General features: G+C 58.1%; 215 protein-coding genes, 3 tRNA genes and 1 other RNA gene (1 of these 219 running past the window's edge). 131 read left to right on the top strand and 88 right to left on the bottom strand.

The annotated features are described in order from the left end of the window. Positions 1 to 48 precede the first annotated feature (48 nt). Positions 49 to 125 (top strand) — tRNA-Met (locus QZ869_RS13565). 941 nt (positions 126 to 1,066) lie between these two features. Further along, positions 1,067 to 2,257 carry a formaldehyde dehydrogenase, glutathione-independent gene (fdhA, locus tag QZ869_RS13570; RefSeq protein WP_296016657.1) on the top strand — a complete coding sequence of 397 codons (1,191 nt, stop codon included), beginning with the start codon at positions 1,067 to 1,069 and terminating at the stop codon, positions 2,255 to 2,257. Positions 2,258 to 2,473: 216 nt separating this feature from the next. Here the strand turns inward: fdhA and QZ869_RS13575 are convergent, their stop codons facing one another. Continuing rightward, entirely contained in the window at positions 2,474 to 3,487 is a 1,014-nt protein-coding gene (locus QZ869_RS13575; protein ID WP_296105721.1) for a Fe(3+) ABC transporter substrate-binding protein, read from the bottom strand. 315 nt (positions 3,488 to 3,802) lie between these two features. Here QZ869_RS13575 and rirA point away from each other — a divergent pair, with 315 nt between their 5' ends. From rirA to QZ869_RS13640, 13 genes are all read left to right on the top strand, one after another. Beyond that, on the top strand, positions 3,803 to 4,279 hold the full coding sequence (rirA, locus tag QZ869_RS13580) for an iron-responsive transcriptional regulator RirA (protein WP_296038528.1): 477 nt from the start codon (positions 3,803 to 3,805) through the stop codon (positions 4,277 to 4,279). 136 nt (positions 4,280 to 4,415) lie between these two features. Beyond that, positions 4,416 to 5,450 carry an AbrB family transcriptional regulator gene (locus tag QZ869_RS13585; RefSeq protein ID WP_296105436.1) on the top strand — a complete coding sequence of 345 codons (1,035 nt, stop codon included), beginning with the start codon at positions 4,416 to 4,418 and terminating at the stop codon, positions 5,448 to 5,450. A gap of 167 nt (positions 5,451 to 5,617) precedes the next feature. Beyond that, positions 5,618 to 6,529 carry an ABC transporter substrate-binding protein gene (locus tag QZ869_RS13590; protein ID WP_296016651.1) on the top strand — a complete coding sequence of 304 codons (912 nt, stop codon included), beginning with the start codon at positions 5,618 to 5,620 and terminating at the stop codon, positions 6,527 to 6,529. Between the two features lie 9 nt (positions 6,530 to 6,538). Beyond that, entirely contained in the window at positions 6,539 to 7,735 is a 1,197-nt protein-coding gene (locus QZ869_RS13595; RefSeq protein ID WP_296105438.1) for an ABC transporter permease, read from the top strand. Further along, the gene (locus QZ869_RS13600; RefSeq protein ID WP_296105440.1) at positions 7,732 to 8,670 is read left to right on the top strand and encodes an ABC transporter ATP-binding protein; all 939 of its coding nucleotides are present in this window, start codon (positions 7,732 to 7,734) and stop codon (positions 8,668 to 8,670) included. The genes QZ869_RS13595 and QZ869_RS13600 overlap by 4 nt, the downstream gene beginning before the upstream one ends. A gap of 20 nt (positions 8,671 to 8,690) precedes the next feature. Further along, entirely contained in the window at positions 8,691 to 9,422 is a 732-nt protein-coding gene (locus tag QZ869_RS13605; protein WP_296016647.1) for an ABC transporter permease, read from the top strand. 98 nt (positions 9,423 to 9,520) lie between these two features. After that, complete coding sequence (locus QZ869_RS13610; protein ID WP_296038521.1) at positions 9,521 to 10,462, top strand: ABC transporter substrate-binding protein; 942 nt, start codon at positions 9,521 to 9,523, stop codon at positions 10,460 to 10,462. 69 nt (positions 10,463 to 10,531) lie between these two features. Continuing rightward, on the top strand, positions 10,532 to 11,305 hold the full coding sequence (locus tag QZ869_RS13615) for an ABC transporter permease (protein ID WP_296105441.1): 774 nt from the start codon (positions 10,532 to 10,534) through the stop codon (positions 11,303 to 11,305). Further along, on the top strand, positions 11,305 to 12,090 hold the full coding sequence (locus QZ869_RS13620) for an ABC transporter ATP-binding protein (protein ID WP_296038518.1): 786 nt from the start codon (positions 11,305 to 11,307) through the stop codon (positions 12,088 to 12,090). The genes QZ869_RS13615 and QZ869_RS13620 overlap by 1 nt, the downstream gene beginning before the upstream one ends. A gap of 150 nt (positions 12,091 to 12,240) precedes the next feature. After that, the gene (gene hutC, locus QZ869_RS13625; RefSeq protein WP_296105443.1) at positions 12,241 to 12,975 is read left to right on the top strand and encodes a histidine utilization repressor; all 735 of its coding nucleotides are present in this window, start codon (positions 12,241 to 12,243) and stop codon (positions 12,973 to 12,975) included. A gap of 210 nt (positions 12,976 to 13,185) precedes the next feature. Further along, entirely contained in the window at positions 13,186 to 14,310 is a 1,125-nt protein-coding gene (exbB, locus tag QZ869_RS13630) for a tonB-system energizer ExbB (protein ID WP_296105444.1), read from the top strand. Between the two features lie 4 nt (positions 14,311 to 14,314). Then, complete coding sequence (gene exbD / locus QZ869_RS13635; RefSeq protein ID WP_296105446.1) at positions 14,315 to 14,824, top strand: TonB system transport protein ExbD; 510 nt, start codon at positions 14,315 to 14,317, stop codon at positions 14,822 to 14,824. Further along, on the top strand, positions 14,821 to 15,753 hold the full coding sequence (locus tag QZ869_RS13640) for a TonB family protein (protein WP_296105448.1): 933 nt from the start codon (positions 14,821 to 14,823) through the stop codon (positions 15,751 to 15,753). Before exbD ends, QZ869_RS13640 begins: the two co-directional genes overlap by 4 nt. 35 nt (positions 15,754 to 15,788) lie before the next feature. Here QZ869_RS13640 and phnF read toward each other — a convergent pair whose 3' ends face one another. Then, positions 15,789 to 16,526 carry a phosphonate metabolism transcriptional regulator PhnF gene (phnF, locus tag QZ869_RS13645; RefSeq protein ID WP_296105449.1) on the bottom strand — a complete coding sequence of 246 codons (738 nt, stop codon included), beginning with the start codon at positions 16,524 to 16,526 and terminating at the stop codon, positions 15,789 to 15,791. Between the two features lie 80 nt (positions 16,527 to 16,606). Between phnF and phnG the strand changes: the two genes are divergently transcribed. The 14 genes from phnG (at position 16,607) to phnN (ending at position 29,004) form a co-directional block, all read left to right on the top strand. After that, a complete protein-coding gene (gene phnG, locus QZ869_RS13650; protein WP_296038509.1) occupies positions 16,607 to 17,065 on the top strand; it encodes a phosphonate C-P lyase system protein PhnG in 459 nt (152 codons plus the stop codon). Continuing rightward, positions 17,065 to 17,670, top strand: coding sequence for a phosphonate C-P lyase system protein PhnH (phnH, locus tag QZ869_RS13655; RefSeq protein ID WP_296105451.1), 606 nt, complete (start codon positions 17,065 to 17,067; stop codon positions 17,668 to 17,670). Before phnG ends, phnH begins: the two co-directional genes overlap by 1 nt. 3 nt (positions 17,671 to 17,673) lie before the next feature. Beyond that, entirely contained in the window at positions 17,674 to 18,783 is a 1,110-nt protein-coding gene (locus QZ869_RS13660) for a carbon-phosphorus lyase complex subunit PhnI (protein ID WP_296038506.1), read from the top strand. A 149-nt stretch (positions 18,784 to 18,932) separates the two neighbouring features. Beyond that, positions 18,933 to 19,850: an alpha-D-ribose 1-methylphosphonate 5-phosphate C-P-lyase PhnJ gene (locus QZ869_RS13665; RefSeq protein ID WP_296105453.1), complete on the top strand. Its 918-nt coding sequence runs from the start codon at positions 18,933 to 18,935 to the stop codon at positions 19,848 to 19,850. Further along, entirely contained in the window at positions 19,847 to 20,623 is a 777-nt protein-coding gene (gene phnK, locus QZ869_RS13670; protein WP_296105455.1) for a phosphonate C-P lyase system protein PhnK, read from the top strand. Before QZ869_RS13665 ends, phnK begins: the two co-directional genes overlap by 4 nt. A gap of 1 nt (position 20,624) precedes the next feature. Next, the gene (phnL, locus tag QZ869_RS13675) at positions 20,625 to 21,332 is read left to right on the top strand and encodes a phosphonate C-P lyase system protein PhnL (RefSeq protein WP_296105458.1); all 708 of its coding nucleotides are present in this window, start codon (positions 20,625 to 20,627) and stop codon (positions 21,330 to 21,332) included. Continuing rightward, positions 21,329 to 21,946 (top strand): DapH/DapD/GlmU-related protein, encoded by a 618-nt coding sequence (locus tag QZ869_RS13680; RefSeq protein WP_296105460.1) that lies wholly within the window; start codon positions 21,329 to 21,331, stop codon positions 21,944 to 21,946. Before phnL ends, QZ869_RS13680 begins: the two co-directional genes overlap by 4 nt. A gap of 115 nt (positions 21,947 to 22,061) precedes the next feature. Continuing rightward, the gene (gene phnC / locus QZ869_RS13685) at positions 22,062 to 22,937 is read left to right on the top strand and encodes a phosphonate ABC transporter ATP-binding protein (RefSeq protein ID WP_296015713.1); all 876 of its coding nucleotides are present in this window, start codon (positions 22,062 to 22,064) and stop codon (positions 22,935 to 22,937) included. A gap of 97 nt (positions 22,938 to 23,034) precedes the next feature. Further along, on the top strand, positions 23,035 to 23,940 hold the full coding sequence (gene phnD, locus QZ869_RS13690) for a phosphonate ABC transporter substrate-binding protein (protein WP_062599088.1): 906 nt from the start codon (positions 23,035 to 23,037) through the stop codon (positions 23,938 to 23,940). A 172-nt stretch (positions 23,941 to 24,112) separates the two neighbouring features. Beyond that, a complete protein-coding gene (gene phnE / locus QZ869_RS13695; protein WP_062599089.1) occupies positions 24,113 to 25,087 on the top strand; it encodes a phosphonate ABC transporter, permease protein PhnE in 975 nt (324 codons plus the stop codon). After that, entirely contained in the window at positions 25,087 to 26,436 is a 1,350-nt protein-coding gene (phnE, locus tag QZ869_RS13700; protein ID WP_296084631.1) for a phosphonate ABC transporter, permease protein PhnE, read from the top strand. Before phnE (QZ869_RS13695) ends, phnE (QZ869_RS13700) begins: the two co-directional genes overlap by 1 nt. A 150-nt stretch (positions 26,437 to 26,586) precedes the next feature. Beyond that, on the top strand, positions 26,587 to 27,279 hold the full coding sequence (locus QZ869_RS13705) for a DUF1045 domain-containing protein (RefSeq protein ID WP_296105462.1): 693 nt from the start codon (positions 26,587 to 26,589) through the stop codon (positions 27,277 to 27,279). Then, positions 27,272 to 28,408, top strand: coding sequence for an alpha-D-ribose 1-methylphosphonate 5-triphosphate diphosphatase (locus tag QZ869_RS13710; protein ID WP_296105464.1), 1,137 nt, complete (start codon positions 27,272 to 27,274; stop codon positions 28,406 to 28,408). The genes QZ869_RS13705 and QZ869_RS13710 overlap by 8 nt, the downstream gene beginning before the upstream one ends. Then, complete coding sequence (gene phnN, locus QZ869_RS13715; RefSeq protein ID WP_296105467.1) at positions 28,405 to 29,004, top strand: phosphonate metabolism protein/1,5-bisphosphokinase (PRPP-forming) PhnN; 600 nt, start codon at positions 28,405 to 28,407, stop codon at positions 29,002 to 29,004. The genes QZ869_RS13710 and phnN overlap by 4 nt, the downstream gene beginning before the upstream one ends. Before the next feature lie 8 nt (positions 29,005 to 29,012). Here the strand turns inward: phnN and QZ869_RS13720 are convergent, their stop codons facing one another. Then, on the bottom strand, positions 29,013 to 29,894 hold the full coding sequence (locus QZ869_RS13720; protein ID WP_113175708.1) for a LysR family transcriptional regulator: 882 nt from the start codon (positions 29,892 to 29,894) through the stop codon (positions 29,013 to 29,015). 107 nt (positions 29,895 to 30,001) lie between these two features. Between QZ869_RS13720 and QZ869_RS13725 the strand changes: the two genes are divergently transcribed. Beyond that, positions 30,002 to 31,498 (top strand): CoA-acylating methylmalonate-semialdehyde dehydrogenase, encoded by a 1,497-nt coding sequence (locus QZ869_RS13725; protein WP_113175728.1) that lies wholly within the window; start codon positions 30,002 to 30,004, stop codon positions 31,496 to 31,498. 225 nt (positions 31,499 to 31,723) lie between these two features. Here QZ869_RS13725 and QZ869_RS13730 read toward each other — a convergent pair whose 3' ends face one another. From QZ869_RS13730 to hutI, 5 genes are read right to left on the bottom strand one after another with little or no spacing between them, the layout of a single operon-like run. Next, on the bottom strand, positions 31,724 to 32,290 hold the full coding sequence (locus tag QZ869_RS13730) for a HutD family protein (protein WP_113175707.1): 567 nt from the start codon (positions 32,288 to 32,290) through the stop codon (positions 31,724 to 31,726). Between the two features lie 3 nt (positions 32,291 to 32,293). Then, positions 32,294 to 33,979: a urocanate hydratase gene (gene hutU, locus QZ869_RS13735; protein ID WP_062427258.1), complete on the bottom strand. Its 1,686-nt coding sequence runs from the start codon at positions 33,977 to 33,979 to the stop codon at positions 32,294 to 32,296. Between the two features lie 12 nt (positions 33,980 to 33,991). After that, on the bottom strand, positions 33,992 to 34,792 hold the full coding sequence (gene hutG / locus QZ869_RS13740) for an N-formylglutamate deformylase (protein ID WP_296105470.1): 801 nt from the start codon (positions 34,790 to 34,792) through the stop codon (positions 33,992 to 33,994). Between the two features lies 1 nt (position 34,793). Continuing rightward, a complete protein-coding gene (gene hutH, locus QZ869_RS13745; RefSeq protein WP_296105723.1) occupies positions 34,794 to 36,335 on the bottom strand; it encodes a histidine ammonia-lyase in 1,542 nt (513 codons plus the stop codon). Next, positions 36,332 to 37,576, bottom strand: coding sequence for an imidazolonepropionase (gene hutI, locus QZ869_RS13750; RefSeq protein ID WP_296105471.1), 1,245 nt, complete (start codon positions 37,574 to 37,576; stop codon positions 36,332 to 36,334). The genes hutH and hutI overlap by 4 nt, the downstream gene beginning before the upstream one ends. 85 nt (positions 37,577 to 37,661) lie before the next feature. Between hutI and QZ869_RS13755 the strand changes: the two genes are divergently transcribed. The 7 genes from QZ869_RS13755 (at position 37,662) to pncB (ending at position 44,992) form a co-directional block, all read left to right on the top strand. Further along, positions 37,662 to 39,005, top strand: a complete 1,344-nt coding sequence (locus QZ869_RS13755; protein WP_296105473.1) for a formimidoylglutamate deiminase — start codon at positions 37,662 to 37,664, stop codon at positions 39,003 to 39,005. 90 nt (positions 39,006 to 39,095) lie between these two features. Next, entirely contained in the window at positions 39,096 to 40,025 is a 930-nt protein-coding gene (locus tag QZ869_RS13760) for a DMT family transporter (protein WP_296105475.1), read from the top strand. 348 nt (positions 40,026 to 40,373) lie between these two features. Then, positions 40,374 to 41,480, top strand: a complete 1,107-nt coding sequence (locus QZ869_RS13765; RefSeq protein ID WP_296105478.1) for a DUF475 domain-containing protein — start codon at positions 40,374 to 40,376, stop codon at positions 41,478 to 41,480. Positions 41,481 to 41,792: 312 nt separating this feature from the next. Next, positions 41,793 to 42,137 (top strand): MarR family winged helix-turn-helix transcriptional regulator, encoded by a 345-nt coding sequence (locus tag QZ869_RS13770; RefSeq protein ID WP_296041136.1) that lies wholly within the window; start codon positions 41,793 to 41,795, stop codon positions 42,135 to 42,137. Between the two features lie 70 nt (positions 42,138 to 42,207). Next, complete coding sequence (locus QZ869_RS13775; protein WP_296105480.1) at positions 42,208 to 43,065, top strand: NlpC/P60 family protein; 858 nt, start codon at positions 42,208 to 42,210, stop codon at positions 43,063 to 43,065. Between the two features lie 89 nt (positions 43,066 to 43,154). After that, positions 43,155 to 43,520 (top strand): hypothetical protein, encoded by a 366-nt coding sequence (locus tag QZ869_RS13780; protein ID WP_296105482.1) that lies wholly within the window; start codon positions 43,155 to 43,157, stop codon positions 43,518 to 43,520. A gap of 167 nt (positions 43,521 to 43,687) precedes the next feature. Beyond that, positions 43,688 to 44,992 (top strand): nicotinate phosphoribosyltransferase, encoded by a 1,305-nt coding sequence (gene pncB, locus QZ869_RS13785; protein WP_296101626.1) that lies wholly within the window; start codon positions 43,688 to 43,690, stop codon positions 44,990 to 44,992. Between the two features lie 78 nt (positions 44,993 to 45,070). Here the strand turns inward: pncB and QZ869_RS13790 are convergent, their stop codons facing one another. Next, a complete protein-coding gene (locus QZ869_RS13790) occupies positions 45,071 to 46,468 on the bottom strand; it encodes a M17 family metallopeptidase (RefSeq protein WP_296105484.1) in 1,398 nt (465 codons plus the stop codon). A gap of 252 nt (positions 46,469 to 46,720) precedes the next feature. Between QZ869_RS13790 and QZ869_RS13795 the strand changes: the two genes are divergently transcribed. Then, positions 46,721 to 47,437, top strand: coding sequence for a tetratricopeptide repeat protein (locus QZ869_RS13795; RefSeq protein ID WP_296077073.1), 717 nt, complete (start codon positions 46,721 to 46,723; stop codon positions 47,435 to 47,437). Positions 47,438 to 47,608: 171 nt separating this feature from the next. On the opposite strand, the gene QZ869_RS13800 is transcribed toward QZ869_RS13795, so the two are convergent. The 9 genes from QZ869_RS13800 to QZ869_RS13840 form a co-directional block, all read right to left on the bottom strand. Continuing rightward, a complete protein-coding gene (locus QZ869_RS13800; RefSeq protein ID WP_296041121.1) occupies positions 47,609 to 48,595 on the bottom strand; it encodes a type II secretion system F family protein in 987 nt (328 codons plus the stop codon). A 9-nt stretch (positions 48,596 to 48,604) separates the two neighbouring features. After that, positions 48,605 to 49,609 (bottom strand): type II secretion system F family protein, encoded by a 1,005-nt coding sequence (locus tag QZ869_RS13805; RefSeq protein ID WP_296105488.1) that lies wholly within the window; start codon positions 49,607 to 49,609, stop codon positions 48,605 to 48,607. Beyond that, positions 49,606 to 51,096, bottom strand: a complete 1,491-nt coding sequence (locus QZ869_RS13810) for a CpaF family protein (protein WP_296077081.1) — start codon at positions 51,094 to 51,096, stop codon at positions 49,606 to 49,608. Before QZ869_RS13810 ends, QZ869_RS13805 begins: the two co-directional genes overlap by 4 nt. Before the next feature lie 40 nt (positions 51,097 to 51,136). Beyond that, the gene (locus tag QZ869_RS13815; protein WP_296105490.1) at positions 51,137 to 52,426 is read right to left on the bottom strand and encodes a CpaE family protein; all 1,290 of its coding nucleotides are present in this window, start codon (positions 52,424 to 52,426) and stop codon (positions 51,137 to 51,139) included. A 34-nt stretch (positions 52,427 to 52,460) separates the two neighbouring features. After that, the gene (locus QZ869_RS13820) at positions 52,461 to 53,153 is read right to left on the bottom strand and encodes a CpaD family pilus assembly protein (RefSeq protein WP_296105492.1); all 693 of its coding nucleotides are present in this window, start codon (positions 53,151 to 53,153) and stop codon (positions 52,461 to 52,463) included. Continuing rightward, positions 53,150 to 54,721 (bottom strand): type II and III secretion system protein family protein, encoded by a 1,572-nt coding sequence (locus QZ869_RS13825; protein WP_296105725.1) that lies wholly within the window; start codon positions 54,719 to 54,721, stop codon positions 53,150 to 53,152. Before QZ869_RS13825 ends, QZ869_RS13820 begins: the two co-directional genes overlap by 4 nt. 5 nt (positions 54,722 to 54,726) lie before the next feature. Continuing rightward, a complete protein-coding gene (cpaB, locus tag QZ869_RS13830; RefSeq protein WP_296105494.1) occupies positions 54,727 to 55,533 on the bottom strand; it encodes a Flp pilus assembly protein CpaB in 807 nt (268 codons plus the stop codon). Between the two features lie 146 nt (positions 55,534 to 55,679). Continuing rightward, the gene (locus QZ869_RS13835; RefSeq protein ID WP_296084671.1) at positions 55,680 to 56,192 is read right to left on the bottom strand and encodes a prepilin peptidase; all 513 of its coding nucleotides are present in this window, start codon (positions 56,190 to 56,192) and stop codon (positions 55,680 to 55,682) included. Between the two features lie 82 nt (positions 56,193 to 56,274). Then, positions 56,275 to 56,460: a Flp family type IVb pilin gene (locus tag QZ869_RS13840; RefSeq protein WP_296084673.1), complete on the bottom strand. Its 186-nt coding sequence runs from the start codon at positions 56,458 to 56,460 to the stop codon at positions 56,275 to 56,277. A 411-nt stretch (positions 56,461 to 56,871) separates the two neighbouring features. Here QZ869_RS13840 and QZ869_RS13845 point away from each other — a divergent pair, with 411 nt between their 5' ends. Beyond that, positions 56,872 to 57,258, top strand: a complete 387-nt coding sequence (locus QZ869_RS13845; protein ID WP_296041105.1) for a pilus assembly protein N-terminal domain-containing protein — start codon at positions 56,872 to 56,874, stop codon at positions 57,256 to 57,258. Between the two features lie 306 nt (positions 57,259 to 57,564). On the opposite strand, the gene QZ869_RS13850 is transcribed toward QZ869_RS13845, so the two are convergent. Together QZ869_RS13850 and QZ869_RS13855 are read right to left on the bottom strand one after the other, a co-directional pair. Next, positions 57,565 to 57,651: transfer RNA gene (locus tag QZ869_RS13850), tRNA-Leu, on the bottom strand. 210 nt (positions 57,652 to 57,861) lie between these two features. Continuing rightward, positions 57,862 to 58,170 carry a SelT/SelW/SelH family protein gene (locus tag QZ869_RS13855; protein WP_296105496.1) on the bottom strand — a complete coding sequence of 103 codons (309 nt, stop codon included), beginning with the start codon at positions 58,168 to 58,170 and terminating at the stop codon, positions 57,862 to 57,864. A 227-nt stretch (positions 58,171 to 58,397) separates the two neighbouring features. On the opposite strand from QZ869_RS13855, the gene QZ869_RS13860 reads away from it, so the two are divergent. The 5 genes from QZ869_RS13860 to dnaJ all read left to right on the top strand — a co-directional run bounded on the left by QZ869_RS13860 (position 58,398) and on the right by dnaJ (position 65,350). Next, complete coding sequence (locus QZ869_RS13860) at positions 58,398 to 59,516, top strand: PAS domain-containing protein (protein WP_296105498.1); 1,119 nt, start codon at positions 58,398 to 58,400, stop codon at positions 59,514 to 59,516. Position 59,517: 1 nt separating this feature from the next. Then, positions 59,518 to 59,928, top strand: a complete 411-nt coding sequence (locus QZ869_RS13865) for a response regulator (protein WP_296077100.1) — start codon at positions 59,518 to 59,520, stop codon at positions 59,926 to 59,928. A 5-nt stretch (positions 59,929 to 59,933) separates the two neighbouring features. Further along, a complete protein-coding gene (locus QZ869_RS13870; RefSeq protein ID WP_296105500.1) occupies positions 59,934 to 61,955 on the top strand; it encodes a PAS domain-containing protein in 2,022 nt (673 codons plus the stop codon). 264 nt (positions 61,956 to 62,219) lie between these two features. Further along, positions 62,220 to 64,124 carry a molecular chaperone DnaK gene (dnaK, locus tag QZ869_RS13875; RefSeq protein WP_296015774.1) on the top strand — a complete coding sequence of 635 codons (1,905 nt, stop codon included), beginning with the start codon at positions 62,220 to 62,222 and terminating at the stop codon, positions 64,122 to 64,124. 89 nt (positions 64,125 to 64,213) lie between these two features. After that, positions 64,214 to 65,350: a molecular chaperone DnaJ gene (gene dnaJ / locus QZ869_RS13880; protein WP_296015776.1), complete on the top strand. Its 1,137-nt coding sequence runs from the start codon at positions 64,214 to 64,216 to the stop codon at positions 65,348 to 65,350. A 66-nt stretch (positions 65,351 to 65,416) separates the two neighbouring features. Here the strand turns inward: dnaJ and QZ869_RS13885 are convergent, their stop codons facing one another. From QZ869_RS13885 to polA, 10 genes are all read right to left on the bottom strand, one after another. Further along, on the bottom strand, positions 65,417 to 65,971 hold the full coding sequence (locus QZ869_RS13885; protein WP_296105502.1) for a DUF924 family protein: 555 nt from the start codon (positions 65,969 to 65,971) through the stop codon (positions 65,417 to 65,419). Between the two features lie 46 nt (positions 65,972 to 66,017). Further along, positions 66,018 to 66,230, bottom strand: coding sequence for a SlyX family protein (locus tag QZ869_RS13890; RefSeq protein ID WP_062599116.1), 213 nt, complete (start codon positions 66,228 to 66,230; stop codon positions 66,018 to 66,020). A gap of 115 nt (positions 66,231 to 66,345) precedes the next feature. Further along, on the bottom strand, positions 66,346 to 67,851 hold the full coding sequence (locus tag QZ869_RS13895) for a tripartite tricarboxylate transporter permease (protein ID WP_296015781.1): 1,506 nt from the start codon (positions 67,849 to 67,851) through the stop codon (positions 66,346 to 66,348). 9 nt (positions 67,852 to 67,860) lie between these two features. Beyond that, complete coding sequence (locus QZ869_RS13900) at positions 67,861 to 68,322, bottom strand: tripartite tricarboxylate transporter TctB family protein (protein WP_296015783.1); 462 nt, start codon at positions 68,320 to 68,322, stop codon at positions 67,861 to 67,863. Between the two features lie 133 nt (positions 68,323 to 68,455). After that, positions 68,456 to 69,439 carry a tripartite tricarboxylate transporter substrate-binding protein gene (locus QZ869_RS13905; RefSeq protein ID WP_296105504.1) on the bottom strand — a complete coding sequence of 328 codons (984 nt, stop codon included), beginning with the start codon at positions 69,437 to 69,439 and terminating at the stop codon, positions 68,456 to 68,458. Between the two features lie 217 nt (positions 69,440 to 69,656). Then, positions 69,657 to 71,018, bottom strand: a complete 1,362-nt coding sequence (locus QZ869_RS13910) for a sigma-54 dependent transcriptional regulator (RefSeq protein ID WP_296105506.1) — start codon at positions 71,016 to 71,018, stop codon at positions 69,657 to 69,659. Further along, the gene (locus QZ869_RS13915) at positions 71,015 to 72,838 is read right to left on the bottom strand and encodes a sensor histidine kinase (protein ID WP_296105508.1); all 1,824 of its coding nucleotides are present in this window, start codon (positions 72,836 to 72,838) and stop codon (positions 71,015 to 71,017) included. The genes QZ869_RS13910 and QZ869_RS13915 overlap by 4 nt, the downstream gene beginning before the upstream one ends. A 166-nt stretch (positions 72,839 to 73,004) precedes the next feature. Next, complete coding sequence (rpmF, locus tag QZ869_RS13920) at positions 73,005 to 73,190, bottom strand: 50S ribosomal protein L32 (RefSeq protein WP_016556742.1); 186 nt, start codon at positions 73,188 to 73,190, stop codon at positions 73,005 to 73,007. A 189-nt stretch (positions 73,191 to 73,379) separates the two neighbouring features. Beyond that, positions 73,380 to 74,102 (bottom strand): DUF1868 domain-containing protein, encoded by a 723-nt coding sequence (locus tag QZ869_RS13925; RefSeq protein ID WP_296105510.1) that lies wholly within the window; start codon positions 74,100 to 74,102, stop codon positions 73,380 to 73,382. A 93-nt stretch (positions 74,103 to 74,195) separates the two neighbouring features. Beyond that, a complete protein-coding gene (gene polA / locus QZ869_RS13930; RefSeq protein WP_296077993.1) occupies positions 74,196 to 77,186 on the bottom strand; it encodes a DNA polymerase I in 2,991 nt (996 codons plus the stop codon). A gap of 90 nt (positions 77,187 to 77,276) precedes the next feature. Between polA and QZ869_RS13935 the strand changes: the two genes are divergently transcribed. The 3 genes from QZ869_RS13935 to QZ869_RS13945 all read left to right on the top strand — a co-directional run bounded on the left by QZ869_RS13935 (position 77,277) and on the right by QZ869_RS13945 (position 79,956). Next, positions 77,277 to 77,660 carry a hypothetical protein gene (locus QZ869_RS13935; protein WP_296105512.1) on the top strand — a complete coding sequence of 128 codons (384 nt, stop codon included), beginning with the start codon at positions 77,277 to 77,279 and terminating at the stop codon, positions 77,658 to 77,660. Between the two features lie 304 nt (positions 77,661 to 77,964). Further along, positions 77,965 to 78,399 (top strand): MarR family winged helix-turn-helix transcriptional regulator, encoded by a 435-nt coding sequence (locus tag QZ869_RS13940; RefSeq protein WP_296105727.1) that lies wholly within the window; start codon positions 77,965 to 77,967, stop codon positions 78,397 to 78,399. 165 nt (positions 78,400 to 78,564) lie between these two features. Next, the gene (locus tag QZ869_RS13945) at positions 78,565 to 79,956 is read left to right on the top strand and encodes a M20/M25/M40 family metallo-hydrolase (RefSeq protein WP_296041064.1); all 1,392 of its coding nucleotides are present in this window, start codon (positions 78,565 to 78,567) and stop codon (positions 79,954 to 79,956) included. A 430-nt stretch (positions 79,957 to 80,386) separates the two neighbouring features. On the opposite strand, the gene QZ869_RS13950 is transcribed toward QZ869_RS13945, so the two are convergent. Then, positions 80,387 to 80,596 carry a cold-shock protein gene (locus QZ869_RS13950; RefSeq protein WP_296015816.1) on the bottom strand — a complete coding sequence of 70 codons (210 nt, stop codon included), beginning with the start codon at positions 80,594 to 80,596 and terminating at the stop codon, positions 80,387 to 80,389. 581 nt (positions 80,597 to 81,177) lie between these two features. On the opposite strand from QZ869_RS13950, the gene QZ869_RS13955 reads away from it, so the two are divergent. Next, complete coding sequence (locus tag QZ869_RS13955) at positions 81,178 to 81,663, top strand: YbaK/EbsC family protein (protein WP_296105514.1); 486 nt, start codon at positions 81,178 to 81,180, stop codon at positions 81,661 to 81,663. A 117-nt stretch (positions 81,664 to 81,780) separates the two neighbouring features. Beyond that, on the top strand, positions 81,781 to 84,102 hold the full coding sequence (locus QZ869_RS13960; protein WP_296105516.1) for a transglycosylase domain-containing protein: 2,322 nt from the start codon (positions 81,781 to 81,783) through the stop codon (positions 84,100 to 84,102). Between the two features lie 61 nt (positions 84,103 to 84,163). On the opposite strand, the gene QZ869_RS13965 is transcribed toward QZ869_RS13960, so the two are convergent. Beyond that, complete coding sequence (locus QZ869_RS13965) at positions 84,164 to 86,014, bottom strand: DUF262 domain-containing protein (RefSeq protein ID WP_296105518.1); 1,851 nt, start codon at positions 86,012 to 86,014, stop codon at positions 84,164 to 84,166. A 363-nt stretch (positions 86,015 to 86,377) separates the two neighbouring features. Between QZ869_RS13965 and QZ869_RS13970 the strand changes: the two genes are divergently transcribed. Next, positions 86,378 to 87,481, top strand: a complete 1,104-nt coding sequence (locus QZ869_RS13970) for a GH25 family lysozyme (protein WP_296105520.1) — start codon at positions 86,378 to 86,380, stop codon at positions 87,479 to 87,481. A 3-nt stretch (positions 87,482 to 87,484) separates the two neighbouring features. Here the strand turns inward: QZ869_RS13970 and QZ869_RS13975 are convergent, their stop codons facing one another. Beyond that, positions 87,485 to 88,348, bottom strand: a complete 864-nt coding sequence (locus tag QZ869_RS13975) for a DMT family transporter (RefSeq protein ID WP_296105522.1) — start codon at positions 88,346 to 88,348, stop codon at positions 87,485 to 87,487. Positions 88,349 to 88,451: 103 nt separating this feature from the next. On the opposite strand from QZ869_RS13975, the gene QZ869_RS13980 reads away from it, so the two are divergent. Further along, the gene (locus QZ869_RS13980; protein WP_296105523.1) at positions 88,452 to 89,864 is read left to right on the top strand and encodes a PLP-dependent aminotransferase family protein; all 1,413 of its coding nucleotides are present in this window, start codon (positions 88,452 to 88,454) and stop codon (positions 89,862 to 89,864) included. 77 nt (positions 89,865 to 89,941) lie between these two features. Next, the gene (locus QZ869_RS13985) at positions 89,942 to 90,271 is read left to right on the top strand and encodes a hypothetical protein (RefSeq protein ID WP_296077976.1); all 330 of its coding nucleotides are present in this window, start codon (positions 89,942 to 89,944) and stop codon (positions 90,269 to 90,271) included. A gap of 58 nt (positions 90,272 to 90,329) precedes the next feature. Here QZ869_RS13985 and QZ869_RS13990 read toward each other — a convergent pair whose 3' ends face one another. Beyond that, positions 90,330 to 90,788 (bottom strand): Rrf2 family transcriptional regulator, encoded by a 459-nt coding sequence (locus tag QZ869_RS13990; RefSeq protein ID WP_296105525.1) that lies wholly within the window; start codon positions 90,786 to 90,788, stop codon positions 90,330 to 90,332. Positions 90,789 to 90,919: 131 nt separating this feature from the next. Between QZ869_RS13990 and QZ869_RS13995 the strand changes: the two genes are divergently transcribed. Next, positions 90,920 to 91,810 carry an NAD(P)/FAD-dependent oxidoreductase gene (locus tag QZ869_RS13995; protein ID WP_296105528.1) on the top strand — a complete coding sequence of 297 codons (891 nt, stop codon included), beginning with the start codon at positions 90,920 to 90,922 and terminating at the stop codon, positions 91,808 to 91,810. A 65-nt stretch (positions 91,811 to 91,875) separates the two neighbouring features. On the opposite strand, the gene lepA is transcribed toward QZ869_RS13995, so the two are convergent. The 3 genes from lepA to QZ869_RS14010 all read right to left on the bottom strand — a co-directional run bounded on the left by lepA (position 91,876) and on the right by QZ869_RS14010 (position 95,239). Next, complete coding sequence (gene lepA, locus QZ869_RS14000) at positions 91,876 to 93,714, bottom strand: translation elongation factor 4 (RefSeq protein ID WP_296041180.1); 1,839 nt, start codon at positions 93,712 to 93,714, stop codon at positions 91,876 to 91,878. A gap of 62 nt (positions 93,715 to 93,776) precedes the next feature. After that, positions 93,777 to 94,646: a carbon-nitrogen hydrolase family protein gene (locus QZ869_RS14005; RefSeq protein ID WP_296105529.1), complete on the bottom strand. Its 870-nt coding sequence runs from the start codon at positions 94,644 to 94,646 to the stop codon at positions 93,777 to 93,779. After that, entirely contained in the window at positions 94,643 to 95,239 is a 597-nt protein-coding gene (locus QZ869_RS14010) for a GNAT family N-acetyltransferase (RefSeq protein WP_296105729.1), read from the bottom strand. Before QZ869_RS14010 ends, QZ869_RS14005 begins: the two co-directional genes overlap by 4 nt. 77 nt (positions 95,240 to 95,316) lie before the next feature. Here QZ869_RS14010 and QZ869_RS14015 point away from each other — a divergent pair, with 77 nt between their 5' ends. Continuing rightward, a complete protein-coding gene (locus tag QZ869_RS14015; RefSeq protein WP_296105530.1) occupies positions 95,317 to 95,718 on the top strand; it encodes a nuclear transport factor 2 family protein in 402 nt (133 codons plus the stop codon). A gap of 91 nt (positions 95,719 to 95,809) precedes the next feature. Here the strand turns inward: QZ869_RS14015 and QZ869_RS14020 are convergent, their stop codons facing one another. The 3 genes from QZ869_RS14020 to QZ869_RS14030 are packed head-to-tail and all read right to left on the bottom strand — an operon-like array spanning position 95,810 to position 99,017. Continuing rightward, positions 95,810 to 96,172: an MmcQ/YjbR family DNA-binding protein gene (locus QZ869_RS14020; RefSeq protein ID WP_296101599.1), complete on the bottom strand. Its 363-nt coding sequence runs from the start codon at positions 96,170 to 96,172 to the stop codon at positions 95,810 to 95,812. Then, a complete protein-coding gene (coaBC, locus tag QZ869_RS14025; protein WP_296105531.1) occupies positions 96,169 to 97,374 on the bottom strand; it encodes a bifunctional phosphopantothenoylcysteine decarboxylase/phosphopantothenate--cysteine ligase CoaBC in 1,206 nt (401 codons plus the stop codon). Before coaBC ends, QZ869_RS14020 begins: the two co-directional genes overlap by 4 nt. 59 nt (positions 97,375 to 97,433) lie before the next feature. Continuing rightward, complete coding sequence (locus QZ869_RS14030) at positions 97,434 to 99,017, bottom strand: peptide chain release factor 3 (RefSeq protein WP_296015841.1); 1,584 nt, start codon at positions 99,015 to 99,017, stop codon at positions 97,434 to 97,436. Positions 99,018 to 99,107: 90 nt separating this feature from the next. Between QZ869_RS14030 and dut the strand changes: the two genes are divergently transcribed. The 3 genes from dut (at position 99,108) to cysK (ending at position 101,373) form a co-directional block, all read left to right on the top strand. Further along, on the top strand, positions 99,108 to 99,578 hold the full coding sequence (gene dut, locus QZ869_RS14035) for a dUTP diphosphatase (protein WP_296105533.1): 471 nt from the start codon (positions 99,108 to 99,110) through the stop codon (positions 99,576 to 99,578). 65 nt (positions 99,579 to 99,643) lie between these two features. Next, positions 99,644 to 100,261: a LysE family translocator gene (locus QZ869_RS14040; RefSeq protein WP_296015845.1), complete on the top strand. Its 618-nt coding sequence runs from the start codon at positions 99,644 to 99,646 to the stop codon at positions 100,259 to 100,261. 143 nt (positions 100,262 to 100,404) lie between these two features. After that, positions 100,405 to 101,373 (top strand): cysteine synthase A, encoded by a 969-nt coding sequence (gene cysK / locus QZ869_RS14045; protein WP_296041012.1) that lies wholly within the window; start codon positions 100,405 to 100,407, stop codon positions 101,371 to 101,373. A 131-nt stretch (positions 101,374 to 101,504) separates the two neighbouring features. Here the strand turns inward: cysK and deoA are convergent, their stop codons facing one another. The 10 genes from deoA to QZ869_RS14095 form a co-directional block, all read right to left on the bottom strand. Then, positions 101,505 to 102,815 (bottom strand): thymidine phosphorylase, encoded by a 1,311-nt coding sequence (gene deoA / locus QZ869_RS14050; RefSeq protein ID WP_296105535.1) that lies wholly within the window; start codon positions 102,813 to 102,815, stop codon positions 101,505 to 101,507. Between the two features lie 6 nt (positions 102,816 to 102,821). Beyond that, a complete protein-coding gene (deoC, locus tag QZ869_RS14055; protein WP_296105536.1) occupies positions 102,822 to 103,595 on the bottom strand; it encodes a deoxyribose-phosphate aldolase in 774 nt (257 codons plus the stop codon). Positions 103,596 to 103,597: 2 nt separating this feature from the next. Beyond that, on the bottom strand, positions 103,598 to 104,398 hold the full coding sequence (locus tag QZ869_RS14060) for a purine-nucleoside phosphorylase (protein WP_296105539.1): 801 nt from the start codon (positions 104,396 to 104,398) through the stop codon (positions 103,598 to 103,600). Between the two features lies 1 nt (position 104,399). Next, positions 104,400 to 104,801, bottom strand: coding sequence for a cytidine deaminase (locus QZ869_RS14065; protein ID WP_296015856.1), 402 nt, complete (start codon positions 104,799 to 104,801; stop codon positions 104,400 to 104,402). Positions 104,802 to 104,804: 3 nt separating this feature from the next. Then, positions 104,805 to 105,776, bottom strand: a complete 972-nt coding sequence (locus tag QZ869_RS14070) for an ABC transporter permease (RefSeq protein WP_296015858.1) — start codon at positions 105,774 to 105,776, stop codon at positions 104,805 to 104,807. 4 nt (positions 105,777 to 105,780) lie between these two features. Next, positions 105,781 to 106,884, bottom strand: a complete 1,104-nt coding sequence (locus QZ869_RS14075) for an ABC transporter permease (protein ID WP_296015860.1) — start codon at positions 106,882 to 106,884, stop codon at positions 105,781 to 105,783. Between the two features lie 12 nt (positions 106,885 to 106,896). Then, on the bottom strand, positions 106,897 to 108,408 hold the full coding sequence (locus tag QZ869_RS14080) for an ABC transporter ATP-binding protein (protein ID WP_367115333.1): 1,512 nt from the start codon (positions 108,406 to 108,408) through the stop codon (positions 106,897 to 106,899). Between the two features lie 76 nt (positions 108,409 to 108,484). Then, positions 108,485 to 109,477 (bottom strand): BMP family ABC transporter substrate-binding protein, encoded by a 993-nt coding sequence (locus QZ869_RS14085; protein ID WP_296015861.1) that lies wholly within the window; start codon positions 109,475 to 109,477, stop codon positions 108,485 to 108,487. Positions 109,478 to 109,691: 214 nt separating this feature from the next. Next, a complete protein-coding gene (gene msrA / locus QZ869_RS14090) occupies positions 109,692 to 110,342 on the bottom strand; it encodes a peptide-methionine (S)-S-oxide reductase MsrA (protein ID WP_296105541.1) in 651 nt (216 codons plus the stop codon). Positions 110,343 to 110,406: 64 nt separating this feature from the next. Further along, positions 110,407 to 110,724: a hypothetical protein gene (locus tag QZ869_RS14095; protein WP_296105543.1), complete on the bottom strand. Its 318-nt coding sequence runs from the start codon at positions 110,722 to 110,724 to the stop codon at positions 110,407 to 110,409. Positions 110,725 to 110,949: 225 nt separating this feature from the next. On the opposite strand from QZ869_RS14095, the gene QZ869_RS14100 reads away from it, so the two are divergent. From QZ869_RS14100 to QZ869_RS14110, 3 genes are all read left to right on the top strand, one after another. Continuing rightward, positions 110,950 to 111,039 (top strand) — tRNA-Ser (locus QZ869_RS14100). A 249-nt stretch (positions 111,040 to 111,288) separates the two neighbouring features. After that, entirely contained in the window at positions 111,289 to 112,578 is a 1,290-nt protein-coding gene (locus QZ869_RS14105; RefSeq protein ID WP_296105545.1) for an efflux RND transporter periplasmic adaptor subunit, read from the top strand. Continuing rightward, the gene (locus QZ869_RS14110; protein ID WP_296105549.1) at positions 112,575 to 115,706 is read left to right on the top strand and encodes an efflux RND transporter permease subunit; all 3,132 of its coding nucleotides are present in this window, start codon (positions 112,575 to 112,577) and stop codon (positions 115,704 to 115,706) included. Before QZ869_RS14105 ends, QZ869_RS14110 begins: the two co-directional genes overlap by 4 nt. A 63-nt stretch (positions 115,707 to 115,769) precedes the next feature. Here QZ869_RS14110 and QZ869_RS14115 read toward each other — a convergent pair whose 3' ends face one another. Beyond that, positions 115,770 to 116,351, bottom strand: a complete 582-nt coding sequence (locus tag QZ869_RS14115; protein ID WP_296015874.1) for a cytochrome c family protein — start codon at positions 116,349 to 116,351, stop codon at positions 115,770 to 115,772. Positions 116,352 to 116,500: 149 nt separating this feature from the next. Here QZ869_RS14115 and QZ869_RS14120 point away from each other — a divergent pair, with 149 nt between their 5' ends. Then, positions 116,501 to 117,250, top strand: coding sequence for a 3-deoxy-manno-octulosonate cytidylyltransferase (locus QZ869_RS14120; RefSeq protein ID WP_296105550.1), 750 nt, complete (start codon positions 116,501 to 116,503; stop codon positions 117,248 to 117,250). A 16-nt stretch (positions 117,251 to 117,266) separates the two neighbouring features. Continuing rightward, positions 117,267 to 118,127, top strand: a complete 861-nt coding sequence (locus QZ869_RS14125) for a prephenate dehydratase (RefSeq protein ID WP_296015878.1) — start codon at positions 117,267 to 117,269, stop codon at positions 118,125 to 118,127. Between the two features lie 25 nt (positions 118,128 to 118,152). Here QZ869_RS14125 and nudC read toward each other — a convergent pair whose 3' ends face one another. Together nudC and QZ869_RS14135 are read right to left on the bottom strand one after the other, a co-directional pair. Next, positions 118,153 to 119,121, bottom strand: coding sequence for an NAD(+) diphosphatase (gene nudC / locus QZ869_RS14130; RefSeq protein ID WP_296015879.1), 969 nt, complete (start codon positions 119,119 to 119,121; stop codon positions 118,153 to 118,155). Beyond that, positions 119,121 to 119,525, bottom strand: coding sequence for an HIT domain-containing protein (locus QZ869_RS14135; RefSeq protein ID WP_296015881.1), 405 nt, complete (start codon positions 119,523 to 119,525; stop codon positions 119,121 to 119,123). Before QZ869_RS14135 ends, nudC begins: the two co-directional genes overlap by 1 nt. Before the next feature lie 132 nt (positions 119,526 to 119,657). On the opposite strand from QZ869_RS14135, the gene ffs reads away from it, so the two are divergent. The 3 genes from ffs to QZ869_RS14150 all read left to right on the top strand — a co-directional run bounded on the left by ffs (position 119,658) and on the right by QZ869_RS14150 (position 122,105). Continuing rightward, positions 119,658 to 119,754: signal recognition particle sRNA small type (gene ffs / locus QZ869_RS14140), an RNA gene on the top strand. A gap of 79 nt (positions 119,755 to 119,833) precedes the next feature. Beyond that, entirely contained in the window at positions 119,834 to 121,708 is a 1,875-nt protein-coding gene (locus tag QZ869_RS14145) for a DNA polymerase III subunit gamma/tau (protein WP_296105552.1), read from the top strand. Between the two features lie 73 nt (positions 121,709 to 121,781). After that, on the top strand, positions 121,782 to 122,105 hold the full coding sequence (locus QZ869_RS14150) for a YbaB/EbfC family nucleoid-associated protein (protein ID WP_296015885.1): 324 nt from the start codon (positions 121,782 to 121,784) through the stop codon (positions 122,103 to 122,105). A 36-nt stretch (positions 122,106 to 122,141) separates the two neighbouring features. Here the strand turns inward: QZ869_RS14150 and QZ869_RS14155 are convergent, their stop codons facing one another. Then, positions 122,142 to 122,753, bottom strand: coding sequence for an MOSC domain-containing protein (locus QZ869_RS14155; RefSeq protein WP_296105554.1), 612 nt, complete (start codon positions 122,751 to 122,753; stop codon positions 122,142 to 122,144). A gap of 58 nt (positions 122,754 to 122,811) precedes the next feature. Here QZ869_RS14155 and recR point away from each other — a divergent pair, with 58 nt between their 5' ends. Together recR and QZ869_RS14165 are read left to right on the top strand one after the other, a co-directional pair. After that, positions 122,812 to 123,417: a recombination mediator RecR gene (gene recR, locus QZ869_RS14160; protein WP_296083728.1), complete on the top strand. Its 606-nt coding sequence runs from the start codon at positions 122,812 to 122,814 to the stop codon at positions 123,415 to 123,417. A gap of 23 nt (positions 123,418 to 123,440) precedes the next feature. Further along, a complete protein-coding gene (locus tag QZ869_RS14165; protein ID WP_296105556.1) occupies positions 123,441 to 124,706 on the top strand; it encodes a lytic murein transglycosylase in 1,266 nt (421 codons plus the stop codon). Here the strand turns inward: QZ869_RS14165 and QZ869_RS14170 are convergent. Both QZ869_RS14170 and QZ869_RS14175 read right to left on the bottom strand, forming a co-directional pair. Continuing rightward, entirely contained in the window at positions 124,703 to 125,182 is a 480-nt protein-coding gene (locus QZ869_RS14170) for a GNAT family N-acetyltransferase (protein ID WP_296105558.1), read from the bottom strand. The two genes, QZ869_RS14165 and QZ869_RS14170, sit on opposite strands and share 4 nt — an antisense overlap. Positions 125,183 to 125,212: 30 nt before the next feature. Next, positions 125,213 to 126,841 carry an MFS transporter gene (locus tag QZ869_RS14175; protein WP_296105559.1) on the bottom strand — a complete coding sequence of 543 codons (1,629 nt, stop codon included), beginning with the start codon at positions 126,839 to 126,841 and terminating at the stop codon, positions 125,213 to 125,215. On the opposite strand from QZ869_RS14175, the gene QZ869_RS14180 reads away from it, so the two are divergent. The 10 genes from QZ869_RS14180 (at position 126,820) to QZ869_RS14225 (ending at position 138,574) form a co-directional block, all read left to right on the top strand. Beyond that, positions 126,820 to 127,128: a hypothetical protein gene (locus QZ869_RS14180; protein WP_296015892.1), complete on the top strand. Its 309-nt coding sequence runs from the start codon at positions 126,820 to 126,822 to the stop codon at positions 127,126 to 127,128. The two genes, QZ869_RS14175 and QZ869_RS14180, sit on opposite strands and share 22 nt — an antisense overlap. Continuing rightward, on the top strand, positions 127,128 to 127,712 hold the full coding sequence (gene rimP / locus QZ869_RS14185; protein WP_062443144.1) for a ribosome maturation factor RimP: 585 nt from the start codon (positions 127,128 to 127,130) through the stop codon (positions 127,710 to 127,712). Before QZ869_RS14180 ends, rimP begins: the two co-directional genes overlap by 1 nt. A 61-nt stretch (positions 127,713 to 127,773) precedes the next feature. Then, the gene (gene nusA / locus QZ869_RS14190; RefSeq protein ID WP_296015896.1) at positions 127,774 to 129,378 is read left to right on the top strand and encodes a transcription termination factor NusA; all 1,605 of its coding nucleotides are present in this window, start codon (positions 127,774 to 127,776) and stop codon (positions 129,376 to 129,378) included. After that, positions 129,375 to 130,067: an RNA-binding protein gene (locus tag QZ869_RS14195; RefSeq protein ID WP_296015899.1), complete on the top strand. Its 693-nt coding sequence runs from the start codon at positions 129,375 to 129,377 to the stop codon at positions 130,065 to 130,067. Before nusA ends, QZ869_RS14195 begins: the two co-directional genes overlap by 4 nt. A gap of 101 nt (positions 130,068 to 130,168) precedes the next feature. Then, positions 130,169 to 132,901, top strand: coding sequence for a translation initiation factor IF-2 (gene infB, locus QZ869_RS14200; protein WP_296105561.1), 2,733 nt, complete (start codon positions 130,169 to 130,171; stop codon positions 132,899 to 132,901). Positions 132,902 to 133,083: 182 nt separating this feature from the next. Further along, positions 133,084 to 133,500 carry a 30S ribosome-binding factor RbfA gene (gene rbfA, locus QZ869_RS14205; RefSeq protein WP_296015904.1) on the top strand — a complete coding sequence of 139 codons (417 nt, stop codon included), beginning with the start codon at positions 133,084 to 133,086 and terminating at the stop codon, positions 133,498 to 133,500. 3 nt (positions 133,501 to 133,503) lie between these two features. Then, positions 133,504 to 134,436: a tRNA pseudouridine(55) synthase TruB gene (gene truB / locus QZ869_RS14210; protein ID WP_296105563.1), complete on the top strand. Its 933-nt coding sequence runs from the start codon at positions 133,504 to 133,506 to the stop codon at positions 134,434 to 134,436. Positions 134,437 to 134,717: 281 nt separating this feature from the next. Next, positions 134,718 to 134,987: a 30S ribosomal protein S15 gene (gene rpsO / locus QZ869_RS14215; protein ID WP_296015909.1), complete on the top strand. Its 270-nt coding sequence runs from the start codon at positions 134,718 to 134,720 to the stop codon at positions 134,985 to 134,987. Positions 134,988 to 135,236: 249 nt separating this feature from the next. Then, positions 135,237 to 137,381 (top strand): polyribonucleotide nucleotidyltransferase, encoded by a 2,145-nt coding sequence (gene pnp / locus QZ869_RS14220; RefSeq protein WP_296105565.1) that lies wholly within the window; start codon positions 135,237 to 135,239, stop codon positions 137,379 to 137,381. Between the two features lie 173 nt (positions 137,382 to 137,554). After that, complete coding sequence (locus QZ869_RS14225) at positions 137,555 to 138,574, top strand: class I SAM-dependent methyltransferase (protein ID WP_296105567.1); 1,020 nt, start codon at positions 137,555 to 137,557, stop codon at positions 138,572 to 138,574. Between the two features lie 37 nt (positions 138,575 to 138,611). Here the strand turns inward: QZ869_RS14225 and QZ869_RS14230 are convergent, their stop codons facing one another. Next, a complete protein-coding gene (locus QZ869_RS14230) occupies positions 138,612 to 139,556 on the bottom strand; it encodes an AEC family transporter (RefSeq protein ID WP_296105569.1) in 945 nt (314 codons plus the stop codon). A 343-nt stretch (positions 139,557 to 139,899) separates the two neighbouring features. Between QZ869_RS14230 and QZ869_RS14235 the strand changes: the two genes are divergently transcribed. Beyond that, the gene (locus QZ869_RS14235) at positions 139,900 to 140,892 is read left to right on the top strand and encodes an adenosine kinase (protein WP_296105571.1); all 993 of its coding nucleotides are present in this window, start codon (positions 139,900 to 139,902) and stop codon (positions 140,890 to 140,892) included. Positions 140,893 to 140,948: 56 nt separating this feature from the next. Here the strand turns inward: QZ869_RS14235 and QZ869_RS14240 are convergent, their stop codons facing one another. Next, the gene (locus QZ869_RS14240) at positions 140,949 to 141,485 is read right to left on the bottom strand and encodes an SH3 domain-containing protein (RefSeq protein ID WP_296040930.1); all 537 of its coding nucleotides are present in this window, start codon (positions 141,483 to 141,485) and stop codon (positions 140,949 to 140,951) included. Positions 141,486 to 141,665: 180 nt separating this feature from the next. Between QZ869_RS14240 and QZ869_RS14245 the strand changes: the two genes are divergently transcribed. Next, positions 141,666 to 142,670 carry a D-glycerate dehydrogenase gene (locus QZ869_RS14245; protein ID WP_296101579.1) on the top strand — a complete coding sequence of 335 codons (1,005 nt, stop codon included), beginning with the start codon at positions 141,666 to 141,668 and terminating at the stop codon, positions 142,668 to 142,670. A gap of 104 nt (positions 142,671 to 142,774) precedes the next feature. Here QZ869_RS14245 and QZ869_RS14250 read toward each other — a convergent pair whose 3' ends face one another. From QZ869_RS14250 to recF, 3 genes are read right to left on the bottom strand one after another with little or no spacing between them, the layout of a single operon-like run. After that, the gene (locus QZ869_RS14250) at positions 142,775 to 143,248 is read right to left on the bottom strand and encodes a GNAT family N-acetyltransferase (RefSeq protein ID WP_296105573.1); all 474 of its coding nucleotides are present in this window, start codon (positions 143,246 to 143,248) and stop codon (positions 142,775 to 142,777) included. Further along, on the bottom strand, positions 143,245 to 144,003 hold the full coding sequence (locus QZ869_RS14255; protein WP_296105575.1) for a molybdopterin-synthase adenylyltransferase MoeB: 759 nt from the start codon (positions 144,001 to 144,003) through the stop codon (positions 143,245 to 143,247). Before QZ869_RS14255 ends, QZ869_RS14250 begins: the two co-directional genes overlap by 4 nt. A gap of 36 nt (positions 144,004 to 144,039) precedes the next feature. After that, positions 144,040 to 145,164: a DNA replication/repair protein RecF gene (gene recF / locus QZ869_RS14260; RefSeq protein ID WP_296040920.1), complete on the bottom strand. Its 1,125-nt coding sequence runs from the start codon at positions 145,162 to 145,164 to the stop codon at positions 144,040 to 144,042. Between the two features lie 193 nt (positions 145,165 to 145,357). Between recF and QZ869_RS14265 the strand changes: the two genes are divergently transcribed. Next, complete coding sequence (locus QZ869_RS14265; RefSeq protein WP_296015928.1) at positions 145,358 to 146,467, top strand: alpha/beta hydrolase; 1,110 nt, start codon at positions 145,358 to 145,360, stop codon at positions 146,465 to 146,467. Between the two features lie 250 nt (positions 146,468 to 146,717). Here the strand turns inward: QZ869_RS14265 and QZ869_RS14270 are convergent, their stop codons facing one another. The 3 genes from QZ869_RS14270 to QZ869_RS14280 form a co-directional block, all read right to left on the bottom strand. Further along, the gene (locus tag QZ869_RS14270) at positions 146,718 to 147,512 is read right to left on the bottom strand and encodes an ATP-binding cassette domain-containing protein (RefSeq protein ID WP_296015930.1); all 795 of its coding nucleotides are present in this window, start codon (positions 147,510 to 147,512) and stop codon (positions 146,718 to 146,720) included. Further along, positions 147,512 to 148,576: an ABC transporter permease gene (locus QZ869_RS14275; RefSeq protein WP_296015932.1), complete on the bottom strand. Its 1,065-nt coding sequence runs from the start codon at positions 148,574 to 148,576 to the stop codon at positions 147,512 to 147,514. Before QZ869_RS14275 ends, QZ869_RS14270 begins: the two co-directional genes overlap by 1 nt. Positions 148,577 to 148,710: 134 nt before the next feature. Further along, positions 148,711 to 149,733, bottom strand: coding sequence for a sugar ABC transporter substrate-binding protein (locus tag QZ869_RS14280; RefSeq protein WP_296015934.1), 1,023 nt, complete (start codon positions 149,731 to 149,733; stop codon positions 148,711 to 148,713). Positions 149,734 to 149,996: 263 nt separating this feature from the next. On the opposite strand from QZ869_RS14280, the gene QZ869_RS14285 reads away from it, so the two are divergent. Next, entirely contained in the window at positions 149,997 to 151,229 is a 1,233-nt protein-coding gene (locus tag QZ869_RS14285; protein ID WP_296105577.1) for an ROK family transcriptional regulator, read from the top strand. Between the two features lie 24 nt (positions 151,230 to 151,253). On the opposite strand, the gene QZ869_RS14290 is transcribed toward QZ869_RS14285, so the two are convergent. The 7 genes from QZ869_RS14290 to mepA all read right to left on the bottom strand — a co-directional run bounded on the left by QZ869_RS14290 (position 151,254) and on the right by mepA (position 158,288). Then, complete coding sequence (locus QZ869_RS14290; RefSeq protein ID WP_296040910.1) at positions 151,254 to 152,243, bottom strand: Ldh family oxidoreductase; 990 nt, start codon at positions 152,241 to 152,243, stop codon at positions 151,254 to 151,256. A 79-nt stretch (positions 152,244 to 152,322) separates the two neighbouring features. Further along, a complete protein-coding gene (locus QZ869_RS14295) occupies positions 152,323 to 152,958 on the bottom strand; it encodes a 2,3-bisphosphoglycerate-dependent phosphoglycerate mutase (RefSeq protein WP_113178774.1) in 636 nt (211 codons plus the stop codon). 17 nt (positions 152,959 to 152,975) lie between these two features. Next, entirely contained in the window at positions 152,976 to 153,803 is an 828-nt protein-coding gene (gene dapB / locus QZ869_RS14300; protein ID WP_296105580.1) for a 4-hydroxy-tetrahydrodipicolinate reductase, read from the bottom strand. Positions 153,804 to 153,820: 17 nt separating this feature from the next. Continuing rightward, positions 153,821 to 155,605: an ABC transporter ATP-binding protein gene (locus QZ869_RS14305; RefSeq protein WP_296015946.1), complete on the bottom strand. Its 1,785-nt coding sequence runs from the start codon at positions 155,603 to 155,605 to the stop codon at positions 153,821 to 153,823. 98 nt (positions 155,606 to 155,703) lie between these two features. Further along, positions 155,704 to 156,720, bottom strand: a complete 1,017-nt coding sequence (locus QZ869_RS14310) for a glucokinase (RefSeq protein ID WP_296105582.1) — start codon at positions 156,718 to 156,720, stop codon at positions 155,704 to 155,706. Between the two features lie 57 nt (positions 156,721 to 156,777). After that, positions 156,778 to 157,161 (bottom strand): methylglyoxal synthase, encoded by a 384-nt coding sequence (locus tag QZ869_RS14315; protein ID WP_296015949.1) that lies wholly within the window; start codon positions 157,159 to 157,161, stop codon positions 156,778 to 156,780. An 83-nt stretch (positions 157,162 to 157,244) separates the two neighbouring features. Next, positions 157,245 to 158,288 (bottom strand): penicillin-insensitive murein endopeptidase, encoded by a 1,044-nt coding sequence (gene mepA, locus QZ869_RS14320; RefSeq protein WP_296105584.1) that lies wholly within the window; start codon positions 158,286 to 158,288, stop codon positions 157,245 to 157,247. A 169-nt stretch (positions 158,289 to 158,457) separates the two neighbouring features. On the opposite strand from mepA, the gene QZ869_RS14325 reads away from it, so the two are divergent. From QZ869_RS14325 to QZ869_RS14355, 7 genes are all read left to right on the top strand, one after another. After that, on the top strand, positions 158,458 to 160,302 hold the full coding sequence (locus QZ869_RS14325) for an extracellular solute-binding protein (RefSeq protein WP_296105586.1): 1,845 nt from the start codon (positions 158,458 to 158,460) through the stop codon (positions 160,300 to 160,302). Positions 160,303 to 160,448: 146 nt separating this feature from the next. Further along, positions 160,449 to 161,540 (top strand): microcin C ABC transporter permease YejB, encoded by a 1,092-nt coding sequence (locus tag QZ869_RS14330; RefSeq protein WP_296078689.1) that lies wholly within the window; start codon positions 160,449 to 160,451, stop codon positions 161,538 to 161,540. 41 nt (positions 161,541 to 161,581) lie between these two features. Then, positions 161,582 to 162,694, top strand: a complete 1,113-nt coding sequence (locus QZ869_RS14335) for an ABC transporter permease (protein WP_296016024.1) — start codon at positions 161,582 to 161,584, stop codon at positions 162,692 to 162,694. 29 nt (positions 162,695 to 162,723) lie between these two features. Continuing rightward, the gene (locus tag QZ869_RS14340) at positions 162,724 to 164,352 is read left to right on the top strand and encodes an ABC transporter ATP-binding protein (protein ID WP_296105588.1); all 1,629 of its coding nucleotides are present in this window, start codon (positions 162,724 to 162,726) and stop codon (positions 164,350 to 164,352) included. Between the two features lie 102 nt (positions 164,353 to 164,454). After that, positions 164,455 to 165,702: an FAD-binding oxidoreductase gene (locus QZ869_RS14345; RefSeq protein WP_296105590.1), complete on the top strand. Its 1,248-nt coding sequence runs from the start codon at positions 164,455 to 164,457 to the stop codon at positions 165,700 to 165,702. 181 nt (positions 165,703 to 165,883) lie between these two features. Continuing rightward, positions 165,884 to 167,245, top strand: a complete 1,362-nt coding sequence (locus QZ869_RS14350) for a glutamine synthetase family protein (protein WP_296015957.1) — start codon at positions 165,884 to 165,886, stop codon at positions 167,243 to 167,245. 3 nt (positions 167,246 to 167,248) lie between these two features. Further along, on the top strand, positions 167,249 to 168,550 hold the full coding sequence (locus QZ869_RS14355) for an FAD-binding oxidoreductase (RefSeq protein ID WP_296105593.1): 1,302 nt from the start codon (positions 167,249 to 167,251) through the stop codon (positions 168,548 to 168,550). Here QZ869_RS14355 and QZ869_RS14360 read toward each other — a convergent pair. Next, complete coding sequence (locus QZ869_RS14360; protein ID WP_296105732.1) at positions 168,545 to 169,027, bottom strand: gluconokinase; 483 nt, start codon at positions 169,025 to 169,027, stop codon at positions 168,545 to 168,547. The genes QZ869_RS14355 and QZ869_RS14360 overlap by 6 nt on opposite strands. A 249-nt stretch (positions 169,028 to 169,276) precedes the next feature. On the opposite strand from QZ869_RS14360, the gene QZ869_RS14365 reads away from it, so the two are divergent. Then, positions 169,277 to 169,993, top strand: coding sequence for a YoaK family protein (locus tag QZ869_RS14365; protein WP_296105594.1), 717 nt, complete (start codon positions 169,277 to 169,279; stop codon positions 169,991 to 169,993). Positions 169,994 to 169,997: 4 nt separating this feature from the next. Here QZ869_RS14365 and QZ869_RS14370 read toward each other — a convergent pair whose 3' ends face one another. Then, positions 169,998 to 170,450: a hypothetical protein gene (locus QZ869_RS14370; RefSeq protein ID WP_296016028.1), complete on the bottom strand. Its 453-nt coding sequence runs from the start codon at positions 170,448 to 170,450 to the stop codon at positions 169,998 to 170,000. A 329-nt stretch (positions 170,451 to 170,779) separates the two neighbouring features. On the opposite strand from QZ869_RS14370, the gene QZ869_RS14375 reads away from it, so the two are divergent. Next, positions 170,780 to 171,415 (top strand): trimeric intracellular cation channel family protein, encoded by a 636-nt coding sequence (locus tag QZ869_RS14375; RefSeq protein WP_296015961.1) that lies wholly within the window; start codon positions 170,780 to 170,782, stop codon positions 171,413 to 171,415. 161 nt (positions 171,416 to 171,576) lie between these two features. Here QZ869_RS14375 and irrA read toward each other — a convergent pair whose 3' ends face one another. Beyond that, on the bottom strand, positions 171,577 to 171,996 hold the full coding sequence (irrA, locus tag QZ869_RS14380) for an iron response transcriptional regulator IrrA (RefSeq protein ID WP_296015963.1): 420 nt from the start codon (positions 171,994 to 171,996) through the stop codon (positions 171,577 to 171,579). A gap of 297 nt (positions 171,997 to 172,293) precedes the next feature. On the opposite strand from irrA, the gene fabA reads away from it, so the two are divergent. The 5 genes from fabA to QZ869_RS14405 all read left to right on the top strand — a co-directional run bounded on the left by fabA (position 172,294) and on the right by QZ869_RS14405 (position 176,329). Next, positions 172,294 to 172,809: a 3-hydroxyacyl-[acyl-carrier-protein] dehydratase FabA gene (fabA, locus tag QZ869_RS14385; protein WP_296015964.1), complete on the top strand. Its 516-nt coding sequence runs from the start codon at positions 172,294 to 172,296 to the stop codon at positions 172,807 to 172,809. Between the two features lie 64 nt (positions 172,810 to 172,873). Beyond that, the gene (gene fabB / locus QZ869_RS14390; RefSeq protein WP_296040883.1) at positions 172,874 to 174,097 is read left to right on the top strand and encodes a beta-ketoacyl-ACP synthase I; all 1,224 of its coding nucleotides are present in this window, start codon (positions 172,874 to 172,876) and stop codon (positions 174,095 to 174,097) included. A gap of 6 nt (positions 174,098 to 174,103) precedes the next feature. Next, positions 174,104 to 174,910 carry an enoyl-ACP reductase FabI gene (fabI, locus tag QZ869_RS14395; RefSeq protein WP_296040882.1) on the top strand — a complete coding sequence of 269 codons (807 nt, stop codon included), beginning with the start codon at positions 174,104 to 174,106 and terminating at the stop codon, positions 174,908 to 174,910. Positions 174,911 to 175,156: 246 nt separating this feature from the next. Next, positions 175,157 to 175,738 (top strand): TadE/TadG family type IV pilus assembly protein, encoded by a 582-nt coding sequence (locus QZ869_RS14400; protein ID WP_296105597.1) that lies wholly within the window; start codon positions 175,157 to 175,159, stop codon positions 175,736 to 175,738. Positions 175,739 to 175,747: 9 nt separating this feature from the next. Beyond that, entirely contained in the window at positions 175,748 to 176,329 is a 582-nt protein-coding gene (locus QZ869_RS14405; RefSeq protein WP_296040879.1) for a TadE/TadG family type IV pilus assembly protein, read from the top strand. 268 nt (positions 176,330 to 176,597) lie between these two features. On the opposite strand, the gene QZ869_RS14410 is transcribed toward QZ869_RS14405, so the two are convergent. Further along, positions 176,598 to 177,917: an MFS transporter gene (locus tag QZ869_RS14410; protein ID WP_296015975.1), complete on the bottom strand. Its 1,320-nt coding sequence runs from the start codon at positions 177,915 to 177,917 to the stop codon at positions 176,598 to 176,600. Positions 177,918 to 178,208: 291 nt separating this feature from the next. Between QZ869_RS14410 and cyoA the strand changes: the two genes are divergently transcribed. The 8 genes from cyoA (at position 178,209) to upp (ending at position 186,368) form a co-directional block, all read left to right on the top strand. Then, the gene (gene cyoA, locus QZ869_RS14415) at positions 178,209 to 179,309 is read left to right on the top strand and encodes a ubiquinol oxidase subunit II (protein ID WP_296016029.1); all 1,101 of its coding nucleotides are present in this window, start codon (positions 178,209 to 178,211) and stop codon (positions 179,307 to 179,309) included. A 63-nt stretch (positions 179,310 to 179,372) separates the two neighbouring features. Beyond that, entirely contained in the window at positions 179,373 to 181,376 is a 2,004-nt protein-coding gene (cyoB, locus tag QZ869_RS14420; protein WP_296040876.1) for a cytochrome o ubiquinol oxidase subunit I, read from the top strand. Between the two features lie 3 nt (positions 181,377 to 181,379). Further along, a complete protein-coding gene (cyoC, locus tag QZ869_RS14425) occupies positions 181,380 to 182,006 on the top strand; it encodes a cytochrome o ubiquinol oxidase subunit III (protein WP_296077748.1) in 627 nt (208 codons plus the stop codon). Continuing rightward, positions 182,006 to 182,419, top strand: a complete 414-nt coding sequence (gene cyoD / locus QZ869_RS14430) for a cytochrome o ubiquinol oxidase subunit IV (protein WP_296105598.1) — start codon at positions 182,006 to 182,008, stop codon at positions 182,417 to 182,419. Before cyoC ends, cyoD begins: the two co-directional genes overlap by 1 nt. Before the next feature lie 137 nt (positions 182,420 to 182,556). Continuing rightward, positions 182,557 to 183,342 (top strand): SURF1 family protein, encoded by a 786-nt coding sequence (locus QZ869_RS14435; RefSeq protein WP_296105599.1) that lies wholly within the window; start codon positions 182,557 to 182,559, stop codon positions 183,340 to 183,342. 81 nt (positions 183,343 to 183,423) lie between these two features. Then, the gene (locus QZ869_RS14440) at positions 183,424 to 184,644 is read left to right on the top strand and encodes a phosphopentomutase (protein ID WP_296105602.1); all 1,221 of its coding nucleotides are present in this window, start codon (positions 183,424 to 183,426) and stop codon (positions 184,642 to 184,644) included. Continuing rightward, positions 184,641 to 185,639 carry an adenosine deaminase gene (locus QZ869_RS14445; protein WP_296105604.1) on the top strand — a complete coding sequence of 333 codons (999 nt, stop codon included), beginning with the start codon at positions 184,641 to 184,643 and terminating at the stop codon, positions 185,637 to 185,639. Before QZ869_RS14440 ends, QZ869_RS14445 begins: the two co-directional genes overlap by 4 nt. Before the next feature lie 99 nt (positions 185,640 to 185,738). Beyond that, positions 185,739 to 186,368: a uracil phosphoribosyltransferase gene (upp, locus tag QZ869_RS14450; protein WP_062427135.1), complete on the top strand. Its 630-nt coding sequence runs from the start codon at positions 185,739 to 185,741 to the stop codon at positions 186,366 to 186,368. A gap of 177 nt (positions 186,369 to 186,545) precedes the next feature. Here upp and dnaA read toward each other — a convergent pair whose 3' ends face one another. The 4 genes from dnaA to mutM all read right to left on the bottom strand — a co-directional run bounded on the left by dnaA (position 186,546) and on the right by mutM (position 191,120). Continuing rightward, positions 186,546 to 188,111 carry a chromosomal replication initiator protein DnaA gene (gene dnaA / locus QZ869_RS14455; protein ID WP_296040849.1) on the bottom strand — a complete coding sequence of 522 codons (1,566 nt, stop codon included), beginning with the start codon at positions 188,109 to 188,111 and terminating at the stop codon, positions 186,546 to 186,548. Between the two features lie 774 nt (positions 188,112 to 188,885). Beyond that, complete coding sequence (gene rpsT / locus QZ869_RS14460) at positions 188,886 to 189,152, bottom strand: 30S ribosomal protein S20 (protein ID WP_062427133.1); 267 nt, start codon at positions 189,150 to 189,152, stop codon at positions 188,886 to 188,888. 258 nt (positions 189,153 to 189,410) lie between these two features. Further along, on the bottom strand, positions 189,411 to 190,184 hold the full coding sequence (locus QZ869_RS14465; protein WP_296040844.1) for an enoyl-CoA hydratase: 774 nt from the start codon (positions 190,182 to 190,184) through the stop codon (positions 189,411 to 189,413). A gap of 30 nt (positions 190,185 to 190,214) precedes the next feature. Further along, positions 190,215 to 191,120, bottom strand: coding sequence for a bifunctional DNA-formamidopyrimidine glycosylase/DNA-(apurinic or apyrimidinic site) lyase (mutM, locus tag QZ869_RS14470; protein ID WP_296077739.1), 906 nt, complete (start codon positions 191,118 to 191,120; stop codon positions 190,215 to 190,217). A gap of 203 nt (positions 191,121 to 191,323) precedes the next feature. Here mutM and ubiE point away from each other — a divergent pair, with 203 nt between their 5' ends. Continuing rightward, a complete protein-coding gene (ubiE, locus tag QZ869_RS14475) occupies positions 191,324 to 192,100 on the top strand; it encodes a bifunctional demethylmenaquinone methyltransferase/2-methoxy-6-polyprenyl-1,4-benzoquinol methylase UbiE (RefSeq protein ID WP_296105606.1) in 777 nt (258 codons plus the stop codon). 35 nt (positions 192,101 to 192,135) lie between these two features. After that, positions 192,136 to 193,710 carry a 2-polyprenylphenol 6-hydroxylase gene (gene ubiB / locus QZ869_RS14480; RefSeq protein WP_296015995.1) on the top strand — a complete coding sequence of 525 codons (1,575 nt, stop codon included), beginning with the start codon at positions 192,136 to 192,138 and terminating at the stop codon, positions 193,708 to 193,710. Between the two features lie 47 nt (positions 193,711 to 193,757). On the opposite strand, the gene hemW is transcribed toward ubiB, so the two are convergent. From hemW to rph, 3 genes are read right to left on the bottom strand one after another with little or no spacing between them, the layout of a single operon-like run. Then, positions 193,758 to 194,972, bottom strand: a complete 1,215-nt coding sequence (hemW, locus tag QZ869_RS14485; RefSeq protein WP_296105734.1) for a radical SAM family heme chaperone HemW — start codon at positions 194,970 to 194,972, stop codon at positions 193,758 to 193,760. A gap of 8 nt (positions 194,973 to 194,980) precedes the next feature. After that, complete coding sequence (rdgB, locus tag QZ869_RS14490) at positions 194,981 to 195,625, bottom strand: RdgB/HAM1 family non-canonical purine NTP pyrophosphatase (protein ID WP_296105608.1); 645 nt, start codon at positions 195,623 to 195,625, stop codon at positions 194,981 to 194,983. A 14-nt stretch (positions 195,626 to 195,639) separates the two neighbouring features. After that, complete coding sequence (gene rph / locus QZ869_RS14495) at positions 195,640 to 196,356, bottom strand: ribonuclease PH (protein WP_296105610.1); 717 nt, start codon at positions 196,354 to 196,356, stop codon at positions 195,640 to 195,642. A 164-nt stretch (positions 196,357 to 196,520) separates the two neighbouring features. Here rph and hrcA point away from each other — a divergent pair, with 164 nt between their 5' ends. Together hrcA and grpE are read left to right on the top strand one after the other, a co-directional pair. Then, positions 196,521 to 197,612, top strand: coding sequence for a heat-inducible transcriptional repressor HrcA (gene hrcA / locus QZ869_RS14500; protein WP_296015999.1), 1,092 nt, complete (start codon positions 196,521 to 196,523; stop codon positions 197,610 to 197,612). Positions 197,613 to 197,734: 122 nt separating this feature from the next. Continuing rightward, positions 197,735 to 198,370: a nucleotide exchange factor GrpE gene (gene grpE / locus QZ869_RS14505; protein WP_296016000.1), complete on the top strand. Its 636-nt coding sequence runs from the start codon at positions 197,735 to 197,737 to the stop codon at positions 198,368 to 198,370. Positions 198,371 to 198,491: 121 nt separating this feature from the next. Here grpE and ptsN read toward each other — a convergent pair whose 3' ends face one another. The 6 genes from ptsN to lptC all read right to left on the bottom strand — a co-directional run bounded on the left by ptsN (position 198,492) and on the right by lptC (position 203,647). Further along, the gene (gene ptsN / locus QZ869_RS14510) at positions 198,492 to 198,953 is read right to left on the bottom strand and encodes a PTS IIA-like nitrogen regulatory protein PtsN (protein WP_296016002.1); all 462 of its coding nucleotides are present in this window, start codon (positions 198,951 to 198,953) and stop codon (positions 198,492 to 198,494) included. Positions 198,954 to 199,021: 68 nt separating this feature from the next. Next, positions 199,022 to 199,597, bottom strand: coding sequence for a ribosome-associated translation inhibitor RaiA (gene raiA / locus QZ869_RS14515; RefSeq protein WP_296016004.1), 576 nt, complete (start codon positions 199,595 to 199,597; stop codon positions 199,022 to 199,024). Positions 199,598 to 199,822: 225 nt separating this feature from the next. Then, a complete protein-coding gene (rpoN, locus tag QZ869_RS14520; protein WP_296083918.1) occupies positions 199,823 to 201,364 on the bottom strand; it encodes an RNA polymerase factor sigma-54 in 1,542 nt (513 codons plus the stop codon). Positions 201,365 to 201,572: 208 nt separating this feature from the next. Continuing rightward, positions 201,573 to 202,379, bottom strand: a complete 807-nt coding sequence (lptB, locus tag QZ869_RS14525) for an LPS export ABC transporter ATP-binding protein (protein WP_296016007.1) — start codon at positions 202,377 to 202,379, stop codon at positions 201,573 to 201,575. 17 nt (positions 202,380 to 202,396) lie between these two features. Further along, the gene (locus tag QZ869_RS14530; protein ID WP_296016008.1) at positions 202,397 to 202,969 is read right to left on the bottom strand and encodes an LptA/OstA family protein; all 573 of its coding nucleotides are present in this window, start codon (positions 202,967 to 202,969) and stop codon (positions 202,397 to 202,399) included. Positions 202,970 to 202,981: 12 nt separating this feature from the next. After that, a complete protein-coding gene (gene lptC / locus QZ869_RS14535; protein WP_296016010.1) occupies positions 202,982 to 203,647 on the bottom strand; it encodes an LPS export ABC transporter periplasmic protein LptC in 666 nt (221 codons plus the stop codon). Between the two features lie 347 nt (positions 203,648 to 203,994). Between lptC and sppA the strand changes: the two genes are divergently transcribed. From sppA to QZ869_RS14655, 24 genes are all read left to right on the top strand, one after another. Beyond that, positions 203,995 to 204,948, top strand: coding sequence for a signal peptide peptidase SppA (gene sppA / locus QZ869_RS14540; protein ID WP_296040804.1), 954 nt, complete (start codon positions 203,995 to 203,997; stop codon positions 204,946 to 204,948). 26 nt (positions 204,949 to 204,974) lie between these two features. Further along, positions 204,975 to 205,280: an integration host factor subunit beta gene (locus QZ869_RS14545; protein WP_062427118.1), complete on the top strand. Its 306-nt coding sequence runs from the start codon at positions 204,975 to 204,977 to the stop codon at positions 205,278 to 205,280. A gap of 84 nt (positions 205,281 to 205,364) precedes the next feature. Beyond that, complete coding sequence (locus QZ869_RS14550; protein WP_062443025.1) at positions 205,365 to 205,706, top strand: LapA family protein; 342 nt, start codon at positions 205,365 to 205,367, stop codon at positions 205,704 to 205,706. A 192-nt stretch (positions 205,707 to 205,898) separates the two neighbouring features. After that, a complete protein-coding gene (locus QZ869_RS14555; protein WP_296083914.1) occupies positions 205,899 to 207,032 on the top strand; it encodes a class I SAM-dependent rRNA methyltransferase in 1,134 nt (377 codons plus the stop codon). After that, complete coding sequence (locus QZ869_RS14560) at positions 207,029 to 207,886, top strand: RNA methyltransferase (RefSeq protein ID WP_296040794.1); 858 nt, start codon at positions 207,029 to 207,031, stop codon at positions 207,884 to 207,886. Before QZ869_RS14555 ends, QZ869_RS14560 begins: the two co-directional genes overlap by 4 nt. Beyond that, a complete protein-coding gene (gene lspA / locus QZ869_RS14565) occupies positions 207,886 to 208,380 on the top strand; it encodes a signal peptidase II (RefSeq protein WP_296083910.1) in 495 nt (164 codons plus the stop codon). Before QZ869_RS14560 ends, lspA begins: the two co-directional genes overlap by 1 nt. A 129-nt stretch (positions 208,381 to 208,509) precedes the next feature. Further along, a complete protein-coding gene (locus tag QZ869_RS14570; protein WP_296105613.1) occupies positions 208,510 to 209,391 on the top strand; it encodes a GNAT family N-acetyltransferase in 882 nt (293 codons plus the stop codon). Between the two features lie 152 nt (positions 209,392 to 209,543). After that, positions 209,544 to 212,258: a DNA mismatch repair protein MutS gene (gene mutS, locus QZ869_RS14575; RefSeq protein ID WP_367115334.1), complete on the top strand. Its 2,715-nt coding sequence runs from the start codon at positions 209,544 to 209,546 to the stop codon at positions 212,256 to 212,258. Positions 212,259 to 212,343: 85 nt separating this feature from the next. Beyond that, positions 212,344 to 215,172: a [protein-PII] uridylyltransferase gene (locus tag QZ869_RS14580; RefSeq protein WP_296105615.1), complete on the top strand. Its 2,829-nt coding sequence runs from the start codon at positions 212,344 to 212,346 to the stop codon at positions 215,170 to 215,172. Between the two features lie 7 nt (positions 215,173 to 215,179). After that, positions 215,180 to 216,778: a murein biosynthesis integral membrane protein MurJ gene (murJ, locus tag QZ869_RS14585; RefSeq protein ID WP_296105617.1), complete on the top strand. Its 1,599-nt coding sequence runs from the start codon at positions 215,180 to 215,182 to the stop codon at positions 216,776 to 216,778. Further along, a complete protein-coding gene (locus QZ869_RS14590) occupies positions 216,775 to 217,194 on the top strand; it encodes a VOC family protein (protein ID WP_296105619.1) in 420 nt (139 codons plus the stop codon). The genes murJ and QZ869_RS14590 overlap by 4 nt, the downstream gene beginning before the upstream one ends. Before the next feature lie 82 nt (positions 217,195 to 217,276). Then, positions 217,277 to 218,341, top strand: coding sequence for a tryptophan--tRNA ligase (gene trpS, locus QZ869_RS14595; protein WP_296105622.1), 1,065 nt, complete (start codon positions 217,277 to 217,279; stop codon positions 218,339 to 218,341). Between the two features lie 170 nt (positions 218,342 to 218,511). Then, the gene (locus QZ869_RS14600) at positions 218,512 to 219,003 is read left to right on the top strand and encodes a universal stress protein (protein WP_062427110.1); all 492 of its coding nucleotides are present in this window, start codon (positions 218,512 to 218,514) and stop codon (positions 219,001 to 219,003) included. A gap of 200 nt (positions 219,004 to 219,203) precedes the next feature. Next, positions 219,204 to 219,767 carry a NifU family protein gene (locus QZ869_RS14605; RefSeq protein WP_296017654.1) on the top strand — a complete coding sequence of 188 codons (564 nt, stop codon included), beginning with the start codon at positions 219,204 to 219,206 and terminating at the stop codon, positions 219,765 to 219,767. Positions 219,768 to 219,903: 136 nt separating this feature from the next. Then, positions 219,904 to 220,572 carry a tRNA (adenosine(37)-N6)-threonylcarbamoyltransferase complex dimerization subunit type 1 TsaB gene (tsaB, locus tag QZ869_RS14610; RefSeq protein ID WP_296105624.1) on the top strand — a complete coding sequence of 223 codons (669 nt, stop codon included), beginning with the start codon at positions 219,904 to 219,906 and terminating at the stop codon, positions 220,570 to 220,572. Between the two features lie 90 nt (positions 220,573 to 220,662). Continuing rightward, positions 220,663 to 221,157, top strand: coding sequence for an N-acetyltransferase (locus QZ869_RS14615; RefSeq protein ID WP_296105626.1), 495 nt, complete (start codon positions 220,663 to 220,665; stop codon positions 221,155 to 221,157). 69 nt (positions 221,158 to 221,226) lie between these two features. Further along, positions 221,227 to 221,655, top strand: a complete 429-nt coding sequence (locus tag QZ869_RS14620) for a Fur family transcriptional regulator (protein WP_296017649.1) — start codon at positions 221,227 to 221,229, stop codon at positions 221,653 to 221,655. A 34-nt stretch (positions 221,656 to 221,689) separates the two neighbouring features. Continuing rightward, positions 221,690 to 222,490, top strand: coding sequence for a 1-acyl-sn-glycerol-3-phosphate acyltransferase (locus tag QZ869_RS14625; protein WP_296040768.1), 801 nt, complete (start codon positions 221,690 to 221,692; stop codon positions 222,488 to 222,490). 89 nt (positions 222,491 to 222,579) lie between these two features. Then, positions 222,580 to 223,977 (top strand): tRNA (N6-isopentenyl adenosine(37)-C2)-methylthiotransferase MiaB, encoded by a 1,398-nt coding sequence (miaB, locus tag QZ869_RS14630; protein WP_296105628.1) that lies wholly within the window; start codon positions 222,580 to 222,582, stop codon positions 223,975 to 223,977. 47 nt (positions 223,978 to 224,024) lie between these two features. Next, positions 224,025 to 225,083, top strand: a complete 1,059-nt coding sequence (locus tag QZ869_RS14635; protein ID WP_296021378.1) for a PhoH family protein — start codon at positions 224,025 to 224,027, stop codon at positions 225,081 to 225,083. 10 nt (positions 225,084 to 225,093) lie between these two features. Further along, positions 225,094 to 225,600, top strand: coding sequence for an rRNA maturation RNase YbeY (gene ybeY, locus QZ869_RS14640; protein WP_296021478.1), 507 nt, complete (start codon positions 225,094 to 225,096; stop codon positions 225,598 to 225,600). Positions 225,601 to 225,617: 17 nt separating this feature from the next. Then, positions 225,618 to 226,754: a hemolysin family protein gene (locus QZ869_RS14645; protein ID WP_296105738.1), complete on the top strand. Its 1,137-nt coding sequence runs from the start codon at positions 225,618 to 225,620 to the stop codon at positions 226,752 to 226,754. Between the two features lie 421 nt (positions 226,755 to 227,175). Beyond that, complete coding sequence (gene lnt, locus QZ869_RS14650; protein WP_296105630.1) at positions 227,176 to 228,765, top strand: apolipoprotein N-acyltransferase; 1,590 nt, start codon at positions 227,176 to 227,178, stop codon at positions 228,763 to 228,765. A 141-nt stretch (positions 228,766 to 228,906) separates the two neighbouring features. Further along, positions 228,907 to 229,241, top strand: the 5' portion of a protein-coding gene (locus QZ869_RS14655) for a helix-turn-helix domain-containing protein (RefSeq protein WP_296040758.1). It continues 85 nt past the right edge of the window; 335 of the gene's 420 nt are visible here — the first part of the coding sequence; the start codon lies at positions 228,907 to 228,909; its stop codon lies beyond the right edge, outside the window.

Here is a 229,241-nt window from a genome sequence, read left to right on the forward strand (position 1 = left end):
CAAAACCAACCGGAAGAACGTCTTCCAGCCCACCACATTACCAGTTAACGCGGGGTGGAGCAGCCCGGTAGCTCGTCAGGCTCATAACCTGAAGGCCGCAGGTTCAAATCCTGCCCCCGCAACCAAATAATGCAATATACGAAACACAAAAGCCCCGCGGTCTCCGTGGGGCTTTTTGCGTTTACAGGGCAGGGCATTTCTTCACGCATAACCTCCGCGGTGCTCGAGACGGAAGGGCTATCGAGCGGCATCTTTGACAGGACATGCAGGCATAGGTCGTTCGATCACGCCCTCCGACTAAGCACCAGAGTTGGTGCCGGAGAGGTTGAAGCCAAATTATATCGTGGATCTCGTACAACCCCCGGAGCCTTGAAACATCGCCTCACCGGTTAACAGCCTCCAGTGTCCGGCCGATCCGCGACGCGGGAAGAAAGAGTGAAGCGCTCTGTTTCCTTCGATCGATCATCCATGTCCGGCTGATACTCTGCATCTCGTTGGTCGCGTTGAAATGCCAGCTTGGGCGATTCCTCCGACCACTCATGGCGAAAGACATAGAGGGCAGCGTTAAGCGCCGGCGACTCTGTTCTCACGGGAACCCCCTCAGGCGCATCGAGAAATTGTATTAAGTGTGCTTGATATTCAGGAGCGTAAACCAAAAGCTGCCCACGCAGCTCCGATAACGCCGGAGAACGCTCGCCAATTATTATCTGCGCTCCAAATACTGATCCAAAGGACAGGCCGGAAAGCTGACGTCGGCAAGTATGCGAAAGATTTACCTCCGAGGTGAATGTCGTGTCGTTGAGCATACAAGGCGTGTCGAATTCTAAACCGTTCGCATCCGTCTCACGTGGTCTCCTGTTCGTATCGCAACGCCGCTTGAGGAGGTGGCGTCACTTGCGTCTATGACCGGGCTAACCCGGTTAGGTGGATGATCACTCGGGAGGATTATCGGAGGGTACTGGAAGCGGCCAGTCTTGGTCGAACCTCCCATTGATCGTTTGACAGTCGAGAATGTCTCAGCCCTGACGGCTGAGACATTGATGTTCAAGCCATGGAGGAGATGGATATGAGCAAGAACCGAGGCGTTGTTTATTTGCGGCCAGGTCAGGTGGAGGTTCGTGATATTGACGATCCGAAGCTGGAAGCGCCGGATGGACGCAGGATCGAGCATGGCGTGATCCTGAAGGTGATCTCAACCAATATATGCGGATCTGACCAGCACATGGTGCGCGGTCGCACAACCGCCATGCCGGGCCTCGTGCTGGGCCACGAGATTACCGGCGAAGTTATTGAAAAGGGCATCGATGTCGAGATGCTGCAAGTCGGGGATATTGTCTCCGTTCCATTCAACGTGGCATGCGGTCGTTGCCGTTGCTGTAAGTCGCAAGATACCGGCGTATGCTTGACGGTCAATCCAGCCCGCGCGGGCGGTGCCTACGGCTATGTTGATATGGGCGGCTGGATTGGTGGACAAGCGAAGTACGTCACCATCCCCTATGCCGACTTTAATCTTTTGAAATTCCCCGATCGCGATAAGGCTATGTCGAAGATCCGCGACCTCACCATGCTGTCTGACATTCTTCCGACCGGCTTCCATGGCGCGGTCAAGGCCGGCGTGGGCGTCGGCTCTACGGTTTACGTCGCTGGCGCCGGTCCGGTCGGTCTCGCCGCTGCAGCATCGGCTCGCATTCTTGGTGCGGCCGTGGTGATGATCGGCGACTTCAACAAGGATCGTCTAGCCCATGCGGCAAAAGTCGGTTTTGAGCCTGTCGATCTGTCGAAGGGCGATCGGCTGGGTGACATGATTGCGCAGATCGTCGGCACCAATGAAGTCGATAGCGCGATCGATGCGGTTGGTTTTGAGGCACGCGGTCACGCCGGGGGCGAACAGCCTGCTATTGTTCTCAACCAGATGATGGAAATCACCCGACCTGCCGGTTCGATCGGCATACCCGGTCTTTATGTCACGGAAGATCCCGGTGCGGTGGATGATGCAGCCAAGCAAGGCAGCCTGTCTCTGCGCTTTGGTCTCGGTTGGGCAAAGGCGCAGTCTTTCCACACCGGACAGACGCCGGTGCTAAAATATAACCGGCAGCTGATGCAGGCCATTCTGCATGATCGCCTGCCGATCGCCGATATCGTCAATGCCAAGATCATCGCACTCGATGATGCGGTCCAAGGATACGAAAGTTTCGACCAGGGTGCTGCGACCAAGTTCGTTCTCGATCCGCATGGAGATCTGATCAAGGCCGCTTGACCGTCCAAGTTTCTTTTTGCGCTATTTAAACAAAAACGCCCGCGATCAAGTTGTCGCGGGCGTTTTTGTGTTTGTCGAAGATTGGCTAAGGTAGGATGTCGATAGAGCAGCTCTGGTGAACACGGGCTCACTTACACTCCTCAAACTCTTTGTTTTTTCGAATTTCCGGACGGAGAACCGATCACACTTTTGCTGGAAATGCTCTAGACGCCAGCCTTACTGCGATGGGCCGTCGTTGAAGCCGACTTCATCGACCAATTCGGATGCTTCCTTTCGGTGCGCGGCAATCTCCGTCAGCGATAAGGTGTCGGGCTTGATCGGACCAAAACCCTTGACGACATCGGAAGGCTGCGCGCCGGGCAGGACGGGGTATTCGAACACCTGCTTGGCGTAGATTTCCTGCGCCTCTCCAGATGCGAGGAATTCCATCAGCTTCAGAGCGTTTTCCTTGTTCGGTGCGTATTTGGTCATGGCGACACCGGAGATGTTGACGTGCGTGCCGCGGTCGTCAGCATTGGGGAAGATGACCTTGACGGCGTTTGCCCAGACTTTCTCTTCCGGTTCCTGCTCATTGGTCAGCATCAGGCCGACGTAATAGGTGTTGCCGAGCGCAATATCGCATTCGCCGGAATAGATGGACTTCGCCTGGCTGCGATCCGTGCCATCCGGCTTGCGTGCCAGATTGTTCTTCAAGCCGGTTAGCCACGTGCGGGTATAATCCAGTCCATGATGGGCAATCATCGAGGCGAAGAGGGCGATATTGTAGGAGTGCTGGCCGTCCCGAATGCAGATCTTGCCCTTCCATTTCGGATCGGCCAGTTCTTCATAGGTGATGCTTTGCTGCGGCACACGCTCCTTGGAGGCGTAGACAACGCGCCCTCTGGTCGTCAGTCCGAACCATTCGCCTTCCGGGTCGCGAAGATTGGCCGGAATATCCTTCTCGATGATCGGATCGTTGAGGACCGGCTGCGTCACGCCGCCTTCCTTGGCTTCCACCAGGCGCGCGATATCGACTGTCAGCAGAATGTCGGCGGGAGAGTTGACGCCTTCTGCCTGGATGCGTTCGACCAGACCCCTGTCGAGAAACAGGACATTGGTCTCAATTCCCGTCTCCTTGGCAAAGGCGTCAAGCAGGGGCTGGATCAATTCCGGCTGGCGGTAGGAGTAGACATTGACCTCACCACCGGCAAGGGACGGGGTGGCTGCGCCACAAGCGACAGATAACACCATACCGAGCGTTAGAAAGCTGGTTTTCAAGCTTGCCATACCACAGGTCTCCCTCAGCGCGCCGGGCGTCCATTTAGTGGATGCAAAAGAACGCGCGATTCCCGTTGAATCTACGCATCGTGTTTTCCGAAAACCGTTTCCGATTTTCGGGCCGATGCAGTAGGGTTGAATAGTGGAGTTGTTTGTTCATGAATCGGCATAAGCGTCAACGGCGAACCGCCGGAGTTTGCGCCGCGGAGGAAGATTTTTTCATTTCTGGAATTGTTCTAAAGTGAAAAACAAACTATATAACTCCACATTACCGACTAGGAGATCAGCATGCGTTTGACCAAACAGACCAACTATGCAGTCCGCATGTTGATGTATTGCGCCGCCAATGACGGCAATCTCAGCCGCATTCCCGAGATCGCAAAGGCTTACGGCGTATCGGAGCTGTTTCTCTTCAAAATTCTTCAGCCGCTGACCAAGGCTGGCCTCGTCGAAACCGTTCGTGGTCGCAACGGCGGTGTGAAGCTTGGCAAGCCGGCCGACAAGATAAGCCTTTTCGACGTGGTCAAAGTCACGGAAGACAGCTTTGCGATGGCGGAATGCTTCGAGGATGGCGCGGTGGAGTGTCCGCTCGTCGATAGCTGCGGCCTCAACTCTGCGCTTCGCAAGGCCTTGAATGCGTTCTTCGACGTCCTCACCGAGTACTCCATCGACGATCTCGTCAAGGCCCGCCCGCAAATCAACTTCCTGCTCGGCCTCGATCAGCTGGCGCCGCGCGTTCATACGCCGCCGGTTGCGGCCGCCTGATCAGAGCTTCAAGCAAGTGCCCGCAAGCCTGCCTGCAAGATTGCCGGCAGGCTTTTGTGTTTCAAGAGCTTGATTTCGCCAGCGATGAAGGGACAAGTGGAAACCTTATGCCTGCGTCCTGATTCCCACTGGTGCCATGATTTCCACATCCGAACTTTATCGATTTGCCCTGACTGTCTCCATCGGCAGTCTCGGTGCGCTGTTCGGAGCGCTGGTAGGCTTGCCAGCGCCGTTTCTCTGCGGACCTGCCCTTTCCGTCACGGCTGCAAGCCTCCTGGGCCTGACACTTTCGGTTCCTAAGAACCTGCGCAATGCGACCTTCGTGATTGTTGGCGTGTCGATGGGAGCGAACATCACGCCGGATGTTTTTCGAGCGGCCAGAACATGGCCCCTCAGCTTCGTTGCGGTGCTGATAACGGTCGTGGTTCTTCTTTACACGGCCTACTGGATCCTGCGTTTTGTCTTTCGCTATGACCATACGACGGCAATGCTTGGAGCGTCGCCCGGCCACTTGAGCTACATTATTAGTCTTACGGCAGAAACGAAAAGCGATCTGGCAACCGTCAGCGTAATCCAGAGTGTCCGTGTTCTGGCGCTGACGCTGTCCGTGCCGCTCATTGTCAAGTATCTCGATCTTGTCAGCATCGCGCCCTCCATTCTGCCGCCGCCCATGCCAGCGCTGGAACTTGGATTGACGCTGCTGGCGTCCCTGATCGTCGGTCTTCTTTTCATGCGCTGGCGCTTTCCTGCCGCACTGCTTCTGGGTGGTGTCGCTGTTTCCATCGGTTCGCACGTCACAGGCTTCTCCAGCGGCGGCGTACCGGATTGGCTTGCCATCCCCACCTACATCGTTCTTGGAAGCCTGATTGGCACCCGCTTCTCGCGCTCTTCGCTGAAGGATATGAGGAAGGCGTTTTTGGCTGGTGCCGTCGTGACTGTTGCCGTTGTCGTCCTTGCTTGCTCGATTGCCGTACTGATCTCAGACGTGACAGGTGTTCCGCTGAACGCGGTCATGATTGCTTTCGCGCCTGGTGGCCTTGAGACCATGGCCGCCATGGCGGTGATGATGCACGCGGACACTGCCTATGTCGGCTCGCACCATGTGCTGCGCCTGCTGTTCTTGTCGGTGCTCATGCCTTTCGTCATTGGCAAGCAAGCGCGCGGGCGTTGAAAGGCAACGGCTGTCGCCCTTTTTTTCTCAGCCACGATATTTCCTTGCAACCTTTTTGCAGTCCGCTTCGTTACGTCCTGCTGAACCGGGGACAGTCACTCATCAGAGTTGGTCAGAAAGACGAGGCATTGTCCTGCCCGAATAATCATTCCGAGTGGAGATTGCCCATGAACCGTCTGATGAAGCTGGCTGGCGCCGGATTCGCACTTGCTCTCTATGCATCGATTGCCCAGGCGCAAGTCGTCGTTTCGTCCAAGATCGACACCGAAGGAAGCGTTCTTGGCAACATCATCCAGTCGGTTCTGAACGTCAACAATATCGCCACCACCGATCGTATCCAGCTGGGTGCAACGCCTGTCGTGCGCAAGGCGATCATCGCAGGCGAAATCGATATCTACCCGGAATATACGGGTAACGCGGCCTTCTTCTTCGAAAAGGCAGACGATCCCATCTGGAAGGACGCAGCCAAAGCCTATGAAGAGGCCAAGACGCTGGACTACGATGCCAACAAGATCGTCTGGTTGTCTCCATCGCCCGCCAACAACACATGGGGCATCGCGGTTCGCAAGGACGTAGCTGACAAGAACAACCTCAAGACATTGAGCGACCTGGGCAAATTTGTTGCAGGTGGCGGCCAGATCGTCCTTGCCGCATCGTCCGAGTTCGTCAACTCTGCAGCAGCTCTTCCGGCCTTCCAGAAAACCTACGGGTTCACGCTGAAGCCGGAGCAACTGATCACCTTGTCCGGAGGAGATACGGCGGCTACCATTGCTGCAGCAGCCAACCAGACCAACAATGCCAATGCCGCCATGGTCTATGGCACGGACGGCGGCATCGCGCCTTCCGGTCTCGTTGTCCTGATGGATGACAAGAACGTGCAGCCGGTCTACCAGCCCGCGCCGATCATTCGCGAAGAGGTGCTGAAAAAGCATCCCGACATCGAGAAGGTGTTGAAACCCGTTTTTGAAAAGCTCGATCTCACCACCCTTCAGGAACTCAATGGCCGCGTTCAGGTGGGCGGAGAGCAGGCGAAGGCCGTTGCGCTCGATTTTCTCACCAAAAACGGCTTCGTGAAGTAAGAGGTGGCGTTGCAGCAAGAGACCGCCTTGCAGAAGCCGCAGAGCGTCACGCGACATATCGATAAGGTCGGCGTGCTGATATGCGGCCTGCTTCTCTATGCTGCATTCGTTCCGCCCTTTGTCAGTTTCCGTGCCAACCGGATCGTCCAGGGAGAAGGGCGCTTCCTCCTGGACAGCATGCCGACCTCTCTTGGCTATGGCCTGATTGGAATCATCTTTTTGGCCGCAGCAGTGGCGCTGTTTGTGGCAAACAAGAAAATCCGTCTGGCAACCGCTTTTGCTGCCCTGGTCGCGCTGGCGCTTGCCGTCGGTCTTTCTGCCTCCTCTCTCATTCCGCCTGAAAACACCTACGCCCGCGTCTCGATAGCCAGTGGTTTCTGGTTGGTGCTTGCTGGGCTGGTGGTTCTGGCAACGGATGCAATCGCGAGACTTGACCCCAAGCCGCTGACGCGTCTCATCCTGCTCGGGCTGGCTCTCTTGCTTCTTAGTGCCTTCCTGCTCTCCGGCCTGTGGGACGATCTTTCCATCATGAAAGAGTACCAAAGCCGCGCCGATATCTTCTGGACGGAAGCGCAGCGCCACCTTCAACTGGCTTTGGGCTCCGTCTTCGCCGCCATGCTGGCCGGCATACCTCTGGGAGTGCTCTGTTTCAAGGTGGAGCGCATCCACGCCGTCATGCTGAACAGTCTCAACATCGTCCAGACGATCCCATCCATCGCACTCTTCGGCCTCCTGATTGCGCCGCTCGGCTGGATCGGCACGCATGTTCCTGGCGCGTCGGACATCGGCATCAGGGGCATTGGCGCAGCCCCTGCTTTCGTCGCTCTGTTTCTCTATTCGTTGCTCCCGATCGTCTCAAACACCGTCGTCGGTCTTGCGGGCGTTTCGCCTGCTGTGCGCGATGCCGCGCGGGGCATTGGCATGACGGGCTGGCAAAGTCTGGTCAAGGTCGAGTTTCCTCTGGCGCTTCCCATCATATTGACCGGCATCCGCATCGTGCTGGTGCAGAATATCGGGCTTGCGACGATTGCAGCTCTCATCGGCGGCGGTGGCTTCGGCGTCTTCGTATTTCAGGGCATCGGCCAAACGGCCATGGACCTCGTTCTTCTGGGAACCATCCCAACCGTCATCTTAGGGTTTGCTGCAGCGATTCTGCTCGATGCCCTGATCGACAGCAATCTCCTGTCTGGAGGAAAAGCCGCATGATCGAGATCGAAAACCTCACCAAGCGTTATGGTGAAGCCACTGTGGTCGACAATGTGAGCCTTTCCATGCGCCCGAGAAGCGTCACGGTCATTGTCGGCACGTCGGGCTCGGGAAAGACGACGCTTCTGCGGATGGTCAACCGCCTCGTTGAGCCGACCGCCGGGGTCATCCGTATCGATGGGCGCAACGTTCTCGATCTACCGGGTTTCGAGCTTCGACGCAGCATCGGTTACGCCATCCAGGGACACGGACTTTTCCCACACAGGACGGTTGCGCAAAACATTGCAACCGTGCCGGAACTCCTTGGCTGGGACCGCCAGCGGATTTCTGCCAAAGTCGAAGAACTCCTCACGCTTTTCCAACTCGATTCGAATCTGTACGCCGATCGCTTCCCGAACGAATTGTCCGGCGGGCAACAACAGCGCGTCGGCGTGGCACGCGCGTTGGCAGCAGAGCCGAATATTCTCTTGATGGATGAGCCCTTTGGCGCACTCGACCCGATCATCCGCGCCAAGGCACAGGAAGATCTCCTGGCGATACAAAAGAAACTCGGCGTCACCATTATCCTCGTCACCCACGACATGGACGAAGCGTTCTTCCTGGCAGATCGGATCGCCGTCATGGATCGAGGGAAGATCGTGCAATATGGGCCGCCGGCAGAGCTTGTTCTGAACCCGGCTACGCCTTTCGTCAGGACGCTGATCGGTGAGCGGGAAAGGCCTCTGAGGCTGCTCTCCGTGGTAACGGTGTCGGAGATCGTCGAGGCCGGAGATGCGGAAGGCGAACCGCTGCCCGATGCGTTAAGCCAGCGCGATGCGCTTTCCGCCATGCTCTGGGCAGGACGTGACAGCCTACCGGTTATCGGTAGCGATGGACAGAAGATCGGACGCATTCGGCGCGATACGCTGCTGCAGCAAGCCGCGGGCCGCTCGTGAGAGGCGCGGACAAGAGAGCGTTGCTTGGACCGGTCCTTCTGCTGGGCCTCGCGCTTCTGCTTGCCGTCTTCCTGGTCAGCCCAAACACGTTTGCGCCGATCTTCGCGCCGCTCGTCCAGACCAACGCACCGGCCATTTACCAGCAAGCCGATCTTCTGTCGCTTACGCTGTCCCATCTCGCGATCGTGGGTGTGGCGACGCTGGCTGCAACACTCGTTGCCGCCACGCTTGCCGTCCTCGTCAGTCGTCCATTCGGTCGGGAATTTCTGCCGCTGTCGCGCAGCATCGTCAACATTGGGCAGACCTTTCCGCCGGTCGCCGTTCTGGCGCTGGCGGTGCCGATCATGGGCTTTGGCCAGAAGCCCACACTGGTTGCACTGTTTCTCTATGCGCTTCTTCCCGTCTTCGAAAATACCCTCACGGGGCTGACGACGGTTCCGGCATCAATCATCGAAGCCGCACGCGGCGCGGGCATGACCGGCTGGCAAAGGCTTTGGAGAATTGACGTGCCGCTTGCCATGCCGGCAATTCTTGCCGGTATTCGCCTCTCCGCAGTGATCAGCCTTTCGACTGCCACGATCGGTTCAACGGTTGCGGCGCGCACGTTGGGCGAGGTCATTATCGCCGGTCTGCAATCCAACAATCTTGCCTTCATTCTGCAGGGTGGCTTGATTGTGGCTGCACTCGCCATTTTGATCCATAGCACGCTTTCGATGCTGGAAACCAAAGTAGCGCGGCGTACAGGTCGCTGAAGCATTTTGTCTAGACAAGTCATTTTCCCTGTGAATTAATGCCCTCTAAAGAAGCGTCGAAAATCGTCGCTCAAAAATAAAGCAACAGGGGATCTATCATGAGAAAGACGCTGGGTTTTACCCTTCTTGCAGCCGCACTGTTTTCCACCACAGCCCATGCCGAAACATCCGTGACCATCGGCATGTCTGGCTGGACGGGCTTTGCGCCGCTGACGCTCGCCAAAGAAGCGGGTATTTTCGAAAAGAACGGTCTCAAGGTCGAGATCAAGAAGATCCCGCAGGCAAGCCGTCATCTGGCGCTCGCCTCGGGTGACGTTCAGTGCGCCGCGACCACTGTGGAAACCTGGATTGCATGGAACGCCAATGGCGTGAAATCCACGCAGATCTTCCAGATGGACAAGTCCCACGGTGCCGATGGCATGGCGGTTCGCAGCGATATCGCCAAGATTGCCGATCTCAAAGGTAAAACCATTGCCGCATCGGCACCCGGCACCTCGCCGTACTTCTTCCTCGCGTGGATCCTTAAGGAAAATGGTCTGACGCTTAAGGATGTGAAGGTGGTGAACCTGGAGCCCGGCCCGGCAGCACAGGCTTTTGTCGCCGGCCAGAACGATGCCGCGATGACCTATGAGCCCTATCTCTCCACGGTTCGTGCCGCACCCGACAAGGGCAAGATTATTGCTACCACGCTGGATTATCCGGCGGTTATGGACACATTCGGCTGCACGCCGGAATTCCTGAAAACCAACCCGGAAGCGGCGAAGGCGCTGGCGACGAGCTACTTCGAGGCGCTTGAAGCCATCAAGGCCGACCCCGAGAAAGCCTACGCGACAATGGGCGCGGATGTGAAGCAGTCTGGCGAAGCCTTCGGCAACTCCGCAAAGTTCCTCGAATGGCAGGACAAGGCAGCCAACCAGAAGTTCTTCGAAGGCGAGTTCAAGACGTTTTCGGAGAAGGCCGCCGATCTGCTTCTGGAAATCGGCGTCATCAAGTCGAAGCCCGATCTTTCTACGCTCGCCGATACCTCCTTCATCAAGTAATCGGCCATCACGCAATGACCTCGGGCGCGGCCTGCCGCCGCGCCCCGCCTCATGACTGCCGGGATACACATGCAGCCACTACAGCCTATCAGACACAGCACGCGGATTGCGCTCGGCATCCTGTTTTTCGTGCTGTTCTTCCTCGCCTGGGGTATCGCAACGCTGGGTGGGTTCGTTTCGCCCACCTTTCTCGCGGACCCTGTCACCATGCTGAAGGATGGGATCTACCTCCTGACCGAGCAAGGTTTCGCCTACGATATCGGCATGACCATCTGGCGCGTGGTCGGCGGCTTCGTTCTGGCAGCGATCGTGGCCGTTCCTCTCGGTATTGCCATGGGTGCCTATAAGCCGGTCGAAGCTTTGCTTGAGCCTTTCGTTTCCTTCGCACGCTATCTACCGGCGTCCGCTTTCGTCCCGCTTCTGATCCTTTGGGCTGGCATTGGCGAAATGCAGAAGCTGCTGGTGATCTTCATCGGTGCGGTGTTTCAGATCATCCTTATGATCGCCGTTGCCGTTGCCGGCACAAGACGTGATCTGGTCGAGGCTGCCTATACGCTCGGCGCCAAGGATCGCGGCGTTGTGCGCCGGGTCCTCATCCCCGCCAATGCACCGGATATTGCCGAGATTCTGCGGCTCGTTCTCGGCTGGGCGTGGACCTATGTCATCGTCGCCGAATTGATCGGCGCGTCGTCCGGCATCGGCTATATGATCATCAACAGCCAGGCGCTGATGGCGACGGGCCAGATCATTTTCGGCATCATCGTCATCGGTGTCATCGGCCTCATCTCGGACTTTGCCTTCAAGTCTCTCAATCGCAAACTGTTCGCCTGGAGGCTTGCCTGATGAATGAACTCGTCATCCAGGGCGTGAGCCGCACCTTTCCGGGCGTGCGCGGCGGCACGCCGACACTTGCCCTGCAGCCGACGGATCTCGAAATTCCCAGGAACGACTTCGTCACCATTCTCGGGCCATCCGGCTGCGGAAAATCGACGCTGCTTCGTATCATCGCTGGCCTCGATCGCCCGACCACCGGCAAGGTCCTGCTGGCTGGCCAGGAAGTGAAGGGACCAGGTGCCGATCGCGGCATGGTCTTCCAGTCCTACACGCTGTTTCCCTGGCTCACCGTGCGCGAAAACGTGGCCTTTGGCCTGCGTGAACGCGGCGTGGCGGAGAAAGAGAAATGGGACATTGTCGATAGCTACATCGATAAGGTGGGTTTGAGAGGCTTCGAGAACCACTGGCCGAAACAACTGTCTGGCGGCATGCAGCAGAGAACGGCGATTGCCAGAGCGCTGGCCAACGGTCCGCGCATTCTGCTGCTCGATGAACCCTTCGGCGCGCTGGACAACCAGACGCGCGGCCTCATGCAGGAACTGCTGCTGGGCATATGGGAGCGGGAGCAGAAGACGGTGATCTTCGTCACCCATGATATCGAGGAAGCGGTGTTCATGGCAAACCGAGTGGTGACGATGTCGGCGCGTCCGGGCCGCATTAAGTCCATCACCCCGGTCGATCTGCCGCATCCGCGTCATTACACGGTCAAGGCTAGCCCGGAATTTTCCGAGTTGCGTGCAAGGCTCACCGATGAAATCCGTGAAGAAGCCATTGCGGCGGCAGCCCATGGCTAAGCACGGGAGACGGTGATATCAGGCGGGCCATGGAAGCGCCGTGCGTCCGACAGGACGCACAAAGCACGCTTCACCTTTTGATTAGACGCATCGTGCATTTCAGAAAATCGATTTCGATTTTTTAGCCGGCGCTGTAACGGAACGAAGACCATGGCTGAAACGGCCGCACCGCAGGAAAAGTCTTTGCACGAGCGCATCATGAGCGACGTGGAGGGGCGGATTCTGTCTGGCGAATGGCCGCCCGGTTATCGTATTCCCTTCGAGCACGAGTTGACGAAGGAGTATGATTGCTCCCGCATGACGGTGAACAAGGCGCTGACCGAACTGGTCAAGAAAGGCCTGATCGAGCGCCGTCGCCGTTCCGGCAGTTTCGTGACCCGTCCGCATGTCCAATCCGCCGTTCTGGCAATTCACGATATCCAGCGTGAAGTCCAGCAGATGGGACTTGTCTATGGCTATCGGCTGGACGATCGCGAACTGCGCAAGGCAACGTCTCAAGATCGCGCTGCGCTGGAGGTGAAGGCGGGCGCCAGTATTCTCTCGCTGACCTGCCGGCATTTCACCGGCGACACACCCTTTTGCCTCGAGGACCGCATCATCAACGTCTCAGCTGTGCCAGAGGCCAAAGATGCGGATTTCTCCTCCGTCGGTCCGGGTTCATGGCTTTTGCAGATGGTACCCTGGAGCGCTGCCGAGCATCGCATCCGCGCCATATCGGCGGATCGCCGGATTGCCGATGCGCTTGCCATTCCCGTCGGTACCGCCTGCCTCGTCGTTGAGCGGCGAACCTGGCACGGGCAGACCTACGTGACCCATGTCACGGTAACCTATCCGGGCGAGCGCCATGAACTCGTGGCGCAATTCCTGCCCATGCAGCAGCAGTGATCCTTCGCGATCGCGAATGGAAAAAACATCGCTTCGTCACGCATGTTTTTCCAAAAGATGAGTTTACAGCTCCGGTTTATGCAATGTATTAGTTGCTAATCTTACTCCACTTATAGCGGATCGGGCTTGCATGTCTGCTATTCGGGTGCGGGTGAGGGCAATGCCGATGCGTCTGGTCGTCGTGCAGTACAGAAAACCCGGGACCATCTGATGACCTCCATACTCTCGATTTCTTCGTCCAAAGCTGCAATAGCGCCATGGATGCGTTGCCGACACGCGGCGCTGGCAATGACCGTGATGATCTGCGCCTCTTCTGTCCAGGCTGTCGCTCAGACGGCTGCGCCATCCCAAGGCGTGCTAGCCGCACCGCAGACCCAGGCTCCTTCGCCGGCTACGAATTCTGCTCCGCCCGTTTCCGTTCAGCCATCGCCAGCGACGCAGGTGCCGCAAGCCGCCCCACAGGATCAGCAGGCGCCTGCTGCGACCGCTCCCTCTCCGGCGACCGAGGCTCCAGCTCAACCGTCTGGCGCGCAGACACCGCCAGCAGCACAGCCAGGCCCATCCAGTGAGGCGCTTTCTCCGGTAGAGGTGAGCACGGATGAACGGTCCGATATTCCTCACAACCTGTCCCCTTGGGGCATGTTCATGGCCGCAGACTGGGTCGTCAAAAGCGTCATGATCGGCCTTGCTCTCGCCTCGCTCGCAACCTGGACGGTCTGGCTGGCGAAGTCGATCGAGCTTGCCGCCGCGCGCGTGCGTGCAGGATCAACACTGAAGATCGTTCACAAGGCAAAGACGCTGGCTGAAGCCACTGAAGCCGTCGAAAACAAGGGCGGTCCTGCCGCCTTGATGCTGCGCATGGCAACCCACGAAATGACCCTGTCGGATGCAGTCGTTGCTCACACGGATGGCGGTGGCATCAAGGAGCGGGTTTCCTCAATCCTCTCGCGCATCGAAACCCATGCGGGTCGCCGCATGTCGCGCGGCACGGGCGTTCTGGCCTCCATCGGTTCGATATCACCCTTCGTTGGCCTCTTCGGCACGGTCTGGGGCATCATGAACGCCTTTATCGGTATCTCGGAATCGCAGACAACCAACCTTGCCGTCGTTGCGCCCGGTATCGCCGAGGCCTTGCTGGCGACGGCGATCGGTCTGGTTGCTGCTATTCCGGCAGTGGTGATCTACAACGTCTTTGCCCGATCCATTACCGGCTATCGTCATCTGCTGGCCGATGTTGCCGCAGGCGTGGAGCGTCTCGTCAGCCGCGACCTCGATTTCCGCCGCATCCCGCCGGGTAGTGCCAGCAAGCCCCAGGTCTCACTGGTGGGACGATAAGATCATGGCAGGCGGTATCCGAGAGAGCCACGGGGAAGAGCTTCCCGAAAACCACGAAATCAACGTCACGCCGTTCATCGACGTAATGCTGGTGCTGCTTATCATCTTCATGGTGGCTGCACCGCTTGCGACCGTGGATGTGAATGTCGACCTTCCGGCCTCGACGGCAAAACCCGCCGAGCGTCCGGACGAGCCGCTCTATCTGACGGTGAAGGACGACCTGTCGCTCAATCTCGGCAATGATGCGGTGGGGCGCGAAGCATTGGCCTCCAGCCTCGACGCCAAAACGGGCGGCAAGAAGGACACGCGTATCTTTCTGCGCGCTGACAAGGCTGTGGATTACGGCCACTTCATGGAGATCATGAACCTGCTGCGTGACAGCGGCTATCTGAAGATCGCGCTTGTCGGGCTGGAAGGCGTTGCGGGCGAAGCTCCAGCAGGTGCGCCGGCCTCTGGTTACAGTCAGCCGCAGGTCAGCCAGCCTGCATCTGGCCCGAATGGAGGGTCGCAGTGACGGAAACCGTCTACCCTCGTTCCAGACAATCCCGCTTCGGAGAGGTCGCACTCTGGTCCGCGGCGGCACTGGTGATGGTCTCGGTGCACGCCGCAGGCGCCTACTATCTCATGCGGGAAAATCCTGAGCAACCGGGCGATAACGCCCCTCAGGCGGCGATCATGATCGAGCTTGCGGCCTTGCCGGAGGCTGTCAACACCGACCAGACGGTCGAGGCCAATGACGAAGTCGAGACGGAAGAAGTCAAAAGCAACGTCACCCAGCCTGTGGAAGAGCCTCGGCCCGAAGAACCACCCCCGGAGCCCGTTCCAGAGCCCGTCGCCGAAGAACCACCGCCAGAGCCTGAGCCCGCACCGGAGGTGCCGCCTGAGGTCGTCCAGCCTGTAGAGCCACCGCCGCCGGAGCCGGTTCAGGAGGTCGATCCCATCGAGCAGCAGCAGGTAGCGGAACTCGAAAATGTCGAGGTTCCTCTTCCCATGCTTCGTCCGCCACCGCATCCGCCGGTACAAAAGAAGGTGGAGAAGGACAAGGAGCCCGAAAAGAAGCGGGTGCAAAAGCCGACGCAGGCGCCACAGCAATCCCAGCGCCGTGATGTGGCCAAGGCAGAAGCAACCCAGTCCGATAGAACAGCTGCTTCACGCAATAGCGCAGGCTCTGCCTCACCTTCCGTCTCTCCCGCAGACTGGGCATCGAAGGTTCAAAGCGCTGTCGCTCGCCGCATCGTTCGCGGTGCGGGCCGCTCCGGCATGACGGTGACGGTATCCTTCGTGGTGCAGAATGACGGTTCTATCGGCCGGCTGAGCGTGGTCAAATCCACAGGCGATGAGGCAGTCGACGCCAAGATCAAATCGTCGATCGGCAAGGCATCGGTTTCGACGCCACCTCCCGGTGCGCAGACGTCCTTCGTCCTTCCTGTGCAGGTCAGGTAGCGGACGCTCGCAGGACGATCGTGTTCCTCCTGCTGTCAACTCTCCACGGTGAATTGCACGACATCAGCCGGAAAGCGGCTGGTGCCGAACTGTATCGGATGTCCGTCCATGTCGACATTCAGGGAATCGGAGACGAGGAGAATGGCACCCGGCGACAGCTCGAGATCGGCCAGATCGTCGGCTTCCGCATGGCGGGCAGAGACTGTGGTCGAAGCCCGGACATAGTCGGCCACGCCGGATCGCTTCAGCGCCTCTGTAATTGAGCCCGTGTCGTCATAGTCAGTGGCGATGCCGGCGAAGCGCTCAGCCGGAAACCAGGATGTCGAACGCGACACCGGCTTTTGATCGACCTTGCGCAGCAACTCCAGTCGAATGAGCGGCGTGCCCGGCGCCACATTCAGCTTCTCGGCAAGAGTTGTCGTCGCTCCCTCGAGGGAATGCGCCAAGAGCAGCCCTTCCATCTCCCGTGCCTGATCGCCAAGACCAGCGGTAAAGCGTGTTCGCTTCGAGATTGGGAAACTCAGGCGATCCTTGCGGGTAATCAGTGTTCCCCGGCCTTGCAGCGCCTGAACGATACCTTCATCCGCAAGTGCTGCGATGGCACCCCGGACCGTATGGCGGTTAACGCCAAAACGTTCTGCCAGCACCATCTCTGATGGCAACATGCCGGTGCCGTCATATTCGCCCGCAGCAATCGCCGTTCTGATCCGGTCGGCGATCTGGCGCCAAAGCGCCACGCCATTCTTCTTTCGCATATTGTTCGTCAGGGTCATGTCACACGCTTGTCATGCTGGAGGCTTACATCTAAGCTATCTTGTATGGTTGTCTATATCAATAGACGTTTGAGGATAAAATGAACGAACCGACCGAAATTCAAGAGGCGAGAAAGCGGGCCGCAGGGCTGCTGGCCCGTGCGACGGTTGAAGAGCTTCTCAATTGCTGGAGCGCTCTGGATGCCAAGCCGCGAGTCGAAAAGGTACGTGGACCGGAAACCGGGCTCGTCATGGTGCGCGGAAAGATCGGCGGCGGCGGTTCGCCCTTCAATCTCGGAGAGGCAACCGTGACGCGCGCCACCGTCAAGCTTGCCTCCGGCACGATCGGCCATGCCCATGCGCTTGGCACCAGCCGCAAGCAGGCGTGGTACGCGGCAATCGCCGATGCGCTTTGGCAGGAAGAGACGACCCGTCCTCTCGTTGAGCGCGAGGTCCTCTCTGTGGTCGCATCTCGTCTTGAAAAACGCAAGACCAATGCCATTCAGCAAACCGCCGCAACCCGCGTCGATTTCTTCACCATGGTACGGGGAGACGACTAATGTCCGCCAACGCCAATATCGTAACCGGCGGCTTCTCCGATCCGGTCTTCGATTCCCAGCACATTTTCAAAGCCGTCATGGATGGCATGGCACGCCCAGGTAAGGTGCAATCCTTCGATCTGCCGATCCAGCCGCCAAGCCCGCTCGGCAAGGCTGCCGGCGGCATTCTCCTGACACTTTCAGATTACGAAATCCCCGTCTGGATGAATGGTGCCTTTTCGAAGTCGGTCGTGCCGAGCTGGCTCTCCTTCCACACGGGAGCGCAGACTGCGGCAACCAAAGCCGAAGCCCGTTTTGCGGTGCTCGATGCCGCAAGCCAGCTCTCCTCTTTCGATCTTTTCGCCCAGGGCACGCAGGAATATCCCGACCGATCCGCAACGATCATCATCGAAGTGCCGGATTTGACCGGCGGTCCAAAGCTCCGGCTTACCGGCCCCGGCATTCGGGACCGCGAGATCATAGAGCCTACAGGCCTTCCTGACATCTTCCTTCGTCTGTGGAGCGAGAACCGCGCCGTCTTCCCGCGTGGCGTCGATGTGATCCTCACCTGCGGCAGCCACTTCATCTGCCTGCCGCGTTCCACCCGTATCGAGCTGGAGGCCTGAGCCATGTATGTCGCCGTTAAGGGCGGGGAAACCGCCATTGCCAATGCGCATCGCCTGCTTGCCGACCGGCGCCGTGGAGATCGCAACCTGCCCGCCATGACGATCGGCCAGATCGTCGAGCAACTCGGCCTTGCCATCGACAGGGTGATGGCGGAAGCCTCGCTCTACGATCGGGCGCTTGCCGCGCTCGCGGTCAAACAATCGCGCGGCGATATGATCGAGGCGATTTTCCTGCTGCGCGCCTATCGCACCACCTTGCCGCGCTTCGGCTATTCCAGGCCGGTCGAAACCGGCGAGATGCTGGTTGAACGCCGCGTGTCCGCAACCTACAAGGATCTGCCCGGCGGACAGTTGCTCGGCCCCACCTTCGATTACACCCACCGCCTGCTCGATCCATCCCTTCTTGAGGATGGCGAGGTCGATGAGCCTGTACTGCGCGATTCAGAGCCGGAACATATCATGCGGGTGTCGGAAATTCTGGCGGAAGAAGGCCTGATCGAAAGCGACGGCGAAATGCCGGAGGAGCATGTTCCCGGCGACCTGACCCGCGAGCCCATGGAGTTCCCCATGGCACGAGACCTGCGCCTGCAATCGCTTGCCCGCGGTGATGAAGGCTTTCTTCTGGCTCTGGCCTACTCAACGCAGCGCGGCTACGGTCGCACCCACCCTTTTGTCGGTGAGGTGAGAATCGGTGAGGTCGAGGTGGAGCTGGATATTCCCGAACTCGGCTTTGCCGTTTCCATCGGCGATGTTCAGGTCACCGAATGCCAGATGGTCAACCAGTTCAAGGGTTCGGCCAAGGCACCGCCGCAATTCACCCGCGGCTACGGGCTGGTGTTCGGCCAGAGCGAACGCAAGGCCATGGCTATGTCGCTCGTGGACCGTGCTCTTCGTGCTGACGAGTTCGGTGAAGATAGAACCGCACCGGCCCAAGACGAAGAGTTTGTGATTTCACATGCTGACAATGTTCAGGCGACGGGCTTCGTCGAGCATTTAAAGCTGCCGCATTACGTCGATTTCCAGGCTGAACTTGGTCTTGTCAGAAAGATGCGCGCCGATTTCGAGGCTGCGCAAAGAACACAAGAGGGTTGGTTGAACGATGCTGCCGAATAAAGACTTGGTCTTATCGCTGCTCGTTGAACCAGTAAGCGCAAAATACGCTCGATGCCGCAAATACAGTGAAGAACAGCGCAATGAGAATTCCGATCTCCATGATCATTTACTCCTGACATCCGTTGTGACTTACGGAAGGACAACGCACGATGCTTGAAGAAGTTTCATTTGAAGAGACCTTCGCAGATGAAGGTCTCGCTACGTACAATTTTGCCTATCTGGACGAACAGACCAAGCGGATGATCCGCCGCGCTATTCTTAAAGCTATTGCCATACCGGGTTACCAGGTGCCCTTCGCCTCACGCGAAATGCCCATGCCCTATGGCTGGGGAACGGGCGGCGTGCAGGTCACAGCCGCGATCCTCGGGCCAAAGGACGTACTGAAGGTGATCGACCAGGGGGCGGACGACACCACCAATGCCGTCTCGATCCGCGCTTTCTTCCAGAAGGTCGCTAATGTCGCCGTCACCACCCGTACCAAGGAGGCCACCGTCATCCAGACGCGTCACCGCGTTCCGGAAGAAACGCTAACGGAAGGTCAGGTGCTGGTCTATCAGGTACCGATCCCCGAACCCTTGCGCTTCCTCGAGCCACGTGAGACCGAAACCCGCGTCATGCATGCGCTGGAAGAATACGGCCTCATGCATGTGCGCCTCTATGAAGACATTGCCCATAATGGCCGGATTTCCCGCACCTACGCCTATCCGGTGAAGGTTGGGGGCCGTTACGTCATGGACCCGTCGCCGACGCCGAAATTCGACAATCCGAAAATGCATATGTCGGAGGCCTTGCAACTGTTTGGGGCTGGTCGTGAAAAGCGCATCTATGCGGTGCCGCCCTTTACCGAAGTCGTCAGCCTCGATTTTGACGACCATCCCTTCGAGATCCAGACCTTCGACAAGCCCTGTGCGCTCTGTGGTGCGGACAATGTCTATCTCGATGAAGTCATCCTGGATGATCGGGGCGGACGCATGTTCGTTTGTTCCGATACCGATCATTGCGAAGACCGGCGCGACCATGGCCATCGCGGCCATCTGCTGGCCGATGTGAAGGAGGCCGCAGAATGAGCGACCAACCGCTGTTGAAAGTCCGCGACGTCTCGAAATATTACGGCGACCGCGCAGGTTGCCGCAACGTTTCCTTCGATCTCTGGCCGGGAGAGGTTCTGGCGATCGTCGGTGAATCCGGCTCAGGCAAGACGACGCTGCTGAACTGCATTTCCACCCGGCTGATGCCGACGACGGGAAGCGTCGAATATCGCATGCGGGATGGCTCGGTCCGTGACCTCTATCACATGGGAGAGGCGGAGCGCCGTTTTCTCATGCGCACGGACTGGGGCTTCGTGCACCAGAATCCGGCTGACGGTCTGCGCATGACGGTCTCGGCGGGCGCCAATGTCGGAGAGCGGCTGATGGCGGTCGGCAACCGCCATTATGGCAATATCCGCAACACCGCCAGCGAATGGCTGGAGCGGGTGGAGATCAGCACCGATCGCATCGATGATCAGCCGCGTGCCTTTTCCGGTGGCATGCGCCAGCGCCTGCAGATCGCCCGCAACCTCGTCACCTCGCCGCGCCTCGTCTTCATGGACGAGCCGACCGGCGGTCTGGATGTCTCGGTCCAGGCGAGGCTTCTCGATCTCGTTCGCGGCCTCGTCAACGATCTCGGTCTGTCCGTCATCGTCGTCACCCATGACCTTGCGGTTGCACGTCTCTTGTCGCACCGCATGATGGTGATGAAGGGTGGCAACGTCATCGAGCAGGGCCTGACCGACCGCGTGCTGGACGACCCGCGTGAGCCCTATACTCAGCTCCTCGTTTCCTCCATCCTGCAGGTGTGACATGCCGACCCCCCTCATCGTTTCGGAAGTCTTCAAAAGCTTCACCATGCATCTGCGTGACGGGATTGAACTGCCCGTCGTGCGCAATGTGAACTTCTCCGTCCAGGCCGGCGAATGCGTCGTGCTTGGCGGGCCTTCGGGGATCGGCAAAAGCTCCATCCTCAAGATGCTCTATGGCAATTACGCCATCGATAGCGGCCAGATACTCATCAAGCATGAGGGACAGATGGTCGATATCGGCAGTGCCGCGCCCCGCACCGTGCTCGAAGTCCGCCACCGCAGCCTTGGCTATGTCAGCCAGTTCCTGCGCACCGTTCCCCGCGTAGCCGCCGTCGATGTGGTGGCGGAGCCGCTGCTCGCTCGAAAAGTTCCGGTCGAAGAGGCACGCGAACGGGCAGGGGAGTTGCTGTCCAAACTCAATCTGCCACGGGAATTGTGGTCTCTGCCACCCGCGACCTTTTCCGGCGGCGAACAGCAGCGTGTCAACATTGCCCGCGGCTTCATTACCGACCATGCCATCCTGCTGCTGGACGAACCGACGGCCTCGCTCGATGCCGCCAACCGCAAGGTGGTGGTGGAGATGATCCAGCAAAAGAAGGCCGAAGGAACGGCCCTTCTCGGCATTTTTCACGATGAGGAAGTGCGTGAGGCCGTCGCCGATCGTATTCTCGATGTCGCGCAGTTCTCCCCCAGAAAGATCGCAGCATGAGTGTCAAAGTTGGACTTGAACCCGTGATCCACGAGACTGCCCGTGTCACGAATTCGAAGATCGGCCGCTACACCGAAGTATCGGAGCGCTGCCGCATAGAAGAGGTGGAGATGGATGACTATTCCTATATCATGCAGGACGGTGCCGTCTGGTGCGCCACCATCGGCAAATTCGTCAATATCGCCGCTTCGGTGCGCATCAACGCTACAAATCACCCCATGTCGCGCGCGACGCTCCACCACTTCACCTACCGCGCCCATAACTATTGGGACGATGCTGAAGACGAGACTGATTTCTTCGCCGCAAGGCGGGCAAAGCGCGTCGTCATCGGCCACGACGTCTGGATCGGCCACGGTGCGACCATTCTGCCCGGCGTCACCATCGGCAATGGCGCGGTGGTGGGGGCCGGTGCGGTCGTCTCGAAGGATGTCGCGCCTTACACCATTTTCGGCGGTGTTCCCGCCAAACTCATCCGGCGTCGTTTTCCAGAAGAGATCGGCGAGCGGATGGACAGGCTGGCCTGGTGGGATTGGGATCATGCAAGGCTTCGCGCCGCTCTGGATGATTTCCGCTCGCTCGAAGCGGGCGCATTTCTGGCGAAGTATGACGGGTGAGCGAAGCGCATCTCCCGTAACGTCAGCCTTGTAATAATTTCTTCATCAAACTGACATTCACGCTTCACGCACCCCTGATAGGCCGAATCCGAAATAACGAGACTGGATTTGGCCTATGACTTTTCACCTCAAGCAGGTTACGCGCCGCTTCGGCAAATCGACCGCCGTCGACAGCGTGACGCTCGATATCCCCCAGGGTCAGATGGTCGGCGTCATCGGACGTTCGGGTGCGGGCAAATCCACCCTGCTGCGTATGATCAACCGTCTGGTCGATCCGACATCCGGCTCCATCCATTTTGGTGATCTTGAGGTTTCGTCGCTGCGAGGGGCTGCCCTGCGCCACTGGCAACGCGATTGCGCCATGATCTTTCAGCAGTTCAATCTCGTACCGCGTCTGGACGTTCTGACCAATGTCATGCTTGGTCGCCTCAATCACCGCTCCACGGTCTTGAGCCTGCTCAGCATCTTCACTACCGAAGAGCGTCTGATGGCGATCGCCGCATTGGAGCGCCTCGGCATCGAGCATGTGGCAATGCAGCCTGCGGGAACGCTCTCTGGTGGCCAGCAGCAGCGTGTTGCCATTGCGCGCGCGCTGATGCAGTCGCCGCGCATGCTGCTTGCCGACGAGCCGATTGCTTCTCTTGATCCGCTGAACGCCAAGATCGTCATGGATGCGTTGCGCGATATCAATGAGCGCGAAGGCATCACCGTCATCACCAACCTGCACACGCTCGATACGGCGCGCAATTATTGTGAGCGCATCATCGGCATGGCAGGTGGTCGTGTGGTCTTCGACGGCACGCCGGCCGAGCTTGATGCGCGCGCGGTCAAGGATATCTACGGCACGGATTCGCACGGTGCCGGTATCGACGAAACCATGACATCGACCAGCATCACCATTGAAGGCGCAGAGCTCAGCGCCCGCGCCCAAAACCCATCTGCCGGTCCTGAAGCTACTGCTCTGAAGCCCCTTTCCATGGCTGGACTGTAAGGACTGCACAGCATCGATCCGCCCGCGTCAGGGGCGCCCATATCAAAGCCCACATCATGCAAAACTCCGGCTTGCCGGAAAAACAGGAGATACATCCATGTTGAAGAAAGCTCTTCTTTCTGCGGTCGCGCTTGGCCTTCTGGCCGGTTCGGCTCTTGCTCAGGACGTCAAAGTTCTGCGTATCGGCCTCGATGGCGGCGAAAACTCCAACGACCAGCTGCGCAACGCCCAGTGCATCGCAGACGGCCTGAAGGCTGCGACCGGTGTTGAGCAGGTTCAGCTCTTCCCATCGCCTGACTATAACGGCGTTATCCAGGGTCTGCTCGGCGGCACCATCGATATCGCCTCCATGGGCGCATCCTCCTACGCCAAGATCGCCATTCAGGACCCGAAGGCTGTCGATCCGATCCTGACTTACACTGGCGCTGACGGCTCCAGCGGTTATTACACCATCATGGTTGCCCGCAAGGATTCCGGCATCAAGTCGCTGGCAGACGCGAAGGGCAAGAAGCTCGGTTTTGCCGATCCTGACTCCACCTCCGGCTACCTGATCCCGAACGTCGCGCTGCCGAAGGAAACCGGCAAGCCGGTCAAGGAATACTTCTCCGAAACGGGTTTTGGCGGCGGCCATGAGAACCTCGTTCTCGCCGTTCTCGACAAGAAGTTCGATGTCGGCACCACCTTCGGCTCCGGCGTTGGCAAGTGGGAAGAAGGCTATACCTCCGGCAACCTTCACCAGATGGTCGCCAAGGGTAACCTCGACATGGACGATCTGGTCGAAGTCTGGAAGTCGCCACTGATCCCGAACGGCCCGCTGATGGTTGCCAACAAGGTTGGTGAGCCGATGAAGCAGAAGATCGAGAACTTCTTCCTTGAATTGCCGAAGAAGGATCTGGCCTGCTTCCAGGGCTTCACCCAGGGCAAGAACAAGGAATACATCAAGGTCGACTCGTCCTTCTATCAGACGATCGTCGACGCCCGTAAGGCCGTCATCGGCGGCTGATTGCCGACAATTGCATGAGACGGCGGCGTCGAAAATGACGCCGCCGTTTTTTTAAAGCGCATCTCCGGCGAGCTTGGCTTTGGCCTGCACCCGGACATGTAGGAAAACCGTAAGTCGGGGCAGTGGCGATAAGATCTCGTCACCGAGATGCTCGCGCAAGGGACGCCAGGATATGGCCAGCACGCCAATCACGCACGACAGCCTGAACGAGACCTCGAAAAAGGTCATGCGTCACTACCAGCAACAGCTGCTGACGCGGCGTATCTATACTGGCATCGCCATTGTCGTCTTTCTGGCACTTCTCTTCGCATCGCTGGATTTCGCCAACAGCGCCAATTCCGGCAAGTTCTTCGAGCGGCTGCCCTATTTCTTCGACTTCATGAAGACCTTCCTGCCGAACAGTCCGATGGAAGTCGTTCGTGCCATGTTCGACATGCCATCGCCCTATGCCGATGGATCGCTGAAATACGACTATGTCTCTGAGCGGGTCTATATTGGTGGCGGTTTTTACATTCCGCATTTCTTCTACCAACTCGTTATCACGCTGAACATCGCGGTGGTCTCGACGCTGATCGGCACGGCCTTAGCCTTCGCGTTGTGTTTCTTCGCCTCCACCAATCTCGTCGGTGCCGGTGCCGTGCGTTTTGCCGTCAGACGCATGCTGGAAGTGATGCGCGCCTTTCCGGAAATCGTTATTGCCGGATTGCTCACCGCCATTCTCTCGCTCGGTCCCATTGCCGCAATCGTCGCCATCACCATTCACACCGTCGGCGCACTCGGAAAGCTGTTCTTCGAAGTGGTCGAAAATGCCGATATGAAGCCGGATGAAGGCTTGCGGGCATCGGGTGCCAATTGGCTGGAGCGTGTGCGCTTTGCCATCGTACCGCAGGTTTTGCCGAATTTCGTTTCCTATGCGCTGCTGCGCGCCGAAATCAATGTGCGCGCCTCCACCATCATAGGTGCTGTTGGCGGCGGTGGTATCGGCGAGGTCTTCCGCCTGGCGATCGGTAACGATCATGCCGCGAAGACCTATGCCATCATCATCATGCTGCTGATCACCATCATTGCTGTTGACCAGTTCTCCGGCTGGCTGCGCCGTCGGCTAATCGGCCAGCAATCCTTTGAATTCGGACGGGGAGCGGCCTGATGTCCACAAGCTTTGTCATCAATGGTGCGGACCGCGAACGTCTTCTGTCCCAATATCCGCAGGTCTTTCAGCAGGGCTTCATGCGCCGATACGGACTGTTCGTCGGTCTGGTTGCAGCCATCGCCTATCTCGTCATCTGCTTCTTCGCCTTCAATGTCGGCCCGGCCTTGACCAACGGTCGCTGGGACCGCGCGTCCAGCTATATTCAGGACTGGTATTCCTGGCGCGCCCAGCCACGGCTTCGCTTCGATGATGGCAAGGTCGTGCCGCAATGGACGAGCCGCGGGCAGTATCCAGCCAACGCCAATATTAGCTGGCTCCAGCCGCTGCCGGATGGCGGCTATAGCGTGACCTATGGCGATCAGCAGAACCGCATCGACATCACCCCGACGCAGGCCAATGTCTACGTCGACGGCACGCTCTATCCCGTGACCATCGGCGCTGACCGCGTCACGGCCCCGGCCGGCGCGCCTGTTCAAATCCGCCAGGACGAGAACAAGGTCGTCGTCGAGTACGGCTTTGCCGGTCAGGCGGAAATTCGGACCTCGCAGCTCTATGTCCAGCGCCGCTTCCTTGGTTGGGCCAATTTCTTCTTCGACACCCGCTCGCAGTTCTGGGGCAAGAGCTGGGGCGACTTGGCAGCGCTGGCGCTGTGGCAGAATCGCGTCGATCCGGCTCAGTCCAATATTTCAAAGATGGCCGATGATTTCCTCGGCAACGATGCCTGGCAGCATGAGGACATCCTGTCCAAGCTGTTGCAGACGCTGGTCATGGCCTTCCTCGGTACGCTTCTCGGTACGCTCTTTGCCTTCCCTCTGGCTTTCATTGCCGCCCGTAACATCACTGCCAGCAGGGCGGCAAACTGGGGCATGAAGCGGCTCTTCGACTTCCTCCGCTCGATCGACATGCTGATTTGGGCGCTGTTCTTCACCCGCAGCTTCGGCCCCGGACCGATCCCCGGGATTGCCGCGATCTTCTTCACCGACACGGGCGCGCTCGGAAAGGTCTATGCCGAGGCTCTGGAAAATGTCGATGACAAGCAGCGTGAGGGCGTGAAATCCGTCGGTGCGTCGCCCATGATCGTCAACCGCTTTGGCGTCATTCCCCAGGTGCTGCCTGTGTTCATTTCCCAATCGCTTTATTTCTGGGAAAGCAACACACGCTCGGCCACGGTGATCGGCGCCGTCGGTGCCGGTGGTATCGGCCTGAAACTTTTGGAGGCCATGCGCACCAATCAGGATTGGGACAAGGTCGCCTATATGGTGCTGTTGATCCTTATCGTCGTCTTCCTGTTCGACAATATGTCCAACGCGATCCGCTCGCGCCTCATCGGCAAAACGCATCACTAAACATGCCACTGATATCCGGCAAATTTCTTGCCCGGTATCATCATTCTGTCATGGAAAAGGTCTACCCCGCACTTCTGACCTTGCGGGGCCGAGACAAGTCGTCTCAAATGACGCTTCCGCTGTTTTCATGACGTTTGAAAGTGCGACCCCGTGCGCTACGCAATCTATTTTTCGCCCCCCGGCAGCGATCCGCTGACTGAGACAGCGTCACGGTGGCTGGGACGCAACGCCTTTTCCGGTGAGGGCTTTGACGACTATGCCAGCTTTGCGGACGTTACCGAAGAGCCAAGGCGCTACGGTTTCCACGCCACGCTGAAAGCGCCCTTCGAGCTTGCCGAAGGCAGACATGAGAGCGAGTTGGTGGAGGCATTCTCCGCCTTTGCAGCCTCACACGCCGCCTTCGATATTCCCGAAATCGTCATCGGCTCACTCGGGCCTTTCTTCGCACTGGTTCCGGCCACGCTCCATCAGCCGCTCCAGGATTTCACCGCCGATGTGGTGAGACATTTCGAGCCCTTCCGCGCGCCCTTGTCGGAGCGCGATATTGCTCGCCGTAAGCCGGAAGCGCTGAGCGAAAGCCAGCGCGCCAATCTCCATCGCTGGGGTTATCCTTATGTGATGGATGATTTCCGCTTTCACATGACCCTGACAGGGCCGGTGAGTGAGGGGCGCAGGCAAGAGATGGCCGACATCCTGGCCGAGACATTTTCCGGCTTCATCCATCGCCCTCTGACAATCTCCGGCCTCGGCCTTTTTGTCGAGAAAGAGCGAGGCGAAGCCTTTACCGTTCATAGCTGGCAGCCACTGGCTGCTTCCAATACGAAAGACGTCCGAAATGGCTGAACATGTCCTATCCAATGCGCGCATCGTCCTCTCCGACGATGTTATCCAAGGTTCCGTCCTGATCCGCGATGGCGTGATTGCCGATATCAGCGAAGGCGCATCGCAAACCGGCGAAGACTTCGAAGGGGACTATCTGATCCCCGGCCTCGTCGAGCTTCACACCGACCATCTCGAACAGCATTATTCCCCGCGCCCGGGCGTCACCTGGGACAAGATTGCCGCTATTCAGGCCCATGATGCGCAGGTCGCGTCCTCCGGCATCACGACCGTCTTCGATTGTCTGCGCCTCGGCTCGGATGAGGATGGCGGCTTCGAGCGCGGCGAGATGCGCGACATGGCCGATGCCATCGAGAAGGCCAAGGGTGAAGATCGCCTTCGCTCCGATCACCTGCTGCATCTGCGCTGCGAGGTTGCTTCCGCCGACGTGCTGGAGCATTTCGAGGATTTCGAAAACGATCCGCATGTGCGGCTGATTTCGCTGATGGATCACTCCCCGGGCCAGCGTCAGTTTCAGACGATGGACCAGTACATCATGTTCTACCAGAAAAAGCGCGGTCTGAGCGATGAGGCCTTCAAGGCCTTTGTCGACCGGCGCGTCTCGGCCTCCGGGAAATATTCCGGCAAGCACCGCGATTACCTTTCCGCCCGCTGCGCCGAACGCGGCATCACCGTTGCCAGCCATGACGACGCCACTGAAGCCCATGTCGAGGAGGCGATCGGCCATGGTGTGCGGCTTGCTGAATTTCCCACCAGCGTCGAAGCCGCAAAAGCATCGCACACGGCGGGCATGAGTGTTCTGATGGGCGCGCCGAACATCGTTCGCGGCAAATCCCATTCGGGCAATATTGCTGCGCGCGATCTCGCCGAACTCGGCGTTCTCGATGTGCTGTCCTCTGATTACGTGCCTTTCAGCCTGCTCTACGCGCCCTTCCTGCTCGCCGATCAGGTGGACGGGGTTACCCTTCCCAAGGCACTTGCGATGGTCACGGCAACACCGGCAAAGACGGTTGGTCTGACAGATCGCGGTTCTATTGCCGAAGGACTGCGCGCCGACCTCGTACGGGTGCGTCGCGAAAGCGGTGTGCCCGTGGTGCGCAGCGTCTGGCGGCAGGGAAAACGTGTCGCATGAGCGTTGTATCGTCAGACGCATTTCCGCCGAATTTGGACACCCTCGGAACGATGATCGTCGTTGTCGGTCCGAGCGGTGCCGGCAAGGACACGCTGATCGACTACGCGGCCGAGCGGCTGCGTGATCAGGCAGATGTGCATTTCGTCCGGCGTATCATTACCCGAGACAGTGACGCGGGTGGCGAGAACCATGAGGGTTGCAGCGAAGAGACCTTCCAACGAAAAAAGGTAGCCGGCGAATTTTGTGTGTCCTGGAGTGCCCACGGTCTGCATTATGGAATACCCGCTTCGGTCAAGCAGCATCTGAAGAAGGGCGGCGTGGCGGTGGCGAATGGCTCACGCTCCGCACTTCCCCACTTCAGAGCAGCCTTCCCCAACTTGAAAGTGGTGGTGGTCACAGCACGGCCGGAAATCCTCTCCGCCAGGCTGGCGAACCGGGGCCGCGAGAGCATGTCGGAAATCATGGGCCGGCTCGACCGCAAGGTGGAGGCAATCTGCGATAGTTTCGACGTGACGACCATCGACAATAGCGGCGAGATCGAGGAGGCGGGATCGGTCCTGCTCGCTCTCCTGCAGAGCAGCATATCGACCCGATAGGCTATCGTTCACGAGAAGCTGCGACGCTCCTTCGCGACGATATCCTGCAGGAACTGCACCACCGTTCTTACCCGCGCAAGCTGACGGGCATTTTCGTGATAGGCGGTCCAGTAGGATCGGCGAATCGATATCTCGGGAAGTAGACGTACAAGGCTTGGATCGTTGCGGGCAATGTAATCATGCAGGATGCAGATCCCGGCACCGGAGCGTACTGCTTCGGTCTGGCCTATGGCGCTGGAAATCGCGAAGGTCGCATCCCAGTCGCGGAGAACCTCCGAGGTAAAATTGAGTGACGGCGAAAAGATGAGATCCTCGACATAACCGATCCGCCGATGCTGCCGTAAATCTTCGACCTTTTCAGGCGCCGGGTTCCCCTCTAGGTAGCTCTTCGAAGCGTAGAGACCGAGCGAGTAATCCGTCAGCTTCGAGTAGATCAGCCGACCCTGCTCGGGCCGCTCGATGGTGATCGCAATATCCGCCTCGCGTTGCGAAAGCGAAAAGGATCGCGGCACCGGCACGAGCTCGATTCTCAGTTCCGGGTGAGCCGCCGTCAACTCTCCCAGGCGTGGCGCAAGAAATGAAACACCGAAACCGTCCGGCGCGCCGATGCGCACGGTGCCGCTGATGCCCGCCACACCTTGGCCAAGCATTGCCTGCACCGAGAGCATTTCGGTTTCCATCCGCTCCGCCGCCACCAGAAACTGATTCCCGTCCTCTGTCAAAATGCAGCCGGTCGTTGTTCGGATGAATAGCTGGGCACTGAGCGCCTTTTCCAGTGCTGTCATGCGACGGCTGAGCGTCGCATGATTGACGCCCAGTATCTTGGCGGCTGCAAGAAACTGACCACTGCGCGCTACGCTGAGAAAAATTCGCACATCGTCCCAGTCCATTGCTGCATCCTTATTTCGTTTTATGCACAACGGATGCGTATTCCTGGCCATTGCTTTGTGCAACTGAAAACAGGATGGTGGGTCATCAAGAATCCCTGGAGGACACCATGAACGAGATCGGCCATTTCATCGACGGCAAGCGCGTAGCAGGTACAAGCGGCCGCACGTCGAATGTCTTCAATCCGGCAACCGGCGAAGTGCAGGCGACCGTGGCGCTGGCAAGCGACGCGGAAATCCTTGCAGCCGTTCAGAGCGCCAAGGCCGCGCAGCCCAAATGGGCGGCGACCAACCCCCAGCGCCGCGCTCGCGTCTTCTTCAAGTTCGTCGAACTTCTCAACAAGAACATGGATGAGCTGGCGGTTCTTCTCTCAAGCGAACACGGCAAGACGGTGGAAGATTCCAAGGGCGATATCATTCGCGGCCTGGAAGTCTGCGAATTCGTCTGCGGCATTCCCCATCTCGCCAAGGGTGAGTTCACCGAGGGTGCGGGTCCGGCCATCGACATGTACTCCATCCGCCAGCCCGTCGGCATTGGTGCTGGCATCACGCCGTTCAACTTCCCGGCCATGATCCCCATGTGGATGTTTGCCCCCGCTATTGCCTGCGGCAACGCCTTCATCCTCAAGCCATCCGAGCGTGATCCCTCTTTGCCGATCCGTCTCGCAGAATTGATGATCGAAGCGGGCCTGCCTGCCGGTATCCTCAACGTCATCAATGGCGACAAGAGCGCAGTGGATGGACTTCTGACCAACCCGGATATCGGCGCGGTCTCCTTCGTCGGCTCCACGCCGATTGCCCGTTACGTTTATGGTACCGCCGCAATGAACGGCAAGCGCGCCCAGTGCTTCGGCGGCGCGAAGAACCACATGATCATCATGCCGGATGCCGATCTCGATCAGGCGGTCAACGCGCTGATGGGTGCCGGTTACGGTTCGGCTGGCGAACGCTGCATGGCCGTTTCTGTTGCCGTGCCGGTCGGTGAAGAGACCGCCAACCGTCTGGTTGAAAAGTTGATCCCGCAGATCGAGGCATTGAAGATCGGCCCTTATACCGATGACAAGGCCGACATGGGTCCTCTCGTCACCAAGGAAGCGCAGACGCGCGTCAAGGGCCTGATCGACAGTGGTGTGGAGCAGGGCGCCAAGCTTCTGGTCGACGGTCGCGATTTCAAGCTTCAGGGCTATGAGGACGGTTATTTCGTCGGCGGCTGCCTGTTCGACCACGTCACGCCTGACATGGATATCTACAAGCAGGAGATCTTCGGACCGGTTCTCTCCGTCGTCCGCGCCCAGAATTACGAAGAAGCGCTCGACCTGCCGATGAAGCATGAATATGGCAACGGCGTCGCCATCTTCACCCGCGACGGCGATGCCGCCCGCGACTTCGCCTCGCGTATCAATATCGGCATGATCGGCATCAACGTTCCGATCCCGGTTCCGCTCGCCTATCACTCCTTCGGCGGCTGGAAGGCTTCGAGCTTCGGCGACCTCAACCAGCACGGCACGGATTCGATCAAGTTCTGGACCAAGACCAAGACGATCACCGCCCGCTGGCCGTCCGGCATCAAGTCGGGTGCTGAATTCGTCATGCCGACGATGAAGTGATGCGATTTACAGTGTGAAAGATGAAGGCCCCGTTCGCGCGGGACCTTTCTTTTGGTGGCCCCAAAATCTCCCTCCGGTCATCCTCGGGCTCAACCCGAGGATCCATTTTTCCTAACGGCATTAATGTCTTATGGATCCTCGGCTCAAGGCCGAGGATGACGGCGGAGAGGGAAGTTGGCCGTCATCGTCAAGCAGAGCGTGGCTTGAGCATCTCTTGGTCGAGCGTTAAGCGGCCTCTTGAAATCGGATTTCATAGCAGACGATATTCTCAGCCGTAACGCTGGTATCCTCTTCAACGAGCACGCAATCCATCGCCTCTAGCTTCACCGTCTCGCCCGGACTGGTGACCGTAACGGGGCCTATCGCTAGAACATAAACCGTCTCCCCACCCTCACAGCCACGCACCGAGAACGAACCAGCGCGTCGCTCAACTCGATGCACAAAACGTCCACGGCGGGTCATGACGTTGAGATCGGTGATCGCGCCATCCACAAGCGTTGCGTCGACAGTGACATCGGCGGCAAAGCGAAGCGGGTCGCTGTCCATCGTCAGAAGAACCGGTGCCGCACCATCAATGGTGAGCGACATGCCGTGTCCTGACAAAATCGATAGCGTTCGATCGATCTCCGGAAAGAGCGAGAAAGCGCCGTCATTGGCCACACTCGCCATGCTGATCCGCCACTCGAACGCATCCATGGATGCGCCGGGCGGAAAGACGGCGATTTCCACCGTCTCTCCCTTGCCGTTCTTCCACGGCATACGCTTGTACTCTGACGCGCGAAGCCGTCTCATCGCTCAGTTACCCAGAATGCCGGGCAGGCGAAGGCCTTTCTCCTTGGCGCAGTCGAGCGCAATGTCGTAACCGGCATCGGCGTGACGCATCACGCCGGTCGCCGGGTCGTTCCACAGCACGCGCTCCAGGCGGCGTGCCGCGTCATCCGTGCCATCGGCGCAGATGACGACGCCGGAATGCTGCGAGAAGCCCATGCCGACGCCGCCGCCATGGTGCAGAGATACCCAGGTGGCGCCCGATGCGGTGTTGAGCAGCGCGTTCAACAGCGGCCAGTCGGACACGGCGTCCGAGCCATCTTTCATCGCTTCGGTTTCGCGGTTGGGTGAAGCGACCGAGCCGGAATCGAGGTGATCGCGACCGATCACGACCGGGGCCTTCAACTCGCCGCTCTTGACCATGTCGTTGAAGGCAAGCGCCAGGCGATGACGATCGCCAAGACCAACCCAGCAAATGCGGGCCGGCAGACCCTGGAAGGCGATGCGCTCACGCGCCATATCCAGCCAGTTGTGCAGGTGCTTGTTGTCCGGCAGCAGTTCCTTCACCTTGGCGTCGGTCTTGTAGATGTCTTCCGGATCACCCGAAAGGGCAGCCCAACGGAACGGCCCGATGCCGCGGCAAAACAGCGGGCGGATATAGGCAGGCACGAAGCCAGGGAAGGCGAAGGCGTTTTCGAAGCCTTCTTCCTTGGCGACCTGGCGGATATTGTTGCCGTAGTCGAGCGTTGGAACACCGGCGTTCCAGAAATCCACCATGGCCTGAACCTGCGTCTTCATCGAAGCGCGGGCAGCCGCCTCCACCGCCTTCGGATCACTCTCCTGCTTGGCGCGCCATTCGGCGACGCTCCAGCCGGAAGGCAGATATCCATGGATCGGATCATGCGCAGACGTCTGGTCGGTGACGATATCAGGGCGTGCACCACCCGCCTTCATCCGCTTGACGAGTTCCGGGAAGATATCGGCGGCATTGCCAATGAGGCCGACGGATTTCGCTTCGCCCGCCTTGGTCCACTGGTCGATCAGCGCAAGCGCCTCGTCCAGCGTGTGCGCCTTGGCATCGAGGTAGCGGGTGCGCAGGCGGAAATCGACGCGGGTCTCGTCGCATTCGACAGCCAGGCAGCAGGCGCCTGCCATGACCGCAGCAAGCGGCTGTGCGCCACCCATGCCACCGAGGCCACCGGTCAGGATCCACTTACCCGTGAGATTGCCGCCGAAATGCTGGCGCCCCGCTTCCACGAAGGTTTCGTAGGTGCCCTGAACGATGCCCTGCGTGCCGATATAGATCCACGACCCGGCCGTCATCTGGCCGTACATGGCAAGGCCCTTGCGGTCCAGCTCGTTGAAATGCTCCCACGTCGCCCAATGCGGAACGAGGTTGGAGTTGGCGATCAGAACGCGCGGCGCGTCCTTGTGGGTGCGAAACACGCCGACGGGCTTGCCGGATTGCACCAGCAGCGTCTCGTCTTCGTTGAGGTCCTTCAGCGTGGCGACGATCCGGTCGAAATCCTCCCAGGTGCGCGCGGCGCGGCCGATACCGCCATAGACCACCAGTTCATGCGGGCGCTCCGCGACATCCGGGTCCAGGTTGTTCATCAGCATGCGCAACGGCGCTTCGGTCATCCAGCTCTTGGCGTTGAGTTCCGGACCCTGCGGTGCGCGGACTTCTCGTTCGTTATGACGCGGGTTTGTCATGATCTTTCCCCTTTATGGTCTGAGAGCGAGCGCAAAATCTTCCATGCGCGTCAGAATGGTTTTGAGATGGGTGCGGAGCGTCGCGGCCTTGTCGTCATCATAGGCAAAGGGCGGCGTCTCGGTTTTGAGATGTGTGCATTGCGCAAGCTCCATCTGGATCGCATGCACGCCCTTATCCGGCTGGCCGTAATGGCGCGTCGTCCAGCCGCCCTTGAAGCGGCCGTTGAGAATGGACGTATAGCCTTCAGCCGCAGAGGTCACATCGACGGCAATGGCCTCGACCGCCGGGTCGCAGGTGTTGCCCATATCCGTACCGATATTGAAATCCGGTAGCTTTCCTTCGAAGAGGAAGGGAATATGCGAGCGGATGGAATGGCAATCATAGAGAACGGCGACGCCATGGACGGCCTGCACGCGCTCGATTTCCGCTGTAAGTGCTGCGTGATAAGGGGCATGAAAATGCTCTAGCCGATAAGCGATATCCGCTTCGTTTGGCGCTTGCCCGTCTTTCCAGATCGCTTTGCCGTCGAAGTCGGTTTCGGGAACAAGGCCAGTGGTGTTCTGGCCCGGATAGAGGCTTGCGCCGGACGGATCGCGATTGGCATCGATTACATAGCGGTGGAAGGTGGCGCGCACCGTCGTCGCGTCGTCCAGCAGACCGGCATAAAGATCGTGAATATGCCAGTCGGTATCCGCAAGCAGGCGGCCATTGTCGTTCAGCCGCTCCCAGATCGCGACCGGAACGTCGGTTCCCGTATGCGGCAGGCCGAGAATGACGGGCGAACTCCCCTGATGGATATCGACCACTGACATCTTACGCCTCCAGCCTCGGCAGAATGCCATCTGAAATCGCATCCACCAGCGCACCGGTGGCGATCAGATCGGCTGCAGCCTTGAGATCGGGCGCCATGTAGCGGTCTTCTTCCAGTGACGGGATGGCAGCGCGCAAGACCGACATGGCCTTTTGCAACTGCGGGCTCGTCTTCAACGGTCCGCGCAATTCGACGCCCTGCACGGCAGACAACGCCTCGATGCCGAGAATGGCAAAGAGGTTTTCCGTCATCGCAAGTAAGCGGCGAGCGCCGTGGCATGCCATAGACACATGGTCTTCCTGGTTGGCTGAGGTCGGTGTTGAGTCGACAGACGCCGGATGCGACATCTGCTTGTTCTCGCTCATCAGCGCAGCCGATGTCACCTCGGCGATCATCAGACCGGAGTTCAGGCCGGGCTTCTTCGAAAGAAAAGCAGGCAATCCATAGGAGAGGGCCGGATCGACGAGAAGGGCGATGCGCCGCTGGGCGATTGCACCGATTTCGCAGATCGCAAGAGCGGTCTGGTCCGCTGCAAAAGCCACTGGCTCCGCATGGAAGTTGCCGCCGGATACGACGGAATTGTCGGAAAGAACTAGCGGGTTATCGGTCACCGCATTGGCTTCGATTTCCAGCGTCTTTGCCACTTGTCTCAGAAGATCGAGGCACGCGCCATCGACCTGTGGCTGGCAGCGAATGCAATAGGGATCCTGTACGCGCTCGTCGCCTTCGATGTGGCTGACACGGATTTCCGAGCCTTCCAGCAGTTGGCGAAGGGCCGAACCCGCATCGATCTGGCCCTTATGGCCGCGAAGCGTGTGGATGTCCGGATGGAAAGGCGCCGAAGACCCCATGGCCGCATCGGTGGACAGCGCGCCGGTAATGAGTGCTGCCTGTGCCGCGCGATGGGCGCGGAAGAGACCGGCGAGAGCCAGTGCCGTCGAAGTCTGCGTGCCATTGATCAGCGCCAGACCTTCCTTGGCAGCCAGAACCACAGGCGCGAGATCGGCCTTTTCCAGCGCATCGCGAGCTGGCATCTGCTCTCCGGCAAAGAAGGCTTCGCCTTCGCCCATCATCACCGCTGCCATATGCGCCAGCGGCGCGAGATCGCCCGAAGCGCCGACGGAGCCCTTCTCCGGGATCACCGGAATGACGCCTTTTTCCAGCATGGCCTCGATCAGCCGCACCAGTTCCAGCCGGACACCAGATGCGCCACGACCAAGCGAAATCAGCTTGAGCGCCATGATCAGCCGCACGACGTTCTCTGGCAGGGGGGCACCCACGCCGCAGCAATGGGAGAGGATCAGGTTGCGCTGAAGGGTCGCGACATCTGCGGCATCGATCTTGATCGAGGCGAGTTTGCCGAAGCCGGTATTGATGCCATAGACCGGCGCGTTACCGGCTGCGATATCGGCAATGCGCTTTGCAGCCTTTTCGATACCCGCATCGAAGGATGGATGAAGCTTGGCAGCACCATTCCCCCAGTAGATTGTCGCCAGATCGGCAAGCGGCACAGCGCCCGGATGAAGAATGATGGTCATGGTCAGATCGTCCGTCCCTTGAAGATGCGTGCGTGAAGCGGGTTGAAGCCGATGCGGTAGACGAGCTCCGCTGGGCGCTCGATGTTCCAGATGGCGAGATCGGCGGATTTGCCGACCGTGATTGTTCCGGTCTCGGCGAGAACACCGAGAGCCTTTGCGGCATTGCGGGTCGTTGCGGTTATGCACTCATCCACCGTCATGCGGAAAAGCGTCGCTCCCATGTTCATGGTCAGCAGCAGCGATGTCAGCGGCGAGGTGCCGGGATTGCAATCGGTGGCAAGCGCAATATCGGCACCCGCATCGCGCAAAGCCTGCATGGGGGGCAGCTTCGTCTCGCGCAGCGCATAGAAGGCACCCGGTAGAAGAACAGCAACGGTGCCGGATTGGGCGAGCGCTTTCGCACCGGACTCATCGAGATATTCCAGATGATCGGCGGAGAGCGCACGATAAGAGGCTGCCAGTTCCGCGCCGTGAAGATTGGAAAGCTGTTCGGCATGGAGCTTGACTGGAAGACCGAGCGCTTTGGCCTTGTCGAAGACAATGCGCATTTCTTCAACGGAAAAGGCGATACCCTCGCAAAAGCCATCGACGGCATCAATGAGCTTTTCCTGATGGGCACGTTCCATACCAGGCAATACAATGTCGGCTATGTAATCCGCATTTCGCCCTTTATATTCGGCAGGCGTCGCATGGGCAGCGAGATAGCTGGTGAGGATGCGAACGGGGCGCAATGTTTCGAGCCTGCGCGCCACGCGCAGCATCTTGCATTCGGTCTCGATATTGAGCCCATAGCCGGATTTGATTTCGATGGTGGAAATGCCTTCGGCAAGCAGCGTGTCCAGACGCGGAAGGGCTTCTGCCACCAGTTCGTCTTCGCTCTTGGTGCGGGTATCGCGCACGGAGGAAACGATCCCGCCGCCGGCCTTGGCGATCTCTTCATAGCTTGCACCATTCAGGCGCATTTCGAATTCCATGGCGCGGTTGCCGCCAAAAACGAGATGGGTGTGGCAATCGATCAGCGCGGGTGTAATCCAGCGGCCTTCGCAATCGACGGTCTTTGCCTGGTCGATCACGGTGGAAGGAAGTTCGGACTCGGGGCCGACAAAAACGATCCGCCCGTCTTTGGCGGCAATCGTGCCGCCCTCGATAATGCCGAGGCCGTCGCGGGAAGGATCGAGCGTCGCAATGCGGGCGTTTCGCCAAAGCGAAATGCCGTTGCCGTCTGAGGTGAAATTCCGGTTTGCCATCAGTTTTTCCTTCCCTTCTGATCAATATGTATATACATAATGGAGGCAGAGGCAAGAGCCTGTTCGAGGAAATTGAGGAGCCGACATGTTCATCCATGCTGAAACCGCTTTGCTGCCGACAGGCTGGGCAAACAATGTCCGTATCGAGATTGCTGATGGCAAGGTGATGTCGGTCACGCCGGACGTGGAAGCGGCGGCCGGCGATGATCGGCATGCGGTTCTCGTGCCTGCCATGCCGAACCTTCACAGCCACGCCTTTCAGCGCGCCATGGCCGGCATGGTGGAGCGGCGCGGTGCCACGCAAGACAGTTTCTGGAGCTGGCGCACGCTGATGTACCGCTTCGCCCTATCGATGACGCCGGAGCAGGTGGAGGCGGTGGCAGCTCAGCTTTACATGGAGATGCTAGAGGCCGGTTTCGGTCGTGTGGGCGAGTTTCACTATCTCCATCACGATAAGGATGGCGCTCATTATGCCAATATCGCCGAGCTTGGCGAAAGGATCGCGGCAGCCGCCGCGCAAACCGGGATTTCGCTGACACTGTTGCCAGTCCTTTACGCCCATTCCGGCTTCGGCGGTCAGCCACCGGTGGAAGGCCAGCGCCGCTTCGTCAATTCGCCCGACAGTTTCGAGCGTCTGCTGGAGGGTTGCCGTCAGGCGGTTTCAGCCCTGCCCGAAAGCGTGGTTGGTGTCGCCCCACACAGCCTGCGAGCCGTAACGCCGGAAGAGCTAAGCTTTGCCGCCCAACTCGCCCCTGACGCGCCGCTTCACATTCATATTGCCGAGCAGGTGAAAGAGGTTGAGGACTGCATCGCTTGGTCGGGCAAGCGACCGGTCGAATGGCTGCTGGACAATGCAGAGGTGACGGATCGCTGGTGCCTGATCCACGCGACGCATATGACCGAAGCGGAAACGCGAGGCGTCGCCGAGAGGGGAGCGGTCGCCGGTCTCTGCCCGATCACGGAAGCCAATCTGGGGGATGGCACTTTTGCTGCCGTCGAATACTTCAAACATGACGGCGCCTTCGGCATCGGCTCGGACAGCAACGTGCTGATCGGCGTCGGCGAGGAACTGCGTCAACTCGAATATTCGCAGCGCCTGGCTCACAGGGCGCGCAATGTCATCGCGCCAGCCAATGGCTCGACGGGCCGTACCCTTTTCGATGGCGCCTTGACGGGTGGCGCCAAGGCCTTGGGTGTAAAGGCCGGGATCGCAGCGGGCATGGCTGCGGATATTTCATCCCTCAACTTAGACGCGGCCCCCTACCTGCAATGTGATGACATTCTCGATGGCTGGATTTTCGGCAATCTCGTCAAGCCGCGTACTGTCTGGATAGGCGGTAAGGCGGTGGTGCGAGATGGCGCCCATATTCGCCGCGATGAGATTGCGCGTCGCTTCCAGCACACGATGCGGCAGCTTTTGTCCGTCTGACATCAGTATGTGACGCTAATATAAGCGCTGGGCGACCTTGACTCGGAGAAGAAGCTCGCCGAGTCATTGCCGTCAGGGAGTTTGAGACATATGCCACATTTTCTTCGCCAGCTTTCGCCGACGGGTCTCGGCGTCGCGGTCATGCTTTTCGGCATGGTGCTCTTCGCGCTCAACGATGCGATGGGCAAGTTCCTCGTTTCCACCTACAGCCTCGGTCAGGTCATTGCCGTGCGTAGCATCGCGGCCGTCATTATCCTGCTGCCGATCGTTTGGAGGGCAGGGCTGGCGAAACTGGTCAATGTCGAGCGCCCCGGCCTTCAGGTCGCACGTGTCTTTTTCTCCACCGCAGAACTCTTCTGCTTCTATTTCGCCGTAGCGGCGCTTCCGCTTGCCGACGTCATGACATACTGGCTGGCAGCACCCATCTATGTGGCCGCGCTCTCGCCCTTCCTTCTTGGCGAGAAGGTCGGCTGGCGGCGTTGGACGGCCATCGGCATCGGTTTTGTCGGCGTGCTGATCGCGCTGAAACCAAGCTCTGCGTCTTTAACTAGCGCAGCCTTCTTTTCCATCCTTGGCAGTGCCGCCTTTGCCTTCATGATGCTGTCCGGCCGGCAGCTTCGCAACACGCCGGACACGGTCCTGGCCTTCTGGCAGATTATCGGGGCAGGGCTTGCCGGCATTGTCGCCATTCTCATCACGCCGTCCGGCTGGATTCCGATACAATCCGGTTTCGACCTGTCGCTGCTCGCACTTCTCGGTATCGTGGCGATGACCGCGCATGTGCTGGTCAATCGCGCGCTCAAACTCGCCGACGCGGCGACGGTTGCGCCCTTGCAATACACATTGCTGCTGTGGGCCGTCATTTTCGGCTGGCTGATCTTCGGCGATGTACCGCAAATCAGCATCGTCATCGGGGCCGGATTGATCGTCCTGTCGGGACTCTACATCTTCTTCCGGGAAAATGCTGTGAAGCGCAAGCAGGCCAGGACGGCGGTTCAGCCCGTCGAAGATCTGGTCTGATCCTCTGGTGAACAACAAACCTGTACCCTTGGATGTAAATACAACCTGTGAGAAGTAAAATAGGGCTTATCGCAGCGAAGAAAGGCCGACAGGTAGCCGAAAAACAACTTTAATCTTGACGGCATCACGAAGTTGAGAGACTAGAGTGACATTCTGCCCCTGACATCGGGCAGGATGAAACCTTGGTGCCGGGCCCCTCTGGCGAGAGTTTTACGGCGCTCTCGCGATGTCGGTACCGCCTGCTTATGACGCCGGCGGATGAACACCCATGAACAACTCAACCATGCATTCGGTGCTGGCGCGCGACGTCACGCACATCTTCTGCTCTAATGTTGCGGGGGCTTTGTGATGACGCCCACGACGCAATCCACGCTCTCCTATTTCAAGTGGGCCTTTATCGTAACCGTCGTCGGCCTCATTCTCGGCGGCTATCTCGGCTGGGAAATGACCGGCACCGTCAGTGGCACGGCCACGATCTTCTTCATCTGCGCGGTGCTGGCCGTGCTGGAAATCTCGCTCTCCTTCGACAACGCCATCGTCAATGCCAACAAGCTGAAGGACATGACGCCGGAGTGGCAGCATCGCTTCCTCACCTGGGGCATTCTGATCGCTGTCTTCGGCATGCGTATCGTCTTCCCGCTTCTGATCGTCGTCATCGCCGCAAATGTCGGCCCCTGGACGGCCATGGTCATGGCAGCGACCGAGCCGGATCGCTACGCCCAGATCATGAAGGACGCGCATCTGCCGATTGCGGCCTTTGGCGGCACCTTCCTGATGATGGTGGGCCTCAGCTTCTTCTTCGATCATGAAAAGGAAGTTCACTGGGTGCGCTGGTTCGAGGAGAAGATCGCCACCTATTCCTCGATCAAGGGCATCGAGATCGCCTTCGTCTTGATCATCATGCTGGTCTTCACCCGCATCATCAGCAACAGCACCAATCCCGAGCTCGGTCCGGAAGCGGCCAATGTCTTCTTCACCTCGGCGATCTGGGGTCTGTTGACCTTCCTTCTGGTCGAAGTCCTTGGCGGCGTTCTTGATCGCAGCCAGCAGATGCTGGAAGGCGCGGCAAAGGGCGGCTTCGGCGCCTTCCTGTACCTCGAAGTGCTGGATGCCAGCTTCTCATTCGATGGCGTTATCGGCGCCTTTGCGCTGACATCGAACCTCTTCATCATCGCCATCGGTCTTGGTATCGGCGCCATGTATGTGCGCTCCATGACCATCATGCTGGTGGAGAAGGGAACGCTTGCCGAATATCGCTATCTCGAGCATGGCGCCTTCTACGCAATCCTGATCCTTTCGGTGATCATGTACACGCAGAGTCTCGTCCATATTCCGGAAGTGATCACCGGTCTTGGCGGCGCGACCCTTATCGGCATCGCGCTGTGGTCCTCCATCCGCTATAACAAGCAGGAAAAGGCCCGCGAAGTCGGTGCCGCGCATGGTGCCAAGGTCTGACGAAGCACCTGACCCTCTGCCTTAACAGGCGGAGGGCTGCGTCTTAATTTTGCGCGGCGATTAAAAAATAATCTCTCGCCCTTCGCGACCAATGGGAATTGAGGGCATTCAGCGTCTGATTCGGCTTGATCGCGGGTTGGCACGCTTCCTGCTTCTTGGTTGTTCAAGTCCAGAGGGGACGCGAGAGCTCAAAACGAGCCTATCGACACCGTCGCCATTTCGAAGAGACAACTTCGATGGCGGCGGTTTTGTTTTTATTCACCGCTTGGCGCGATGATAATGGGGATTTTTCAAAGAACGGAGAGTTCCAACGTGCCAGTGGAATTGTCGCCAAGCCAGGCGCTCGGCTTGTGGCACCGCGTCGCGCTGGCTCAGGTGGAAGGCGAAGCGCCCGACCTGACGCTGAGACAGACTGCGATCCTGCTCCATATCTATCTGGTGCCGCCGCCGCACACCGTGCGAGCCCTGGCGAGTGTTCTGGGCGTCACCAAGCCTGTGATTACTCGCGCACTGGACAGTATGGGTGCTTTGGGCCTTGTCGATCGCGAACGCGACGAAAAGGATCGCCGCAATGTGGTGATCAAACGCACGGTCGCAGGCGCTCTCTATCTAGAAAAATTCGGCGATCTGATTATTGATAAGGCGCGCGAGACTTGATGTTAAAAAGTCGCCGCATTGCCGTTCGATGAACGCTGGCATTATTCTTTCAAACCAGGACCAAATCACCATGACATCCGCCGAAACCCTTGACCGCCGTCTGAATGTCATTCGCCCCGATCTAGCGGATGCGAAGCTTGAGGGCAGGGTCCAGGCAGAGCGTTTCATCACGGGCGAGCCCGCACAGGTCGCTCTTCCGGTGGTCGGACTTCGGCCAAAGCCGGAGATGGTATCGGGGATCGATACCGAACTGCTTTTGGGGGAGGCGATCCGCGTCTTCGACCGTGCCGATGGTTGGGCATTCGTGCAGGCGGAGGCGGATGGCTATGTCGGTTACATGCCACAGGTCGCGATCGGCGCGGTAGAGGTGGCAACACACACCGTCATTGCTCCCCGCACCTTTCTCTATCCAGCAGCAGAACTCAGAAAGCCGCCTGTTTCGGCCCTTTCCATGGGAAGCCGCCTGACCTTCGTCGGCGAAGAGGAAAAGCGTGGGACGCGTTACCTGATGACGGCGAAAGGCGAGGGTGTCATTGCTGCCCATTGTCTTCCCGTCGATCGCTTCGTCTGCGATGATTATGTCTCGGTCGCACTTCGCTTTCTCGAAACACCCTATCTCTGGGGTGGCCGCTCCGGCTTCGGTATCGATTGTTCGGGTCTCGTCCAACTGTCCATGGCGATGACGGGCAAATTCGCACTGCGCGATACGGATATGCAGGTGAAGTCTCTCGGAACCGAGATCGAGCGCGAAGAACTGCGCCGCGGCGATCTGGTCTTCTGGAAGGGTCATGTCGGCATCATGGAAGATGAAACGACGCTGCTGCATGCCAACGGCCATACGATGAATGTTGCACGCGAGAACCTGGACGAGGCTATTCAGCGCATCGGCTGGCTCTATGACAGGCCCACCGCCTATCGCCGTCCTTGATTTGCTCACGAAAACGTTTCGAAGCGACATCCTGCGCACACCACTTGCATGGCTTATATAGAGCTTCTCTTGCATCGGGATGCGACATGATGAGACCTTTGACGCGCGCTTTTTCCGGCTTGGCTCTTTGCCTGGTGGCTCTCGCTCTGCCGCAGGCTGGCGCGGCGCAGACCGTTTACAAGGACGGTTATCTTCCCGCACCAGACGCTTATGCCAATTTGCCTGGCGTGAAGGACCCCAAGACGCTCAAGCCACAGGAACGGTATCACTGCTACTCAACGACTGTTCAGTCCAGCAGGCCCACCGGCCCCTATCGCGATCTCTTCGGTAGCGATGGCCTGCCGGTTCAGGGTTATCGTTGCTCCGGCTCGTCCGGCACGTCCTATTTCGGCACGAGGGTCCCTACATCGAAGGACTGGTTTCCGGGGATCAATCCTCCCGCTACGGATTTCTGAGATGTAAGACCTCTCCCCAACGAACCGCACTCGGGTGAACTGGTCTGGACTTGCCATGCGTTTTTCAGATAAGTCTTTGACCCACAAGGTCGATGACCTCTGAAAATGCGCGGCGATGCCGGACCTGCCTGGTGCACGGGGGTCTGGCGCGGGGGATAGCAGCAGCAATGACGAAGACAGACATAGCGACCCGTGTTCACAACCACACTTGGAAGCTTGATCCCATCATCCGCAGCCTCATCGACACGGATTTCTACAAGCTGTTGATGTTGCAGATGATCTGGAAGCTCTATCCAGAGGTCAATGCAACGTTTTCCCTCATCAACAGAACAAAGACCGTTCGGCTCGCAGAGGAGATCGACGAGGTAGAACTGCGTGAACAACTCGATCATGCTCGCAGCCTGCGACTGACGAAAAAGGAAGCGATCTGGCTTGCCGGTAACACCTTCTATGGCCGCTCGCAGATTTTCGAGCCGGAGTTTCTATCCTGGCTGTCGAGCTATCAATTGCCGGAATACGAGCTGTTCAAGCGCGACGGGCAGTATGAGCTGAATTTCCATGGCCGGTGGATGGATACCACGCTATGGGAAATTCCAGCACTCGCCATCGTCAACGAATTGCGCTCGAGAAGCGCCATGCGTTCACTCGGCTACTTCACACTGGACGTCCTTTATGCCCGCGCCAAAGCCAAGATGTGGGCAAAGGTCGAGCGCCTTCGCGAACTCCCTGGCCTGCGCATCTCCGATTTCGGCACGCGCCGCCGCCACAGTTTCCTGTGGCAGCGCTGGTGCGTCGAAGCCCTGAAGGAAGGTATCGGCCCCGCTTTCACTGGCACCAGCAATGTCTTGCTGGCGATGGATTCAGATCTTGAAGCGGTCGGCACCAATGCGCATGAGCTTCCCATGGTCGTTGCCGCTCTGGCGCAGAACGACGAGGAACTGGCCGCAGCACCCTACCAGGTGATGAAGGACTGGAACCGACTTTATGGCGGCAACCTGTTGATCGTCCTGCCCGATGCCTTCGGCACTGCAGCGTTTTTGCGCAACGCGCCGGAATGGGTAGCGGATTGGACAGGCTTCAGACCGGATAGCGCGCCGCCTATCGAAGGTGGCGAAAAGATCATCGAGTGGTGGAAAAAAATGGGCCGGGACCCGAAGAAGAAGCTCCTCATCTTCTCAGACGGCCTGGATGTCGATGCCATCATCGACACCTACAAGCATTTCGAGGGACGCGTGCGGATGAGCTTCGGCTGGGGCACCAATCTCACAAACGATTTTGCCGGTTGCGCGCCCAAAACTATCGAGGGCTTGAAGCCGATCTCGGTCGTGTGCAAGGTCAGCGATGCCAACGGCCGCCCGGCGGTCAAGCTCTCCGACAATCCGCAAAAGGCGACAGGCGAGGCAGAAGAAGTGCAGCGCTATCTGAAATTCTTCGGTCAGGAAGACCGAAAAGACCAGAAGGTCCTGGTTTAGGACGTTCTGGTCGGTGAACAGGCCGACTTTCATCATCCTCGCCGTATTGGCGGGGATGATGAATTGGTATGGTCAGTTCTACCGCTTCACGAAGCTGCGGGAAATATAGTGGAACAGGGCACGGATAGCCTGTGCCTCTCCACCGATCGATGAATGCGGTCGCTCACTGAGCGACCATCCGTAAATATCGAAATGCACCCACTTCTTCGTCTCGGTAACGAAGCGCTTGAGAAAGAGCGCCGCCGTGATCGATCCAGCCATGCCGCCGGAGGGCGCGTTGGTAAGATCGGCCGCGCGCGAGCGAATATCCTTGTCGTAGCCCATATAGAGCGGCAGCCGCCAAAGCGGATCGTCGGTATCGATGCCGGCATCGGCAATGCTGTGGGCAAGGTCTTCGTCATCGGTGTAAAACGGCGGAACATCCGGTCCGAGCGCAACGCGAGCCGCCCCCGTCAGTGTCGCCATGTCGATCATCAGTTCCGGCGGATCTTCATCGGCATAGGCTAGTGCGTCGGCCAGGATGAGACGGCCTTCGGCATCGGTATTGTCGATTTGCACCGTCAGGCCCTTGCGGCTCTTGTAGATGTCACCGGGTCGGAAGGCGCTGGCGGAAATGGAGTTCTCCACTGCCGGAACGATGACGCGCAGATTGATCGGCAGGCGCGCATCCATGATCATCAGCGCAAGACCAAGCACATTCGCTGCCCCGCCCATATCCTTTTTCATCAGCGCCATTGATGAGGAGGGCTTGATGTCGAGCCCACCGGTATCGAAGCACACACCCTTGCCGACCAGCGTCAGCCGCGGATGGTTCTTCTTGCCCCACGACATTTCCAGAAGGCGCGGTGCGCTGGCGCTGGCGCGACCCACCGCGTGAACCAGAGGAAAATTTTCCTTCAGGAGATCGTCGCCGACCACGACCGATACTTGCGCCTTATAATGCGCGCCGAGACTGCGAAAGGCAATTTCCAGCTCATCCGGTCCCATGTCGTTGGCCGGGACGTTGATGAGGTCACGGGCCAGATAGACACCGGCGAGAATACGCTTGATTTCGGCATCCTCGGCATCGCGAGGAATGAGAAGCTTCGGCCCGTTGTTCTTCGTGGCGCGGTACTTGTCGAAGCGATAGGCGCCGAGACCGAAGCCGAGCGTCAGCCGGTTTACAGTCAGTGGCGCGGTTTCGATATGCCAGTTGCCCTCGGGAAGCTCACGTGCCAGCTTTCCAGTAATGAAGGGAATTTCGGATGGATTGGTCCCAAGGCCGAGGAGGGCCCCGCCCAGGGCACCTTCCGCAGAGGGAATGAGCAGAATGGCGCCAGCCTCTGCCTTGAAGCCTGCCTTGCGCGCCCAATCGAGCGCCACAGGATCGATAGCCCCCTGTTCTATATGGGCAGGCGTCACTGCAAAGACGGGAAGCGTTGCGCCAGACTTCGAACTGAAGGGCGAGGCGCGCTCTATGAACTGATAGGGGACCATTGTCTGCTTTCGTAAACGCCTGAACCGGCCAAATTAACACTCTGTTAGGGTTAACAGATTATTGCTGGAGCGAAAGTTGCGTGGCGCACGCCGCGTCAACGAAATATCCGAACATAGGCCCGGGGCGACATCATGATTGCGATTTCCTCACGTCATGCCAGCAAACGCATCCTTCTTCGGGGTGCCTGCGTCGCTGCTGTGGCTTTAAGCCTCGCGGCCTGCTCCACGAATCGTACGGATCGCCCGGACCGAATGTCGACGGGATCGATTTCTCCTGCTGTCTCGCATTCCTACGATCAGATGAACATGGACCAACTGCGCCAGGCCGAAGCATCGGTCGGGGCAGCTTACGCGCGCAATCCCAAAGACCGCAACACGGGGATGAACTACGCCAACATCCTGATGATGACAGGCAAGAACACGCAGGCACTGGCGGTCATGCAGCAGGTTGCGATTGCCTATCCATCTGATCGTGAAGTGCTGGCGGCCTACGGCAAGTCTCAGGCTGCTGCCGGCCAGCTTGAGCAGGCGCTCAATACCATCCAGCGAGCGCAAACCCCCGATAGGCCGGATTGGCGTCTTTACTCCGCAGAAGGCGCGGTTCTGGATCAGTTGGGACGCTCCAACGAAGCCAGAGCGAAGTATCGTCAAGCGCTCGATCTCAAACCCAACGATCCGAGCATCCTGTCAAACCTCGGAATGTCCTACGTGCTGCAAAATGATCCGCGCACGGCAGAAACCTATCTTCGCTCGGCGGCATCGCAACCCGGTGCCGACAGCCGCATCCGCCAGAACCTCGCACTGGTCGTCGGCCTTCAGGGGCGCTTCGATGAAGCGCAACGCATTGCCATGCAGGAGTTGTCTCCCCAGCAGGCGCAGGCCAATCTCGCTTATCTGCGCGGCATGCTGTCTCAGCAGAACGCGTGGTCACAACTTGCCGACAAGAACAAGAAGACCGAAGTTCGTTAGGACCTTCATCTAGAGCGCCGTGCGTCCCGTTGGGCGCAGTGAGGACGCTCGATCTCTTTGGATCTACCCGCGTCTCTTCCGACCAATCGCTTCATAACCGTGCTGGCCGGCCAGTGCGGCCTGTTCGTCTAGGCCGACATAAGGCTGCTCTCCAACCTCATGGCTGCATGGTCAAAACGTATCGGCGACCCGAATGCCCGCAGGTCCCAGAATGACAGCGACGAGCACCGGCAGGAAAAACAGGATCATCGGTACGGTCAACTTGGGCGGCAGCGCAGCTGCTTTCTTTTCTGCTTCGTTCATGCGCTCGTCACGACCTTCCTGCGACATCACGCGCAAAGCCTGCGAGAGCGGTGTGCCATAGCGTTCCGCCTGGATCAGCGCCTGGACGACATTTTTCACATTATCCAGCTGAGTGCGAAGCCCTAAATTTTCCAGCGCCACGCGGCGATCCTGCAAAAACGACAGCTCGGCCACCGTCAGCACCATTTCTTCGGCAAGCTCCGGCGATTGCTCCGTCATTTCCTCGGCCACGCGTCGCATGGCAACCTCCATGGAGGTGCCGGATTCCACGCAGATGAGCATGAGGTCCAGCGCATCCGGCCAGTTGCGTTTGATCGACTTCTGCCGCTTGGTAATGCGATTGGAGACATAGATATTGGGAGCGTAGAAGCCCAGATAACCGAACACCAGCACTCCCACGAGACGGGTCATGAAGCTGTAATTGGGGAAGTTGTTAAGACCGAAGACCCACAGGCCCCCGACAAGCAGAAACACGAATGGCAGGATGAAACGCGCAGCCAGGAAGGTGTTGAGCGCGTTTTGGGAGCGAAAGCCCGCAGACTTCAGCTTGTTCACCGTATTGGCATCCACCAGCGCCTCGCGCAGGTTGAAGCGTTCGACGATCTTGGTGGCCGATTTGCTATGGTTGGCGCGAAGCGAAGCCTTGCCCGTTGGACTGGGTGCGTTCAAGCGCTCCTGATTGCGGCTCCTCAAGCGCTCCCGCTCTGTCGAAACGGCTCGTGTGCGCCTGTTGAGATCTGCACGAGTAAGATAGGGCGTAGCAACGGTGTAGACGGTGGAAAAGGCCGCCACAGCGACAAGAACCGCTATAAGGAAATGCGGATCGAGGAGGCGTTGCATGAGAGTGTCGAGCATGGGACCGCCTCAGATCTCGAAGTTGATCATATTGCGCATGATAACGATGCCGATCGACATCCAAACTGCAGAGCAACCGAGAATGATATGCCCGCGCTGATCGGTAAACAGGACCATCAGATAGTCCGGCGCCGTGAAATAGACCAGAAGCGAGACGATGAAAGGCAGGGAGCCGATGATGACGGCGGACGCCTTCGCTTCCATCGACAATGCGTTGACTTTGGCCTTCATCTTGCGCCGGTCGCGCAGAACCTTGGAAACGTTGCCAAGCGTTTCCGACAGGTTGCCACCTGCCTGAGCCTGCATCGAAATGACAATGCCGAAGAAATTTACCTCCGGCAGAGGCATCGTCAATGCCATGCGTTCAATGGCTTCGGCAAGGGACATGCCCACCTGCTGCGATTCGACAATGCGCTGGAACTCTCTTTTAACCGGTTCCTGCCCATCGGACGCGATCAGCCGCACCGCCTCATTGAGAGGGAGCCCGGCTCGTATCGAACGACACATCACATCGAGCGCGTTTGGAAATTCTTCCAGGAATTTGGTTTGACGCCGTTTGACCAGATAGCGCAGCACCCAACGTGGCGCGCCCAGAATACCGACGAAAGCGATGCCGATCCCCACGAGAAACGGCATGCCATAGAGCAGGGACATAAGGGCGAAGAAAACTGCGATGCCAATGCTGAAGAGATGGAACCGCTTTACCGAAATTGGAAGGTCGGCCTGGAGAATGAGACTTTGAATGCTGGCATTGTTGCGTTTCTTCGTCTTTTCGTTCTGCTTTTTCTCCAGGTCTTTCAGCATTTCCTGCGTCGATTTGCGGCGCTTGCTGAGTTCCTGAACGCGATCACGCGCAGCTTTGATCTTGACCCTGTCCGTTTCGGCTGCCTTGACGCGGGTAACGCGGCTTGCCGTCTTCTTCTCCGTTTCGATCTGCGGGAACAGGAAGACATAGGCCAGCGCCCCTGCCGATATGGCGACCAGAACGACAAGAAGCACTACTGTCATGTTCATTGGCTGCTGCGCTCCATCGCCTCAAGCGCCGCGACAAGACGTCCGCCCTCGTTGTAGTATCGGACGCGATCGAAAAAGTGGGGTTTGGTGATGCCGGTAGAGACGTGCCGCCCGATCAGCCGTCCATTGGCATCTTCCCCTTCGATTTCGTATTTGATCAGATCCTGCGTAATGATCACGTCACCTTCCATGCCGACGACCTCCGTCACCTGGGTGATGCGCCTTGAGCCATCGCGAAGGCGGGCCGCCTGGATGATGATGTCGACGGATGTGGAGATGATTTCCCGGACGGTTCTGGCCGGCAGGGTGAAGCCACCCATCGCGATCATCGACTCCATACGGCTGAGGCATTCCCGGGGCGTATTGGCATGGATCGTGCCCATGGACCCGTCATGGCCGGTATTCATCGCCTGAAGCAGGTCGAACACTTCGGGTCCGCGTACTTCACCGACGATGATGCGCTCGGGCCGCATGCGCAAGCAGTTCTTAATCAGATCGCGCATTGTGATTTCGCCTTCGCCCTCGATATTGGGCGGGCGGGTTTCCAGGCGGACGACATGCGGCTGCTGCAGTTGGAGTTCGGCGGTGTCCTCGCAGGTAATGACGCGCTCGTCCTTTTCGATATAGCTCGTCAGGCAGTTGAGCAGCGTCGTTTTACCCGAACCGGTTCCTCCCGAAATGACGACGTTGCAGCGAACACGTCCGATGATCTGCAACAGGACAGCGCCCTCAGGCGTGATGGCACCGAAGCGCACCAGCTGATCGAGCGTCAGCTTGTCTTTCTTGAACTTTCGGATCGTCAGCGCCGGACCATCGATCGACAGGGGCGGCGCAATCACGTTCACACGCGACCCGTCCGGCAGGCGCGCATCGCAGATCGGACTGGATTCATCGACGCGGCGGCCGACCTGGCTGACGATGCGCTGGCAAATCGAAAGAAGCTGCGCGTTGTCGCGGAAACGGATGTCGGATTCGATCGTCTTGCCGTTCACTTCGATGAAGGTCTGGCCCGCACCGTTGACCATGATATCGGCAATGTCGTCGCGCGCCAGAAGCGGCTCCAGCGGCCCATAGCCGAGCACGTCGTTGCAAATGTCTTCCAGCAGTTCTTCCTGCTCGGAGATCGACATCGCAAAGTTCTTGATTGTGATGATATCGTTGACGATATCGCGAATTTCTTCTCGAGCGCTTTCCGTATCGAGTTTGGAAAGCTGCGACAGATCGATCGTGTCGATCAGCGCTGAAAAAACCTGCGACTTCGTCTGATAATAGTCATCCGTGCGGGCACGTTTGCGCTGCGGGCCGTTATCCTTCGGTACTGGGGATGGCCGCGGGGCAGGTGGTTGAAGCACCGTGAGCTCCGCAGGCTCCATGTCATCCATGAGCGGAGGCGAACTCATGGCAGGCAACGGCGCGGGCGGCGGTGAAGCCACTCGCCCGATGGTTCCGCTTCGTCCGAAGCTGTCGCTGCCACGTTTTCCAAACATCTCTTGTCTTCCGGTCTGTCTTTTCGTGGAAGGTCCACGTTTATCTGCGTTTCAGGAGATCCATGAACTTGCCGATTCCCGGTTTTTTCGCTTTGCGTGCCGACGAGCGTCCCGTCAGCACATGCGAGAGCTGGGAAAACGTCTCTGCAATCGGTGATTTCGCATCGATTTCGCTGATCATTCGTCCGCTATTGGCGGCAGACCCGAACAACTGGGCATCGAAGGGAATGATGGCGAGCGGTTCGATCTCCAGCGGCTCGAAGAAATCCGAGGGCTCGATCTCCGGTCGTTTGACCATGCCGACCTGGTTGAGAATGAGATGAGGCGCCTTGTCGTTCGGGCGCAGACGCTTGAGCGCATCCAGGATGTTCTTCGTGTTTCTCAAATTGGCAAGATCGGGAACCGCGGTGATCACCACTTCATCGGCATCCGACAGCACCGACTGCGTCCAGTGTGACCAGACATGGGGTACGTCCAGTACGGCCACGGGCGCGCTTCGTTGCAGCAGTTCCGTCAAAGGTTGGAAGGCGGCTCCATCGAAGTCATAGGCTCTGTCGAGAAGTGACGGTGCAGCCAGAATCGACAGATGGTCAGAACATTTGGTGAGCAGACGATCGAGAAAAACCTCATCGAGCCGCTCCGGTGCGAATATGGCCTCGGCTATTCCCTGCGCAGGATCTTGGTCGAAATCGATATTGGCCGTACCGAAAGGCAGGTCCATATCCGCAAGAACGGTTTCGGTTGAAAAAAGATTTGAAATCCCGAAGGCGCAATTATGCGCGATCGTGGAAGAGCCCACGCCGCCCTTGGCGCCAATGAAGGCGATGCTGCGACCGAGCGGCTCGGCTTCGGGGTCAACGAAGATTGCCGCGATGGATGTCATCAGGTCGGCTACCTTGATCGGCGCGACCAGATATTCCGAGATGCCGTTGCGCATAAGGTCGCGATAGAGGGAGATGTCGTTATGACGTCCGATGATGATGACACGTGTCGTCGGATCGCAAACCTCCGCAAGCGGCCTCAGGTCGTTGAGCAGAGTGGACGGCTCGCGGTGGGTCTCGAGAATGACGAGGTTTGGCGTTGCCATGGATGAGAACGTTCTCGCCGCAGCTTCGATCTCGCCATTCGTCACCCGCATGCTGACCTTGTTCATCCGCCGGTCGCTGGCCAGACGCTCCATGATCTGCTGCATGGTTTCGCTTTCGCAAAACGCATGGATGGAGATACGCGGCAGGGGCCTGACGCTTTCCAGCTCTCCAGGCCGCAACGTTTCCGCGCCGCTGATCGCGTCTGAATTGTTGGGCCGAATATCGTAATTCACCGGGTTCATGTCAGGTCCTGTCGTTCAAGCTGGAAAGCTCGTCCTAATCCGCCGCGGCAGTATTCTTGCCGGCGCGATAATTGCCGAGCACCACTGATCGGCGTTCCGCATCGATCGGGCTCATACCGCGCGGTCCGACCAAATCCATGGGATTGGCGATCTGGGCAGCAAGATTATTTTGCGAGGCGCAGCCGAAATTGTACCAGTTCTTGTTCGAGTAGGTGTTGGCGTTGAGATCTTCCGGCCACTGGCCACATTGGCCCGTCATGGCGGTGATGGCCACATATGACAGCCTGATCGGCGCGGCGTCCCCGCTAGGAGCCGCACCATAGGGTACCTCGACGATCTTTCCGGCGGGAATACCGGAGGATGTCAGAACAGAGCGTATCTGGCGTTTTAGGATTGATGCGGAGGCGGCATTGGCAGAGCCGGACGGCACCTGGATCTGAACGACGCTGGACGATGTCGCCGCATAGTTCTGTGCAAAACCTTTCACGTTGTCCGCCATTGCGATTGTCAACCGGTTGTCTGCGGCAGACACAGGGATATCGAGCGAATGTTGCGCTTCCGAAAGGGTGATCGGATGGCGTGTGCGATAGTCATCGGGGACGGCCCCCGTCGTCTGCGGATCGCGAGCGCACCCTTGAGAAAGGGCTGCCACTGCCGCAAAGGTCAGCGCCAGCCTGGCAATGCGCGAGGCGGGAACGGAATGGGTGATCGGGTGCGTTTTTGTCATTTGTAGATAAATCCTACCGAGCCCTGATACGGCTGCGCCTGTACCTGCTGCCTGTTGTTTCCGTAAACCTTGTTCACCCGGTTCATGAAGAACGTCGCGGCATCGTTTTCCGGATTGAAATTGTCATCCGGCCGGGCGATCTGGTTGCGCGCCACAGGTCTCACCAGATAGGGGGTCGCGATGATGACGAGCTCGGTTTCGTTGCGGATGAAGTCCTTGCTGCGGAAGAGCGTGCCGAGGATCGGAACTTTCGAAGCGCCGGGCAAGCCGGACATGGCCTGACGAACATTATCCTGCACCAGACCGGCAATGACGATGGAGCCGCCCGAGGGCAACTCGACGCTCGTCGATGCCTCGCGCTTGCGGATGGAGAGATAGGTGCTGCCGGGCAATCGGGTGGTATTGCCATTGCCCGACACCACGTTGCCCTCATAGGTGGGCTCCGAAACGTTCGTCTCGATCTTCAGGCTGATACGCCCTGGAGACAGGACGACCGGGCGGAAATTCAGCTCGATACCGTATTCGACGGTGTCGGTTTGCCGCGTGACCGTTGGAACATTCTTATCGTCGAAGGTAACGTTCTGGACGCCGGCGAGACGGAAGTCGCCACCCACATAGAATTTTGCCTGCTCGCCGGAGATTGCAGTCAGGCTCGGTTCGGCAAGCGTGCGCATTACGCCCGCCTGCTCCATGGCGTTGAAGTAGCTGGACAGCGCTACCTTACCGATGGTGCCGGCCAGATTGCCGGTACCCCCAATGGCGAGCGCGTTGCCAAGGTTGGCGGGGTTGGAAAACGCAACCGACCCACCAAAGTCGGAACCGCCACCGCTGATAGAGCCGTTGAAACCAAGCTGCTTGAGGACCTGACGGCTGACTTCCGCAACGGTCACCTTCAGCGTGACCTGATCTTCTCCTTCGATCGTCAGCATATTGACGATGGACGATCGCTGCCGGTTTTCCGCAAAGATCGCGACGGCGCCATCGCCGTTGCTCTGGCTGGTGGCGGTGATGTTTCGCGTCGTGGCTTCGCCGCCCTGAAGAAAGGCCGTCGCAAGCTGAACCGCGCGCGCCGAATCCTGCGGTGTGCGAACTGAGCCGGAGAGCACGATGTTGTCCGATACGATTTCCACCCGGATGTCCGATTCCGGAATGAAACGGCGCAGATTGGCCTCAAGACCAGTGATATCGCGTTCGACTTCCAGGTCGAGGCTGACGATTTCCTCGCCACCCGCTCCAAAGATGAAGATGTTGGTTTGGCCAACCGACTTGCCGAAGAGGTAAATGCGACGCGACGTTCGCGTCACGGCATCGGCCATGCTTGGGTCGGCAACGAGAATATCGTGTGCGTCCTGTGGAAGGTCGATGACCAGAGCCTTGTTCAGGCCAAGCTTGACGCGCTTGCGAACGCCCGTACCGCTTTCGCTGATCCGCAGAATACTTGCGTTCTGGGCCTGCGCTTGCGCCATCCCTACGCCAAATGGCGATGCGCCGGGTACACTGGCGAAGCTGATGCTGAAAGCCAGTCCGCCGAGAAGCGATGTTTTGAGCGCGTGGCGGATCGGTGTCATCTTGCTCATTGTGCGGCTCCTTCATTTTCACGCACGATCGAGCCGGACTTGATCACTTGGATCGCCGGTCTGCTGGATTCGCCGTTGAGCAGGTAATCGGCCGACGCCGTGTCGCTATCCTGCACATCGGCAATTGATCGCAGGGAAAGGGTCAGGCGATCGGCCATTTGATGGGCGACGGTGATGATCTTTGCCTGTTCGGGAGTGAGCTCCAGTGTAGCGGTGGCGCCAATAACCGATGAGGTACCGTCAGGCCCTTCCTTGATCTGTTGGTCGATCGCCAGAACGCGCACATTGTTGAGAACATTCTCGGTCAGAAAGCCGCCACCGCCGTTCTTGCGGACCATGATCACATCCACGCGGTCATTGGGAAGAACAAAGCCGCCAGCACCTGTCGCTACTGAAATCTCAGTCGCAACCGCGCGTTTTCCCGCCGGCAGAAGCGAGGACATGATGCGTGTACTGGAATCAACGACCTTCTCGGAACGAACGGGTTCGCCTTCGAAAAGCGGAAGTCGGACAATTGTGCCGGTCAGCTCGTTGACCGCATCAGGACGTTTGTCTTCGGTGATATAGTTCTCATTGATGCTGCCTTGCGGCCATCGTGCCCAGCGCACGGAATTCGAATCGAGCCGGCTTCCCACTGGTAGATTGGCAGCCGAAACGAGTACGTTGACGGTCGGCTCTTTCTCGATGATGGCTTCCGCCTTCTCCACCACCGTCTGCGGCGCAGACAATTGCATGGCGAGCAGGCCCGCTAGACCAGCGGCCACGACGGCGACGGAAAGGATAACGACACGTGAGGACTTCATGCTGGGCCTTTGAGAAGGATAGAATCTCTTCTCCTGAAGATGGCCCGCCATTCGTGTAATTATGGTTAATAAAAACTGTGCGCTTAGGGTTAATCAGAAATTAATCTGCTGGATTGGCAGGTTCAAATTCGCTTTGCGCATGTTGATTAGAGAAGAGCGCGCATGGCAGCCTGAACGATCGGCGCCTCTGGATAGGTCAGCAAACCCGCAGTTGCAATGGCAATACCATAGGGAACCTTTTTGGCGACTAGCAATGAGTCCGGGATAGGAAGACCCGTGGCCATGATCTGCTGCGATCTGGAGCGCAAGAGCAGAATGAACAGAGTCAAAGCCCCGCCGGAAAAAGCCACTACAAGTAAAAAAGCAGCGAGTGAACCATTGAAGCCGAACCATACGGCGCATGCCGCCAGAAGTTTCGCATCGCCTCCGCCCATGGTGTTGAAGGCAAACAGTATGAAGCAAGCGAAGAGTACGACAAGCCCTGCCGCAAGGCTCATGAAAAAACTTTGCCAATCCATGCCCGACAGGGGAGCCACGATGATGAATGTGGCCAGAAGAATGACAGACACCCGGTTGGGAATCGTCATCGTGAAGAGGTCAGTCAGGGCTGCAAGCGCGAGGCATAGCGGAAATACAAGAAAGATTGAAGCAATGATCATATCTCACCTTAATTCCCGGGTGCTGCTGTTCTTGCAATAAAAATGCCGCCCTGTAGGGCGGCATTCGCAAATGTCTGTCTAATTACTTTGCGGCTGGGGCCGCTGGGGCCAGCTTTGTGTCAATAGTAGAAAATATCGTCTGTAGCTTCGTGCCGATGGTGGTCACACTTCCGATGATCAGCACGGAAATCAGGCCGGCGATCAGGCCATATTCAATAGCGGTCGCACCGGATTCGTCTTTCAGGAAGCGAGCGAAAATCGTTGTCATGCGGTTTCTCCTGGGTCGTTGTTTTGGTCAGCACGCCGACAACTGTTTTTCGTTGTTCGGTTGACGCCACCTTAGAAGATGCCGCTTTCCAGTGAATTAAAGAATGCGCTTAACGTAACGTTAAATGAGTAATGCGGATTTGTTTAGAAATAACGTTTAAGATTATTATTTAAAATTTGATCTATATTACGTACTTTGGCATATCAGCTGTTTCTTTAATAAAGCGATGCAATCACCGTGCTTTCGCGGCGCCGAAGTCCTTTGATTATGCGACATTACGCCAGAACGTCGTCGCTCATTACCCAGGTCGTATTCTTTATTGTACCGCGCCTTTTAAATCTTCATTTACCATTCCCATTCATGTTGAGAGTGATGAAATGCGCCAAGCGTAAATGAAGGTCTCTGCCGCTCATGCTGTCTTCCCGTATCAAAAGATTCGCAGTCGCTTCGGCGGTACTGGGCATTGCTCCCGCTTTCGCACTGTCAGCGGACGAGGACGTATTGCGCGTATCGATGAATCAGGCTCGCGTCCTGAAGCTGGATCGCGCTGTCAGCAAGGTTATCGTCGGCAATTCGAAAGTCGCCGATGCGACCGTTGCCGATGCGACGACCATTGTGTTAACCGGCCGCAGCTTCGGCACGACCAATCTCGTCCTGCTGGATGCGCAGGGCAACGCTATCGTCGATGAACGGGTGCTGGTTTCGATCGACGAAGGCAATACCGTGCGGGTGTTCCGCCAGACTGACAGAAGCGTTTTGTCCTGTACGCCAGCATGTGAAGCAAATTCGCAGAACTGAACCGTGTGACGATTGCAATCTGTCGTCGCCAACCAATCCCTGATCATGATTTTCGACACCAAGCATCAAACGCCGGCTCCGCCCTGCGTCTAGGCTTGACGTGAAATCGAGGTATTAAAGATTCGTCCTGAGCCCATCTTGCCACTGAAATCCTGTGTTCTCGACACTCGGCAGTGGAGCTAGCGCTCTTGGCATAACATGCCGAGGATCGGTGCTGCGAAGCAAGCAAATTGTCTACCCCAGGAGGGGAGCAATAATCCAAGTTTTTCGGCTAAACTATTGATCTGGCTAGGATCAAATAAGGAATGGTGCCCAGAAGAGGACTCGAACCTCCACACCCTTTCGAGTACCAGCACCTGAAGCTGGCGCGTCTACCAATTCCGCCATCTGGGCGACGAGGAGCCATGTACGGGGGCGAGCGGCTGGTGTCAACAGGGATTTTGAAGTTTTATGACGATCCTTGTTTTTTCATCAAAAAACATGCTTTCACCTGTTGCCAACTGGTCTTCAAGCATCGTCATGCGCCAAGTGAGCGAACCTGTCCGTTACACCGGCAGGAGGTCGTCGGGCTTGCACCTTGGTTTTGGTCGCAAGGGGCAGGCTCTACGTATCCAATCCTTCGTTCTTTTGCCTGTCGAGATGGCCAAGATCGCGATCAGGGTCGATCATGTTGCGCAGGCGCTGCTTCAGTTCCTTGGGACCCGGAAAGCCACCATCGCGTTTACGTTCCCATAGAAGCTTCCCATCCACGGTGATGTCGAAGCGTCCGCCTGTTGCGGGGATGAGCGCGACCTCGCCGAGGCTGTCGGGAAACGTGCTCAGCAGCTCTTGCGCCATCCACGCCGACCGCAACAGCCAGTTACACTGCGTGCAATAGGTAATCGCGATTCGGGGCTTTGCGGTTTCATCCATTTCGGTGATCCTCGTTGAAGCTCGCAGCGGCGGCCCGTATTGTGAGAACAGCATCTTGCAGAGAATTCGCATTTTGCAAATGGCCAATGCAGACGTTGCGTTCGAATGCCTTTCGGAGACCTAACGCTTCTCGCAACTGCGCCGACGACCATATATCGAAAAGCGCTTCCCTCTGGAACCTTTTCACCTCAGAACAATTACGCATGAGGTGGAATGCGGGAAAATTCATGGTTGATTACTTATTGCCCTCGGAAGCGCGTAAGGCGGGTGAGCGTTTGCTTGCCGATCACGCCTCGGGCGACCCTTTTGCGGCAGCCTTCAAGGCAACCCGTATGCCGATGATCATCACCGATCCAAAGCAAGACGATAACCCGATTATCTTTTGCAACAAGGCCTTCAACGACCTCACCGGCTATTCCAGTGAAGAGCTGATTGGGCGCAATTGTCGCCTTCTTCAAGGGGAGAAGACCGACCGCAACGCTGTCGCTAAGATACGTGAGGCGATCAGCGCAGGGATGTCAGTATCCGTCGATATTCTGAACTATCGAAAGGATGGTGCCGAGTTCTGGAATGCCTTGTTCGTCAGCCCCGTAAGAGACGACAAGGGAGAGGTGATCTACTACTTCGCGTCCCAGCTGGACTTTACCCGCATCAAGGACAAGGAGGCCGAGCTTGCCGAAGCCCGCAATCTTGCCGAGGAAGAAGTCAGTCGCCGCACCAAAGACCTGCGCGATGCCTTGGACGCCAAGACCGTGCTGGTTCACGAAGTCGATCATCGCGTCAAGAATAACCTTATGACGATGGCGTCCATCGTGAAGCTGCAAGAGCGGATGACGAAGAATGAGACGGCGAGTGCAACACTGAAATCGGTGCTCAACCGCATCGAGGCGCTCAGCACCGTTCACCGCAAGCTGTTCACGCTCGATAACATCGCCCGTTTCGACGTGGCCGACTTCGCAGAAGATCTCGTAGTTAACCTGACGAGTCAGCTGAAGCGCACCGATATCAATGTCACACTGGACCTGTCGCCGGTTTACGTCCCTGCAGACAAGGCATCGCCTCTGTCGCTTATCGTCAACGAGTTGGTGGGCGATGTCGTCAGACGCGGGCTGGGCGATGGTGGCGGTGACATCAAGGTGACCGTAAAGAGGCTGAACGGACATTTCCTCATCCAGGTCGCCGATACGATCGATCCTGTGAAGGTCGATGAGGAGGAGCAGCGCTTCAGTCAGATGTTGCTGGAAACATGTGCGCGTCAGGTCAGCGCGGATATTAAACGAGAACAGAATGGCCGGCGGACGATTGTAAGCGTGACGCTGTTGGTTGGACATAAGAAGGAATCATGAATTGCGCATTATCATCGTGGAGGATGAGGCACTTCTGGCACTCGAACTGGAAAGCGAAGTTGAGGCAGCAGGGCATAGCGTTGTCGGCGTCGCAGCCGATAGCGCATCGGCCATTGCTCTGATTGAAAAGGAAAGTGCCGACTTTGCTTTTGTCGATATTCATCTTCTCGATGGTCCGACCGGCGTGGATGTCGGCAGGTTTCTCGCCAGCAAAAATGTCCCCTATGTCTTTGTCAGCGGCAATATCAAACGCATTCCGCCCGATTTTGCCGGCGCTGTCGGCGCTATCGAAAAGCCTTACACCGTCAATGGCTTGCAAAACGCACTTGGCTATCTGGACGCCTTGATCAGCGGCAAGGATGGGCTTGTCGTGCCGCCGAACCTGATCATGCCGCTAACAACGACGTCTTAAGTGCGATGACTGTGAATAACGATCCTGGGAATATCGGTCCGATCCTGACTCAGCTTTTTGAGCAGGCGCCGACCTTCATTGCGCTTTTGCGGGGCCCAAACCACCGCTTCGAGCTTGCCAATCCGAGCTATATGAATCTCGTTGGACGTCACGATATTGTTGGAAGAACGGTCGCGGAAGCGCTTCCTGAGGCCGCAGAGCAAGGCTTCGTCAACATTCTCGATGAGGTCTACACAACGGGCAGACCCTATAAAGCTCTCGGTGCTCTTTTCGTCATCCACGCCAATGAGGATGGATCTGGCAGGGAATGTTATCTCGACTTTCTCTATCAGCCGATCCGCGATGAGAACGGCGAGGTCTGCGCTATTTTCGTCGAAGGCTCGGACGTCACGGAACGCACTCTCTCAGACCGTGCAAGACGCGACAGCGAAGACCTCTACAAAGGCCTCTTCGATGCGATCGATGAAGGCTTTTGCATTATCGAATTCTTGGATGGGCCACACGGGCCGGATAGCGACTATGTGCATATCCAGGCAAACGACGCATATGCGCGACATGCCGGAATACCGAACGTGGTCGGCCAGAAATTGCGTGAAATGGTACCGGATGAAGCTGATGCCTGGATCGCACGATATGGCGCGGTTTTGAAAACCGGCGAGCCCATTCGCTTTCAACAGGAACTGGTTGCGACCGGGCGCTATCTGGAGCTTGCCGCCGTTCGCATCGAGCCCAAAGAGCGCCGCCAGGTTGCCGTTCTTTTTCAAGATATTACGGCACGCAGACGAGCCGAACTCGCGCTCGAAGCCCTGAACGCAACTCTTGAGCAACAGGTTGAGGAGCGCACTGCCGAATTGATGGTCGCGGAGGAGGCTCTGCGCCAGGCCCAGAAGATGGAAGCCGTCGGCCAGTTGACGGGCGGGCTTGCACACGACTTCAACAACATTCTCGCTGGTATCAGCGGCAGTCTGGAGATGATGAATACCCGGCTGGCGCAGGGCCGGGTGGGCGACCTTTCGCGCTACATCAATGGTGCCATGGGTGCCACCAAGCGGGCGTCTGCACTGACGCAACGTCTTCTGGCCTTCTCGCGCCGCCAGACACTCGATCCCAAACCACTCAATATCAATACCCTCGTCGACAGCATGCTGGAACTTGTGGTCCGCAGCGTTGGCCCAGGGATCAAGGTGGAAACGGTTGGCGCTGCGGGCCTATGGCCGACATTTGTCGACGCTGGCCAGCTGGAAAACGCGCTTCTCAACCTGTGCATCAATGCGCGAGATGCCATGCCGAATGGTGGAAGTCTCACCATCGAGACAGGAAATCGCTGGATGGATGAGCGGGCCGCCCGCATGCGCGGGCTGGAACCAGGGCAATATGTGTCGCTTTGCGTTTCCGACACGGGAACGGGAATGTCGCAGGACATTATCGAGCGCGCTTTCGACCCGTTCTTCACCACGAAACCTATCGGTCAAGGCACCGGGCTCGGCCTTTCCATGGTCTATGGTTTTGCCGGCCAGTCCGGCGGCGCGGCCCGGATTTACTCCGAGATCGGTAAAGGCACGATGATTTGCATCTATCTGCCACGTTACGCTGGTGACATAGACGCTGAGGATCCGGAAGTGCAAGTCCAGATGGATGCACCGCGCGCCGAGGGCGGCGAAACGATCCTGGTGGTCGATGACGAGCCCCTGGTCAGAATGCTGGCCGTGGAGGAACTTCAAGATCTGGGTTACGCGGTCATCGAAGCCGAAGATGGGCCATCGGCCTTGCGGCTGCTCAATTCCCGCAGACAGATCAGCCTTCTGATCACCGATGTGGGACTGCCTGGCGGCATGAATGGACGTCAGCTGGCGGATGCGGCACGCGTTAGTCGACCGGATCTTGAGGTGCTGTTCATCACCGGATATGCCGAAAATGCGGTGCTCAATCACGGCCACCTTGAACATGGCATGCACGTGATGACGAAGCCCTTCCAACTTGATGTCTTTGCCCAGAGGGTCAAAAGTCTCATTAAGCCGCAAAGGTAAGGTGCCGACTTGAAGCGATACACGACCTATTGTGTCGTTTGCTGGTCCGTCACACAAGCCTTAGAAGCATGATGAAGAAGCGCAGCAAATCTTTCTTTTTGCTGCCTTCGCTGGCGCCATTCGCCTTGCAGCCAGAAAAATCGCTCCTTATATACGCCGCATACCAGCAGAAATGCTGACAAAACGGCAAGACCATCCAAGTCAAGGAGTCGTCAGTGGAATGCCTCCCGGGGTTCCGATGACTCGCTTCAAGGAGAGAAGAAAATGGCAAAAGTAATCGGTATCGACCTTGGCACGACCAATTCCTGCGTCGCAGTGATGGACGGCAAGGACACCAAAGTGATCGAAAACGCGGAAGGTGCGCGCACGACCCCTTCCATGGTCGCATTCAGCGACGATGGCGAGCGTCTGGTCGGTCAGCCTGCAAAGCGTCAGGCCGTGACCAACCCGACCAACACGCTTTTCGCAGTCAAGCGCCTCATCGGCCGTCGCTATGACGACCCAACCGTCGAAAAGGACAAGGGCCTCGTTCCCTTCGAGATCGTCAAGGGCGACAATGGCGACGCATGGGTACAAGCGCAGGGCAAGGGTTACTCCCCTTCGCAGATTTCCGCGATGATCCTTCAGAAGATGAAGGAAACGGCTGAGTCCTATCTTGGTGAAAAGGTCGAAAAGGCCGTCATCACCGTTCCGGCCTACTTCAACGACGCCCAGCGTCAGGCCACTAAGGATGCCGGCCGCATCGCTGGTCTCGAAGTGCTGCGCATCATCAACGAGCCGACGGCTGCCGCTCTCGCTTACGGTCTGGACAAGAAGGACGGCAAGACGATTGCCGTATACGACCTTGGCGGTGGTACCTTCGATATCTCCATCCTGGAAATCGGCGACGGCGTCTTCGAAGTGAAGTCCACCAATGGTGATACCTTCCTCGGTGGTGAAGACTTCGACATGCGTCTGGTCGAGTATCTTGCAGCCGAGTTCAAGAAGGACAACGGCATCGACCTGAAGTCCGACAAGCTGGCTTTGCAGCGCCTCAAGGAAGCTGCCGAAAAGGCAAAGATCGAGTTGTCGTCTTCGCAGCAGACCGAAATCAACCTGCCCTTCATTACGGCAGACGCTTCCGGTCCGAAGCACCTGACGCTGAAGCTGACGCGCGCCAAGTTCGAAAGCCTGGTCGACGACCTGGTTCAGCGCACTGTCGCGCCGTGCAAGGCAGCCTTGAAGGATGCCGGCGTGTCTGCTTCCGAGATCGACGAAGTCGTTCTGGTCGGTGGCATGAGCCGCATGCCGAAGGTGCAGGAAGTCGTCAAGCAGTTGTTCGGCAAGGAGCCCCATAAGGGCGTCAACCCGGACGAAGTGGTTGCCATGGGCGCTGCCATTCAGGCAGGCGTTCTGCAGGGCGACGTCAAGGACGTTCTCCTTCTCGACGTAACGCCTTTGTCTCTCGGCATCGAAACCCTGGGTGGCGTCTTCACCCGTCTGATCGATCGTAACACGACGATCCCGACGAAGAAGAGCCAGACCTTCTCGACGGCCGAAGACAACCAGTCCGCCGTGACCATCCGCGTTTCGCAGGGCGAACGCGAAATGGCAGCTGATAACAAGCTGCTCGGCCAGTTCGACCTCGTTGGCCTGCCGCCTTCTCCACGTGGCGTTCCGCAGATCGAAGTGACCTTCGATATCGACGCGAACGGCATTGTCCAGGTTTCGGCCAAGGATAAGGGCACCGGTAAGGAACAGCAGATCCGGATCCAGGCTTCTGGTGGTCTCTCCGACGCCGACATCGAGAAGATGGTCAAGGATGCGGAAGCCAATGCTGAAGCCGACAAGAAGCGTCGTGCGGGCGTGGAAGCCAAGAACCAGGCGGAAAGCCTGATCCACTCCACCGAGAAGTCGGTACAGGAGTATGGTGACAAGGTTTCCGAAACTGACCGAAAGGCTATCGAAGACGCGATTGCCGCCCTCAAGACGGCTGTCGAAGCATCCGAGCCGGATGCAGATGACATCCAGGCCAAGACCCAGACCCTCATGGAAGTGTCCATGAAGCTTGGCCAGGCCATCTACGAAGCTCAGCAGGCTGAAGCCGGTGAAGGCGCAGCAGGCGGCAAGGACGATGGTGTGGTCGACGCCGACTACGAGGAAATCAAGGACGACAAGAAGTCCGCTTAATTGTGGTTCTTGCTCTTGAACTTGGGTAAATGAGACTGACTCCGGCTGCCTCGTGCAGCCGGAAATCCATTTCGGGGTGTGTTATCTTCATGGCGAAAGCAGACTTTTACGAGACATTGGGCGTGAGCAGATCCGCCGATGAAAAGGAGCTGAAGAGCGCCTTCCGCAAACTTGCGATGAAGTATCATCCGGACAAAAATCCAGATGACGCTGAATCCGAGAAGAAGTTCAAGGAAATCAACGAAGCCTATGAAACGCTGAAAGATCCGCAAAAGCGCGCAGCCTATGATCGCTTTGGCCACGCAGCCTTCGAGCAGGGTGGCATGGGCGGAGGCGGGGGCTTCGGCGGTGGCGGTTTTGCCAACGGTGGTTTCTCCGACATTTTCGAAGACATTTTTGGCGAGATGATGGGCGGTGGCCGTGCGCGTCGTTCATCCGGCGGTCGCGAGCGTGGCGCCGATCTGCGCTACAACATGGAAATCTCGCTGGAAGAGGCTTTCACCGGAAAGACGGCGCAGATCAGGGTGCCAACATCCATAACCTGCGATGTCTGTTCCGGCTCCGGCGCAAAGCCCGGTACCAGCCCCAAGACCTGCGGCACCTGCCAGGGTTCGGGCCGTGTGCGTGCAGCACAGGGATTCTTCTCGGTGGAGCGCACCTGCCCGACCTGCCATGGTCGCGGCCAGACGATCACCGATCCTTGCACCAAGTGCCACGGTCAGGGCCGTGTGACGGAAGAACGCTCCCTCTCGGTCAACATTCCGGCCGGTATCGAGGACGGAACCCGTATTCGCCTCCAGGGCGAAGGCGAAGCAGGAATGCGCGGAGGCCCCTCGGGCGACCTCTACATCTTCCTGTCGGTGCGTCCGCATGAATTCTTCCAGCGCGATGGCGCCGATCTATATTGCGCAGTACCGATCTCGATGACGACGGCAGCGCTCGGCGGTACATTCGATGTGACGACACTGGATGGAACGAAGTCCCGCGTGACGGTGCCGGAAGGGACGCAGCCGGGCAAGCAGTTCCGACTGAAGGGCAAGGGCATGCCGGTGCTGCGTTCGGCGCAGACGGGTGACCTCTACATCCAGATCCAGATCGAAACACCGCAGAAACTGACCAAGCGTCAGCGCGAATTGTTGCAGGAATTCGAGGAAATCTCTTCGAAGGACAACAATCCGGAATCGACTGGCTTCTTTGCCCGGATGAAGGAATTTTTCGACGGCTGACGCCTTTGGCCGCTCAAATGGTTCGGACGCCGCCACCCACAGAGGTTGGCGGCGTTTTTGTTTGTCTTAGCCAGCGAAGCCGCCTTCATCGAGAAAGACACGTTCTTCAGCTGTCGTCTTGCGAAGCAGGATGTCGTTGCGATGTGGGAAGCGGCCGAAACGCTGGACAATGTCGCGATGTTCAATGGCAAAGGGCACGTAGCGTTCGCCCAGAGGCTCGCACATTTTACAACAAAGCTCCTGATCGGCCAGGTCTTCCGAATGCATGAAAGGCAGGTAGAAGAAGATCCGTAATTCGGGATCGATCGCCACATCATGACCGCGCGAAATGGCATCGCGGGCATAATGCAGCGCCAGCGGATCGGTCGCATACATATGCGCCGTATCGCGGAAGCAGTTGCGGGGAAACTGATCGAGGAGAAGCAGCAGCGCAAGGCTGCTTTCCGGCGCATCCAGCCAGTCGGTCAATTCCTGACGGGCCGCCGCAAAGTGCAGATCGTGAAAGCGGGCGTGGAAGGAACTGTCGAAATGGGCGTTCTTCTCAAACCATTTTTCCGGGCCGGCCTCGTTCCAGAAGGACAGGACTTCGGCGGCTGGTGTGGGTATCGCGATTTCTGTCATCTCAGTTCCTCAATGTCTCGGTCTCTGCCGGCGCGCATCTACGCTATCAGTAGTGCGGCGGCTTGGTTATGGCTGGCGCGTCGAGCGACTGCTCCTCGAGGCTCAAGAACCGCTCGGTGAGACGATCTAGCTTCGCACGGGTCTGCTCTACGACCTTCCACTGCTCAGCCAACTGATCGGACAGTTCCTCGATCGTCTTGGCCTGGTATGCCACCGTCTCTTCCAAAGCGATGATCCGCGCTTCGTTGTGATCTGCCATGAAGACCTCCGTTTTCACTCACGCTGCTTTCGCAGTTTTATAAAGGATAAACAAGACAAAGGCCGGACACATGGTGCCCGGCCAGTGATGGTATGCTGTAAAGCGTGAGACTATATCAGCCTTCGTCCTGGAAAACCTCTTCGCGCTTCTTCTTGACGCTCGGCAGAAAGACGACAACGAGGACCAGAAGGGCGATCAGAAGCAGCGTGGCGCTGATCGGCCTGGTGACGAAGGTGCTTGGATCGCCACGCGACAGGATCATCGCACGCCGCAGATTCTCTTCCAGGAGCGGCCCAAGCACGAAGCCGAGCAGCAGCGGTGCAGGCTCGCAGCGCAGTTTTACCAAGGCGTATCCGATGAAGCCGAAGAAGGCGACGGCATAGAGATCGAAGACGTTGGAGTTGACGCTGTAAACCCCGATGGCGCAGAAGGCCATGATGATCGGGAAGAGCACGTAATAAGGGATCGTCAGAAGCTTCACCCAGAGCCCGATGAGCGGGAGGTTCAACACCACCAGCATCAGGTTGCCGATCCACATGGAGGCGATGATGCCCCAGAAGAGCGCCGGCTGCTCGGTCGCAACATTCGGGCCTGGAACGATACCCTGGATGATCATTGCGCCGACCATCAGCGCCATGACCGGGTTGGCAGGAATGCCAAGGGTCAGAAGCGGGATGAAGGAGGTCTGAGCACCGGCATTGTTGGCCGATTCCGGACCTGCGACACCAGCAATTGCGCCGTGGCCGAATTCTTCCGGGTTCTTCGAGACGCGCTTTTCCACCGTATAGGAGGCGAAGGCCGCGAGAATGGCACCACCGCCTGGCAGGATGCCCAGCGCCGAGCCGATAACAGTTCCGCGCAGGACGGGCGCAACCATCTTCTTGAAGTCATCCTTGGTGGGCAGAAGGCCGGAAACCTTGGCCATCAGCACGGTACGGGTCTTTTCGTCTTCCAGATTGCGCAGGATTTCGGCAATACCGAAGACACCGACGGCAACCGCAACGAAGTTCAGACCATCGGCATATTCGCGAATGCCCAGTGTGAAGCGCGGTGTGCCACTATAGATGTCGGTACCGACGAGGCCTAGCAGCAGGCCGAGGACGACCATGGCAAGCGCCTTGACGATGGAGCCGTGCGCCAGCGCAATGGATGACACGAGACCGACGACCATCAGCGAGAAATATTCCGCCGCACCGAATTCGAGCGCGATCGCCGTCAGGGGTGGAGCGAAGACTGCGACGAGAAAGGTCGCGACCGTGCCGGCAAAGAAGGAGCCGATGGCAGCGATCGCAAGCGCTGCGCCCGCCTTGCCCTTGCGCGCCATCTGGTAGCCGTCGATGGCCGTCACGGCGGAGGAAGATTCACCCGGCATGTTGATCAGGATAGCCGTGGTCGAGCCGCCATATTGCGCGCCGTAATAGATGCCGGCGAGCATGATCAGCGAGGAAACGGGCTCCAACTGGAAAGTGATCGGCAGCAGCATGGCGATTGTTGCGGTGGCGCCGATACCCGGCAGAACGCCGATAAGCGTTCCGAGCAGTACGCCGATCAGGCAGAAGAACAGGTTATGAAGCGTTGAGGCCGTGTAAAAGCCAAGCGCCAGATTATCGAAGAGTTCCATGACGCGACCTCAGAAGTTGAGCCAAGGGCCGAAGCGCTGGAAAGGCAGGCCAAGACCGTAATTGAAGACGAGAACCGAAAAGACCGTGATCGCAGCGGAGAGCAGGACGGCCATCATTGGTTTCATCTTGTGCGATGCAAACGAGGCGATCAGAGCGCTAAGGAACAGCGACGGCACGAAACCCAGCCCACGCACCGTCAGGCCGAAGAAGATCGGTGCTGGCAGGATGAAAAAGATGCCGCGCCAAGCAATGGAGGTCATCGGCTCGTTTGCAACCTTGCCGGCGCGAAGAAAAATGACGCCGCCGAGCAATATGAGGATCAAGGACAGGGCAAGCGGGAAATAGCCCGGCCCCATGCGGAATGTCGTTCCCAGATCAAGATCATAGGCTTGCCAGGCAAAGAAGATGCCGAGGCAGATGAAAATTGCGCCGCAGATGGCTTCTGTGGCATCGAAACTGACTGATTTCATGGTCGTCCCCGCCTGTGCATCAGTGCCGCTCTTTGGCCCGATGTCTGTAGAGTTCGATGAGGTCTTTAAGGATCGCTGTCGTCTTCAAGCGGATGCCGGGGAGGACATCGGTCATCCCCGGCCTCAGGCAGGATTAGTCTGCGTATTGGCCAGCGGATTCGATGACTGGCTTCCAGCGTGCGATTTCGCTTTCGAGCTTTGCCTTAAGCGCGGCAGGCGTTGCATCCGTTTCTGGAGAAGGCGTTGTACCAAGCTCGGCAAAGCGTGCGGCAACATTCTGATCCTTCAGTGCCACCTGAAGCGACTTGGAGAGACGCTCATTCACAGCGGTAGGCGTGCCCTTCGGCGTGTAGATGCCGTGCCAGATGCCAACTTCGAAGTTGGGCAGGCCCGCTTCCGTTGCCGTCGGGACGTCTGGCAGAACGCTGAGGCGCGCCGGTGTCGTGACCGCATAAGCCTTCACGGTGCCGCCCTGGATCTGCTTTGTGGTATTGGTGGTCTGGTCGCACATGATATCGACCTGGCCGCCGAGAAGGTCGGTCATGGCAGGGCCCGTACCCTTGTAGGGAACAGTCACAAGCGGCGTTTGAATTGCGCTCATGAACAGCATGCCGCACAGATGAGAGGCAGCGCCGATGCCGGCATTGGCGACGGTAACCGTATCCTTGTTTGCCTTTGCGTAATCGATCAGGCCCTTCAGGTCCTTGGTCTCGAGGTTCTTGCGCGAGAGGATCGTCATCGGAACTTCGGTCACGAGGCCGACATAGTCGAAGGCGTCGAGTGTCTTGTAGGCCAGCTTGCGATAAAGCGTGTCGCTGGTCGCCATACCAATGTGATGCAGAAGGATGGTGTAGCCGTCCGGATCAGCGGATGCCACGCGACCTGCACCCAGCGTTCCGCCTGCACCGCCAACATTTTCGACGATGATCTGCTGGCCGAGATCCTTGGACATGGATTCAGCAACGAGGCGTGCCACGGTATCCGTCGGACCACCCGCGGAGAATGGCACGACCATAGTGATGTTGCGGCCAGGATAATCCTGTGCGGCTGCGGAAAGCGCAAAGAGCGATACGGCGGCGGCAGCAACTGCACCCGTGACGGATTTCAGAAGTTTCATCTTTTCCTCCCGATGAATATGGCCTCAGCAACGAAACGCACTCCTCTGCGCTCGCCGGGGTAAGTTCATTTGCAGTCGAGATCGCGCGTCACGCAATTGAGGGAGGAAAACAAATCTTTAAAAGAGTGTCGGCTAACGGTCCGAATGGGTGGAATCCGAAACATTGGTGTCATGACGTGGGTGGATTTCTACCCATGACGATAAGAAGAGAGCAAACTCAGGAGTTCGTCATGTCTTCGTCGATGGGAGCGTTCTTGGTCAAAGCGTATTTCTGCATTTTTTCATAGAGCGTCTTGCGCGATATTCCGAGCGTCTCATAGACGGCTTTCAGATTGCCTTTATGGGTCGCGATTGTTCTTGCGATAATGCCCTTTTCGAATTCCGCTACCTTGGCGGAAAGACCGTGACTCCCAAGTGGATCGCTTTGCGATCCTTCGCCAGAACGACCATCGAGGCCAAGAACGAACCGGTCCGCTTCGTTTCTCAGCTCACGGACATTGCCCGGCCACTCACGCATAGCAAGCGATGAAATGATGGTGGACGGGACCTCCATGTCGTCGCGCCCGTAGCGCGCGGCGGCTTCTCTCACCAAGTGTAGGAAAAGCAGGGGAATATCGCTTTGCCGTTGCGCCAGTGACGGGACACGGATGGTCGCGACATTCAACCTATAAAGCAAATCCTGCCGGAAGCGCCCGGCAAGTGCTTCCTGCGCCAGGTCCGTCTTGCTCGTGGCAATAAAGCGGACATCGAGCTCTACTGTCTCGTTGGAGCCGAGGCGCGTGATGGTGCGCTCCTGAAGGACGCGCAGCAGCTTGCCCTGCATATCGGGCGGCATGGAGCCAATCTCGTCGAGAAGTATGGTGCCACCACGCGCATGCTCGAACTTGCCGTAGCGGGCTCTGAGCGCTCCTGGAAAGGCACCCGCTTCATGACCGAAGAGTTCGCTTTCGATCAAATGCTGCGGCAGAGCCGCGCAGTTGATGGCAACGAAGGGACGGTCGGCACGCGCACTGATATCGTGCAGCGCCCGCGCCACGACCTCCTTGCCCGCACCGGTATCGCCAATGATCAAAGTATCGGCATCGGCAGCTCCTATGGCGCGGATGCGGTAGCGCAGATCAACCATGGCTTGAGTGCGTCCGGGCAGGCGCGTTTCAAGGTCGTCGCGCTTTCCGGCAACGGCGCGCAGGCGGCGATTTTCCAGCACAAGCGAGCGCCGATCCATGGCGCGTTTGATGATGCTGGCGAGATAGTGAATACTGAAGGGCTTTTCGATAAAGTCGTAGGCGCCGTTGCGCATGGCGCTCACCGCAAGCTGCACGTCGCCGTGACCGGTGACGAGGATGACGGGAATTTCGGCATCCAGCTCCCGAACCTTCTGCAACAGGCTCATGCCATCGATACCCGGCATGCGGATGTCGCTGACGATCACGCCATCGAAGCTATAGCCGATCAGTTCGAAGACATGATCGGCATTGTCGATGATGATGACATCCAGCCCCGCAAGTTCCAGCGCCTGAGCAGTGGAAAGTCGCAAATCCTCTTCGTCATCAATCAGCAATACGCGGGACAGGCTCATTCCGCGGCAATCTCCATCGGTGTTTCGGCGTCGAGTTCAATATCGAAACGCGCGCCGCCATTCTCAAGGTTGGTGACGATCAGCCGTCCGCCAAAATCCTTGACGATATTATAGGAGATCGACAAGCCGAGACCGAGACCCTTGCCGACGCCTTTGGTGGAAAAGAACGGGTCGAAGATACGCTCCATGATCGCAGGCGGCACGCCGGGACCGTGATCGCGCACGGAAACGATGACCTTGCCCTCGCTCTTGTGTGCGGTGAGATGGATACGTCTGTCGTCCAGCCCCTCCACCGCATCGGCGGCATTGGAGATGATGTTGACCAGCACCTGCTGCAGACGCACCGGCCCGGCCTTGACGAAAAGCGTCTCCGGTCCAAGCGCCACGTGCAATTGGGCATCCGCCGCCTTCAGCCGGGCGCTGACGATCTCGAGCGTATCGGCCACCACTGCGTCGAGCGGAACCGGGCCGACATGCTCATTGGGTTTTCGGGCGAAGTTGCGCAGGTGTTTGCTGATCGAAGCCATCCTGTCGATCAGGGCTGAGATGCGAGACAGGTTGGAGCTTGCCTCCTCCACGCGTCCGCGTTCGATCAAGAGCGAGGCGCTTTCGGCATAGGTCTTTGCTGCCGCGAGCGGCTGGTTGAATTCGTGCGAGAGGGCTGCCGACATCTGGCCAAGGGCTGCAAGCTTGCCCGCCTGGATCAGATCCTTCTGGGTCTTGCGCAACTGCTTTTCGGTCTGTCGACGCTCGGCGATCTCGCGCTTGATGTCGCAGTTCATCCGCGCCAGATCGGCAGTGCGTTCCTCCACGCGACGCTCCAGCTCGGCCTGGGCCTCCGCCTGATGCACGAGGCGGTCCTGCAAGCGCCTTCGTCTTTGCAGCATGGCCGCGAGCAAAGCGCCGGCGAGGCCAAGGCAGAGCAGGGCGGCCAGCAGCATCGTCTGCACCTGTGTGCGCACCGAACCAGTATCCATCAGCACATTCACGGTCCAGCCTGCTTCCGGCATCGGCTGGGAGAGAACGAGATATTCCCGGTCCTGCTGCCCTTCGCGGACCGCCATCAACCGATGACTGCCGAAGGTGCCTTCGGTCACCGGCAGCTGGCTGAGCTTGGCGTCCGCATAGCGGCGGGAGGCTTCGGTTCGAGCGATTCTGTCCGGCGTCAGCGGCAAGATTGCCGAATAGAGCCACTGCGGCACCCCGGTCATGAAGATGATGCCTTCCGGATCGGTGACGACGATGCGGTTTTCACCGGTGCCGAAGGAGGCTTCGATGCCTTCGATATCCACCTTGAAGACAATGACGCCTTTGATGACATCGTTGAACAGAATGGGCGAGGCAAAATAATAGCCGCGCTTGTGCGACGTGGTGCCAAGTGCAAAGAAGCGCGATTGTAGGCCCTTGGCGGCATCCTGGAAATACGGTCGATAGCTGAAATTTTGCCCGATGAAGCTTGCGGGGCCATCATAATTGCTGGCGGCGATTGTTTCACCGTCCAGCGTCATGATGTAGATGTCGGAGGATTTAAGAAGGTCGTTGATCGACTTCAGATAGATATTGGCGCGCTCTCTGAGACGCTGGTCTTCGGGATGTGCAACCAGCTCTTCGATGTCATCGTGATCGGCCATCAATGCCGGCAACGGCTCGTATCGGTTGAGATGCCCGCCAAGGGCGGAGACGGCGAGGCGTAACGTTGTTCCGCCCTGTTCGGCAGCCTCGTTGAGGTAGCTTTCCGCCAGCAGTTCGCGTCCCTTGGTGAAGGCGAAGCCGCACAGAGCCAGGCAAAGCAGAAGGATGCCAACCCACCGATATCTCACTCAAACCCCTCCACATGGCACATCCCGAAAGATCTGCCCTCCTATTGAGGATAGTATGTGCGGGTGAACTATTTTCCAAGCGGCATTGCGAAGACACGACAAGGCAACAAAAAAGCCGACCCAAAGGCCGGCTCGTTCGTCATGCAAGTGTATCAGGAAGCGCTGATTATGCGCTTTCCTTCGGCGTCAGAACCTGACGGCCGCGGTACATGCCTGTCTTCAGGTCGATGTGGTGCGGGCGACGCAGTTCGCCGGAGTTCTTGTCTTCGACGTATGTTGCTGCCTTGAGGGCGTCTGCCGAACGGCGCATACCGCGCTTGGACGGGCTCGTTTTTCTTTTAGGAACTGCCATTTGTGTTACTCCACTGAAGCGGCGAAACACGGGAACCAGCCAAACCTTAGGCCGAATGTCGCATGTCTCGATATCGGAAATTTGGCGCGCTTATACATGCCTCATGGGGCTTTGACCAGCCCTGACACGCATTTTTTCGAGAGATACCGATATGCAATCGAAAATCGGTATCCTTGGGCGACATCCTTATCAGACGGGATTGAAGACAAGCAACTCCTCAAAGTGGTTCATGTCGGCAAATGCACAGAAGGCTGGTGGACGCATTTCGATGACCGGTGCCGCCGCTCGCAATTCGTCGAGGCAGTCATCCAGCATTACCTGCCACCGGGGCAGGCTGTCCGGCTCAAACCAGCGGCGAGTATAGGCGAATGTGATGTGGAATTCGTAAGTCTCGTGGTCAGGGTGACGATAACCAAAGGCATCGGCAAACGCCTCCCGCCATGTGGCGATTATCCTGTCGTCTTCAATGCTCGCACCGGTCAGCCGCAAACCAAGCGGCGTGACGCAGGTTGCCTGCATGTGGAAGGCTGGCAGCTTTGGAAAGTCTGCGAGGCGCTCGAGATAGAAGGCCGTCATCGCGTCGATCGCGCTGTCCTGCGGCATCTCCTTCGGCCAGTAAGGCCAAGAGCGGCGATGCTCGATGATGCCCTGAAACACCGTCATGTGCAGGCTGGAGACGGGCGTGAAGGCAAGATGTGTGTCAGCTTCAGGCATATCGAGAAGCCGCTGACGGGCGGCAATGACCGCCTTTTGAGATTGCGACCCCTCGACCAGATGGCAGACAACCGTGTTGCCCGGCTCGGGCAGAAACTCTCCTTCCGGAGAATAGCGCGTTCCCAGATGGCGGGGTGGTGTCGTCTGATAGGTTGTCGAGAACTTTGCAAGCGTAGGTGAAACGAGCGGGGCGTGCATGGGAAGGCTCCTTGATAGAAGCCTTCACCTACGCTTCATGCGCGACAGGCGCGTGACATCCGAACCGCTGCTCACTTTTACGCGGATCATGCTTTAGTGCGCCTCATCCCAGTTATCGGCAGCGCGTGCGTCCACCTGCAACGGCACCTTCATATCGATGGCGGGCATTGCGGCGTTTTCCATTATGGACACTACAACCGGCAGCGTTTTTTCGATCTCGCCGTCTTCAACCTCGAAGATCAGTTCGTCATGCACCTGAAGCAGCATGCGGGCCGAAAGCTTCGCCTGTTCCAGCGCGGGCTCCATGCGGATCATTGCGCGGCGAATGATATCGGCAGCAGAGCCCTGGATTGGCGCATTGATTGCGGCCCGTTCGTTGAACGCTCTGACCGAGGGGTTTGAAGACTTGATTTCCGGATAATGGATACGACGACCGAAGATGGTTTCAACATAGCCATGCTCGCGGGCATAGGCCTTGGTGTTTTCCATGTAGTCGCGAATGCCGGGGAAACGCTCGAAATACTTCTTGATGTACTCACCCGCCTCCGAGCGACCGATGCTGAGCTGATTGGCAAGACCGAAGGAAGAAATGCCATAAATGATGCCGAAATTGATCGCCTTGGCGCGGCGACGCACCTCAGACGGCATGCCTTCCACCGGGACACCGAACATTTCCGATGCCGTCATAGCATGAATATCGATGCCGTTCTCGAAGGCATTTCTCAACTGCGGGATATCGGCGACATGCGCGAGCACGCGCAATTCGATCTGACTGTAGTCGGCAGACAGCAGCTTGTTGCCGGGCGTGGAAACGAAGGCCGTCCTGATCTTGCGGCCCTCGGCGGTGCGTACCGGAATGTTCTGAAGGTTGGGTTCCGAAGAGGATAGACGCCCAGTCGTCGTTGATGCCAGAGAATAGGAGGTATGCACCCGTTTGGTATCGGCATGAATGTAACCCGGCAGCGCATCCGTATAGGTGGATTTGAGCTTGGTCAGCTGGCGCCAGTCGACGATCTTGCGCGGCAGTTCCATACCTTCGGCGGCGAGGTCTTCCAGCACGGAGGCGGAGGTAGACCATTGCCCGGTCTTGGTCTTGGAACCGCCGGGCAGACCCATCTTGCCGAACAGGATATCGCCAAGCTGCTTGGGCGAACCGATATTGAATTTCTCGCCGGCAAGCTCGTAAACGTCTTCCTCGAAGGCAGCGGCCTTCTGGGCCAGTTCGCCGGAAAGCCGCGACAGGATCTGTCGGTCAACAGAAATGCCGCGCTCTTCCATATGGGCCAGAACCGGCACCAGCGGTCGCTCCAGCCGCTCGTAGACGCTCGTCAGACGATCAGCGACGAGGCGGGGTTTCAGCACCATCCAGAGCCTGAGCGTTACGTCGGCATCTTCGGCAGCATAGGCGGTGGCCTTGTCGATATCGACGAAATCGAAGGTCACGCCGGATTTCCCGGAACCTGCAACGTCCTTGTAGGCAATCGGCTTGTGGCCCAGCCAGCGCTCGGAAAGCGCATCCATGCCATGCGCGCCCTTGCCAGCCTCCAAGACGTAGGAGAGCAGCATGGTATCGTCGTAGCTCTGCATCACGATGCCGAGGCGCTTGACGAGCAGGTAATCATATTTGAGGTTTTGCGCGACCTTCAGAACCGCCGGATCTTCGAGCAGGTCTTTCAGCCGTGAAAGCGCCAGGTCGAAAGGGATTTGGTCGGGGGCCAGCTTGATGCCGTCGCTGAAGAGATCGCCGCCGGAGCCCGTCTTGTGGGTCAAGGGAACATAGGCTGCGATGATGTCCGTACCGCTGGCATTCTTGCTGTTATCGGCAATCGCAAGCGAGAAGCCGACCAACTCCGCCATCATCGGATCAAGCGAGGTCGTCTCGGTATCGAAGGCAACCACGCCCGTCTCTCGCGCCATGGCGACCCATCGATCCAGTTCCTCGATGCTGCGGATGGTCTGGTAAGCGGTCGTATCGATCTTGGCGGCGGCGAATATGGTTTCGCGCGCCGAGGCAAGCGCCTGCGGCGTATCGCCTTCTGCTTTGGAGAGAACGGCGCCGACATCGGACACGGACTCTTCGCCAAGCGGAACGGATGCAGCATCCGGCGCATCCGTGATAGCATCGAGATCAGGACCATGGGCCTCCGCGCCGCGCTCCACCGGAACATGCGCGGGTTCTATCGCGGCGGCATCGGCGCCAGTCGCTTCCGCCACGCGGCGTGTCAGCGTGGTAAACTCCATCGCCTTCAGAAAGGCGATGAGCTTCGGGCCATCCTGCGGCTCAAGGGTCAGCGCATCCAGCGCAAGCTCCAGCGGCACGTCGGTCCTGAGCGAAACGAGCTGACGGGAGAGGCGGGCCAGTTCCGCATTGGCGATGATGTTTTCCCGGCGCTTTTGTTGCTTGATTTCGCCCGCGCGCTCCAGCAGCGTGTCGAGGTTGCCATATTCCTCCAGCAGCTGCGCCGCCGTCTTCGGCCCGATGCCGGGAATGCCCGGAATATTATCGGTGGAATCGCCGGTCATCGCCTGCAAGTCGATCATCTTTTCCGGGGCCACGCCCCATTTTTCGATGACGTCCGGCACGCCGATCTGCTTGTCCTTCATCGCGTCGTACATATGCACATTTGGCGTGACAAGCTGCATCAGGTCCTTGTCGGAGGAAATGATGGTGACATCCGCACCGATCGCTTCCGCCTGGCGGGCATAGGTGGCGATGATATCATCGGCCTCGAAACCTTCGGTCTCGATGCAAGGCAGGTTGAAGGCGCGGGTGGCATGGCGGATCAGGCCGAATTGCGGAACGAGATCTTCCGGCGGTGCTGAGCGATTGGCCTTGTAGAGGTCGTAGAGCTCATTGCGGAAGGTCTTGGACGAGTAATCGAAGATCACCGCAAAATGCGTTGGCGTCACCCCCACATCGGTGTTGCGCGCATCCTTCAACAGCTTCCACAGCATGTTACAGAAGCCGGATACAGCATTGACCGGCAATCCATCGGACTTGCGGTTGAGCGGGGGGATGGCATGGAAAGCGCGGAAAATGAAACCGGAGCCGTCCACGAGGAAGAGATGATCGCCTTTTTTCATGGGAAGCATGGATAGCGCGAGACGGCAAAAAGGTCTATCGTCGCCCTCAAGTACCCAGCAAGTTTCTTCCACGGTCTCGCGAGGTTCTTGATGCATACAACATCTACCACAACGGCCTTGCTCGTTTCGATCGCCCTGATGGCGGGTGTTGCTGCAACATCCTGGTTCTTGGGTGATGCCGCCTCACTGACAGTGGCAAAGACGGCCATCGTCCCCCTTTACCTGCTGGCGACCAAAGGTCTTCAAACGTATTTTCCCGACAATGCCGCAGTGGATGCAAATATGTGGGAAGTGGCAAAGTTTCAGTTCGCAGACGCGGCACTCCTGGCCGGGTTTGTCGTCATCATCGTCGCTCATGCCGATAGTGCCGCGGCCCGCATGGTGATGGACTTTATTTGGATGACGGCTCTGATTGGTGGTGCGCTGACAGGCATCACCTGGCTTCAGCAAAAGCGCAGAAATAACGCCAAGTAATCTCACCGGAACGTTACCGATTTGTAATCCGCTCTTCCCTTGAAAAGCCGCATTTGCAGCCTCATTTCTCAGAGGACGGCGACTGATCACGCCGTAGTCTGATAGCTGGCTCGTCCCCCGCCGCGTCAGACCGGACAAAGGCCTTTCCCCCTCTCCGGGCCTTTGTCCCTCAATATGGCCGCCATGACCGTCCCCTCCCGGTCATGGCGGTTTTCTTTCGCGCGTCCTCCTGGCTCGCGCATGCCTCGCGAAAGCATGCCGCTGTACATCGTACGATATGTAAATGATCCGGACGATCTGCCCGATGGGATTTTCTCGACAGGACTCGGTAGCCTATCTTGCGGCGCAACTGGCAAAGTGTTTTTCGCTTGCGCTGCAAAGACGCACAGCAGAGCTTGGGTTTTCGCCTGGCCAGTTTCCCGTTCTGCTGGAACTGTGGAAGGAGGACAGGTTGACGCAGCGCCAGTTGCTCGACCGGGTCGACATAGAGCAGGCGACGCTGGCCAATACGCTCGCGCGCATGCAGCGCGATGGTCTTGTCGAGCGAAAGCCCCATCCCACTGATCGCCGCTCGCAGATCATCATGCTGACGCAAGCGGGGCGCGCTCTGGAAGAGGCGGCGATCGCCGCTTCGAACGAAACGGAAGAGGCGCTGCTCAAGGACCTTTTGAAGTTCGAACGGCAATTGCTGCTGGAATATATGTCGCGGGCCATTGAGGCGGCCAAATCCGAAAGATGATATTTTCCGGCTCGAAACTGCTGGTCAATTGCTCTATCGTCGCGCCATCTTGTGCATGGGCGACATGATCTGACTTGGATGATCGCGCTGCCAGATGCGCAGATTTCCAGAAGGTGGAGCGCAGTCGGAAGACCTATGGCGCGCCCGACATGACAGGATCATGCAATGACAGATATTTCCCCCGTTCTCTCGGCGGTTGACGACAATCTTCCCTCCAGCCTTGAGAGACTTTTCGAACTTGTTCGTATCAAGTCCATCTCCACCGATCCGGCCTACAAGGCGGAGTGCCGCAAGGCGGCCGAATGGCTGGTGCGCGATCTGACCAATATTGGCTTCGACGCTTCCATTCGTGACACCGCAGGCCATCCCATGGTCGTCGCGCATCATGATGGAGCAACAGCCGACGCGCCGCATGTGCTGTTTTACGGCCACTACGATGTTCAGCCTGTCGATCCGATCGATCTATGGCAGGATGATCCCTTTGATGCCAAGTTGAAGGATATCGGCGGCGGTCGTCAGGTGATTTCGGGTCGCGGCACATCAGACGACAAGGGCCAGTTGATGACCTTTGTCGAAGCATGTCGCGCCTATAAGCAGACCAGCGGTTCGCTGCCGATCCGCGTCACCATTCTCTTCGAAGGCGAAGAGGAATCCGGCTCGCCCTCGCTAAAACCGTTCCTGGACGCCAACTCAGGCGAGCTGAAAGCAGATTACGCTCTGGTCTGCGATACCAGCATGTGGGACCCCGAAACGCCTGCGATCGCTGCGGCTCTGCGCGGTCTTGTCGGCGAGGAAATCGTCATCACCGCTGCCGATCGCGACCTGCATTCCGGCCTCTTCGGCGGTGCTGCGGCCAACCCGATCCATATCCTGACCGACATTCTCGCCGGGCTGCATGATGAAACGGGTCGCGTGACATTGCCCGGGTTCTACGAGGGCGTGGAGGAAACTCCCGCCAACATCAAGGCTTCGTGGGATAATCTCGGCCGCACGGCAGAATCCTTCCTCGGCGAAGTTGGTCTTTCCGTTCCGGCTGGAGAAAAAGGACGTTCAGTCCTCGAGCTGACTTGGGCGCGGCCGACGGCGGAAGTGAACGGCATCACTGGCGGTTATACGGGCGAAGGCTTCAAGACCGTTATCGCCGCAAAAGCCTCTGCAAAGGTGTCCTTCCGCCTTGTCGGCCGTCAGGATCCATCCGCAATCCGCGAGAGCTTTCGCGCCTATGTACGTTCTAAGATTCCGGCAGATTGCTCGGTCGAATTCCACGAACATGGCGGCTCGCCAGCCATCCATCTCTCCTACGACTCGCCAGCCTTGACCAAGGCGAAGTCGGCGCTGTCGGATGAATGGGCAAAGCCTGCCGTGGTCATCGGCATGGGTGGATCGATCCCGATTGTTGGCGACTTCCAGAAGATGCTCGGCATGGATTCGCTGATGATTGGCTTCGGCCTCACCGACGACCGCATTCACTCGCCCAATGAGAAGTACGAGCTCAAGTCTTTCCACAAGGGAACGCGCTCATGGGTGCGGATCCTATCGGCATTAAGCGCCAAATAATCGAATGGGAGACAGACAGTGCCGCCTTTGGCGTCACTGATCCTCGGGGGGTAGGCCCAGAAAAACAAAAAGGCCGGGCAAGCCCGACCTTTCATTTCCGTTTATGCGATCAGTGCCAGTACATCCGTGGTCAAAGTGCAAAAACGGTTTTGTGTCTCAGCACGGCGCCAGCATATTTACTGTCGCTCATGTCTTCCCTTTGATCATTGCGCGCTTTGGTTAATTTTTCATTAACCGGGCTGCAACGCGGCGGCTCATCAAAGCCTCATCGGGAACTGCCGAAACACTGATGTACCTTATATTGGTTGGCATGATCTCTTTTACAAGGACAAGGGCCCATTATTCGTCAGATGCCTTTAAAACGCAAAAAGCCGAGACGCGAGATCTCGGCTTTTCAACTGACAGACTGGTCAAACCAGCCAAATCATGATCAGGCAGCGACGAGGCTGTCTGCAGACATCTTGCCAGAACGACGGTCCTGAACGAGTTCGTAGGAGATCTTCTGACCGTCCTTGAGACCGCTCATGCCAGCGCGCTCGACTGCAGAGATGTGTACGAACACGTCCTGTGCGCCGTCGTCAGGCTGAATGAAGCCGTAGCCCTTGGTTGCGTTGAACCACTTAACTGTACCAGTAGCCATAACGAGTTCCTTCCGTTGGCGTATTACTTTTGCACTGAAAGCCAGCGCGGTTTTGGTCGAATTTGAAGGAAAGAAAGATCGTCTGAGCGTCTTTGGGACGCCGAAGCTCTGGTCGTCAAACAAATATCGATGCGAGAGAAGTAGGGCGGGTGAACGAATAAGTCAAGTTTCCCCTCAACACCGTTTCACGACAAATCTCACGGGCAAATTTCAATAGAGCGCGTCGCGTTGTCCTGCATCAAAAGGCATCGCGCTCGCGGTTGTTGTGAGGCCGAGGGATCTGCGAGCATACCCCGGATACTGAGATGATGAAATGAAGGGAGCTTCTGCCATCAAGGCAATAAAAAACCCGGCGCGGGAGGAGGTGCGCCGGGTTTTTAAAACTGACTGACAACTGGGAGGAGGAGTGCTGTCAGTCCAATCGGGCGACGCTGGGAGGAGGAGTGCGTCGCTTCGATGCTTGTAAGATACAGGAGTTTCCGTCCGAAAACAGAAATATCATTGCAGCGCAGCATTGCGTTTTGCGCATAGCTATGAGGCGTCCTCTTGCCTCCATGGCCGGGTGCGCCTAAAGATTGCGCATGAGCCTTCGTTCCGTCCAAGACTATTTCGCGACCCATGCTCCAGATATTGAGGTTCTGGAGACCGAAGCCAGTTCTGCCACCGTGGCACTTGCCTCGGAAGCGCATGGCGTCGATCCGGATCAGATAGCCAAGACGATCTGCGTTAGGGCGGGAGAAACCATTCTCCTCGTCGTCACCGCTGGTATGAAGCGTCTGGACAACCGGAAATTCAGGGATCGCTTCTCCGCCAAGCCTCGCATGCTGGATGCGCAAGAGGTGGTCGAGGTAACGAGCCATCCAGTCGGTGGCGTTTGTCCTTTTGGCTTGCCTTCCGATTTACCGGTCTATTGCGATGTGTCACTGAAGGATTATGCCGAGGTCGTGCCTGCGGCAGGTGCGATTAACGCGGCGGTGCGGATTTCGCCAGAGCGCCTGGTGAGCTTGACCAAGGCCGAGTGGGTCGACGTCTGCCAGTTACCCCCGTTCGCGGTGACGCCAAAGTGAAGCCGGTTGCGCCTTAACGCCACCTTAAATCGCCGCATTTAAGCTTCAACGGGATTCACCTTCGGTGTCACGCGATGTCCGGCGCGACATTAGTTATCATGGAGCAGTTTCTCACAGATGGCCGGTAGCGGAAAATCACGCCAGAGAGTCGAACCTTCTTTTGGGGATTTTCATGATTCCGGCGATGATCTGCGTCTCGATGCCAGTGATCGGGTTGCCGGCACCAATGCGGGTAGCCGAAAGTCAGGTCCCTCCGATGCGCCGCCGCCTAAAAAGCGCGGAACGAAGCCGTCGAAATCGAAATCGAAATCGAGGCGAGAAACGCGTGAGCGCGGCGGGATCACCGGCTTTTTCCGGCGGATCATCTATTGGTGCATCGTGCTCGGAATCTGGGGCGGTATCGCGGTCGCCGGTGTCGTCATTTATTATGGCGCACGCATGCCGAACGCCAGCACTTGGGCCATTCCAGAGCGCCCGCCGAACCTGAAAATTGTCGCGGTTGACGGCACAATCCTGGCCAACAGAGGCACGACAGGCGGCGAGGCTTTGGCGCTCGAAGATATGTCGCCCTATATCCCGCAGGCGGTGATTGCGATCGAAGATCGCCGATTCTACTCGCACTTCGGTGTCGATCCGCTCGGCCTCGGGCGCGCAGTGGTCACCAATCTTCTGCATGGTCGCACGGTTCAGGGCGGCTCGACCCTGACGCAGCAATTGGCCAAGAACCTCTTCCTCTCTCCGGAGCAGACGCTGGAGCGCAAGATCCAGGAAGCGCTTCTCGCCATCTGGCTGGAGCAGAAATACACCAAGGATCAGATTCTGGCGATGTATCTGAACCGCGTCTATTTCGGTTCGAACGCCTATGGCGTCGAGGCCGCCTCGCGCCGATACTTCAACAAATCGGCGCGTGACGTGAACCTCGGCGAAGCGGCGATGCTGGCGGGATTGTTGAAAGCGCCCTCGCGCCTGTCTCCTGCGCGTGATCCGCAGGCGGCGGAAGAACGGGCGCAGGTGGTGCTGCAATCCATGCGCGATGTCGGTTTCATCTCCGAAGACGAGATCAAGACCGCCATGTCGCAGCCACCCACCAAGGCCAAGCGCTTCTGGTCGGGTGCCGAGCACTATGCGGCCGATATGGTCATGGATGAGGTCAAAAGTCTGATCGGCGACGTGAAGCAGGATCTGACGATTGATACGACCATCGATCTCAATCTTGAGAAGGATGCCGAGAAGGCGCTGAACGATGTGCTGAAGAGCGAAGGCAAGAAGCTCGGTGCTTCGCAGGCGGCGCTCGTCTCGATGGACGGGGCAGGTGCCGTGCGCGCCGTCGTCGGCGGTGCAGATTATGCCGAAAGCCAGTTCAATCGTGCCACCAAGGCCAAACGCCAGCCAGGCTCTGCCTTCAAGCCCTTCGTTTATATCGCCGCACTCGAATCCGGCCTGACACCGAACTCCGTGCGCAACGACGCGCCGGTCAGGATCGGGAACTGGACGCCGGAAAATTACGATCAGAAATATCGTGGCGAAGTGACGCTTGCGACCGCAATTGCCAATTCGCTCAACACGATTGCCGCGCAGCTCGTCATGGAGGTCGGACCCAACAAGGTTACGCAGGTGGCGCATCGCATGGGTATCGAATCCGACCTTCAGGCCAATGCCTCGATTGCGCTCGGCACGTCCGAAGTTTCGCTGCTGGAACTGACGTCTGCCTATGCGCCGATGATGAATGGCGGTTTCAAGGCAACGCCTCATATCGTCAAGCGTATCACCGATGCCGATGGCAAGGTTCTCTACGAAAACAAATACGACAACCCGCCCCGCGTTCTGGATGAGGGCATCGCCGCAACGATGAACGGCATGCTGACGGGCGTCATCAATGAGGGTACCGGCAAGGCTGCGCGTCTTAAAGGTTGGCAGGCAGCCGGTAAATCCGGCACGACTCAGTCTTTCCGCGATGCGCTTTTTGTCGGCTACACCAGCCAGCTAACCACCGGTGTCTGGTTCGGCAATGATGACGGCACGTCGATGAAGAAGGTAACGGGTGGTGGTCTGCCGGCCAAAGCCTGGAAGGAATTCATGACGGCAGCCCATAGCGGCCTGTCGCCATCGCCACTCTTTGGGCTTGGCGCTTATGGCGGCCAGGAAATCGGTCAGCCCATGGCGCAAAGCCCGCAAGCACCCGCGACGATCGGCGACATTATCTCCGATGCGTTGGGCGGTGGCTCTGCGCCCACGCCGGCGGAGTATCCGCCCGCACCCGTTGGTGCTGAACAGACCGCAGGCACGGTCCCGGCGCCGCCCTCCGAATATCCGCAACAAGCCTATCCACCACAGCAATCCGGTGGGCCGGTCCCGCCTGCAGATATCGGCGGCGGTGCTCAGCCACGACAAGGTGGACCGAAGCAGACGACCCTTCTCGATATTCTGATGGGCAATTGACGGTGGCGGTTGCGTTTCTCACTAGGAGCGCGGGGTTTCGCTAAAGTCTTTCGAAATGCTATCAAATTCCTTGCTCAGCAGGATCTTGTGAGATTGGACTTACCCAAATCTGGCGCGCGATGCTGAAAAGCTCTACACTACGAGCGGCAATAGTGTCCTCATCCCACACGTCATACTTATTTAAATCCCGATTTAAAGCTAAGCTGGAGTGAGAACGAACGGCAGGCATCTTTACAGAAAATGGACCATGAGAAACCGCCGTGTTTAGAGATTGCGTCAACAATGTTAGGTTGCCAAGCTTGTTCACGGCGCTCTGCCGCTGAAGGTTTCGGAAAATCAAATCAGCATCGTTTTCATCCTCCACGTGATCAAAGCCGAGAACGGGCCAATGAGTTTGCCACTTTTGCGGCATTATGTGTTCGACGCTTAGCTGCGACTTGATCTCAATATCTTCATTCCGACTTGACCGCTTAGCTTGTTCTATTGCCTCTAAAATATACCTCAACCGGGGCTGGCGTGTCCCCTGATACTGGTCGCGCCCTGTCCAGCCGCTCTGCCATTCGCTATCTGTCGGCCACCTCTCTGTTTCGGACTGACGTCCTGAGAGATATTCGATTAGAGCCGCAATTTTATCGGGACCAGCAGCCCGTAAGCGTTCTATTATTCCAACGAAAAGGCGATTGTAGCCTTTGGTCGAAAGTCCGCAGATATCGCGTCGAAGAATGTAACTCTCCAACACCTCTAAACCTCTTGGAAGAGCATCTATAGCTTCTGGTGCGGTAGCGAGATAAACAACCAATGGCATGGCCGTGGAGACGTCAAAGGCGTCTGCAAATCTGCCAAATCTGCCAAGCGGGTCATCTTTATGTTGATCGAAGAGACGCTTTTCTACTGACGCAGTCGCCGTAATGGATTCTAGTTCATCTCCGACTGAAGCAAACGGACGCTCATTCAAAATCCATCGGCGATAGCGTTCGAAAAGTGTTTCAACGGATACGATATCCGACAAGTGCATGGAAAGGTGATCCGTCAACATCCAATCTAGACGTTGGCGGGTTTGACGGCCCCGCGAAGCAACATGGCTCCAAAATGCGCGATCAAGCGGCAACCAATGCTTCTCATAAAGTTGATCAACCTTGAGAGACCCTTGATCCTGCCCCATTCCCTTGGCGCGCTGGAAAATAAAATTCCTCATCAAGTCTGCAGGGGTGAGATCGACGCCGCGGCTGTTTAAGGTCTCGAATATGGTTTGAGGATCGTCGCCGCCCTCCAACTCGATCGATACCACCGCCAAGCCTTCCTTCAGTGCTTCGAAAAGAAGCTCAAGCTTAAGTTCATCGAAGACACCATCGGTGGTCGCTAATGTTTCTACCTTCTCGCGGAAGAAAGCGTGTGCCGCCACAGAGCGTCGCACAAAGCCGTCCTCATCCGAGGGCTTTGCTGTGATAGCATCCGCGTTAACCGCGGGGTCTACGATGGACACAAATGATCGCCGGTCGGAAAGAGAAGGCCAAAGTTTAAAGCGTTCAACTTCTGAATGCTCCATAACTCCGTCATTTGTCAGATACTTTTGAAGCTCTTCGGCATACCTTGATCCATGCTTTTGAGCTACATCACGAATAGCGGATAGCAGAAGTTGGAATGTGGTAAGACGTTGCTGGCCATCGATAATCTCGTAGGCTTGTACTTGTTTGCCAAAGGTTTTGAGCTGGTTGATCACCATAGCGCCCATGAAATGAGGCGTTAGAGTTGACCGATCTGAGTTCAGCCGGTCAATCGCCCGCTCAATGTCCTCCCAAAGCAGCTCCAGCTGTGGTGTCACCCTCCATGCATATTGGCGCTGATAGAGTGGAATCAGGTAACGCTTTTTGCCGTCGAACAACTCTATAATGGAGCGAGTATAAGGCTTCATTGATCGATCCTACCAATATCTTCAGGTTGTTCTTTAATAAGAAACTCGTTTTACGCGTGATGTCTTCTCAGATTATTTTGCATAATTCAATAGCTCTCGGGTAACTTCCTGTCGTTTGATTATAGCTATCTAAAAATAGAAGTCGGTTGCCTCCGATTGCGAGGTGATTTTCCAATCTGTCACTCGTGGAGGTTCTCGTCCGCCCAGAATGCGGGGTACGGGATATTTACCGCTGAGACATCTCCTCCCGCCGTAAAGATTGGATTCAGTCTTTTTTGATAATGTCCCGTTAGTCATACCTTTTGGTTATCGGGACGGGCCGGTTTTGCGCATGTCCCGATTTTGTTTTGCGTACGGGTTCACATGCTTCGATCGACAGTGCCAGCTTTTGTTCTCGCCTGCCTATCTCTCTCGGGCTGTACCTCCAGTTCCGGGCCGGATGCCCTCATGGCGGGTTTGCCTTCGAAGGAAGTAACGAGTTCCGTCACACCATCCGCACCGGTTCCGCAGGCAAGTGTTGGTGAAGCCAGCCAGAAAGTCGCTTTGAACAGGCAGCCGCATCAAGAGGTGCTCGCCTGGGGCGGGCCGATGCCAAGTGGTTCACCCGCCTTTGCAGCCGTCGACAAGCAGATGTCGACGCAGCAGCGTGCAGCACCTGTCATCGCGCCACCAGCCATTCCCCAGGCTCGTGTGAATCTTCCACAAGACAGACCGGTCCAGCTTGCCATGGCAGGCAGTGTTGCCATGAGTGCGGGATCTTCGGCGCGCTCACGTGTGTTTCGTCCGGCCTTTTCGGATGCAAAGCCAATCAATTTTGGCAGGGTTCAGCCGAAGCACTTTGAAGTTCACGGTGTCGATGTCTCGCGTTGGCAGGCCAATATCGACTGGGAACGTTTGAGAACGCGCGGCGCCAACTTCGCCTTCATCAAGGCGACCGATGGCGGTGATCATCTGGACCCGATGTTCCGCACCAACTGGGAGCGGGCCAAGGCCGCAGGCGTTCGCCGTGGCGCATACCACTTCTTCTACTGGTGCCGCCCGGCAAGCCATCAGGCAGACTGGTTCATTCGCAACGTGCCGAGAGATCCAGATGCGCTGCCGCCGGTAATCGACGTGGAATATAACGGCGAGTCCTCCTGCAAGATGCGTCTGTCCCGCGCCCAGGTTCTGGAAAAGATGCAGGTCTTCATGGACAGGCTCGAGCGCCATTATGGCAAGCGCCCGATCATCTATACCGCGCCGGATTTCTACAAGGATCACCTGTCCGGCGAGTTGCGCGACTATCCCTTCTGGCTGCGTGCCGTCGCCCAGCATCCCTCGCGGGTCTACCCTGACCGCAAGTGGCTGTTCTGGCAGTATTCCGGCTCAGGCCTGTCCCATGGCGTCGAAGGCAAGATCGATCTCAATGTCTTTAACGGTAGAGAAGAAGACTGGCACCGTTGGATCGGCCGCGGCGGGAACGGCTGACGCCTATCTTGCAAATCTCCGCGCACCTGCAACGCAGGCCACCACGCCGAGCGTAACTACCAGCATGGCGAAGCTGACGGGCTCGCCCAGTAGCGTGGCGGCAAGCAGCAGCGCAAAAAACGGTTGCAGCAGTTGCAGCTGGCCAACGGCTGCAATGCCACCCAAGGCCAGCCCGCGATACCAGAAAATGAAACCGATCAGCATGCTGAACAGCGACACGTAGGCAAGCCCACCCCAGGCCGGTGCGGCAATGCCGCTCCATGTGGAGGGCATGGAGCAGAGCGCGAGTGGAAGCACGATCGGCAGCGAAATAACAAGCGCCCAGGAAATGACCTGCCAGCCGCCAAGCCGCCGGGAGAGCGCGGCGCCTTCCGCATAGCCTAGCCCGCAGACGAGGATCGCTGCCACCATCAAAAGATCGCCGATAAGATTGCCCTCGCCATTGAGGCTGAGAGCAAAGCCTGCGACGAGCAGGCTACCGAGGCAGGAGAATATCCAGAAGGCGAGGCGAGGGCGCTCTCCGCCGCGCAGAACGGCAAAAAGGGCGGTAGACAGCGGCAAAAGCCCGATGAACACTGTGGAGTGAGCAGAGGTGACCTGCTTCAGGGCCAGCGCAGTCAATAGCGGAAAGCCTACGACCACGCCGAGCGAGACGATGATGAGCGAGGACAGATCGCCTCGCGCCGGTTTCGCCTGCCGAAAGGTGAGGAGAAGGGCAGCCCCCAACATCCCTGCAATACTGGCGCGGGCAAGTGTCAGGAACAGTGGATCGAAACCTGTTACCGCCAGGCGCGTGGCCGGCAGAGATCCGCTGAAGATTATGATCCCGATAAAACCGCTCAACCAACCGCTCGATAATTTGTTCATGCATGGCGCTCCTTCTCAGTTTTTATGTCCGGAAAAGCCTGGCTCTGCCAGAAACGGTGACGTACAGTTGTGCGAAACTGTTATGGTAGATTGAGCACCACAGATGGACCTAGGTCATAGCGCACGGACGAGCGCCTCCCCACGCATCGATGCGGTGATGATGGAGATAAGACGCCGCATTGCCGCGCGGGTTTTGACGCCCGGCGCAAAGCTTCCCTCCGTCAGAGCCTTGGCAAAGGCGCAGGCTGTTTCAACCTCCACCGTCGTCGAAGCCTATGAGAGGCTGGTTGCCGAGGGGGCAATACGGTCGCGTCCTGGCTCGGGCTTTTTTGTTGCCAGTGCGCTGGCCCCGCTTTCGCTGGCGGATATTGGCCCAAAGCTCGACAGGCAAGTTGACCCCTTCTGGGTATCGCGCCTGGCATTGGAGGGCGGGCGGGGGCTTGCCATGCCCGGCTGCGGATGGCTGCCGCCATCATGGATGCCGGAGGACGCCTTGCGTAAGGCACTGCGCGCGCTCGCGCGCGCCAATGCCGACGTGCTGACGGACTATGCCATGCCACTGGGACTGCCTGCGCTTCGCCAATTGCTGGCGAGACGTTTGGCGGAGTCCGGCCTGATGGTCGGGGCCGATCAGATCCTGCTGGTGGATTCAGGAACGCAGGCGATCGACATGATTTGCCGTTTCCTGCTGGAACCCGGTCAGACCGTACTCGTAGACGACCCCTGCTATTTCAACTTTCATGCGCTGTTGCGCGCCCATCGGGTCAAAGTTATCGGCGTGCCTTACACGGCGGATGGGCCTGACATTGAGCTGTTTGAGCAGGCCCTGGAGGAGCATCGTCCGAGGCTGTACATCACCAATTCGGCCATCCACAATCCGACAGGCGCCGTCCTCTCTCCGGTTAAAGCTCACCGCCTCTTGATGCTTTCGGAACGTTCGGGGCTGACGATCATCGAAGACGATATCTTTGCCGATTTCGAGATAACCAAGGCACCGCGGCTTGCTGCCTTCGATGCTCTGAACCGTGTGATTCAGATCGGAAGCTTCTCCAAGACTCTCTCCGCCTCGGCCCGATGCGGCTACATCGTCACGCGCAAGGAATGGCTCGACCCTCTGGTGGATATGAAGATTGCCTCGAATTTTGCCGGAAGCCAAATTTCCGAGGCGGTGGTGCTTGAGGTGCTGAAAGACGGTAGCTACCGCAGGCACATGGAAGCCCTGAAGGCGCGTCTCGCAAAGGCGAAAGCGGACGTGGTCCAGACACTGCGCTCGCTCGGAATCGAGCCTTGGACCGATCCCCAGGCGGGTATCTTTCTGTGGTGCCGCCTCCCTTCGGGTGTTGATGCCGCGCACATGGCGCGCCATGCCCTGACCGAGAATATGGTCTTGGCACCCGGCAACGTTTTCTCTCAATCGGATACGGCGTCGACTTACATGCGCTTTAATGTATCGCAATGCGATCAGCCGCAATTTGCGTCTATTCTAAGACGCGCGATGACCGAGGCGAGCCGCTGAACTCCACCTTCGTTGGCATTTTAGGAACAATTCACGCAGATGTGCATTTTCTCCCCATTGGAAGAGGAGAAAACACCATGACTTTTGATCCAAACATGCCCCGCGACCCGAACCTTCGTCCGGACCGCCCTGAACTGCGCACAACGCCCGAAACTCACCGCAAGTCCGCTGGCTGGGCACCGTGGGCAGCCATCATCGTCGTTCTGCTCGTCGGCGGTTTCATCTGGATGCAGATGAGCAGCCCGTCCACGACGGATCCGACCACAACGTCGTCTACGACACCGCCAGCTGTGAGCGATCAAGCGCCAGCCCCGGCACCGATGACGCCTACTGCCCCGGCAACCGAGCCGGCGAACGGCGCTGCACCGGCTTCGCCGAACACCAATGGCACATCGACCCAGCCTTAATCGGCGATGATGTCGTCAAAAAGAGCCGCCTGTCATGAAGACAGGCGGTTTTTCTGTATTAAAAATTCTCCATCGCTGACGCCTTGTGCCCGGATTGAGCCCAGCGCTTGAAGGATTCTTGTGCGAGATCGGCAAGCGTAATTTTGGCGAAGCGTGCGAGCAGAATTGCCTCCGCCTCTTTCATCCCGTCCGCCAAAGCCATATTGACCGACTGCTCGATGACGCAGGCCGGATTGTCCCCGGAAAGACCAATCGAAAACAGTTCAGGGGTGCCGAGAGCTTTATAGATATCGAGAAGCGTGATGTCTGAAAGCGGTCTCGCCAGCACCCAGCCACCACCGTGACCCTTTTCCGATGTGACATAACCGGCGTCGCGCAGACCCGCCATGGTGCGCCTGACGACCACTGGGTTGGTCTGTAACATGGCGGCGATGGCATCGGATGTCGCTGGTTTTTCATGCTTTTCCATGTGGATCAGCACGTGCAGCACTCTCGACAGGCGGGTGTCTTGTCTCATTTGGTCTCTCTGGTTTCCTCCTCCTATCACCACACCTCGCATGTAACAATATGAGTTACATGATCTTGATTTGCGCTTTCACGTAACAATATAAGTTACGAAAACTTGTCAGTTGGAGGAAGGATCGTCTCATGACCTACGACGTCATCATTATCGGAGGAAGCTATGCCGGTCTCTCCGCAGCGCTTCAGCTCGGGCGGGCAAGACGGTCAGTGCTCGTCATCGATGCCGGCAGGCGCCGCAACCGCTTTGCCAGCCACTCACATGGCTTTCTTGGCCAGGATGGCAGAGCGCCAGACGAGATCGTGGCCGAGGCCCGCCGCCAAATCGAGAGATATAATACGATCGACTGGATCGATGGCCTCGCAACGAATGTCAGCGGCTCGGTTGACGCATTCGAAGTCGAGATTGAAGGGGATGGACGCAATGAGGGTCGAAGGCTCATCCTCGCCGCCGGCGTGACGGATGATCTGCCGTCAGTACCTGGCTTGAGCGAGCGCTGGGGCAGAAGCGTGTTTCATTGCCCCTATTGCCATTGCTATGAACTGAACCAGGGGCAGATCGGGGTAATCGCGGCATCCGCGCTTGCCATGCACCATGGATTGATGCTGCCAGACTGGGGAACAACGACGCTCTTCACCAACGGTGCCTTCACTCCCGATCAGGGCGAGCGCGCTCAATTGGAGGCACGCGGAACCGTAGTGGAGGAGGTAGCGATCCACGAGATCACCGGCAAAGCAGACGTCGTCCTTGCGGATGGTCGAACACTCGTCATGGACGGGCTTTTCACCCAGCCAACCCTGAGAATATCGGCGCCGTGGATTGCCGAATTGGGTTGTACGCTGGAAGAAACGCCGATGGGTGCCACCATTCCAACCGATGTAATGAAGCAGACGACGAAGCGCGGCGTCTTTGCCTGTGGCGATATCGCTCGCCCTGCCGGGTCGGTTGCACTTGCGGTGGGCGACGGCGCTATGGCTGGCACTGCGGCGCACAGATCGCTGATGTTTCTCGACCTATAGCTATCGATGAATACAAAAAATCCCGACCGATGGCCGGGATTTTCAAAACACAGATGATGAAGCGCCTATTCGTCGTTCATCTTAAGCGCTGCGATGAAGGCTTCCTGTGGAATCTCCACCTTGCCGAACTGGCGCATGCGCTTCTTCCCTTCCTTCTGCTTGTCCAGCAGTTTGCGCTTACGTGTGGCGTCGCCGCCGTAGCACTTGGCGGTTACGTCCTTGCGCAGCGCGCGAACGGTTTCGCGGGCAATGACCTTGCCGCCGATGGCAGCCTGGATCGGGATCTGGAACATGTGCGGCGGAATAAGTTCCTTCAGCTTCTCGCACATGCCGCGTCCACGACGGTCTGCTGCCGAGCGGTGAACCAGCATGGAAAGCGCATCGACCGGATCGCCATTGACGAGGATCGACATCTTGACCAGATCGCCTTCACGGTAATCCATGATGGTGTAGTCAAAGGAGGCGTAGCCCTTGGAGATCGACTTCAGGCGGTCGTAGAAATCGAATACCACTTCGTTGAGCGGCAGCTCATAAGTGATCATGGCGCGGTTGCCGACATAGGTCAGCTCCGTCTGGATACCGCGACGGTCCTGGCAAAGCTTGAGAATGCCGCCGAGATATTCGTCCGGCGTCAAAATCGTCGCTTTGATCCACGGCTCGCGGATTTCATCGATCTTCACCACATCCGGCATGTCCGCCGGGTTGTGAAGCTCTTTCTCGGTGCCGTCCGTCAGCGTCATTTCGTAGACGACCGAGGGTGCGGTGGCGACGAGATCGAGATTGAACTCGCGCTCCAGACGCTCCTGGATGATTTCCAGATGCAACAGGCCAAGGAAGCCGCAACGGAAGCCGAAGCCGAGCGCTGCCGAGCTTTCCATTTCGAAGGAGAAGGAAGCGTCGTTCAGGCGAAGCTTGCCGACGGCTGCGCGCAGGTCTTCGAAATCCGCCGCATCGACCGGGAAGAGACCGCAGAAAACCACAGGCTGCGCCGGCTTGAAGCCGGGCAGCGCCTTTTCCGTCGGGCGCTTGTCGTCGGTGATCGTGTCGCCCACGCGCGTGTCGGCCACTTCCTTGATCGAGGCGGTAATGAAGCCGATTTCACCTGGGCCGAGACTGTCGACCGTGACCATCTTCGGGGTCAGAACGCCGACACGCTCGATGGTGTACTTGGCGCCGGAGCCCATCATCCGGATCTGCTGGCCCTTGGTCAGCACGCCATCAATGATTCGCACCAGAACCATGACGCCGAGATAGGTGTCGTACCAGCTGTCGACGAGCAGCGCTTTCAGCGCACCCTTCTCACCGGCTTCGCTCTTCGGAGGTGGGAGCTTATGAACAATGGCTTCCAATACGTCGGGAATGCCGAGGCCGGTCTTTGCCGAAATCAACACGGCTTCGGAAGCATCGATGCCGATGACCTCTTCGATCTGTTCCTTGATGCGGTCAGGCTCGGCCGCTGGCAGGTCGATCTTGTTGAGAACCGTCACCAGCTCGTGGTTGTTGTCGATTGCCTGATAGACATTGGCAAGCGTCTGGGCTTCCACGCCCTGAGAGGCATCCACCACCAGAAGCGAGCCCTCACAGGCAGACAGCGAGCGCGACACTTCATAGGCGAAGTCAACGTGGCCGGGCGTGTCGATGAGGTTCAGCACATAAGTTTCGCCGTTATTCGCCTTGTAATGCAGGCGCACGGTCTGTGCCTTGATGGTAATGCCGCGCTCGCGCTCGATATCCATATTGTCCAGCACCTGCTCGGACATATCGCGCTCGGCAAGGCCGCCCGTCGACTGGATCAACCGGTCGGCAAGGGTGGATTTGCCATGGTCGATATGGGCGACGATGGAGAAGTTGCGGATATGGTCGAGGGGCGTACGGGTCGAATTGGTGCTCATGCCCCGCGCTATAGAGGGTTTCGCTCCCAAATGGAAGCTGTTCTATGGTGGCAAGAGGCGGCGAAAACGGCTTTTCAGCCGGGGAACTGCTCGCTCCAGTCACGCCGCGTCGCAACCTGTCCCTCGGTGCGCAGACGCGCCACATCGGCAAGGTCGATATCGACGATGAGAAGCGTGCTCTCGCTCACCGCGTCGCTGTCGCTTTCCGCCACGATGCCATTGGCTGGCATGCCATAATCGGAAGGCACGTAAAGCGCCGCGCGCCCGCGATTTTCATCGACCGCTGGCGACCACGGCGCTTCCCCGGCGGTGGGGGAGGATAAGACCGCAAACTGGTTTTCCAGCGCTCGCGCCTGCGCGCCGATCCTTACACGATAGGAGCCTGCCAGCGTGTCCGTGCAGCTTGGCGCCAGCACCAGTTCCACACCCATTTCGGCAAGCCTGCGGCCCAGCATTGGGAACTCATTATCGTAGCAGATCAGGATGCCGAGCTTGCCAATGCTCGTCTCAAAGGCTTTGAGACCTTCCACGCCTGGATCGATGAACCATTGCTCGCGCTCGAAACGCGTCATGATCTGCTTGTCCTGATAACCGATCAGTCCGTCAGGACCGAAAAGCCAGGCGCGGTTGCGGAACTTGCCATCAGCATCCTTCACCGGCGCGCTGCCCGGCTGAAAAAGAATCTGATGCTGCCGCGCCAGCTCGTCGCAGAGTTCCACCCAGGACGGGATCAGGCTTTGCATCGCCTCGATCGAGCCGTGCAGATCGGAGCGGATATCCGGGGCCAATTGCCCGGTCAGCACCATGGCGGAATATTCCGGCAGCAGAAGGAGTTCCGCGCCCTTTTGCTTGGCCTCCGCAACGATGGAGCTTAGATGCCGGGCATAGTCCTCCCAGGTTTCGATCAGCTCCATGGCGTACTGGCAGGCGGCAAGCCGGGTCATTCAGCGATCCTCTTCGTCCAGAAGGATAGAGGCTTTGCGCTCTGCTCATCTTCATCCAGATCCTGCCATGTGAAACTGGTGCGAAGCTCCGGGTGGTGTGTGTAGCCACGCTTTGCCCAAAAGTCGTTCAGCGGCACGTAGTCGGCGGGACGGCGGGGATGATCGGACGGACGCTCGACGGCGCAGAAGGTGCACCAGTCGAAACCGCCAAGGCGCTTCGCATGCGCTTCCCGTTCCTCGAAGAAGCGCACACCCAGGCCATGGCCGCGGTATTCAGGCAAAAGCACGCTCTCGCCGAAATAGAAGATTTGCTCGAGCTCGTACCCGGCATTGATGAAGGGCATCTTCACCTCATCCGTTTCCGCCATCATCGGCATGCCCGTCGACATGCCCACGATTTTGTCGCCATCGATCGCGAGCACGAATACGGCACCCTCGGCTTTCGCATAGGTCGAGAGATAGGTGTGCTCATAATCGAACGATCCGTCATAGAGGTACGGAAAGGCGCGAAAGACGGTGATACGCAGCCGCGACAGATCGTCGAAGAACGGTGCAGCATCAATGCCGGAAAGGGAACGGATTTCGACGGTCATGGGCATGTTCACATGGATTTTCCTTGGTTATACCGTCAGGGAAAAGCTGTGCAAGCCTTGAACACGGAGATTGGATCATGTCCGCACTCGAAACCATACGCGCCTATTACGATGCCTTCAACCGTCAGGATATGGATGCCTTTCTGGCGCTTCTGACCGACGATGTGGTGCATGACATCAATCAGGGCGAGCGGCAGGTCGGAAAGGACATCTTCGCCAAATTCATGCAGCACATGAACCGCTGCTATAAGGAAAACCTCACCGACATGGTGATCATGGCGAGCGAAGACGGCAAGCGCGCTTCCGCGGAGTTCATCGTCAACGGCGAGTATCTCAAGACCGATGAAGGCTTGCCGCAAGCCAATGGCCAGACCTATGTCCTGCCAGCCGGTGCCTTCTTCGAGTTGAAGGATGGCAAGGTCGCGCGGGTGACCAATTACTACAATCTTAATGACTGGATCGCGCAAGTTGGCGCGTAAGAGCTGAGAGCCTCAGTTGTTGCCGTGGATCCTCGCCTATAGGGCGAGGATAACGTCTGAGAAGGGGCGTGGTCGCGCGCGTCCTTTGCCCTCACGTCTCCAGAACGATACCGAGTTCCGCCCGCAGCTTCTTCGTTAGCCCCGCCGCCACGAGTTCGTAGGAGCGGCGGACGTAGTGCTCCAGCTCTTCGCCTTCCAGCGGAGAATGATCGCTGATCGACACCCATTTGCGTTTGGCGAAATAGGGTGCCTGGGCAATGCCTTCCAGCGATGTGAGGATTTCGAAACTTTCTTCCGAGCATTTGACGACAAGCCGCCAGTCATCCCGCTCGCCAAGAACCGCAAACACCTTGTCGCCGACCTTGGCAACATGCGAATCCCATTGATCGACAAAGTTCACGCCCGGCCAGGCGCCAAGCATTGCATCGAACGTCTTTCGCTCGAAGAGGCTCATTGTAGCCGTTCCGCGATCAGCGTCGCCAGCCTTTCGGCAACCTCCGCCTTTGAGAGATCGGGCCAGGCATCGACGCCGCTGTCGGAGATGATCTTCACCTGATTGCGGCCTCCGCCCATGATGCCGGTTTCAGGCGAGACATCATTGGCAACGATCATGTCGGCACCCTTGCGCTGAAGCTTGGCGCGACCATTCTCCTCGACATTCTGCGTTTCCGCCGCAAAGCCGATCACCAGCTTGGGCCGCTTTTCGTGATGGCCGACGGTTTTGAGAATGTCCGGGTTTTCGGTCAGTTGCAGCGCAGGCGGCGCGTCACCCGGCTGTTTCTTGATCTTCTGGTCCGAAGAACTCGCCACCCGCCAATCCGCAACCGCGGCGACGAAGACGGCGATATCAGAGGGCAGCTTGCCAAGCACGGCGTCGCGCATTTCTACGGCGCGTTCCACATGGATGGTGTTCACACCCGCCGGATCGGGGATAGTCACCGGACCGGAGACGAGCGTCACCTCCGCGCCAAGCTTGGCAAGAGCGGAGGCAATGGCGTGGCCCTGCTGGCCGGATGAACGGTTGGCGATATATCGTACGGGATCGATTGGCTCGTGCGTCGGACCGGAGGTGACGATGGCCGTTTTGCCCCTGAGCGGCTTTGGTGCGTCGTCCAGCATCTGCTCGACGGCCTCCGCGATCTGCAATGGCTCGGCCATGCGTCCCACACCGGCTTCACCCTTTTCCGCCATTTCGCCCGCCATCGGGCCGATAAAGCTGATGCCATCGCCTTTCAGCGTTGCGATGTTCCGCTTGGTGGCGTTGGCCTCCCACATTTTCGGGTTCATTGCAGGCGCCACTAGCACGGGACGATCGGTCGCCAGCAAAACGGTGGACGCCAGATCGTCCGCCAGCCCGTTTGCCATCTTCGCCAGAAGATCGGCAGTCGCGGGTGCCACCACAACGAGGTCGCAGCCGCGCGCCAGCCTGATATGGCCGACATCCTGCTCATCCTGGCGGGAAAAAAGTTCGGTAAACACATGCGTGGCGGACAGCGCCCCGACGGCAAGCGGCGTGACGAATTCCTGCGCGCCCCTGGTCATCACCGGCGTCACCGTCGCGCCGCGCTCTTTCAGGCGGCGGATCAGATCGAGGCTCTTATAGGCGGCAATGCCGCCGGAGATGATGAGCAGAATATGCTTGTTCGACAGAGCCATGCGCAAAGACCAGTTTCCCGTTTAATCGGGAAACTAAGCGGTCAGTAGGCAAAGTGCAATCACGCCGCCTTGGCGACGTGATATTCCTTGATGGCGACCATCTTGATCGCCGGGAAACGCTCGGCCTCATAGCGCAGCGAAAAGGCATCCTGCGCCAGAAACACCGGATCGCCGTCGAGGTCGCGGGCGATATCGCCGCGTTTGACGTTCAAGAACTTCTCGAACTCGGCGGGCTGATCGGACGAAATCCAGCGGCAGACGGAGAAGCGCGACATCTCGAAGGACACCGGCAGGCCATATTCGCCCATCAGCCGTTCCTTCAACACATCGAGCTGCAGCGCACCGACGACGCCGACGATGGCTGGCGAACCGTCTTCGGGCGAAAACAGCTGCACGACGCCTTCTTCGGCCATCTGCTGCAGCGCCTCCTTCAGCTTCTTCGCCTTCATCGCATCCTCAAGCCGGACACGGCGCAGAATTTCCGGCGAGAAGTTCGGCACGCCCTGGAAGACCAAATTTTCGCCTTCAGTCAGCGTATCGCCGATGCGCAGCGTGCCGTGGTTGGGAATGCCGACCACATCACCGGCATAGGCCGTGTCCGCCAACTGGCGTTGCGAGGCGAAGAAGAATTGCGGCGCGGTGAGGCCCATCTGCTTGCCGGTGCGGGCAAGGCGCGCCTTCATGCCGCGCTCCAGCTTGCCGGAGCAGATGCGGGCAAAGGCGATGCGGTCGCGGTGGTTCGGGTCCATATTGGCCTGGATCTTGAAGACGAAGGCTGTCATCTTTTCTTCAGCGGCATGGACGAGGCGGGTATCGGCCACCTGGTCACGTGGCGGCGGGGCGAAATCGCCAAGCGCGTTGATCAGATCGCGCACACCGAAATTGCGAAGCGCCGAGCCGAAGAAAACCGGCGTCATATGGCCTTCGAGAAACGCCTGACGGTCGAAGGGACGGCAGGCCTCCATGGCCAGTTCCGTTTCCTCGATAAAGGCGTCACGCTCGTTCTCCGGCAGGCGATCAGCTACGGCCTGCGGGCCGTTGACGGGCAGGCCGTCGACCTGTGTATCGTTGCCGCGGAAGGTGTTCTCGGCAAGATTGTAGGCGCCGCAAAAGGTCTTGGAGCGTCCGACAGGCCAAGTGATCGGCGCGGTATCGAGCGCCAGCTTCTCTTCCACCTCATCGAGGATTTCGAAAGCGTCGCGGCTTTCGCGGTCCATCTTGTTGATGAAGGTGATGATCGGAATGTCGCGCATGCGGCAAACTTCGAAGAGCTTCAGGGTCCGCGGCTCGATACCCTTGGCGGCGTCGATCACCATGATGGCAGCATCGACGGCTGTCAGCGTGCGATAGGTGTCGTCGGCGAAGTCTTCGTGGCCTGGCGTGTCGAGAATATTGAAGACGCGGTCGTTATATTCGAAGGTCATGACCGAGGTCACGACCGAGATGCCGCGCTCTCGCTCGATCTTCATCCAGTCCGAACGGGTCTGGATGCGATCCTTCTTGGCCTTCACTTCACCGGCAAGCTGGATCGCACCGCCGAACAGCAAGAGCTTTTCGGTCAGCGTCGTCTTACCCGCATCCGGGTGCGCGATAATAGCAAAGGTGCGGCGGCGGGAGACCGCCTCGGCAAGTGTTTCGGCCATCTAACAAATCCTGTGGAATTGCGGGCTATCTAGCGTTTCGAGCCCGCTTTTGCAATTGACCTTGACCCATGGAGGGCAAACTAATGCCGCATGAACACGCAAAACGCCCAGTCTCCCGGCCTGAAACTCATTCGCCTTCCCCATGGTGGCGGCATAGAGCTCCCTTCCTATGAGACGGCAGGTGCCGCAGGCATGGACCTTCGCGCCGCCGTTGCGCAAGGCGAGCCGATGACGCTGCGTCCCGGCGAACGGGCGCTGGTGCCGACCGGCTTTATCTTCGAAGTACCTTTTGGCTATGAGGCGCAGATCCGCCCGCGCTCCGGCTTGGCGATCAAGAATGGCATCACCTGCCTCAACTCCCCTGGCACGGTGGATAGCGATTATCGCGGCGAGGTTAAGGTCATTCTCGCCAATCTCGGGCAAGCGGATTTCGTCATCGAGCGCGGCATGCGCATCGCCCAGATGGTCATCGCACCGGTCACGCAGGTGACGGTGACGGAGGTCAGTGAATTCAGTGAAACCGAGCGTGGGGCGGGCGGCTTCGGCTCTACCGGCGTCTGACCACGACGTTGTGAGCCGACGCGTTCTGGAGTATGTCTCAGAGACTGACGGGAAGGGACATCTCCATGACGATCACGACAATCCTTGCCTACGCGATGGCCCTTTTTATTGCCGCCGCCATTCCAGGTCCGGGCATGACGGCGATCGTGGCCCGTGCTCTTGGCTCAGGCTTTCGCGAGACGTTTTTCATGGGGCTTGGTCTCGTGCTCGGCGATATGGTCTACCTCACCGCAGTCGTGCTGGGTCTCGCCTTCGTGGCGCAGACTTTTCAGGAAGCCTTCATGCTGCTGAAATTCGCCGGTGCCGCCTATCTGTTGTACATCGCCTGGAAGCTTTGGACCGCTGGCCTTCTGCCGCAGGATTTGCAGGCGAAAAAGAGCACCAGTATCGGAATGTCGTTTCTCTCCGGCCTGTTCATCACACTCGGAAACCCCAAGACCATGCTCTTCTACGTGGCGCTGGTGCCGACACTTATCGATATCCGTCTGATCGGCGTATCCGAATACGCGATACTGATTGGCGTTACCTTCGTCGTGCTGATGGCGGTGCTGCTGCCCTATATTCTGCTGGCCTCCAAAGCGCGGGCACTGCTGAAGCGTCCGAGCGCCTTGACGATCCTCAACCGCACTGCGGCGGGCATTCTGGCAGGCACGGCAGCAATGATTGCGACCCGCACCAGTTGAGAACAGTCTTCCACGCACGGCGCTGAGATTGGTGATCTATCCCAAGCATCTCACCCTATAAGCACGTTTGTTCTCTGGCTTCCTCGCCAGGATCGCCCTATCCTGCGCGCAATTGCATGAGGATATAAGGCAGGAGAGCAGGCATGTCGGAAGTGAAAAAGCCCGGACGTGGACGGATCTATTCCTCGATCACCGAAACCATCGGTGACACGCCGCTGGTGCGTCTGGACAAGCTGGCGCGCGAAAAGGGCGTGCACGCGACGATTCTGGCAAAGCTTGAATTCTTCAACCCCATCGCGTCCGTCAAGGATCGCATCGGTGTTGCCATGATCGAATCGCTTGAAGCGCAGGGCAAGATCACACCCGGCAAGACGACGCTGGTCGAGCCGACGTCTGGCAATACCGGCATTGCGCTTGCCTTCGCCGCCGCCGCCAAGGGCTACAAGCTCATTCTTACCATGCCGGAAACGATGTCGGTGGAGCGCCGCAAGATGCTCGCATTGCTGGGTGCCGAACTGGTTCTGACCGAAGGTCCAAAGGGCATGAAGGGCGCGATTGCCAAGGCGCACGAACTGGCCGAAACGCTGCCCGATGCCATCATTCCGCAGCAGTTTGAAAACCCGGCCAACCCAGAAATTCACCGCAAGACGACGGCAGAGGAAATCTGGAACGATACCAACGGCAGCGTCGATATCTTCGTCGCGGGCATCGGTACCGGCGGCACCATCACAGGCGTCGGCCAGGTGCTGAAGGGCCGCAAGCCAGACCTCAAGGTCGTGGCTGTCGAACCGACGGACAGCCCCGTGCTGTCTGGTGGCACGCCCGGCCCACACAAGATTCAGGGTATCGGGGCAGGTTTTGCTCCCGCCATTCTCGATACCAAGGTTTATGACGAGATCGTCACCGTCAGCAATGACGATGCCTTTGAAACAGCCCGTCTTGCTGCGCGGCTGGAAGGTGTACCGGTGGGCATTTCATCCGGTGGAGCGCTTGCCGCCGCCATCAAGATCGGTGCGCGTGAAGAAAATGCTGGCAAGACAATCGTGGTGATCATCCCGTCCTTTGCCGAACGCTATCTTTCCACGGCACTGTTCGAAGGACTTGGCCTTTAGAGCAGTTCCGCTGAACACGGATTCACCTACACTACTCTAACTCTTCGTTTCGGTACGCAGAACCGATCAAACTTTTGCTGGAAATGCTCTAATCACAGTAGCGAGCGCGCGGCGGTAGATGCCGCGCAGCCTCACTCGACACGCTTGGCGATCACGGCTGCAGATGTGCCGGGCACCTCTGAGATCGTGTAGGCTTGCTGCACCGACGCCACAATGCGCGCGGCGTCTTCGCGGCTCGCCGCATGCACAAGGGCAATCGGCTGGCCCGCTTCCACCTTCGTTCCCAAGGGCAAAATCGCCGACAGGCCAACGCGATGATCGATCTTGTCGCTTGGATGACGACGACCGCCGCCGAGTTCGACAACCGCCATGCCTAGATCGCGCGCCTGACAGGTTGAGAGCCAGCCGCTTTTGGGCGCGGGCACTGGGACGACATGCGGGGCTGTTGTCAGATACTGCTCAGGACGCTCCACAAAATCTACCGGACCGCCGAGCGCCGACACCATTTGCCCGAAGCGTTCAAGTGCGCGACCTGAAGAGAGCGCATCACGCGCCATTGTTTCGGCCCCTGCGAGCGTCGCCGCCACGCCACCCTGAACCAGCATTTCCGCGGCAAAAGCGAGAATCAGTGTTTCAATGCGCGTGCCGGTTTTCCTGCCATTCAGGAAATCGAGACAGTGGATGATTTCAAGCGTGTTGCCGGCGGCGTCCGCCAGAGGCTCATTCATGTCGGTGATCAGCGCGCAGGTTTTGACACCTGCGCCATTCGCCACCTGAACCAGGGCGGAGGCGAGTAGTTCAGCCTCTTCGGCGCTTAGCATGAAAGCGCCGCTGCCGAATTTGACGTCGAGCACCAGCGTTTCAAGCCCGGCGGCGAGTTTCTTGGAGAGGATCGAGGCGGTGATCAGCGGTATGGAATCCACCGTCGCCGTCACGTCGCGGATGGCATAAAGCCGCTTGTCTGCAGGCGCGAGGTCGCCCGTCTGGCCGATGATGGCGCAGCCCACATCCTTGACAGTTCGGCGGAACAGCGCCTCGTTTGGCATCACATCATAGCCGGGGATGGCTTCAAGCTTGTCCAATGTCCCGCCGGTATGGCCAAGACCACGACCGGATATCATCGGGACCGCCAGCCCACAGGCCGCAACGATCGGTGCGAGCATCAGCGAGACATTGTCGCCGACACCGCCGGTCGAATGCTTGTCCGAGATCGGTTTGCCGATGTCGGCCCAGGACAGCACATCGCCGCTGTCGCGCATCGCAAGTGTCAGCGCAACCGTCTCCTCGCGCGTCATGCCGCGAAAGAACACCGCCATGGCAAAGGCTGCTGCCTGTCCCTCCGAAATAGACCCATCGGACAGTGCCGCGATAAAATCTTTGATCTCGGTAGCGGCCAGCGTCTCGCCATCACGCTTGCGGCGGATGATCTCTTGCGGGATCATGAGGCGTCAATATCCGGTTGCAGCTTTCGCTGGCTCTCCACCCGCTAGCACATTCAAAACATCATCCAGCAGGCTGGAGGCCCCGAAGCGGAAGGTGGAGGGCATCGCCCAGTTGGGCTGCATGATGGTTTCTGCCAGACGCAGATAAAGCGTCGCATCGGCAACGGTGCCGATGCCACCGGCAGGCTTGAAGCCAACCTTCTTCCTGCTGTCGCGGATGACCTGCAGCATGATGTCTGCCGCCTCAAGCGTGGCGTTGACGGCCACCTTACCGGTGGAAGTCTTGATGAAATCAGCGCCTTCGGCGATGGCAATCTCGCTGCCGCGACGGATGAGGGTCTTGTCCTTCAACTCGCCGGTTTCAAGGATGACTTTCAGCAGGATCGGCTCGGGGCAAGCTTGGCGAACTGCCGCCACCATCTCCGCAACCGCGGCTTCATCGCCTGCGATGAACTTGCGATAGGGAATGACCAGATCGATTTCATCTGCACCGTCGGCGATGGCGCGCTCGGTTTCCGCGACGACGGTGGCGACATCAAGATCGCCGGAAGGAAAATTCACGACGGTCGCGATGCGGATCGAATGATTGTTGCCGAAGGCCGCACGCGCCTGGGCGACGAAGCGCGGCCAGATGCAGATGGCCGCCGTGTTGCCAAACTGCGTATGGGCTCTCTGGCAGAGGCTTGCAATCTGCTCCGGCGTGCAATCGTCTTTCAGATTGGTCAGGTCCAGCAAGGACAAAGCGAGGCTGGCTGCTTCGCGCGGGCGCTGAAGTTCCATGCTCAGTTTCCTCCCGAAATCATTTCCGTTAAAACAGCGGCAAGACGTTTGCCGCCGGTCGGAGCCATATCCTTGGTCTCGTCATGGCTCAGTTCGGCGCCGGTCATGCCGGCACCGTAATTGGTAATAACGGAAGCAGCGGCAACGCGCATCCCGAAAAAGCGCGCAAGGATCACTTCCGGTACGGTGGACATGCCCACAGCATCGGCACCAAGCGTGCGCGCCATGCGAATTTCGGCGGGCGTTTCGAAGCTTGGGCCGGAAAACCACATATAGACGCCGGAAAACAGCGGGACGGTCGCACGGATCGCCGCATTGCGCATGGCAAGCGTCAAATCCGCATCGTAAGCGCTGGTCATGCCGACGAAGCGCTTGTCGCTCTCCTCGCCGATCAGCGGGTTCATGCCCGAATAGTTGATGTGATCGGTAATCTGCATCACAGAACCGGGCGGCATATCCTGGCGAACCGAGCCCGCCGAGTTGGTGAGAATCAGGGATTGGACACCGATACCGGCCAGCGCCTCGATCGCCGGACGCATGGCGGATGCATCGCCCTTTTCATAATAATGAACGCGTCCTGACAGCATGATGACCGGCTGGCCACCAAGATAACCCGCGACCAACTCACCTGCATGGCCGGAGACAGCACTTTCCGGAAAGCCTGGAATATCCCCATAGGGAATGCGGATCGGGTCGGTCACTTCGTCCACCAGCGCACCAAGGCCGGAACCGAGCACGATGGCGGTGCGTGGTACAAGGCCATTCAGCCGTTCGACCAGAACGTCGATGATCGCGTGATCCATCTTACAACTCGGTCTTGAAGCTGAAGGGCAGGAGCTCGTCCATGGTCATCACCTTCTGCACGCCGGTCTCGTCGCAGAGATAGACCTTCGTGTCGGCGCTTGCGAATTCGGCTATCTTCTGGCGACAACCACCGCAGGGCGGGCAAAGCGCCAGCTTCTCGGCGATGACGGCGATCTCCTTGATCTGCCTTGCGCCGCCCATCACCATGGCACTGATGGCGGAAGGCTCCGCGCACCAACCCTGTGGGAAGGACAGGTTCTCGATATTGGCACCCTTATAGACCTTGCCATCTTCGGCACGGATGGCAGCGCCTACCGGAAACTTCGAGTAGGGCGCGTGGGCAAAGCCCATGGCCTCACGGGCGGCTTCGAAGAGCGCATGTGTCGTCGGTTCGTTCAGCATCAATCAACGCTCCTTGGAGTAGGCAACGCCACCGGCCTTCGGCGGCTTTGCGACGCCGATGAAACCAGCAAGCAGAATGCAGGTAAGGATATAGGGCAGCGCCTGGAAGATCTGCACCGGCACTTCACCGATACCGGGGATCGCCTTGCCCTGCATGAAGTTCGCCATCGCATCGAGGAAGCCGAAGAGAAGGCAGGCAAACATGACCGGAACCGGCTTCCACTTGGCGAAGATCAGAGCGGCAAGTGCAATATAGCCCTTGCCGGCAGACATGTTGGCAATGAAGGCCGCCGACTGTGCAACGGCAAGATAGGTACCGGCGAAGCCGCACAGGAAACCGGCGACGATGACGGCGCGGAAACGCATCCATGCCACCGAAATGCCGGCTGTATCCACGGCACCCGGGTTCTCACCGACAGCACGCAGGCGAAGACCGAAGCGCGTGCGGTAAAGCACCCACCAGGAAATCGGCACCGCGAGGAAGGCGAGATAGGTCAGGATATTGTTGCCGGAAATCACGTTGGCATAAAGCGGACCGATGAAGGGCACGTCGCGCATCATGTCCGCACCCGGCAGAATGATCGGCGTGAAGCGGCCTTCGCCGGTGATCTGCGGCGTGCGCCCCCCTTGGCCGAACCAGGCCTGGCCGAGAACGACGGTGAGACCGGCTGCGACGAAGTTCAGGGCGACGCCGGAGACGATCTGGTTGCCGCGATTGGTAATGACGGCAAAGCCATGCACCAGCGAGAAGAAGATCGAGATGCCGACACCGGCGGCAAGCCCCGCCCACGGGTCTTTGGTCAGATAGGCAACGCAGGCGGATGCGAAGGCGGCCGCCAGCATCTTGCCTTCCAGGCCAATATCGAACACGCCGGCGCGTTCGGAAAACAGGCCGGCAAGCGCGGTAAACAGCAGCGGAATGGTCAGGCGCACGGTCGAACCGAGAATGCTGACCAGCATGTCGAAGGTTTCCATGGCCTTACCTCTTCACAAAGTTTTGGTAGATGCGCACAAGCGCGGGGCGATACATATATTCGAGGGCACCGGCAAACAGGATCACCAGACCCTGGATGACGACGATCATCTCGCGGGTGATGTTGGGCATTTCAAACGAAAGGTCCGCGCCGCCCTGATAAAGAATGCCGAAGAGCAAGGCTGCAAAGACGATCCCGAGCGGATGGCTTCTGCCCATCAGCGACACGGCAATTCCGACGAAACCGGCACCGGCCACAAACTCCACCTGAAGGCGCGCGGATGCCCCCATGACCGGATTGAGTGCCATCATCCCGGCAAGACCGCCGGATATCAGCATGGCGATGATGACCGTGCGTGAATAGGGAATACCGGCATAGACGGCAGCCGAAGGGCTGATGCCGAGTGTGCGCATCTCATAGCCGAGCTTGGTGCGCCAGATCAGTACCCACACCAGAAACGCCATGACGAGCGCGATGATAAACGACACGTTGAAAGGCGCTGGACCGAGCTTGAGCCCGAAGAGTGCCATCAGCCAGTCGAGCTTCGGTAACTGCCCGCCCGGAAGAAAGGTGCGTGTTTCCGGCGCCATCTTGCCCGGCACGATCAGCACGTTGACGAGGAGATACACCATCAGGGCTGCAGCAATGAAGTTGAACATGATGGTGGTGATAACCACGTGGCTGCCACGCTTGGCCTGCAGCCAGCCGGGGATGAACGCCCATGCCGCGCCGAAGAGTGCCGCGCCGATCACGGCAAACGGCATCGTCACATACCAGGGAACGTAACGATCGAGCGTGAGCGCTACGAGCGCCGCGCCCAGACCGCCAATATAGGCCTGGCCTTCCGAGCCGATATTGAACAGCCCGGCATGGAAGGCGACAGCGACCGAGAGGCCGGTAAAGATGAAGCTCGTCGTGTAGAACAGTGTGAAGCCGATGGCGTCACCGCGTCCAAGCGCACCTTCGATCAGCAGACGAAGAGCAGCGAAGGGATCTTCGCCGATCGACCAGACGACGAGGCCCGAGATGAAAAAGGCGGTCAGGAGGTTCAGAAACGGCAGGAGGCCGTAATTGATCCAACCGGGGAGGGGTACGGAAGCTGTACTCATATGTGTTTGGCCTTATGCGGCAATGCCGGCCATCATCAGGCCAAGCGTCTGTTCTTCGGCTTCCGCCGTCTTTTCTCCGACAACCCGACCCGCGAACATGACCAGGATGCGATCCGAAAGCGAACGGATCTCATCCAACTCAACGGACACAAGCAGGATCGCCTTGCCAGCATCGCGCATGTCGATGATGCGGCGATGAATGAACTCGATGGCACCGATATCGACGCCACGCGTCGGCTGACCGATAATCAGCATGCTCGGATCGCGCTCGATCTCACGCGCAACCACGATTTTCTGCTGATTGCCGCCGGAAAAATTCGCGGTCTTCAGCCGGGCGTTCGGCGGGCGTATATCGTATTTCTCGATCTTTTCGGCAGCATCCTTGCGGATCGCTTCCGGATCGAGAAATGGACCTTTGCCGTATCGTTCATCACGATGGTAGCCGAGAATGGAGTTCTCATATTCCTCGAATTTTAGAACCAGGCCCATATGGTGCCGGTCTTCGGGAATGTGGGCAAGACCAAGTTGACGCAGGATAGCTGGATCGACCTTCTCCACCTGCTTGCCATTGATCAGAATTTCACCTGAATGCGGCTTTCGGATACCGGCGATGGCTTCCAGGAGTTCGGACTGGCCGTTTCCGGCAACACCTGCAATGCCGACAATCTCGCCAGCGCGGACATCGAAGGACACATTGTCCACCATGGTCACGCCACGGCCGTCTTTAACCGTGAGGTTACGAACCGAGAAAAGAACATCGCCAGGGCTGGCTTCGCCCTTTTCCACGCGAAGCAAAACGCGGCGACCGACCATCAACTCGGCTAGTTCCTCGACCGTGGTTTCAGACGTCTTGCGCGTCGCGACCATCTCTCCGCGGCGCATGACGGATACCTCGTCGGTGATCGCCATGATTTCCCGCAGCTTGTGGGTAATGAGGATGACCGTCTTGCCCTGGTCGCGCAACACGCTCAGAATTTTGAACAGATGATCGGCCTCCGCAGGCGTCAAAACGCCCGTTGGCTCGTCGAGGATCAGGATCTCCGCGCCGCGATACATCGCTTTCAGGATTTCCACGCGCTGTTGAAGACCGACCGGCAAATCCTCGATGATTGCATCCGGGTTGACCTCTAGGCCATACTCATCTTCCAGACGCTTCAGCTCTTTGCGCACAGCGGCCGTGCCCTTGGACAGAAGCGCACCGCCTTCCGCACCGAGCATGACATTTTCCAGCACGGAGAAATTCTCGACCAGCATGAAGTGCTGATGCACCATGCCGATACCGGCGTCGATGGCTGCCTGGCTGTCCTTGATGGCAACGGGATTGCCGTTGACGCGGATTTCGCCGGAATCGGCCTGGTAGAAGCCGTAGAGGATCGACATCAGGGTCGACTTGCCAGCACCGTTTTCCCCGATGATCCCGTGGATCGTTCCCTTGGCAACGGTCAGATTGATATTTTTATTGGCGTGAACGGCACCGAATTTCTTGTCGATGCCCACGAGCTCGATTGCAGGGTTCATACTCAAACCGAAACCTCTCCGAAGGCTGGATATGAAAAGGGCGCAAGATGAAAAACATCATGCGCCCCAGTCAAATATCATATCATTTCGGGCAGGAATTGTCCGACATGTAGTCGTGAACCTTGACGGCGCCGGAAATGATATCGGCCTTCGCCTTATCGGCTGCAGCCGCCATTTCAGGCGTGATCAGAGCCTTGTTGTTGTCATCGACAGCATAAGCCACGCCATCTTCCTTGACGCCGAGCGCGTTGACGCCAGCGGTGAACTTGTCGTCCTTGACGTCCTTGAACGCATTGTAGACGGCGAGATCGACGCGCTTGACCATCGAGGTCAGAACGGAGCCCGGATGAAGATGGTTCTGGTTGGAATCGACGCCGATCGAGAACTTCTTGTTGTCGGCTGCAGTCTGCAGAACGCCAAGACCCGTCGCACCGGCTGCCGCGTAAATCACGTCCGCGCCCTGGTCGATCTGGTTCTTGGTCAGCTCACCGCCACGCACCGGGTCGTTCCATGCTGCACCCGTCGTGCCGGTCATGTTCTGGAAGACTTCGATCTTGTCGTTGGCTGCCTTGGCGCCCTGGGCATAACCGCAGGCGAACTTGCGGATCAGAGGAATGTCCATGCCGCCGATGAAGCCGACCTTGCCGGTCTTGGAAGCCATGCCAGCAAGAAGCCCGACGAGGTAGGAGCCTTCTTCTTCCTTGTAGACGACCGAGCGGACGTTCGGCAGGTCGACAACGGAGTCGACGATCACGAACTTGGTGTCGGGAAACTCAGCAGCCACTTTCTCCATGGCGGAGGTCCAGGCAAAGGACACGGCAACAACTGGGTTGAAGCCGCGGCTTGCAAAGTTGCGGATCGCCTGCTCGCCCTGCGTATCGCTGGTCGGCTCGAAATCGCGGAACTCTGTGCCTGTTTCAGCCTTGAACTTCTCGGCACCTGCAGCGGCAGCCTCGTTGAACGACTTGTCGAACTTGCCGCCCGTTCCGTAGACCAGTGCAGGCTTGATATCCGCAGCCAAAGCGGAAGCCGACATCGCAGCAAGCGCGAAAAGCGTCAGAAGGGATTTTTTCATTTTGCAGCCCTGTTGTTGCAGTTTAATTTTATAAAAAGGGTCCTCCCGCAAGCCCTTATGCTGGGCATGTTCTGCGGAAAAGCCAGCCCATAAGGCTGAGCGTGGGGAGTATCCTTGCACGGCTGTAAGAAAAATTCACCCGTTTTTTTTGCCCGGTGGAAAACCTCTTTTCTGGTGGTTTTTTAATCTCTTCCGCCGGGCAGTTGCTGCACAACTAGGCGATGTTGCAGGTCACTCCGGTACCCCTCAACCCGCAATAGCCGCCAGGGTTTTTGGCCAGATATTGCTGATGGTAGTCCTCGGCGTAATAGAAAATATCCAGCGGCTCGATTTCGGTGGTGATCTTCGGACGATGACCCGCAGCCTCCAACGACTGCTGGAAGACATCGCGGGCCGCCTTGGACTCGGCAAGTTGCGCATCATTCGTCGTATAGATCACCGAACGATATGTGGTGCCGACATCGTTGCCCTGGCGCATGCCCTGCGTCGGGTCATGTTCCTCGAAGAATATCTTCAGAAGCTGGGCAAGCGTCACTTGCGAGGGATCGTAGACGACCTTGACCACTTCCGCATGGCCGGTCAGGCCTGTTGTCGTTTCCTGATAAAGGGGGTTGCGGGTAATGCCGCCGGAGTAGCCGACAGCCGTCACGTAGACGCCGGGTGTCTTCCAGAACAGCCGCTCCGCGCCCCAGAAACAGCCCATCCCCAGATAGATCGTCTCCAGGCCTTCAGGGTATGGCCCTTTCAGGCTTCTGCCATTGACGAAATGATGCTCTGGGACAGCGACCGCCTCGTCGCGACCCGCAATCGCGGTTTCAGCTGTTGGCATAACGGTCTTCTTGGAAAGAGTGTCGAATCCAAACATTGCAGTCTCCCTACGGCGATCGGCGCCGCGCTCCGGTCATTTACCGTGCGGGATGCTGGTATCGTCAGGCCGCAAAACGACCATGCGGTCTTGGCTTCCTGTAACCCGCCATCCATGACAGCAGAGAGAGACCAAGGAGAACCGCGAAGGCAGGGACGGCATCCAAGCCGTTGTCGATCCAGCGCCACGCTTCCGGATGAATATAGTGTGCCGTCATGCTTTCTGCCATGGCGAGCGAGGAAGGAAAAACCTCAGCCCAGCCTTCGCGAAAGCTTAAAAGATCGATGGACGAAGTCGAAACCGAACGGATGGAATCGAAGACGCCGACAGCGATGGCGCATAGAAGAAGCAGGAAGCTGAAAAACCGCAACAATGCTTTCATGGCAGGACTCCCCGGCACACGTTAAAACGGGACAGCCGCCTTTGAGACGACATTCTCTAGGTTCTGGATAAGGTCCGCGAGCGTGGTTTGCAATCTCCTCGTAACCAGCCTTTTCACAGACATTTTAAAAAACTGTCAGAATCGGGTTGATCGCGGCGAATTCATCGGTATATATCGCGCCGTTCCAGTGATTTGCATTTCCAAAAGCATGCAGATTGTAATGAAGGACAGGTGGCCGAGTGGTTTAAGGCGCACGCCTGGAACGCGTGTGTGCGTGAAAGCGTACCGTGGGTTCGAATCCCACCCTGTCCGCCATCTCACAACAATAATTTTCCGACCATTTTAGATCTGACATCTGGAAGCCCGCTGCTCCCCGGTATCGTTGCTCGGCGCCCCATCAAGTCAGCCCAAGAGTGTGATCTGATCCCGATTCCGCAAAATTAAACTTTGTCCATATTACCAAAACTTAAGGTGATTTTGCCGTGAGATGATGTTTCCTGATCCTGCAAGGTCTCTCCGGTACGGTGGCGTGTCGCGGCCTTCTCTCCTAGTCGGATCGCCCGCATGAAAAAGCTCTGGATACTCGTCAGCATTGTCGTTGTCGCCGCTGTGGCCGCTTGGCCGTTCCGCGACTCCATACCCTATGTGAAATCGCTGCCCTTCGTTGCGTCGCATGGACAGGCGACGCGCATTGCTTCCAACGCAGACGGCAAGCCCGAGGGTAAGGGTGCCGAAGCGCAGCCTGGTGGTGGGCGTGACCATTCCAGGGGCCAAGGTGGCGGTCGTCGCAATGGCGGGCCACCGGCGGTCTCCACCATCGCTGTAGAAGAAGCGACACTGCCGATGGATGTCGAGGCGACAGGCTGGGCCGTGGCAGCGGATTCCACCAATATCGCCCCACGCGAGCAAGGTACGGTGTCCTCGGTCGCAGCCACAAGCGGCCAGGAGGTGAAGGCTGGCGATCTCATCGTCAAGATGGACGATCGATCCGCCAGCGCCGCCGTTGCCAAGGACAAGGCCAATATCGCCGCCGATCTGGCAAGCGTCGCCCAGGCGCAAGCTGCCTTCGATCGCGCTTCCGCGCTTGCCAGGCAGAGTGCTGAATCCCAACAGGTGCTGGAGCAGGCCCGTGCGACACGCGATTCCGCTGCAGCCAAGGTCGATGCCGACAAGGCGACCCTCCAATCAGACCAGGCGATCCTTGAGGATACGGAAATCCGTGCGCCCTATAATGGCCGTCTCGGGATCATCACTATCAGCCCCGGCGCCTATCTCAGTGCTGGCGTGACGATTGTCAGCATCACCCGCTACGACCCGATCTTCATGCAGTTCCGGCTGCCGCAACGCTATTTGACGCAACTCCATGAAGGGCTGAAAAATGGAGCGACGGTTGATATCGATCCGGTTGCGACAGGCGGAACGCCCGTCATGGGCAAGCTTGCACTGTTCGACAACTCTGTCGATCAGGCCTCAGGTACAGTGCTCGTCAAGGCCGAGTTCAAGAACGACAAGGGTCTGGTCTGGCCAGGCCAGTCTGCCAATGTCACCGTCCACTTCCAGTCCAATCAGAGGCAGATCGTCATCCCGACGGTTGCCTTGAGAGCAGGCGCAAGTGGGTCGTTCGTCTACACGGTAGATGACAATCATAAGGTTCACGTCACGCCCGTCGAGGTCGCCCGCTCGAACGGTGACATGACCGCCATTGCCGGCGGTATCTCGGTCGGTCAAAAAATCATCGTGGAAGGTCAGTCGGAGCTGACGGACGGGCAGACGGTGGTCGACACGCCGAGAGCCACGGCCGATCAGGCAAACAAAGTCGCCCAGATTGCTCCTGCCGCGGAGAATGCCCAGTGATTGCGCGCTTTTGTATTCATCGGCCCGTTGCTACCATTCTCCTTGCAATCGGACTGACGCTCGCTGGCTTTGCGGGTTACAGGCTTCTGCCTGTGGCCGCCCTCCCGAAGGTGGATTTTCCGACGATCAACGTATCGGCGTCGCTGTCCGGCGCTTCGCCGGAAACCATGGCGACGTCGGTCACGACGCCGCTCGTCAAGCAGTTCGAAACGATCCCCGGCATCAGCGAAATCAGCGCGAGCAATACCCTCGGCAACACCTCCATCGTCATCCAGTTCGATCTGAATCGCGATATTGATGCCGCGGCTGCGGACGTGCAGGCGGCTATTTCGCGCGCGCAGCGCCAGTTGCCGAGCAATATGACGACAGCGCCGAGTTATCGGAAAACCAACCCGGCGGATGCGCCGGTTCTGCTTCTTGCCGTCAACAGCAAGGAGATGCCGGCCAGCAAAGTTGACGATATTGCGGAAAACGTGATTTCGCCGCTGCTGTCCACCATTTCAGGCGTAGCGCAGGTCAGCATCTATGGTGCCAAGACCTATGCGGTACGGGTGGGTCTTGAGCCCTCTCTCTTGCAAGCGCGTAACATCGGTGTCGATACGGTCACGACAGCGATCGCCCAAGCCAATAATCAGGTGCCTGTCGGTGCGCTACAAAATCAGAGCCAGCGCCTGACGATCGATGCCGATACGCAAAGAACCAATGCGGACGAGTTCAAGTCGCTGGTCATCGCGACCGCAAACGGCGCGCCGATCCATTTGGGCGATGTCGCCAATGTGCAGGATGGCGTGGATAACCCGGATTCGGGCAGCTCGTTCGATGGCGAGCCTGCCATCATTCTCGCGGTCCAGCGCCAGTCGGATGCCAACACCGTCGATGTGGTGAAAGCCATTCAGGACAAGCTGCCGGCGCTACGCGAGCAATTGCCGCCCTCGATCAACATTCATGTGATGAACGACACGTCGGTTGCCATCAAGGATGCAGTATCCGACGTTCAGTTCACGCTCCTCCTGACGATCGCTCTTGTCGTTCTGGTCATCTATCTCTTTACCGGCCACCTGACGGCGACCATCATTCCCGGCCTTGCCGTTCCCCTGTCGCTGATTGCCGCTTTCGGCGCCATGTATGTCCTCGGTTATAGTATCGACAACATTTCGCTTCTCGGGCTGACATTGTCGGTCGGCCTGGTGGTGGATGATGCGATCGTCATGCTGGAGAATATTCTGCGCCTGCATGAAGAGGGCCTTCCCATGCGCGAGGCGGCGCTGAAAGGTGCCAAGGAAGTCAGCTCGACGATTCTATCGATGTCGATTTCGCTTGTTGCAGTGTTCATCCCTATTCTCCTGATGGGTGGGGTGGTCGGTCGCCTGTTCAACGAATTCGGCATGGTCGTGACGCTTGCAATCATGGCATCGGCGTTGGTGTCCTTGACGGTCACGCCCATGCTCGCCTCGCGCCTGTCGTCGCATTCGTCGAGGCCGCCAACGATAATCCGCTGGTTCAATGCCGGCTTTGATCGCACACTTGCCGTCTATGACCGGTCCGTCGGGTGGTGCCTGCGTCATCGCGGCTTTGTTCTTCTGTGTTTCCTCGGCTCTGTAGCCGCGTCCGGCCTGCTGTTCTGGACCCTGCCGTCCAGCTTCTTCCCTCAGGAAGACATTGGTCAGCTATCGGTTTCGACCCGCGCCCGTGAGGATATCTCCTATGCGGCCATGAACGATCTGCAGAATCAGGTGGCGGCGGCGATCCGCGCAAATCCCGCAGTTCTGCACCTAACGTCCATCGTCGGCGGTAACTCTCGCAGCCCGCTCAATAACGGCTCCATGTTCGTGCAGTTGAAGCCGAAGGAAAACAGAGAGCCGCTATCGCAGACGTTGGCGGAGCTGACGAAGGCGACCGCCAAGATCCCAGGCGTCAGGACCTACATTACGCCTCAACAGAGCCTGCGCTTCGGTGGACGCAGCTCCGCCTCGCAGTATCAGCTTGTGGTGCAGGGCTTGAGCGCCGATGCCACGAGCACCTGGTCGGGCAAACTGATGGACCAGATGCGCAAGGATCCGACCTTCACATCCGTTACATCCGACGCGCAGAACGGCGCGATTGCCGCAACCATCGTGGTCGATTCGGAAAAGGCTGCAGCCTACGGCATCACCAATGATCAGCTGCGCAAGACGCTGGAGATGGCCTTTGGCGGATATGACGCCGCGCAGATTCAATCGACCGGCAACAGCTACAACGTGATCGTCGAGTTCGATCGCTCCAAGCCTTGGACGGATGATTTCCTGCGCGACATCAATATCCTCTCCACCAAGACGAACACCCTGGTGCCGCTGTCGAACTTTGCCTCGGTGGAGCGCAAGCCGGCACCCGTCACCATCAACCAGACCGGGCAGCTTGTCTCGACCACCATTTCGTTCAACCTGCCGGACGGCGTTTCGCTCAGCCAGGCCATGCAACGGATCGACCAGATCAAGACGCAGATCGATCTGCCTGCGGACGTCTTCACCACCTATGGCGGTACGGCAGCGATCTTCCAGCAGTCTCAGGGCAATACCGGCCTGCTGATCCTGGCGGCGGTGCTGACCATCTATGTGGTGCTTGGCGTTCTCTATGAAAGCTTCATCCACCCGCTCACCATTCTGTCGGGCCTGCCGGCAGCGGCCTTTGGCGCGCTGCTGGCGCTGGAAATCATGGGGATGGATTTCTCCATCATCGCCCTTATCGGTCTCTTGATGCTGATCGGTATCGTCAAGAAGAACGCGATCATGATGATCGATGTGGCGGTCGACAATATGCGCAGCAAGGGGGAAGAGGCGGCGGTTGCCATCCACGAGGCCTGCGTGCGCCGTTTCCGCCCGATTATGATGACGACCTTCTGCGCGCTTCTCGGTGCGCTGCCGATCGCACTCGGCTCCGGTGCCAGTTCGGAGCTGCGCCAGCCGCTCGGCATTGCCGTGGTTGGTGGCCTGCTGGTGTCGCAGGTTCTGACGCTCTTCATCACCCCCGTCATTTTCGTCGAGATGGAGCGGGCAGGCCGGGGTGTCGGTCGGCTGTTCTCAAGGCGTCACAAGGTTGCGCATGAGGCCAATACTGAATTCCGTAGCAAGCCAAACAAAGCGGCTGCGTGATGATGCAGATCAGTAGAGACAAAAAAAGCCCGGTTTCCCGGGCTTTTAAGAAATCGGACGTGCTCAGTTCGTTGGCATCGGTGCTGCCGGTGCATTGGGATCGGGCAGCGGGGCCGGATTGTCGGAAAGGGTGCGCAGATAGGCGATCAGGTCGGCACGCTCGGTTTCCTTCTTGATGCCGGCAAAGCCCATCGCGGTGCCCGGAACATGCTTCTTGGGCGCTTCAATGAAGTAGCTGAGGTGGTCGTAATCCCACTTCTCGGAGCTGCCCTTGGAGAAGTCTTTCATGCCCGCGGAATAGCTGAAGCCTTCGTGGCTTGCGATCGGGCGGTTGACGACGTCGTAAAGGTTAGGGCCGACTTTATTGGGGCCACCCTTGTCCCCGGTGTGACAGCTCGTGCATTTCTTGAAAACGGTTTCGCCCTTGGCGGCGTCTGCAGTTGCAAGAAGCTTGGCAATCGGCGTTGCAGGCGCCTCGGCAGCGCCCCCAGCGGCCTCGCCACCGGATGTCTCTGCAACGATCGTATAGCCTTCCTTTTCCGGGGCAGCGGAATGAAAAATCCCGTCCGACGCTATCGATACCGTCATAAGGACGAAGACCGTGCCAAGAAGGGCACCGACCGCCATGTTAACCCGTGAATTCATTGATTTGCGCTCCCTCACAACCGTTTGCTTGAAACGGGCATCTTGAAATTGCGTGAAAGCTATGGCTTTTGCACAGCCTGCGCAACTTGAATATGCTCTCCGCCCCGTGACGTATTGCCACTTTTCCGGCGGAATTTGAAGGGTGTCGGATGAATAATCGAAATTTCGAAAAAGCCATCGTGCTTATTCCCGCGCGAATGGCCTCGACCCGCCTTCCGGGCAAACCTCTGGCCGATATAAACGGCAAGCCGATGATCGTTCAGGTTGCCATGCGCGCCCGCGAAGCCGGTGCCGAACGCATCGTCGTTGCGGTCGATGATGAGCGCGTTTTTCAGGCCGTCAACGACGCCGGTTTCGATGTCATCATGACGCGTCATGATCATCAATCCGGTTCCGATCGCATCTATGAAGCATTGCAGAAAGCCGATCCGGACGGTCGCGCCGAGTTCGTCATCAATGTTCAAGGCGACCTTCCGACCATCGAGCCGGAAACGATTCGCGCCTCGCTTCTGCCCATGGACGATCCGGATGTCGATATCGCCACGCTGACCGTGCCGATCACCGACGAGGATGAAAAGACCAATCCGAGCATCGTCAAGATCGTCGGTAGCCCTGTTTCCGAGACCCGTCTTCGTGCTCTTTATTTCACCCGGACAACCGCACCTTACGGCAACGGTCCGCTCTATCACCACATCGGGCTTTACACCTACAGGCGTGCGGCGCTGGAGAAATTCGTGTCACTGAAGCCGTCTGTTCTTGAGCTTCGTGAAAGCCTTGAACAATTGCGCGCGCTGGAAGCGGGAATGCGCATCGATGCGGAAATCGTCCACTCGGTTCCGCTTGGTGTCGACACGCAGCCGCAGCTCGAAATGGCCCGCAAAATCCTTGCCAACAGATAGAATTGAAGATCGCACCATGACCAGCAGCAATCGCATTGCCTTTCAGGGCGACTACGGCGCAAATTCCGACATGGCCTGCCGGGATGTCTTTCCGGATATGGATCCGCTGCCTTGCCCGACCTTTGAAGATGCGTTCAACGCGCTTGAAAATGGTGAAGCCGATCTCGCCATGATCCCGATCGAGAACACGCTGGCCGGACGCGTGGCAGATATCCACCACCTCCTGCCGGAATCGCGCCTTCATATCATTGGCGAATATTTCATGCCGATCCGTTTTCAGCTGATGGTGCTGCCTGGTGTCGAAAAGGACGAGATCAAGACGGTTCACAGTCACATCCACGCGCTTGGGCAGTGCCGCAAGATCATTCGCTCCAATGGCTGGAAGGCAATTGTCGCAGGCGATACCGCCGGTGCCGCGAAACTGGTGTCGGAAAAGGGTGATCGGACCATGGCGGCCCTTGCGCCGCGTTTGGCCTCCTCGCTCTACGGTCTCGATATCATCGCCGAAAACGTCGAGGATTCGGAAAACAATGTCACCCGTTTCGTCGTGCTCTCGCGCGATGAGCAATGGGTGAAGCGGACGTCTGCGCAGGATTTGATTGTCACCACCTTCGTCTTCAACGTGCGCAATATTCCGGCAGCGCTCTACAAGGCCATGGGCGGCTTTGCCACCAACGGGATCAACATGACGAAGCTCGAAAGTTACCAGATCGGTGGCAAATTCGTCGCAACACAGTTCTATGCGGATATCGAAGGGCATCCGGAAGACGAACCCGTGCGCCATGCACTGGAAGAGCTAAGGTTCTTCTCTGAGAAGGTCCGCATTCTCGGCGTTTACAAGGGACATGCGATGCGCGGAAAATTCAACACCGTCTGACTTTTGCGTGGGCGGGCGGGGAGGCTTAGGCCGCCCCGTCCCACTCGATCCAATCGCGCATCAGCCGATGGGCGATGGCGCCTTTCGGAGGCGGTAACTGGCCATTCGCGCCCGTCATCTGCAGAAGCTCGGCTACTTCCGCGCGGGTAAACCAGCGGCAATCCTCCAATTCGGCGTCGTCCCGGCTGATATCGAAGGACAGCGCTTCGGCAAAGCAGCCGATCATCAGCGTGTGTGGCATCGGCCATGGCTGTGAGGCATGGTAGCGAACGCGTCCCACCTGAATGGCAGCCTCTTCCCGGGTCTCGCGACGCACGGCGTTTTCGATCGTCTCCCCCGGCTCCACGAAGCCTGCTAGGCAGGAATACATGCCCGGCGGAAAATGCGCGCCGCGACCGAGCAGGCAGAGATCCCGCTCCAGATCGATCGTCAACATGATGACGACGGGATCGGTGCGCGGAAAGATGGTATGTCCGCAACCGGAACAGATGCGCTTGTAGCCGCCGATGCGAAGCTCCATCTGACCGGCGCATCGACCGCAGAAGCGATTGTCGGCGTTCCAGTTCATCAGGCTGACGGCTTGCGCCACCTCGCCCAAGAGTTCTTCGCCGATTAGCTGATCACGGTACAGCGTACGCGCGTCTGCTGCCTTGTAATGGCTGGCAAGCGTGTCTTCTGCCACCTTGATCGGGACAGCGATACGCGGCTCGCCATTCTGCTTGTAGCCGAGCAGGATCGCCTGCTCGAAATCGGGCTCCAGTTCTGCCAACTCGTAAGCGGCAAACAACGGGTCGAGAACCTGATCGTCATGCTTGAGGATCAGCTTGTTACCGGCAAAGGCAAGAAGATGCATCCCCTCTACCTTGAGGGCGTCGGCCACGCAGGTCTCGTTGCGGTTTTCGGCAAGCCGCTCAAGATCGTTCTGGGCGAATGCGGTGAGAGCGGACGGTTCGGGATGCGGCGAGGTGGTCTCGAAAATGCGATGTGAAGTCATCAGAGTGCGCCAGCCAGTTTCTTGATGAAATCCTGCTTGTCATGTTCCGCATAAGGGACAGGGGTGCCTTGTCCCCAGATCGGTCCCGGCCAGCAGGGGTCGCCCTCGTTGCGGGCGATGATATGGACATGGAGCTGGCGAACGATGTTTCCAAGAGCGCCGACATTGATTTTGACCGCTCCCGTCACCTCTTTCAGCGCCGAGGCGACGAGGTTGGTCTCAAACGTCAGCACTGCCTGGTCGAGCGGCGTAAGATCGAACAATTCGCTGACATCGTTTCGCTGCGGAACCAGCACGACCCATGGCCAGCGGCAATCGTTTTGCAGACGCAACTGGCACAGGCCAAGTGTGGTGATCAGCACGCTGTCGCGCGCCAGTCTTTCGTCCAGGTGGAATGGGCCCAAGGCATCCTCCCTAAAATAATCTGCGGTCTTGCGCCGCAGTTCGCGCTCAATAGTGACCTGTTTTCACAGAGATAGCAGTTTTTTCAAGGCCTGACTTGCATTTGCTTCTATTATTGCCGATATGTGGCGCCGGGAGGTTGGTGGTGGACGAGCCACTCGCCAACCGGGTCAGGTCCGGAAGGAAGCAGCCCTAACGAGCCAGGCACGGGTCGCCGTGCCAGCCTCCCACCTCTTCTTCTTAAGACACGCTCTGCTTCGCCGGGCCAGTTCAGCCTGAAGCGGGCCCCACTTCGAAAACTGGCGAGGCGATGAGCGACACCGGAACCAACATGCCCCAGACAAAAGAGCAGGGTACGGGTTACCGGGTATTGGCGCGTAAATACCGCCCGAAGGATTTCTCCGATCTGATGGTCGGGCAGGAGCCGATGGTTCGCACGCTGACCAACGCGTTCGAAACCGGCCGTATCGCCCAGGCCTATATGCTGACCGGCGTTCGCGGCGTGGGAAAAACCACCACGGCTCGTATTCTGGCGCGGGCGCTGAACTACAAGACGCCTGAGATCGACAAGCCAACCATCGACCTGCGCGTTCCGGGCGAGCATTGCCAGGCGATCATGGAAGGCCGTCATGTCGATGTGATCGAGATGGACGCCGCCTCGCACACCGGCATCGACGACATTCGCGAGATCATCGAGCAGGTGCGCTATCGCCCTGTATCGGCGCGCTACAAAGTCTACATCATCGACGAAGTGCACATGCTCTCGACACAGGCTTTCAACGGCCTGCTGAAGACGCTCGAAGAGCCGCCCGAGCATGTGAAATTCATCTTCGCCACCACCGAAATCCGCAAAGTTCCGATCACCGTTCTATCGCGCTGCCAGCGTTTCGATCTTCGCCGCATCAGTGCCGCGGACCTTGTCGGCCTGTTTACGGCAATCGCATCCAAGGAAGGTTTCGAAGCCGAGCCGCAGGCGCTGTCGATGATTGCGCGTGCGGCAGAAGGATCGGCGCGTGACGGTCTGTCTCTGCTCGATCAGGCAATTGCCCATGGCAGCGGTCGCGTGGAGGCGGATGCCGTGCGCGGCATGCTCGGTCTTGCCGATCGTGCGCGCATCGTCGATCTCTTCCAGTACATCATCAAGGGCGATGTCGCAGCGGCACTGTCCGAATTCAATGCGCAATATGAAGCGGGCGCCAATCCCGTTGTTGTCCTGAACGATCTGGCTGACTTTACTCATCTGGTCACCCGCATGAAATACGTGCCGGACGCTTCGGAAGATCCGTCATTGTCGGAGGTCGAGCGCCTTCGCGGTACAGAATTTGCCGATAGTGTTGCGGTCTCCACCCTGTCGCGCATCTGGCAGATGCTGTTGAAGGGAATTCCCGAAACGGAGAACGCTTCGCGCCCTGCCGGTGCCGCCGAAATGGTATTGATCCGCCTGTCGCACGCTGCCAACCTGCCGGCGCCGGAAGATGCGGCCCGTCGTCTCGAGGAACTCGCGAATGGCGCTGGCGCCATGCCGACTGGCGGTTCCGCTGGCGGTGGGGGCAATGGTCATGGTGGCGGCGCACGCGCCTATGGCTCGACGCAGGCCGTCGCCTCAGCTCAGACATCGCCGCAGATGCAATCCGCGCCCCAGCCGACTGCCATGCTGCGCGCCGTGCCGGATAGCCGCCCGCAGGACATGCAGGTCGCGGCACCCCGTACCGAGGAACGGCCTGAACCGAAAGTGCCGGTCAAATCGGTGCAGGATATTGCCGATCTGGCGCAGAAAAATCGAGATCCAGTCATACGGGCTAAAGTCCGCAATTTCGTGCGTCTGGTGAAGATCGAGCCTGGCCGTCTTGATATGCGTCTTGGCGAAGGCGCGCCAGGCTCGCTCCCCGGCGAACTTGGCGTCAAGCTGAAGGAATGGACAGGCATCCACTGGATCATCAGCCTCAGCAAGGACGAGGGTGAGCCGACTCTCGTCGAAGCGGAAGGCAATGCGCGTGACGCGCGTCTGGTCGATGCGCGGCAGGATCCGGATGTTGCAGCCATCCTCTCGCAGTTCCCCGGCGCAAAGATCACCGATGTGCGCATTCGTGCAGCCGTTCAGGAAGAAGTCGAAGACGTAAGCCCGCCTTCCGTTGCCGAATCGAGTGAAGGCGATATTCTTCCCGGCGACGATATCGAGTTTTGAGAAAACGGCAGAGTTGACGACCGTAGCCGTGTTCGGATCAACCGCCCCAACAACAAAAACAGGAGTTTCAGCCATGCGTGACATTATGGGCATGATGGGCAAGGTCAAGGAAATGCAGGCCAAGATGGAGAAGGTGCAGGAAGAAATTGCCGCACTCGAAGTCCACGGCAGCTCCGGCGGCGGCCTCGTGACCGTTACCCTCAATGGCAAGGGCGAAATGCGCGGCCTGAAGATCGACCCGTCACTCTTCAAGGAAGACGAAGTCGAAATCCTCGAAGACCTGATTGTTGCAGCCCATAAGGATGCGAAGGAAAAGGGTGAGGCCCAGGCTCAGGAGAAGATGGCCGGTATTACGGCTGGCCTGCCGATCCCGCCAGGCATGAAGTTTCCATTCTAATATCCGACGCTCTTTGGCGGCATGGCCCGCCAAGACTTAGGCGATCATCTCGCGAAAGCGGCTGGCAAGGGGCGTGCCGAGAAAAGCGGCGCGCTCTTTCTGCGTCAAGCGGCTGGGCCGAAAACGCTGGAGGATGACGGGGATCGGGAGTTTCGTCCCGGCATACGGTATGAGGGTCACACTCTCCCCGGCCTCTATCATGCCGGTTTGAAGGACACGGCAGTAAGCCCCGGGATGACCTGCATCGCGAAAGCGCTTGGCAAAATGCGGGTCGCCGACACGGGCAGTGAGTGTGGCGCAGGGGATGCGCGCGGCGGTGACTTCCAGCGTCACCTGTTGAAGCTCAAGCCGATCCCCGACGCAAAGCGCGGCACTGTCCATGCCTTCGATCACAAGGTTTTCGCCGAAGAATCCGGGCTCGATTGGGTGACCGCGGTCTCCGGTCCAGAAGTCGAGGTCGCCCGAGCCCATGGCATAGATGGCCTGGTCCGGTCCTCCATGGTGCTTGCGGTTACAAACCGCGTCACCGACGATGCCTTGTACGTCCACCATCACAGGGCCATTTACAGCGTGCTTGAAGATGCCGGTCTTGGATGTCTTGCCGGGTAGCGCCTGTGCATCGGCGCGACAAATAGCCTGAATTTTCATGAGATGCCTTCTGCCCTTACCGATTCCCGTTCAACGAATAATGCAGTAGAAACGCTCCATGGCAAAACGAGTCACCGGTCCCGAAATCGAAAAACTGATCCAGCTTCTGGCAAAGGTGCCGGGACTTGGGCCTCGCTCTGCGCGCCGCGCGGCGCTGCACCTCATCAAGAAGAAGGAGCAGTTACTCGGCCCGCTTGGGAGCGCCATGGGCGAAGCCTATGACAAGGTCAAGATCTGCTCCTGTTGCGGCAATGTCGATACGATCGATCCCTGCACTGTCTGTACCGATGTGCAGCGCGACCAGTCGGTCATCATCGTTGTGGAAGATGTGTCCGATCTCTGGGCGCTGGAACGGGCAGGGGCGATGAACACGGCCTATCACGTGCTGGGCGGCACGCTCTCCCCGCTGGATGGGGTCGGCCCTGAGGATTTGAACATCAAGGGCCTGATCGACCGCGTGAGTGTCGGCGGCATTCGCGAGTTGATCATTGCCGTGAACGCCACCGTCGAGGGTCAGGCGACCGCGCATTACATCACCGATCGACTGACCGATCTCGACGTCAAGATCACGCGCCTCGCCCATGGCGTTCCGGTCGGTGGCGAGTTGGATTATCTCGACGAAGGCACGCTGAGCGCGGCGCTTCGAGCCCGCACAGCGATTTAAATAGCATACGATAAGGAGACCGAATGCGCGCTCACACCATCGGCCTTGCAGTTGCCGCCGCAGTTTCTCTTCTCTCTTCAGGCGCAACACTTGCCCAGTCTATCCCGACGGGAGCGGCGGCCGCAAAATACGATGCGGAGTTCAATGCATGGCTGAAGCGGGAAATCTGGCCGGAAGCGAAAAAGGCCGGGGTGTCGCAAAAGACGCTTGAAGCCGCATTGAGCGGCCTGACGATCAACTGGAAACTGCCGGACGTTCTCGTGCCGGGCCAGAAGCCACCCAAGGAGCAGGCGCAAAGCCAGGCCGAGTTCTCCTCTCCTGGCGCGTACTTCTCCGAAAAGCGGCTTCAGGGTCTTGCGGCAACGGGGCGCTCGCTTGCCGCCACCCATGCTGCCACCCTCAAGCGTATCGAAGCGACCTATGGCGTTCCTGGCAATATCGTTATCGCCATTTGGGGCCGTGAGTCTGGTTTCGGTCGTGCGAAGCTTCCCAATTCCGTCATCGACGTATTGGCGACCAAGGCCTATGCCTCCACCCGCAAGGACATGTTCCGGGCCGAGCTGATCGATGCGCTGAAGATTGCCGAAAGCGGCGACGTGCCACCCTCGCGGATGATGGGATCCTGGGCTGGCGCGCTCGGGCAACCGCAGTTCATGCCGTCGAGTTACCTCAAATATGCCGTCGATTTCGACGGAGACGGCCATCGCGATATCTGGAATTCGGTACCCGACGCCTTGGCATCCATCGCCAACTATCTATCGAAACGCGGCTGGCAGCGCGACCGCGACTGGGGTTTTGAGGTTTCCATACCAGACAATGTTTCCTGCGCGCAGGAAGGTCCGGATCTGGCGAAGCCGGTGTCTCAATGGGCCAAGATGGGCATCACCCGTATTTCTGGAAAAGGCTTCCCGTCCAACGACTTGAGTGCCGATGGCATGATGCTGGTTCCCGCCGGTCGCCACGGCCCGGAATTCGTCGTGACGCCGAATTTCTACGTCATCAAGGAATACAACAACTCCGATCTCTACGCCCTCTTCATCGGCAATCTCGCTGATCGCATTGCCTATGGTGCGGGTCCGTTCAAGGCGGAATGGGGCAATGTCGGCTCCATGCTCCGCTCCGACGTGCTTGCCATGCAGAAGGCACTGGTCGCCAAGGGCTATGATGTCGGCAAGGCCGATGGCCTGGCCGGCTTCAAGACCCGCCGATCGCTGGGTGATTGGCAGGCAAAGAACGGCTTGAAGCCGACCTGCTTTCCTGATGCTTCGTTGAAGGGGCGCTTACGTTAGGACGGTAAGTCATTGGTGACACTATCGCGTCGCCACATAAATAGTGCGTCCGGTAGCTTTTCCTCGCAGCCGGACCCGTCTGTTTCGCTGATTTTGACAAAACCGTTCCGTTTATAAAAACGAATGGCACGCTCGTTTCGCAGGAACACCCATAGGCTGAGTCGGTCTTGTCCTTGTTTTGATATATCGAGAAGTTTGGCACCTAGGCCGCAACCGACATATTCGGGTAGGCAATAGAGGTGATCCAGCCACCCCTCTCGAAACGCACAGAAGCCAACGAGGGCGCGGTGCTGCTCGGCGCACCACACCTCGCTCTGCTTGAGGACGACATTGCTGAAATATGCAATGTCTTCGTCAATGTTGTGGAGGTCGGGAAGGTAGGGTAAAAAGTGTTGGCGCGAGGCCCGCGAAATTCTCGCGACTTGCTCACCCTCCGACGCGTCAGCCTTCCTAAGGATGATTTCACGATTATTCACCCACAACTCCGATTTTTAAGCTTACATGTCTCAATGCGGATCGATATGGGCCTTGTGGAAAATATCGTCCTGCGGTGGGATCGCCTGGCGCTCGATCATCCGGTGGACGCGGGGGCGTGTCTTGCCCTTGTGTAGCGTCAGGATGCGATCCCAGCTTTCCGCGTCGGCCTGGGTTCGTCGGTGGTTGTGGCGGACATATTCGACCCAGGTCGGGACGTGATAGATCTCCGTCCAGACATCCGGGTTTTCCAGATCCCGCATCAGGCTCCAGTTGCGCGCGCCATCGCGGATGCGGATGCGACGGCGCTCTGCCATGATCGCCATGAACTCCGGCAGATCGGCATCGTCGATCTCGTAATCCACCATGATCGCAATCGGGCCGCTGCGGGGTTTAACATCCAGCCGCAGCGGCGGCTCGACGAAGCGGTTCAGCGGATCGAGGTTCAGTGAGGCGAAGGCCGGCATGGTGAGCTTGAAGCCGACGACGACGCCAAGCAGCATCAGCACACAGGAAAAAAGGAGCGAAAAGGTCAGGCCGTGATCTTCCGCCAGAGAGCCCCAGAGCCAACTGCCGACCGCGATGCCGCCGAAGGTCAGCGTCTGGTAGAGTGATAGCGCGCGCCCCACGACCCAGCGGGGCGTGGAAAGCTGCACGATGGTGTTGAAGAGCGAGAGCGCCAAAACCCAACTGGCACCTGAAATCGTCAGAAACAGGCTGGTGATGATGGCATTGGTGCTGATGGCGGTAACGCCGGCGCTCAGCGCAAAGCCTAGAAAGGCGACCCGCACGATCCACTCGCTGCTCATCATCTCGCGGAGCCTGGCGCTCATCAGCGCCCCAACGATAGCGCCAACGCCGAAAGCGCCGAGCATGATGCCGTAGGTCAGCGGTCCGCCTTCGACAAGATCACGCGCCACGAGCGGCATCAGCGCCAGAATGGCGCTGGCGGAAAGGCCGAAGAGAAAGCCGCGCACCAGTACCTTGCCGATATTGGGCGACATCGCGACATAGCGCATGCCGGCGGAAATCGCGGCCAGCAACTGCTCACGCGGGAGCGTCGAATTGTTCTTTGGCGGTTGCCATTTGAACAGTGCATAGATCAGCGTGAAGTAGCTGAGCGCATTGACGAGAAAGGCTGCCGCTGCACCGGCTGCGGCGACGATGACACCTCCGATGGCGGGACCGACACTGCGGGTGATGTTGAAACCGACGCTGTTGAGCGTCACTGCCGCGGGCAAGTCCTCCCGCGGCACCATCTCACCGACCGATGCCTGCCAGGACGGATTGTTCAGCGCCGTACCGCAGCCGATCATGAAGGTGAAGAACAGAAGCAGCCATGGGGTCAGAAGATTCGCCCAGGCAAAGACTGTCAGCAGGATCGACGCGGCAAGCATCAGGAACTGCGCGGACAGCATGATCCGACGCCGATCGAAACTGTCGGCGAGCGCGCCGGAAATCAGCGAGAACAGCATGATCGGCAGCGAGGTAGAGGCCTGCACCAGCGCGATCATGTTCTCGGACGTCGAAAGTGCGGTCATCATCCATGCGGCACCCACGGCCTGGATGAGCCCGCCGAAGTTGGACGCGATGCTGGCGAACCAGATGCGTTTGTAGGTCGGGTGCCGGAGTGGCGCGAGTGGCGATTGACGGTCGGGCACGAGCGATCCAATTGATTTCAACTGCTGTTCTGGCAGCAGGCACTATAAAGGTCGATGGCGGTGACACCACCCATTCAAACGCTGCAAAGGTGAAATTGTGGCAGAAAAAATCGAATATTCGGATTTGCGCCGCAAACCTTGCATTTCCGGACAGAAGGGTTTATATCCCCGTTCAAATTCTTGATCGTCTGATGAAGAGTGGGGTCCCCAAGGCCCCGCTCTTTTTCGTTAGGCGGATCGTCAAACCGGAGCAGATGTTCCGCGCAAAGAACACCGGAAGAGCATAATGGCAGCAGCCGAACCGAGACTGATAACCGAAACAGGCATCGACCAGCGGATCGCCGAGATCATCGAGCCGATTTTGACCGGAATGGGTTTCGTGCTTGTCAGGGTCCGGCTTTCCAGCCAGAATGGCTCGACACTGCAGATCATGGCCGAACGTGAAGACGGGACCATGACCGTTCAGGATTGCGAAGCCGTCTCGATGGCCATTTCGCCGGTTCTCGATGTGGAAGATCCCGTCGAAAAGGCGTATCATCTGGAAGTGTCCTCGCCTGGCATCGACCGTCCGATGGTTCGCAAGTCCGATTTTGTTCGCTGGCAGGGGCATCTCGTCAAGGTCGAGACCTCGATCCTGGTGGATAATCGCAAGCGCTTCCGTGGCAAGATCGCGGAAGTTGATGCTGACAGCTTTAAGCTCGAGCGCGACCAGATCGGCTATGGCGAAGAGCCGGTCGTGACGATCCCGTTCAACACGCTGTCCGATGCCAAACTGGTTTTGACAGATGACCTTATTCGTGACGCGCTGAAGGCGGACAAGCAGGCCAAGGCCGCTGCTGCTAATCAGAACGAAGAAGCAGACGAAGATTGATTTTTTGAGAGACCCTGCGGGGCTCTTCCAACGCAAACATGCGACTTACGGAGACAAAAAAATGGCAGTGAGTGCTAACCGGCTTGAGCTTCTGCAGATCGCCGATGCTGTGGCGCGCGAAAAGGTCATCGACCGCGAGATCGTGCTTGCCGCAATGGCCGATGCCATCCAGAAGGCCGCCCGTTCGCGTTACGGTTCCGAGACCAATATTCGCGCCGACATCAACTCCAAGACCGGCGAAATCCGCCTTCAGCGTCTTCTGGAAGTGGTAGACAAGGCCGAAGATTACTCCACCCAGATTCCGCTGGAACTGGCACGCGACCGCAACCCCGATGCCAAGCTCGGTGACTTCATAGCCGATCCGCTGCCGCCGATGGATTTCGGCCGTATCGCTGCCCAGTCCGCCAAGCAGGTCATCGTGCAGAAGGTTCGGGAAGCCGAGCGTGACCGTCAGTTCGACGAGTTCAAGGATCGTATCGGCGAAATCATCAACGGCACGGTCAAGCGCGTCGAATATGGCAACGTCATTGTCGATCTCGGCCGTGGCGAAGGCATTATCCGCCGTGATGAGATGATCCCGCGCGAAAACCTGCGCTACGGCGATCGCGTCCGCGCCTATGTTTATGACGTTCGTCGCGAGCAGCGCGGCCCGCAGATTTTCCTGTCGCGTACCCATCCGCAGTTCATGGTCAAGCTCTTCACCATGGAAGTGCCGGAAATCTACGACGGCATCATTCAGATCAAGTCGGTTGCCCGTGATCCGGGTTCGCGCGCCAAGATCGCCGTGATTTCCAATGACAGCTCGATCGATCCGGTCGGTGCTTGCGTCGGTATGCGCGGTTCGCGCGTTCAGGCCGTCGTTGGTGAGCTTCAGGGCGAAAAGATCGACATCATTCCCTGGAGCCAGGAGCCTGCAAGCTTCATCGTCAATGCGCTTCAGCCTGCGGAAGTGGCCAAGGTCGTTCTGGATGAAGAGTCCGAGCGTATCGAAGTGGTCGTTCCCGACGAGCAGCTGTCGCTTGCGATTGGCCGTCGCGGTCAGAACGTTCGCCTCGCTTCGCAGCTGACCGGCTGGGATATCGACATCATGACGGAGCAGGAAGAGTCCGAGCGTCGTCAGAAGGAATTCAACGAGCGTACCAACCTCTTCATGGAAGCGCTGGACGTCGACGAAATGGTCGGCCAGGTTCTGGCATCCGAAGGCTTCGCCCAGGTCGAGGAACTGGCCTATGTCGAGCTGGATGAAATCTCCTCTATCGACGGCTTCGATGAAGACACCGCTGTCGAAATCCAGACGCGCGCCAAGGAATATCTCGATCGCGTCGAAGCGGAAATGGATGCCAAGCGCAAGGAACTCGGCGTTGCCGACGAATTGCGCCAGATTGACGGCCTGACATCGCAGATGATGGTGGCTCTCGGCGAAGACGGCATCAAGACGGTTGAAGACTTTGCCGGCTGCGCAGCGGACGATCTCGTCGGCTGGACCGAGCGCAAGGATGGCGAGACCAAAAAGTTCGACGGCATCTTCTCCAAGCTCGACGTCTCTCGCGTCGAGGCCGAAAACATGGTTCTGCAGGCTCGTCTTCTGGCTGGCTGGATCACCGAAGAAGAACTGGCTGCTGAACAGCAGGCTGCCGAGGAGGCGGATACCGCCGTTGAGGAATGATATCGCAGGCGCATGAACCGGATGCCGGGTCCGATGAGGATCTGGCAGAAGGCAACGTCAACGGACGTATGTGCATTGTTACACGACAGAGTGGATCGCCAGATGAGTTGATCCGCTTCGTCGCAGGCCCGGACGGGCAAATCGTGCCGGACCTGAAGCGCCAATTGCCGGGGCGCGGTTGCTGGGTGACAGCCGACCGAGCGCTGGTGGAAAAGGCGATCGCAAAGAAGCTCTTTGCGCGCGCCTTGAAAACGGACGTCAAGGCTGGACCGGATCTTCTTGAGATGCTGGACCGGCTGATGACGCAGCAGGTAACGGGCATGATGAACATGGCGCGCAAAGCTGGCCAGTTCATCAGCGGCGCCATGAAGGTCGATGCGGCCGTCCGTTCCGGACAGGCGCTGGCGGTCTTCCACGCAACCGATGCCGCCGCTGATGGCGTTCGGAAACTGGATCAGGCCCGCAAGGCCTGGGCACTCGGTACGGGTGCCGATGAAATACCGTCCTTGAAGCTCTTTACCGGGGCCGAAATGGACGAACTATTGGGCCAGAATGCTTTTATCCATGCCTGCGCGCTTGCAGGACAGGCGGGTGAGGGTGTAGTGAAGCGCGCAAAGATGCTCGAGCGATATCGCCATGGCGAAAAAGCTCCAGCGGACATTGGCGCTGCCCGGACAGAACGACAATGACGCGGTTATCGGACAACACCGGCCGCCGCGTTCGGATGCAGCTATTGAAAGACAGGGCCTGATGGTGTCATCCGGCTCTCGTCTGTAGGAACGGGAACGGAATGACCGATAACAACGACGACAAGACACTCAACGCACAACCCAAGAAGACTCTCACCCTCAAGCCGGGTGGGTTGAACCAGGGTACCGTGCGTCAGGACATGGGTCGTGGTCGCACCAACGCAGTTGTCGTGGAAACACGCAAGCGTCGCCCCATGCGTCCTGAAGACGAGAAGCAAGGTGGCGCAGCCGCAGCTCCTGTTGCCCAGCAGCCACGCGCAGCAGCGCCTGCGGCGCCGGTTCCACCGCGCCCGCAGCCGTCTCATCCGGCACCTCGCGTTCAGCAGACCAACAACCAGCAGCGTCCTCAGCCGTCGGCTCAACCGCGCCAGCAGGATCGTCCGCGCGGAAACGTGCTGCACGACCTCTCTGCCGGTGAGATGGAAGCACGCCGTCGGGCGCTGATGGAAGCTCAGGCTCGCGACGTGGTCGAAGCCAAGCAACGCGCGGAAGACGAAGCGCGCCGCAAGGTGGAAGAAGAGCGCCGCATTGCCGCGGAGAAGGAAGAGGCAGCGCGTCGCGCGGCTGAAGAGGCTGCCGCTGCCAAGGCTGCTGAGAACGAGCCACCTGCCAGAGAAGAGCAGACCGCAGTTCGTCCGACGACCGCAACAGCGCAGCCTGTGCGCCGTGACGTTCGCCCGCAGTCCACGCGTCCCTCGCCCGCAGCAGCGGCGCCTGCACCTGCGCCGGAGATGCCCGGTCGTGGCGCTCCGGGCGTTCGCCGCACCGACAAGGATGACGAGGACGATCGTGGCGCACGCCGCACCGGCATGCCAATGCGCGGCAAGGCGCCAGCCCCTGCGCCCGCGAAGCCCGCTGCCCGTCTGAAGACGGAAGAAGAGCGTCGCCGCGGCAAGCTCACCGTCACATCGAACCTCGACGAAGAGGGCGCGCAGCGCGGCCGTTCGCTGGCCTCCATGCGCCGTCGCCAGGAGAAGTTCCGCCGCAGCCAGATGCAGGAAACCCGCGAGAAGATTTCCCGCGAAGTTGTCCTGCCCGAGACCATCACCATTCAGGAGCTGTCGCAGCGCATGTCCGAACGTGCGGTGGACGTCATCAAGTACCTGATGAAGGAAGGCCAGATGATGAAGCCGGGCGACGTCATTGACGCCGATCTGGCCGAACTGATTGCCGGCGAATTCGGCCACACCGTCAAGCGCGTGTCGGAATCCGACATTGAAGAAGGTATCTTCAATGTTGCCGACGTCGAAGGCGACATGGTTTCGCGTCCTCCGGTCGTCACCATCATGGGTCACGTCGACCACGGCAAGACCTCGCTGCTCGACGCCATCCGTCAGGCGAACGTGGTTGCTGGCGAAGCCGGTGGCATCACCCAGCATATCGGCGCCTATCAGGTCGAGCAGAACGGCCAGAAGATCACCTTCATCGACACCCCAGGCCACGCCGCCTTCACGGCCATGCGTGCCCGTGGTGCGCAGGCAACCGACATCGCGATCCTCGTGGTTGCGGCTGACGACAGCGTGATGCCGCAGACGATCGAATCGATCAATCACGCCAAGGCAGCCGGCGTGCCGATCATCGTGGCGATCAACAAGATCGACAAGCATGAGGCAAACCCTGAAAAGGTTCGCCAGCAGCTGCTCCAGCACGAAGTCTTCGTGGAATCCATGGGCGGTGAAGTGCTTGACGTCGAAGTCTCGGCCAAGAAGAAGCAGGGCCTCGACAAGCTGCTCGAAGCCATCCTGCTGCAGGCCGAAATCCTCGACCTCAAGGCAGACCCAAGCCGTACTGCAGAGGGCACGGTCATCGAAGCCGAACTCGACCGTGGTCGTGGTGCAGTAGCGACCGTTCTCGTTCAGAAGGGTACGCTGAAGCCTGGCCAGATCATCGTTGCTGGTGATCAGTGGGGCCGCGTCCGCGCACTCGTCAACGACAAGGGCGACCACGTCAAGGAAGCGGGTCCTGCCATGCCGGTCGAAATTCTCGGCCTGTCCGGCACACCGTCTGCCGGTGACCGTTTCGCCGTCGTCGAAAGCGAAAGCCGCGCTCGCGAGATTTCCGAGTACCGTCAGCGTCTTGCCCGCGACAAGGCCGTTGCTCGCCAAACTGGCCAGCGCGGTTCTCTCGAGCAGATGATGAGCCAGCTACAGACCTCCGGCATGAAGGAGTTCCCGCTGGTCATCAAGGCCGACGTGCAGGGTTCCGTGGAGGCGATCATCGCATCGCTCGAAAAGCTCGGTACCGACGAAGTCCGCGCACGCATTGTCCACTCGGGCGCCGGCGCCATCACGGAATCGGATATTTCTCTGGCAGAAGCATCCAACGCCGCGATCATCGGCTTCAACGTCCGTGCCAATGCCCAGGCCCGTACAGCGTCTGAGCGCGCCGGCATCGAGATCCGCTACTATAACATCATCTACGATCTGGTGGATGACGTGAAGGCGGCCATGTCCGGTCTTCTTTCGCCGGAACGTCGCGAGACCTTCCTCGGCAATGCCGAAATCCTCGAAGTCTTCAACATCACCAAGGTCGGCAAGGTTGCCGGTTGCCGTGTCGTCGAAGGCAAGGTGGAACGTGGTGCAGGCGTCCGTCTGGTTCGTGACAACGTCGTCATCCATGAAGGCAAGCTCAAGACGCTCAAGCGCTTCAAGGACGAAGTCAGCGAAGTGCCGGTCGGTCAGGAATGCGGTATGGCCTTCGAGAACTACGAAGACATCCGCGCTGGCGACACGATCGAGTGCTTCCGCGTCGAGCATATTACCAGAACGCTCTAAGCGCTCTGCTTGATTGTAAAACTTTAAGAGCGAGCGCTGGCTAACCGGCGCTCGCTGAATTTTAAGATACTCCGGTAGAAGGGTTTACAAGAAACCTTCTGGCGAGAGTGCTGGAAACAAAGGTCGGAGAGCTGCAAAGCGTGCCGACTGTCGTCTTCCAATATGCTGAGGCAAGAATAACAATGGCAAAAGCAACTTCATCAGCCCCTTCACAACGCATGCTGCGCGTCGGCGAGCAGGTTCGCGCGGCTCTGACGCAAATTCTTCAGCGCGGCGAAGTGCGTGACGACCTTCTGGAAAAGACGGTGATTTCGATTTCGGAAGTGCGCATGTCTCCCGATCTGAAGATCGCCACCGCCTATGTGACGCCACTTGGCGTTCCCGACCATACCGAAAGCATCGATGCTTTAAACCGGCACGCCAAGTTCATTCGTGGACGGCTGGGACCGCAATTGCGCCAGATGAAATATGTTCCGGAAGTCCGCTTCCGCGACGATACCAGCTTCGACAATTATCAGAAGATCGACGCCCTGCTGCGTTCTCCGGAAGTGCAGCGCGATCTTGGATCTTCCAACGAAAAAGACGACGAACAGAACTGAAGAATGTCCAAACCACGCAAACCTAAGGGCCGCCCGGTTTCCGGCTGGCTCATTCTCGACAAGCCGTTCGATTTCGGCTCTACCGAGGCCGTCTCCAAGATCAAATGGCTGTTCAATGCGCAGAAGGCAGGTCATGCCGGAACGCTGGATCCGCTGGCCTCTGGCATGTTGCCGATTGCGCTAGGCGATGCCACGAAAACCGTGCCTTACGTCATGGACGGCCGCAAGATTTACGAGTTCTGCGTCACCTGGGGTGAAGAGCGCACCACCGACGATATGGAGGGTGAGGTACTCAACAGCTCCGACAATCGTCCCAGCGAGCAGGCAATCCGCGAGCTTCTGCCAAAATACACCGGCACGATTCTCCAGATCCCGCCGCAGTTTTCCGCCATCAAGATTGCTGGCGAGCGTGCCTATGACCTGGCCCGTGAGGGTGAAGTGGTGGAAATTCCTGCACGTGAGGTCGAGGTTCATCGGCTCACGCTGCTTGGCTGTCCGGATGAAAACACCGCGCATTTCGAAGTGGAATGCGGCAAGGGCACCTATGTCCGTGCGCTGGCGCGTGACATGGGCCGCGATCTCGGCTGCTACGGTTTCATCTCCGAGCTTCGTCGCTCCATGGTCGCACCTTTTGCCGAAGATGCGATGGTGCCGCTGGAAAAGCTGACCGAACTTGAGTCGATCGAAGACCGCGACGAGCGCTTGGCAGCACTCGACGCCTATCTCATCGATACATCGGAAGCGCTGTCTTCGCTGCCGCATCTCATCATCAATGATGATCAAGCCCACCGCCTGAAGATGGGCAACCCCATTCTGCTACGCGGACGCGATGCGCCGACGCAGGAATCCGAAGCCTATGCGACCGCCCGCGGCAAACTGGTGGCGATCGGCGAGATCGGCCAGGGAGAATTCCGCCCAAAGCGCGTTTTCGGCTAAGCCGAAACCAGGTTGACCCGCTGCAAATGCTGTTTATGCCGGCGATCATTGGTCGCCGGCTTTTCTATTTGGCGCATGGCATAGGGACGCTAACGCGTGCTGCTTCAGGGGGTTTCCCGCAGTGGCGATGTGCCGGTATTGCCATCGCCTCTTTCCTTTATCCGCCAATTGGTTTATAGGCAGCGCCAGCTAGGCCTTGCCTTTGCTATTGAATGGCCATCGCTGGACGACATCCCGGCCCTTGGCGACCTGTTTTTCCTTAAAATAGAAAGGATCTTACGATGTCGATCACTGCAGAGCGCAAAGCCGCCCTCATCAAGGAATATGCAACGAAGGAAGGCGACACCGGTTCGCCTGAAGTTCAGGTCGCAATCCTGACCGAGCGGATCAACAACCTGACCGAACACTTCAAGGGCCACAAGAAGGACAACCACTCTCGTCGTGGTCTTCTGACGCTCGTTTCCAGCCGCCGTTCGCTTCTCGACTATCTGAAGAAGAAGGACGAAGGCCGTTACACGAAGCTGATCGGCACGCTGGGCATTCGCCGCTAACATCTTGACCGGCGGGTTTCCTTCTCTAAGGTGCCCGCCGGTTTTTTGATCCGGCAGTTGCTGGATCATGAAGACGGACCGGATGGGCCGGAACCGTCTGAACCAACCGAAGACCTGTCATGGGGCAGGATTGCAGGACGCTTGTGCCACCGTAGTCGGCACTCACACCAAAGCTTCCCGCTGTCTTGCCCGTGATGTGTCGAAGCCGCTGCTTCAATGGTGGAGCCGTGGCGACAAGAAGGACAAGATATGTTCAATCAACACTCCGTGGAAATCGAATGGGCAGGCCGCCCGCTGAAGCTGGAAACGGGCAAGGTTGCTCGTCAGGCTGACGGCGCCGTCATCGCAACCTACGGCGAAACCATGGTTCTCGCGACCGTCGTTTCTGCAAAGTCCCCGAAGCCGGGTCAGGACTTCTTCCCGCTGACGGTCAACTACCAGGAAAAGACCTACGCAGCCGGCAAGATCCCCGGTGGCTACTTCAAGCGTGAAGGCCGTCCGAGCGAAAACGAAACCCTCGTTTCCCGCCTGATCGACCGCCCGATCCGCCCGCTCTTCCCTGAAGGCTACAAGAACGACACCCAGGTCGTCGTTACCGTTATCCAGCACGATCTGGAAAACAACCCGGACATCCTGTCCATGATCGCGACCTCTGCTGCGCTGACGCTTTCAGGCGTTCCCTTCATGGGCCCGGTTGGCGGCGCGCGCGTCGGTTACATCAACGGCGAATATGTTCTGAACCCGCATCTCGACGAGATGGACGAATCTGTTCTCGACCTCGTCGTTGCCGGTACGCAGGACGCCGTCCTGATGGTCGAATCCGAAGCCAAGGAACTGAACGAAGACGTCATGCTCGGCGCCGTCATGTTCGGTCACCGTGGCTTCCAGCCAGTCATCGACGCGATCATCAAGCTCGCTGAAGTGGCTGCCAAGGAACCACGCGAATTCGAGCCGGAAGATTTCTCGGCTCTCGAAACCGAAATGCTCGGCCTTGCCGAAGCTGAACTGCGCGACGCCTACAAGATCACCGAAAAGGCTGCCCGTTACGCTGCTGTCGACGCCGTCAAGACGAAGGTCAAGGCGCACTTCCTGCCGGAAGAAGGCGAAGCCAAGTATTCGGCTGAAGAAGTTGGCGCTGTGTTCAAGCACCTGCAGGCCAAGATTGTTCGTTGGAACATTCTCGACACCAAGAGCCGTATCGACGGTCGCGATCTCTCCACGGTTCGCCCGATCGTGTCGGAAGTTGGCCTACTGCCGCGCACCCATGGTTCGGCACTCTTCACCCGTGGTGAAACGCAGGCAATCGTCGTTGCCACGCTCGGCACCGGCGAAGACGAGCAGTATGTCGACAGCCTGACCGGCATGTACAAGGAACGCTTCCTGCTGCACTACAACTTCCCGCCCTACTCGGTCGGTGAAACGGGCCGCATGGGTTCCCCGGGCCGTCGCGAAATCGGTCACGGCAAGCTCGCTTGGCGCGCAATCCGTCCGATGCTGCCTTCTGCTGAGCAGTTCCCCTACACGCTGCGCGTCGTATCGGAAATCACCGAGTCCAACGGTTCGTCCTCCATGGCAACCGTCTGCGGCACGTCGCTTGCTCTGATGGATGCCGGCGTTCCGCTGGCAAAGCCGGTTGCCGGTATCGCCATGGGCCTGATCCTGGAAGGCGAGCGCTTTGCCGTTCTGTCGGACATCCTGGGTGACGAAGATCACCTCGGCGACATGGACTTCAAGGTTGCCGGTACGGCAGATGGCATCACCTCGCTGCAGATGGACATCAAGATCGCCGGTATCACCGAAGAGATCATGAAGGTTGCTCTTGACCAGGCGCAGGGTGGCCGCAAGCACATCCTCAACGAGATGGCCAATGCCATCACCGAGAGCCGTGGTCAGCTTGGCGAATTTGCTCCGCGCATCGAAGTCATGAACATTCCGGTCGACAAGATCCGTGAAGTCATCGGCTCCGGCGGCAAGGTCATTCGCGAAATCGTCGAAAAGACCGGCGCGAAGATCAACATCGAAGATGACGGCACCGTCAAGATCGCTTCCTCTTCCGGCAAGGAAATCGAAGCGGCCCGCAAGTGGATCCACTCCATCGTGGCCGAGCCTGAAGTTGGCCAGATCTACGAAGGCACGGTCGTCAAGACCGCCGACTTCGGCGCATTCGTCAACTTCTTCGGCGCACGTGACGGTCTCGTTCACATTTCGCAGCTGGCTTCCGAGCGCGTTGCCAAGACCTCCGACGTCGTCAAGGAAGGCGACAAGGTCTGGGTCAAGCTGATGGGCTTTGATGAGCGCGGCAAGGTTCGTCTGTCGATGAAGATCGTTGACCAGTCAACCGGCAAGGAAATCGTTGCGGAGAAGAAGGCTGAAGGCGACGCTGCTGCCGAGTAAGGCGTAGGCGCTTATTCCTATCGGGGCGCGGGATCTCTCCCGCGCCTTTTTTCTATTTTCCGAGCAGCGTTGCTACGTTTAAAACGTGAAGCTGCTCCATTGTTGTTGAACGCATTGTCCCGACGCAAAGACGCTAGGCGCTTTTCCGGTACATGTTCTTGAGGATGCTCCCGATGAGCCGTGACGCAGTCAAAACCCTGTTCCATCCCTTCGCTGCCGATATGCTGCCAGCGCCGAAAGCCGGTGAGCGCGTGCTGTTTCTGGGCGCAGAAGCGGGAGCGCCGCGCCTGGAGGGTTTCGATTCTGAGATTGTAGCGGTTCAGGGCTTTCGTCCTCTTTATCGCGCGTTGCAAGCGCATGGTTCCGAGGTCACGCCGGAAATCTCCGGAGAGGACTATGACGCGGCCATGATCCTGTGCGGCAAGCACCGCGGCGAAAACGAGAACCGCATGGCGGAAGCCTTGAAGCGCGTGAAGGCGGGCGGCGTGATCCTGGCCGCAGGCGCCAAGGAAGACGGTATCGTCACCTTGCGCAAGACGCTGGCAAAGCTCGGCATCGAAGCGGAATCGACGCCGAAATATCACGGCGTCGCCATCTGGTTTGCACGACCGGACGATGTCTCGGCTGCTGTTGCCAGGCTGGAGCAGAAACCTGTCACCATCGACAACCGTTTTACCGCCATGCCTGGCATGTTTTCCCATGATCGCGTGGACGACGGTTCCGAACTGCTCGTTTCACGCATGCCGACCGATTTCGACGGCAATGCCGCCGATTTTGGCGCGGGGTGGGGTTACCTCTCGGTCATGCTGGCCGAGAAGTCGCCACGCACGGCGCGCATTGATCTGTTCGAGGCCGATTACAACGCGCTTGAATTTGCCAAGACCAATCTCCTGGAAAACTGCCCGCGGCTGACGGCACGTTTCTTCTGGCAGGACCTGGCCGCAGAGCCGCCGAAGGAAAAATACGACCTTATCATCATGAACCCACCCTTCCATGCGGCCGGTCAGGCGGCAGAGCCAGCGCTCGGCCAGGCGCTGATCAAGGCAGCAGCGACAGCATTGCGCAGCGGCGGCAAGCTGCTGATGGTTGCCAATCGCGGCCTGCCTTATGAGCCGGTGCTCGCCAGCGAGTTCCGCAAGAGCGAGGAAGTCTGCCGAAACGCCCGCTTCAAGATTTTGAGCGCCCAGAAGTAATCATTTTTGAGAATGAGGCTGCGGTTTATCTGCGGCCTCAACTCAGCAGCCACGCCCAGAGAGATACGGTCAACACGCCAAAGAGCGTCGAGATGCTGATGGTCGACGCGGCGATACTGTGTCCGATCCCGAAGCGGTTGGCGAGCAGCCAGGAATTGATACCGGTCGGAACGCAGGATGTCAGTACCAGTGCCGATGTCCACGCGGGACTGAGACCGAGCAGATGCGCCATCGCCCAGACGCAAGCCGGTAGAAGCAAGAGCTTGAAGGCGGTAATCGTCGCCGAGATGTGCAGATTGCCGCGCACCGGGTATTTGGTCAGCGCCATGCCAAGCGAAATAAGCGCCGCAGGTCCAGCCATGGCGGCGATCTGATCGATGACCGTCGTAAACACGGCCGGCATTGATGCTCCGATCATATTGAAGCAAAGTCCAAGCAGAAGGGCGATGACCAGAGGGTTGGTCGCGAGGTTTCGCCCCACCTGCTTCAAGACAGTGAACGCACTTCGCCTTTCACCGCCCACCACCTTGTGTGTCGCATTTTCCATCAGGATCGTTCCGGCAATCATCATGATGGGAAGATGGATGACCAGCAGGATTGAAATTGCAACAATGCCGTCATTGCCGACGGAACGCCCGACGAGCGGAAGGCCAATGAAAATATTGTTGGCGAAAGCCGAGGATATGCCGGCAATGACGCTAACGCGCAGGTCCTGCTTGAAGATGTATGTCGTCACAAGCTGACCCGCAGCCCAGGTGATGGCTACGCCGGCGAAGTAGGTGATCCAGAGCTTGAAAGGCGAAGCGCCATGAAAATCGGCTTCGGCCAGCGTACGGAAGATCAGCGTTGGCACGGCAATCTTGAAGACGAAGTCGCTCAGTACATCGCTCGCCTCGGCCTTGAACAGCCTCGCCTTCACCGTCAGCCACCCGATCAGAATAAGCAGGAAGATCGGCGCGACATTCAGGGCAACAGCATACATGGAGACGGGCTTTCACGAGCACTCTGCGGAATGTCTCAACCCTGTACAGGAAAGGGGGATCGTCCGATACCGTTTTCTGGCCGGGGTTGGAAACCACAGCGGTCCCATGAAAACGGAAAAAGCGGGGATCGTCCCCGCTTCAGCCTGTCATCCCCGGCAGTACATCCGTGTCGGGAACGAGTAATGGTCTACCAGCACTTTATGACATGCAAATGACGCGGGAAGATCGGTCGAGGATGAGCTTGCAAGGCGCAGTCGCCTTTTCTCTTTTCTTGTCGGCAGAAATCTTTAAGACCGAGTTCCGGATAACGCACCGGGTCGGTGCGGCTCGGACAAGAGGCTCATGACAAAATTCGACGTACTGACCGTTGGCAACGCCATCGTGGATATCATTTCCCGCTGCGATGACAGCTTTCTCATCGACAACGCCATCACCAAGGGCGCGATGAACCTGATCGATGCCGAGCGCGCGGAACTGCTCTACTCGCTCATGGGTCCGGCGTTGGAAGCCTCCGGCGGAAGTGCGGGCAACACGGCGGCAGGTATTGCCAATTTCGGAGCACCTGCAGCCTATTTCGGCAAGGTCGCCGAAGATCAGCTCGGCGAAATATTCCAGCACGATATCCGCGCCCAGGGTGTCTATTTCGAGACCAAGCCACGCGGCACCTTTCCACCCACCGCTCGCTCGATGATCTTCGTCACCGAAGACGGTGAGCGCTCCATGAACACCTATCTTGGCGCCTGCGTCGAGCTTGGACCCGAAGACGTGGAACCTGAGATCGTTGCACAATCGAAGGTCACCTACTTCGAAGGCTATCTCTGGGACCCGCCGCGCGCCAAGGACGCGATCCGTGATTGCGCCCGCATCGCCCATGAAAACGGTCGCGAAGTCTCCATGACGCTGTCCGATAGTTTCTGCGTCGGCCGCTACCGCGACGAGTTCCTCGATCTGATGCGCTCGGGGACAGTCGATATCGTCTTTGCCAACAAGCAGGAAGCGCTGTCGCTCTATGAAACCGAAGACTTCGATCTGGCGCTGACCAAGATCGCACAGGACTGCAAGATCGCAGCCGTGACGATGAGCGAAGAGGGCGCTGTGATTGTGCGCGGTTCCGAGCGGGTGAAGGTCGATGCCTATCCGGTTTTCGATGTCGTCGACACGACGGGCGCCGGCGATCTTTTCGCCTCCGGGTTCCTTTTTGGCTACACGCAGGGGCGTACACTGGAAGATAGCGGCAAGCTCGGCTGCCTTGCAGCCGCTGCCGTCATACAGCAGATCGGACCGCGTCCCATGTCGTCGCTGAAGGCGCTGGCCGAGAAGCACGGGCTTCTTTGATTATTCGATGACAATGATCTCCGTGCGCCGGTTCCAAGGCGCGCGGGGATGGCCGTTTATTTGAACGCTTCGCCCGGATAGGCGCCCCAGATTTCGCCTTGCGAAACCCAGCCGCCCACGTGATCGGCTTCCGCCTTGCACCAATCGCCATTGCATTCGCCGATGCGGATCTGGACGCCAGGCTCCAGCTTTGCCACTACAGAAGCGCTCGACTGAGGTTCACGGCGCATATTGACATAAACGTCCTTGCCCTTGCCGCGCATCCATGGAGCGGCGACAGCGGTTCTCTCGCCAGAGAGCAGCGCCTGATTCACCCAGCCCTCGGTGCCGTCCGCATCGCGGATGCGGCGCCAATTTTCATATTCCTGAATGATTTCCACCGGCATCCCGGACTTCATATACATCCAGGAGACGGCATAGTCCGTGCTTGGTCCGATGCGCATGTTAACGCGCTTTGATTTCAGGCTGACAAAACGCGGTAGTGGCAGGCCGCTGGCACCCTTTGCAGCGCCCTGAGCAAGTGCTGGTGAGACGGTGGCGTGAAGAAAACCCAATGACAATGCAATGCAGAGGATGGAGACAAAGCTACGCATGTCGTTTGACCGTTTCCGTGAAACAAGAGAATGACGTTTGATGGGCACCCCAGTCCTATCGCCGAAGGAACAACATGCGAGATTTGTTTGTCTTCGCCGGTGGGTCTGGTAGAAACGCCCTTGCTGAACAAATTATCGCTCTTTCTGGTTAACGACCTCTGAACAAGGTGCCTGCAGACTATGACGAACAAGAAGAGACCGACCGTCTATTTGACCCGAAAACTGCCGGATCTGGTCGAGACCCGCATGCGGGAACTGTTCGAGGCTGAATTGAATATTGAAGATGCGCCACGCACAGAGGCGGAGCTTCTAGCGGCCATGCAGCGTGTTGACGTTCTGGTTCCGACGGTGACCGATCGCATCACCGCGTCCATGATCGAGCAGGCTGGTCCTCAACTGAAATTGATCGCGAGTTTTTCGAACGGTATCGATCATATCGACGTGGACGCGGCGGCACGCAAGGGCATAACCGTTACCAATACGCCGAACGTGTTGACGGAAGACAGCGCGGACATGACGATGGCGCTTGTGCTTGCCGTTCCGCGCCGCCTTGTCGAAGGCACACGGGTGCTTGCCAACGGATCGGATGACTGGCGCGGCTGGTCGCCGACCTGGATGCTGGGTCGCCGACTGTCGGGCAAGCGTATCGGCATCGTCGGCATGGGCCGCATCGGTACTGCCGTTGCCCGCCGCGCCAAGGCCTTCGGGCTATCGATCCATTATCATAATCGCAAGCGTGTCAGCCCGGCGACCGAAGCGGAGCTTGAAGCGACCTATTGGGATAGTCTCGACCAGATGCTGGCGCGCGTCGACATCGTCTCCGTCAACTGCCCGTCGACGCCTGCCACCTATCATCTGATCTCGGCTCGGCGCCTCGCGCTGATGCAGCCGACGAGCTATATCGTCAACACGGCGCGCGGCGATATCATCGATGAAGCGGCGATGATCGAGTGCCTGCGTCAGGGAAAGATTGCCGGTGCGGGTCTCGACGTGTTTGAGAACGAGCCCGCCGTCAACCCAAAGCTCATCAAACTCGCCAAGGAGGGCAGGGTGGTGCTCTTGCCGCATATGAGTTCGGCCACGATCGAAGGCCGCATCGACATGGGCGACAAGGTCATCATCAACATCCGCGCATTTTATGATGGTCACAGGCCGCCGAACCGGGTGCTGCCGGGCAGGGCCTGAAGCGTGGCGCGATCTTTGATATCCGCTCCCTACGCTTAAGGTCTTGGTTTTGTCGCATGTCGTTGTTGAAAAATCGCCCAGTGCTTTTGCCCGGCAGGGTGCGATCAAGCCAGACGCTTCGTCATTTCGATTGACGTCACACGATCATATCCGTCGTGCGAATTCTCGGCTGTCTTGCTGAAACCCCATGACGTGAACTGCCGGTGATTGTTGACGAGTTCGATGCGAGTTTCCAAACGAAGACTTGGCAGCGACAGCTGACGCGCCAAATCCTCAGCTGCGCTTAGCAAGGCGCGACCGATGCCGCGACCTTGGGCGGCGGGAGACACGGCAAGCTTGCCGATATAGAGCGAGTTTGTTTCCGGTTTGCAGAAAATGCATCCGAGCATTTGGTCCCCGTCGAAAGCGACGAATGCACTTTCTTGGCCGATCTTTTGACGCAGATTATCAGGTGTCAGCCGATGCGCCGAGGAAGGCGGATCGATCACGCCGTCCATACTGGCGAATGACGACATGATCAGCGCCAGCAATTCCTCTACGCGGTTGAAGTTTTCGTCGATTCGAACAATCTTTGTCATGCTGCCTGGCGCCTCTTGTAGCGAATGGTGTCGAAGCGGGCGGCGAGCGCGTCATAGAGAAGCAGTCGGCCAGTCAGTGGCTCTCCCGCTCCGGTAATGATCTTGATGGCTTCCATGGCCATCGTCGTACCAATGACGCCCGTCAGCGCGCCGATAATGCCGGTTTCCGCGCATGATGGAACAAGGCCCTCCGGCGGCGGCGCAGGAAAGAGATCGCGGTAGCGTGGCAGTAACGTGCCGTCTGGACCTTCTGCATAGGGCTTCAGCACCGTGACAGAGCCATCGAACCGACCGACAGCGCCAGTCACTAGCGGCACCTTTGCCGATTCGGCTGCATCGGCCGCCGCATAGCGGGTATCGAAATTGTCGGATCCGTCAATGACGAGATCGAAGGACGTCAGATGATCATGGGCCCAGAGACGGGAAAAGCGTTCTTCGAAATGCAGCGTGCGCACATGCGGATTGAGCCGGGAAATGCTGCGGCGTGCGCTTTCGGTTTTTAGCTCGCCGATCGTGCCGGTGTCATGAATGACCTGTCTCTGAAGATTCGACAAAGAGACAACATCATCGTCGATAATGCCGAGTGTCCCTATGCCTGCTGCGGCAAGATAGTAGAGCACCGGCGCGCCGAGGCCGCCTGCGCCGATCACCAGCACCTTGGCTGTCTTCAGTCGCTGCTGCCCCATGCCGCCGATCTCCGGCAGAAGAATATGTCGCTTGTAGCGTTCAATTTCCTCGGGGCTAAGAGCATCCATGTTCCTGTCTCCGGCACGTCAATAGGAGAAGCCCTATCATGACACGCTGCCATGCGACACGGTGAAAAACTGTGCGCGATCCCGCAATGCCGAAAACATTGCTGCATCCGTCCCTGTCATGAAACTCTGGCCGCCAAGCGCGTGGATGAGGTCGAAAAGCGCGGCACGACGGCCTTCATCCAGATGCGCGGCAATCTCGTCCAGAAGCAGCACCGGAGCGTGACCGGTCATATTGGCAGTCAGTTGTGCATGCGCGAGAACAAGACCGACGAGGAGGGCCTTCTGTTCGCCAGTGGAGCAGCGTGCTGCGTCCATGTCCTTTTCAGCGTGCCGCACGAAAAGGTCGGCGCGATGCGGTCCGTCCAGCGTACGCCCGGCTGCTGCGTCCCGATACCGGTTCTCACGCAAGGTGGCGAAATACTCATCCTCCAGGTCCACCGCCGGTCGATGGAACTCATCATCGAGAAAGCCTGACAAAGTCAGCATGGCTTTTGGAAAGCCGGTGTCGCCGGAGCGGCTTTCGATCAGCGCACGCAAGAGCCCCAGCATTTCGGACCTTGCCACGGCCATGGCGATACCGAGTTCCGCCATCTGTTTTTCGATTCCGTCCAGCCAGACCGGATCGAAGCGGCCGTCGGAAAGAAGGCGGTTGCGCTGGCGCATCGCCTTTTCGAAGTCGCTGGCACGCCGTCCATGCGACGGGTCGAGGGAAAGAACAAGGCGATCGAGGAAACGGCGACGATCCGAAGAAGAGCCGGTGAAAAGCCCGTCCATCGATGGGGTCAGCCAAAGGACCCGCAAGTGATCGGTCAATTCATCGACGGATCTGACCGAGGTTCCGTTGAGGCGCAGACGTCGAGATGGCGTTTCGTCATCTCCCTCGATGCCTGTACCGATCGCGACATCCCCATCCATACCGGAAACATCGGCGAACACCGAGAATCCTGTCCCCTCCGCGCCGACACGGGTGACATCGGAAAGAACGGCGCGGCGCAAACCCCGACCTGGCGAGAGAAACGAGACGGCCTCCAGCAGGTTCGTCTTGCCGGAGCCGTTATCGCCAGTCAGCACGACATGGCGTTCATCCAACCGCAAGGATACCTCCGCGTAGTTGCGGAAATCCGTGAGCTTCAGTCGTGACAGGAAAACCTTGGCCGTCATGCCATATCCAGAATCGTCATGCCTACGACCTACAGTATCCCGAACGGTTTCGGAACGACTTTCACTGAAAGAGCGTCCGGTTACAGGCCAACTTACGACCGAAATGTCGCTTACGTTTACGTGCGCGTCGGTCCGATTGCCAGGCACGGAAATTCTCGCTATCGATGCCTGTCTAATTTAGCGGATATTTTTCATGCTCAGGTTCGTTTCTCTGCTTATCACCCTTTGCCTGCTTGGGTCATGTGCCGCACGGCCTGGCGCCGAAGTATTGCAAGCCGTCAATACGAGGGTGGCATCGGGTAAGAGCATCACGGCCTATGTCGTCAGTACGCGTGAGCGCGAGCCGGGCAAAACGTTGGCCTTTGGTGACGGGCGTGCCGAGACGCCGAATTATGCGCGCTTTGAAATTTCCATTCCGCCGGATCACCAGAAGGGCAAGATCGAGTGGCCTTCCAGAAAGTCCGATCCTCAGAAGAACTTCGTCGTGACAGATCGCGACATGCTGCCGAAAGACGCGTTCAAGCGCGATCTCGCCGATATCCTCACCTCCGGTAAAGATGTCGGCCTCTTCGTCCACGGCTATAATTACAGCTACCAGGAAGCACTCTTCCGGGCGACGCAGATGGCGGCGGATGCGGATATCAACGGTATACCTGTCGTCTTTTCGTGGCCCTCCATGGCGAATGTCACAGGATATGTTGCGGACAAGGAAGCGGCCACCTATTCCCGCGATGCCCTGGCAGACCTCTTGATCGATCTCGCGCAGAAATCGCCACGCAAGAATGTCATCGTCTTCGGCCATAGCATGGGGGCGTGGCTGGTCATGGAGGCCTTGCGCGAGCTTCGCCTTAAAGGCCGTAACGACGTTATCGCCAAGCTTCAGGTGGTGCTTGCCGCACCGGATATCGACACAGATGTGTTTCGCAAGCAGATCGAGGTCGTCGGTCGCCTTAATCCGCCGCTCGCCGTGCTCGTGTCCAAGGACGACCGGGCCTTGATGGCCGCGTCCATCCTGGCTGGTGAAAGAGACCGGGTTGGCGCACTGGACGTGAATGATCCGAAGATCAGAACGGCAGCTAAACGCGAGGGTGTCCAATTCATAGATATCTCGGAACTCGATTCCTCAGACGGTTTAAACCACGATCGGTATGCCGCGCTCGCCGCTCTGTTGCCGAAGCTCGACGAAAAGCGGCGTGGCGGCGGCAACGATCTTGGCCGTGCAGGAGCCTTCGTTCTAGATGCCGTCGGGGCGACGGTTTCAAGTCCGTTCCAGCTGGCAAGCAAGGTCGTCAATCCAAATTAGGACATTGCCCTTCGACCTGTTCCTTTGTGATTGGGTTCTGACCTTTCAAGCGCCGTGCGGTCCGTTGGACACGCGACAGACCCGTTGTCTGGCCGATGCTCTAGGCGACCTCATACGCGAACACTCAGCGCGTTGTGGCCATTCGCAAACGTAAAATTGCCAACCCCGAGGGGTCGGCAATCCTGATGATCGAATAAGGTGGTTCCTTGGAGGATCTCGTAAGATCATCCCAGGCCATACGTTTGGCGCCTTACGCCGCAATCTCCTGGCGGGGCGGTTCCTTGGCGCCCGTCATGAAGGCCACCGCATCCGACATTGAATGTTCCTTCGGATTGATGACGCACAGGCGTCTACCAAGACGATGGATATGGATACGGTCGGCCACCTCAAATACATGCGGCATGTTGTGCGAGATGAGCACGATCGGCAGGCCTCTGCTACGCACCTCTAGAATGAGTTCCAGAACGCGGCGGCTTTCCTTGACGCCAAGTGCCGCCGTCGGTTCGTCCAGAATGACGACCTTGGAGCCGAAGGCTGCGGCTCTGGCCACTGCCACACCCTGACGCTGACCGCCGGAGAGCGTTTCGACCGCCTGATTGATGTTCTGAATGGTCATCAAACCAAGTTCGGACAGCTTCTCTCGGGCAAACTTGTCCATTGCCGCATTGTCGAGCTTGCGGAACACCGAGCCGAGAATGCCCGGCTTGCGGATTTCTCGTCCCAGAAACATGTTATCGGTAATCGACAGGGCCGGGGAAAGCGCGAGGTTCTGATAGACCGTCTCGATACCGGCATCGCGGGCCTCGAGCGGCGTCTTGAACTGAACCGGTTTGCCTTCCAGCCGGATCTCGCCTTCATCCGGGCGGATCGCTCCCGAGAGCGCCTTGATGAGCGAGGACTTGCCTGCCCCGTTGTCACCGATCACCGCCAGGATTTCTCCCGGATAGAGATCGAAGTCGGCATTGTCCAGCGCGGTCACGCGCCCATAACGCTTGACGAGACCATGACCAGAAAGAATGGGTTGTCTGTTCGTATCCTGGGCCATCAGACGGCTGCCTTTCTGATCCATTGATCCACTGCGACGGCGGCGATGATCAACCAGCCGGTCAACATAACCTTCCACTGCGGGTCTGCGCCGAGCATGTTGAGGCCCATGGAGACCACACCAACGAGCATAGCGCCAAAAAGCGTTCCGAGAATGGAGCCGCGCCCGCCGAAGAGCGAAATACCACCGATAACCGTCGCGGTAATGGCCTGAAGGTTGTAGTCGGTGACGGCAGCAGACGGCGAGATAGAGCCGTTACGACCGATGGCGACCCATGCTGCAAAGGCTGCAATCACGCCAGCGATGGTGTAAACACTGAGAAGAACGCGACGGGTCTGAATGCCGGACAATTTTGCTGCTTCTGGATCGTCACCGACAGCGTAGACATGACGTCCCCAGGCCGTATGGTTCAATATGTACCAAAGCAGAGCGACAAGAGCCACCATGGCAATGACGCCTAGTGTGAAAATGGCAGAACCGATCCGGAAGTTGGTAGCGAAGATTTGCAGCAGCGGAGCGGCCTGCTGCACATCCGCATCGCGGATTGTCTCGTTCGCGGAGTAGATGAAATTCGTCGCCATGACGATATTCCACGAACCAAGAGTGACGATGAAGGGCGGCAGCTTGACCACGGCCACAAGAAAGCCATTGAGAAGGCCGCAAAGCCCGCCGACCACGAAGCCTGCGAGCACCGCGATTCCTGTTGGCAGCCCGTATGTTACCGCCACATTGCCCATAACGACCGAGGAGATGACCATCACCACGCCGATTGAAAGATCGATGCCGGCGGTGAGAATGACCAGCGTCTGCGCCGAGCCGAGAATGCCGACGACCGCAATCTGCTGCAGAATAAGGGTCAAAGTGTAAGATGAAAAGAATCGTCCGCCGATCGTCAGGCCGAAAATGGCAATCGACAGGATCAGGACGATGAGTGGCACGGCGGCCGGTGTCGAGTGTAGAAAGTGCTGGGCGCGTTTGAGCGCGGAAACGCGTTGCTGATCGAAAGAGGCGACGTTCTTGTCGCTTCCGTCCAGCACGCGCTCGAATTCTTGAATTCCGCTCATGTTTCCTCCTCCCGCTCGCCAAACATCTATGCGCGGCGCCGAAATGTCAGACGGGTATTACGAAAGCGAATGGTTTTCGGTGAAGTTGGCCGGGAGCAATCCCGGCCGTCTTCTTCAGATGGTGATTGAGGGCATCAGCCCCAGCACTTCGCCAGGCCTTCCTTGACGCTGATCGAAGGCACACCTTTAACCGGCTTGTCGGTAACCAGCGAAACGCCGGTGTCGAAGAAGGACTTGCCTTCGGTTGGCTTCGGCTTTTCACCGGAGTCGGCAAACTTCTTGATGGCCTCGACGCCGAGAGCCGCCATCATCAGCGGATACTGCTGCGAGGTCGCTCCGATGACGCCCTCTTCGACCGACTTCACGCCTGGGCAACCGCCGTCAACCGAAACGATCAGAACATTCTTTTCCATGCCCACGGCCTTGAGAGCCTGGTAGGCGCCGACAGCAGCCGGCTCGTTGATGGTGTGAATGACGTTGATGCCTGGGTCTTTCTGGAGAAGGTTTTCCATGGCCTTGCGACCACCTTCTTCATTGCCGTTCGTCACGTCGTGGCCAACGATGCGTGGATCGTTTTCGTCGCCGATCTTGTTGGGGTCCTTGGGGTCGATACCGAAGCCGATCATGAAGCCCTGGTCGCGAAGAACGTCGACGCTTGGCTGGTCAGGCGTAAGATCGAGGAAGCCCACCTTGGCATCCTTTGCTTTGTCGCCCATCGTGCCCTTGGCCCATTCGCCGATCAGCTTGCCAGCCAGCAGGTTGTCAGTCGCGAATGTTGCATCGGCAGAGTTGATTGGGTCGAGAGGCGTGTCAAGAGCGATCACTAGGATGCCCGCATCGCGTGCCTTCTTGACAGTCGGAACGATGCCCTTGGTGTCAGACGCGGTGATCAGAATGCCCTTGGCGCCGTCCGCAATGCAGGACTCGATAGCTGCAACCTGGCTTTCGGAGTCGCCGTCCACTTTGCCAGCGTAAGCCTTGAGCGTCACGCCCAGTTCCTTAGCCTTGGCGGTCGCGCCTTCCTTCATCTTGACGAAGAATGGGTTGGTGTCGGTCTTTGTGATAAGGCAGGCCGAAGTATCTGCAGCCGATGCGACCGAAGCAAAAGAAACGCCGAGCGCGAGCGCGCCCAAAAAGGCGGAAACGGTTGTTTTCATATGATCCTCCCAGTGAAAACAAACAGCCATTTGGATGACTGGTCTGCGGCCCTTCTCCTCCTAGATCAGGCGCCACTGACTGCAATCGAACCACCAAATTAACAGCCTGTCAATAAATAAATCCAATTGAATTATTAATTCGTTCTGTCATTCTTCCGAACGTCATGGAGGAGTGAACGGGAGGAGACCGGACGCTCTGTCGTAGAAGCTTTTAAAAATGGAGCGACCGCGCTAAAGCTTGCGCACGGTTGGGAGGAGGAGAGATGTCGCGATCACTGGAGATTCCGCAGACGCCATCTGCGGGCATTACCGATCTGGCCGGTGGCGCCAATCAGGTCCGGGTTCGCGCCTATAATGAAAGGTTGGTGCTATCTTTGGTGCGCCGACACAATGCCCTTTCGAAAGCCGAGATTGCAAGACGTAGCGGCCTCTCTGCCCAGACAGTCTCCGTCATCATGCGCTCGCTGGAAAAGGACGGTCTGCTCATCAGAGGCGAAGTTCTTCGAGGGCGCGTGGGGCAGCCCTCGACGCCGATGCGGCTCAACCCGGACTCGGTCTATTCCTTCGGTGTCAAGATCGGCCGTAGGAGCGTCGATCTGGTACTGATGGATTTCGTAGGGCAAATCCGGATGCAGCTGCGTAACACCTATCCATATCCGATGCCGGAATGGATTTTACCCTTCGTTACCGAAGGAATCGCCGAAATGGAGGCGAGACTGGGCCAGAAGCAGCGCGACAAAATTGCTGGCGTGGGTATAGCTGCGCCATTCGAGCTGTGGAGTTGGGCCAAGGAGGTCGGCGCACCGGAAGGCGAAATGGACGTCTGGCGTGATATCGATCTGCGCCAGGAGGTCGCCGATGCCATCGACTATCCTGTCTTCCTTCAAAACGATGCCACCAGCGCCTGCGGTGCCGAAATGGTCTTTGGTAACGGCCAAGCCTATCCGGACTTTCTCTATGTCTTCATCGGGTCTTTCATTGGCGGCGGCGTTGTCTTGAATTCTGCCTTGTTCTCGGGGCGAACTGGATCGGCGGGATCGATAGGCCCCCTGCCGGTTCAGGGGCAGGATGGGAAGACGGTGCAATTGCTCAAGATTGCCTCCATTTTCGTTCTCGAAGACCTGCTGCGAGCAAGAGGCATCGATCCCAAGCCGCTTTGGTTCTCCACCGATGAGTGGATCGATTTCGGTGAACCGCTGGAAATATGGGTTCGCAACACTGGCGCTGCGCTGGCGCAGGCGGTGATAGCCGCCGCCTCCATCATCGATTTTTCCACGGTCATCATCGATGGCGGCTTTCCGGGTTGGGTGCGCTCGCGCATCGTGCAGGCGACGCGTTCGGCCTTGACCTCTCACGACCTTCAGGGCGTAGCAGTACCGGATATTATCGAGGGTGCTGTTGGAAGTCAGGCCCGTGCCATCGGCGGGGCCAGCCTCCCACTTTTTTCCCGCTATCTCCTCGACCAGAACGTCTTGTTCAAGGAAACCTCAGTGTGAATCGGCCGCCGGTTGTCGATGACGTCAGAGCGTTTGGATCTGGCGCAGGATGTCGTCTTCGATGACGATTCCGTTTTCCAGTGACTGCTTTCGAATTCCCTGACTGCGCCGGCCTGGTAAGCGGGCGTTATCCTGGGTCTCGATCTCGTGCGCCATGAGGGAAACCCTTTCGGCCAGAACGTCGTTACCTGCAATCGTCGGGTCGATGGCTATGATCGTGTGGCCGAGCGAGGGCGCGGTGCCGGTGTCGTCGAGAAGCGACGATGCCTGAAAGCCGAAGTTGCCGCCGGTGAGGCCCGCGGCCATGACTTCCACCATCAGCGCAAGTGCTGCCCCCTTGGCTTCGCCGGCTGGAACCATCGTGCCGTTGATCGCTTCGTTCGGATCTGTGGTGGGGTGGCCTTTCGCATCGCGAGCCCAATCATCGGGGATGGCCGTGCCTCTCTGGCGGGCGGCCATGATCTTTCCACGTGCGACTTTCGACAGGGCGAGGTCGATCACGAGAGGATCTGCGCCCTTGATCGGCGCTGCAAAGGCGATTGGGTTGGTGCCATAGAGCGGCTTGATGCCACCCCAAGGCGCCATGGATGCTGGTGCGTTGGCCACCATGAAGGCGACGAGACCTTGTTCGGCCAGTCGCTCAACGGTCAAAGCCATAACGCCGGCATGATGCGAGCGCCCGACTGCCGCTAGTGCGATGCCCTGTTCACGCGCTAAGGGCACAAGTTGTTCGACGGCAAGATCAATAGCCGGATAAGCATAACCATTGCCCGCATCGATCGACAGGACGGCGGGCCGGACCTTCGTGGCGTTGGGTACGGCTTGTCCGTTGACCTTCCCAACATGAAGTTGGGCGACGTAGACAGGAATGCGGCGAAAACCATGCCCGCCTTGGCCGCAGGCTTCTGCGGCGACCAACGCCCGCGCGACCGATCGGGCGTTTTTGGGCAAGACCTTGTTCCTTTCGAAGATTGAGGAAACAAAATCTTCGGCCGTCTCTATGCTGAATTTCATTGCTCGATCTTGGACATGAAGGAAGGGAAGGTGGGGGACGAGACCCTCGACGCCACGGTCGAAGGTCCCGCTGCATCACTCAATGGGCGGCAGACATGTCGCCTAGCACGTCCTTGGACGCAACTGTGGAATCAGCGTTCAGCTTGTAGACCATCGGCACGCCGGTCGCCAGATTGAGCTTCAGAATCTCCTCCTTGCTCAGCTTGTCGAGAACCATCACCAGCGAGCGCAGCGAATTGCCGTGGGCAGCAACCAGGACCTTCTCGCCGCGGAGAACGCGCGGAAGGATTTCCGTCAGATAATAGGGCCATACGCGTGCGCCAGTGTCGCGCAGGCTTTCCCCACCGGGCGGAGGAATGTCGTAGGAGCGGCGCCAGATATGCACCTGCTCTTCCCCCCATTTTTCGCGAGCATCATCCTTGTTGAGACCGGAGAGATCGCCATAATCGCGCTCGTTGAGCGCCTCGTTTCGGATCGTTTCAAGACCGGACTGGCCGACATTGTCTAGCACGATCTGGCAGGTCTTCTGCGCACGGATGAGAGAAGAGGTATAGGCGACATCGAACTTGATGCCGTAATCGGCAAGTGCCTTGCCGCCCGCATTGGCTTCCTGCACGCCAAGTTCCGTCAGATCCGGGTCACGCCAGCCGGTGAAGAGGTTCTTGAGGTTCCAGTCACTTTGACCGTGACGAACGAGGACGAGGGTTCCGCTCATAAATACTCTCCAGTTGTTTATTGATTGTCGGCCAGACCGAGAACGTCCAGCATGGAATAGAAGCCTGGCTTCTTGTCGAAGGCCCAAATGGCAGCCGCAATCGCGCCGCGTCCGAAAATCGTGCGGTCTGCTGCGTGGTGCGAGAAGGTCAACTGCTCGCCTTCACCAGCAAAGATCACGGAGTGATCGCCCACGACCGAGCCGCCGCGCAAAGTCGCAAATCCGATGGTGCCAGCTTCCCGCGCGCCCGTATGGCCGTCACGCACCCTGACTGAGCGTTCGGCCAGATCAATGTTGCGACCCTTAGCTGCGGCCTCGCCAAGCAGGAGCGCCGTGCCGGATGGCGCGTCGACCTTGTGCTTGTGGTGCATCTCTAGAACCTCGATGTCCCAGTGCTGTGGGCCGAGTGCTTTGGCGGCCTGGCGCGTCAGCACGGAGAGGAGGTTAACGCCGAGGCTCATATTTCCGGACTTGACGATGCGAGCGTGGCGTGCGGCGGCCTTGAACTTCTCTTCGTCCTCGACTGAGCAGCCTGTTGTCCCAATGACATGGACGATCCGAGCCTGGGCGGCGAGCCCGGAAAAGACGACGCTGGCCGCAGGTGAGGTGAAATCGACCACGCCTTCGGCATTGACGAAGGCTGCGAGTGCATCACTGGTGACGGGAACACCGGTTGGGCTAAGTCCAGCAAGCTCTCCAGCATCGCGTCCGACGAAAGGTGAGCCTTCGCGCTCGATGGCAGCATGGAGCGCTACGCCCGGTGTCTCGTGTATGAGCCGGATCAGCGTCTGCCCCATTCGGCCTGCGGCGCCGACCACCACCAATTTCATGTCGTTGCCGCTCATTTCATCACCCTACACTCTTAAAGTCCGCGCACGCCTGTGGCCTGAAGATTATTGAGGCGAGCGTAAAGACCGTTTTCCTGCCGCGCAAGCGTCTCATGCGTTCCTTCTTCGACAACTTGCCCTTCATTCATCACCACGATCTTGTCGGCCTTGACGACGGTGGAGAGACGGTGAGCAATGACGATGACGGTGCGTCCGGTCATGGCTGTATCCAAGGCCTTCTGCACGACGGCTTCCGATTCGGTGTCCAGGGCGGAGGTCGCTTCATCAAGCAGAAGGATTGGCGCATTGCGTACCAGCGCGCGGGCAATCGACAGGCGCTGACGTTGGCCCCCCGACAGGGTCATACCGTTTTCGCCGACAGACGTATCGTAACCCAGTGGCTGGGCCAGGATAAAGTCATGCGCGAAGGCGAGCTTCGCTGCTTCTTCGATTTCCGCATCCGTCGCTTCCGGGCGGCCATAGCGAATATTGTCGCGGATGGTACCTTCGAAGAGATAGGGTTGCTGCGATACATAAGCGAGGTTGAGGCGCACCGAGCGTGTCGTCACGTCTGCAATGTTCTGCCCATCGATCAAAATCTCGCCGCCTGTCGGATCATAGAAGCGCGGCACAAGGTTGATGATGGTGGACTTTCCGGCTCCAGAGGGTCCGACGAGTGCCGTCGTTTTTCCGCCTTCGGCGATGAAGCTTACGCCTTTGAGTATTGGTCCAGAATCCTTGTAGGAGAAGACGACGTCGCGCAACTCCACCGTTGCATTTGTGATCTTCAGTGGAGCGGCGTTCGGCTTTTCCCTTTGGACCGGCTCCATGTCGAGGATTTCATAGATCATTTTGGCATTCACAACGGCTCGCTCCAGCGACACCTGAAGGCGGGCGAGACGTCGCGCTGGATCATATGCCAGCAGAAGGGCCGTCACGAAGGCGAAGAAAGCCCCGGGAGGAACATTGTTGTAGATTGCGCGGTAGGCGGCGTAGGCGAGTACGCTCGATACGGCGATACCGGCAATGGTTTCCGTCAGGGGCGCGGTTCGCTCGGACAGCCGGGCGATACGATTGGAGCGTCTTTCGGCGGCATCGATCGTCGAGAAGACACGCTCTTCCAGCGGCTTTTCCATCGTGAAAGCCTTGACGATCGCGATGCCCTGAAGCGTCTCTTGCATGGACCCCAGCACACGACTGCCGAGGATAATGGCTTCCTTGGTCGTTTCCCGAAGTCGTTTGGATATATAGCGTAAGCCAAGGACGAGCGGCGGCACGATGAACACGATGATGATCGACAGAAAGGGATCTTTGAAAATCATCACGCCGACCAGGGCGATGAAAGTCAGCATATCCCGGGCCACGGACGTGACCGTCAAGTTCATGACATCGCGAATGCCACCAATGTTCTGGCTGACCTGGGCTGCGAGATGCGCGGACCGGGATTCGCTCAAATAACCGACCGAAAGGGTCATCAAATGCGAGTAAAGTCGCTTTTGATAGCGGGCGACGATGTTGTTGCCAATTTTCGAGAGCGCAACGGATTGAAAGTAGCTCGCAAGTCCCCGAAGGAAGAAAGCCATAAATATGGCGCCGCAGATCATGAACGCCAGATCAGCGCGTCTGTTGACGAAGGCCTCGTTGATAATAGAATCCATGATCCAGGCGGTGAACGCGGTCGATCCTGCCACGATGAGCAGGCAAAAAACGACGAGCACATAGCCCTTGATATGATCGCGCGCATTTTCTGCAAAAACGCGTTTCAGAACTGCAGCAATCGTGTCGGTGTCCACAGGACCCCGTGACTTGGCGGTTTTCAATCGCTCATCCACCTTTTGATGTTCCGGCAGCCGGGCCGCCTTTTCAACCGGCGTCTATATCCATTGGACCGGGTTTTGACCAGCCTGAAGTTCCGGGCCTAGCGCTGCCAGCGTCGGCCTTCCAGTGTAACGCCGAAATTGGAAGGCGTTCTTGCAAAGGTCGAAAGGCCTGCAAGGGCTGCCTGCGGGTGGGTCACCACATGGGTCGGAATGGAGCGCATGAGGGCGCTGTGGGGGGCTTTATCTTCGAAGGCTGCGCGGAATTCGGGACGCTTTAGCGCCGGAATGATCTTCTGGGAGATGCCACCTGCAAGGTAAACCCCGCCACGCGCCATGAAGATCAGCGCCATGTCTCCAGCGACCCGACCAAGATAGGTGCTGAACAGGGAAAGGGTTTCCTCGGCCTGGGCGTTCGACGCGGCGAGACCGTGTGCAGTTACATCGGCCGGGTCGGAAAAGCTCGGTGTGATGCCATCTGCGGCGCAAATGGCCCGGTAGAGATTGACGAGGCCGCGACCGCAGAGAATCTGTTCGCCGGAGATACGTCCCTCGATCGCTTCGAGGTGCGGAAAGATCTGACGATCCCGCTCGGTCCGAGGCCCGAGATCGACATGGCCGCCCTCGCCAGGCACGGGGAACCACATGTTCCGCGCATAGACAAGGCCACCTACGCCCAGACCGGTGCCTGGGCCAAGCACGACGCGAGACGCCATTATGTCGAGACGGTCCGGTCCGATCAGTTCTCGATCACCATCGCCGAGCGCTGCAATTGCCAGAGCCTGAGCCTCGAAATCATTGACGACAACAACGTCGCTCAAGCCAAGATTGCTGAGCATCTCCTTCGGTTTGACGACCCAATGACAGTTGGTCAGCGGTATCTCGTCGGACTCGATCGGCCCAGCCACGGCGAGAAGCGCCGAAACGGGTCGGATGGCGCTATTGCTCAGCACTGCCGTTTTGATGGCAGCGTCGATGGAGGGGTAATCCGCGGTTTTGACCGTGGTCAGATGGACGGCTTCAGATATGGCGTCGGGAAGGATGCAGAAACGGGCATTGGTGCCACCGATGTCTCCAATGAGGATCGGAAAGGAAAGATGATCGTTCTGATTGGGCATCACTGCTCCTGAAGCCGCCTGATTTTGAAGACATGACCCGCCGCGTTCGGCGCGAGTCTATCCGTGTATATTGAAATCGATCAGCCGTTCGGCCGTTGCGCGATTGAGCGCCATGGGTATGTCGTAGACGGTCGCAAGTCGTGTCAAGGCCTTCACATCGACGTCATGCGGCATCGAGGTTAGAGGATCGACGAAGAAGATCAGCATATCGACGTCGCCGGTCGCAATCATCGCGCCAATCTGCTGATCGCCGCCAAGCGGGCCACTCTTGAGGCGGATCACGTCCAGACCTGGACAGGCATCCTGCACGCGCCCACCGGTCGTTCCCGTCGCGACGATACGAAACGCCGACAGAGCATCCTGGTGCTCTCGAGCAAACTCCGCCATGTCATCTTTTTTCTGATCATGCGCGATCAGCGCCACACAGCGTTTGCTATCCATAAAACACGCCCCATGAACCCGTTTAAATCGATTTGAAGCCTTCTATAGCAACTCTTTCGCGTTTGAAAAGCGAAGATCGGCCATCAATTCATCGACGGGCGGACAGATGGCCTTGGAACGTCGGCAGGCGGAACGGGCGCGCCAGGTGCCTGGGAGCCACCTGCCGCCGGCGCGGCGGAATTGATGTAGGCATTCTGTAGCGCGGGCTGTGCCCGGCCCGCGGCGGGAGCCGAAGCGACGGCAGCGCATGCTTTCGGCAGGTCCGATACCATCATTGGCCGTGGAGGCTTTGATGGCTTGGCATTCGGATCCTTCTTCGGCGCGGCCCAAGGCTCCTTGGTGAACCACCACGCAAGCGACTTGTCGCAGCCGTCACCTGGCCCAACCGCAGCCTGCGGCTTGCAGTCGGTGGCACCGGCGGGGCAGGCGAGACGAACATGGAAATGCTCGTCATGGCCGTAGATGGGCCGGATCTTGCCCATATATGTCCGGTCACCCGTCCAGCTCTGGCAAAGCTTCTGCTTGATCGCCGGGTTGACGAAGATGCGTTCCACCTGCGGATAGCTTGCTGCCATCATCACCAGCCGTGCATTGAGCGGCGACCACTTACGGTCGTCCACTGTCAGAAACTTGCTCTTGTCGAGCATGGAGATGAACGGGGTATCTTCGCGCTCCTGCGCACTCATGATGTGGTCGGGCATCTTGCGCCACCAGATGTCGACATCCAGCCCGATCTGATGCGAAGCATGGCCGGTCAGCATCGGACCACCGCGGGGCTGCGAAATATCGCCGATCAGAAGGCCTGGCCAGCCGATCTTCTGGGAATCCTGAGCGAAGCGCTCGATAAAAGAGATGAGTTGCGGTTGACCCCAGCGCCGGTTGCGCGACAGCCGCATCGCTTGGAAGCCTTGACCTTCTGTCGGCAGAGCAACTGCGCCGGACTGGCATCCTTTCGCGTAGGAACCATAAGACCTCGAAGGTCCGGCGGAGGGAAGATCGATATGGCCGAAGACCTGCTTTGCGGGTTGGTCTCCCGCATAGGCTGGCGCTAGATCTGCGCCGATCATCGAGATGACCGAAAAAGCGATAAGCGAAAGCCTGCGCGCTGCCATTGTCTTCAATCTCATTCGTCGCCGCCTGCGATCCCGTTGATTCTGTGATGGGATATTACGCTGGATCGTAAATTTGGTGAAAGCATGTTTGTGAATAACCGCCTTGTGAGCCGGCATCCCTATTTTTTGACATGGTTTGGCTTATGCTTCATGGCAACAAGCACGATAAAAGGATCACCCGCCCATGGCTCTGGCAAGCGCAAAACCCCTCCTGCTCTTAGTAATGGGGGTGTCGCTTTTCGCGTCCTCGAGCGGGACGCAAGCGCAGGAAGCCGGGCAGTGGCGCGTGGGCATTGCCACGGTAGGGGAGTTGAAACACCCCAAGGGTTTCGAGCGCTTCGACTATGCCAATCCGAATGCGCCGAAGGGTGGCACGTTGCGTTTGTCGACAGCGGGTACCTATGACACCCTTAATCCGCTTCTCGCGAAGGGAGACGCAGCGACCGGTCTCGGCGTCGTATTCGATACGCTGATGAAGTCGTCCGAAGAGGAGCTTTCGGCGTCCTACGGGCTTCTTGCCGAAGCATTGACCTATCCGGACGATATATCGAAGGCGACGTTTAGATTGCGTGCAGAAGCGAAGTTCGCCGATGGCAAGTCCGTCACTCCCGAAGACGTCATTTTCAGCTTCGAAAAGGCGAAAGACCTCAATCCGCAGCTCGCAACCTACTACACGCACGTCACCAAAGCGGAAAAGACCGGCGACCGGGAGGTGACCTTCACCTTTGACGAGAAGAACAATCGCGAACTTCCGCAGATCGTCGGGCAATTGCTCGTCGTTCCCAAACACTGGTGGGAGGCCAACGGTCCGGATGGAAAGCCGCGTGACATTTCGCGCGGAACATTGGAGCCGGTCATGGGTTCCGGGCCCTACAGGATTGCCTCTGTGGCGCCGGGCTCCACGATCACTTACGAGCTGCGTGACGATTACTGGGGCAAAAACCTCAACGTCAATGTCGGTATGAACAACTTCAAGACAATCAGCTACACATTCTACACTGATCGCGATGTTGAGTTTCAGGCCTTCAAGGCGGGCAATACCGATTTCTGGCAGGAGAATTCCGCTGGACGGTGGGCAACGGGCTATGACTTTCCAGCCGTTAAAGATGGGCGGATCAAGCGCGAGGAGCTACCTAACATTTACCGCTCTGTCGGCATCATGCAGGCTTTCGTCCCGAATGCGCGTCGCGACAAGTTCAAGGACCCGAAAGTCCGCAAGGCCTTAAACTTCGCCTACGACTTTGAGGATATGAACAAGACGCTGTTTTTCGGTCAGTATCAGCGGATCAACAGCTTCTTCATGGGAAGCGACCTGGCCTCATCCGGCTTGCCGCAAGGCAAAGAGCTGGAAATCCTCGAAGAAGTGAAAGATGAGGTGCCGCCAGAGGTCTTTACCACCGAATATCGCAATCCGCAGGGCGGTGATCCTGCCAAGCAACGCGACAACTTGCGCGAGGCCGTCAAACTCATGAAAGAGGCTGGCTACGAGTTGCGGGGCAACCGCATGGTGAATGCCAAGACGGGTCAGCCTTTCGATTTCGAGATTCTCGTGGATGCGCCCGCAATGGAGCGGGTCGTCCTGGCCTATACGCAAAACCTCAAGAGGATCGGCATCAACGTCGCCGTTCGCAATGTCGATACGTCGCAATACACCAATCGCACACGTGCCTTCGACTATGACATGATCGTCAATCTCTGGGCTCAGACCTCCAATCCGGGCAATGAACAAGCCGATTATTGGGGTTCGGCAGCAGCCACTCGTCAGGGTTCGAAGAACTTTGCCGGTATCAGCAATCCCGCCATCGATAAAATCATCCGCAAGATCATCTTTGCACCCACGCGTGAGGACCAGGTTGCCGCCGTCAAGGCGCTGGACCGAGTCCTCCTGGCAGGGAATTACGTCATTCCGCAATTCTACCGCGGCGAGATGACAGTTGCCTACTGGAACACCATCGTTCGTCCGACAGACTTGCCGTACTACGGCGTCGGTTTCCCGGGAGCATGGTGGTCAGCCAGTGCCGGGAAATGAGCTTGGTCTTGCTTTATCGACCAAGCCTTGATTCACATGAATGAAGACGAATCATTGGGAAGGCGCGTGTCGCCGCCCGCCGGGAAAGGAAACGGTTTGACAGTGAGGATGACAGCGGCGCGCGCTTGCCCGGAGTGTAATCTCTGATGGGAGCCTATATTCTGCGACGTCTGGCGCTGATGATACCGACCATCATCGGGATCATGGGCATCTCCTTCCTCGTCATCCAGTTTGCACCCGGAGGCCCGGTCGAGCAGGTCGTTGCACAGCTGTCCGGCTCCGGCGATAACGCTGCCGATCGTCTGTCCGGAGGCGGCGACCTTATGGGTGGTGGTGGTCTGGATGAAAGCGGCTCGAAATATCGCGGTGCTCAGGGTCTTGATCCCGAACTCATCGCCAAGCTCGAAAAGCAGTTCGGCTTCGATAAGCCGCCGCTGACACGCTTTCTGGATATGATGTGGAATTATATCCGCTTCGATTTCGGCGACAGTTTTTTCAGGAACTCGTCTGTCATCGATCTCATTATCGATAAAATGCCGGTGTCGATCTCGCTCGGCTTCTGGATATTGATCATTTCCTACGCAATTTCCATTCCGCTCGGGATCAAGAAAGCGGTGGAGGACGGCTCCAAATTCGATGTCTGGACCTCCGGCATCGTCATTGTCGGTTACGCGGTGCCAAGCTTCCTTTTTGGCATTCTGTTGATCGTCCTCTTCGCTGGCGGCTCTTTCTTCGATTGGTTTCCGCTGCGGGGCCTTACCTCGGATAATTTTTCCGAATTGGCGTGGTGGCAGAAGATCATCGACTATTTCTGGCATTTGGCGCTGCCACTGACGGCACTCGTGCTCTCTGCGTTTGCCACCACAACGCTTTTGACCAAGAATTCCTTCATCGATGAGATTAAGAAGCAATATGTGGTGACCGCGCGCGCCAAAGGTCTGTCGGAGCGTAAGGTCCTTTATGGCCACGTCTTCCGCAACGCCATGCTTATCGTCATTGCTGGCTTCCCCGGCGCTTTTATCTCTGCTTTCTTCACCGGTTCGCTCTTGATCGAAAACATCTTCTCGCTGGATGGACTTGGGCGACTGGGCTATCTCTCCGTCGTCAATCGTGATTATCCGATCGTGTTCGGTACGCTCTTTATCTTCTCGCTCATGGGGCTCGTCGTCAGTCTGATTTCAGATCTGATCTACACTTGGATCGATCCGCGCATCGACTTCGAGCGGAGGGACGTGTGATGACTGTCTCCACGCCCACAACACCCCCTGCCGCAGAAGCGATGCCTGTGCAGAAGCGCCCTTTCTTTTCGCCCACGAGCATTCGCCGTTGGCAGAATTTCAAGGCCAATCGCCGCGGCTACTGGTCCTTCTGGCTCTTTCTCGTACTGTTCGGCCTCAGCCTCTTCGCCGAGTTCATCGCCAACGACAAACCGATCCTCGCCTCCTATAAGGGCGAGCTTCTGGTTCCGGTCATGGTGGATTACCCGGAAGAGAAGTTTGGCGGCTTCCTGGCGCAAACCGATTACAAATCGTCCTTCATCCAGGACGAGATCAATGCCAACGGCTGGATGATCTGGCCGCCGATCCGCTATTCCTACCAGACCGTCAATTCCAACATTCCCCATTCTGCACCAACGCCGCCCTTCTGGCTGATGGACAAAGAGGAGCGTTGCTCCGGTTATCCGCAAGGTGCGTCCGATCCCGGCTGTACGCTTGGCAACCTCAACTGGCTCGGCACCGATAATCAGGCGCGCGACGTCACCGCCCGCATCATTTATGGCTTCCGCATCTCGGTGCTATTCGGCCTTGCGCTGACCATATGCTCGGCCATCGTCGGCGTGTCGGCTGGTGCCGTGCAGGGCTACTTCGGCGGCTGGACCGATCTTCTCATGCAGCGCTTCATCGAAATCTGGTCGTCCATGCCGGTGCTCTATATTCTGCTGATTATCGCAGCCATCCTGCCACCCGGCTTCTTCGTGTTGCTCGGTATCATGCTGCTCTTCTCATGGGTCGGCTTCGTCGGCATCGTTCGTGCTGAATTCTTGAGAGCGCGCAATTTCGAATATGTGAATGCGGCACGTGCTCTCGGCGTCGGCAATGGCACCATCATGTTCCGGCATTTGCTACCCAACGCCATGGTCGCGACGCTGACCTTCCTGCCCTTCATCCTGTCCGGCTCGATCACCACGCTGACCTCGCTGGACTTTCTGGGCTTTGGCATGCCGCCCGGCTCGCCGTCGCTTGGCGAGTTGATTGCCCAGGGCAAGAACAATCTTCAGGCGCCCTGGCTGGGGCTGACCGCCTTCTTCACCATGTCGATCATGCTGTCGCTGCTGATCTTCGTCGGCGAGGCGGTGCGCGATGCCTTCGATCCGCGCAAGACGTTCCGGTGATGGCCATGTCTCCAACAAATGCAGGCACAATGACCGCACCCCTCCTATCCGTCCGAGACCTCTCCGTCGCCTTTCATCAGGGCGGCAAGGAAAGCCTCGCCGTCGACCGCGTCTCCTTCGAGATCATGCCGGGCGAAGTGCTGGCGTTGGTGGGCGAATCCGGCTCGGGAAAGTCGGTGACGGCAAACTCCATCCTGAAGCTCTTGCCTTATCCTGCAGCAAGTCATCCGTCAGGCCAGATCCTCTTCGAGGGCAGGGACTTGCTCAACCTGCCGATGCGCGATCTGCGATCGGTGCGCGGCAACGACATCACCATGATCTTCCAGGAACCCATGACCTCGCTCAATCCGCTTCACAGCATCGAGCGGCAGATCGGCGAAATTCTGGAACTGCACCAAGCACTCACCGGCGCGGCCGCACGGGCACGTATTCTCGAGCTGCTCAATCAGGTGGGTATCCGCGAGCCTGAAAAGCGGCTGAAGGCCTTTCCGCACGAGCTTTCAGGTGGCCAGCGTCAGCGTGTGATGATTGCCATGGCACTTGCCAACCGCCCCAAGCTGCTGATTGCCGACGAACCGACGACGGCGCTCGACGTGACGGTGCAGGCGCAGATCCTCGAACTTCTGGCCGGGCTTAAAAATCAGCATCACATGTCCATGCTGTTCATCACCCACGATCTCGGCATCGTGCGAAAGTTTGCCGACCGCGTCTGCGTCATGACCAAGGGCAAGATCGTCGAGACCGGCACGGTGGAGCAGGTCTTCAACAATCCCCAGCACGCCTATACCCGCCATCTGCTGGCCGCCGAACCGAAGGGCGAGCCGCCGCCTGCCGACGACAGCAAGTCTGTGGTGGTGCAGGGCGACGACATCAAGGTCTGGTTCCCGATCAAGGCCGGGCTGATGCGCAAGGTCGTGGATCACGTCAAAGCGGTGGATGGCATCGATATCACGCTTCGTGAAGGCCAGACGGTCGGCGTGGTGGGCGAATCGGGCTCCGGCAAGACGACGCTCGGACTTGCATTATCGCGGCTGATTTCCTCGAAAGGCCGCATCAGCTTCATCGGCCAGTCCATCGACAGCTATTCCTATTCCATGATGAAACCGCTCAGAAACCGGCTGCAGGTGGTGTTCCAGGATCCCTATGGTTCGCTGAGCCCGCGCATGTCGGTGGGCGACATCATTGCCGAAGGTCTGAAGGTTCATGAGACATCGCTCTCCTATGACGAGCGCGATCGGCGCGTCGCCAAGGCGCTGGAAGAGGTGGGGCTGGATCCTGCCACGCGCTGGCGTTATCCGCATGAATTCTCAGGCGGCCAGCGACAGCGTATCGCGATTGCGCGCGCCATGGTGCTGAAACCCCGCTTCGTCATGCTGGACGAGCCGACCTCGGCGCTGGACATGAGCGTGCAGGCGCAGGTCGTCGATCTCCTGCGCGATCTGCAGTCCAAACACAATCTGGCCTATCTCTTCATCAGCCACGACCTCAAGGTGGTGAAGGCGCTTGCCAATGAGGTTATCGTCATGCGTCACGGCAAGATCGTTGAAAGCGGTCCCGCCAAGTCGATCTTCGAAGCGCCGAAAGAAGAGTACACCCGTGCGCTGATGGCGGCAGCCTTCAATATCGAAGCGGTCAAGACTGCAGCCGTCAGCGAGTAGGGACTTTCGCCAAGAAGCCGTAAAGCGGTTTTGCTGTTGCGTTCCCCGGCGGGGAGCGCCATCTTCCTCAAGACGTCTGATGACGGACAGAGGAAGAAGAGCATGGCAGCGGATGTGATCGTATTGGGCGCCGGAATCATCGGAGTTTCGGTGGCGGTGCAACTGGCAAGGCGCGGAAAATCCGTCGTGCTTCTGGATCGCCGCGGTCCGGGTGAAGAAACATCCTTTGGCAATGCCGGTCTCATCCAGCGTGAGGGTGTCGTTCCTTATGGCTTCCCGCAGGATCTTGGCCTACTGGCACGCTACTCGCTCAACAACCGCATCGATGCCCATTATCACATGGCAGCTGTCCCGAAAATCGCGCCGTTTCTGGCGCGATACTGGTATCATTCCCAACCTGCGCGCCATGCGGCGATTTCCCGGGCCTATACGCCGCTGATCGAACACTCGATCACCGAGCATTCGATCCTGATCGATGAGGCGAAGGCCCATGATCTCATCGTCAAGAAGGGTTGGATGGAGGCCTATCGAACGGAAGCCAAACGCGATGCCGACTTCGCCTTTGCCGAGCGTCTCGCCCGCGACCACGGTATTTCCCACACGAAGCTAACCCGGCAGGAATTGGCTGAGGCCGAGCCCCATCTTTCTCAAGATTTCGTCGGCGGTCTGAAATGGAACGATCCGTGGTCGGTGCTTGACCCGCATGGGCTGACCATGGCTTACATGCGGTTGTTTGAGAGCCTTGGCGGTACCTTCGTCAAGGGCGACGCGGCGGCTCTTTCGCAGACACCGGGCGGATGGAAAATTCAGACCGTCGACGGGCTTGTCGAGGCCGAGAGCGTCGTCGTTGCGCTTGGTCCATGGGCCGATACCGTGACGACGCGGCTTGGCTACCGTTTTCTGATGGGTGTGAAGCGTGGTTACCACATGCACTACGCGCCGCAAGAAGGAACGAAGCTTAACAACTGGCTGATCGATGCCGAGCGCGGTTATTTCCTGGCGCCGATGAAGAAAGGCATCCGCCTGACGACGGGCGCGGAATTTGCCGATCGCGACGCTCCGAAATCGCCTGTCCAATTGTTCCGCGCAGAACGCGTGGCCCGCACCATCTTTCCGCTAGGGGGCAGGCTGGATGCGGAGCCCTGGATGGGAGCGCGTCCTTGCACGCCGGATATGATGCCGGTCATCGGCAAGGCGCCGCGCCACAAGAGCCTTTGGTTCGCGTTCGGTCATGCCCATCACGGCCTGACCCTTGGGCCTATCACCGGGCGCATTCTGGCAGAAGCCATGCTTGGCGAAACCCCGGTCATCCCTCTCGCCCCTTACGCCGCGGAGCGCTTCAACCCCTAATATACAGAATGGGGGTGGCCTTCCTGCGAAAGCCTGCTTAACATGGCCAGCAGGGAGGAAAAGGGATGCAGCGGGGCATGGTGTCACGATGACGGCGCGATATCTGATTTACCAGCAGCAGGACGGCTTTCGTTAGCGCCGGCTTCCCCGGCAGACCGAAAGAGCAATTACCTCCTGGTGAATGATGGCTGATATCGAATACGCAAAGACCTTTTTCCAACAGAATCCCGACATCGAAATTCTCGAAGCCTTCGTCATAGATGCCAACGGCATTCCACGTGGCAAGTGGATCCCGCGAGAGCGGGCGCTCGACGTGCTGGAAAAAGGCATGGCTGTTCCTCGTTCCGTCTATGCGCTGGATATCTGGGGCCGCGATGTGAACGCTGCCGGTCTGGCGGAAGGAACGGGTGATCCTGATGGCTTGTGTTTTGCCGTACCGGGAACGCTGTCGCGCGTGACCTGGCTTGGGCGACCCACCGCGCAAGTGCTGCTCGCCATGACCGAGCCGGATGGCGCGGGCTTTTTTGCGGATCCGCGCCATGTTCTGGCCCAGGTGCTGTCCAGCTTTACCAAGCGTGGCTTAACCCCGGTTGTGGCGACCGAACTTGAATTCTATCTGATCGATCCAGTCCGGTCCGCGCTAGATCCCGTTCGACCGCCCAACAGCCGGGAAGGGCGCTGGCACACAGGCCAGACGCAGGTTCTTTCGATTTCAGAACTTCAGGATTTCGAAGATGTCTTCCACGACATCGCGACGGCCTGCCGCGCTCAGAATGTGCTGGCCGACACCACGCTGCGGGAAAATGGCCCCGGCCAATATGAAATCAATCTCAATCACGTGCCCGATGCGCTACAGGCGGCGGATTTCGCCGTCTTTCTCAAACGGATCGTCAAGGGTGTCGCTCGCAAGCATGGGCTCGATGCAACCTTCATGGCCAAACCCTATGGCACTCAGGCAGGCAACGGCATGCACGTGCATTTCTCCGTTCTGGATAAGGATGGAAGAAATATCTACATGGGTGAAGATGGCCCTTCCGAAGCGCTGATGCACAGCGTTGGAGGCCTTCTGGAGAATATGGGAGAAAGCATGGCGGTGTTTGCCCCGCACGCCAATTCCTATCGCCGCCTGCGCCCCAGCGAACATGCTCCCACCTATGCGTCATGGGGCTTCGACAACCGCTCTGCCGCGGTGCGCGTCATCACCGCCAGCAAACCTGCCACCCGCATCGAACACCGTGTGGCCGGCGCTGATACCAACCCATATCTGGTGCTCGCCATGATCCTGAATGCGGCTCTCTCCGGCATGCGGGAGAAGCGCCAGCCCGGTGGCGCGATTGCTGGCGATAGCCATGCCATCAATCACGAGCCGCTGCCGACCAACTGGGACTACGCGGTCCAGCGATTTGGCCGCTCCAGCTTTGCCTATGCCACGCTCGGCCAGCGCTACAGAACGCTCTATGCGGCCTGCAAGCAGCAGGAAATTTCAGAATTCTCCCTTCGCGTCACCGATGTGGAATATGACGCCTATATCAGGACGGTGTGAACCATGGCTCACGTGACGGCGCTTCCCAACCCCGGGCATACAACCTCCTGGTATGCGGCTTCTGCCAATGACAAGACGGTACGCCCGACGCTCGAAGGCGAAATGCATGCGGATATCTGCATTATCGGCGCTGGCTTCACCGGGATGTCCGCGGCACTCGAGCTTGCGGAAAAAGGCTTCTCGGTCATCATACTGGAAGGCACGCGCATCGGCTTTGGCGCATCCGGGCGCAATGGCGGGCAGATCGTCAACGGTTACAGCCGCGATCTGGAAACCATTGCCGGACGCTATGGACACGAGAAAGCGGTTAAACTCGGTGAGATGTCGCTCGAAGGCGGCCAGATCATTCGCGAACGGGTAGCGAAATACGGCATCGACTGCGATCTGGTGGATGGCGGTTTCTTCGCGGCCTTCACGCCAAAGCAGATCAAGGAAATGGAAGCCAACAAGGCCCATTGGGAGAAGCATGGGCATTCCGGGCTGGAAATGGTGTCCAAGGCTGAGGTCGGTAGATATGTGAACTCCGACCGATATACCGGTGGCATGATCGATCGTTTCGGCGGCCATATCCATCCGCTGAACTACGTGCTCGGTGAGGCGGCCGCGATTGAAAAACTGGGTGGCCGCATTTTCGAAAACTCCAGGGTAATTGGCGTCGAGAAAGGTGCGAACCCTACGGTCAGGACCGCCCATGGCAAGGTCACCGCAAAATATGTGCTGGTCTGCGGCAATGCCTATCTCGGCAAGCTCTTGCCGGAGATCGGCGACCGGATGATGCCGGTGTCCAGCCAGGTGATGGCAACGGAGCCGCTCGATGCTGGCCTGATCGAAGACCTGCTTCCGGCAAACTATTGCGTCGAAGATGCCAACTACATTCTCGATTACTACCGTCGCACCTCCGACAATCGCCTGCTCTATGGCGGCGGTATCGGTTATGGCGGAAGCGATCCAGCCGATCTGACGAGCGTCATTCGTCCCAACATGCTCAAAACCTTTCCGCAGTTGAAGGACGTGAAGATCGACTTCGCATGGAGCGGTAATTTCGCGCTGACGCTCACGCGCATCCCGCATATGGGGCGCCTGTCGGAGAACATCTATTTCTCCCACGGCGATAGCGGCCATGGCGTAACGACAACGCAATTGCTCGGGCGCATTCTGGCAGAAGTCGTTTCCGGTCAGGCAGGACGCTTCGATGTCTGGTCGTCGCTGCCGAATTTCCCATTCCCCGGCGGCAAGACGTTCCGCGTGCCGCTCACCATGCTGGGTGCGTGGTGGTACGGCCTGCGCGACAAGCTCGGACTATAGAGCTTTCAGCCCGGTCAGCGCGCGCTCGACGATCTCGTCGGGAGTGGCATCGATATTGACGGTCACGACGCCCGGTTCACCCGTTGGGACTTCCAGCGTGTCGAGTTGCGTCTTCAAAAGTGAAAGCGGCATGAAGTGGCCTTTACGCGCACCCATGCGGCTGGTCAGAAGCTCGACGCTGCCTTCCAAAAAGACAAAGGCCAACGGTCCGCCGCAAGCGGTCCGCAGCCGGTCGCGATAGGATTTTTTCAGAGCCGAGCATGAGATCACCACGCCGCCGGCCTCGTAGCCTTGGCGTAGCTCTGCACCCACGAGATCGAGCCAAGGCCAGCGGTCCTCGTCGGTCAACGGAATACCAGCACTCATCTTCTCGACATTGGCTTTGGGATGCAGCCTGTCCCCCTCCTGAAACGGGATACCAAGCTCTTCTGCAAGCTCCGCGCCGACTGTGGATTTGCCGCAGCCGCTGACGCCCATCACGATGATTGCATGTTTCACGCAGAAAGCCTTTCATGATTTGAGCATCGGGCCTGATAGTCTCGAAAAGCGCGACGCGGTTTGGCGCGTCCGTCAGGACGCAGGGCGCTTTAGCAAGACCGCGAAGATAAGAAAATCGTTTTTATCAGGCATGACTTCACAACCGCGCGGATCGCGTTGTTGAAATGGCAATATCCACATGCGTAGGATCCATGATCGCTCGCCGTAGTCTCTGCATGCCGAGGCACCATGACCATACAAAGACGCCGCAATATCATCAAGGCGAGACGCACCGGAATGGGACTTTCGCTGGTGGCCGCCATTTCATTCGTCGCGGGAATGACGGACGCCGTCGGCCTGGTCATGTCAGGTGATTTCGTGTCGTTCATGACGGGGAACACGACGCGCGCGGCAATCGCCATTGAGGCCGGGCAGTATGATCATGCGTGGAAGCTTCTTCTCGCCATCGTCACCTTCGTCGCGGGCAATGCCGCAGGCATCATTATAGCCCATTCGTCGCACCGCCGTATCTTCACCGTACTTTGCTCGGTCGCCATTATGTTGGCAGTGGCAGCCCTGTTGCAGACCTCGCAATTGAAGCCCTTCGACTTCTATCTGATCGTCTTCGCCATGGGCACCATCAACGCGGCAGTCGAGCATATAGAAGGTCTGCCAATAGGGCTGACCTATGTGACGGGCGCTCTTTCGCGCTTCGGTCGCGGCATCGGTCGGTTTATTCTAGGGGAGCGCAAACGCGACTGGACGATCCAGCTCGTTCCTTGGATCGGCATGGTATCCGGAGCAATCAGCGGCGCCATCCTCGCCAGCGCAGTGCCGAAAAGCGCGCTTCTCGTCGTCAGCCTCTTGGTGTTCTTTGTGGCGCTGGCGAGCATGCTGATGCCACGCTCGCTTAGGAGCCGCTATAACCAGAGGGTTGCGATCACGCGTTTTCCCAATCGCGTTTGACGCTTCACTTGCGTGAAAGCGTCACGAAGGCCGTTCCGCGGACGCGAACCGTCATTTCACACGGCGCGCTATCAGTGCGCTCGCAATAGCGCGGATGCATTTTCAGCACAAAGACCATGTTGCCGAAACGCTGAATAAAGTCATAGCCATAGATCGTCGCAGTGGCGATCAACAGATAGCCGCCTTCCTTGACCTGAACGTAGAAATTGTAAGGGCAGCCATCGTCGTTGCAGGTGGTGCTCTTGTGGCCGTCGCAGGTCAACGCGCCGCGATTGGTCACTGCATCGATCAGGCCATCATTGTTGATGTCGATCCGCGAAATAAAGTCCGGTCCGAATTCGGCGACCTTGCATTGTTTCTGGAAAAAATTCTTCTCGTAGATTTCGGGATCGCTGAGAAGCTCCTGTTGCGCCAGCACCGGGACTGCCAGGCTAAAAAGCGCGAAAAGGCAAAACATGCAGGAGAGGAGACGTCTCAAGGCAAATATCCTTCATGATGATAGCCGCTTATCCCTTGTGTAGCGAAAGCGATCTGCTTTAGCCGCAAAGCCTGTCGCGATCCCGCAGCATCGCTCCCACGCTTTGAGGTGGTGTTTCGTCCATCGCCGCCGCGGCAAAACCGGCTGAAGATCTTGCATCGGTCGCGCACGCGGCATGTCCATTAGCAAAACCGCTTCACCTTTACCGGATTTGCGTTATGGATGGCGCAGGCATGGTTTTGTCGATGTGTATAATCAGCCGTGCTTGCGTCACACTGACCGACCGCGAAATTGAGGAGCGCCTCTCAATGTCACTTCTGGCTTTTCTCGATTATGCGGGCGTTGCCGTTTTTGCTGCGACGGGCGCTCTCGCGGCTTCGCGCAAGCAGCTGGATTTTATCGGATTCATGTTCTTTGCTGCGGTCACCGGCATTGGCGGCGGCACGTTGCGGGACCTGGTCCTTGGTCGTGCCCCGGTGTTCTGGGTGACTAATCCCACCTACATCCTTGTCTGCGTAGGCGTGGCTGCGGTCGTCTATTTCACAGCGCATCTCTTCGAATCCCGTTATCGCCTGCTGATCTGGCTCGATGCCATAGGGCTTTCGGCCTATTGCGTCATGGGCGCAGCCAAAGGGCTTGCGGCGACGGGTTCTCCAACCGTTGCCATCGTCACCGGGACGATGACGGCCACGTTCGGCGGCGTGTTGCGCGATATTCTGGCTGGCGAGCCGTCCGTTCTGCTGCGTCCGGAAATCTACATCAGCTGCGCGCTTGCGGGTGCCTGCGTGTTCACCCTTGTGCATTTCCTTGGCGCACCCCTGATCGTGTCGTCGTCGGCAGGTGTCTTGACGGCTTTTAGCATCAGAAGCGGAGCATTGATCTTCGGCTGGACATTTCCGCCTTACAGATCGCGCCCCGGACGGCCACCGGAAGACGTCATGTAAATCTTGGATTCTGATCAAAACGTGCGACAAAACGAGGACCTAAAGCGCAGGATGCAAATTTGAAGATCGCGATGCGCTTTAGAAGTCTGCGGAGCGATCCTCCGAAACGATAAAGGCACCTCGCGGTGCCTCATGACGCCATTTGTGATGCAAGCGCACCATTAGCTGTCTTTACGCCGCAGACGGATTACCACGTCCACATGGGCGATTTCCATTCCCTGCGGGGGCTCGGGAAGATTGCTGATCTCAAGATTGTTCACGGGAATATCCAAGACCTCGTTTTCACCCTCGACGAAGAAGTGATGGTGATCCGAAACATTGGTGTCGAAATAGGTTTTCGCCCCCTCGACCGCCAGCACGCGGATCAGGCCTGCTTCGGTGAATTGGTGCAGCGTATTGTAGACCGTTGCCAAGGATACGGGCACGCCGGCGGTAACAGCCTCGTCATGCAGTTCCTCGACCGTCAAATGACGGTCACCCTTGGCGAACAGCAAATCGCCGAGCGCAATGCGCTGGCGTGTCGGGCGCAGGCCGAAGCGGCGTAGCCGTGTTCCAATGTCCAAGGTGGCGTCGAATGCCATCGATCAGGGTTCCTGAGAACGGTTATAAAGTACGTCTTGAGGATGCATATATCTTTTAAGGGCAAGGCTTTCAATAGTTTCCAGCGGAGCGGTCTGTCCTGTTGGCGCCAAAAGGGCCGTTTTTGCAATTTTCCTCTGGTTCCGTCCTTACGCTTCCTGTATGCGGGCGCCATATTGGGAACGGGCTTCCGGCAAGTTGGTCTACTCTGATATGTATGCTGCCCTTGTGGCGCTTCATTTTGAGCTTAACTTGCTTTACAGAAGTCTAGAAACACGACGAGACGGGAAACGGAAAGAATGGCAACGAGGCAATCCAGCTATAATTACGAGGAAATTCTGGCGTGTGGCCGCGGCGAGCTGTTCGGCCCAGGCAATGCTCAGCTTCCTCTGCCTCCCATGCTGATGGTTCATCGTATCACTGAGATTTCCGAAACCGGCGGTGAGTTCGACAAGGGCTTCATCCGCGCGGAATATGATGTAAGCCCGGACGACTGGTACTTCCCCTGCCATTTCCAAGGCAACCCGATCATGCCTGGCTGCCTTGGCCTCGACGGCATGTGGCAGCTGACCGGCTTTTTCCTCGGTTGGCTGGGTGAACCTGGCCGCGGCATGGCGCTGTCGACCGGGGAAGTGAAGTTCAAGGGCATGGTTCGTCCTGAAACCAAACTCTTGCAGTATGGCATCGATTTCAAGCGCGTGATGCGCGGCCGGCTCGTGCTCGGCACCGCCGATGGCTGGCTGAAGGCCGATGGCGAAACCATCTATCAAGCGACGGACCTCCGCGTTGGTCTGTCTAAGGAAAAGACCGCCTGACGTCTTTGGCAAGACGGGCGCAACTCGCGCCATCTGCGGCAAGCTTTAAGAAAAGGTCACCTTCATGAGAAGAGTTGTAGTCACCGGCCTCGGTATCGTTTCATCGATCGGCAGCGACGCGGGCGAAGTCACGGCTTCCTTGAGAGACGCAAAGTCCGGCATTTCGTTCTCGCCCGATTTTGCCGAACACGGCTTCAAGTGCCAGGTCTGGGGCAAGCCATCGCTGGATCCGACCGATCTGGTAGACCGCCGCGCCATGCGCTTCCTCTCCCAGGGTGGAGCGTGGAACCATGTTGCAATGAAACAGGCGATCGCCGATTCCGGCCTGGAAGAAAGCGATATCAGCGGCAATGAGCGCACCGGCATCATCATGGGTTCGGGCGGTCCGTCCACGCGCACCATCGTCGAGGCATCCGACATCACGCTGAAGAACAATAGCCCCAAGCGCATCGGCCCGTTTGCCGTGCCGAAGGCCATGTCGTCGACGGCATCGGCAACGCTTGCCACATGGTTCAAGATCCACGGCGTCAACTACTCCATCTCGTCGGCCTGCTCGACGTCTGCGCACTGCATCGGCAATGCGGCTGAGATGATCCAGTGGGGCAAGCAGGATGTGATGTTTGCCGGCGGTCATGAGGATCTCGACTGGTCCATGTCGAACCTGTTCGACGCTATGGGCGCCATGTCTTCCAAGTATAACGACACGCCTTCGGTCGCTTCGCGCGCCTATGACGTCAACCGCGATGGCTTCGTGATAGCCGGTGGCGCAGGCGTTCTGGTTCTGGAAGAGCTGGAGCATGCCAAGGCCCGCGGCGCAAAGATCTATGCCGAGATCGTCGGCTACGGCGCAACCTCGGACGGTTACGACATGGTCGCTCCCTCCGGCGAAGGTGCCATACGCTGCATGCGCCAGGCGCTTGCGACGGTGACGGGCGATGTCGATTACGTCAACACCCACGGCACCTCCACGCCTGTCGGCGACAGCAAGGAAATCGGCGCGATCCGCGAAGTCTTTGGCGACAAGATCCCGCATATCCAGTCGACAAAGTCGCTGACGGGCCACTCGCTCGGCGCTGCCGGCGTTCAGGAGTCGATCTACGGTTTGTTGATGATGCAGGAGCGCTTCATCGGAGAAAGTGCCCATATCGAGACGCTCGATCCGGAATTCGATGGCGTTCCGATCGTTCGTAAGCGTATCGATGACGCCAAGATCGACACTGTGCTTTCCAACTCGTTCGGCTTCGGCGGTACCAACGCCACGCTCGTCTTCCAGCGCTATAACGGATAATTGCCCATGAACGGCATCATGCAGGGTAAACGCGGCCTCATCATGGGCGTCGCAAACAATCACTCTATCGCCTGGGGTATCTCCAAGGCGCTGGCCGCGCAAGGCGCGGAACTGGCTTTCACCTATCAGGGAGAGGCGCTTGGCAAGCGCGTGAAGCCGCTCGCCGCAGAGCTTGGCTCCGATTTTATCGTGCCCTGCGATGTCGAAGATATCGCGTCCGTAGACGCGCTTTTCGAGGCGCTGCGTGAGCGTTGGGGTTCGATCGACTTTGTCGTTCATGCCATCGGCTTCTCCGACAAGAATGAGTTGAAGGGTCTCTACGCCGATACCACGCGCGAGAATTTCAGCCGCACGATGGTCATCTCCTGCTTCTCCTTCACCGAAATCGCCAAGCGGGCTGCAGGTCTGATGACAGATGGCGGTTCCATGTTGACGCTGACCTATAATGGGTCGCAGCGTGTCATTCCGAACTACAATGTCATGGGTGTCGCCAAAGCGGCTCTCGAGGCCTCGGTGCGCTATCTGGCTGCCGATTACGGTCCGAAGGGTATTCGCGTCAACGCCATTTCGGCAGGTCCCGTTCGTACGCTGGCAGGTGCCGGTATCTCGGATGCCAGAGCTATCTTTGCCTGGAACCTGAAGAACGCGCCGCTTCGGCGCACAGCCGATATCGACGATATCGGTGGATCGGCACTTTATCTCCTGTCGAACCTCTCCCGCGGCGTGACAGGCGAATGCCACTATGTGGATTGCGGCTATAACATCACCTCGGTGCCGACACTCGAAGAACTCCGTCGAGCTGACGCTGACTGAGCCTCTCTCGCCTGAAGCGTGTTGATTTTCACGCTTTCAGGCTCGTGACCATCGCATTTTTCCAAGCCCGGCCTAGCCGGGCTTTTCGCATTGGCGCGCGATCCAGCGGCATGGATAGATGCTGAAAATTGGCACATGCCGCAAATGCAAACCTTTCGGACAAGGAAATATAAACAAAGCCTCCATAATGATCTTTCCAGGTGACAATTCCTAAAGATCAGTTTCCGGCAGAGATTGAAAAACGTCATGCAAAGGCCAATGTTGCAAAAGGCATTAACTGGCAGGCTGATCCGTTCCCGCGACGGCGCCACAGCGATAGAATTTGCCCTTTTGGCACTGCCATATTTTCTGGTCGTCTTTGCGATTATCGAAACATTCATCGCGCTGATGGGCGAGCAGCTTTTCGTTAATGCGACCGATACGATGGCGCGAAAGTTGCGCACGGGGCAGATCAGCAGCACGATTACCAGAGAAGATTTTCGTCGGGCCTTCTGCCAGGAAGTCTCGGTACTCGTCACCTGCTCTGAAGACGAGATCAAAACCCCATCCAAGCTCTATATCGATCTTCGGCAATTCAATAGCTTCGCAGATATGCCCGCGGCCATTCCACTGATCAAGACCGGCGATTACTACGATCTCAATACGTCGACCTTTGGCTTTAAGCCCGGTGGATCTGGCACGATCAATATGCTGCGCTCATACTATCGCTGGCAGGTCATGACGGATCTCATTCGTCCCTATCTGACGAAAATCCGCCCGGCGGATGGCTCGATGCCCTCCCATTTTCTCATCGTTGCGACGGACGCCTATCGCAACGAAAGCTACTAGTGAGCGGATATGACGATTGAATCTCGGCTATCGCATACAGGGACAGGCGGAATTTTTCGTCGCTTCGCCAGGGACAAAAAAGGCGTCGGCGCAATCGAGTTCGCCATCATCTTCCCACTGCTCGTTTCCCTCTATCTGACTTCATTTGAACTAACTCTGGGCTTCAGCGTCTATAAGCGGGCGACGCGGTCTGCTGGAACGATAGCCGATAACGTTTCTGCGCAGTCGAGCGTCACCAAGGCTTATCTGAAGACGATGAAAAATCTCGCTGCCACGATATTGAGCCCCTATAGTGCTGATGGAATGAAGTTGAAGATCACGGGCATCGCGATCGACGCCAACCAGGTTGCGACGGTCGCTTGGTCATGGGATCAGGATGACGGTCGCCCATATACGCTCGGTGCGCGCGTCGACGTACCGGCGAACTTGCGCTCGGCCGCCGACTTTCTTGTTCATGCAGAATTCTCGGTGCCGCACGAACTCCTGACTGTCATGCCGACATTGTCTTCAAATTTGAAGACGATCACGATCAGTCGCGATTACTACTTCGCCAAGCGCGAGGGAGACCCCATCGTTTGCGGTGACTGCTGACGATGCGAAAGCACGTCGCGCGGTTCAAGCAGTGGCGGCAAACAAACGGCAGGCGAGGCGGCTTTAGAACACCTAGAATATTCGAACAGGTGTTAGAGGCAGTTATGGCGCATGCCCCCCGTTCCTCCACTTCTCTCTTCGTGCATGTGCATGGTCGGCTTCAGGCACGCTTAACTGAAACAATTATGGTCGGTTGAAACAAGAAAGCTGCGGAACCGAAGGGTTCCGCAGCTTTGCTTCTAGAGGCAGGTCTTTACTGTCAGCGTGATCAGGCTGGCATATCGAGTTTACGGCTGAAGAACAGCGCCACGATTGTGCAAGCCGCGCCGGACAGCAGATATAGACCGACAGCGAACAGGCCGAACTTGGACGAGAAGCCAAGCGCCACCAATGGTGCAAAACCGGCGCCGATCAGCCACGAGATATCGGAGGTGAGAGATGCACCGGTGTAGCGATATTCCCGGCTGAAGCGAGACGCGAGCGCTCCGCCAGCCTGGCCGAAGGAGAGGCCAAGGAGCGAAAAGCCGATCAGCACGAAGAGGTAACGGCCGATGTCGCCGGATGCCATCAGGATAGGCGCCACGAAGCTGAAGATGCCGATCAGCGTTGCCGCGATCACCAGCAACTTGCGGCGACCGATACGGTCGGCAAGCGCGCCGGAAACGACGATCATTCCACCGCCGATGATCGCGCTGATGAACTGGACGAAGAGGAAGTCCGACAAGCGCTGCTGCGTATGCAGAACCACCCAGCTGATCGGGAAGACCGTAACGAGGTGAAAAAGAGCGAAGCTCGCAAGAGGCACGAACGCGCCGGTAATGACGACACGCGCCTGTGTACGCAGCATTTCGAACATGGGTTTCGGTTCAAGTTCATGCTGCGCCAGCATGGCTTGGAACTCAGGTGTCACGATCATACGCAGCCGTGCAAAAAGAGCCAGAACATTCAGTGCCAAGGCGACGAAGAAGGGGAAGCGCCAGCCCCAGCCAAGAAATTCCGGGTTGGACAGCTGCGTCACGAAGATGATGAAGAACGCGCTGGCAAGGCCAAAGCCCATGGCCGCACCGATTTGAGGCATCATCGCATACCAGCCACGCTGCCTTTCGGGCGCGTTCATGGCGAGAAGCGACACAAGGCCATCCCATGCGCCGCCGAGACCGAGACCCTGACCAATACGGAACACCGCCAGCAGGATCGGCGCGATGACGCCGACATCACTATAGGAGGGCAGGAAGCTGATCGCCATGGTTGAGCCGCAGAGGGTAAAGAGCGCAGCGGTCAGCTTGACGGCGCGCCCGAACTTTCGGTCGATCTGCAGGAAGATGAGCGAGCCGATGGGTCGCGCTACGAAGGCGAGCGAGAAAACCGCGAAGGAATAAAGGGTTGCCGTCAGCGGGTCCGCAAATGAAAAGAAGACGTAAGGGAAGACCAGAACGGAGGCGATTGCATAAACGAAAAAGTCGAAAAACTCCGTCATTCTCGCCAGAATGACAGCCATTGTGATACGGTCAGGGTCAACCGCGACAGGAGCCTGACCCGAAGGGGCACCAGAGCCCGGAAAAGTCGAAGCGGTGTCAGTATAGCTCATAATAATCCCTCCTAGATATTCCGAACCATGCCATAACGCAGGCGGCTCCTCATCCGTTGCGTTACATGCGGCGGATTGTCACACACTGCACTTCAAGCGTCAAACGGAATTGCCTGAAATTCCTTGCAGATCCGATGCCGTTTAGGGTATTTGTAAGGTCAATGGCGATCTTCGCATCCGGGTGTCATTGTTGCAGCGCAAAACGCCGCTGCACCGCGACAAAATTACACATTTATTAAATGACATTTGGCAACTAATTCCAGTCCATACCGAATAATCGAGTTGAAGAACGTGCGCACGATCAAGAAACTTACCGCGGCCCTTGCGGGCCTTTCGTCGTTGCTGCTGCTCAGCGGCTGTGACCTCGTCGTCATGAACCCCTCGGGCGATGTGGCCCGCCAGCAGGCAGATCTGATCATCACTGCCACGGTTCTCATGCTGTTGATCATCGTTCCGGTCATCGCTCTGACAATCTTCTTCGCCTGGAAGTATCGCGAAGCCGCCAAGGCCACCGATTACGACCCCGAGTGGCACCACTCCACACGTCTGGAAATGGTCATCTGGTCGGCACCTGTCGCCATCATTCTGATGCTTGGCACCGTCACCTGGATCGCTACCCACCGTCTAGACCCATATCGTCCGCTCGATCGCATCGATGAAACCCGTGAAGTAACACAAGAGGTCAAGCCGCTGACGGTCGAAGTCGTCGCCATGGATTGGAAGTGGCTGTTCTTCTATCCCGAACTTGGCATCGGCAGCGTCAATGAATTCGCAGCCCCTGTCGACGTTCCGATCAACTTCAAGATCACCGGCACGACAGCAATGAACTCCTTCTTCGTGCCAGCGCTTGCCGGCCAGATTTACGCCATGGGCGGCATGCAGACCAAGCTTCACGCCGTGATCAATCGCGAAGGCGTCTATGACGGCTTTTCGGCGAATTTCTCCGGTCCCGGATTCTCGCATATGCGCTTCAAGTTCCATGGCCTTAGCCAGCAGGGCTTCGATCAATGGGTGGCCAAGGTCAAGGATGGCGGCAAGCCTTTCGGTCGGATGGAATATCTGGACTTTGCCAAGCCGAGCGAACGCAACCCGGTCGAATACTTCGCCAATGTCGATCCCGAGCTTTACGACGCCATTCTCAATCGCTGCGTCGAGCCGAACAAGCTGTGCATGCGCGACATGATGCATGTCGACGCCAATGGCGGCGGCGGCAAGGAGGGCATCGATATCGCCAAGGCGTTGAACTCCGTCGTCTGCACTCCGCTTTCGCCTTACGGTGTGGCCACCGGTCCTGGCTCCCTGCCTGCCACGATCGAAGGCCAGACCTTCGAGCCGGCTGCGCTGCCGCAGGTCAAGGCACAAGCAGCCGCTGCTCCGGCCAACGCTGGCTGACATTGAAATGATTGTCTGCGGCGCGCATTCGCGCCGCCCTTAAGATTGAAGCAAGAGGCTAAAATGGTCGCCACCACCGATCAAACGTCGTTCCTGTTCGGGAAACTGACGTGGGAATCCATCCCGCTCCACGAGCCCATTCTCATTGTCACCTTTATTGGGGTGGCGATCGGCGGCGCAGCCGTCCTCGGTCTCGTCACCTATTTCCGCCTTTGGGGTTATCTCTGGAAGGAATGGTTTACATCGATCGACCATAAGAAGATCGGCATCATGTACATCATTCTGGCCCTCGTCATGCTTCTGCGCGGCTTCGCCGACGCGATCATGATGCGTGTCCAGCAGGCGATCGCCTCTGGTGGAGCGGAAGGCTACCTTCCGCCGCACCACTACGACCAGATCTTCACCGCGCACGGCGTCATCATGATCTTTTTCATGGCCATGCCGATGATCACCGGTTTGATGAACTACGTCGTGCCTCTACAGATCGGCGCGCGCGACGTGTCCTTCCCTTTCCTCAACAACTTCTCCTTCTGGATGACGACCGCAGGCGCGGTGATCACCATGATCTCGCTCTTTATCGGTGAATACGCTCAGACCGGCTGGCTGGCCTATCCGCCATTGTCTGGCATCGAGGGAAGTCCGAGCGTTGGCGTCGACTACTATATCTGGGGCCTGCAGATCGCTGGTGTGGGAACGACCTTGTCGGGTATCAACCTGATCGTCACCATCATCAAGATGCGCGCCCCTGGCATGACCATGATGCGCCTGCCGATCTTCGTCTGGACGTCGCTGTGTTCCAACATCCTGATCGTGGCATCCTTCCCGATCCTGACCGGCACGCTCGCCCTGCTAACGCTAGACCGTTATCTTGGCATGAACTTCTTCACCAATGACCTTGGTGGCAATCCGATGATGTACGTCAACCTCATCTGGATCTGGGGTCACCCTGAAGTCTACATCCTGGTTCTTCCAGCCTTCGGTATCTTCTCGGAAATCGTTGCGACCTTCTCCCAGAAGCGACTCTTCGGCTACACCTCGATGGTTTACGCGACCGCCGTTATCACCATCCTGGCCTATGTCGTGTGGCTGCACCACTTCTTCACCATGGGTTCTGGTGCCAGCGTCAACGCCTTCTTCGGCATCACGACGATGATCATCTCGATCCCGACGGGAGCGAAAATCTTCAACTGGCTCTTCACGATGTATAAGGGTCGGATCAAGTTCGACGTCCCGATGCTATGGGCGGTCGGCTTCATGATCACCTTCGTCATCGGCGGTATGACCGGCGTTCTGCTCGCCGTTCCTCCGGCTGACTTCGTACTGCACAATTCGCTGTTCCTGATCGCTCACTTCCACAACACGATCATCGGCGGCGTGGTCTTCGGTGTTCTGGCCGGTATCGTCTACTGGTTTCCAAAGGCCTTCGGCTTCCGTCTTGATCCGTTCTGGGGCAAGATGTCCTTCTGGTGCTGGTTTGTCGGCTTCTATGTTGCCTTCATGCCGCTCTACGTTCTCGGCCTGATGGGTGTGACCCGTCGTCTCAGCCAGTTCGAGGATACGTCCTTGCAAATCTGGTTCGTGATCGCTGCAATCGGCGCAGCCATCATTGCCGTCGGCATCGCTTCCTTCCTGCTGTCGATCGTCTTCGGATACCTGAAGCGCGAGCAGCTGCGCGACGTCACGGGCGACGCCTTCGATGGTCGCACGCTGGAATGGTCGACGTCTTCTCCGCCACCTGCCTATAACTTCGCCTTCACGCCGGTCGTGCATGATGTCGATGCCTGGGCAGACATGAAGAAGCGTGGCGCTGAGCGTCCTGTGGAGGGTTTCATCCCGATCCACATGCCGAAGAACACGGGCACGGGCGTCATCATCAGCGCCATCAGCGTCGCTCTTGGCTTCGGTCTGGTATGGCATATCTGGTGGCTTGCCGCTGCAAGCTTGCTCGCGATCATCGCGGTCTCGATTGCCCACACCTTCAACTACAATCGCGACTACTACATTCCGGAAACGGATGTGGCGGAAATCGAAGCAGCGCGTACCAAGCTGCTGGCAACTCAGGCGTAACTCATGTCTCAAGTACCCGCACAGACCGCCGACAGCGCGGAAAAGCCGGTCTTCTACCTGAAGGAAGACCATCATCCGGAAAACGGCACCTCGCTCGGTTTCTGGCTCTATCTGATGAGCGACTGCCTGATCTTTGCAACGCTCTTCGCAACTTATGCCGTTGTCGGTCGCAGCTATGCGGCCGGTCCTTCGGGCGCGGATCTCTTCGATCTCAAGTTGGTTGCGATCAACACCGGCTTCCTGCTCTTCTCCTCCATCACCTATGGCTTTGCCATGCTGGAAGCGCAGAAGAAGAAGGTCAATTCGACGCTGCTCTGGCTCGCCATCACTGGTGTCTTCGGTCTCTGCTTCCTCGGTCTTGAACTCTATGAGTTCCATCACCTGATCGAAGAGGGTGCCGGCCCGCATCGCTCCGCCTTTCTGTCCGCCTTCTTTGCGCTGGTCGGCACCCACGGCCTGCACGTCACCTTCGGCGTGATCTGGCTGGTCACGTTGATGGTGCAAGTCAAGAAGTTCGGCTTGCACGCGGAAAACATGCGTCGCCTGACCTGCCTTTCGATGTTCTGGCACTTCCTCGACGTCATCTGGATCGGCGTCTTTTCCTTCGTCTATCTGGTTGGAGTTCTGTGATGAGTTCGAACACACATTCACACGACCACGCGCATGGTCATGCCGATCATGGGGACGATCATCACCATGAGAGCGGCGAGGATCATGGCTCCTTCAAGAGCTACATGATCGGCTTCATACTGTCGGTTATCCTCACTGCCATTCCTTTCTGGCTGGTGATGGGAGACGTTCTGGAAAGCCGCACCGCTACTGTGATCATCATCATGGCCTTTGGCGTGGTTCAGGTCTTCGTCCACATGATCTACTTCCTGCACATGAACACCAAGTCGCAGGGCGGCTGGACCTTCATGTCGCTGCTCTTCACGCTGGTCGTCGTCATGATCGCGCTCGTCGGCTCCCTCTGGGTCATGTACAACATGAACAAGAACATGATGCCGACCATGACGATGGAGCAGATGAAGAATCTGCCGTGACGCACCGGGTTAAATAATGAAGATCCGCGCCTGAATACGGCGCGGATCATCCCTCCGAGCAGACACATAACCCCATGAATCGGAGAGCGGATTCATGGGGTTATGTGTTTGAGCATGACGCTCTTGAGGAACACACCATGCAGACCCCGATCCAAACGGAAGGCAAAATGCGCATTCGCCCCGCCGTCGTTGTCGTCGTTCTGATGACTGTCATTCTTACAGGCATGTTATTGGCGCTCGGCACCTGGCAGGTGAAGCGACTGTCTTGGAAGCTCGATCTCATTCAGCAGGTAGAAGAGCGGGCCCATGCAGAGCCCGTAGACGCGCCGCCGCAATCGCAATGGGCAACACTGACCGATCCTTCGACATATGAGTATCGTCGCGTTCGGCTGACGGGCATCTTCCGCCATCAGGATGAGGTGCAGGTCTATACGGTGTCCGATCTTGGACCGGGCTTTTGGGTCTTGACCCCTTTGCAACGCGATGACGGCTCCGTCGTGATCGTCAATCGCGGCTTTGTACCAACCGACAAGCGAGACCCGGCTACGCGTCTTGCAGGCGAATTACCAGCCCGCGTAGACGTCATTGGTCTCATGCGGGCGCCGGAAACCGGTGGGCTCTTCCTGCGCACCAATGATCCTCAGAACAATCGCTGGTACTCACGCAATATTGCCGAGATCGCCAAGGCCAAGTCGCTTGGCGATGTTGCGCCTTTCTACGTAGATGCCGATGCGACGCCAAATCCCGGCAACTTGCCGATCGGCGGCAAGACCATGCTGACCTTTCCAAACAACCATCTCTCCTATGCGATCACGTGGTACGTTCTGGCCGGAATGACCGTTGCTGCGGGCTGGTACGTGACGCGCAATCTGAATGCGCCGAAGCGTAATGAGGGGAATGACGCGGACGGTCCTTCCCAATAAAGCGTTTCACCTTTTCCTTTGTGGTGTTCTATATATCGGCGCTGCAAAGCGATAATCCTGTCGCGACTTTCATGGTGAAGCATGGCCCGCGCATTTCTGCTTGTTCTCGATTCTTTTGGCGTGGGCGGTGCGCCCGATGCCGAGCATTATGGAGATCTCGGCTCGAATACGCTCGGCCATATCGCCGAATTCTGCGCCGCAGGTGCGGCCGATAGAGCGGGGTTGAGATCGGGTCCGCTCAAGCTCCCGAACATGTCAGCGCTTGGCTTGCTTGAGATTGCGAGGCTTGCGAGCGGCACAAGTCTGGCCGGAATGCTGCCGCCAGAAAGGATTTACGGCTTGCACGGCTGCGCTAACGAAGTTTCCAAGGGTAAGGATACTCCCTCGGGGCATTGGGAGATTGCCGGAACACCAGTCCGTTTCGAGTGGGGCTACTTCCCGACCGAGGGGGAAGCCTTTTCGTCCGAACTGGTCGATGAGATTTGTGAGAAGGGCGAAGTGCCCGGTATCCTGGGTAATTGTCATGCCTCCGGCACCGACATCATTGCCCGCCTTGGTGAGGAGCATATCCGCACTGGAAAGCCCATCTGCTACACCTCGTCGGACTCGGTCTTCCAAATTGCCGCGCATGAGAGCCATTTTGGCCTTGATCGTTTGATCGCCCTTTGCGAAGTGGTTCGAAAAATTCTCGACCCCTTGAATATCGGGCGCGTTATCGCTCGCCCCTTTATCGGGGAGACATCGGCGACCTTTACGCGCACCGGCAATCGGCGGGATTTTTCCGTGCTGCCGCCTGAACCGACACTTTTGGATCGTCTGGTCGATAGGGACCGCAAGGTGCTGGCGATCGGCAAGATCGGCGATATCTACGCCCATCAGGGCGTGTCGCGTGTGATCAAGGCAAATGGCAACGAGGCCTTGATGGACGCCACGCTTGAGGCCATGGAGGAAGCTCTGAACGGCGATCTCGTTTTCACCAATTTCGTCGATTTCGACATGCATTATGGTCATCGCCGCGATGTTGCGGGCTATGCCGCGGCATTGGAGATGTTCGATGCGCGACTTCCAGAAATTCACCGCAAGATGCAGCCGGGCGACCTCGCTATCCTGACTGCCGATCATGGCTGCGATCCCACCTGGCGAGGCACCGACCATACACGCGAGCGCGTACCAATCATGGCCTTCGGACCAGGCATTCGCGAGAGAAACATCGGAATTCGCTCAAGCTATGCCGATATTGGCGAGAGTATTGCGGCACACCTCAGCATACCGTCCGGAAGGCACGGCAGGAGTTTTATGTGACCCATCATCTGTTGAAAGCTGAAATCCACTGCCATCTGGAAGGAGCGGCGCCGCCCGCTCTCGTGTTGGAACAGGCGCGCAAATACAATGTCGAGACGAGCGCGTTCCTGCGCGATGGCGCCTATGTCTGGAACGATTTTGCCGAGTTCATTCGCTGTTACGACGACGTGGCGCAGGTCTTCAGGACGGAGGAGGACTACGCAGCTCTGGCAGAGGCCTACCTGACCGAACTCGCATGCGAGAACACCATCTATAGCGAACTGATCATTTCCCCCGATCACGGAGATCGCATCGGGCTCGGCGCGGATGCCTATCTCGCTGGCATAGCCGAGGGCATGCGGCGTGCGAAGGGCAAGACCGGGATCGAAGCGCGTATCATTGTCACTGGCGAACGCCATTTCGGACCTGACAGCGTGGTTGCCGCTGCGCAATACGCCGCCAGGGTGAAGCATCCGCTGATCACCGGTTTCAACATGGCGGGTGAGGAGCGTATGGGCCGCGTCGCCGACTATGCTCGGGCCTTTGACATTGCCCGCGATGCCGGTCTCGGTCTCACCATTCATGCGGGCGAAGTCTGCGGCGCATTCAGCGTCGCCGATGCGCTGGACCTCGTGAAGCCCCAGCGTATTGGCCACGGTGTACGCGCTATCGAGGATGCGGCCCTTGTCGAGCGTCTGGTAGAACTCGGGACGGTGTTGGAAGTTTGCCCAGGCTCCAACATTGCGCTCAGCGTCTATCCCGATTTCGAAAGCCACCCGTTGAAGCGACTGCGCGATGCTGGCGTTCGAACCTGCATCAGCTCGGATGACCCACCATTCTTCGCCACATCTCTGGCACAGGAATATGAGATTGCTCGACATGCCTTCGGCTTCTCTGACGGCGAAATCAATGCGCTTACCCGCACGGCGCTGGAAGCTGCCTTCGTCGATGAGGAGACCCGAAGCCGCCTCCTGGCGCGTTTCGATGCTTCGACAGGTGCTGCTCCTCGATGGTAAGACAGTAGACACGGTGTAAACCGGAAGGACGGTCTTGCGAAAAGCCAGCATTTGTTCGAAGAGAACAGAGATAAAAGTAAAAAGGAAAGGCCAGCGTCCATGGACGGCGTAACAGTCATCGATCACCCGCTTGTGCAGCACAAACTTACCTTCATGCGCAAGAAGGAAACCTCCACGGCAGGCTTCAGGCGTCTTTTGCGCGAGATTTCCACGCTGCTGTGCTATGAAGTGACGCGCGACCTGGACCTCACGATGGAAACCATCGAGACGCCCATGGAAACTATCGAGGCACCAGTGCTGGAAGGCAAGAAACTGGTATTTGCCTCTATCCTTCGCGCAGGTAACGGACTGCTTGAAGGCATGCTGGAACTCGTGCCGTCGGCGCGTGTCTCTCACATCGGCGTCTATCGCGATCACGATACGCTGGAAGCCGTCGAATATTACTTCAAAGCACCGGAAAGCCTGGACGCACGCCTGATCATCGTCGTCGATCCTATGCTGGCCACCGGCAATTCCTCGATTGCAGCTGTCGAAAAACTGAAAGAGCGCGGTGCGAAGAACATGCGCTTCCTCTGCCTGCTTGCAGCACCGGAAGGCATCAAGAACTTCCGCGAGGCGCACCCCGATGTGCCGATCTATACCGCGGCGATCGATCGCAAGCTGAACGAGAAGGGCTATATTGTCCCGGGTCTCGGCGACGCCGGCGACCGTATGTACGGCACCAAGTGATAGAAGGCTGAAGTCTGGATAGTCGACATGCATAAAGCCCGCCATCGGAAACGATAGGCGGGCTTTTCAATGGCAGTGCCGGGATTATCGAAGGACTTGTCTCCGACGGACCAAAGACTGGCGCCTGATACAGAGTTTAAAAGGGCGCGGTCAGGATTTCCTGCCGCGCCATCTTCATCAGGCGTTGTTTTCGTTAATCAGTCGCTTCAACAGCTCAACCTCATGGCCAAGCTTGCTGTCGCCCGAAATCAACTCCTCGATCTTGCGGACAGCGTGCAGCACCGTCGTGTGATCGCGTCCGCCGAAACGGCGACCGATTTCCGGGAAGGAGCGGGGGGTGAGCATCTTTGCAAGATACATGGCCACCTGGCGTGGCTTGACGATGACTCGGGTGCGGCGGTTCGACACCAGCTCCTGACGCGACACGTTATAATGGCGAGCGACGATCCGCTGAATGTCTTCGATGCGCACGCGCTTGGCTTCGCCAGCCCCAACGAGATGCGCGAGCAACTCGTCCACACGCTCGACGGACAAGTTCGGCTCAAAGGAGCGACGGAAGATCAGCTGGTTGAACGCGCCTTCCAGCTCACGACCGCTTGCAGTGACGCTGCGGGCAACATGGGACACGATATCCTCGCCGATTTCGAAGCTCGGATCTTCCTGACGGGCAGTCTCGATACGCTGTTTCAGCATTTCGTAGCGCATATCGTAATCCGGGCCTTCAATCTCGATGGCCATGCCGCCCTGCAAACGCGAGCGGACGCGCGGATCGAGCGATTCCAGCTCCCATGGCGCGCGATCTGCAGCAACCACGACCTGCTTTGCGCTGTCGAGCAGCATGTTCAACAGATGGCAGAACTCATGCTGGATCATCTTGCCCTGCAAGAACTGCATGTCGTCGATGATCAGAAGATCGATATTGCGCAGCGTATCTTTCAGCGTCAGCGCGTCGTTGTCTCGAATAGCGGTGGCAAAGCGCCACATGAAGTATTCTGCCGTCAGATAGACGACACGCGGATTGCGTGGGCTGTCGACTGCGGCATTGGCGATGGCTTGCAGAAGATGCGTTTTTCCAAGGCCAACACCGGCATGGATGAAAAGCGGATTGAAACGCACCGCACCTGCACCGGCTTCCGCGATGGTCTTTGCGGCCGCCAGCGCAACGCGGTTCGATGAGCCTTCGACGAAGGTATCGAAGGTGAAGCGGCTATCGAGCGGCGAGCCGAAAAGCGGTCCGGAACCCGAAGAGCGCGAAGAAGACACCGATGCGGTGCTGGCCTGCGCAGGAGTGCTTGACATCTGCGGCGGCATGAATGGCTTGGCGCGCTGTGCCGAGGGCGCAACGTCCTGCATCGGCTGCGCTCTGTCGTCAGGCTGCGCGGCCCGAACCGGACGGCTGGCAGAACGGACGAGAATCTCGACTTTCAGGACGTTCGGGTCCTCTGCCTGCACCAGACTGGTCATCAGGTCGATATAGCGGTTATTGATCCAGGATTTGAGAAATGTCGTAGGGACGGTGAAGCGAACGACGCTCTTGGACACCGAATGCAGCTTCAGCCTCGCAAACCAGCTCGCATATACTTCGGGACCAACCTGCGCCTTCAATCTCGCGCTAAAACGCTCGAACAGCGCATCGTTTTTCATATCAGATGTATTCCCCGCGGCATCATTGCCAACTGCATCACAAGCGTTCTGTGTGCGGTCCCCGTTTGCCACCGCACCCATTGCCAAATTCAATTGCATTACTGCCGCCTTTCAAATTGCCAATCATAGCCTGACAGAGCTCCAAAGCCCCGCCAGGGATACCCCTCTTATTGTCCCCGTTAAGATGGCCCCTCTAAAACCATCCTGAAGCGCAAGGCTTCCACCGCGAGCCGGCTATCCCAGTGACCTCTCCCTCATGAAGAGGCATGCTACATGTCAACGCATACTCACACATCACAACTCGGACACTTGTCATCAAGCCGCACGAATACATTTCTGCAACCTGCCCAGGTTGCAGCCAAGCATATCCAGTGACTTGAAAAAACGGGTCCGAAAAGAACCCGTCCGCAAGGGGCTGACGCCTTCGAACTTTGTTTCGAGATAGCTTGTGGATAGATATCCGCGCCCCTTGTCGAGATGCATTTAGGCAGGATCGCATACCGAGATCAATGGCGTTTTTTCTGTGGCCGAGCTGATCTGCCATTGACTCGTTGGAGCCGTTTTGCATCGGCGGAGACCCTGTTTGGAGAATCGCTTATGAATCAATGAGATTCATTTTCACGCTATTTTTGAGGCCTGTTTTGGCAAAAAAATAAAAAAATGCTTGACTCGAAATTGTGACTGTCTTCCGCTGCGGCAGGACGGCGCGCCTTGAAAGACCTTCTGTAACTATTTGAAATTTATACGTTTTTTACGTCACGTGTTTGAAGCATAAATGTCATGCTAATCGTGAAAGCGTTAACGGACGGTTAGAATCGGAAAAAGCCCGGCCGACGGGCCAGGCTTTTGACTCACAATATTGTCTTAGCCAGATTAGGCCGAAAGAGCCTTAACGCGCTGAGCCAGACGAGAAACCTTGCGCGATGCAGTGTTGAAATGCATGACGCCCTTCGTGGCGGCGCGCTGGATCTCAGGCTGTGCAGCCTTGAGGGCTTCCGTCGCGACTGCGAGGTCGCCAGTTGCCAGGGCCTCTTCGACCTTGCGAATGAAACCGCGGACGCGCGAACGGCGAGCCTTGTTGACTGCGGTACGGCGAGCGATCTTGCGAGTCGCCTTTTTCGCCGAAGTTGTATTGGCCATGTATGCCTCTCTTCGAATTCAAACCAAAATCCGCAACCACAGGATAGGGTCGTTCGAAGACCTCATGTTCCAAAAGTGCGGGAGTAACTGGGACGAGCCGGATGGCGTTCCCTAACCGTGGGCGGGCATATAACCCTAAAGCCGCTGCCCGTCAACGCGTTTTGCATAAAAACACCCGAGATTCCGAATCCTTCTCAGTGAGCTGAAGTCGCAGGGAACTCGTCAGTCGTAACCGTCGCCCACCTGCGCGGACCGGCGCTATCGGTTCTGGAACAGGGGCTTTCTCTTCTCTATGAACGCGTCCATGCCTTCTTTCTGGTCTTGTGTGGCAAAAAGAGACTGAAAGAGGCGCCGCTCGAACCTCAGTCCTTCTGACAATGAAACCTCGAAGGAGCGGTTGACGCTTTCCTTTGCCATCAGCACAGATGCGCGCGAGAGCGATGATATTGTCGTGGCCGCTTCGACCGCTTCATCCAAAAGCCTGTCGGCGGGAACGATGCGCGAAACAAGGCCCGCACGCTCGGCCTCGGCTGCATCCATCTTGCGCCCGGTCAGCACCAGATCCATCGCCTTTGCCTTACCGACTGCACGCGTCAGGCGTTGCGATCCGCCCATGCCTGGAATGATGCCAAGCGTGATCTCAGGCTGGCCGAACTTTGCCGTATCGGATGCGATGATGAAGTCGCACATCATGGCAAGCTCGCATCCTCCGCCAAGGGCAAATCCCGAGACGGCGGCGATCACAGGTTTGCGGTTTGCTGCCACATCGTCCCACCCACCCAAGAAATCACCGAGATAGGCATCGACAAAATCGAGCGTGCTCATTTCCTTGATGTCAGCGCCTGCGGCAAATGCCTTTTCCGAGCCGGTGATGACGATTGCACCGATGGAGTCATCCACCGAGAAGGCTGCGAGAATATGGCGCAGCTCTTTCAAGAGCGTAGAGTTGAGCGCGTTCAACGCCTTCGGACGATTAAGCGTAACGATACCGACAGCGTCGCGCTTCTCGACAATAATGGTTTCGTAATCCATGGCTGTTGTCCTCTCCCTGACTTCCTGGCTCTATCTCTGACACGCTGCGCAATAGAAGGTGGAGCGCCCGCTCTGGGTGATCCGCTCCACCGTGCCGCCGCAACCAGGGAGGCGGCACGCATGGCCTTCCCGATCATAGACGGAAAATGAATGCTGAAAATATCCCAATGACCCATCGGTCTGAATATGATCGCGCAACGACGATCCGCCAGCGGCAATTGCATCGGCAATCACCGCACGAATGTTTTCAGTCAGGACTTCCAGCGCAGGCTTCGGTTTGCCCGTCTTCGTTACCAGCGTTCCGGCGCCACGAAGCGGCGAAAGATGGGAGCGCCACAAGGCTTCGCACACATAGATATTGCCAAGACCGGCAATGACCTTCTGATCGAGAAGAGCGCCCTTCAGCGGCTGAGACTTTCCCCGGAAGCGGCCAGCGAGATAGCCGGCGCTCAGAGCATTTCCTGTCGGCTCGGGGCCAAGTCCGGCAAAGGCTGGATAAAGGTCGATATCGGCGCGGCGCACCAGATGCATGAAGCCGAAGCGACGCGGGTCGTTATAGATGATGCGCGTCTTCTGTGCTCCAAGCGCCAGATGAAAGATAACGTGGTCGTGCTTGCCGTCCTTGGAGCGCGGGTGATGGAAATCTCCGGGTGTCTCGCCAGGTGTCTCGGGCGCATCGGCCTCGCTTTCGATGCGAAAGGAGCCGGACATGCCAAGATGCGAGACAATGGTGAGCCCGTTATCGAGTTCGATCAGCAGGTATTTCGCCCGACGCCCGAGCGACAGGATCTCGCGGCCTTCCACAAGTTCGGCAAAACCTTCCGGAAAAGGGAAACGCAAATCGGGGCGGGTGAGGAGAAGTCTTTCTATTCGGGCGCCTTCCATGACGGGCGATAGACCACGTCGAACGGTTTCCACTTCTGGCAATTCGGGCATGGCACTCTCTTAGCGTCTGTTTATCGTAGCGACCTTGTGGTCTATAGACGGCACACATACATGGCGTAGGCCATATCTATGTTGCAACAGATAGCGTTGCAGAGGCGTTTTCGCTATGTGTTGGTTTGAAGAGTTAGAGTATCCTCCGTGCGTCTTGAAGGAGGCACGGCCCTCTAGTCGCAATTGAAGAATGGAGACTGATCATGACCGAAGCCCGCACGACAGCCGAAGGCGGCATGGAAACCTCCTATGGCTTCCGTCAGGTCAATGAGGGCCAGAAGCAGGGCATGGTCAACGATGTCTTCCACAAGGTCGCCAAGCGCTACGATATCATGAACGACGTGATGTCGGCTGGCCTGCACCGGGTTTGGAAAGATGCGATGATCGGCGCGCTCTCCCCCCGCAAGGACCCGTCCTATAAGGTGCTCGATGTGGCCGGCGGCACAGGCGACATCGCTTTTCGCATCGTCGAAGCCTCCAATCGTTTGGCGCACGCTACGGTTCTCGACATCAACGGTTCCATGCTCGGCGTCGGCGAGGAGCGCGCTGCCAAGAAGGGTCTGACGGAAAGCCTGACCTTCGTGGAGGCCAATGCGGAGGAACTGCCTTTCGAAGCGAACAGTTTCGACGCCTATACGATCGCTTTCGGCATCCGCAACGTTCCGCGCATCGATATGGCGCTATCGGAAGCCTTTAGGGTTCTAAAGCGCGGCGGGCGTCTTCTTGTGCTGGAGTTTTCCGAAGTGGAGATGCCGATCCTGGACAAGGTCTACGATGCCTGGTCCTTCAACGCCATTCCGCAATTCGGCAAGATGATCACGGGCGATGCAGAGCCTTACCAGTATCTGGTGGAGTCTATCCGCAAGTTTCCAAGGCAGGATGATTTTGCCGCCATGATCCGCACCGCAGGTTTTTCTCGGGTGAGCTACACCAATTACACAGGCGGAATTGCCGCGCTGCATTCTGGCTGGAAACTCTGATCAATGGCATTTCCGGCACATAGCAAGGCATCCGCATGAGCACTCTCGGTGCATATTTTCGCCTGGCCAAGGTTGGCTGGGTTCTGGTTCGCGAGGGTGTGGTCCTAGCGCTCCCTGCCGAAGGGCTTCCAGCATCTGCCAAATTCGTCAAAGGCATGCTGAAACCGCTTGCGCGCAACACGGCGCTCAGAAGCGGGCGCAGCGACCGTCTCTCCAAGGCCGTCAGTCGGCTTGGACCATCCTACGTCAAGATGGGACAGTTTTTGGCGACCCGTCCAGACGTTGTGGGTGCGGACTTTGCCGAGGATCTGGCGGGTCTTCAGGATCGCATGGATTTCTTCCCGGTCGCCGCGGCCAAGGCGAATATCGAAGGCTCTCTCGGTCGTCCGATCTCTGAGCTCTATGTGGAGTTTGGTGGTCCGATAGCCGCCGCCTCTATAGCGCAGGTTCACCCGGCCGTCATCGATACGCCGGCAGGACGCAAGAAGGTGGCGGTCAAAGTTATCCGCCCCGGTGTCCGCCAACGCTTCCAGGACGATCTGGAAGCCATGTATCTGGTGGCTGATCTGCAGCAGCGTTTCGTTCGCTCCGCCCGGCGTCTAAGACCCGTCGAAGTCACAAAGACGCTGGAACAGACCACCAAGATCGAGATGGACCTGCGCCTCGAGGCGGCGGCTCTCTCCGAGCTTGCCGAAAACACGCAGGGCGATCCGGGCTTCCGGGTACCGGAGGTGGATTGGGAGCGCACCGGGCGCGATGTCGTGACCATGGAATGGATCGACGGCATCAAGATGTCGGACACCGAGGCTCTGAAAGCCGCCGGCCACGATCTGAATGCTTTGGCTGATACGCTGATCCAGTCCTTCCTGCGCCACACCTTGCGCGACGGCTTCTTCCACGCTGACATGCATCCCGGCAACCTCTTCGTCGATCCGAAGGGCATCATCGTGGCTGTCGACATGGGCATTGCCGGACGGCTGGGCAAAAAGGAACGTCGCTTCCTGGCGGAAATCCTCTATGGCTTCATCACCCGCGACTATATGCGCGTGGCAGAAGTGCATTTCGAGGCAGGCTACGTTCCAGCCCACCACGATATGGCAAGCTTCGCACAGGCCATTCGCGCCATTGGCGAGCCGATCCATGGTCAGCCTGCTGAAACCATCTCCATGGGCAAGCTGCTGACGCTGCTCTTCGAGGTTACCGAACTCTTCGACATGGAAACGCGCCCCGAACTGGTCATGCTGCAAAAGACCATGGTCGTCGTCGAAGGCGTCTCACGTATCCTCAATCCGCGCTTCAACATGTGGAAGGCCGCAGACCCCGTCGTCAGCGGCTGGATCCGCGATAATCTCGGGCCAAAGCGTATCGTCACCGATCTGAAGGACGGCGTGAAGGCAGCAATCAAGCTGGCGGAAGCGGCCCCTGAGATTGCCGCCAAGACCGAAAAGCTGCATTCCGAACTGATGTATATGAGCGAAAACGGCCTGCGTTTCGATGATCGCACGGCTGAAGCCATCGGCAAGGCGGAAGCACGTCACACCCGTTGGGGGCGTCTGGCGCTTTGGGTCATTGCAGCAACCCTTATTTATATTGCCTACAGGATCAGCTGATCAGCTCCATGGAGTCCTGCCGTAATGAACGCTTTGAGGCATCTGCCTCAAGCGAGATCGGCAACAACGGAATCCAGGATCAACATGCCGGACGGTGTGCAGCGAAGGCGTGAGTTTCCAAGACGTTCGACGAAACCGTGTTCCAGTAAAACGGCCTCGCGGTCCGGATCCAGATCGCGACCGGAAAATGCGCTCCAGCGGGCAAGATCGACGCCTTCGCGCAGGCGCAATCCCATGAGCAGCAACTCGTCGGCCTGTTCGTCAAGCCCCAGCAATTCCTGATCCACCATGCCGTGTCCATCGCGCTCCACTGATTGCAGCCATGTTTCAGGATGCCGCTCTGTGGCGGTCGCGAGTTTCTCACCGCCTTTTGTCAAGCGTCCATGGGCGCCGGGGCCGATTCCGGCATAGTCGCCATAGCGCCAATAGGTGAGGTTGTGGCGGCTTTCAGCACCGGGACGTGCGTGATTGGAAACCTCATAGGCCGGAAGCCCATGGCGCGCGGTGATCTCCTGCGTTGCTTCATAGAGCACTGCCGATTGCTCGCCATCCGGCACGATCAGCTTGCCTGCCTTATGCAGACCGTAAAAAGCGGTCCCTTCCTCGATGGTCAACTGGTAGAGCGACAGGTGGTCGACGGCATAGGAGATTGCCTCTTCAAGCTCCTTCTCCCACTCTTCTACCGTCTGATTGGGCCGGGCGTAGATAAGATCGAAAGACATGCGCGGAAAGATCTCGCGCGCCAGCCGGATGGCTTTGAGCGCGTCCGCGACATCGTGAAGGCGTCCAAGGAATTTCAGGTCGCGGTCATTCAGCGCCTGCACACCCATGGAAACGCGGTTGACGCCAGCTGCTCGATAACCACGGAAACGCTCTGCCTCGACGCTGGAGGGGTTAGCCTCCATGGTGATCTCGATGCCATCCGGCACACTCCAGCGGCGGGCGATACCGTCGAGGATTGCGCCGACCGTCTGCGGATCCATCAGCGACGGCGTGCCGCCGCCCATGAAAATGCTGGTGACGACCTTCGGGCCGCTCAACTGCCGTATCGTTTCCATTTCACGAAGGAAGGCGGCAACGAACCGCTCCTGATCCACCGGCTGGTGGCGGACATGGCTGTTGAAATCGCAATAGGGACACTTGGCCGCGCAGAAGGGCCAGTGAACATAGATGCCGAAGCCGGGTTCACCCGTATCCGGAAGAAGGTCCGCATATCCGGACGGATGTGCGCCGGGCGCAGGAAAAAGGCCGCTCCCGGTCATCGTGCTGCTCATGCCTCCAGGCAGGTTTCGACAAAGATCTTGAAAGCGCGTGCGCGGTGCGAAAGCGCTGTCGCATCGCCCTGGCGCCAGCCATGCTTCTCATCGGACGACATTTCGCCGAAGCTCGTCGCATAGCCTTTGGGCTGGAAGATCGGATCGTAGCCGAAGCCGCTCGTCCCACGCGGCGGCCAGACGATCGTTCCCTCCACCTCACCGCGGAAAAATTCGGTATGGCCGTCCGGCCAGGCGAGGCACAGCACGCTGACGAAGCGGCCGGTGCGTTGATCAGGTTTTGTCGCACCACGCTCCTGAAGCGCGTCTTCCACCTTCTGCATCGCCATGGCAAAGTCACGCGTGCCGTTACCGGTTTCAGCCCAGTCTGCGGTGTAGACGCCCGGCGCGCCGTCCAGCGCATCGATCACCAGACCGGAGTCGTCGGAGAGCGCCGGCATGCCGGATGCAGTGGCAGACGCCAGCGCCTTGATGGCAGCGTTTTCTTCGAAAGTCGTGCCGGTTTCGGCGGGTTCCTCGAAGTTCAATTCGGCTGCCGATTTTGCCGAAAACCCGAGTGGGCCGATTAGATCGGCGATCTCGGCGATCTTGCCCTTGTTGTGGCTGGCAACGACGATGGTTTTGGTGTCAAGCTTGCGCATGTTTCGCGTCCCGTTCAGGCAATCGCCTGCCTCTGCATCTCTACAAGATCGGCACAGCCGGCCTTGGCAAGGCCAAGCAGCGTCAGGAACTCTTCTTCCGAGAAAGGCTTGCCTTCCGCGGTCCCTTGAATTTCCACGATGCCGCCGGAACCGGTGATGACGAAATTCGCGTCCGTCTCGGCGGAGGAATCTTCCAGATAGTCGAGATCGATCACCGGCTGATTGGCGAAGATGCCGCAGGAGATGGCAGCGATATGGTCTTTGAGGACCTTCTCGACCTTCAGCATGTTGCGGCTTTCCATCCACTTCAGGCAGTCGTGAAGAGCAATCCAGGCACCGGTGATGGAGGCGGTGCGGGTACCGCCATCGGCTTGGATGACATCGCAATCGATGCTGATCTGTCGCTCGCCGAGCGCTTGCAAGTCGACGACTGCGCGTAGCGACCGACCGATGAGGCGCTGGATTTCCTGCGTCCTGCCACCCTGCTTGCCGGACGATGCTTCACGCTTCATGCGCTCATGAGTGGAGCGTGGCAGCATGCCATATTCTGCGGTGACCCAACCCTTGCCGCTATTGCGCAGCCACGGTGGCGTCTTGTCTTCGAGGCTTGCCGTCACCAGCACATGCGTATCGCCGAACTTGACCAGACAGGATCCTTCGGCATGCTTGGAAAAGTTGCGCTCGAAGGACACCTTGCGCATCTGGTCGGTTTTTCTGCCTGAAGGCCGCATATGATCTGTCTCCGTCTGTGATGCCCGCCTTCTAAGGTCAGGGAGCAGGTTTTGCAAAGGAAAAGCGGCACAGGTGGCCGAAGAGCCGAATTTCCGTTTTCACTTGGAAGACCGAGTGACTATATTCAGGACAGTCAAAAACAGCTTCGGGAAGAATGAGCGGCATGGGCATAACTCCTCCCATTGGCAAAGAGCCCGGCGCGCTTCTGGACGATCGTTCGCGAGAAATCTTCAGGCGCATCGTGGAAGGTTATCTCGAAACAGGCGAACCGCTCGGTTCGCGCAGTCTCTCGCGCCTGCTTCCCATGTCGCTGTCGCCTGCCTCCGTGCGCAATGTCATGAGCGATCTGGAGGAGCTCGGCCTCATCTACTCGCCGCATGTGAGTGCCGGTCGGCTGCCTACACAGACAGGATTGCGCTTCTTCGTCGACGCTTTCATGCAGGTGGGTGAATTGCCCGAGGCAGAGCGCGCCAATATCGACCGTCATATCGGCCCGATTTCGGGTCGCGAGCAGTCCCTGGAAGGCCTTCTCTACGAAGCGAGCAGCATGCTGTCCGGCATGTCGCGCGGAGCTGGGCTGGTGCTGACGGCCAAGAACGACGCCGTTCTGAAACATGTGGAATTCATCCGGCTCGAGCCCACGAAAGGGCTCGCGATTCTGGTCGGTGACCATAACCAGGTGGAAAACCGGATCATCGAACTGCCTGCCGGCATCACCTCGTCGCAATTGACCGAGGCTGCCAATTTTATCAATGCGCATCTCGGTGGCCAGACGCTGCCGGAACTGCGCTCCCAGATAGCGCGACAAAAGAATGAGCTTCAAAGCGCACTGAGTACGCTAGCGCAGGATCTGGTCGAGAGAGGGCTTGCCGTCTGGTCAGGCGACAATGAGGAAGGAAAACTTGGCCGTCTTATCGTGCGGGGCCGCTCCAATCTTCTCGAAGGACTGGCTGGCGAAGAGGATATAGATCGCGTTCGGCTTCTCTTTGACGATCTGGAGCGCAAGGAAAACCTGATCGAGATTCTCAATCTGGCGGAAACGGGTTCCGGCGTCAGAATCTTCATCGGCTCGGAGAACAAACTGTTTTCGCTTTCGGGCTCGTCGTTGATTGTCGCGCCCTACAAGGACGACGAGAACCGGGTGGTGGGTGCTGTCGGCGTTATTGGTCCGACCCGGCTCAACTATTCGCGGATCGTTCCCATGGTGGATTACACCGCCCAGATCATGGCGCGGCTCTCGACTAAGCGGCGCTAAGCGCGACGTTGATTGAAAAATTGCTCCTTTTCCCCGTAAGCCTTGATTTTTGCATGGCAAAGCTCGATATCGGGCTCAATCCAATTTGCAAGCCATAAGACACATTTAATCTGGAGAACGTCATGACTGATGACACCAACAAGACCGGACCTGACGCGGGCGCTGCCGACGATGCAGTGGAAGCGACCACGGCGGAAAATGCGGTGCCTGAGCAGGCAGAACCCGATCCAATCGATGTGCTGAAGGCGGAAAATGCCGATCTACGCGACAAGTTTCTGCGTTTGGCGGCTGAGATGGACAATCTTCGCCGTCGCACAGAACGTGAGGTCAAGGACGCAAAGGCCTATTCCGTCGCTGGATTCGCGCGCGATATGCTGGCCGTCTCCGACAACCTTCGCCGCGCGCTGGACACTATCCCGGAAGAGCTGAAGGCGAGCGCCGAAGCCAATATCAAAGGCTTGATCGAAGGCGTCGATATGACCGAACGCTCCATGCTGTCGGCACTCGAGCGTCACGGCGTGAAGAAGATCGAGGCCGAAGGCGAAAAATTCGATCCGAATTTTCATCAGGCCATGTTTGAAATCCCCAACACCACCGTACCGAACAACACCGTCGTTCAGGTGGTGCAGGCGGGCTTCACCATTGGCGACCGCGTTCTTCGCCCGGCCATGGTCGGCGTTGCAAAGGGTGGACCGAAGGCCGAAGCCTCTGCCGGTGCTGAACCCGGTACCAGCGTCTTCAATGAGAAAGACGCCTGAGAATTATCTTCGCTTCATCGGAGTGAATAAGTCAAAGGCCCGGACATCCTATCGATGTCCGGGCCTTTGCTCTATGGTATGAATGCCAGAACGACAGTTTTCGTGAAGCCTATTTCGGCGTTCAGGCGGCGTTCACCTGCTCTTGGTTAAGAAAGGTGTAAATCGCGGTATCGGAGTCTGTCGCACGAAGCTTCGCCACCAGTTCCGTATCGCGCAAGACGCGCGCGATGCGAGACAGAGCCTTGAGGTGGTCGGCGCCAGCGCCTTCGGGGGCAAGCAGGAGAAAGACCAGATCGACCGGCTGGTCGTCCAGCGCCTCGAAGTCGACGGGTGTTTCAAGGCGTGCGAATACCCCGGTGATGGAGGAGATGCTGCTGAGCTTTCCATGGGGAATGGCAATGCCGTGGCCGACGCCGGTGGAGCCAAGCCGTTCGCGCTGCAGGATGACGTCGAATATATCCCGCTCGGAAACCCCGGTGATACGGGATGCCTTTGCTGCCAGTTCCTGAAGGAGTTGCTTCTTGGAATTGACCTTGAGTGCGGGAATAATCGCATCCTGGTGCAGCAAATCTGCCAATGCCATTTCTTTTTCCTTCATGCCATCGAGACGAACCGGGAGACGCGTGAAGCGTCTCCCGGATCTTCTAGACTTCAGCTCTTGATCATCGCCGCGTCGATCCAGCCGATATTTCCATCGTGGCGACGGTAAACGATGTTGAGTTCTTTCGACGGGCTGCGGAACAGCAGAACTGGCTCGTCGGTCATATCTAGAGCCATGACTGCGCTCGCAACCGTCATGGTTTTGATCTGTTTGGAAGTCTCGGCCACGATCGTCGGGGCGAAATCTTCCGCGATTTCCTCATCCTCATCCGGAACTGCGTCCATCACCCTGTAGGCGACTTCCTCATCGATGCCTTTGGCGGATGAACCGTTATGGTGATCCTTCAGCCGGCGCTTGTAACGACGCAGGCGCTTTTCGATACGCTCTGCCGCCGCATCGAAACTGGCCTGCGGATCATTGGCCTGTCCTGCCGCGTGCAGAACAACCCCGGTGTCGAGGTGGATCTTGCAGTCTGAAGCAAAAAGCTGGCCCGACTTCGCGACCGTCACTTGGCCTGAATACCCCCCATCGAAGTATTTGGTAACGGCTTGGCTTATATTGTCCTCGATCTTTTGACGGAAAGACTCGCCCACATCCATATGTTTACCAGATACACGCACACTCATGGAATTTTTCCTTTTTCAGTGATTTGCGTGTACCAGCTTACGTCAAGCTGAGCGCTCATCCAAGCGTTTCGCGATCTCTTTCGCGTCTTTGCCGCCGAATGCCGCTGCCCCCTCAACGAAATTCCGCATTGAGGCCCCAGCCTCGTCTGCGGCGAGCTTCTAGCCTTGTCGGTATGGCAAGTCAATCGTCAATGTTAAGTGTTTGTAAAATATGAAAGAAAGGCGTTAAGCCGAAGCCAGTCGCGCAAGCGCTTTTTTCTCCCGACGTCGCTGAACGGAGGAGGGGATGTTCATCGCTTCACGATATTTTGCGACCGTGCGTCGCGCCAGATCAATGCCATTTTTCTTTAGCTGATCGACAATATCGTCATCGGAGAGAACGGACTCCGGGGCCTCCTGGGCAATCATCATACGTATACGATGTCGTACCGCTTCTGCTGAATGATTGTCGCCGCCTTCCGAGGAGCCGATCGAAACGCTGAAGAAATATTTGAGCTCGAAGACGCCTCTCGGCGTCAGCATGTATTTTCGCGACGTGACGCGGCTCACCGTCGATTCATGCATTTTGATGGCGTCGGCAACCTGCTTCAGATTGAGAGGACGAAGATGATCGACGCCATGCTGGAGAAACGCATCCTGCTGGCGCACAATTTCGCTTGCCACCTTCATGATGGTCCTCGCCCGCTGGTCGAGACTGCGTGTCAACCAGTTGGCCGTCTGCATGCACGTCGAGAGAAATTCGTCGTCTTCTCCTGCCCGGGGCTTCAACTTGGAAACCTCGGTGAAATAGCTGTGATTGACCAAGACACGCGGTAGCGTCTCTGGATTGAGGTCGATTAGCCAGCCATCATCGTTCGATGGATGAACGATGATGTCTGGAATGATGGTTTCGCACGCGCCTGTTTCGAAACCTGCGCCCGGCCGCGGATTGAGACTGCGGATCTCGCTCAGCATGTCGAGAAGATCATCCTCATCCACGTTACACAGCTTCTTCAGCGTAACGAAATCCCGCTTTGCCAGAAGTTCCAGATTGCCGACGAATGCACGCATGGCAGGGTCCAGACGGTCTTTCTGTTGAAGCTGGATGGACAGACATTCGCTTAACGTGCGGGCGAAGACGCCTGGCGGATCGAAGGTCTGGAGAATGCGTAGGACCCGCTCGACATCTTTTGCCGATCTGCCAAGGCGATCCGTAATATCGCTGATGGCGTCGACCGCGACATAACCGCTCTCGTCCAGATGATCGAGAAGGGCGTCGGCCGTCATGCGGTCAGTCGTGCCGGTAATCGAAAACGGCACCTGCTGTGCAATGTGGTCGTGCAGGCTCGGCTTACGCGCGACAAAATCATCAAGGTCGTAGTCGTCCGCGACCTCCGCGCCGGGCATAGACTTCCACTGTCCAAGAAGCTCCGGCGCATCTGCTCTGCGTCCGCTTTCGTCGTCTGGAAAGACATTGCCAAAATTGGTGTCCAGCGCTTCGTTGAGAATGGGCGCATCATCGGCATACCATTCGGTCGCTTCCGACGCGTGCGGCGGCTCTATCGCATCCGCAACGGGCGTCCCGTCCCTATTGTCATTGCTGAATGTTTCGCCAAACTCACTATCATTTGCCGCAATTTCAAGCAGAGGATTTTTTTCGACTTCCTGTGCGATGAAGTTGACCAGTTCCATATGCGTCATCTGAAGCAGCTGGATCGACTGCATCAGCTGCGGAGTCATCACAAGTGACTGATTTTGACGCAATAACAAGCTGGCTGACAAGGCCATGACCGACACTCGACTCCCAAACGAACCCCATTTTACCAGATTTTTTGATTTTTCGGTAAAACGAAAAGAACTTGGCCCAAAAATTGCGTTTTATTTGGGTTTGGTCAAGATCAAGACTAGGGAAGGTCGTAAGAATCTTTGCCGCAAAAAGACGTCAACTCATCATCTTACCGTCAGAAATCGAGGCCGTGCCTGGATCTGAGCAAGGCTAGAGGCTGAAGTTGTTTCCGAGGTAGAGGCGGCGAACATCGGCATTATTGACGATCTCGTCGGCGCGACCATGGGTCAACACTTCACCCGCATGGATGATATAGGCACGATCGATAAGGCCGAGTGTTTCACGGACATTATGGTCGGTAATCAAAACGCCGATCCCGCGCGCCGTCAAGTGGCGCACCAGATTCTGGATATCGCTGACGGAAATCGGATCGACGCCCGCAAAGGGTTCGTCCAGCAGCATGAAGGTGGGATCGGTTGCCAGAGCGCGCGCGATTTCAAGGCGACGACGTTCGCCGCCCGAAAGTGCAACCGCTGGGGATTTACGCAGCTGCGAAATATGGAACTCTTCAAGCAGCTCATCGAGCTTGCGGTTTCTCTTCTTGGCGTCCTTTTCGTGGACTTCCAGAACGGCAAGAATATTGTCCTCGACAGTCAGGCCGCGAAAGATCGATGCTTCCTGTGGAAGGTAGCCGACGCCAAGACGCGCACGGCGATACATCGGCATACCGGTCACATCGTTGCCGTTGATCGCGATCTTGCCGTCATCCACCGGCACGAGGCCGGTGATCATGTAAAAACAGGTTGTCTTGCCGGCACCGTTCGGCCCGAGAAGCCCGACAGCTTCCCCACGGCGCACGACGAGCGACACGCCATTGACGACACGGCGCGTATTATACGTCTTTGTCAGGCCATGCGCGATCAGCGTGCCTTCATAGCGAGCCTTCTCGGCTGCGCTCGCCGCATCTGCGGACGGACGTGCGGAATCTCTGCCAAGCAGCTTTGAAATCGAAGGCATTTTCACGATGATCAGACTTACTGCTTTTTCTGCGACTTGGGATCGAGCATGATGCGGACCGGGCCGCCACAGCTTTCAAGCTTCGCTTCGCCAGTATTCATCAGCACGGTCAGCTTGCAGCCGGTAAACACGTTGGTGTCCTGTGACAGGACGACTTGTTTGCCGGAAAGAGTGAAGGTCTGCGACGCCATGTCGAATTCACCATGATCGGCGGTCGCCTTTTGCGTACCGGATGTGAGGTAAACTGAGTTGTCGACAAAAATTTTGTCGATATCAGCGTTGCCGCCGGTGACCGATGTCGTCTGCCCGTCACCTTTGTTCTTGTAGAGAACCGTCATCTTGCCGGCCTGCAGCGTCGTGGTTCCCTGAACCACTTTCACGTTGCCCGTGAAGTAGGCCTTGTGCTCCTGGTCGCGAACCTCGAGCTGATCGCTTTCAATCGCAATCGGCTGGTCGCTGGAAAGCTTCATGCCGTCCATCTTGCTGGTCGTGTTCTGCGCCAATGCTGGGGCAGCCAGGCACGACAGGAGAAAGAGTGCCGGGATGCCGGCGGTCGTCTTGAAGTGGGACTTGCGGGAAATCTGCATCATCTGGTCGGGCTCTCACTTGCCTGCGTTCTGAATGGTGGATGCAGCAATACGAGCTCGTACCTGCCCCGAAAATACAATCGTTTTGCCATTATCGGCTATGCGTAGGCTTTCCGCAACAATCGAGCCCTCCTTCGTGGTGATGTCGACCCGCTGGTCGCTCTCCATCGTTCCCGCTTTAAGGTCGACGTTTGCAGACTGAAATCTGGCTTTTAGGCCATTGCTCAGATTGATGTCAAAGGGCGCGGTCATTTTCAACCGATTTGTCGTCCTGTCCAGGATGCCTTCCTGCGCCACCACCTGCGCCACGATATCGTTCATAGGTACGGCTGCCAACACTTTCTCGAGCGTCATGAGGTTGGGACTGGAAATATCCTGCAAGGCCCGATCGGCATTCATCGAATAATCGAAACCCTTGTTGTTTCGCCCCGCGAGAGCCGGTTTCTCCATCACGATCTTGCCGTCCTCGATCGAGGCGCTCTGTAGCGAAACCTCATCCGGAATCCATGTGCGGGCGAGCGATACTCCAATAAAGGCAAGCGAAATAGCGGTTGCCGCAATCGGAAGCGCGACCTTCAGCCGTCTCACGCGCGCAGAGTGCCGCTTAGCCATAGCATACGCGTCTGACATCTTGTCAGCCGCCGCCATGCCGGGTGCCGCCTGGTTAAGTCTTTCGAGCATTCGTCAAATCCGGGGACCTCCTCATACACTCCAAGGTGGTATGCTGGCCCTCTACATGTTTATCTAATGTGTTTGGCACGATGGCCTTGCTCTGCCAATATGGTTTTTCTCAGAAAGAGCGCAAGAGCCGGGTGTTTTTTATAAATTTCAACCTTCGTTAAGGTCTCGCGCTTGCAAGAGGCCGTTACAAGGTTCATATGCCGGAGGCGAGATTGGAGCTTGGAGCGCCTGGCGTCCATGGACGCAAAAAGGCCGCTCTGTCTTTTTTAATTTACGCATCGTGCTTTGCGAAAACCGTTCCGATTTTCGTGCCGATGCTGTTGTTGCCCTGAAGCGAAGGTGATTTGATGGACCAGATGGCAATCGCAGACCGCAGGCAACTGCGCCGCAAGCTCACATTCTGGCGGGTGGCTGCTGTTCTGTTGGCTGTTGCGGCTCTCTTTGCCCTTTACCGATTCACACTCGCAGCGCCTGAATCGAGTGCTCGGCCCCACATCGCCAAGATCGAGATCAGTGGCTTGATCCAGGACGACACCGAGCTCTTGGAGCGGCTTCAGAAAATCGCCGACAGCACCAGCGCTCAAGGCCTGATCGTCTCCATTTCTTCGCCCGGGGGCACTACTTATGGCGGCGAGCGCATTTTCAAGGCGATCCGCGCGGTGTCTGAGAAAAAGCCTGTAGTATCCGATGTCCGCACGCTTGCGGCGTCTGCCGGATATATGATCGCCACCGCTGGAGATACCATCATTGCGGGCGACACATCCATCACCGGTTCCATCGGCGTCATCTTCCAATACCCGCAAGTAGGGCCGCTGCTCGATAAGCTTGGCGTATCGCTACAGGAAATCAAATCCTCCCCGATGAAGGCGGAGCCGTCCCCTTTCCACGAACCGCCTGAAGAATCGAAAGTCATGATCCGCAATATGATCATGGACAGCTACAACTGGTTTGTGGATCTGGTGGCCGATCGCAGAAAGCTTCCTCGCGAAGAGGTGTTGAAGCTTGCTGACGGATCGATTTTCACCGGCCGTCAGGCTATTGCGGTCAAACTTATCGATACGCTGGGCGGCGAAAAGGAGATCAAATCCTATTTCGAAAGCCGCGGCCTGCCCAAGGATCTGCCGATCGTTGAATGGACTGCCCCCTCGAAGCGCTCGCCCTTTTCCATCTTCAGCATCGCAGGCCTTGCAAAAATGCTGGGCCTCGACGCGTTTTTGCCGATTGCAGCGCCGAGCCAACTCAGCACCGACAAGTTGTTTCTTGACGGTCTTGTTTCGGTTTGGCAGGTTGATGGCCGTTAAAAGACCAATCCTTTCAGGGGGCAATCGTGATTAAGTCTGAACTGGTGCAGATTGTTGCTGCGCGTAACCCGCACCTGTATCACCGCGATGTCGAAAATATCGTCAACGCGGTTCTCGATGAAATCACCGATGCGCTCGCAGCCGGTAACCGGGTCGAACTCCGCGGATTTGGCGCTTTCTCCGTCAAGAACCGGCCCTCTCGTTCTGGACGGAACCCGCGCACGGGTGAGTCCGTTTTTGTAGAGGAAAAATGGGTTCCCTTCTTCAAGACCGGCAAAGAGCTTCGCGAAAGGCTCAACCCGGGCATGGGCGACGTCGAAGACGAGGATTGAGCATAATCGACGCTCGACAATCCTTAAGTCCGGCGTGACGTTCGTCCAGATTGCATGAAGGCCCCCAAAGACGGAGTACCTTGAATGTCGAAGAAGATCGTCAACCTGTTGATCCTTTTGCCACTGGCCATCATTCTGATCATCCTGTGCGTGGCAAACCGCGAGAGTGTGACACTGGCGCTCAATCCGTTCCAACCCAGTGACAGCGTTCTCTCGTTTACCGCACCCTTCTTCGTTTTCATTTTTCTGTCGGTTTTGTTCGGCATTCTGCTCGGCTCTGCAGCGACCTGGATTTCGCAGGGCAAGCACCGCAAGCGCGCTCGTCTCGAGGCGCGAGAAGCCATTCGCTGGCACGATGAGGCCACCAAGGCAGCGGCTAACACGCAAACGGCATCACCCGTGTCGAGACAGCTTGCCGCAAAATAGGCGGCGGCTCTTGGTTCTTTGATCCGTCGCCACGGCGCATCATTTTGCCACGCCCTTTGATAATCCCCCATTCTAGTGATATGCGCTTTCCAACCGCATCCGGGCCGCCGTTGGCCCGGGATGCAGACAGGAAAGCGCGAGTGGTATGGCCATTCTCCGTACCTCTCGCGTCGAGACGTGGAAAGACCGTCGTTGAAGAAGAAAGACAACCGCCAGGGCGCAAAACCGCGCGCCGGACAGGACAATCGCTCAGGCAAGCCCGGCAGCAAGCCGCCTCGCCAGAAGGACGCTGCGCGCGCACGCGCTCCAGATTACGTTCGCCCCGCTGCCACCGCCCAAAAGGAAAAGGTGCAAGCCTCCGCTCCAGCCGTCGAAGCAACCCCTCCACGCCCGTTGAAGGAGCGTTCCGGGACACTTCCGACAGAACAGGTGCCGGTCATCCTCGAATCGCTCGGCGCCGGTGACTTTCACCTGATCGACAGCGGCAACGGCCTGAAGCTCGAACAATATGGCGAGTACCGAATCGTTCGCCCCGAAGCGCAGGCGCTCTGGCGCCCAAGCTTGGCGGAGCGCGTGTGGGACAATGCCGATGCGATCTTTACCGGCGATACGGATGAAGAAGGCAGTGGCCGCTGGCGTTTTCCCAAACAGGCGCTTGGCGAGACATGGCCGCTCTCTCTGCTCGGCGTTGATTTTCTCGGCCGCTTCACCGCGTTTCGCCATGTTGGTGTTTTCCCGGAACAGATCGTTCATTGGGAATGGCTGAAGCAGACCATCGAGAAGGCCGACCGCCCGCTCAAGGTTCTGAACCTGTTCGGTTACACCGGTGTCGCCTCGCTCGTCGCGGCTTCCGCGGGAGCGGAAGTCACCCATGTGGACGCGTCAAAGAAGGCGATTGGCTGGGCGCGCGAAAACCAGAGGCTTGCTGGGCTTGAAAACGCGCCGATCCGCTGGATCTGCGAAGACGCCATGAAATTTATCCTGCGCGAGGAGCGTCGTGGCAACAGCTACGATATTATCCTCACCGATCCACCGAAGTTTGGCCGCGGAACCCATGGCGAGATCTGGGATCTCTACGATCACCTGCCGCTAATGCTGGATGTCTGCCGCGAGATCCTGTCGCCCGAGGCGCTCGGCTTCGTGCTGACCGCCTATTCCATTCGCGCCAGCTTCTATTCCATGCATGAGTTGATGCGCGAAACCATGCGCGGTGCAGGAGGCGAAGTGGCCTCAGGCGAACTGGTGATCCGCGAAGCGGGTCTCGATGGAAAGACGCCGGGCCGCGTGCTTTCAACCTCTCTCTTCAGCCGTTGGGTGCCGAAATGAACGACCGCCATGAAAACGGCCCACGCAGGGTGGGGCAGGTCAAGGAAGTCACCAGCCTTGCCAACCCGATCATCAAGGACATCAAGAACCTTACCCAGAAAAAAGGCCGCGAAGAAAGCGGTACCTTCATGGCGGAAGGGCTGAAGCTCGTCATCGATGCGCTGGAGCTTGGCTGGACGATCCGCACGCTGGTCTATGCCAAGGCCGCCAAGGGCAAGCCGCTGGTCGAGCAGGCCGCGGTCAAAACGGTGGCGTCGGGCGGTCTCGTGCTGGAAGTCAGCGAGAAAGTCATCTCGTCCATCACCCGTCGCGATAATCCGCAGATGGTCGTCGGCATATTCGACCAGAAATGGAAGCCTCTTCGAGACATCAGACCGGCTGCGGGCGAAACTTATGTCGCGCTCGACCGGGTGCGCGACCCCGGCAATCTCGGCACGATCATCCGCACGGCGGATGCAGCCGGTGCCTCGGGCGTGATCCTTGTCGGCGAGTGTACCGATCCCTTCTCCCTCGAAACCGTGCGTGCCACCATGGGTTCAGTCTTCGCCATGCCAGTGGCGCGCGCTTCGGTCGACGAGTTCCTGAGCTGGCGAAAGGGTGCTGGTGTCAGTGTCGTCGCAACCCATCTTGCCGGCTCGGTGGACTACCGCACGATCGATTACAAGCGGAAGCCGGTCGTGCTCCTAATGGGCAACGAGCAGTCGGGCCTTCCGCCGGAGCTTTCCTCTCAGGCCGACCAGCTTGCCCGCATCCCGCAACAGGGCCGCGCCGACTCTCTCAATCTGGCGATCGCAAGCGCAGTCATGCTGTTTGAAGCGCGCCGTCATCTTCTCGAACTTGCGACGGTAAAGTAATGGCTAAGCCCGCTCTCTTCTCCAGACCCGCTCCCGCCATCGCTTTTATTCTTCTGGCGGTGATTGCTGATCAGGTGATCAAGCTTCTGGTGGAAAAATATCTCCCTTTGCAGGAGATGGTGCCGGTCATCCCGTTTCTGGCGCTTTACCGCACCTATAATCTCGGCGTGGCCTTTTCCATGTTGTCTGGCATGGAAGGCTGGGCCATCGTCACCATGCGGCTCCTGATCGTCGCCTTCGTCATTTGGCTCTGGCGCAAGACCGATGGTGAGCGCACCTTCGCCCATCTCGGCTTTGCGCTGATCATCGCGGGTGCTGCTGGAAACATCTTCGACCGTTTTCTCTACGGGCATGTGGTGGACTACATTCTCTTCCACACGGAGACATGGTCGTTTGCCGTGTTCAACCTGGCCGATTCCTTCATCACCATCGGTGCGGGCTGCGTCATTCTCGACGAATTGCTCCATGCAAAGTCAGCAAGAAAGAAGACTTAACGCACCCCCTGAGACAGTGCGCGGCAAAATTTAACTTACGCTACGTCACTTACGCGGCTAACTGTCACTGTTTTGTCGTCAAGAAGTGATTTATGACGCCAAGATCAAACGGTGGCGGGGCGATTCTCCATGGTCTCGGAAGTTCTGGAACGCAGCATCATTGGCAAGAGCTTGGGCGGCGCTGTTTTGCCGGCTGCCGAAAAGCGAGAGGCCGATGTTTTTGGCCGTATCGGCTCCCTCGAAACGCGCCTTGCCAGAAACGAGCGCGAGATTGACGCGGCCCAGCAGGTGCGCTTCCGCGTCTTCGTCGATGAAATGGGTGCGAGGCTTCCCGCAGACGCGATGCGCCGGAGACGCGATATCGATGCTTTCGATGCCGTTTGCGACCATCTCCTTGTTCTCGACAACGCTATCGAAGGGGATCCAGAAGATCAGATTGTCGGGACATATCGCCTGCTGAGGCAAGAGACGGCGCAGGCAAACAAGGGTTTTTATTCGGCGAGCGAGTTCAATATCGAAGGCCTGATTGCGCGCCATCCGGGCAAGCGCTTTATGGAGCTCGGCCGCTCCTGCGTCCTGCCGGAATACCGCACGAAGAGAACTGTCGAGCTTCTGTGGCAGGGCAACTGGGCCTATGCCGTTCGTCATCGCATGGATGCGATGATTGGCTGTGCATCCTTCCCCGGCATCCAGCCGGAAGCCCATGCGCTGGCGCTCTCCTTCCTGCATCACACCTGCGGCGCCAAGGACGACTGGCGCGCTGAAGCGTTGTCGGAACTCTATCGCGAGATGGACATGATGCCGCTCGAAGCCATCAATCCGCGCCGGGCGCTGAATGCCATGCCGCCGCTGATCAAGGGCTACATGCGCCTTGGCGCCATGTTCGGCGCGGGAGCCGTGGTCGATCAGGCTTTCAATACCACCGACGTCCTGGTCATTCTGCCGGTGTCGTCGATAGCCGGTCGCTACATCACCTACTATGGCGGGGATGCCGAGCGCTTTAACGGCTGATGCCGTCCGAACCTTGCCGTCGATTGACGGTGGTTCTTGCGCAGACTGTCAAGCTTCCTGTGGGTTCGTCGTTGTGCGTGTTGTCCTTGAGGGATCGCACCGGTAGTCTTCGGCTTTGTTTTCTTGAGCCTCAAGCAGATACGATCAAGCCATTGACGGACGTCCATTCCACCGCCTCGCTCATTTCCGAAGAAAGCCGCGCATCGGCAACGCCGATGATGGAGCAGTATATCGAGATCAAGGCGAATAACCCCGGTTCGCTGCTTTTCTATCGCATGGGCGATTTCTACGAACTGTTCTTCGAAGATGCGGTGGAAGCGTCGAGGGCGCTCGGGATCACGCTGACCAAGCGTGGCCAGCATATGGGCCAGGATATCGCCATGTGCGGCGTGCCGGTTCATGCGGCGGACGACTATCTTCAAAAGCTCATCATGCGCGGTTATCGCGTTGCCGTCTGCGAGCAGGTGGAAGATCCGGCAGAAGCCAAGAAGCGCGGCTCGAAATCCGTCGTTAAACGCGATGTCGTGCGACTCGTAACCCCCGGTACCCTTACCGAGGAAAAGATGCTCTCGCCGACTGAATCCAACTATCTCATGGCGCTTGCCCGCATCCGCGGCAGTTCGGAAGCGCAATTCGCGCTTGCCTGGATTGATATTTCCACCGGCGTTTTCCGGCTGGCGGAAACCACGCTGACGCGTCTGCTTGCCGATATATGGCGCATCGATCCGCGTGAGCTGATCGTGGCCGACAGCCTGTTTCACGATGAGGAACTGCGCCCGACCTTCGACATGCTGGGTCGCGTGGCCGTCCCGCAGCCTGCCGTCCTCTTCGATAGCGCGACTGCAGAGGGGCGCATCGCCCGCTACTTCAACGTTTCGACGCTGGATGGCTTCGGCGCGTTCTCTCGCGTCGAACTGGCCGCCGCCGCCGCTGCCGTGGCCTATGTGGAAAAGACCCAGATTGCCGAACGTCCGCCGCTCGGTGCGCCGGAACGGGAAAGCTCTGCCTCGACGCTGTTCATCGATCCTGCCACCCGCGCAAACCTGGAGCTGACCAGGACGCTTGCCGGAGAGCGGGACGGATCGCTGCTTCAGGCCATCAACCGCACGGTCTCCGGCGGTGGGGCGCGGTTACTGGCCGAAAGATTGATGTCGCCGCTGACCGATCCCGACAGGATCAACGCTCGTCTCGATGCGGTCGCGTATCTGATCGACGATGTGTCCTTGAGCGATGGCTTGCGCGACGCGCTGAAACAGGTGGCGGACATGCCGCGTGCGCTGTCACGCCTGGCGCTCGAGCGTGGTGGACCGCGTGATCTTGGCGCCATCCGCCAAGGACTGGCCGCTGCGGCCATCGTCGGGCAATTGCTCGACCAGGGGCTGTTGCCGGATGAGTTGGCCGAGGCACTCGCCGATCTGAAAGCATTGCCTTCTGCGCTCGAAGCCATGCTGTCGGAGATGTTGGCGGACGATCTGCCACTTCTGAAGCGCGATGGTGGCTTCGTCCGTGAAGGGTCGAATGCCGAGCTTGACGAGGTGCGTGCATTGCGCGACCAGTCGCGCCGGGTGATTGCCGGGCTGCAACTGCAATATGCAGAAGAGACCGGCATCAAGTCGCTGAAGATCAAGCATAATAATGTGCTCGGCTACTTCATAGAGGTCACGGCTGGCAATGCGGACGTGATGATGGGCAGCGACGAGGCCAAGGCCCGCTTCATTCATCGCCAGACAATGGCGGGCGCCATGCGCTTCACGACGACTGAGCTTGCCGATCTGGAAAGCCGTATCGCCAATGCCGCCGCCCAGGCGCTGACCATGGAATTGCAGGCTTTCGATCGGATGGTGCAGGCGGTCGTGGCTGAGGCCGAAGTCATTAAGGCGGGCGCACTGGCGCTTGCGGCCATCGATGTCGCGACAAGCCTCGCGCATCTAGCCTCCGAACAGGCCTATTGCCGTCCGGTGGTCGATAGCTCCATGACGTTTGCGATCCGCGGCGGGCGTCATCCGGTTGTGGAGCAGGCGCTGCGCCGACAGTCGAGCGGTCCTTTCATCGCGAACAACTGCGATCTCTCTGCCACCGACGGCAATCGCAATGGCGCGATCTGGATGCTGACCGGCCCGAACATGGGTGGTAAGTCCACCTTCCTGCGCCAGAATGCGCTGATCGCTATCCTCGCCCAAATCGGATCATTCGTGCCGGCGGAAGCCGCCCATATCGGCATCGTCGACCGCCTGTTCTCGCGCGTCGGCGCTTCCGACGATCTTGCCCGCGGCCGCTCGACCTTCATGGTGGAAATGGTCGAGACGGCGGCGATACTCAATCAGGCAACCGAACGTTCGCTTGTCATTCTCGATGAGATCGGACGCGGCACCGCGACCTTCGATGGTCTCTCCATCGCCTGGGCAACCGTCGAGCATCTGCATGAGCTCAACCGTTGCCGCGGTCTTTTCGCCACCCACTTCCATGAGTTGACGGTACTCTCCGAAAAGCTCGGACGTCTTTCCAACGTCACGATGAAAGTGCGCGAATGGGAAAGCGATGTTATCTTTCTGCATGAGGTCGGACCAGGGGCCGCAGATCGCTCCTATGGCATTCAGGTGGCGAAGCTTGCAGGTCTCCCTTCCGCTGTGGTGGAGCGCGCGCGAGAAGTTCTAAATCAGCTTGAAGATGCCGATCGCAAGAACCCGGCGAGCCAGTTGATCGACGATCTGCCGCTTTTTCAGGTGGCGGTCAGGCGCGAAGCGGCGCGGCCAGGTGGCAACTCCCAGGTGGATGAGGCGTTGAAAGCGCTCAACCCCGATGAGATGACACCACGCGAGGCACTGGACGCGCTCTATGCGCTCAAGAAACAACTTGGCAACGCTTGACGCGTAGAGTGCCTGTCCATTCGGCCTAAAAATCGCTATAGCGCTGTGCCAGCAGCGCAAGACGCATGGAATGGATACCGGCTCAATGGCCTCTAAGGATTTGGATTTCTCCGCGATACTGGATGTCGCAGCACTCAAGCACGAATGCGACCTCGTCTTTCAAGGCGACGGAAAGCGCGTTTCCGATGTGCGTTCCGATCTTCTGCCGATCTTCAAAAAGGCGAGCAATGATGGGCGGCAGAGAGCGCGTGATCTGTTGGATTCTGAAGGCGGCGGCATCGACTGCGCGCGGCGCATTTCCTGGCTCCAGGATCGTTTGATCGAGGTGCTGTACGATCTGGCCTGCCAATATGTTTATCCAAAGGATGCGCCCCACATCGCAATTACCGCTGTCGGTGGTTATGGACGCGGAACGCTGGCGCCGGGCTCGGACATCGACCTCCTGTTCTTGCTGCCGCTGAAGAACACGCCGGATATGCACAAGGCGATCGAGTTCATTCTCTACATTCTCTGGGATGTGGGGTTCAAGGTCGGTCACGCCACCCGTACTGTGGACGAGTGCATCAAACTGTCCAAAGCGGATATGACGATCCGTACCGCCATTCTCGAAATGCGTCCGATCTGCGGAAAGAAGTCTCTCGCCGACGAGCTGGAGCGACGCTTCGAAACCGAGGTCGTTACGAGTAGCGGCCCAGAATTCATCGCCGCCAAGCTTGCCGAGCGCGACCAGCGCCACCGCAAGGCAGGCGACACGCGCTATCTGGTCGAACCGAATGTGAAGGAAGGTAAAGGCGGTCTTCGCGACCTGCACACACTGTTCTGGATCGCCAAGTATTACTACCATGTGCGCGATACGGCGGAACTCGTAAAGCTTGGCGTTCTGTCCAGAAGCGAACTGAAGCTGTTCGAAAAGGCCGACGATTTTCTCTGGGCGGTGCGCTGCCAGATGCATTTCATCACTGGCAAGGCAGAGGAGCGTCTGTCCTTCGACATCCAGCGCGAAATCGCAGCTGCCTTGCACTACCAGCCACGACCCGGCCTATCGGCGGTCGAACGCTTCATGAAGCATTACTTCCTCGTGGCCAAGGATGTCGGCGACCTGACACGCATTCTCTGCGCCGCGCTTGAGGATCGTCAGGCGAAGGACGTTCCAGGCCTCTCCGGCGTCCTCAGCCGTTTTGCCCATCGGCTTCGCAAGATTCCTGGCTCCACCGAGTTCGTCGAAGATCGCGGCCGCATTGCGCTTGCCAATGCCGATGTCTTCCGCAACGATCCGGTCAGCCTGATCCGGCTCTTCCATGTGGCCGATATCAACAATCTCGAGCTACACCCGGATGCCCTTCGTGTTGTCACCCGCTCGCTCGGTCTCATCAATCACGAGCTTCGCGAGAATGAGGAAGCCAATAGGCTGTTTCTTGCGATCCTCACCTCGAAACGCGATCCCGCGCTGACGCTGCGGCGGATGAACGAGGCTGGCGTTCTTGGCAAGTTCATTCCCGAGTTTGGTAAGATCGTCGCGATGATGCAGTTCAACATGTATCACCACTATACGGTCGATGAGCATCTGATCCGCTCGGTGGCCGTTCTCTCCGAGATCGAGAAGGGTCAGGCGATCGATACCCACCCGCTCGTCAATCAGTTGATGCCAGGCATCGAGGATCGCGACGCTCTATATGTGGCTGTCCTTCTCCACGACGTGGCGAAAGGCAGGCAGGAGGATCACTCGATTGCCGGCGCGCGCGTTGCGCGTAGGCTCTGCCAGCGCTTCCGCCTCTCCACCAAGCAGACCGAAACGGTCATGTGGCTGATCGAGCAGCATCTCCTGATGTCGATGGTGGCGCAGACCCGCGATCTGCACGACCGCAAGACGATCACCGATTTTGCCGACAAGGTGCAGTCGATGGAGCGGTTGAAGATGCTCTTGATTCTGACCGTTTGCGATATTCGCGCCGTCGGGCCGGATGTCTGGAATGGCTGGAAGGGGCAGTTGCTGCGTACGCTGTACTACGAAACCGAGCTTCTTCTCTCCGGCGGCTTTTCGGAAAGCTCACGCAAGGAGCGTGCGAAGGTCGCCCGTCAGCGCCTTTACGATGCACTGGACGACTGGGGTCAGAAAGCACGGCGCAAATACATCAACCTGCATTACGATGCCTATCTGCTCTCGGTCGCGCTCGAAGATCAGATCCGCCACACCCGCTTCCTGCGCGAGGCGGACAAGCAGGAAAAAGCGTTGGCCACGATGGCCCGCACCCATTCCTTTCACGCCATCACCGAGATCACCGTCCTGGCGCCCGACCATCCGCGGCTGCTGTCAATCATCACCGGTGCATGTTCGGCCGCCGGCGCCAATATCGCCGATGCGCAGATCTTTACCACATCGGATGGCCGCGCACTCGACACCATCCTGATCAACCGCGAGTTCCCTATCGACGAGGATGAAACTCGCCGCGCCAATAATATCGGCAAGCTGATCGAAGAGGTTCTGGCTGGCAAGAAGCGGCTTCCGGAAATCATTGCGACGCGCACCAAGAGCCGCAAGAAGAGCAAGACTTTCAACATCCCGCCATCCGTCACCATCTCCAATGGGCTTTCCAACAAGTTCACCGTCATCGAGGTGGAATGCCTTGACCGCCCGGGCCTGCTTGCGGATATGACGGCGGTGCTGGCGGATCTGTCGCTCGACATCACCTCGGCACGCATTACCACCTTCGGCGAAAAAGTCATCGATACTTTCTACGTCACTGACCTCTTCGGCCAAAAGGTGATGACTGAAAACCGCCAATCCAACATCGCGCTGCGGCTGAAAGCCGTTATGGCCGAGCAGGAAGACGAGTTACGCGACCGCATGCCATCCGGCATCATCGCGCATCCCGATGTGGCAGCACTTCCTGCAGCCCGAACCGCAAAGGTTTGAACATAAAATGAGTCTGATCGGCAAATTCGCCACCGTCGGTAGCGCGACGCTCGGGAGCCGCCTGTTCGGCTTCATCCGTGAAATGCTAATGGCGGCGGCTGTGGGAACGGGACCGGTGGCGGATGCTTTCAATGCAGCCTTCCGTTTTCCCAATACATTTCGTCGCCTCTTTGCCGAAGGGGCCTTCAACTCCGCCTTCGTGCCGCTTTTTGCCAAGGAAATCGAAGCCCATGGCATGGAGGGAGCGCGCCGTTTCTCCGAAGAGGTCTTTGGGGTTCTGTTCACGGTTCTGATGGCGCTCACGATCATCATGGAACTCTCCATGCCATTTCTGGTGCGCACCGTGATCGCGCCGGGCTTCGTGGAAGATCCGACGAAGTTTGAGAATACGGTGCGTCTCGCCACCATCATGTTCCCCTATCTCGCCTGCATGTCTCTCGCGGCAATGATGGGCGGAATGCTCAATTCGCTGCATCGCTATTTCGCCGCCGCCATTGCGCCCGTCTTTCTCAACGTCATCCTGATCGGGGTGCTGGCGCTCGCCTGGTGGAAAAATTACGATCCGTTGCAGGTCGGCTACGCACTGTCCTGGGGTGTGATGGCCGCAGGTTTCGTTCAGCTTGCCATCGTCTGGGTGGCTGTACGTCATGCCGGAATTCGCATCGGCTTTCGCCGTCCAAAACTGACGAGCAACGTCAAGCGTCTGCTGATTCTGGCGCTCCCTGCGGCAATCACCGGCGGGATCACTCAGATCAATCTTTTGATCAACACCAACATCGCCTCCGGCGGCAATGGCGTGATCTCGTCGCTTGCCTATGCCGATCGCATCTATCAGTTGCCGCTCGGCGTCGTGGGGATTGCAGTGGCAACCGTCCTGTTGCCTGAATTGGCGCGCGCGCTACGCGGCGGCCAAGCGGCGGAAGCGGCCAATCTGCAGAACCGCTCGGTCGAATTCGTTCTGTTCCTGACCCTGCCTGCGGCAGCCGCGTTGCTCGTGATGGCAGAGCCAATCGTCCGCTTTTTGTATGAGCGCGGCAACTTCCAGCCCTCGGCCACAATCACGGTTTCGCAAATCCTTGGCATCTATGGTCTTGGTCTGCCGGCCTTCGTGCTGATCAAGGCCTTCATTCCCGGCTTCTTCGCCCGCGAAGATACGCGAACTCCTATGATTTTCGCTGCCATTTCCGTAGTGGTGAATGTCTCGCTGGCCTTGACGCTCTTCCCCATCTACGGCGGTCCGGGAATTGCTACGGCGGAAATTACTGCCGGCTGGGTCAATGCCGCACTGCTCTTCGGCATGCTGATGTGGCGCGGCCACTGGACGCTCGACATGCCGCTTCTTCTGCGCATTCCACGGCTCATTCTGGCGGCAGGGCTTATGGCGCTCGCTATTCACTATGCGCTATCTTACTTCTCCTATGAGCTGTCGTCCGCTTCCAATCTTGCGGTTAGGGCAGGGACGCTGCTCGCGCTCGTCTTCGGTGCCATGATCATCTATTTCGGCGTGGCCTTTGCCTCCGGCGGTGCAAATCTCGGCATGGTGAAACGCGGTCTGAAGCGCAAGGGCAAGGTCAAGTCGGATGTAAAGGCCGAGGCAGATCCATGACGTCCGGCTTTACGTCTCTACGACACATTGCGCTCGTCTCGATTGTTGTTGACGATTACGATCGCGCAAAGGCGTTTTATTGCGGCAGCCTCGGTTTCGAGTGCCTGTCCGATCAGTCGCTGCCGGACGGCAAACGCTGGCTCGTCGTCAGACCGAAAGGCCAAGCTGCAACCGGTCTGCTGCTGGCCCAGGCCGATGGCAAAGAGCAGACCGTCACTATTGGTAATCAAACGGGCGGGCGCGTTGGCTTCTTTCTTTATACGGATGATTTCAACGCCGATTTTCGCCGGATGAAAGACAACGGCATCTGCTTTCTGGAACAGCCCCGCAACGAGATTTACGGCACGGTTGCCGTTTTCGAAGACCTCTACGGCAACAAATGGGATCTGCTGCAGCCAGCCGCTGAAACCGCTTGATTGCAACGGGTTCCGGGTGCATAAGCGCGGGCCACATAACAGCGCGGGGCAAGGCCCTCCACAAGCCTTTTCGAGGACGATCATGAACGCATTCAAGCCGCTGGTTTTCTCCGGGGTCCAGCCGACCGGTAATCTCCATCTCGGCAATTATCTCGGTGCTATCCGCAAATTCGTCGCCCTGCAGGAAGACAATGACTGCATCTACTGCGTCGTCGATATGCATGCGATTACAGCGCAGCTCGTCCATTCCGACCTGAAGGCGCAGACACGCTCGATTGCTGCCGCCTTCATCGCGTCGGGCATCGATCCGGTCAAGCACATCGTCTTCAACCAGTCGGCTGTACCGCAGCACGCCGAGCTTGCCTGGGTATTCAACTGCGTGGCGCGCATCGGCTGGATGGAGCGCATGACCCAGTTCAAGGACAAGTCCGGCAAGAATGCCGAGCAGGTCTCGCTGGGACTGCTGGCCTATCCAAGCCTGATGGCGGCGGATATTCTTGTCTACCGCGCCACCCACGTACCGGTCGGCGACGACCAGAAGCAGCATCTGGAACTTGCCCGCGACATCGCCCAGAAGTTCAACATCGATTTCGGTGATCATATCCGCAAGGCAGGTCTCGGCCTCGACACCACCGTCGGCGACGAACCTGTCCATGCCTATTTTCCGATGGTGGAGCCACTGATCGGTGGTCCGGCACCACGCGTCATGTCCCTGAAGGACGGCACAAAGAAGATGTCGAAGTCCGATCCGTCCGACCTATCGCGCATCAACCTGATGGACGATGTCGATGCGATCTCCAAGAAGATCAAAAAGGCAAAGACCGATCCCGACGCGCTGCCAAGCGAAGTCGAAGGCCTGAAGGGCCGCGCCGAGGCAGAGAACCTCGTCGGTATTTACGCAGCGCTCTCCGACAAGACCAAGGCGGACGTGCTTGCCGAATTCGGCGGCCAGCAGTTCTCGGCTTTCAAGCCGGCCCTCGTTGATCTCGCGGTCAACGTGCTTGCGCCGATCAACAGCGAGATGCGCCGCCTCCTCGACGATGTCAGCCATATCGATGCGATCCTGAAAGATGGCGGCGAGCGCGCTGGCGCCATCGCTCAGAAAACGATGGACGAAGTCCGCGACATCATTGGCTTCCTGCGCTGATCTTTGGATGCTTCTCGTCACGCGGCGAGAAGCTTTCTCTTGATGCTGAGGTTTCGCCTCCCTGCATCGACCCTCTTGGAAAATCGATTCCGCTTTGCGTCTTGATGCGATAAGCTCCGCCCGAACCGGCGGGTGAAGCGTCATACCACGGCGGAAATAGGGAGTGCTGAATGGTTTCAAAACGGCTGTCGCGCCTGGAGGGGCACCGGCGAAAATTCCTGGTGGTCATCGACGGCACACCGGAATGCGAAAGAGCGGTGCATTATGCCGGTCGTCGCGCCAAGAACTCCAATGGTGCTCTAGTGTTGCTCTTCGTCATCCCGGAGGGGGATTTCCAGCAATGGCTCGGCGTCGAGCAGATCATGCGCGCCGAAGCTCGCGAAGAGGCCGAAGCATCGCTCGCAAAGGTTGCACAGCGCGTGCGCGAGACGGTCGGGATCGAGCCAGAGGCGGTAATCCGTGAAGGCAATGCTGCCGAGCAAATCCATGGGCTGATTGAAGAAGATCGCGACATCGCTATCCTCGTGCTCGCCGCTGGCTCCACCAAGGACGGTCCAGGTCCGCTCGTCTCGTCCATTGCCGGACGCGGCGCCGCATTCCCAATCCCGGTCACGGTTCTGCCGGATACGCTAACGGATGAGGAAATCGACGCTCTCTGCTGACCGCGATCCGCAAGCCCTTCGTCACGGAAGAAACCTGTTCGGCTTTGACGAAAACGGGTGTAGAAGAGGGGTGAAGATTTCTTGAACGGGATTGTCATGTCAGGGCTTGAAGTCGCTCTTCGTCCGGCATATTTTGGAAACATTCTAAATTACGGGGCTATGATGCCCCGATCCGAGGCCTTGCCTCGAAGGAGATCGAAATGTTCATTCAAACGGAATCCACGCCAAACCCGTCGACGCTGAAGTTCTTACCCGGCAAGGTGGTTCTGGAAAGCGGCACTGCGGAGTTCCTGAGCGCCGAACAGGCGCAATCCTCTCCGCTTGCGGCTACGCTGTTTGAAATCCCCGGCGTGACCGGCGTCTATTACGGCTTCGATTTCATCACCGTGACGAAGGATGGTGCCGAATGGCAGCACCTGAAGCCCGCAATCCTCGGCTCGATCATGGAACACTTTATGTCTGGTCGCCCGCTGATGGGCACGGCTATCCATGCCGAGATTTCCGACGAGGAGGAAGAGTTCTTCGAGGAAGGCGATGAAACCATCGTGGCCACCATCAAGGAACTTCTCGAAACCCGCGTCCGTCCAGCCGTGGCGCAGGATGGTGGAGATATTACCTTCCGTGGTTTTCGTGATGGCACCGTGTTCCTCAACATGAAGGGTGCATGCTCCGGCTGCCCGTCCTCCACGGCGACGCTGAAGCACGGCGTGCAGAATCTGCTCCGCCATTTCGTGCCGGAAGTGCAAGAGGTTGAGGCTGTCTGATAGACGGCTGAACCCATATATCGATGGTTAGGCGAGGCGCGTGACCGCGCCTCAATTCATATGCGGCATCTCGACAAGCGTCGTTGGTCTCGCTGATCGTTCGCTCTGAGTACATGCATAAGGTCCTGCTTTTCAGATGATCATTTTGTCCATCGATACATCCGGAGTGGATTGCTCGGCCTGTGTTTACGATAGCGAAAACGATGTTGTCCTGGGCGAAGTAACGGACAACATCGGCAAGGGCCATGCCGAATTGCTTATGGGCATTATCGATGGTGCGCTTTCCAAAGCTGGTCTGGCGCTCAACGCTGTGGAGCGTCTCGCCGTCACCATCGGCCCCGGTTCTTTCACCGGCATTCGAGTGGGTGTCGCGGCCGCACGCGGCTTTGCACTCTCGCTTGGTGTCGAGGCGTTGGGCATCACGACGCTCGAGACGCTTGCTGCCGATTACCTGCAGCAGCATCCAGGGCGGCCTGTCGCGGTCGGTCTCGATGCCAAGCGTGGCGAATGCTATCTCCAGATCTTCGCAGCCGATGGCGCGCCTCTGACGCAGGCCGCACTGGTGTCTCTCGACGATGCAAGGGAAACGCTTGCCGGTTTTGACGGTGCGATCGTGGGTTCCGCAGCACCCCTCTTTGCCGGAGAGGAAACCGGATCGGGTCCAGACCACTTTCCGATCGCCATCGTGGCGCGTGTCGCTGCGACGAAGCCCGCCCATCAGCTGAAGCCCGCACCGCTCTACCTACGTGGTCCCGACGCCCGACCGCAATCGGGATTTGCGCTGGAGCGGGTCTCACCAGCCTGACAGACTGCCATTATTCCCCGTCGAAAATCGATTTCGATTTGCTGGCTGATGCTGTAGCCATCTTGCATTCAAGGCGGATGATTCCCTGCAATGTTCGACGACTATCTGAGCTGGAAACCCTTTTTTGAGATCGTGCCGATGGCGCATAACGATTGCGCTGACGTTGCCGAGCTTCACACGTCCCGTTTTCCTCAGGCATGGAGCGAGAGCGAGTTTTCCAGTCTCCTATCGCAGAAAAGCGTCTTCGGCGCGGTCGCGCGCCAGACCAACGCGTTTTTCAGCCAGCCGCTTGGCGGCTTCGTCCTGTCTCGTGAGGCGGGCGGGGAAGCTGAAATTCTGACCGTGGCCGTCGGCGACAAGTTTGCCGGTGCCGGGCTTGGATGGCGCTTGATGCAGGCTGCCATGCGCGAAGCGCTGATGCGCGGTGCCGAAACCATGTTTCTTGAGGTGGATGGCGCCAACGGGCCTGCCGTGCATCTTTACCGCAAGCTTGGCTTCAAGACGGTCGCGGAACGCAAAGCCTATTACACGGCCAAGGATGGGACGAAATCCACAGCGCTTGTCATGCGGCGCGATCTTCGATAGTTCCGGTGACATTGAAACTCTCTGCCGCCAGTATGGCGGACCAACGACGCATCCAAAGGCCTGATTATCGTGGTAGACCTTTCGAAAACACTTGAAGACATCTGTGCGGAGCGCGGCATGCGCATGACCGACCAGCGGCGGGTCATTGCTCGCGTTCTTCAGGAGTCGGAAGACCATCCGGATGTGGAGGAGCTTTATCGCCGCTCATCCGCGGTCGATCCGAAGATTTCGATCTCTACGGTCTATCGCACCGTCAAGCTGTTTGAAGACGCAGGCATTATCGAGCGCCACGATTTCCGCGATGGCCGTTCGCGCTACGAGACCGTGCCTGAAGAGCATCACGATCATCTGATCGACCTGAAGAACGGCGTGGTGATCGAGTTCCGTTCTGCCGAAATCGAAGCCTTGCAGGAAAAGATCGCCCGCGAGCATGGATTCAAGCTCGTCGATCACCGTCTCGAACTCTACGGCGTTCCGCTGAAACCGGAAGAGCGTTGAGGCGACAATCCATGGCCACGAAGCGGAGGCGGCGATGACGTGGCTTCGGATTGCCTATGCGGTTTTTGTTCTTTCCATCGTCACCGTGGCGCTCTTGCCCCTGCAATTGCTCGGGCTCTGGCTAGACTTACCGATCCGCCGCCGGATACCGCGCATATGGCATCGGTTCGCCTGTCGATCGATCGGCATCAAGGTCCATGTCCACGGCGCCCTCGAGACCGAAAGACCTTTGCTCCTGATCGCCAATCACGTGTCCTGGAAGGACATCCTGGTGCTGGGCAGCGTTGCGGATGTCGCCTTCATCGCCAAGACCGAAGTGCGCGACTGGCCGATTTTTGGCAAGCTGGCGCGCCTGCAGAAAACCGTCTTCGTCACTCGCGAACAGAAACGCAGCGCAGGCGTGCAGGTGAACGAGATCGCCGAAAGGCTTGCGGGCGGTGAGATCATCGTGCTCTTTCCCGAAGGCACGACATCGGATGGTAATCGGCTTTTACCAATCAAGTCTTCGTTGTTCGGTGCAGCATCCAGTGCCGCCGACCAGGTGCCGAGCAACCTCGTTCATGTGCAGCCGGTGGCTATTGCCTATACCGGTATCCAGGGCATGGCGATGGGACGTTACCACAGACCGGTTGCCGCCTGGCCGGGCAGTATTGGCTTGCTGCCGTCACTGGCGGGTCTCGTAAAGGCCGGGGCGATCGAGGTTGACGTCACCTTCGGGGAGGCGATCCCCTTTGCCAAGGGCGACAATCGCAAGGCGCTCAGCCTCGAAGCCACCAAGGCACTTCGCAACATGCTGAATTTCAGCCTGCGCGGCGGTTGGCGAAAGCCGCGATAGTGCTTGAATGTCCGCATTGAGGACCTGCGCGCGCCGGTTTCTCGCATTTTTCTATTTAATTGGTGCGCAAAAATCATTAGATACGCGCCATGACCCAGGACACGCTCGGCCTCGACGCCACCACGACCGCTTTGGCTCAGGCAGCCAACAGCCGCAAGGTCTTTATCAAGACCTATGGCTGTCAGATGAACGTCTACGATTCCGTCCGCATGAGCGATGCTCTGGCAAAGGATGGCTACGTTCAGACCGAGGATATGAGCGAGGCCGATCTCGTTTTGCTGAACACCTGTCACATCCGGGAAAAGGCGGCGGAGAAGGTCTATTCCGCACTCGGTCGTCTGCGCGACATGAAGAAGCTGCGCGAGGAAGAGGGCCGCGAATTCGTCATCGGCGTTGCCGGCTGTGTGGCACAGGCCGAAGGCGAGGAGATCCTGCGCCGCGCGCCCGCCGTCGATGTCGTTATCGGTCCGCAGACCTATCATCGCCTGCCGCAGGCGCTTGCCCGCGTTCGCGATGGCGAGCGGGTGATCGAGACCGATTATGCGGTCGAAGACAAGTTCGAGCATCTGCCGGTGGCCGAGAAGGCAAAGCTTCGCTCGCGCGGTGTGACGGCGTTTCTCACCGTTCAGGAAGGCTGTGACAAGTTCTGCACCTTCTGCGTAGTCCCTTACACCCGAGGCTCCGAGGTCTCCCGGCCTGTCAGCCAGATCCTCGACGAGGCGATGAAGCTCGTGGATGCCGGAGTGCGTGAAATCACGCTTCTTGGGCAGAACGTCAACGCATGGCGCTCGACGGGTCCGAAAGGCGAGCAATGGGGGCTGGCAGAGCTTCTCTATCGCCTGGCCGAAATTCCCGGTCTTGCACGCCTGCGCTACACGACGAGCCACCCACGCGACATGGATGACCGTCTGATCGAGGCGCATCGCGACCTGCGTGCCCTGATGCCCTATCTGCATCTGCCCGTACAGGCAGGGTCCGACCGCATTTTAAAAGCCATGAACCGCCGCCATACCGGCGATGAATATTTGAGGCTGATCGAAAGAATTCGTGGCGCCCGCCCTGATATCGCCATGTCCGGCGATTTTATTGTCGGCTTCCCCGGCGAGTCGGATCAGGACTTCGAAGACACGCTCGCCATGGTGGAAGTGGTGAAATACGCGCAGGCCTTCTCGTTCAAATATTCGACGCGCCCAGGGACGCCGGGCGCCGATCTGACCGATCAGGTGCCGGAAGATGTGAAGGCCGAGCGGCTTGAAAGACTACAGGCGCTGCTGTTGAAACAGCAGAACGACTTTGCCCAGTCGCTCGTTGGAAAGACCATGGACGTCTTGCTGGAAAAGCCCGGTCGTATGCCCGGACAGCTGATCGGCCGGTCTCCGTGGCTTCAGTCTGTAAATCTTGATGCAAACGACATGAAAATCGGTGACATTATTCATGTACGAATCACTGCGACCGGTCCAAACAGCTTGTTTGCCGAGGTGGCATAGAGTTAGAGTTGGGAACCGGAACTGACCTCGGACAGGAGCCTGACCGCTTGAACGCACACGAATTGGTCTCACCTTCATCGCGCCAGCCACGCTCACCCGCGACCGACGCCAATCACTTCGTCCTCACGTTCGAGAATAACAGAATAGCCGGAGAGCTATTCGGTCAGTTCGATCAAAACCTGAAATTGCTGGAGCAGCGGCTCAACATCGATGCCCGCCCACGCGGCAATTCAGTCGCGATTACGGGCGACATGGTTGCGACCAACCAGGCCCGGCGCGCGCTGGATTTTCTCTATCAGCGCCTGTTGAAGGGTGGCACAGCCGAACTTTCCGATGTCGAAGGTGCAATCCGCATGGCGGTCGCAGCAGACGACCAACTGACCCTGCCAACGATGGAGCGCAAAGCTAAAGTGTCGATGGCCCAGATTTCCACCCGCAAGAAGACAATCGCTGCCCGCACGCCGACACAGGATGTCTATATGCGGGCGCTGGAACAGTCTGAACTCGTCTTCGGTGTCGGCCCAGCCGGTACCGGCAAGACCTATCTGGCCGTCGCCCATGCCGCACAGCTTCTGGAGCGCGGCGCGGTGGATCGTATCGTTCTGTCTCGACCAGCCGTCGAAGCGGGCGAGCGTCTGGGCTTCCTGCCGGGCGACATGAAGGAAAAGGTCGATCCCTATCTTCGTCCGCTCTATGACGCGCTTTACGACATGATGCCAGGCGATAAGGTGGAGCGTGCCATCCAGGCAGGCGTCATCGAAATCGCGCCGCTCGCCTTCATGCGTGGCCGCACGCTCGCCAATGCTGCCGTTATCCTCGATGAGGCGCAGAACACCACGACCATGCAGATGAAGATGTTCCTGACGCGTCTTGGTGAAAACGGTCGCATGATCGTGACCGGTGATCCGAGCCAAGTGGATCTTCCGCGTGGCGTAAAATCCGGTCTGGTAGAGGCCCTGCAAATCCTCGGTGATGTTGAAGGCGTCTCCGTCGTTCGCTTCAAGGACGTCGATGTCGTGCGTCACCCGATGGTGGCGCGTATCGTCAAGGCCTATGAATCGCACACGGCTGTGCCGGATGAGAGCCTTCCGAGACAAGGTTACTGAAGCCGAGACGATGACGGTTCTGGATATTCAAATCTCTGTCGAGGCGGATGACTGGTCCTCGGAGGAAGAGCTTTTTGCCTTTAGCACCAAAGTGCTGGAGGCCACTGTCTCCTATCTGAGAAAAGAAGAGCAGCAGCCTTTCCCCGGCATGCCGGTAGAGGTGTCGCTGGTTTTCACCGATGACGCTGCGATCAAGGACATAAATGCGCAGTGGCGCAACAAGGATAAGGCGACGAACGTCCTGTCTTTTCCTGCCTTTCCCCTGGAGCCGGGCGGGATGCCGGGGCCGATGCTTGGCGACATCGTTATTGCACATGAAACTGTCATGCGCGAAGCCCTTGATCTTGAGAAGAGTTTCGAGGATCATTTGACCCATCTGCTGGTGCATGGATGTCTGCATCTCTTTGGTTATGACCATATGGAAACCGAAGAGGCGGAAGAAATGGAAGGTCTTGAGACTCGCATTCTGGCGTCTCTTGGCCTATCTGACCCTTACGCGGGCCAGGAACCGCTTTGATCGAACTGTTTGGGACAATGAACGAACATTCTGCAAGACCGCCCCAAGAGGGCAAAGACGCCGGGGAACAATCCTCATCGGAGGAGGGCAGTAGTCCGTTACGACAGGACTACCAAGCAAAGCCCCGCTCCTCCATCTGGTCGAGAATTTCCCGGATATTGAAGCCGTCGCAGGGCGAGCGTCTTCGTGAAGACCTGACCGATGCGCTGATGACCGATACCGATATCGGCGCTGCCTTTACGCCCGACGAGCGGGCGATGCTGAACAATATTCTCCGCTTTAGAGAAGTCCGGGTCGAGGACATCATGATCCCCCGCGTCGATATAGACGGGCTCGATCAGGAGACCACGATCGGTGAAGCGATGATCCGCTTCGAGGCGACGGGCCGCTCCCGCATGCCGGTCTATGACGAGACGCTCGACGATCCCAAGGGCATGATCCACATTCGTGATCTTCTGTCCTATGTGGGCAAGCAGGCACGCAACAAGCGCCGCGGCGGCACGCGCACGCCTGCCAATGGTGAGGCAAAGGCGACGCGCACACCCCGCTCCAACTTCGATCTCTCCCGCGTCGATCTCGAAACGACGTTGGCCGAAGCCGGGATCATTCGCAAGATCCTGTTTGCGCCACCCTCCATGCTTGCATCCGATCTCTTGAAGACCATGCAGGCGCAGCGCACCCAGCTCGCGGTGATTATCGACGAATATGGCGGCACCGATGGGCTCGTCTCCCACGAAGACATTGTGGAGATGGTGATTGGCGACATCGACGATGAGCACGACAAGGACGAGGCCATGTTCGTTCGTGTCTCGTCCGACGTTCTGATTGCAGATGCGCGCATCGAACTGATGGAGCTGGCTGAGGCGATCGGCCCCGAGTTCGACGTCCGTGAGCATGTCGAGGAGATCGACACGCTGGGCGGTCTCGTTTTCTTCGCGCTCGGTCGCATCCCGTCCAAGGGCGAGATCGTTCGCGCCGTTCCAGGCTTCGAGTTCCACATTCTCGATGCCGACAGCAGGCGCATCAAGCGCGTCCGCATCCGTCGCGATGAATCGTCGATGGGCGAGGACGATCAGGCTCCGGCCGCAGTGGTGACAGGCGAGATAATCGCACTTCCGGCACCGTCCGATAATTCCGATAAGGCCGCTGTGTAACGGCTTCGATCCGGGAGTAGCCGGGTCGAAGCTTCGCTCCTTGGTCGCTGCGGCACGGGGAGCGCCGCGCGTTGTTCGTACGCACGCAAGACGCTCTGAAGCGTATTACGTGCTTGCACGCTGACTAGACGTTGAATCTCTGGATCCATGTATCGGCCCGAAAATCGCTTCCGATTTTCGGGCCGATACCGTCTTGCCTGTAAGGATTGTGATCTGCGCAGGCCCGGCAAGGTTGCGCTGTGGACGTTCGTTTTGTTTTGAAGTAAGCCGGAAATGCAGGCCGTATAATTGTTCGGCGTCCAGCAAACGAAGTGCGATCAGCGGGCTTTCGCGCTGGCCGGATTTTGGAGGCAAGTCAGTTCTGGTATCCGCTTCTCGTCTTGCGTCATTGAACGGTGCCCCTCAAGGAGATTGATACTGCATGGAGCGGCTCGCGGGCACGATCATGTTGAGCAGTGGCTTCAACCGGATTCTCATTGCTTTGATAGCGGGCGCCATCGGCGCGCTTGCCCTGCCTCCCGTCGGGTTTTTCGCCAGCCTCTTTGTCTCTTTCACCCTTTTGGTCTGGCTGATAGACGGCACCACGGGAAGCCCTGATGGTGGTCTGCTTTCGCGCACGTTCAAGGTATTCCTGCTCGGTTGGATATTCGGTCTCGGCTATTTCGTGGCAGGCCTCTGGTGGCTTGGAAATGCCTTGCTGCTCGAAGCGGATGAGTTTGCCTGGGCACTGCCGCTGGCGATCCTGGGTCTGCCAGCCTTTCTCGCGCTTTTCTACGGCCTTGCTGTCATGATGGCCAATAGTCTCTGGTCCGATGGCTGGGGCAGGATCGCCGCTCTTTCTGCATCCTTCGGACTGGCCGAGTGGCTGCGAAGCTTTGTCGCCACGGGCTTCCCGTGGAACGCGGTCGGTTACGGTCTTATGCCTGTACCGTTGATGATGCAGACCTCCAACCTCATCGGTATCTTTGGCATGTCGATGCTGGCGGTCTTCATCTTTTCCAGCCCGGCACTGCTTGGAACCCGTCGAGGCATGGTTTCCGGTCTATCGCTTGCGTTTCTGCTTCTGGCGGGACATGTAGGCTACGGCCTTTACCGCATGCATCAGCCATTGCCGGAGATTGCTGACGCAACCACGATCCGCATCGTTCAGCCCGGCATCGATCAGTCGCGCAAGATGCTGAATGCCGATCGCGTTGAAATCTTTCAAGAGCATTTGCGTCTCTCCGCACTGCCGCCATCACCGGGCAAGAAGCGACCGGATATCATCGTCTGGCCGGAAACCTCCGTCCCGTTCATTCTGACCCAGAACCCGGATGCGCTGGAAGAAATCGCCAAGACGCTGGACGACGGCCAGATTCTACTGACGGGCGCCGTGCGAATGGAGGATGTCGGCGCTGGTCATCCACCGCGATACTATAATTCCGTCTATGCCGTGGATGGTCAGGGGCAAATCATTGGAGCGACGGACAAGGTTCATCTCGTCCCCTTCGGCGAGTATGTGCCGTTCGAGGATGTATTGCACCGCCTCGGCATTGAGAATCTCATAAGCTTGCCAGGTGGCTTCTCGCCGGCGCTCAGCCGAACCCCAATCACATTGCCGTCGGGAAAGAAGCTCTACTCCTTTATCTGCTATGAAATCATCTTTCCCGATGATGTACCGGCGGATATCGCCTCTTCCGAAGCGATCCTGAATGTCACCAATGACGGATGGTTCGGTGACACACCTGGGCCCTATCAACACTTCCAGCAGGCAAGAGTGAGAGCGGTCGAAACGGGTCTGCCAGTGATTCGCGCCGCTAACACTGGCATTTCCGCCATGATTGACCCGTTAGGTGGTATAGAGGCTGGTCTTGATTACGGTCAAACGGGCATAATCGATACGACCTTAAGTGGTGCGGCCATCGACGCATTGAATGGCGAAGCCCGCAAAACGAACTTTTGGTTGTTCTTTATAACAATGTTCGCAATCGCTTTGATTTCTCGGCATGGTTTAGCTGGTCGCAAGAATTGACCCAAAACCCCTAAAATTGCATAGTGTGATTGTGGGGTAGTACAACGCATGTGATATGACGGCGTGTTGCACTGATCTAAGCCACAAGGCTTTTCGTTAAGGTGTAACAAGCCACCGACAACAGGATGTCAGGACTAACATATGACCGAAAATAAGAAGAAGCCGAACCCGATCGACATTCACGTCGGAAGCCGCATCCGGCTGCGCCGCACGATGCTTGGGATGAGCCAGGAAAAGCTGGGAGAAAGCCTCGGAATTACCTTTCAGCAGATTCAGAAATACGAGAAGGGCACCAATCGCGTTGGCGCCAGCCGTCTTCAAAACATTTCAGCCATCCTGAACGTACCGGTTTCCTTCTTCTTCGAAGACGCGCCCGGAGAACAGTCTGCCTCTGCCTCCAGTTCTGCGGAGGCATCGAGCTCCAACTATGTGGTTGATTTCCTGTCTTCTTCCGAAGGGCTGCAGCTGAACCGCGC

The sequence above is a fragment of the uncultured Agrobacterium sp. genome, assembly GCF_913777885.1.
In the GTDB taxonomy this organism is placed as follows: Bacteria; Pseudomonadota; Alphaproteobacteria; order Rhizobiales; family Rhizobiaceae; genus Agrobacterium.

Bases quoted from the DNA above. Each gene is read 5' to 3' on its own strand.
- QZ869_RS14065 (WP_296015856.1), bottom strand. From the start codon at position 104,801: ATGCTGAACGAACCGACGACACATGCGCTCTTCGAAGCCGCCCGTGAG.
- QZ869_RS14405 (WP_296040879.1), top strand. From the start codon at position 175,748: ATGACGATTGAATCTCGGCTATCGCATACAGGGACAGGCGGAATTTTT.
- phnG (WP_296038509.1), top strand. From the start codon at position 16,607: ATGAACGAACCGACCGAAATTCAAGAGGCGAGAAAGCGGGCCGCAGGG.
- QZ869_RS13615 (WP_296105441.1), top strand. From the start codon at position 10,532: ATGCAGCCACTACAGCCTATCAGACACAGCACGCGGATTGCGCTCGGC.
- QZ869_RS14270 (WP_296015930.1), bottom strand. From the start codon at position 147,512: ATGGCCCAGGATACGAACAGACAACCCATTCTTTCTGGTCATGGTCTC.
- QZ869_RS14365 (WP_296105594.1), top strand. From the start codon at position 169,277: ATGACCATACAAAGACGCCGCAATATCATCAAGGCGAGACGCACCGGA.
- sppA (WP_296040804.1), top strand. From the start codon at position 203,995: ATGGACCAGATGGCAATCGCAGACCGCAGGCAACTGCGCCGCAAGCTC.
- exbB (WP_296105444.1), top strand. From the start codon at position 13,186: ATGACCTCCATACTCTCGATTTCTTCGTCCAAAGCTGCAATAGCGCCA.
- QZ869_RS14605 (WP_296017654.1), top strand. From the start codon at position 219,204: ATGTTCATTCAAACGGAATCCACGCCAAACCCGTCGACGCTGAAGTTC.
- hutG (WP_296105470.1), bottom strand. From the start codon at position 34,792: ATGTCAGTGGTCGATATCCATCAGGGGAGTTCGCCCGTCATTCTCGGC.
- QZ869_RS14015 (WP_296105530.1), top strand. From the start codon at position 95,317: ATGTCCGCACTCGAAACCATACGCGCCTATTACGATGCCTTCAACCGT.
- QZ869_RS14310 (WP_296105582.1), bottom strand. From the start codon at position 156,720: ATGCCCAATCAGAACGATCATCTTTCCTTTCCGATCCTCATTGGAGAC.
- lptB (WP_296016007.1), bottom strand. From the start codon at position 202,379: ATGCCTTCGATTTCAAAGCTGCTTGGCAGAGATTCCGCACGTCCGTCC.
- polA (WP_296077993.1), bottom strand. From the start codon at position 77,186: ATGAAAAAAGGCGATCATCTCTTCCTCGTGGACGGCTCCGGTTTCATT.
- QZ869_RS14245 (WP_296101579.1), top strand. From the start codon at position 141,666: ATGACGAACAAGAAGAGACCGACCGTCTATTTGACCCGAAAACTGCCG.
- QZ869_RS14400 (WP_296105597.1), top strand. From the start codon at position 175,157: ATGCAAAGGCCAATGTTGCAAAAGGCATTAACTGGCAGGCTGATCCGT.
- QZ869_RS14600 (WP_062427110.1), top strand. From the start codon at position 218,512: ATGGTTTCAAAACGGCTGTCGCGCCTGGAGGGGCACCGGCGAAAATTC.
- QZ869_RS13955 (WP_296105514.1), top strand. From the start codon at position 81,178: ATGAGCCTTCGTTCCGTCCAAGACTATTTCGCGACCCATGCTCCAGAT.
- QZ869_RS13900 (WP_296015783.1), bottom strand. From the start codon at position 68,322: ATGAAATCAGTCAGTTTCGATGCCACAGAAGCCATCTGCGGCGCAATT.
- QZ869_RS13895 (WP_296015781.1), bottom strand. From the start codon at position 67,851: ATGGAACTCTTCGATAATCTGGCGCTTGGCTTTTACACGGCCTCAACG.
- QZ869_RS13800 (WP_296041121.1), bottom strand. From the start codon at position 48,595: ATGCTCGACACTCTCATGCAACGCCTCCTCGATCCGCATTTCCTTATA.
- phnN (WP_296105467.1), top strand. From the start codon at position 28,405: ATGAGCGTTGTATCGTCAGACGCATTTCCGCCGAATTTGGACACCCTC.
- QZ869_RS13820 (WP_296105492.1), bottom strand. From the start codon at position 53,153: ATGACAAAAACGCACCCGATCACCCATTCCGTTCCCGCCTCGCGCATT.
- fabA (WP_296015964.1), top strand. From the start codon at position 172,294: ATGGCAACGAGGCAATCCAGCTATAATTACGAGGAAATTCTGGCGTGT.
- truB (WP_296105563.1), top strand. From the start codon at position 133,504: ATGTCCAAACCACGCAAACCTAAGGGCCGCCCGGTTTCCGGCTGGCTC.
- QZ869_RS13790 (WP_296105484.1), bottom strand. From the start codon at position 46,468: ATGGTCCCCTATCAGTTCATAGAGCGCGCCTCGCCCTTCAGTTCGAAG.
- QZ869_RS13620 (WP_296038518.1), top strand. From the start codon at position 11,305: ATGAATGAACTCGTCATCCAGGGCGTGAGCCGCACCTTTCCGGGCGTG.
- cyoB (WP_296040876.1), top strand. From the start codon at position 179,373: ATGGTCGCCACCACCGATCAAACGTCGTTCCTGTTCGGGAAACTGACG.
- rimP (WP_062443144.1), top strand. From the start codon at position 127,128: ATGGCAGCAGCCGAACCGAGACTGATAACCGAAACAGGCATCGACCAG.
- QZ869_RS13725 (WP_113175728.1), top strand. From the start codon at position 30,002: ATGAACGAGATCGGCCATTTCATCGACGGCAAGCGCGTAGCAGGTACA.
- QZ869_RS13940 (WP_296105727.1), top strand. From the start codon at position 77,965: ATGGGATTTTCTCGACAGGACTCGGTAGCCTATCTTGCGGCGCAACTG.
- QZ869_RS13585 (WP_296105436.1), top strand. From the start codon at position 4,416: ATGATTTCCACATCCGAACTTTATCGATTTGCCCTGACTGTCTCCATC.
- phnH (WP_296105451.1), top strand. From the start codon at position 17,065: ATGTCCGCCAACGCCAATATCGTAACCGGCGGCTTCTCCGATCCGGTC.
- QZ869_RS13805 (WP_296105488.1), bottom strand. From the start codon at position 49,609: ATGAACATGACAGTAGTGCTTCTTGTCGTTCTGGTCGCCATATCGGCA.
- dut (WP_296105533.1), top strand. From the start codon at position 99,108: ATGAACACGCAAAACGCCCAGTCTCCCGGCCTGAAACTCATTCGCCTT.
- QZ869_RS14230 (WP_296105569.1), bottom strand. From the start codon at position 139,556: ATGTATGCTGTTGCCCTGAATGTCGCGCCGATCTTCCTGCTTATTCTG.
- QZ869_RS13825 (WP_296105725.1), bottom strand. From the start codon at position 54,721: ATGACACCGATCCGCCACGCGCTCAAAACATCGCTTCTCGGCGGACTG.
- lptC (WP_296016010.1), bottom strand. From the start codon at position 203,647: ATGCTCGAAAGACTTAACCAGGCGGCACCCGGCATGGCGGCGGCTGAC.
- QZ869_RS14275 (WP_296015932.1), bottom strand. From the start codon at position 148,576: ATGAGCGGAATTCAAGAATTCGAGCGCGTGCTGGACGGAAGCGACAAG.
- QZ869_RS14440 (WP_296105602.1), top strand. From the start codon at position 183,424: ATGGCCCGCGCATTTCTGCTTGTTCTCGATTCTTTTGGCGTGGGCGGT.
- fabB (WP_296040883.1), top strand. From the start codon at position 172,874: ATGAGAAGAGTTGTAGTCACCGGCCTCGGTATCGTTTCATCGATCGGC.
- QZ869_RS13905 (WP_296105504.1), bottom strand. From the start codon at position 69,439: ATGAAACTTCTGAAATCCGTCACGGGTGCAGTTGCTGCCGCCGCCGTA.
- QZ869_RS13975 (WP_296105522.1), bottom strand. From the start codon at position 88,348: ATGAACAAATTATCGAGCGGTTGGTTGAGCGGTTTTATCGGGATCATA.
- QZ869_RS13885 (WP_296105502.1), bottom strand. From the start codon at position 65,971: ATGACAGAAATCGCGATACCCACACCAGCCGCCGAAGTCCTGTCCTTC.
- QZ869_RS13710 (WP_296105464.1), top strand. From the start codon at position 27,272: ATGGCTGAACATGTCCTATCCAATGCGCGCATCGTCCTCTCCGACGAT.
- QZ869_RS14615 (WP_296105626.1), top strand. From the start codon at position 220,663: ATGTTCGACGACTATCTGAGCTGGAAACCCTTTTTTGAGATCGTGCCG.
- QZ869_RS13890 (WP_062599116.1), bottom strand. From the start codon at position 66,230: ATGGCAGATCACAACGAAGCGCGGATCATCGCTTTGGAAGAGACGGTG.
- ptsN (WP_296016002.1), bottom strand. From the start codon at position 198,953: ATGGCATTGGCAGATTTGCTGCACCAGGATGCGATTATTCCCGCACTC.
- QZ869_RS13965 (WP_296105518.1), bottom strand. From the start codon at position 86,014: ATGAAGCCTTATACTCGCTCCATTATAGAGTTGTTCGACGGCAAAAAG.
- deoC (WP_296105536.1), bottom strand. From the start codon at position 103,595: ATGGAACTTCAGCGCCCGCGCGAAGCAGCCAGCCTCGCTTTGTCCTTG.
- cysK (WP_296041012.1), top strand. From the start codon at position 100,405: ATGTCGGAAGTGAAAAAGCCCGGACGTGGACGGATCTATTCCTCGATC.
- QZ869_RS14590 (WP_296105619.1), top strand. From the start codon at position 216,775: ATGACGTCCGGCTTTACGTCTCTACGACACATTGCGCTCGTCTCGATT.
- ybeY (WP_296021478.1), top strand. From the start codon at position 225,094: ATGACGGTTCTGGATATTCAAATCTCTGTCGAGGCGGATGACTGGTCC.
- QZ869_RS13755 (WP_296105473.1), top strand. From the start codon at position 37,662: ATGTTCATCCATGCTGAAACCGCTTTGCTGCCGACAGGCTGGGCAAAC.
- hutU (WP_062427258.1), bottom strand. From the start codon at position 33,979: ATGACAAACCCGCGTCATAACGAACGAGAAGTCCGCGCACCGCAGGGT.
- QZ869_RS14465 (WP_296040844.1), bottom strand. From the start codon at position 190,184: ATGGATTACGAAACCATTATTGTCGAGAAGCGCGACGCTGTCGGTATC.
- rirA (WP_296038528.1), top strand. From the start codon at position 3,803: ATGCGTTTGACCAAACAGACCAACTATGCAGTCCGCATGTTGATGTAT.
- QZ869_RS13870 (WP_296105500.1), top strand. From the start codon at position 59,934: ATGACTGTGAATAACGATCCTGGGAATATCGGTCCGATCCTGACTCAG.
- QZ869_RS14645 (WP_296105738.1), top strand. From the start codon at position 225,618: ATGAACGAACATTCTGCAAGACCGCCCCAAGAGGGCAAAGACGCCGGG.
- QZ869_RS14195 (WP_296015899.1), top strand. From the start codon at position 129,375: ATGATATCGCAGGCGCATGAACCGGATGCCGGGTCCGATGAGGATCTG.
- QZ869_RS13610 (WP_296038521.1), top strand. From the start codon at position 9,521: ATGAGAAAGACGCTGGGTTTTACCCTTCTTGCAGCCGCACTGTTTTCC.
- QZ869_RS14625 (WP_296040768.1), top strand. From the start codon at position 221,690: ATGACGTGGCTTCGGATTGCCTATGCGGTTTTTGTTCTTTCCATCGTC.
- exbD (WP_296105446.1), top strand. From the start codon at position 14,315: ATGGCAGGCGGTATCCGAGAGAGCCACGGGGAAGAGCTTCCCGAAAAC.
- QZ869_RS14165 (WP_296105556.1), top strand. From the start codon at position 123,441: ATGCGCGCTCACACCATCGGCCTTGCAGTTGCCGCCGCAGTTTCTCTT.
- QZ869_RS14010 (WP_296105729.1), bottom strand. From the start codon at position 95,239: ATGACCGTCGAAATCCGTTCCCTTTCCGGCATTGATGCTGCACCGTTC.
- QZ869_RS13590 (WP_296016651.1), top strand. From the start codon at position 5,618: ATGAACCGTCTGATGAAGCTGGCTGGCGCCGGATTCGCACTTGCTCTC.
- QZ869_RS14325 (WP_296105586.1), top strand. From the start codon at position 158,458: ATGGCTCTGGCAAGCGCAAAACCCCTCCTGCTCTTAGTAATGGGGGTG.
- QZ869_RS13730 (WP_113175707.1), bottom strand. From the start codon at position 32,290: ATGAGACGGCTTCGCGCGTCAGAGTACAAGCGTATGCCGTGGAAGAAC.
- grpE (WP_296016000.1), top strand. From the start codon at position 197,735: ATGACTGATGACACCAACAAGACCGGACCTGACGCGGGCGCTGCCGAC.
- QZ869_RS14280 (WP_296015934.1), bottom strand. From the start codon at position 149,733: ATGAAAACAACCGTTTCCGCCTTTTTGGGCGCGCTCGCGCTCGGCGTT.
- QZ869_RS14155 (WP_296105554.1), bottom strand. From the start codon at position 122,753: ATGAAAATTCAGGCTATTTGTCGCGCCGATGCACAGGCGCTACCCGGC.
- hemW (WP_296105734.1), bottom strand. From the start codon at position 194,972: ATGACCGGGAGCGGCCTTTTTCCTGCGCCCGGCGCACATCCGTCCGGA.
- QZ869_RS14145 (WP_296105552.1), top strand. From the start codon at position 119,834: ATGAGCGACACCGGAACCAACATGCCCCAGACAAAAGAGCAGGGTACG.
- QZ869_RS14240 (WP_296040930.1), bottom strand. From the start codon at position 141,485: ATGCGTAGCTTTGTCTCCATCCTCTGCATTGCATTGTCATTGGGTTTT.
- rdgB (WP_296105608.1), bottom strand. From the start codon at position 195,625: ATGCGCAAGCTTGACACCAAAACCATCGTCGTTGCCAGCCACAACAAG.
- QZ869_RS14060 (WP_296105539.1), bottom strand. From the start codon at position 104,398: ATGGATCACGCGATCATCGACGTTCTGGTCGAACGGCTGAATGGCCTT.
- QZ869_RS14120 (WP_296105550.1), top strand. From the start codon at position 116,501: ATGAATAATCGAAATTTCGAAAAAGCCATCGTGCTTATTCCCGCGCGA.
- QZ869_RS13760 (WP_296105475.1), top strand. From the start codon at position 39,096: ATGCCACATTTTCTTCGCCAGCTTTCGCCGACGGGTCTCGGCGTCGCG.
- QZ869_RS14410 (WP_296015975.1), bottom strand. From the start codon at position 177,917: ATGAGCTATACTGACACCGCTTCGACTTTTCCGGGCTCTGGTGCCCCT.
- QZ869_RS13810 (WP_296077081.1), bottom strand. From the start codon at position 51,096: ATGTTTGGAAAACGTGGCAGCGACAGCTTCGGACGAAGCGGAACCATC.
- rpoN (WP_296083918.1), bottom strand. From the start codon at position 201,364: ATGGCCTTGTCAGCCAGCTTGTTATTGCGTCAAAATCAGTCACTTGTG.
- rpsO (WP_296015909.1), top strand. From the start codon at position 134,718: ATGTCGATCACTGCAGAGCGCAAAGCCGCCCTCATCAAGGAATATGCA.
- QZ869_RS13860 (WP_296105498.1), top strand. From the start codon at position 58,398: ATGGTTGATTACTTATTGCCCTCGGAAGCGCGTAAGGCGGGTGAGCGT.
- phnE (WP_062599089.1), top strand. From the start codon at position 24,113: ATGGCCAGCACGCCAATCACGCACGACAGCCTGAACGAGACCTCGAAA.
- phnK (WP_296105455.1), top strand. From the start codon at position 19,847: ATGAGCGACCAACCGCTGTTGAAAGTCCGCGACGTCTCGAAATATTAC.
- QZ869_RS13945 (WP_296041064.1), top strand. From the start codon at position 78,565: ATGACAGATATTTCCCCCGTTCTCTCGGCGGTTGACGACAATCTTCCC.
- cyoD (WP_296105598.1), top strand. From the start codon at position 182,006: ATGAGTTCGAACACACATTCACACGACCACGCGCATGGTCATGCCGAT.
- QZ869_RS14225 (WP_296105567.1), top strand. From the start codon at position 137,555: ATGAGCCGTGACGCAGTCAAAACCCTGTTCCATCCCTTCGCTGCCGAT.
- QZ869_RS14095 (WP_296105543.1), bottom strand. From the start codon at position 110,724: ATGAAAGCATTGTTGCGGTTTTTCAGCTTCCTGCTTCTTCTATGCGCC.
- phnF (WP_296105449.1), bottom strand. From the start codon at position 16,526: ATGACCCTGACGAACAATATGCGAAAGAAGAATGGCGTGGCGCTTTGG.
- QZ869_RS13995 (WP_296105528.1), top strand. From the start codon at position 90,920: ATGACCTACGACGTCATCATTATCGGAGGAAGCTATGCCGGTCTCTCC.
- QZ869_RS13660 (WP_296038506.1), top strand. From the start codon at position 17,674: ATGTATGTCGCCGTTAAGGGCGGGGAAACCGCCATTGCCAATGCGCAT.
- phnL (WP_296105458.1), top strand. From the start codon at position 20,625: ATGCCGACCCCCCTCATCGTTTCGGAAGTCTTCAAAAGCTTCACCATG.
- QZ869_RS14030 (WP_296015841.1), bottom strand. From the start codon at position 99,017: ATGGCCGAAACACTTGCCGAGGCGGTCTCCCGCCGCCGCACCTTTGCT.
- QZ869_RS13910 (WP_296105506.1), bottom strand. From the start codon at position 71,018: ATGAGCCTGTCCCGCGTATTGCTGATTGATGACGAAGAGGATTTGCGA.
- QZ869_RS14375 (WP_296015961.1), top strand. From the start codon at position 170,780: ATGTCACTTCTGGCTTTTCTCGATTATGCGGGCGTTGCCGTTTTTGCT.
- fdhA (WP_296016657.1), top strand. From the start codon at position 1,067: ATGAGCAAGAACCGAGGCGTTGTTTATTTGCGGCCAGGTCAGGTGGAG.
- rph (WP_296105610.1), bottom strand. From the start codon at position 196,356: ATGCGGCCTTCAGGCAGAAAAACCGACCAGATGCGCAAGGTGTCCTTC.
- QZ869_RS14315 (WP_296015949.1), bottom strand. From the start codon at position 157,161: ATGGATAGCAAACGCTGTGTGGCGCTGATCGCGCATGATCAGAAAAAA.
- ubiE (WP_296105606.1), top strand. From the start codon at position 191,324: ATGACCGAAGCCCGCACGACAGCCGAAGGCGGCATGGAAACCTCCTAT.
- mepA (WP_296105584.1), bottom strand. From the start codon at position 158,288: ATGAGATTGAAGACAATGGCAGCGCGCAGGCTTTCGCTTATCGCTTTT.
- trpS (WP_296105622.1), top strand. From the start codon at position 217,277: ATGAACGCATTCAAGCCGCTGGTTTTCTCCGGGGTCCAGCCGACCGGT.
- QZ869_RS13680 (WP_296105460.1), top strand. From the start codon at position 21,329: ATGAGTGTCAAAGTTGGACTTGAACCCGTGATCCACGAGACTGCCCGT.
- QZ869_RS14530 (WP_296016008.1), bottom strand. From the start codon at position 202,969: ATGATGCAGATTTCCCGCAAGTCCCACTTCAAGACGACCGCCGGCATC.
- phnD (WP_062599088.1), top strand. From the start codon at position 23,035: ATGTTGAAGAAAGCTCTTCTTTCTGCGGTCGCGCTTGGCCTTCTGGCC.
- hutC (WP_296105443.1), top strand. From the start codon at position 12,241: ATGGCTGAAACGGCCGCACCGCAGGAAAAGTCTTTGCACGAGCGCATC.
- QZ869_RS14570 (WP_296105613.1), top strand. From the start codon at position 208,510: ATGGTCTCGGAAGTTCTGGAACGCAGCATCATTGGCAAGAGCTTGGGC.
- deoA (WP_296105535.1), bottom strand. From the start codon at position 102,815: ATGATCCCGCAAGAGATCATCCGCCGCAAGCGTGATGGCGAGACGCTG.
- phnC (WP_296015713.1), top strand. From the start codon at position 22,062: ATGACTTTTCACCTCAAGCAGGTTACGCGCCGCTTCGGCAAATCGACC.
- pncB (WP_296101626.1), top strand. From the start codon at position 43,688: ATGACGAAGACAGACATAGCGACCCGTGTTCACAACCACACTTGGAAG.
- lnt (WP_296105630.1), top strand. From the start codon at position 227,176: ATGGAGCGGCTCGCGGGCACGATCATGTTGAGCAGTGGCTTCAACCGG.
- QZ869_RS14370 (WP_296016028.1), bottom strand. From the start codon at position 170,450: ATGTTTTGCCTTTTCGCGCTTTTTAGCCTGGCAGTCCCGGTGCTGGCG.
- msrA (WP_296105541.1), bottom strand. From the start codon at position 110,342: ATGTTTGGATTCGACACTCTTTCCAAGAAGACCGTTATGCCAACAGCT.
- QZ869_RS14355 (WP_296105593.1), top strand. From the start codon at position 167,249: ATGGCTCACGTGACGGCGCTTCCCAACCCCGGGCATACAACCTCCTGG.
- QZ869_RS14040 (WP_296015845.1), top strand. From the start codon at position 99,644: ATGACGATCACGACAATCCTTGCCTACGCGATGGCCCTTTTTATTGCC.
- hutI (WP_296105471.1), bottom strand. From the start codon at position 37,576: ATGGCAAACCGGAATTTCACCTCAGACGGCAACGGCATTTCGCTTTGG.
- rpsT (WP_062427133.1), bottom strand. From the start codon at position 189,152: ATGGCCAATACAACTTCGGCGAAAAAGGCGACTCGCAAGATCGCTCGC.
- nusA (WP_296015896.1), top strand. From the start codon at position 127,774: ATGGCAGTGAGTGCTAACCGGCTTGAGCTTCTGCAGATCGCCGATGCT.
- QZ869_RS13980 (WP_296105523.1), top strand. From the start codon at position 88,452: ATGGACCTAGGTCATAGCGCACGGACGAGCGCCTCCCCACGCATCGAT.
- QZ869_RS14345 (WP_296105590.1), top strand. From the start codon at position 164,455: ATGGCAGCGGATGTGATCGTATTGGGCGCCGGAATCATCGGAGTTTCG.
- QZ869_RS14150 (WP_296015885.1), top strand. From the start codon at position 121,782: ATGCGTGACATTATGGGCATGATGGGCAAGGTCAAGGAAATGCAGGCC.
- QZ869_RS14580 (WP_296105615.1), top strand. From the start codon at position 212,344: ATGGCCTCTAAGGATTTGGATTTCTCCGCGATACTGGATGTCGCAGCA.
- QZ869_RS14005 (WP_296105529.1), bottom strand. From the start codon at position 94,646: ATGACCCGGCTTGCCGCCTGCCAGTACGCCATGGAGCTGATCGAAACC.
- QZ869_RS13985 (WP_296077976.1), top strand. From the start codon at position 89,942: ATGACTTTTGATCCAAACATGCCCCGCGACCCGAACCTTCGTCCGGAC.
- QZ869_RS14105 (WP_296105545.1), top strand. From the start codon at position 111,289: ATGAAAAAGCTCTGGATACTCGTCAGCATTGTCGTTGTCGCCGCTGTG.
- QZ869_RS13935 (WP_296105512.1), top strand. From the start codon at position 77,277: ATGCATACAACATCTACCACAACGGCCTTGCTCGTTTCGATCGCCCTG.
- QZ869_RS14330 (WP_296078689.1), top strand. From the start codon at position 160,449: ATGGGAGCCTATATTCTGCGACGTCTGGCGCTGATGATACCGACCATC.
- QZ869_RS13765 (WP_296105478.1), top strand. From the start codon at position 40,374: ATGACGCCCACGACGCAATCCACGCTCTCCTATTTCAAGTGGGCCTTT.
- QZ869_RS13720 (WP_113175708.1), bottom strand. From the start codon at position 29,894: ATGGACTGGGACGATGTGCGAATTTTTCTCAGCGTAGCGCGCAGTGGT.
- fabI (WP_296040882.1), top strand. From the start codon at position 174,104: ATGAACGGCATCATGCAGGGTAAACGCGGCCTCATCATGGGCGTCGCA.
- lspA (WP_296083910.1), top strand. From the start codon at position 207,886: ATGGCTAAGCCCGCTCTCTTCTCCAGACCCGCTCCCGCCATCGCTTTT.
- QZ869_RS14550 (WP_062443025.1), top strand. From the start codon at position 205,365: ATGTCGAAGAAGATCGTCAACCTGTTGATCCTTTTGCCACTGGCCATC.
- QZ869_RS14020 (WP_296101599.1), bottom strand. From the start codon at position 96,172: ATGAGCCTCTTCGAGCGAAAGACGTTCGATGCAATGCTTGGCGCCTGG.
- tsaB (WP_296105624.1), top strand. From the start codon at position 219,904: ATGATCATTTTGTCCATCGATACATCCGGAGTGGATTGCTCGGCCTGT.
- cpaB (WP_296105494.1), bottom strand. From the start codon at position 55,533: ATGAAGTCCTCACGTGTCGTTATCCTTTCCGTCGCCGTCGTGGCCGCT.
- QZ869_RS14290 (WP_296040910.1), bottom strand. From the start codon at position 152,243: ATGAAATTCAGCATAGAGACGGCCGAAGATTTTGTTTCCTCAATCTTC.
- dapB (WP_296105580.1), bottom strand. From the start codon at position 153,803: ATGAGCGGCAACGACATGAAATTGGTGGTGGTCGGCGCCGCAGGCCGA.
- hrcA (WP_296015999.1), top strand. From the start codon at position 196,521: ATGGGCATAACTCCTCCCATTGGCAAAGAGCCCGGCGCGCTTCTGGAC.
- QZ869_RS14255 (WP_296105575.1), bottom strand. From the start codon at position 144,003: ATGGATGCTCTTAGCCCCGAGGAAATTGAACGCTACAAGCGACATATT.
- QZ869_RS14085 (WP_296015861.1), bottom strand. From the start codon at position 109,477: ATGAAAAAATCCCTTCTGACGCTTTTCGCGCTTGCTGCGATGTCGGCT.
- QZ869_RS14250 (WP_296105573.1), bottom strand. From the start codon at position 143,248: ATGACAAAGATTGTTCGAATCGACGAAAACTTCAACCGCGTAGAGGAA.
- recR (WP_296083728.1), top strand. From the start codon at position 122,812: ATGGCAAAACGAGTCACCGGTCCCGAAATCGAAAAACTGATCCAGCTT.
- QZ869_RS14070 (WP_296015858.1), bottom strand. From the start codon at position 105,776: ATGGAAACCTTCGACATGCTGGTCAGCATTCTCGGTTCGACCGTGCGC.
- infB (WP_296105561.1), top strand. From the start codon at position 130,169: ATGACCGATAACAACGACGACAAGACACTCAACGCACAACCCAAGAAG.
- QZ869_RS14350 (WP_296015957.1), top strand. From the start codon at position 165,884: ATGATGGCTGATATCGAATACGCAAAGACCTTTTTCCAACAGAATCCC.
- dnaJ (WP_296015776.1), top strand. From the start codon at position 64,214: ATGGCGAAAGCAGACTTTTACGAGACATTGGGCGTGAGCAGATCCGCC.
- QZ869_RS13925 (WP_296105510.1), bottom strand. From the start codon at position 74,102: ATGCACGCCCCGCTCGTTTCACCTACGCTTGCAAAGTTCTCGACAACC.
- QZ869_RS14235 (WP_296105571.1), top strand. From the start codon at position 139,900: ATGACAAAATTCGACGTACTGACCGTTGGCAACGCCATCGTGGATATC.
- QZ869_RS14335 (WP_296016024.1), top strand. From the start codon at position 161,582: ATGCCTGTGCAGAAGCGCCCTTTCTTTTCGCCCACGAGCATTCGCCGT.
- raiA (WP_296016004.1), bottom strand. From the start codon at position 199,597: ATGAGTGTGCGTGTATCTGGTAAACATATGGATGTGGGCGAGTCTTTC.
- QZ869_RS14115 (WP_296015874.1), bottom strand. From the start codon at position 116,351: ATGAATTCACGGGTTAACATGGCGGTCGGTGCCCTTCTTGGCACGGTC.
- QZ869_RS13575 (WP_296105721.1), bottom strand. From the start codon at position 3,487: ATGGTGTTATCTGTCGCTTGTGGCGCAGCCACCCCGTCCCTTGCCGGT.
- QZ869_RS14295 (WP_113178774.1), bottom strand. From the start codon at position 152,958: ATGAGCGGAACCCTCGTCCTCGTTCGTCACGGTCAAAGTGACTGGAAC.
- QZ869_RS13990 (WP_296105525.1), bottom strand. From the start codon at position 90,788: ATGAGACAAGACACCCGCCTGTCGAGAGTGCTGCACGTGCTGATCCAC.
- ubiB (WP_296015995.1), top strand. From the start codon at position 192,136: ATGAGCACTCTCGGTGCATATTTTCGCCTGGCCAAGGTTGGCTGGGTT.
- QZ869_RS14125 (WP_296015878.1), top strand. From the start codon at position 117,267: ATGACCAGCAGCAATCGCATTGCCTTTCAGGGCGACTACGGCGCAAAT.
- QZ869_RS13835 (WP_296084671.1), bottom strand. From the start codon at position 56,192: ATGATCATTGCTTCAATCTTTCTTGTATTTCCGCTATGCCTCGCGCTT.
- QZ869_RS13780 (WP_296105482.1), top strand. From the start codon at position 43,155: ATGAGACCTTTGACGCGCGCTTTTTCCGGCTTGGCTCTTTGCCTGGTG.
- dnaA (WP_296040849.1), bottom strand. From the start codon at position 188,111: ATGCAATTGAATTTGGCAATGGGTGCGGTGGCAAACGGGGACCGCACA.
- QZ869_RS13970 (WP_296105520.1), top strand. From the start codon at position 86,378: ATGCTTCGATCGACAGTGCCAGCTTTTGTTCTCGCCTGCCTATCTCTC.
- QZ869_RS13815 (WP_296105490.1), bottom strand. From the start codon at position 52,426: ATGAACCCGGTGAATTACGATATTCGGCCCAACAATTCAGACGCGATC.
- QZ869_RS13665 (WP_296105453.1), top strand. From the start codon at position 18,933: ATGCTTGAAGAAGTTTCATTTGAAGAGACCTTCGCAGATGAAGGTCTC.
- QZ869_RS13960 (WP_296105516.1), top strand. From the start codon at position 81,781: ATGGCCGGTAGCGGAAAATCACGCCAGAGAGTCGAACCTTCTTTTGGG.
- QZ869_RS14265 (WP_296015928.1), top strand. From the start codon at position 145,358: ATGCTCAGGTTCGTTTCTCTGCTTATCACCCTTTGCCTGCTTGGGTCA.
- upp (WP_062427135.1), top strand. From the start codon at position 185,739: ATGGACGGCGTAACAGTCATCGATCACCCGCTTGTGCAGCACAAACTT.
- recF (WP_296040920.1), bottom strand. From the start codon at position 145,164: ATGACGGCCAAGGTTTTCCTGTCACGACTGAAGCTCACGGATTTCCGC.
- QZ869_RS14435 (WP_296105599.1), top strand. From the start codon at position 182,557: ATGCAGACCCCGATCCAAACGGAAGGCAAAATGCGCATTCGCCCCGCC.
- QZ869_RS14360 (WP_296105732.1), bottom strand. From the start codon at position 169,027: ATGGGCGTCAGCGGCTGCGGCAAATCCACAGTCGGCGCGGAGCTTGCA.
- miaB (WP_296105628.1), top strand. From the start codon at position 222,580: ATGACCCAGGACACGCTCGGCCTCGACGCCACCACGACCGCTTTGGCT.
- QZ869_RS13950 (WP_296015816.1), bottom strand. From the start codon at position 80,596: ATGGCTACTGGTACAGTTAAGTGGTTCAACGCAACCAAGGGCTACGGC.
- mutM (WP_296077739.1), bottom strand. From the start codon at position 191,120: ATGCCCGAATTGCCAGAAGTGGAAACCGTTCGACGTGGTCTATCGCCC.
- rpmF (WP_016556742.1), bottom strand. From the start codon at position 73,190: ATGGCAGTTCCTAAAAGAAAAACGAGCCCGTCCAAGCGCGGTATGCGC.
- cyoC (WP_296077748.1), top strand. From the start codon at position 181,380: ATGTCTCAAGTACCCGCACAGACCGCCGACAGCGCGGAAAAGCCGGTC.
- pnp (WP_296105565.1), top strand. From the start codon at position 135,237: ATGTTCAATCAACACTCCGTGGAAATCGAATGGGCAGGCCGCCCGCTG.
- phnE (WP_296084631.1), top strand. From the start codon at position 25,087: ATGTCCACAAGCTTTGTCATCAATGGTGCGGACCGCGAACGTCTTCTG.
- QZ869_RS14560 (WP_296040794.1), top strand. From the start codon at position 207,029: ATGAACGACCGCCATGAAAACGGCCCACGCAGGGTGGGGCAGGTCAAG.
- murJ (WP_296105617.1), top strand. From the start codon at position 215,180: ATGAGTCTGATCGGCAAATTCGCCACCGTCGGTAGCGCGACGCTCGGG.
- QZ869_RS13775 (WP_296105480.1), top strand. From the start codon at position 42,208: ATGACATCCGCCGAAACCCTTGACCGCCGTCTGAATGTCATTCGCCCC.
- dnaK (WP_296015774.1), top strand. From the start codon at position 62,220: ATGGCAAAAGTAATCGGTATCGACCTTGGCACGACCAATTCCTGCGTC.
- irrA (WP_296015963.1), bottom strand. From the start codon at position 171,996: ATGGCATTCGACGCCACCTTGGACATTGGAACACGGCTACGCCGCTTC.
- rbfA (WP_296015904.1), top strand. From the start codon at position 133,084: ATGGCAAAAGCAACTTCATCAGCCCCTTCACAACGCATGCTGCGCGTC.
- QZ869_RS13845 (WP_296041105.1), top strand. From the start codon at position 56,872: ATGCTGTCTTCCCGTATCAAAAGATTCGCAGTCGCTTCGGCGGTACTG.
- nudC (WP_296015879.1), bottom strand. From the start codon at position 119,121: ATGACTTCACATCGCATTTTCGAGACCACCTCGCCGCATCCCGAACCG.
- QZ869_RS14075 (WP_296015860.1), bottom strand. From the start codon at position 106,884: ATGAGTACAGCTTCCGTACCCCTCCCCGGTTGGATCAATTACGGCCTC.
- QZ869_RS13855 (WP_296105496.1), bottom strand. From the start codon at position 58,170: ATGGATGAAACCGCAAAGCCCCGAATCGCGATTACCTATTGCACGCAG.
- QZ869_RS14285 (WP_296105577.1), top strand. From the start codon at position 149,997: ATGTCGCGATCACTGGAGATTCCGCAGACGCCATCTGCGGGCATTACC.
- QZ869_RS14340 (WP_296105588.1), top strand. From the start codon at position 162,724: ATGACCGCACCCCTCCTATCCGTCCGAGACCTCTCCGTCGCCTTTCAT.
- QZ869_RS13600 (WP_296105440.1), top strand. From the start codon at position 7,732: ATGATCGAGATCGAAAACCTCACCAAGCGTTATGGTGAAGCCACTGTG.
- QZ869_RS13795 (WP_296077073.1), top strand. From the start codon at position 46,721: ATGTCGACGGGATCGATTTCTCCTGCTGTCTCGCATTCCTACGATCAG.
- QZ869_RS13840 (WP_296084673.1), bottom strand. From the start codon at position 56,460: ATGACAACGATTTTCGCTCGCTTCCTGAAAGACGAATCCGGTGCGACC.
- coaBC (WP_296105531.1), bottom strand. From the start codon at position 97,374: ATGGCTCTGTCGAACAAGCATATTCTGCTCATCATCTCCGGCGGCATT.